210 protein-coding genes, 2 tRNA genes and 1 riboswitch (2 of these 213 only partly in view) are annotated in these 227,601 nt (G+C 62.6%); of the genes, 116 read left to right on the top strand and 96 right to left on the bottom strand.

The window, feature by feature from the left end; all coding sequences use genetic code 11:
• The 6 genes from FJ972_RS23175 to FJ972_RS23150 form a co-directional block, all read right to left on the bottom strand.
• Nucleotides 1-1,614, bottom strand: partial view of an ABC transporter permease gene (locus FJ972_RS23175; protein ID WP_140520853.1) — the 5' portion only. Its footprint begins 363 nt before the window's first position; 1,614 of the gene's 1,977 nt are visible here — the first part of the coding sequence; it begins with the start codon at nt 1,612-1,614; its stop codon lies beyond the left edge, outside the window.
• Nucleotides 1,611-2,696: a quaternary amine ABC transporter ATP-binding protein gene (locus FJ972_RS23170; RefSeq protein ID WP_140497895.1), complete on the bottom strand. Its 1,086-nt coding sequence runs from the start codon at nt 2,694-2,696 to the stop codon at nt 1,611-1,613. The genes FJ972_RS23175 and FJ972_RS23170 overlap by 4 nt, the downstream gene beginning before the upstream one ends.
• Nucleotides 2,697-2,772: 76 nt before the next feature.
• Complete coding sequence (locus FJ972_RS23165; protein WP_140520852.1) at nt 2,773-3,747, bottom strand: ABC transporter substrate-binding protein; 975 nt, start codon at nt 3,745-3,747, stop codon at nt 2,773-2,775.
• Nucleotides 3,748-4,197: 450 nt separating this feature from the next.
• Complete coding sequence (locus FJ972_RS23160; RefSeq protein ID WP_140514719.1) at nt 4,198-4,962, bottom strand: SDR family oxidoreductase; 765 nt, start codon at nt 4,960-4,962, stop codon at nt 4,198-4,200.
• An 80-nt stretch (nt 4,963-5,042) separates the two neighbouring features.
• On the bottom strand, nt 5,043-5,912 hold the full coding sequence (locus FJ972_RS23155; protein WP_140497901.1) for a DUF427 domain-containing protein: 870 nt from the start codon (nt 5,910-5,912) through the stop codon (nt 5,043-5,045).
• Between the two features lie 173 nt (nt 5,913-6,085).
• Entirely contained in the window at nt 6,086-7,741 is a 1,656-nt protein-coding gene (locus tag FJ972_RS23150) for an ABC transporter substrate-binding protein (protein ID WP_140520851.1), read from the bottom strand.
• A 114-nt stretch (nt 7,742-7,855) separates the two neighbouring features.
• Between FJ972_RS23150 and FJ972_RS23145 the strand changes: the two genes are divergently transcribed.
• On the top strand, nt 7,856-8,758 hold the full coding sequence (locus tag FJ972_RS23145) for a LysR family transcriptional regulator (protein WP_140520850.1): 903 nt from the start codon (nt 7,856-7,858) through the stop codon (nt 8,756-8,758).
• A gap of 22 nt (nt 8,759-8,780) precedes the next feature.
• On the opposite strand, the gene FJ972_RS23140 is transcribed toward FJ972_RS23145, so the two are convergent.
• From FJ972_RS23140 to FJ972_RS23095, 10 genes are all read right to left on the bottom strand, one after another.
• Complete coding sequence (locus FJ972_RS23140) at nt 8,781-10,832, bottom strand: ABC transporter ATP-binding protein (RefSeq protein WP_140520849.1); 2,052 nt, start codon at nt 10,830-10,832, stop codon at nt 8,781-8,783.
• Nucleotides 10,825-11,703 (bottom strand): ABC transporter permease, encoded by an 879-nt coding sequence (locus tag FJ972_RS23135; RefSeq protein ID WP_140497909.1) that lies wholly within the window; start codon nt 11,701-11,703, stop codon nt 10,825-10,827. The genes FJ972_RS23140 and FJ972_RS23135 overlap by 8 nt, the downstream gene beginning before the upstream one ends.
• On the bottom strand, nt 11,700-12,590 hold the full coding sequence (locus FJ972_RS23130) for an ABC transporter permease (RefSeq protein WP_246670988.1): 891 nt from the start codon (nt 12,588-12,590) through the stop codon (nt 11,700-11,702). The genes FJ972_RS23135 and FJ972_RS23130 overlap by 4 nt, the downstream gene beginning before the upstream one ends.
• A gap of 133 nt (nt 12,591-12,723) precedes the next feature.
• On the bottom strand, nt 12,724-14,388 hold the full coding sequence (locus FJ972_RS23125) for an ABC transporter substrate-binding protein (protein ID WP_140497911.1): 1,665 nt from the start codon (nt 14,386-14,388) through the stop codon (nt 12,724-12,726).
• 233 nt (nt 14,389-14,621) lie between these two features.
• Complete coding sequence (locus FJ972_RS23120; RefSeq protein ID WP_140520848.1) at nt 14,622-15,806, bottom strand: mandelate racemase/muconate lactonizing enzyme family protein; 1,185 nt, start codon at nt 15,804-15,806, stop codon at nt 14,622-14,624.
• Nucleotides 15,803-16,909 (bottom strand): mandelate racemase/muconate lactonizing enzyme family protein, encoded by a 1,107-nt coding sequence (locus FJ972_RS23115; RefSeq protein WP_140520847.1) that lies wholly within the window; start codon nt 16,907-16,909, stop codon nt 15,803-15,805. Before FJ972_RS23115 ends, FJ972_RS23120 begins: the two co-directional genes overlap by 4 nt.
• 29 nt (nt 16,910-16,938) lie before the next feature.
• A complete protein-coding gene (locus FJ972_RS23110; protein ID WP_140520846.1) occupies nt 16,939-17,631 on the bottom strand; it encodes a GntR family transcriptional regulator in 693 nt (230 codons plus the stop codon).
• Between the two features lie 176 nt (nt 17,632-17,807).
• The gene (locus FJ972_RS23105; protein WP_140520845.1) at nt 17,808-18,962 is read right to left on the bottom strand and encodes an efflux RND transporter periplasmic adaptor subunit; all 1,155 of its coding nucleotides are present in this window, start codon (nt 18,960-18,962) and stop codon (nt 17,808-17,810) included.
• Between the two features lie 15 nt (nt 18,963-18,977).
• Entirely contained in the window at nt 18,978-22,154 is a 3,177-nt protein-coding gene (locus FJ972_RS23100) for an efflux RND transporter permease subunit (RefSeq protein WP_140520967.1), read from the bottom strand.
• Nucleotides 22,148-22,396 carry a hypothetical protein gene (locus FJ972_RS23095; RefSeq protein ID WP_140520844.1) on the bottom strand — a complete coding sequence of 83 codons (249 nt, stop codon included), beginning with the start codon at nt 22,394-22,396 and terminating at the stop codon, nt 22,148-22,150. The genes FJ972_RS23100 and FJ972_RS23095 overlap by 7 nt, the downstream gene beginning before the upstream one ends.
• A gap of 246 nt (nt 22,397-22,642) precedes the next feature.
• On the opposite strand from FJ972_RS23095, the gene FJ972_RS23090 reads away from it, so the two are divergent.
• Nucleotides 22,643-23,236, top strand: a complete 594-nt coding sequence (locus FJ972_RS23090) for a TetR/AcrR family transcriptional regulator (protein ID WP_140497923.1) — start codon at nt 22,643-22,645, stop codon at nt 23,234-23,236.
• A 336-nt stretch (nt 23,237-23,572) separates the two neighbouring features.
• Here FJ972_RS23090 and FJ972_RS23085 read toward each other — a convergent pair whose 3' ends face one another.
• The 5 genes from FJ972_RS23085 to FJ972_RS23065 all read right to left on the bottom strand — a co-directional run bounded on the left by FJ972_RS23085 (nt 23,573) and on the right by FJ972_RS23065 (nt 28,976).
• Complete coding sequence (locus FJ972_RS23085) at nt 23,573-24,595, bottom strand: LacI family DNA-binding transcriptional regulator (protein WP_140520843.1); 1,023 nt, start codon at nt 24,593-24,595, stop codon at nt 23,573-23,575.
• Nucleotides 24,596-24,710: 115 nt separating this feature from the next.
• Entirely contained in the window at nt 24,711-25,502 is a 792-nt protein-coding gene (locus FJ972_RS23080) for an ATP-binding cassette domain-containing protein (protein WP_140497927.1), read from the bottom strand.
• 3 nt (nt 25,503-25,505) lie between these two features.
• Nucleotides 25,506-26,492: an ABC transporter permease gene (locus tag FJ972_RS23075; RefSeq protein WP_140497929.1), complete on the bottom strand. Its 987-nt coding sequence runs from the start codon at nt 26,490-26,492 to the stop codon at nt 25,506-25,508.
• Between the two features lie 119 nt (nt 26,493-26,611).
• On the bottom strand, nt 26,612-27,547 hold the full coding sequence (locus tag FJ972_RS23070; RefSeq protein ID WP_140497931.1) for a substrate-binding domain-containing protein: 936 nt from the start codon (nt 27,545-27,547) through the stop codon (nt 26,612-26,614).
• Between the two features lie 271 nt (nt 27,548-27,818).
• Nucleotides 27,819-28,976 (bottom strand): fumarylacetoacetate hydrolase family protein, encoded by a 1,158-nt coding sequence (locus FJ972_RS23065; RefSeq protein ID WP_140520842.1) that lies wholly within the window; start codon nt 28,974-28,976, stop codon nt 27,819-27,821.
• Between the two features lie 272 nt (nt 28,977-29,248).
• Here FJ972_RS23065 and FJ972_RS23060 point away from each other — a divergent pair, with 272 nt between their 5' ends.
• From FJ972_RS23060 to FJ972_RS23050, 3 genes are all read left to right on the top strand, one after another.
• Nucleotides 29,249-29,881, top strand: a complete 633-nt coding sequence (locus tag FJ972_RS23060) for a 2'-5' RNA ligase family protein (protein ID WP_140520841.1) — start codon at nt 29,249-29,251, stop codon at nt 29,879-29,881.
• Between the two features lie 130 nt (nt 29,882-30,011).
• A complete protein-coding gene (locus FJ972_RS23055) occupies nt 30,012-30,365 on the top strand; it encodes a nuclear transport factor 2 family protein (RefSeq protein WP_140497937.1) in 354 nt (117 codons plus the stop codon).
• A gap of 217 nt (nt 30,366-30,582) precedes the next feature.
• Nucleotides 30,583-30,936 (top strand): ArsC family reductase, encoded by a 354-nt coding sequence (locus FJ972_RS23050; protein ID WP_140520840.1) that lies wholly within the window; start codon nt 30,583-30,585, stop codon nt 30,934-30,936.
• A 186-nt stretch (nt 30,937-31,122) separates the two neighbouring features.
• Here the strand turns inward: FJ972_RS23050 and FJ972_RS23045 are convergent, their stop codons facing one another.
• Genes FJ972_RS23045 through FJ972_RS23035 form a run of 3 tightly spaced genes read right to left on the bottom strand, consistent with a single transcriptional unit; the run spans nt 31,123 to nt 33,745 of the window.
• On the bottom strand, nt 31,123-31,476 hold the full coding sequence (locus tag FJ972_RS23045) for a DUF488 domain-containing protein (RefSeq protein WP_140520839.1): 354 nt from the start codon (nt 31,474-31,476) through the stop codon (nt 31,123-31,125).
• Nucleotides 31,477-31,499: 23 nt separating this feature from the next.
• Nucleotides 31,500-32,756, bottom strand: coding sequence for an aminopeptidase (locus FJ972_RS23040; protein ID WP_140520838.1), 1,257 nt, complete (start codon nt 32,754-32,756; stop codon nt 31,500-31,502).
• On the bottom strand, nt 32,753-33,745 hold the full coding sequence (locus tag FJ972_RS23035) for a LysR substrate-binding domain-containing protein (RefSeq protein WP_140520837.1): 993 nt from the start codon (nt 33,743-33,745) through the stop codon (nt 32,753-32,755). Before FJ972_RS23035 ends, FJ972_RS23040 begins: the two co-directional genes overlap by 4 nt.
• Nucleotides 33,746-33,838: 93 nt before the next feature.
• Here FJ972_RS23035 and FJ972_RS23030 point away from each other — a divergent pair, with 93 nt between their 5' ends.
• From FJ972_RS23030 to sbmA, 3 genes are all read left to right on the top strand, one after another.
• Entirely contained in the window at nt 33,839-34,039 is a 201-nt protein-coding gene (locus FJ972_RS23030; protein WP_140520836.1) for a hypothetical protein, read from the top strand.
• 76 nt (nt 34,040-34,115) lie between these two features.
• Nucleotides 34,116-35,276 carry a YbfB/YjiJ family MFS transporter gene (locus FJ972_RS23025; protein WP_140520835.1) on the top strand — a complete coding sequence of 387 codons (1,161 nt, stop codon included), beginning with the start codon at nt 34,116-34,118 and terminating at the stop codon, nt 35,274-35,276.
• Between the two features lie 115 nt (nt 35,277-35,391).
• Nucleotides 35,392-36,651: a peptide antibiotic transporter SbmA gene (gene sbmA / locus FJ972_RS23020; RefSeq protein ID WP_140497950.1), complete on the top strand. Its 1,260-nt coding sequence runs from the start codon at nt 35,392-35,394 to the stop codon at nt 36,649-36,651.
• Nucleotides 36,652-36,687: 36 nt separating this feature from the next.
• On the opposite strand, the gene FJ972_RS23015 is transcribed toward sbmA, so the two are convergent.
• Nucleotides 36,688-37,701 carry a polysaccharide deacetylase family protein gene (locus FJ972_RS23015; protein WP_140514949.1) on the bottom strand — a complete coding sequence of 338 codons (1,014 nt, stop codon included), beginning with the start codon at nt 37,699-37,701 and terminating at the stop codon, nt 36,688-36,690.
• A 189-nt stretch (nt 37,702-37,890) separates the two neighbouring features.
• Here FJ972_RS23015 and FJ972_RS23010 point away from each other — a divergent pair, with 189 nt between their 5' ends.
• Together FJ972_RS23010 and der are read left to right on the top strand one after the other, a co-directional pair.
• Nucleotides 37,891-38,556: a tetratricopeptide repeat protein gene (locus FJ972_RS23010; protein ID WP_140514747.1), complete on the top strand. Its 666-nt coding sequence runs from the start codon at nt 37,891-37,893 to the stop codon at nt 38,554-38,556.
• A 3-nt stretch (nt 38,557-38,559) separates the two neighbouring features.
• Complete coding sequence (gene der / locus FJ972_RS23005; RefSeq protein ID WP_140520834.1) at nt 38,560-39,993, top strand: ribosome biogenesis GTPase Der; 1,434 nt, start codon at nt 38,560-38,562, stop codon at nt 39,991-39,993.
• A 74-nt stretch (nt 39,994-40,067) separates the two neighbouring features.
• On the opposite strand, the gene FJ972_RS23000 is transcribed toward der, so the two are convergent.
• Nucleotides 40,068-40,988, bottom strand: coding sequence for a LysR substrate-binding domain-containing protein (locus FJ972_RS23000; protein ID WP_140520833.1), 921 nt, complete (start codon nt 40,986-40,988; stop codon nt 40,068-40,070).
• A gap of 116 nt (nt 40,989-41,104) precedes the next feature.
• Between FJ972_RS23000 and FJ972_RS22995 the strand changes: the two genes are divergently transcribed.
• From FJ972_RS22995 to FJ972_RS22965, 7 genes are all read left to right on the top strand, one after another.
• Entirely contained in the window at nt 41,105-42,433 is a 1,329-nt protein-coding gene (locus FJ972_RS22995) for an MFS transporter (RefSeq protein WP_140520832.1), read from the top strand.
• A 100-nt stretch (nt 42,434-42,533) separates the two neighbouring features.
• Nucleotides 42,534-43,715: a cell wall hydrolase gene (locus FJ972_RS22990; protein ID WP_140520831.1), complete on the top strand. Its 1,182-nt coding sequence runs from the start codon at nt 42,534-42,536 to the stop codon at nt 43,713-43,715.
• A gap of 256 nt (nt 43,716-43,971) precedes the next feature.
• Nucleotides 43,972-44,370 carry an AtpZ/AtpI family protein gene (locus FJ972_RS22985; protein ID WP_140498124.1) on the top strand — a complete coding sequence of 133 codons (399 nt, stop codon included), beginning with the start codon at nt 43,972-43,974 and terminating at the stop codon, nt 44,368-44,370.
• An 87-nt stretch (nt 44,371-44,457) separates the two neighbouring features.
• Nucleotides 44,458-45,216 (top strand): F0F1 ATP synthase subunit A, encoded by a 759-nt coding sequence (locus tag FJ972_RS22980; protein WP_140497962.1) that lies wholly within the window; start codon nt 44,458-44,460, stop codon nt 45,214-45,216.
• Between the two features lie 84 nt (nt 45,217-45,300).
• The gene (locus FJ972_RS22975) at nt 45,301-45,525 is read left to right on the top strand and encodes a F0F1 ATP synthase subunit C (RefSeq protein ID WP_140497964.1); all 225 of its coding nucleotides are present in this window, start codon (nt 45,301-45,303) and stop codon (nt 45,523-45,525) included.
• 94 nt (nt 45,526-45,619) lie between these two features.
• On the top strand, nt 45,620-46,219 hold the full coding sequence (locus FJ972_RS22970) for a F0F1 ATP synthase subunit B (protein ID WP_140497966.1): 600 nt from the start codon (nt 45,620-45,622) through the stop codon (nt 46,217-46,219).
• Between the two features lie 10 nt (nt 46,220-46,229).
• On the top strand, nt 46,230-46,721 hold the full coding sequence (locus FJ972_RS22965) for a F0F1 ATP synthase subunit B (RefSeq protein ID WP_140514758.1): 492 nt from the start codon (nt 46,230-46,232) through the stop codon (nt 46,719-46,721).
• A gap of 279 nt (nt 46,722-47,000) precedes the next feature.
• On the opposite strand, the gene FJ972_RS22960 is transcribed toward FJ972_RS22965, so the two are convergent.
• Together FJ972_RS22960 and FJ972_RS22955 are read right to left on the bottom strand one after the other, a co-directional pair.
• Nucleotides 47,001-47,696 (bottom strand): ribonuclease HII, encoded by a 696-nt coding sequence (locus FJ972_RS22960; protein WP_140520829.1) that lies wholly within the window; start codon nt 47,694-47,696, stop codon nt 47,001-47,003.
• Nucleotides 47,697-47,838: 142 nt separating this feature from the next.
• Nucleotides 47,839-48,993, bottom strand: coding sequence for a PA0069 family radical SAM protein (locus tag FJ972_RS22955; protein WP_140514951.1), 1,155 nt, complete (start codon nt 48,991-48,993; stop codon nt 47,839-47,841).
• A gap of 150 nt (nt 48,994-49,143) precedes the next feature.
• Here FJ972_RS22955 and FJ972_RS22950 point away from each other — a divergent pair, with 150 nt between their 5' ends.
• Nucleotides 49,144-49,668 (top strand): glycosyltransferase, encoded by a 525-nt coding sequence (locus tag FJ972_RS22950; RefSeq protein WP_140520966.1) that lies wholly within the window; start codon nt 49,144-49,146, stop codon nt 49,666-49,668.
• 148 nt (nt 49,669-49,816) lie between these two features.
• Here the strand turns inward: FJ972_RS22950 and FJ972_RS22945 are convergent, their stop codons facing one another.
• The 7 genes from FJ972_RS22945 to FJ972_RS22915 all read right to left on the bottom strand — a co-directional run bounded on the left by FJ972_RS22945 (nt 49,817) and on the right by FJ972_RS22915 (nt 54,153).
• Nucleotides 49,817-50,062: a hypothetical protein gene (locus FJ972_RS22945; RefSeq protein WP_140497974.1), complete on the bottom strand. Its 246-nt coding sequence runs from the start codon at nt 50,060-50,062 to the stop codon at nt 49,817-49,819.
• Between the two features lie 322 nt (nt 50,063-50,384).
• Entirely contained in the window at nt 50,385-50,939 is a 555-nt protein-coding gene (gene moaB / locus FJ972_RS22940) for a molybdenum cofactor biosynthesis protein B (RefSeq protein ID WP_140520828.1), read from the bottom strand.
• Nucleotides 50,926-51,804, bottom strand: coding sequence for a 4-(cytidine 5'-diphospho)-2-C-methyl-D-erythritol kinase (locus FJ972_RS22935; protein WP_140520827.1), 879 nt, complete (start codon nt 51,802-51,804; stop codon nt 50,926-50,928). Before FJ972_RS22935 ends, moaB begins: the two co-directional genes overlap by 14 nt.
• 50 nt (nt 51,805-51,854) lie before the next feature.
• Nucleotides 51,855-52,040, bottom strand: a complete 186-nt coding sequence (locus FJ972_RS22930) for a hypothetical protein (RefSeq protein ID WP_140497980.1) — start codon at nt 52,038-52,040, stop codon at nt 51,855-51,857.
• Nucleotides 52,041-52,177: 137 nt separating this feature from the next.
• Nucleotides 52,178-53,041, bottom strand: coding sequence for a S49 family peptidase (locus FJ972_RS22925; RefSeq protein WP_140497982.1), 864 nt, complete (start codon nt 53,039-53,041; stop codon nt 52,178-52,180).
• An 87-nt stretch (nt 53,042-53,128) separates the two neighbouring features.
• The gene (locus tag FJ972_RS22920; RefSeq protein WP_140520826.1) at nt 53,129-53,929 is read right to left on the bottom strand and encodes a methyltransferase; all 801 of its coding nucleotides are present in this window, start codon (nt 53,927-53,929) and stop codon (nt 53,129-53,131) included.
• Nucleotides 53,929-54,153 carry a DUF2007 domain-containing protein gene (locus FJ972_RS22915; protein WP_135901951.1) on the bottom strand — a complete coding sequence of 75 codons (225 nt, stop codon included), beginning with the start codon at nt 54,151-54,153 and terminating at the stop codon, nt 53,929-53,931. The genes FJ972_RS22920 and FJ972_RS22915 overlap by 1 nt, the downstream gene beginning before the upstream one ends.
• Nucleotides 54,154-54,318: 165 nt before the next feature.
• On the opposite strand from FJ972_RS22915, the gene FJ972_RS22910 reads away from it, so the two are divergent.
• The 5 genes from FJ972_RS22910 (at nt 54,319) to FJ972_RS22890 (ending at nt 59,205) form a co-directional block, all read left to right on the top strand.
• On the top strand, nt 54,319-55,335 hold the full coding sequence (locus FJ972_RS22910; protein ID WP_140514769.1) for a polyprenyl synthetase family protein: 1,017 nt from the start codon (nt 54,319-54,321) through the stop codon (nt 55,333-55,335).
• 106 nt (nt 55,336-55,441) lie between these two features.
• Nucleotides 55,442-56,110, top strand: coding sequence for a GntR family transcriptional regulator (locus FJ972_RS22905; protein WP_140520825.1), 669 nt, complete (start codon nt 55,442-55,444; stop codon nt 56,108-56,110).
• A 105-nt stretch (nt 56,111-56,215) separates the two neighbouring features.
• On the top strand, nt 56,216-56,797 hold the full coding sequence (locus FJ972_RS22900; RefSeq protein ID WP_140497991.1) for a biotin transporter BioY: 582 nt from the start codon (nt 56,216-56,218) through the stop codon (nt 56,795-56,797).
• Between the two features lie 8 nt (nt 56,798-56,805).
• A complete protein-coding gene (locus FJ972_RS22895; protein ID WP_140497994.1) occupies nt 56,806-57,273 on the top strand; it encodes a DUF1284 domain-containing protein in 468 nt (155 codons plus the stop codon).
• A gap of 159 nt (nt 57,274-57,432) precedes the next feature.
• The gene (locus tag FJ972_RS22890) at nt 57,433-59,205 is read left to right on the top strand and encodes a tetratricopeptide repeat protein (protein WP_140520824.1); all 1,773 of its coding nucleotides are present in this window, start codon (nt 57,433-57,435) and stop codon (nt 59,203-59,205) included.
• Nucleotides 59,206-59,267: 62 nt separating this feature from the next.
• Here the strand turns inward: FJ972_RS22890 and FJ972_RS22885 are convergent, their stop codons facing one another.
• A complete protein-coding gene (locus FJ972_RS22885; RefSeq protein WP_140498002.1) occupies nt 59,268-59,729 on the bottom strand; it encodes a GNAT family N-acetyltransferase in 462 nt (153 codons plus the stop codon).
• A 210-nt stretch (nt 59,730-59,939) separates the two neighbouring features.
• Between FJ972_RS22885 and FJ972_RS22880 the strand changes: the two genes are divergently transcribed.
• From FJ972_RS22880 to glyS, 3 genes are all read left to right on the top strand, one after another.
• Nucleotides 59,940-60,860, top strand: a complete 921-nt coding sequence (locus FJ972_RS22880; protein WP_181165179.1) for a glycine--tRNA ligase subunit alpha — start codon at nt 59,940-59,942, stop codon at nt 60,858-60,860.
• A 129-nt stretch (nt 60,861-60,989) separates the two neighbouring features.
• Nucleotides 60,990-61,664: an endonuclease domain-containing protein gene (locus FJ972_RS22875; protein ID WP_226880379.1), complete on the top strand. Its 675-nt coding sequence runs from the start codon at nt 60,990-60,992 to the stop codon at nt 61,662-61,664.
• Between the two features lie 75 nt (nt 61,665-61,739).
• On the top strand, nt 61,740-64,040 hold the full coding sequence (gene glyS / locus FJ972_RS22870) for a glycine--tRNA ligase subunit beta (RefSeq protein ID WP_140520823.1): 2,301 nt from the start codon (nt 61,740-61,742) through the stop codon (nt 64,038-64,040).
• 89 nt (nt 64,041-64,129) lie between these two features.
• Here the strand turns inward: glyS and FJ972_RS22865 are convergent, their stop codons facing one another.
• A complete protein-coding gene (locus tag FJ972_RS22865) occupies nt 64,130-64,579 on the bottom strand; it encodes a hypothetical protein (RefSeq protein ID WP_140498011.1) in 450 nt (149 codons plus the stop codon).
• A gap of 161 nt (nt 64,580-64,740) precedes the next feature.
• On the opposite strand from FJ972_RS22865, the gene FJ972_RS22860 reads away from it, so the two are divergent.
• The 3 genes from FJ972_RS22860 (at nt 64,741) to FJ972_RS22850 (ending at nt 67,905) form a co-directional block, all read left to right on the top strand.
• Complete coding sequence (locus FJ972_RS22860; protein WP_181172062.1) at nt 64,741-65,715, top strand: L-threonylcarbamoyladenylate synthase; 975 nt, start codon at nt 64,741-64,743, stop codon at nt 65,713-65,715.
• Nucleotides 65,716-65,725: 10 nt separating this feature from the next.
• Nucleotides 65,726-67,156, top strand: a complete 1,431-nt coding sequence (locus FJ972_RS22855; protein WP_140520822.1) for an FAD-binding oxidoreductase — start codon at nt 65,726-65,728, stop codon at nt 67,154-67,156.
• A 182-nt stretch (nt 67,157-67,338) separates the two neighbouring features.
• Entirely contained in the window at nt 67,339-67,905 is a 567-nt protein-coding gene (locus tag FJ972_RS22850; protein WP_140498020.1) for a DUF6101 family protein, read from the top strand.
• A gap of 75 nt (nt 67,906-67,980) precedes the next feature.
• Here FJ972_RS22850 and ubiA read toward each other — a convergent pair whose 3' ends face one another.
• Both ubiA and FJ972_RS22840 read right to left on the bottom strand, forming a co-directional pair.
• On the bottom strand, nt 67,981-68,964 hold the full coding sequence (gene ubiA / locus FJ972_RS22845; protein WP_181172069.1) for a 4-hydroxybenzoate octaprenyltransferase: 984 nt from the start codon (nt 68,962-68,964) through the stop codon (nt 67,981-67,983).
• A gap of 68 nt (nt 68,965-69,032) precedes the next feature.
• A complete protein-coding gene (locus FJ972_RS22840; protein ID WP_140498023.1) occupies nt 69,033-69,944 on the bottom strand; it encodes a LysR family transcriptional regulator in 912 nt (303 codons plus the stop codon).
• A 91-nt stretch (nt 69,945-70,035) separates the two neighbouring features.
• Between FJ972_RS22840 and FJ972_RS22835 the strand changes: the two genes are divergently transcribed.
• Both FJ972_RS22835 and purD read left to right on the top strand, forming a co-directional pair.
• Nucleotides 70,036-70,857, top strand: coding sequence for a phytanoyl-CoA dioxygenase family protein (locus FJ972_RS22835; protein WP_140520821.1), 822 nt, complete (start codon nt 70,036-70,038; stop codon nt 70,855-70,857).
• Between the two features lie 158 nt (nt 70,858-71,015).
• Complete coding sequence (purD, locus tag FJ972_RS22830) at nt 71,016-72,299, top strand: phosphoribosylamine--glycine ligase (RefSeq protein WP_140520820.1); 1,284 nt, start codon at nt 71,016-71,018, stop codon at nt 72,297-72,299.
• Nucleotides 72,300-72,323: 24 nt separating this feature from the next.
• Here purD and FJ972_RS22825 read toward each other — a convergent pair whose 3' ends face one another.
• From FJ972_RS22825 to FJ972_RS22810, 4 genes are all read right to left on the bottom strand, one after another.
• On the bottom strand, nt 72,324-73,439 hold the full coding sequence (locus FJ972_RS22825; RefSeq protein ID WP_140520964.1) for a glycoside hydrolase family 25 protein: 1,116 nt from the start codon (nt 73,437-73,439) through the stop codon (nt 72,324-72,326).
• A gap of 127 nt (nt 73,440-73,566) precedes the next feature.
• Nucleotides 73,567-74,058: a GNAT family N-acetyltransferase gene (locus FJ972_RS22820; protein WP_226880376.1), complete on the bottom strand. Its 492-nt coding sequence runs from the start codon at nt 74,056-74,058 to the stop codon at nt 73,567-73,569.
• A gap of 8 nt (nt 74,059-74,066) precedes the next feature.
• The gene (locus FJ972_RS22815; RefSeq protein ID WP_140520818.1) at nt 74,067-74,354 is read right to left on the bottom strand and encodes a DUF1778 domain-containing protein; all 288 of its coding nucleotides are present in this window, start codon (nt 74,352-74,354) and stop codon (nt 74,067-74,069) included.
• A gap of 38 nt (nt 74,355-74,392) precedes the next feature.
• A complete protein-coding gene (locus FJ972_RS22810) occupies nt 74,393-74,641 on the bottom strand; it encodes a hypothetical protein (protein WP_140498033.1) in 249 nt (82 codons plus the stop codon).
• A 227-nt stretch (nt 74,642-74,868) separates the two neighbouring features.
• Between FJ972_RS22810 and FJ972_RS22805 the strand changes: the two genes are divergently transcribed.
• Nucleotides 74,869-76,638 carry an acyl-CoA dehydrogenase gene (locus FJ972_RS22805; RefSeq protein WP_140520817.1) on the top strand — a complete coding sequence of 590 codons (1,770 nt, stop codon included), beginning with the start codon at nt 74,869-74,871 and terminating at the stop codon, nt 76,636-76,638.
• Nucleotides 76,639-76,657: 19 nt separating this feature from the next.
• Complete coding sequence (locus FJ972_RS22800; RefSeq protein ID WP_140520816.1) at nt 76,658-77,407, top strand: crotonase/enoyl-CoA hydratase family protein; 750 nt, start codon at nt 76,658-76,660, stop codon at nt 77,405-77,407.
• Nucleotides 77,408-77,548: 141 nt separating this feature from the next.
• Here the strand turns inward: FJ972_RS22800 and pdxH are convergent, their stop codons facing one another.
• On the bottom strand, nt 77,549-78,166 hold the full coding sequence (gene pdxH, locus FJ972_RS22795) for a pyridoxamine 5'-phosphate oxidase (protein WP_140498039.1): 618 nt from the start codon (nt 78,164-78,166) through the stop codon (nt 77,549-77,551).
• A 40-nt stretch (nt 78,167-78,206) separates the two neighbouring features.
• Between pdxH and FJ972_RS22790 the strand changes: the two genes are divergently transcribed.
• The 4 genes from FJ972_RS22790 to FJ972_RS22775 all read left to right on the top strand — a co-directional run bounded on the left by FJ972_RS22790 (nt 78,207) and on the right by FJ972_RS22775 (nt 81,279).
• Complete coding sequence (locus FJ972_RS22790; protein WP_140498041.1) at nt 78,207-78,668, top strand: RT0821/Lpp0805 family surface protein; 462 nt, start codon at nt 78,207-78,209, stop codon at nt 78,666-78,668.
• Nucleotides 78,669-78,767: 99 nt separating this feature from the next.
• Nucleotides 78,768-79,715 (top strand): DnaJ C-terminal domain-containing protein, encoded by a 948-nt coding sequence (locus tag FJ972_RS22785; protein WP_140498043.1) that lies wholly within the window; start codon nt 78,768-78,770, stop codon nt 79,713-79,715.
• Nucleotides 79,716-79,820: 105 nt separating this feature from the next.
• Nucleotides 79,821-80,639, top strand: coding sequence for an enoyl-ACP reductase FabI (gene fabI, locus FJ972_RS22780; RefSeq protein ID WP_140498045.1), 819 nt, complete (start codon nt 79,821-79,823; stop codon nt 80,637-80,639).
• A gap of 52 nt (nt 80,640-80,691) precedes the next feature.
• Nucleotides 80,692-81,279: a histidine phosphatase family protein gene (locus FJ972_RS22775; protein ID WP_140520815.1), complete on the top strand. Its 588-nt coding sequence runs from the start codon at nt 80,692-80,694 to the stop codon at nt 81,277-81,279.
• A 104-nt stretch (nt 81,280-81,383) separates the two neighbouring features.
• On the opposite strand, the gene FJ972_RS22770 is transcribed toward FJ972_RS22775, so the two are convergent.
• Nucleotides 81,384-81,644 (bottom strand): DUF1344 domain-containing protein, encoded by a 261-nt coding sequence (locus FJ972_RS22770; RefSeq protein WP_140498049.1) that lies wholly within the window; start codon nt 81,642-81,644, stop codon nt 81,384-81,386.
• 182 nt (nt 81,645-81,826) lie between these two features.
• Here FJ972_RS22770 and aroC point away from each other — a divergent pair, with 182 nt between their 5' ends.
• Both aroC and ribB read left to right on the top strand, forming a co-directional pair.
• A complete protein-coding gene (gene aroC / locus FJ972_RS22765) occupies nt 81,827-82,948 on the top strand; it encodes a chorismate synthase (protein WP_140520814.1) in 1,122 nt (373 codons plus the stop codon).
• A 100-nt stretch (nt 82,949-83,048) separates the two neighbouring features.
• Nucleotides 83,049-84,149 carry a 3,4-dihydroxy-2-butanone-4-phosphate synthase gene (gene ribB, locus FJ972_RS22760; RefSeq protein ID WP_140520813.1) on the top strand — a complete coding sequence of 367 codons (1,101 nt, stop codon included), beginning with the start codon at nt 83,049-83,051 and terminating at the stop codon, nt 84,147-84,149.
• A gap of 50 nt (nt 84,150-84,199) precedes the next feature.
• Here the strand turns inward: ribB and FJ972_RS22755 are convergent, their stop codons facing one another.
• The gene (locus FJ972_RS22755; RefSeq protein ID WP_140514810.1) at nt 84,200-85,423 is read right to left on the bottom strand and encodes an MFS transporter; all 1,224 of its coding nucleotides are present in this window, start codon (nt 85,421-85,423) and stop codon (nt 84,200-84,202) included.
• Nucleotides 85,424-85,541: 118 nt separating this feature from the next.
• Between FJ972_RS22755 and FJ972_RS22750 the strand changes: the two genes are divergently transcribed.
• Nucleotides 85,542-86,147, top strand: coding sequence for a TetR/AcrR family transcriptional regulator (locus tag FJ972_RS22750; RefSeq protein WP_140520812.1), 606 nt, complete (start codon nt 85,542-85,544; stop codon nt 86,145-86,147).
• 43 nt (nt 86,148-86,190) lie between these two features.
• Here FJ972_RS22750 and bluB read toward each other — a convergent pair whose 3' ends face one another.
• Nucleotides 86,191-86,943: a 5,6-dimethylbenzimidazole synthase gene (gene bluB, locus FJ972_RS22745; protein WP_140520811.1), complete on the bottom strand. Its 753-nt coding sequence runs from the start codon at nt 86,941-86,943 to the stop codon at nt 86,191-86,193.
• Between the two features lie 48 nt (nt 86,944-86,991).
• Nucleotides 86,992-87,172, bottom strand: a riboswitch (cobalamin riboswitch).
• Nucleotides 87,173-87,293: 121 nt separating this feature from the next.
• Between bluB and FJ972_RS22740 the strand changes: the two genes are divergently transcribed.
• From FJ972_RS22740 to FJ972_RS22715, 6 genes are all read left to right on the top strand, one after another.
• On the top strand, nt 87,294-88,220 hold the full coding sequence (locus tag FJ972_RS22740; RefSeq protein WP_140520810.1) for a histone deacetylase family protein: 927 nt from the start codon (nt 87,294-87,296) through the stop codon (nt 88,218-88,220).
• Between the two features lie 3 nt (nt 88,221-88,223).
• The gene (locus FJ972_RS22735; protein ID WP_140498064.1) at nt 88,224-88,475 is read left to right on the top strand and encodes an exodeoxyribonuclease VII small subunit; all 252 of its coding nucleotides are present in this window, start codon (nt 88,224-88,226) and stop codon (nt 88,473-88,475) included.
• A gap of 98 nt (nt 88,476-88,573) precedes the next feature.
• Nucleotides 88,574-88,840 (top strand): DUF2277 domain-containing protein, encoded by a 267-nt coding sequence (locus FJ972_RS22730; RefSeq protein WP_010914875.1) that lies wholly within the window; start codon nt 88,574-88,576, stop codon nt 88,838-88,840.
• 40 nt (nt 88,841-88,880) lie between these two features.
• On the top strand, nt 88,881-89,801 hold the full coding sequence (locus FJ972_RS22725; RefSeq protein WP_140520809.1) for a pirin family protein: 921 nt from the start codon (nt 88,881-88,883) through the stop codon (nt 89,799-89,801).
• A gap of 77 nt (nt 89,802-89,878) precedes the next feature.
• Entirely contained in the window at nt 89,879-91,816 is a 1,938-nt protein-coding gene (dxs, locus tag FJ972_RS22720; RefSeq protein ID WP_181173451.1) for a 1-deoxy-D-xylulose-5-phosphate synthase, read from the top strand.
• 148 nt (nt 91,817-91,964) lie between these two features.
• Nucleotides 91,965-92,258 (top strand): hypothetical protein, encoded by a 294-nt coding sequence (locus FJ972_RS22715; protein ID WP_140520807.1) that lies wholly within the window; start codon nt 91,965-91,967, stop codon nt 92,256-92,258.
• Nucleotides 92,259-92,283: 25 nt separating this feature from the next.
• On the opposite strand, the gene FJ972_RS22710 is transcribed toward FJ972_RS22715, so the two are convergent.
• A complete protein-coding gene (locus tag FJ972_RS22710; RefSeq protein WP_140514816.1) occupies nt 92,284-92,685 on the bottom strand; it encodes a GFA family protein in 402 nt (133 codons plus the stop codon).
• A gap of 175 nt (nt 92,686-92,860) precedes the next feature.
• On the opposite strand from FJ972_RS22710, the gene FJ972_RS22705 reads away from it, so the two are divergent.
• The 3 genes from FJ972_RS22705 to FJ972_RS22695 all read left to right on the top strand — a co-directional run bounded on the left by FJ972_RS22705 (nt 92,861) and on the right by FJ972_RS22695 (nt 95,291).
• Nucleotides 92,861-93,625, top strand: a complete 765-nt coding sequence (locus tag FJ972_RS22705) for a TlyA family RNA methyltransferase (protein WP_140514818.1) — start codon at nt 92,861-92,863, stop codon at nt 93,623-93,625.
• A complete protein-coding gene (locus FJ972_RS22700) occupies nt 93,622-94,857 on the top strand; it encodes a class I SAM-dependent RNA methyltransferase (protein ID WP_140498072.1) in 1,236 nt (411 codons plus the stop codon). Before FJ972_RS22705 ends, FJ972_RS22700 begins: the two co-directional genes overlap by 4 nt.
• A 149-nt stretch (nt 94,858-95,006) precedes the next feature.
• Nucleotides 95,007-95,291, top strand: a complete 285-nt coding sequence (locus FJ972_RS22695; RefSeq protein WP_140520806.1) for a hypothetical protein — start codon at nt 95,007-95,009, stop codon at nt 95,289-95,291.
• Between the two features lie 21 nt (nt 95,292-95,312).
• On the opposite strand, the gene tldD is transcribed toward FJ972_RS22695, so the two are convergent.
• A complete protein-coding gene (gene tldD, locus FJ972_RS22690; protein WP_140514821.1) occupies nt 95,313-96,725 on the bottom strand; it encodes a metalloprotease TldD in 1,413 nt (470 codons plus the stop codon).
• 164 nt (nt 96,726-96,889) lie between these two features.
• Complete coding sequence (locus FJ972_RS22685) at nt 96,890-97,435, bottom strand: invasion associated locus B family protein (protein WP_140494976.1); 546 nt, start codon at nt 97,433-97,435, stop codon at nt 96,890-96,892.
• Between the two features lie 375 nt (nt 97,436-97,810).
• Between FJ972_RS22685 and coxB the strand changes: the two genes are divergently transcribed.
• The 11 genes from coxB to rnhA all read left to right on the top strand — a co-directional run bounded on the left by coxB (nt 97,811) and on the right by rnhA (nt 107,100).
• The gene (coxB, locus tag FJ972_RS22680; protein WP_140494974.1) at nt 97,811-98,710 is read left to right on the top strand and encodes a cytochrome c oxidase subunit II; all 900 of its coding nucleotides are present in this window, start codon (nt 97,811-97,813) and stop codon (nt 98,708-98,710) included.
• 38 nt (nt 98,711-98,748) lie between these two features.
• The gene (gene ctaD, locus FJ972_RS22675; RefSeq protein ID WP_140494972.1) at nt 98,749-100,401 is read left to right on the top strand and encodes a cytochrome c oxidase subunit I; all 1,653 of its coding nucleotides are present in this window, start codon (nt 98,749-98,751) and stop codon (nt 100,399-100,401) included.
• A gap of 72 nt (nt 100,402-100,473) precedes the next feature.
• Entirely contained in the window at nt 100,474-101,418 is a 945-nt protein-coding gene (locus FJ972_RS22670; protein ID WP_140494970.1) for a heme o synthase, read from the top strand.
• Nucleotides 101,419-101,420: 2 nt separating this feature from the next.
• Nucleotides 101,421-101,582: a hypothetical protein gene (locus FJ972_RS22665; protein WP_140494968.1), complete on the top strand. Its 162-nt coding sequence runs from the start codon at nt 101,421-101,423 to the stop codon at nt 101,580-101,582.
• Nucleotides 101,583-101,590: 8 nt separating this feature from the next.
• Nucleotides 101,591-102,223: a cytochrome c oxidase assembly protein gene (locus FJ972_RS22660; RefSeq protein ID WP_140514826.1), complete on the top strand. Its 633-nt coding sequence runs from the start codon at nt 101,591-101,593 to the stop codon at nt 102,221-102,223.
• A 1-nt stretch (nt 102,224) separates the two neighbouring features.
• Nucleotides 102,225-103,103: a cytochrome c oxidase subunit 3 gene (locus tag FJ972_RS22655; protein WP_140494964.1), complete on the top strand. Its 879-nt coding sequence runs from the start codon at nt 102,225-102,227 to the stop codon at nt 103,101-103,103.
• Between the two features lie 265 nt (nt 103,104-103,368).
• On the top strand, nt 103,369-103,755 hold the full coding sequence (locus tag FJ972_RS22650) for a DUF983 domain-containing protein (protein WP_140494962.1): 387 nt from the start codon (nt 103,369-103,371) through the stop codon (nt 103,753-103,755).
• Nucleotides 103,752-104,504, top strand: coding sequence for an SURF1 family protein (locus tag FJ972_RS22645; protein WP_181173450.1), 753 nt, complete (start codon nt 103,752-103,754; stop codon nt 104,502-104,504). The genes FJ972_RS22650 and FJ972_RS22645 overlap by 4 nt, the downstream gene beginning before the upstream one ends.
• A gap of 87 nt (nt 104,505-104,591) precedes the next feature.
• The gene (gene ispH, locus FJ972_RS22640) at nt 104,592-105,602 is read left to right on the top strand and encodes a 4-hydroxy-3-methylbut-2-enyl diphosphate reductase (RefSeq protein ID WP_140494960.1); all 1,011 of its coding nucleotides are present in this window, start codon (nt 104,592-104,594) and stop codon (nt 105,600-105,602) included.
• A 5-nt stretch (nt 105,603-105,607) separates the two neighbouring features.
• Nucleotides 105,608-106,570 carry a homoserine kinase gene (locus FJ972_RS22635; RefSeq protein WP_140520805.1) on the top strand — a complete coding sequence of 321 codons (963 nt, stop codon included), beginning with the start codon at nt 105,608-105,610 and terminating at the stop codon, nt 106,568-106,570.
• On the top strand, nt 106,567-107,100 hold the full coding sequence (rnhA, locus tag FJ972_RS22630) for a ribonuclease HI (protein ID WP_140494956.1): 534 nt from the start codon (nt 106,567-106,569) through the stop codon (nt 107,098-107,100). The genes FJ972_RS22635 and rnhA overlap by 4 nt, the downstream gene beginning before the upstream one ends.
• Before the next feature lie 172 nt (nt 107,101-107,272).
• Here the strand turns inward: rnhA and FJ972_RS22625 are convergent, their stop codons facing one another.
• From FJ972_RS22625 to FJ972_RS22615, 3 genes are all read right to left on the bottom strand, one after another.
• Nucleotides 107,273-107,752 (bottom strand): DUF2938 domain-containing protein, encoded by a 480-nt coding sequence (locus tag FJ972_RS22625; RefSeq protein ID WP_140520804.1) that lies wholly within the window; start codon nt 107,750-107,752, stop codon nt 107,273-107,275.
• Between the two features lie 2 nt (nt 107,753-107,754).
• A complete protein-coding gene (locus FJ972_RS22620; RefSeq protein WP_140520803.1) occupies nt 107,755-108,237 on the bottom strand; it encodes a peroxiredoxin in 483 nt (160 codons plus the stop codon).
• 86 nt (nt 108,238-108,323) lie between these two features.
• The gene (locus FJ972_RS22615; protein WP_140514836.1) at nt 108,324-109,130 is read right to left on the bottom strand and encodes a protein-disulfide reductase DsbD domain-containing protein; all 807 of its coding nucleotides are present in this window, start codon (nt 109,128-109,130) and stop codon (nt 108,324-108,326) included.
• 169 nt (nt 109,131-109,299) lie between these two features.
• On the opposite strand from FJ972_RS22615, the gene FJ972_RS22610 reads away from it, so the two are divergent.
• Nucleotides 109,300-109,908, top strand: a complete 609-nt coding sequence (locus FJ972_RS22610) for a YqgE/AlgH family protein (RefSeq protein ID WP_140494949.1) — start codon at nt 109,300-109,302, stop codon at nt 109,906-109,908.
• A gap of 22 nt (nt 109,909-109,930) precedes the next feature.
• On the opposite strand, the gene FJ972_RS22605 is transcribed toward FJ972_RS22610, so the two are convergent.
• From FJ972_RS22605 to thrC, 4 genes are read right to left on the bottom strand one after another with little or no spacing between them, the layout of a single operon-like run.
• Nucleotides 109,931-112,819: an EAL domain-containing protein gene (locus FJ972_RS22605; protein WP_140514838.1), complete on the bottom strand. Its 2,889-nt coding sequence runs from the start codon at nt 112,817-112,819 to the stop codon at nt 109,931-109,933.
• Between the two features lie 3 nt (nt 112,820-112,822).
• Nucleotides 112,823-113,419, bottom strand: coding sequence for a GNAT family N-acetyltransferase (locus FJ972_RS22600; protein WP_140520802.1), 597 nt, complete (start codon nt 113,417-113,419; stop codon nt 112,823-112,825).
• A gap of 15 nt (nt 113,420-113,434) precedes the next feature.
• A complete protein-coding gene (locus FJ972_RS22595) occupies nt 113,435-114,727 on the bottom strand; it encodes a M16 family metallopeptidase (protein ID WP_140494943.1) in 1,293 nt (430 codons plus the stop codon).
• 14 nt (nt 114,728-114,741) lie between these two features.
• Nucleotides 114,742-116,139, bottom strand: a complete 1,398-nt coding sequence (gene thrC, locus FJ972_RS22590) for a threonine synthase (RefSeq protein ID WP_140520801.1) — start codon at nt 116,137-116,139, stop codon at nt 114,742-114,744.
• A 129-nt stretch (nt 116,140-116,268) separates the two neighbouring features.
• Here thrC and FJ972_RS22585 point away from each other — a divergent pair, with 129 nt between their 5' ends.
• Complete coding sequence (locus tag FJ972_RS22585; protein ID WP_140514841.1) at nt 116,269-116,994, top strand: hypothetical protein; 726 nt, start codon at nt 116,269-116,271, stop codon at nt 116,992-116,994.
• A gap of 35 nt (nt 116,995-117,029) precedes the next feature.
• Here the strand turns inward: FJ972_RS22585 and FJ972_RS22580 are convergent, their stop codons facing one another.
• The gene (locus tag FJ972_RS22580; protein WP_140520800.1) at nt 117,030-117,719 is read right to left on the bottom strand and encodes an HAD family hydrolase; all 690 of its coding nucleotides are present in this window, start codon (nt 117,717-117,719) and stop codon (nt 117,030-117,032) included.
• Nucleotides 117,720-117,884: 165 nt separating this feature from the next.
• On the opposite strand from FJ972_RS22580, the gene FJ972_RS22575 reads away from it, so the two are divergent.
• Nucleotides 117,885-119,018 (top strand): site-specific DNA-methyltransferase, encoded by a 1,134-nt coding sequence (locus FJ972_RS22575; protein ID WP_140514844.1) that lies wholly within the window; start codon nt 117,885-117,887, stop codon nt 119,016-119,018.
• Nucleotides 119,019-119,084: 66 nt separating this feature from the next.
• Here FJ972_RS22575 and FJ972_RS22570 read toward each other — a convergent pair whose 3' ends face one another.
• Nucleotides 119,085-119,696, bottom strand: a complete 612-nt coding sequence (locus FJ972_RS22570; RefSeq protein ID WP_140494934.1) for an HAD family hydrolase — start codon at nt 119,694-119,696, stop codon at nt 119,085-119,087.
• Nucleotides 119,693-120,931, bottom strand: a complete 1,239-nt coding sequence (gene mutY / locus FJ972_RS22565) for an A/G-specific adenine glycosylase (RefSeq protein WP_140520799.1) — start codon at nt 120,929-120,931, stop codon at nt 119,693-119,695. Before mutY ends, FJ972_RS22570 begins: the two co-directional genes overlap by 4 nt.
• Before the next feature lie 56 nt (nt 120,932-120,987).
• On the opposite strand from mutY, the gene FJ972_RS22560 reads away from it, so the two are divergent.
• The 3 genes from FJ972_RS22560 (at nt 120,988) to smc (ending at nt 125,947) form a co-directional block, all read left to right on the top strand.
• Nucleotides 120,988-121,488: a DUF721 domain-containing protein gene (locus tag FJ972_RS22560; RefSeq protein WP_140494930.1), complete on the top strand. Its 501-nt coding sequence runs from the start codon at nt 120,988-120,990 to the stop codon at nt 121,486-121,488.
• Nucleotides 121,489-121,630: 142 nt separating this feature from the next.
• Nucleotides 121,631-122,374 carry a DsbA family protein gene (locus FJ972_RS22555; protein ID WP_140494928.1) on the top strand — a complete coding sequence of 248 codons (744 nt, stop codon included), beginning with the start codon at nt 121,631-121,633 and terminating at the stop codon, nt 122,372-122,374.
• A gap of 114 nt (nt 122,375-122,488) precedes the next feature.
• Complete coding sequence (smc, locus tag FJ972_RS22550) at nt 122,489-125,947, top strand: chromosome segregation protein SMC (RefSeq protein WP_140520798.1); 3,459 nt, start codon at nt 122,489-122,491, stop codon at nt 125,945-125,947.
• Between the two features lie 77 nt (nt 125,948-126,024).
• Here the strand turns inward: smc and FJ972_RS22545 are convergent, their stop codons facing one another.
• From FJ972_RS22545 to FJ972_RS22535, 3 genes are all read right to left on the bottom strand, one after another.
• On the bottom strand, nt 126,025-126,393 hold the full coding sequence (locus FJ972_RS22545) for a VanZ family protein (RefSeq protein ID WP_140494924.1): 369 nt from the start codon (nt 126,391-126,393) through the stop codon (nt 126,025-126,027).
• Nucleotides 126,394-126,459: 66 nt separating this feature from the next.
• Nucleotides 126,460-126,534, bottom strand: a tRNA-Gln gene (locus FJ972_RS22540).
• A gap of 133 nt (nt 126,535-126,667) precedes the next feature.
• On the bottom strand, nt 126,668-127,012 hold the full coding sequence (locus FJ972_RS22535; protein WP_140494922.1) for a VOC family protein: 345 nt from the start codon (nt 127,010-127,012) through the stop codon (nt 126,668-126,670).
• Between the two features lie 214 nt (nt 127,013-127,226).
• Here FJ972_RS22535 and ppdK point away from each other — a divergent pair, with 214 nt between their 5' ends.
• Both ppdK and FJ972_RS22525 read left to right on the top strand, forming a co-directional pair.
• A complete protein-coding gene (gene ppdK, locus FJ972_RS22530; protein ID WP_140520797.1) occupies nt 127,227-129,905 on the top strand; it encodes a pyruvate, phosphate dikinase in 2,679 nt (892 codons plus the stop codon).
• A 145-nt stretch (nt 129,906-130,050) separates the two neighbouring features.
• Nucleotides 130,051-130,791, top strand: a complete 741-nt coding sequence (locus FJ972_RS22525; RefSeq protein ID WP_140520796.1) for a polysaccharide deacetylase family protein — start codon at nt 130,051-130,053, stop codon at nt 130,789-130,791.
• 38 nt (nt 130,792-130,829) lie between these two features.
• Here the strand turns inward: FJ972_RS22525 and FJ972_RS22520 are convergent, their stop codons facing one another.
• Nucleotides 130,830-131,219: a DUF427 domain-containing protein gene (locus tag FJ972_RS22520; RefSeq protein WP_140520795.1), complete on the bottom strand. Its 390-nt coding sequence runs from the start codon at nt 131,217-131,219 to the stop codon at nt 130,830-130,832.
• A 140-nt stretch (nt 131,220-131,359) separates the two neighbouring features.
• Complete coding sequence (locus tag FJ972_RS22515; RefSeq protein WP_140494911.1) at nt 131,360-131,716, bottom strand: hypothetical protein; 357 nt, start codon at nt 131,714-131,716, stop codon at nt 131,360-131,362.
• 305 nt (nt 131,717-132,021) lie between these two features.
• Between FJ972_RS22515 and FJ972_RS22510 the strand changes: the two genes are divergently transcribed.
• The gene (locus FJ972_RS22510) at nt 132,022-133,650 is read left to right on the top strand and encodes a fatty-acid--CoA ligase (protein ID WP_140520794.1); all 1,629 of its coding nucleotides are present in this window, start codon (nt 132,022-132,024) and stop codon (nt 133,648-133,650) included.
• Between the two features lie 175 nt (nt 133,651-133,825).
• Nucleotides 133,826-134,611, top strand: a complete 786-nt coding sequence (locus FJ972_RS22505) for a DUF1499 domain-containing protein (protein ID WP_140494907.1) — start codon at nt 133,826-133,828, stop codon at nt 134,609-134,611.
• Between the two features lie 10 nt (nt 134,612-134,621).
• On the opposite strand, the gene FJ972_RS22500 is transcribed toward FJ972_RS22505, so the two are convergent.
• Entirely contained in the window at nt 134,622-135,530 is a 909-nt protein-coding gene (locus tag FJ972_RS22500) for an MBL fold metallo-hydrolase (RefSeq protein WP_140520793.1), read from the bottom strand.
• Nucleotides 135,531-135,647: 117 nt separating this feature from the next.
• Between FJ972_RS22500 and FJ972_RS22495 the strand changes: the two genes are divergently transcribed.
• The 21 genes from FJ972_RS22495 to rfbD all read left to right on the top strand — a co-directional run bounded on the left by FJ972_RS22495 (nt 135,648) and on the right by rfbD (nt 159,252).
• Nucleotides 135,648-136,238, top strand: coding sequence for a biotin transporter BioY (locus tag FJ972_RS22495; RefSeq protein WP_140520792.1), 591 nt, complete (start codon nt 135,648-135,650; stop codon nt 136,236-136,238).
• A 393-nt stretch (nt 136,239-136,631) separates the two neighbouring features.
• Complete coding sequence (locus FJ972_RS22490) at nt 136,632-137,909, top strand: sugar transferase (RefSeq protein ID WP_140520791.1); 1,278 nt, start codon at nt 136,632-136,634, stop codon at nt 137,907-137,909.
• A 41-nt stretch (nt 137,910-137,950) separates the two neighbouring features.
• Nucleotides 137,951-139,225, top strand: coding sequence for a nucleotide sugar dehydrogenase (locus tag FJ972_RS22485; protein WP_140520790.1), 1,275 nt, complete (start codon nt 137,951-137,953; stop codon nt 139,223-139,225).
• Nucleotides 139,225-140,250 (top strand): NAD-dependent epimerase, encoded by a 1,026-nt coding sequence (locus FJ972_RS22480; RefSeq protein ID WP_140520789.1) that lies wholly within the window; start codon nt 139,225-139,227, stop codon nt 140,248-140,250. The genes FJ972_RS22485 and FJ972_RS22480 overlap by 1 nt, the downstream gene beginning before the upstream one ends.
• A 104-nt stretch (nt 140,251-140,354) precedes the next feature.
• Nucleotides 140,355-141,050 (top strand): class I SAM-dependent methyltransferase, encoded by a 696-nt coding sequence (locus tag FJ972_RS22475; protein ID WP_181168414.1) that lies wholly within the window; start codon nt 140,355-140,357, stop codon nt 141,048-141,050.
• A 243-nt stretch (nt 141,051-141,293) separates the two neighbouring features.
• On the top strand, nt 141,294-142,364 hold the full coding sequence (locus tag FJ972_RS22470; protein WP_140520787.1) for a glycosyltransferase: 1,071 nt from the start codon (nt 141,294-141,296) through the stop codon (nt 142,362-142,364).
• The gene (locus tag FJ972_RS22465) at nt 142,246-143,496 is read left to right on the top strand and encodes a glycosyltransferase (protein WP_226880607.1); all 1,251 of its coding nucleotides are present in this window, start codon (nt 142,246-142,248) and stop codon (nt 143,494-143,496) included. The genes FJ972_RS22470 and FJ972_RS22465 overlap by 119 nt, the downstream gene beginning before the upstream one ends.
• 43 nt (nt 143,497-143,539) lie before the next feature.
• Nucleotides 143,540-144,784, top strand: coding sequence for a hypothetical protein (locus tag FJ972_RS22460; RefSeq protein WP_140520785.1), 1,245 nt, complete (start codon nt 143,540-143,542; stop codon nt 144,782-144,784).
• 97 nt (nt 144,785-144,881) lie between these two features.
• Nucleotides 144,882-146,108, top strand: coding sequence for a lipopolysaccharide biosynthesis protein (locus FJ972_RS30200; RefSeq protein ID WP_246674139.1), 1,227 nt, complete (start codon nt 144,882-144,884; stop codon nt 146,106-146,108).
• A gap of 155 nt (nt 146,109-146,263) precedes the next feature.
• A complete protein-coding gene (locus FJ972_RS30275; RefSeq protein ID WP_319023030.1) occupies nt 146,264-147,244 on the top strand; it encodes a glycosyltransferase family 4 protein in 981 nt (326 codons plus the stop codon).
• A gap of 29 nt (nt 147,245-147,273) precedes the next feature.
• A complete protein-coding gene (locus tag FJ972_RS22445) occupies nt 147,274-148,428 on the top strand; it encodes a glycosyltransferase family 4 protein (protein WP_140520782.1) in 1,155 nt (384 codons plus the stop codon).
• A gap of 353 nt (nt 148,429-148,781) precedes the next feature.
• Nucleotides 148,782-149,267 (top strand): hypothetical protein, encoded by a 486-nt coding sequence (locus tag FJ972_RS22440; RefSeq protein WP_140494880.1) that lies wholly within the window; start codon nt 148,782-148,784, stop codon nt 149,265-149,267.
• Between the two features lie 105 nt (nt 149,268-149,372).
• Entirely contained in the window at nt 149,373-149,870 is a 498-nt protein-coding gene (locus tag FJ972_RS22435; RefSeq protein WP_140520781.1) for a hypothetical protein, read from the top strand.
• Between the two features lie 21 nt (nt 149,871-149,891).
• Nucleotides 149,892-150,794: a polysaccharide biosynthesis/export family protein gene (locus FJ972_RS22430; protein ID WP_226880373.1), complete on the top strand. Its 903-nt coding sequence runs from the start codon at nt 149,892-149,894 to the stop codon at nt 150,792-150,794.
• Nucleotides 150,795-150,841: 47 nt separating this feature from the next.
• Nucleotides 150,842-153,220: a GumC family protein gene (locus FJ972_RS22425; protein WP_140520780.1), complete on the top strand. Its 2,379-nt coding sequence runs from the start codon at nt 150,842-150,844 to the stop codon at nt 153,218-153,220.
• Nucleotides 153,108-154,367 carry a hypothetical protein gene (locus tag FJ972_RS22420; RefSeq protein WP_181173448.1) on the top strand — a complete coding sequence of 420 codons (1,260 nt, stop codon included), beginning with the start codon at nt 153,108-153,110 and terminating at the stop codon, nt 154,365-154,367. Before FJ972_RS22425 ends, FJ972_RS22420 begins: the two co-directional genes overlap by 113 nt.
• Nucleotides 154,364-155,785 carry an O-antigen ligase family protein gene (locus FJ972_RS22415; protein WP_140520779.1) on the top strand — a complete coding sequence of 474 codons (1,422 nt, stop codon included), beginning with the start codon at nt 154,364-154,366 and terminating at the stop codon, nt 155,783-155,785. The genes FJ972_RS22420 and FJ972_RS22415 overlap by 4 nt, the downstream gene beginning before the upstream one ends.
• Nucleotides 155,786-155,838: 53 nt before the next feature.
• The gene (gene rfbA, locus FJ972_RS22410; protein WP_140514965.1) at nt 155,839-156,720 is read left to right on the top strand and encodes a glucose-1-phosphate thymidylyltransferase RfbA; all 882 of its coding nucleotides are present in this window, start codon (nt 155,839-155,841) and stop codon (nt 156,718-156,720) included.
• Complete coding sequence (gene rfbC, locus FJ972_RS22405; protein ID WP_140520778.1) at nt 156,721-157,275, top strand: dTDP-4-dehydrorhamnose 3,5-epimerase; 555 nt, start codon at nt 156,721-156,723, stop codon at nt 157,273-157,275.
• A 31-nt stretch (nt 157,276-157,306) separates the two neighbouring features.
• A complete protein-coding gene (gene rfbB / locus FJ972_RS22400; RefSeq protein WP_140520777.1) occupies nt 157,307-158,377 on the top strand; it encodes a dTDP-glucose 4,6-dehydratase in 1,071 nt (356 codons plus the stop codon).
• Nucleotides 158,374-159,252 (top strand): dTDP-4-dehydrorhamnose reductase, encoded by an 879-nt coding sequence (gene rfbD / locus FJ972_RS22395; protein WP_140520776.1) that lies wholly within the window; start codon nt 158,374-158,376, stop codon nt 159,250-159,252. The genes rfbB and rfbD overlap by 4 nt, the downstream gene beginning before the upstream one ends.
• A gap of 76 nt (nt 159,253-159,328) precedes the next feature.
• On the opposite strand, the gene FJ972_RS22390 is transcribed toward rfbD, so the two are convergent.
• From FJ972_RS22390 to FJ972_RS22340, 11 genes are all read right to left on the bottom strand, one after another.
• On the bottom strand, nt 159,329-160,447 hold the full coding sequence (locus FJ972_RS22390) for a glycosyltransferase (RefSeq protein WP_140520775.1): 1,119 nt from the start codon (nt 160,445-160,447) through the stop codon (nt 159,329-159,331).
• 60 nt (nt 160,448-160,507) lie between these two features.
• The gene (locus FJ972_RS22385; protein WP_140520774.1) at nt 160,508-161,623 is read right to left on the bottom strand and encodes a glycosyltransferase family 4 protein; all 1,116 of its coding nucleotides are present in this window, start codon (nt 161,621-161,623) and stop codon (nt 160,508-160,510) included.
• A 52-nt stretch (nt 161,624-161,675) separates the two neighbouring features.
• Nucleotides 161,676-162,287 (bottom strand): NeuD/PglB/VioB family sugar acetyltransferase, encoded by a 612-nt coding sequence (locus tag FJ972_RS22380; RefSeq protein WP_140520773.1) that lies wholly within the window; start codon nt 162,285-162,287, stop codon nt 161,676-161,678.
• Nucleotides 162,288-162,356: 69 nt separating this feature from the next.
• Nucleotides 162,357-164,039 (bottom strand): glycosyltransferase, encoded by a 1,683-nt coding sequence (locus FJ972_RS22375; RefSeq protein WP_140520772.1) that lies wholly within the window; start codon nt 164,037-164,039, stop codon nt 162,357-162,359.
• A complete protein-coding gene (locus tag FJ972_RS22370) occupies nt 164,030-166,327 on the bottom strand; it encodes a glycosytransferase (RefSeq protein ID WP_140520771.1) in 2,298 nt (765 codons plus the stop codon). The genes FJ972_RS22375 and FJ972_RS22370 overlap by 10 nt, the downstream gene beginning before the upstream one ends.
• Before the next feature lie 109 nt (nt 166,328-166,436).
• The gene (locus FJ972_RS22365; protein WP_140520770.1) at nt 166,437-167,189 is read right to left on the bottom strand and encodes an ABC transporter ATP-binding protein; all 753 of its coding nucleotides are present in this window, start codon (nt 167,187-167,189) and stop codon (nt 166,437-166,439) included.
• Nucleotides 167,186-167,923: an ABC transporter permease gene (locus tag FJ972_RS22360; RefSeq protein WP_140495057.1), complete on the bottom strand. Its 738-nt coding sequence runs from the start codon at nt 167,921-167,923 to the stop codon at nt 167,186-167,188. Before FJ972_RS22360 ends, FJ972_RS22365 begins: the two co-directional genes overlap by 4 nt.
• A 67-nt stretch (nt 167,924-167,990) precedes the next feature.
• On the bottom strand, nt 167,991-169,091 hold the full coding sequence (locus tag FJ972_RS22355; protein WP_140520769.1) for a DegT/DnrJ/EryC1/StrS family aminotransferase: 1,101 nt from the start codon (nt 169,089-169,091) through the stop codon (nt 167,991-167,993).
• 2 nt (nt 169,092-169,093) lie between these two features.
• Entirely contained in the window at nt 169,094-170,182 is a 1,089-nt protein-coding gene (gmd, locus tag FJ972_RS22350; RefSeq protein WP_140494852.1) for a GDP-mannose 4,6-dehydratase, read from the bottom strand.
• Nucleotides 170,183-170,262: 80 nt separating this feature from the next.
• The gene (locus FJ972_RS22345; RefSeq protein ID WP_140520768.1) at nt 170,263-171,678 is read right to left on the bottom strand and encodes a mannose-1-phosphate guanylyltransferase/mannose-6-phosphate isomerase; all 1,416 of its coding nucleotides are present in this window, start codon (nt 171,676-171,678) and stop codon (nt 170,263-170,265) included.
• On the bottom strand, nt 171,675-173,108 hold the full coding sequence (locus FJ972_RS22340) for a phosphomannomutase (RefSeq protein ID WP_140520767.1): 1,434 nt from the start codon (nt 173,106-173,108) through the stop codon (nt 171,675-171,677). The genes FJ972_RS22345 and FJ972_RS22340 overlap by 4 nt, the downstream gene beginning before the upstream one ends.
• Nucleotides 173,109-173,650: 542 nt before the next feature.
• On the opposite strand from FJ972_RS22340, the gene FJ972_RS22335 reads away from it, so the two are divergent.
• Nucleotides 173,651-175,633 carry a nucleoside-diphosphate sugar epimerase/dehydratase gene (locus FJ972_RS22335; RefSeq protein ID WP_181165146.1) on the top strand — a complete coding sequence of 661 codons (1,983 nt, stop codon included), beginning with the start codon at nt 173,651-173,653 and terminating at the stop codon, nt 175,631-175,633.
• Between the two features lie 219 nt (nt 175,634-175,852).
• A complete protein-coding gene (locus tag FJ972_RS22330) occupies nt 175,853-176,392 on the top strand; it encodes a sugar transferase (RefSeq protein WP_140520766.1) in 540 nt (179 codons plus the stop codon).
• On the opposite strand, the gene FJ972_RS22325 is transcribed toward FJ972_RS22330, so the two are convergent.
• Entirely contained in the window at nt 176,380-177,327 is a 948-nt protein-coding gene (locus FJ972_RS22325; protein ID WP_140520765.1) for an NAD-dependent epimerase/dehydratase family protein, read from the bottom strand. The genes FJ972_RS22330 and FJ972_RS22325 overlap by 13 nt on opposite strands.
• A gap of 17 nt (nt 177,328-177,344) precedes the next feature.
• Nucleotides 177,345-178,622, bottom strand: a complete 1,278-nt coding sequence (locus tag FJ972_RS22320; protein ID WP_140520960.1) for an O-antigen ligase family protein — start codon at nt 178,620-178,622, stop codon at nt 177,345-177,347.
• 483 nt (nt 178,623-179,105) lie between these two features.
• Here FJ972_RS22320 and cysD point away from each other — a divergent pair, with 483 nt between their 5' ends.
• The 3 genes from cysD to cysQ are packed head-to-tail and all read left to right on the top strand — an operon-like array spanning nt 179,106 to nt 182,753.
• Entirely contained in the window at nt 179,106-180,011 is a 906-nt protein-coding gene (gene cysD / locus FJ972_RS22315) for a sulfate adenylyltransferase subunit CysD (RefSeq protein WP_140494839.1), read from the top strand.
• Nucleotides 180,012-180,013: 2 nt separating this feature from the next.
• The gene (gene cysN, locus FJ972_RS22310) at nt 180,014-181,951 is read left to right on the top strand and encodes a sulfate adenylyltransferase subunit CysN (RefSeq protein WP_181173447.1); all 1,938 of its coding nucleotides are present in this window, start codon (nt 180,014-180,016) and stop codon (nt 181,949-181,951) included.
• A gap of 10 nt (nt 181,952-181,961) precedes the next feature.
• The gene (cysQ, locus tag FJ972_RS22305; RefSeq protein ID WP_181165144.1) at nt 181,962-182,753 is read left to right on the top strand and encodes a 3'(2'),5'-bisphosphate nucleotidase CysQ; all 792 of its coding nucleotides are present in this window, start codon (nt 181,962-181,964) and stop codon (nt 182,751-182,753) included.
• Between the two features lie 10 nt (nt 182,754-182,763).
• On the opposite strand, the gene FJ972_RS22300 is transcribed toward cysQ, so the two are convergent.
• From FJ972_RS22300 to FJ972_RS22285, 4 genes are all read right to left on the bottom strand, one after another.
• The gene (locus tag FJ972_RS22300; protein WP_140520762.1) at nt 182,764-183,906 is read right to left on the bottom strand and encodes a DegT/DnrJ/EryC1/StrS family aminotransferase; all 1,143 of its coding nucleotides are present in this window, start codon (nt 183,904-183,906) and stop codon (nt 182,764-182,766) included.
• 495 nt (nt 183,907-184,401) lie between these two features.
• A complete protein-coding gene (locus FJ972_RS22295; RefSeq protein ID WP_140494831.1) occupies nt 184,402-185,325 on the bottom strand; it encodes a carbohydrate kinase family protein in 924 nt (307 codons plus the stop codon).
• On the bottom strand, nt 185,322-185,768 hold the full coding sequence (locus FJ972_RS22290; protein ID WP_140514913.1) for an RbsD/FucU family protein: 447 nt from the start codon (nt 185,766-185,768) through the stop codon (nt 185,322-185,324). The genes FJ972_RS22295 and FJ972_RS22290 overlap by 4 nt, the downstream gene beginning before the upstream one ends.
• On the bottom strand, nt 185,769-186,995 hold the full coding sequence (locus tag FJ972_RS22285) for an ROK family transcriptional regulator (protein WP_140520761.1): 1,227 nt from the start codon (nt 186,993-186,995) through the stop codon (nt 185,769-185,771). It abuts the gene before it with no gap.
• A gap of 268 nt (nt 186,996-187,263) precedes the next feature.
• Here FJ972_RS22285 and FJ972_RS22280 point away from each other — a divergent pair, with 268 nt between their 5' ends.
• The 10 genes from FJ972_RS22280 to FJ972_RS22235 all read left to right on the top strand — a co-directional run bounded on the left by FJ972_RS22280 (nt 187,264) and on the right by FJ972_RS22235 (nt 203,459).
• A complete protein-coding gene (locus FJ972_RS22280; RefSeq protein WP_404927863.1) occupies nt 187,264-188,241 on the top strand; it encodes a sugar ABC transporter substrate-binding protein in 978 nt (325 codons plus the stop codon).
• 156 nt (nt 188,242-188,397) lie between these two features.
• Entirely contained in the window at nt 188,398-189,459 is a 1,062-nt protein-coding gene (locus FJ972_RS22275; protein ID WP_140494823.1) for an ABC transporter permease, read from the top strand.
• Nucleotides 189,456-190,238, top strand: a complete 783-nt coding sequence (locus FJ972_RS22270; RefSeq protein ID WP_140495053.1) for an ATP-binding cassette domain-containing protein — start codon at nt 189,456-189,458, stop codon at nt 190,236-190,238. The genes FJ972_RS22275 and FJ972_RS22270 overlap by 4 nt, the downstream gene beginning before the upstream one ends.
• 132 nt (nt 190,239-190,370) lie before the next feature.
• Nucleotides 190,371-192,839 carry a glycogen/starch/alpha-glucan phosphorylase gene (locus tag FJ972_RS22265; RefSeq protein ID WP_140520760.1) on the top strand — a complete coding sequence of 823 codons (2,469 nt, stop codon included), beginning with the start codon at nt 190,371-190,373 and terminating at the stop codon, nt 192,837-192,839.
• 103 nt (nt 192,840-192,942) lie between these two features.
• Complete coding sequence (gene glgB, locus FJ972_RS22260) at nt 192,943-195,189, top strand: 1,4-alpha-glucan branching protein GlgB (RefSeq protein ID WP_140520759.1); 2,247 nt, start codon at nt 192,943-192,945, stop codon at nt 195,187-195,189.
• A gap of 3 nt (nt 195,190-195,192) precedes the next feature.
• A complete protein-coding gene (glgC, locus tag FJ972_RS22255; protein ID WP_140494816.1) occupies nt 195,193-196,458 on the top strand; it encodes a glucose-1-phosphate adenylyltransferase in 1,266 nt (421 codons plus the stop codon).
• A 135-nt stretch (nt 196,459-196,593) separates the two neighbouring features.
• The gene (gene glgA, locus FJ972_RS22250) at nt 196,594-198,039 is read left to right on the top strand and encodes a glycogen synthase GlgA (protein ID WP_140520758.1); all 1,446 of its coding nucleotides are present in this window, start codon (nt 196,594-196,596) and stop codon (nt 198,037-198,039) included.
• 3 nt (nt 198,040-198,042) lie between these two features.
• Entirely contained in the window at nt 198,043-199,671 is a 1,629-nt protein-coding gene (locus tag FJ972_RS22245) for an alpha-D-glucose phosphate-specific phosphoglucomutase (RefSeq protein WP_140514918.1), read from the top strand.
• 157 nt (nt 199,672-199,828) lie between these two features.
• The gene (gene glgX / locus FJ972_RS22240) at nt 199,829-201,832 is read left to right on the top strand and encodes a glycogen debranching protein GlgX (RefSeq protein WP_140520757.1); all 2,004 of its coding nucleotides are present in this window, start codon (nt 199,829-199,831) and stop codon (nt 201,830-201,832) included.
• Nucleotides 201,825-203,459: an alpha-glucosidase family protein gene (locus tag FJ972_RS22235; protein ID WP_140520756.1), complete on the top strand. Its 1,635-nt coding sequence runs from the start codon at nt 201,825-201,827 to the stop codon at nt 203,457-203,459. Before glgX ends, FJ972_RS22235 begins: the two co-directional genes overlap by 8 nt.
• Before the next feature lie 20 nt (nt 203,460-203,479).
• On the opposite strand, the gene FJ972_RS22230 is transcribed toward FJ972_RS22235, so the two are convergent.
• Together FJ972_RS22230 and FJ972_RS22225 are read right to left on the bottom strand one after the other, a co-directional pair.
• Nucleotides 203,480-205,249: a TadG family pilus assembly protein gene (locus FJ972_RS22230; protein ID WP_140520755.1), complete on the bottom strand. Its 1,770-nt coding sequence runs from the start codon at nt 205,247-205,249 to the stop codon at nt 203,480-203,482.
• Nucleotides 205,250-205,696 carry a TadE/TadG family type IV pilus assembly protein gene (locus FJ972_RS22225; RefSeq protein WP_181173466.1) on the bottom strand — a complete coding sequence of 149 codons (447 nt, stop codon included), beginning with the start codon at nt 205,694-205,696 and terminating at the stop codon, nt 205,250-205,252.
• 285 nt (nt 205,697-205,981) lie between these two features.
• On the opposite strand from FJ972_RS22225, the gene FJ972_RS22220 reads away from it, so the two are divergent.
• The 4 genes from FJ972_RS22220 to FJ972_RS22205 all read left to right on the top strand — a co-directional run bounded on the left by FJ972_RS22220 (nt 205,982) and on the right by FJ972_RS22205 (nt 211,401).
• Nucleotides 205,982-207,574 carry a peptide ABC transporter substrate-binding protein gene (locus FJ972_RS22220; RefSeq protein WP_140520754.1) on the top strand — a complete coding sequence of 531 codons (1,593 nt, stop codon included), beginning with the start codon at nt 205,982-205,984 and terminating at the stop codon, nt 207,572-207,574.
• 171 nt (nt 207,575-207,745) lie between these two features.
• On the top strand, nt 207,746-208,669 hold the full coding sequence (locus FJ972_RS22215) for an ABC transporter permease subunit (protein ID WP_140494801.1): 924 nt from the start codon (nt 207,746-207,748) through the stop codon (nt 208,667-208,669).
• Nucleotides 208,662-209,780, top strand: coding sequence for an ABC transporter permease (locus FJ972_RS22210; protein WP_140520753.1), 1,119 nt, complete (start codon nt 208,662-208,664; stop codon nt 209,778-209,780). Before FJ972_RS22215 ends, FJ972_RS22210 begins: the two co-directional genes overlap by 8 nt.
• Nucleotide 209,781: 1 nt before the next feature.
• The gene (locus FJ972_RS22205) at nt 209,782-211,401 is read left to right on the top strand and encodes an ABC transporter ATP-binding protein (RefSeq protein WP_140520752.1); all 1,620 of its coding nucleotides are present in this window, start codon (nt 209,782-209,784) and stop codon (nt 211,399-211,401) included.
• A 26-nt stretch (nt 211,402-211,427) separates the two neighbouring features.
• Here FJ972_RS22205 and FJ972_RS22200 read toward each other — a convergent pair whose 3' ends face one another.
• Nucleotides 211,428-211,772 (bottom strand): hypothetical protein, encoded by a 345-nt coding sequence (locus FJ972_RS22200; RefSeq protein ID WP_140520958.1) that lies wholly within the window; start codon nt 211,770-211,772, stop codon nt 211,428-211,430.
• 304 nt (nt 211,773-212,076) lie between these two features.
• Here FJ972_RS22200 and FJ972_RS22195 point away from each other — a divergent pair, with 304 nt between their 5' ends.
• A complete protein-coding gene (locus tag FJ972_RS22195) occupies nt 212,077-213,195 on the top strand; it encodes a glycosyltransferase family 9 protein (protein ID WP_140520751.1) in 1,119 nt (372 codons plus the stop codon).
• 131 nt (nt 213,196-213,326) lie between these two features.
• Here the strand turns inward: FJ972_RS22195 and FJ972_RS22190 are convergent.
• Nucleotides 213,327-213,403, bottom strand: a tRNA-Pro gene (locus FJ972_RS22190).
• Between the two features lie 197 nt (nt 213,404-213,600).
• On the opposite strand from FJ972_RS22190, the gene FJ972_RS22185 reads away from it, so the two are divergent.
• Together FJ972_RS22185 and FJ972_RS22180 are read left to right on the top strand one after the other, a co-directional pair.
• Entirely contained in the window at nt 213,601-213,762 is a 162-nt protein-coding gene (locus tag FJ972_RS22185) for a hypothetical protein (protein WP_181165182.1), read from the top strand.
• Between the two features lie 10 nt (nt 213,763-213,772).
• The gene (locus tag FJ972_RS22180; protein WP_140520750.1) at nt 213,773-216,013 is read left to right on the top strand and encodes an AGE family epimerase/isomerase; all 2,241 of its coding nucleotides are present in this window, start codon (nt 213,773-213,775) and stop codon (nt 216,011-216,013) included.
• A 30-nt stretch (nt 216,014-216,043) separates the two neighbouring features.
• Here the strand turns inward: FJ972_RS22180 and betB are convergent, their stop codons facing one another.
• From betB to betI, 5 genes are read right to left on the bottom strand one after another with little or no spacing between them, the layout of a single operon-like run.
• Nucleotides 216,044-217,507 (bottom strand): betaine-aldehyde dehydrogenase, encoded by a 1,464-nt coding sequence (gene betB / locus FJ972_RS22175; RefSeq protein WP_140520749.1) that lies wholly within the window; start codon nt 217,505-217,507, stop codon nt 216,044-216,046.
• 56 nt (nt 217,508-217,563) lie between these two features.
• Complete coding sequence (gene betA, locus FJ972_RS22170; protein ID WP_140520748.1) at nt 217,564-219,216, bottom strand: choline dehydrogenase; 1,653 nt, start codon at nt 219,214-219,216, stop codon at nt 217,564-217,566.
• 3 nt (nt 219,217-219,219) lie between these two features.
• Nucleotides 219,220-220,227 (bottom strand): threonine/serine dehydratase, encoded by a 1,008-nt coding sequence (locus FJ972_RS22165; RefSeq protein ID WP_140520747.1) that lies wholly within the window; start codon nt 220,225-220,227, stop codon nt 219,220-219,222.
• Nucleotides 220,224-221,753 (bottom strand): choline-sulfatase, encoded by a 1,530-nt coding sequence (gene betC / locus FJ972_RS22160; protein ID WP_140520746.1) that lies wholly within the window; start codon nt 221,751-221,753, stop codon nt 220,224-220,226. The genes FJ972_RS22165 and betC overlap by 4 nt, the downstream gene beginning before the upstream one ends.
• On the bottom strand, nt 221,750-222,340 hold the full coding sequence (gene betI / locus FJ972_RS22155) for a choline-responsive transcriptional repressor BetI (protein WP_140520745.1): 591 nt from the start codon (nt 222,338-222,340) through the stop codon (nt 221,750-221,752). The genes betC and betI overlap by 4 nt, the downstream gene beginning before the upstream one ends.
• 186 nt (nt 222,341-222,526) lie before the next feature.
• Here betI and FJ972_RS22150 point away from each other — a divergent pair, with 186 nt between their 5' ends.
• Both FJ972_RS22150 and FJ972_RS22145 read left to right on the top strand, forming a co-directional pair.
• The gene (locus FJ972_RS22150; RefSeq protein WP_140520744.1) at nt 222,527-223,693 is read left to right on the top strand and encodes an acetyl-CoA acetyltransferase; all 1,167 of its coding nucleotides are present in this window, start codon (nt 222,527-222,529) and stop codon (nt 223,691-223,693) included.
• A 26-nt stretch (nt 223,694-223,719) separates the two neighbouring features.
• Complete coding sequence (locus FJ972_RS22145; protein ID WP_140520743.1) at nt 223,720-224,724, top strand: asparaginase; 1,005 nt, start codon at nt 223,720-223,722, stop codon at nt 224,722-224,724.
• Between the two features lie 12 nt (nt 224,725-224,736).
• Here the strand turns inward: FJ972_RS22145 and FJ972_RS22140 are convergent, their stop codons facing one another.
• Nucleotides 224,737-226,113 (bottom strand): TIGR03808 family TAT-translocated repetitive protein, encoded by a 1,377-nt coding sequence (locus tag FJ972_RS22140; protein ID WP_140520742.1) that lies wholly within the window; start codon nt 226,111-226,113, stop codon nt 224,737-224,739.
• Between the two features lie 117 nt (nt 226,114-226,230).
• Here FJ972_RS22140 and greA point away from each other — a divergent pair, with 117 nt between their 5' ends.
• A complete protein-coding gene (greA, locus tag FJ972_RS22135) occupies nt 226,231-226,707 on the top strand; it encodes a transcription elongation factor GreA (RefSeq protein ID WP_140520741.1) in 477 nt (158 codons plus the stop codon).
• A 9-nt stretch (nt 226,708-226,716) separates the two neighbouring features.
• On the opposite strand, the gene FJ972_RS22130 is transcribed toward greA, so the two are convergent.
• The 3 genes from FJ972_RS22130 to scpA all read right to left on the bottom strand — a co-directional run.
• Nucleotides 226,717-227,106: a type II toxin-antitoxin system death-on-curing family toxin gene (locus FJ972_RS22130; protein WP_140520740.1), complete on the bottom strand. Its 390-nt coding sequence runs from the start codon at nt 227,104-227,106 to the stop codon at nt 226,717-226,719.
• Nucleotides 227,103-227,324: an AbrB/MazE/SpoVT family DNA-binding domain-containing protein gene (locus FJ972_RS22125; protein ID WP_140494768.1), complete on the bottom strand. Its 222-nt coding sequence runs from the start codon at nt 227,322-227,324 to the stop codon at nt 227,103-227,105. The genes FJ972_RS22130 and FJ972_RS22125 overlap by 4 nt, the downstream gene beginning before the upstream one ends.
• A 111-nt stretch (nt 227,325-227,435) precedes the next feature.
• A protein-coding gene (gene scpA / locus FJ972_RS22120; protein WP_140517950.1) for a methylmalonyl-CoA mutase crosses the window boundary here: on the bottom strand, nt 227,436-227,601 show its end. The gene runs 1,955 nt beyond the window's last position; only the last 166 of its 2,121 coding nucleotides appear in the window; its start codon lies beyond the right edge, outside the window; its stop codon occupies nt 227,436-227,438.

Genomic DNA, 227,601 nt, shown 5'->3' with positions numbered 1-227,601 from the left:
GGCGATCGTTGCGATCATCGCGGTGACGTCGCCGACGCGGAAAAGCATCACCACCGGAATGATGAAGCAGAAGGAGGGCAGCACCTGCAGCGTGTCGATGACGGGCGTGGTCACCTTCTCGAAGCGGTCGCTGCGCGCGGCCATCAGGCCGATCGGAATGCCGATCAGGCAAGCGATGAAAGCCGAGATGCCGCAGAGATAGACGGTCGCCATCGTCTTTTCCCACAGCCCGGTGACGGCGCAGAAGGCGGTCAGCACTGCCACCAGAGCGGCCAGGCGCAACCCGGAAAGCTGAAAGCCGGCAAGGCCGAGCAGGAACACCGCACCCAGCCACGGAAAGCCCTCGCAGAAGGCCCGCACCGGGTTCAGCACGTTAAGGATCAGCGCCACGCGGAACGCCTCGATGACGTCGAAGAAGTTGATCGTCACCCAATTCACCGCCGCTTTCCACAATGGCGCGGTGGTGAAGGTGATCGCCTTCGGCACCGCCGCGAAGGCAGGCACGAAGAGGCCAAGCAGTGTGGTGGCGATCAGGATGGCGACGGCCAGCGTCAGATTGCGCCGCCAGAAGGCGGGCTGGACTTGCCGGTGGACGTGACCTTTTGCATGGTTGGCGGCGATGGCCTGGCTCAGCCGGTCGAGCGCGATGGCTAGCGCCACGATGGCCAGCCCCGCTTCCATGGCTTCGCCGACCTTCAGCGCACGCAGCGCCAGCAACACGTCATAGCCTAGCCCGCCGGCGCCGATCATCGAGGCGATGATCACCATGTTCAGCGCCAGCATGATCACCTGGTTGACGCCGACCATCAGCGTCGGCCGCGCCGACGGCAAAAGCACGCGCCACAGTTTCTGCCGCGCCGTGCAGCCGGCCATCTCGCTGAAATCGTCGATCTCGGACGGCACCCGCGACAGGCCGAGCATCGTTGCCCGCACCATTGGCGGCGTGGCGAAGATGGCGGTGGCGATCATCGCCGAAACCGGGCTGTTGCCGAACAGAAGCAGCATCGGGATGAGGTACGCGAAGGTCGGGATGGTCTGCATCAGATCGAGGGCAGGGGAGACCACCAGCCGCTCCGCCCAGGGTTTCCGCCAAGCCCAGATGCCGACGAACAATCCCGTGGCGATGCAGAATGGCACGGCGATGGAAATCAGCGCCAGCGTCAGCATGGCGCTGGTCCATTGGCCGAACAGCGCGATGTAGAGAAAACAGCCGCCGACCAGCATGCCGAGCTTGCGACCGCCAGCGGCATGCCCGGCGACAAAGGCTGCCGCGCAGACGCCGATCCAGGACAGGCGCGGCAGCACATAGGCGTCGGCACCGTGGCCGATCTTGAAATTCTTGGCCAGAAGGTCGAGCGCGAAATCGAGCGGCACGCCGAGCACGGCGGTGATCGACCGCGTCAGCCATGACAGGTTTATCTTTATCCAGCGCATCAGGGCGCTGACCCAGTCGGCGACCGGCACGATCGCCTCGGCCGGATAATTGACGGCCCAGGGAAGACTGTCCTGGAGCAGGAACACGACCAGCACCACCGCAAGCGCTGCGGCCCAGACCAGCAGCCGGGTCTGCGCCGGTCGCGGCCTCGTCCCACTGGCGCTTGCCGTTACTGTCATGCACCGGCTCCTGACCTCTCGATGCCGGCGAGCAGGTCGATCACCGCTTGCGGCGTCACCTCGCCGATCGGCTTGCCGCTGCCGTTGATCACCGCGAACGGTCTGCCGCCCGCCACGATGCTGGCCGAGAAGCTGGCAATCTTGGCCTCCGGCGCCACCGTGCCGCCATGCTCGGCGCCGTCGCAGGCGCGCATGAGGCTCTTCGCCGAGATCACCTTGGCGCGGTCGACGTCGCGGGTGAATTCGGCGACATAGTCTGTCGCGGGATTAACCACCAGTTCCTCCGGCGTGCCGATCTGGATGACTTCGCCATCCTTCATGATGGCGATGCGGTCGGCCAGCCTTGTCGCCTCGTCGAAATCATGGGTGATGAAGACGATGGTCTTGTGCAGCATGGTTTGCAATCGCATCAACTCGTCCTGCATCTCGCGGCGGATCAACGGGTCGAGCGCCGAGAACGGTTCGTCGAGGAACCAGATCTCCGGCTTGGTCGCCAGGCTGCGGGCGATGCCGACACGCTGCTGCTGGCCGCCTGAAAGTTCGCGCGGATAGAAATGCTCGCGGCCGCGCAGGCCGACAAGCTCGATGACTTCGCGGGCGCGTGCTTCGCGCGTCGCACGGTCCTGCCCCTGGATGCTGAGCGGAAAGGCGATGTTGTCCAGCACGTTGAGATGCGGCAGCAGCGCGAAATTCTGGAACACCATGCCCATGCGGTGGCGCCTGAGTTCGATGAGCGCTGCATCCGAGATCTTGAGCAGGTTCTTGCCCTCGAACTCGACCTTGCCGTGCGTCGGCTCGACCAGACGCGACATGCAGCGCACCAGGGTCGACTTGCCCGACCCCGAGAGCCCCATGATGGTGAAGACCTCGCCCTGGCGGATTTCAAGATCGACGCCGCGTACCGCCCCGACCAGTCCGGCAGCGGCGACATCGGCCATGCTGGCCTTGCCGTCGCGCTCGCGGATGAAACTCGCCGCGCTCGAACCGAACAGTTTCCAGACATTGCGGCAAGCCAGCTTTATCGGGCGGGCATCCTTTGGCGCGCCCGCAGCGTTCGGTCCGTGTTCGGTCTTGTCAGGCATTCAAGCGTCCTTCTGGAATATCGACGATTGAGGCCCGGCCGATCGACGGCCGGGTCTCATTCTCCAGTCGGAGCGATCACTGTGCCCAGGCTTTCCAGTCGGCTTCGTGGGCGGCGATCCAGGCGGCGGCGACGTCCTCCGGCGTCTTGCCGCCGAGGTCGATCTCGCCGCTCATCTTGTTGAGCTCGTCGGTGTCGACCGTGTAGGCCTTGGCCACCTTGTAGGCGACGGGCCATTTGTCCTTCATGCCGTTCCAGGCATATTTCCAGATCTCGCCATGCGGCTTGCCGCAATCATATTTGGCATCGGGATTCGTGCCCCATTTCGGGTCGCTGTAGCATTCGGGCGTGTATTCGGGGAATTCGACCCACTCGCCCTTGTATTTGGCCGGCGCCCAATGCGGCGAATAGATCCACAGCATGATCGGCGCCTTGCGCTGGTAAGCGGAATCGAGCTCCGCGAACATCGCCGCGTCGGTGCCGGCGTGGATGACGGTGAATGGCAATTTGAGTGCCTCGACGCGCTCGTCGTCAAAACCCTCCCAGGTCACCGGACCGCCGAGATAACGACCCTTGGGCGCCGTCTCGGCCGTCGAAAAGGCCTCGGCGCATTTCGGATCCTTCAGCGCTTCCCAATTGGGCAGGCCCGGGCATTTCTCCTTCATATATTCGGGGAACCACCACTCTTCCTTGGCCTTGGGGCCGAGCTTGCCGAGGCGCTCGGTCTGGCCGGTGGCATCGGAAGCCTTCATCGCCTCGCCGGCGGTCGTGTCCCAGAATTCCAGGCCGACATCGAGGTCGCCATTGGTGAGACCGGTGGTCAGGCTGGAGAGGTAATCGGCGGTCGGATATTCGACGGTGTAGCCGAGCTTTTCGAGAATGCCGCCGAGAATCTTGGCGTTGAGGTTGACGCTGGTCCAGTCGAACAGCGCGATCTTGATGGGGTCGTTGGATTCAGGGGCTGCGGCGTGGACGGAAAGCGTTGGCAGGCTCAGTGCCGCGAGCGCGGCGGCGCCCAGGGACAGTTTAGAAACTCTGCTCCGAAATGACATGCTTGTTCTCCTTCAAGCTGTGACGGTTATCGTTCGTTCCCTTCTTGCGTCTTTCTGCCCTTGTTGGGTTTTTTCTTGATTGTGTTGGAAAGACCTGCCTTTGCGCAAGGCCGTTTCCGCCATCGCGCGGCCAAAACCGGCGCAGGCGGGATTGTGCTGAGTTTTTGATTTGCGGAAATGGTGCTGAGAGGGTCGGCGTCATAGCTGCCGACGCATCGCTACGACAGCGATCACCTGCCGGTCGATTGCCAGCCTTATGGCGCCCTGCAAAATGCGAGCCATCAGGGTCCCCTGACCTCGGCTATCGGCCCGGCAAGCCCCATCGCCAGGACGGTTTCATGGGATGAAATTATATATACCAACGTTCATCGCGCGCAACGACTAAGGCTTTGCTGGATGCATAATTCGGACCGCAGGCGAGGTCGCACCCAACCCACCTGCCGAGCCACCTTACCAGCAGACGTAGCCGCCATCGACGATCAGGTCGAGGCCGGTGACGAAGCTCGACGCGCGGCTGGCCAGGAACACGGTCGGCCCGACCATTTCCTCGGGCGCCGCCATGCGCCCCATCGGCGTGTCGCGCTTGAAGATCTTTATCTCTTCCGCCACCTCCGGCCGCTTGTTCATCGGCGTCAGCGTGTAGCCCGGGCTGACCACATTGACGCGCAGGCCGCGGTCGGCCCACTCCATGGCGAGGCTCTTCGACATGTGGATGACGGCGGCCTTCGAGGAATTGTAATGCGCCTGCGTCAGCCCGCGATTGACGATGGTGCCCGACATCGAGGCGATGTTGACGATCGAGCCCTTGCGCCGCGCCAGCATCTTGCGCGCTTCGGCCTGGCAGGACAGGAACACGCCGGCGACATTGACCTCGTGCACCTTCCGCCACGTCTCCAGGGCCATTGTCTCGGCCGGCTCCGATCCGGCGATGCCGGCATTGTTGACGGCAATCGTCAGGGCGCCGAGTTCGCTCTCGACGCGGTCGGTCGCCGCCGCGAGATCGCCCTCGGACGTCACCGTGCCCGTCAGCACCAGCGCCTTGCGCCCAAGCGCGGTGATACGCTGTGCGGTCTCCTCCAGCCCGCCCTTCGATGCATGGCCGAAACAGGCGACGTCGGCGCCGGCCTGCGCCAATCCGATCGCGATTGCCTGGCCGATGCCGCTGCCGGCACCGGTAACCAGCGCGACATCGCCGTCCAGCTTGAAAAGATCCATCGATAGCCCTCCCTGCTTCAGGGAGGGTATGCGCTGTCCCGCGTTCCGATCAAGCCTTCAGCGCGGGCATGGCGACACGGCTAGAAATAGCCGTCGGAGGCGGCCGTGGCTTCTTTCGGGATCTCGACGCCGTCGACCAGGATCTTGTCGACCAGTTCGTGATGGAAGCAGACCAGGCCCTTGATGCGCTCCGCCTCATGCACCGGCTCGGGATAATACCAGACGAGGTTCTCGTGGCGCTTCTTGCCCGTCGTCACGTGATAGTAGTTGGAGATGCCCTTGTAGGGGCAGCGCGAGATGTAGCGGCTGGGCGCGAACATATCGAGCCGCGTGTCGGAGATTGGCAGATAATGGCGTACCGGATGGCCGGTCTCGAACAGGAACACGCCGCGCCGTGAATCGGCGACCTGCTCGCCGTCCAGGATGACCTGCACCCGCCGTGAGGACGGCAGGCAGTCGACCCGCCGGAACGGGTCGCGGGCGTGGACGAAGATCTCCTCGTCCTCCTCATACCAGTGCGTCATCTTGGGCCAGTAGAAGGACATGTAGTCCGCGATCGGCGGACAGCCCTTGACCGGGTCGAGATAGCGCCAGGCGGCATCCTCGACCAGCGTGATGCCGGTGTTGAGCGAGTAGTGCGTAGCCAGGCCCTTGAACGGATCTTCCGTCGTCGTCCTGCTCGGCAGCAGGAACTCCTCGCGCACGTCACTCATCGGGAAGTAGTAGACCGGCAGGTGATCGGATTCGTAGAACACCAGCGCCCTGGTCGTGTCGGCGACGATCATCGATCCCACTTGCACGCGCAGCCGCTTCTGCATCGGCATGGTGAAGGCGACGTAGCCGGGCTCGAACTCATACTGCACGATCGTGTCGAGCAAGGGAAAATGCGGCCCGCGGCCGCGCAAATGAGGCTTGCGAATGGTAGTCTCCCGTTTCTTTTCTTTTGTCATCGAGTGTTCGCGCAAAGCGAGATGGAGCTGGATTGAGTCATCGTATCGGAGTGGGTTTCCGGGCGGCGGGCTTCTCCTGAGTCGAGCGGCTCGAACAATGGCCCCCCATCGCCCTTCGCAGCCCGCTGGCGGATAGCCTCGCCGCCCGAAATCAGAAATTGTCCATCCAGCCCCTATCCCAGCGACACCCGGTCGAGCAGCAGGCCGGCGGCGATCGGCGGCAGCCCGCTGACATTCTTGCGCACCGGCACCAGGAGGTCGGGGAAATAGCTGAAGATGACAGGCGTCTCGTCGAGCAGCAGCTTCTGGATGTCTGACGCCGCCGCGCGCTGTGCGCCGATGTCGAGCGCCTTGAGATAGGAAGTGACCATGCCGTCATAGGCTGGGCTCTTGAAATGCGCCGCGTTCCACGGACCGTCGCTGACCAGCGGGCTTTTCAGGAACACGTTCGGCACGCTGCGATGGGCGTAGTCGGTGATGCCGAGCGGGCTGTCCAGCCAGTCCGATTGACCGAACACCGCCTTGCCGTAATATTTGTCCTGGTCCTCGATGTTGAGCGAGACGCGCGCGCCGATCTCCTTGGCGAAGTTCTGGAACAGCTGCGCGTAGCCGGGAATGTCGGAGTAGCGCAGCGTCGTCAGCGTGATGTCGAAGCCGCTGCCGAGGCCCACGGCTTCCATAAGCTGCTTGGCCTTGGCGATGTCCTGGGCGCGCTGCGGCACCGTTCTGTCGGTCGCGGGGAAGGCCGGCGCAAACGGGCTGTCATTGCCGGTCGCCGCCATCCCGCGGCACAGCCCATCCACCAGCTTGGAACGGTCGATGCACAGCGCCAGCGCCTGGCGCACGCGCTTGTCGGTGAAAGGCGCCATGTCGCAGCGCATGTGGAGCTGGCGGTGCGCGGTCGAGGCGACGCGCAGCACGGTGATGTCGGGGCTGTTCAGCACCACTTGGCTGACATCGAGCGGAACGGCGTCGAGAATGTCCACTTCGCCGGCCTGCAGCGCCAGGATGCGCGGCTGGACATCGCCGTAGAATTTGAACTCGAGCCGGTCGGGCAGCGCCTTCTCGCCCCAATAATCGGGGTTGCGGATGAACGTCGCGCCGACTTTCGGCGTGTAGCTCTCCAGCCGAAATGGGCCGGTGCCTTCAAAAGTCTTTTCGTAATCGCCCTTGTAGCTCGCCGGCAGGATGACGGCATTGTAGTTGTCGATCGACACCGAATAGGGAAAGCTGCCGTTCGGCACGTCGAGATGGAAGGCGACGGTGTGGTCGTCGACCTTGCGGGTGCCGCCCTTCGACAGCAGGCCCTTGAACACCGAAAGCGCGTTCGAGGCCCCGTCCGGGTCGGCCAGCCGGTCGAAGGTCGCGACGACGTCGTCGGCCTTGAAGTCCTCGCCATTGTGGAATTTCACGCCCTTGCGCAGCTTGAACGTCCAGACGCTGCCGTCCTCGTTCGGCGACCAGCTTTCCGCCAGCACCGGCTTCAGCGTGAGGTCCGGCTGTGTGACGCAGAGGAATTCGGCGGTCTGGAAAACCAGCTGGTAGCTGCCGCTGTCGTAGTAGGTGACGGGATCGATGGCCCCGCCTGGCGTCGCCACGCCGGCGCGCACCGTGCCGCCCGGCTTGCCTTCGGCGCGGGCTTCTTGCGTGTCGAGACCGGCGGCGGCGACAAGGCTGCCCAAGAACGGCAGCGAAAGGCCGAGAACGCTGCCATGACGCAGGAAATCGCGCCGGTCGAGCCGGCCGGCCAGCAACTCGTCGACAGCGGAATTTTCGATTGCAGTCAGATTCCTGCGGGCGATGTCGATCCTCTCGAAATGCTTCGGCATGGCTGCAATCCTCGCTTGTCTTGGGACAGGCCATCTAGTTCATCGTTGACCGCGAGCGGAAAGCGATATTTTTTGATAGGGGGCATCGGAATTTTCGATGCGGGGAGCCAAGGCATGGACACCGAAAACCTGCGCAGTTTCCTGGAGATTGCCGAGCATGGCAGCTTCACCGTCGCGGCCAATCGGCTGAACCTTGCCCAGTCCACCGTCAGTGCGCGGATAAGAGTGCTGGAGGAGCAGTTGGGGCGACGGCTTTTCATCCGCGACCGCGATGGCATCACGCTGACGCCGGCCGGCCGCCAGTTCCTGCCGCATGCATCCGCCATCACCCGTACCTGGGAGCAATCGAGGCAGGACATCGCCGTTCCCGATGGCTACGAAACACTGCTGCGGCTGACCGCGCCCGCCTATCTGTGGGAGCGCATCACTTCGCCATGGGTCGAATGGATGCGCGCCGAGCGGCCGAACGTTGCGTTGCGGCTCGAGGGCAGTTTTCCCGATCTGGCGATCGATCAACTGGCCGAAGGCCTGCTCGACATCTGCATCCTCTATCTGCCGCGGCCGCATCCCGGCATCGTTTACGAAACGCTGGCCGTCGACCAGGTGGTGCTTGTCCAGCATGCCGCCCAGACGAAGCCGTGGACCGAGAACTACATACTGATGGACTGGGGGCTCGAATTCCGCATCGAGCATGATCGGGCGTTTGCCGGCATGGTCAAGCCGGCCATTTCGGCCGGCCTAGTCTTCATCGGGTTGCAGCACGTGCTGTCGCAGCAAGCCGCCGCCTATCTGCCGCTCAGCGCCGTCAGCGCCCATATCGAGCGCGGCGAAATGAAACGCGTCGCGAACACGCCCGTGTTCCAGCGGCCGATCTATCTTGCCTATCCCAGCAATCCGGCCTCGTCGGATGTGCTCGACGTGGCCTTGGCGGGATTGCGGGCACTGACGAGGGATTGGGCCGGCGAGCAGGGCTTCGCCGAGGGCGACCGGTCCTTCAGCATGGCCGGCCATCCGTGAAGGGCAGGGGCCGTATGTTCGGCTACGCCGGCTCGGTATCGACCGCTGCCGGCCTCTGCAGCCTGGCGAGTTCCGCGTAGGGAATATGGCAGCGGATCGAGTGTCCGGGGCGCGCCTCGGCCAGCGCCGGTTCCTGCTGTTCGCAGATCGGGCCGATCTTGCGTGGGCAGCGCGTGTGGAAGACACAGCCCGGCGGCGGATTGGTGGCGCTGGGGATTTCGCCGTCGAGACGGATGCGTGCCGTCTCGGTCTGGTCGAGCCTGGGCACGGCCGACAGCAGCGCTTCGGTGTAGGGATGATGCGGGCCGGAGAAAACCTCTTCCGACGGCCCAAGCTCCATGATGCGACCGAGATAGAGCACGGCGATCTTGTCGGAGAGGTAGCGCACCACGCCAAGGTCATGCGAGATGAAGATGTAGCTGACGTCTTCCTTCGCTTGCAGATCGGCGAGCAGGTTCAGGATCGCGGCCTGCACCGACACGTCGAGCGCCGAGGTCGGCTCGTCGCACACGACGATGCGTGGATCGCCGGCGAAGGCGCGCGCTATGGCAACGCGCTGTTTCAGTCCGCCCGACAGCTGGCGCGGCTTCACGACCAGATGCCGGTCGGTCAGCCGCACCGAGCGGACGAGGTCGTCGAGGCGCGCCTCGAGCGCCTTGCCGCTCAAGCCCGCCAGCCGCTTCAGCGCGCGGCCGATCAGATGCCTTATCGAATGCGACCGGTTGAGTGCGGAGTCCGGATTCTGGAAGACGATCTGCATCGCCTTGACCTGGTCGTCGCTGCGGTCCCCCAGCCGCGGCGCCAGCGCCTTGCCCTCGAGCTCGATGCTGCCGCCGTCGTCGGGCGGCACAAGGCCGAGCAGCAGCCTGGCGAAAGTGGTCTTGCCGCTGCCGGATTCGCCGACCAGCCCGAGCGTTTCGCCCGGCCTGAGATCGAGCGACACGTCCTTCACCGCGCGCAGCGAATGGCCATGGCTGGCAAAGGTCTTGTTCAGCCCGGCGACCCGCAATACCGGCGCGGCTGCGGCTTTCGGCGCGGCGGGCGCGTCGCTGGGCGTCGCGCGCGGCAGGGATTGCGCCTTCTCGTGATAGTGGCAGCGCGACAGCCGGCCGCCCAGTTCGTAGAGCGGCGGCAACTCGTTGCGGCAGCGATCGGTAGCGAGAGCGCAGCGGTCGGTGAAGGGGCAGCCCTTGATGTCGGCCCCGATGCCGGGCAAAAAGCCCGGGATGGTGTCGAGGCGGCCCTGGTCCTTGCGCTGGCCGCCGCGCGGCAGGCAGCGCAGCAGCGCTACCGTATAGGGATGGCGCGGATCGTTGAAGACGGCCTCCGTCGGCCCTTCCTCGACCAGCATGCCGGCATAGAGCACGCCGACGCGATCGCACATGTTGGAGACGACGGCGAGATTGTGGCTGATGAACAGGATCGAGGCCGACAATTCTTGCCGCAGCTGCGCGATCAGGTCGAGCACCTCGGCTTCGACGGTCGCGTCGAGGCCGGTCGTCGGCTCGTCCAGGATCAGCATCGAAGGATCGTTGGCCAGCGCCATGGCGATCGCCACGCGCTGCTGCATGCCGCCGGAAAGCTGGTGCGGATAGCGTTGCATGACGCTGACCGGATCGGAGATCCGCACCCGGTTCAGCATGGCGATTGCGCGATCCTCGGCTGCCTGCCCCGTTTTGCCCCCAAGCTCGAAGATCTCGGTCAGCTGGCGACCGATGCGGATCGACGGGTTCAGCGCCTTGCCGGGGTCCTGATAGACCATTGAGACGCTTTCGGCTCGCATCTTTCTGAGCGCCTCGGCATCGAGCTTCATGACGTCCTGTCCGTCGAGCGAGATCGCGCCGCCTGATATGGAACCGTTTCGCGGCAGGTAGCGCACGACGGAAAGGGCGACCGTGGATTTGCCGCAGCCGGATTCGCCGACCAGCCCATAGGCCTCGCCTTGGCCGATGGTGAGACTGAGATTGCGCAGCACCGCCCGGTTTCGGCCGGAAACACGATAAGCGACCGACAGGTCGTTGAGGTCGAGTGCGTTCAGGGCCTGCGCCTTCCGGGTCTTGGAGGGTTCAGTCATTGAAGGCTCCATGCACGCCGTCGGCCGCCAGGTTGACGCCGATCACCAGCGAGGCGATGGCGAGCGCGTCGAACAGCACGGTCCACCAGAAGCCGCCGCCGATCATGCCGTAATTGCTGGAAATCGAGAGCCCCCAGTCCGGCGACGGCGGCTGGATGCCGAAGCCCATGAAGGAAAGCGTGGCAACCGCGAAAATGGCATAACCAAGCCGCACGGTGGTTTCGACCAGGATCGGCGGAATGACGTTGGGCAGGATCTCGACGAACATCGTATGCAGCGCACTCTCATGCCTGAGCTGGGCCGCGGCGACATAGTCGAGCTCGCGCTCAGCCAGCACCGCCGAGCGCACGGTGCGCGCGATGATCGGCGCGAAGCTCAGGCCGATGACCACGATGACGGTGGTCTTGGACGTGCCGAGCGCCACGATGGCGAGCAGCGCCACGATCACCACCGGGATTGCCATGAAGGCTTCCAGGATGCGGCTGACGACATCGTCGACGATACCGCGGAAGTAACCGGTGAGCAGCCCGAGCGCCGTGCCGGCCACCGTCGCCAGCAATGTCGCCAGCGGCGCCACGGTCAGGATGTCGCGCGAGCCGACGATGACGCGCGAGAAGACGTCGCGGCCGATCTGGTCGGTGCCGAACCAGTGTTCGGCCGAAGGCGGCGCCAGCGCGTTGATGATGTCGTCGGCGAGCGGATCGTAGGGCGCGAAATGTTCGCCGAACAGCGCACAGGCGACCCAGAACAGCACGATGGTGATGCCGACGAGGAAGGTGCCGGAGCGAAGCAGCGAGGACAAAACCTCCGCCAGGGGGCTGCGCTGGCGGGTGTCGTCCTGTCTGGCGGGACTGGTCTGGACGGCGCTCATTGTTCTGACCCCAGCCGGATGCGTGGATTGAGCACGGAATAGAGGAAGTCGGCCACAAGGGTGGCCACGGCATACACGATGCCGATGGTCAGGATGCCTGATTCCAGCATCGGGAAATCCTTGCCGCGCGCAGCGGTGAAGATCAGCGAGCCGATACCCTGGTAGCGGAACAGCGTCTCGATCACCACGAGGCCGCCGATGAGATAGCCGGTCTGGGTGGCAATGACGGTGATGGTGGGCAGCAGCGCATTGCGCAGCACATGGCGCCAGATCACCGTGCGCCAGGGCAGGCCCTTGAGCACCGCGGTTCGCGTATAGTCGGAATCGAGCGCCTCGATCATGCCCGAGCGCGCCATGCGCGCGATATAGCCGAACAGCACCAGGAACAGCGGCAGCGCCGGCAGGATCAGGTAGTAAAGCTGCGTGAAGAAACCGGCATCACGCGGCCATGCCGCCGAGATCGGCAGCCAGCGCAGCCAGACACCGAAGATCAGGATCAGGATGATGCCGGTGACGAACTCCGGCAGCACCGTCACCGACAGGCCGCCAAGGCTGATGATGCGGTCGAGCGGCCGGTTGAGATTGAGAGCCGCGACGACGCCGCCAAGGATGCCGATTGGCACCACCAGCACGAAGGCGACCGCCGCCAGCTTCATCGAATTTCCCAGCGCATCGATAACGAAGGGGGCGACCGGCGAGCGGAAGATGTAGGACGTGCCCATGTCGCCCTGGACGAAGTTTGAAATCCAGCTCCAGTACTGGGCAAGCAGTGGCCGGTCGACGCCGAGCGAATGGTTGAGCGCATCGACGGCGCGCTGGTCGGCGAACGGCCCCAATATGGCGCGCCCGACATTGCCTGGAAGCACCTGGCCGCCCAGGAAGACCATGATGCTGAGCAGGAACAGCGTGACGAGCGAAAGCGAGACGCGCCGGACAAGGAAGGAGAGAATGGCTAACACTCCCTGAGTAGCCAGCTCCCGTCAGGAAGCTGGCTGTTATAGGATTGGCTTTCCCTTCCGCTCAGGCCTTCGACGCCTTTTCGAGGAACAGCTGCGACATCGCGGTCGGCTGCACGCCGGCCACGCCCTTCGCCGTCGCCGTCAGATAGTCGTAGAAATAGCCGAAGATGACCGGCGTCTCCTCGAGCAGAAGTTTCTGGATCTTGCCTGCCGTCGCCTTCTGCGCTTCGAGATCGAGGGCCGCGATATAGCTGGTCGCCAGCGCGTCGTAGTCCTTGTTCTTGAAGTGCGCCGCGTTCCATGTGCCTTCGCTCTTCAGCGGGGCGGCAAGATAGACGTTCGGCACGCCGCGGTGGCCGTAGTCGGTGATGCCCATTTCCGAGTCCAGCCAGTTCGATTTGCCGAACACGGCGTCGCCGTAATAGGCGCTCTGGTCGAGGATGTTGAGCTCGAGCTCGATGCCGATTTCCTTGACCCAGTTCTGGATGAGCTGGGCGTATTCGGGGATTTCGAGATAGCGCTCGGTGGTCAGCGTCATCTTGAAGCCCTTGCCCGCGCCCGCCGCCTCCATGAGCTGCTTGGCCTGCGCGATGTCCTGCTTGCGCTGCGGCACGCTCGCATCGGTCGAGGGATAAACCGGGGCGAACGGGCTGTCGTTGCCGGCCACGGCGCGCCCCTTCATCAGGCCCGCGACTAGCTTGTCGCGGTCCAGGCTGAGCGCGATGGCGCGGCGCACGCGCGCATCCTTCATCGGCCCGTCGTCGCAGCGCAGGTGCAGTTGCTGGTGCGCCGACGATTTCAGGCTGATGATGTCGATGTTGGGATCGTTGAGCAGCGCCACGCCAGACAGGACAGGCATCTGGTTGATGATGTCGACCTGCCCGCCCTGCAGCGCCAGGATCATTGGCTGCATGTCGGCAAAGAACGTGAATTCGGTGCGTTCCGGCAGCGCCTTCTCGCCCCAGTAGCCTTCGTTCCGGACGAAGGAAGCGCCGACCTTCGGCGTGTATTTGTCGATCTTGAAGGGCCCGGTGCCGTCGAAGCTCTTTTCGTAGTCGCCCTTGTAGCTCGCCGGCACGATGACGGCGTTGTAATTATCGGACGACACCATGTAGGGAAAGTTGCCGTTCGGGGCGTCGAGGTGGAATTCCACCGTGTAGTCGTCGACCTTCTTGCTGGCGCCCTTCGACAGGATACCGGTGAACACCGACAATGCGTTGGACGAGTTGGCCGGGTCGGCGATCCGGTCGATGCTGGCCACCACGTCGTCGGCCTTCATTTCGCCGCCTGAGTGGAACTTCACGCCCTTGCGCAGCTTGAAAGTCCACACCGAGCCGTTGTCGTTCGGCTTCCAGCTTTCAGCCAGCGCCGGCTTGAGCACGAGATCGGGGCCGTCGACGCAGAGGAACTCCGCGACTTGCTGCATGATCAGCAGGCCGCCGGCATCGGCGATGGTGACAGGGTCGATCGTCGCCGCCGGCACGCTGCTTGCGACGCGGATCGTGGCGCCTGGCGCGCCTTGCGCCCGGGCGAGCGACGGCATGGCACCGAGGCCCGCGGCCGTGGTGATGCCGCCCAGCAGCGGCAGCGACAGGCCGAGCAGGCTGCCATGGCGGATGAAGTCGCGGCGGCTGACACGGCCGTCGACGAGACCGTCGATGAGGTGATTTTCGAGCGGCGAGCGATTGCGCCGGATGAGGTCGAGAATGCGATAATTCTTGCTCATGGGTTTGACCCTTTCCCCTGTTTCTTATGGTTGACGAAAATTCGCGACTATACCGTTTCCGGTCGCCAGAGGCCTGTAGACCGGGACTGTAGCACGCGGTTTTGTCCGGTCCATCCAGTCCTTGGCGCGGACGTGCCGGTTTCTGGGCTGCACTGCTTCCTCTAGTCCGTGGCCACCCTTTCCGACCGGGATCGCGGCGGCTGGCTTCTGCTGTTGTGGCCGGCCGCCCTCATCTAGTTCAGCGGCAAACGACGGTAAGTTCCGGGCTTTGCCGGATCGTGATATTTGTTGCAGGGCCCGTTCTCGGCGAAGTCGCGATGGCAGGCAGCGAGCCGTTCTCGCGACAATGTGATGCCGAGACCGGGCCCCTCCGGCACAGGCACGACATTATTCCTCGGGCAAAACGGTCCTTCCTCGGTGATGTCGGTCGGTTGCATGCGAAACAGCGACTGGTTCGGTTCCCGTATCCAGCCGAGCGCCGCGCACAGATGCAGGTAGGCGGCGCTGCCGATGCCGCTGTCGCCGCTGTAGCACCAGAAATCGATGCCGGCGTGCTCGCAGGCGCCGACGAAGCGCAGCATGCGGCCGATGCCGCCATGCGCGGTTGGATTGCCGACGAAGGCGTCGGGCACCTTGAGGTCCATGGCGCGGGCGATGTCGATGTTGTGGGTCGAGAACGGGATCGAGCAATGGCGCCTGAGTTCGCGCATCTCCTCGATCGTCGCCACTGGATCCTCCCAATTGCGCACGCTAAGCTCTTCCAGCGGCCGCGTCAGTCGCCGGGCGGTGCTGAGCGAATAGGCCTGGTTGGAATCGATGCGGATCATTGCATCGTCGCCGAGCTTCCTGCGGATCAATTCGATCATCTTCAGCGAGATTTTTGGATCCTGCGTCGAGAACTTCCCTTCGAAGAAGGTCGTTCCGTGGGTCTCATGAAGCTCGACGCAGTAGTCGGCGACTTCCTCCGGCGTCGTCTCGCCTTTCACCCTTGGCCCGTCGCCGCGCAGCGAAAAGTAATCGGTGAACGGGATCTCCTTGCGCACGGCGCCGCCGAGCAGTTGGTAGAGCGGCTGGTTCCACACCTTGCCGCGCAGGTCCCAGAGCGCCATCTCGATCGCGCCGAAGGCCATGATGCGGGTGCGGTCGTTGATCGACTGCACGCCGGTCCAGTAGGGCAGGCAGACATGCTCGGCGCCGGCGATGTCGAAGGCGTCGCGGCCCACGAGCCGGGGTGCCAGGATGTCGTTGATGATCGCGGCTGCTGCCGGCATCGGTGCTTCGCCGAGGCCGATCAGGCCATCTTCGGTCTCCACTTCGACAATGGTCGGCGAGAAGCCGTCGAGTTCACCGAACACCCAGGCATAAGGCGCCTCGAGCCTGAGGTTGATCGGCGTCGCGTTGATGCCGCGGATTTTCACCGGCCGACCTCGAAGAAGGGCTTGCCGAGCAGATCCGGGACGACGTCGATGCCGAGGCCCGGACCATCCGGAACGCCCATGCGGCTGCCGGTGACCGGCGGCTTGTTCGACGCCGTGCGCACCGTCACCCATTCGTGGAAGGCGATGGCGTGCAGGCGGCGCTCCTGCGGCGTCGACAGCGACAGATGCGCCATGGCCGCCGTGTCGATCTCGGCGCCGCCGGTATCCTCGACGGTGATCATGAAGCCGAGGTCGACGGCGACATCGCGGATCAGCCGGGTCCTGCCGACGCCGCCGAGCCGCGAGATCTTCAGCGTCAGCCCGTCGGCCGCGCCCCGGCGATGAATTTCCAGCATGTCCTCCAGCGAGGTGACGGATTCGTCGAGCACCATCGGCTTGTCGAGCATGCGGCGCACCGACATGTTTTCCTCGATCGTCGTGCAGGGTTGCTCGAATGTGTAATCGATCGAGCGCGTCGCATCAGCGAACTGGCGCGCCTGGTAGTGCGTCCAGCCGGCATTGGCATCGCAGAAGATGACAGTGTCTTTCGGCACTGAGGCGGCGACCGCCGTGACGCGTTCGATGTCGTCGCGAACGTTGCCGCCGACCTTGACCTGCAGCCGGTGGAAGCCGTCCTGGACGATGCGCTTCGCAAGTGCGGCCATGGCATCGACGCTGCCATGGGTGACGACCTTGTAGAGCTCGGCCGTATCGCTCTCCTTGCCGCCCAGCATCGTCACCAGCGGCACGTCGGCGGCGCGCGCGGCGAGATCCCAGCAGGCCATGTCGAGCGCCGACTTGATGTAGGGATGCCCTTTGAACACGATGTCCATCAGCCGGCCGATGCCGGCGAGGCCGCGCGGGTCGTGGCCGATGAGGTGCGGGGCGATCTCCATAACGCCGGCACGGGCGCCCGCAGGGAAGGCGGCCGAATAGAAATTACCGAGCGGCGCCATCTCGCCCCAACCGGTGATGCCATCGTCCGAGGTGATGGCGACGATCACCGCGTCGAAGGCGTCGGCGACGCGTCCCTTGGACATACGGTAGGGGCCGTCCACGAAGGGCTGCACGACATGGTAGGCTTTGATGGTTGCGATCTGCACGTTGATGTCCGTTGTCCGCTGGGGAAGGATCAGGCGCCTTTCGACGGGCGCCGTTCGAGAGCGCGCGCGTAGGCAAGAAGCTCTTGGAAATCTTGGTCGATATGTTGACGGGCGTGGCGCTGCGCAGCACGCATGTCGTTGCCCTTGAGCAGCCGCACGTAGGTCTCGTGAACGTCCTCGGCGGGCACGGCTTCGTTGCGTGCCTGCTGGTGCAGGGCGAAATACATCTGCAACCGGCTGGTCAGTCGCTGCCATGTTTCCAAAAGAACGGAATTGTCGGCCCATTCGTGAATCAGGCCATGCAGTTGCAGCGCGGTTTCGATCTGCCTTGTGGTGTCGCGGTCGCGCGTCGCCTGCTTCACCGCCTCATGGCGCCGGTCGAGCTCATCGAAAAAGCGCTGGTCGCGCAGCTCCCATGTCCGCTCGATGGCGAATTCGTCGAGCACCTTGTTGAGCGAGTAGACATCGTCGATGTCCTTGGCGGTGACATCGATGACGAAGGTGCCGGCATAGGGGATGCTGGTCAGGATACCTTCCTGCACCAGCTCGCGCATCGCTTCGCGCAAAGGCGCGCGGCTGACGCGCATCTGTTCGGAAATCCTGAGCTCGTTGAGCTTTTGGCCCGGCTCCAACTGGCCGGTCAGGATTGCCCGTCGCAGCAGCGCCACGATCTCCGCGCGTCGTGTCGTATCCGCGATTGGACTGAAATCCGCCTTTGCCATCCCGGCCACTCCCGACGAAACAAGGGCAAGACAAGCAGATTGTCGACAATCTAACAAGAGCTTTTGCGGCTTTTTTCACATCGCCGGTACTGGCCGGGCGGAGCTGCTCGCAAAAGCGGCGCCCGCGACCTGTGGGAAGGCCGGGGCGCCGCGCTGAAACCGGGCCTGCGGGGGAGTCAGGTGGCCGGTTTCTGTGGCAGTGGCGAAACCGGCATTCCAGGGCCGATCTTCTGCAGATTGCCTGTTATCACCTGGTCGCCTTCCGCGACTCCGCTCAGGATGGCGACCAGGTCGCCGCTGGTCGGCCCGGTCGAAACCAGCCGCTGGTCGACCGTGTTGCCCTTGCCGACGACGTAGAGATATTTGCCGAGCTGGCTCGAACCCAGTGCGACCTGCGGCACCATCAGCGCATCGGGCTGCTGTTTGACGTGCAGCCGGACGCGAACATATTGGCCAGGCAGCAGCGCGAACTTGGCGTTGCCGATGGTGGCGCGCGCGGTGATGGTGCCGGTCGAATGGTCGATCGTGTTGTCGATGAAGGTGAGTTCGCCCTTCTGATGGGCTTCGGTCTCGCCCGGGAGCAGCACCTCGACCTCGATCGGGCCGGCGGCGCGAGCTTCCTCGATCTGCGCCAGATCGCTCTCGCTCGGATTGAAGGTTACATAGATCGGGTCGAGCTGCACCAGCGTGTTGAGCACCGTGCCGGCGACGCTGACCAGCGTGCCGATCGAGGCCTGGTTACGGCCGATGCGGCCTGCGAAGGGAGCGCGAATCTCCGAATAGCTCAAATTGAGCTCGGCCGAGCGGACCGCCGCCTGGTTGAGCGCCAGCGACGCCTGCGCCTCGCGCAAGGTGCTGGTGCGCTGGTCGAAGCTGTCCTTGGCCAGATAGCCGCTCTTGGCGAGCTCGGTGCCGCGGCCGAGATTGGAGCGGGCATAGTCGAGCGTCGCTGTATCACGCTGCACCTGCGCCTTCGCCTGGTCGAGCGCCGCCTGGAAGTCCTGCGGCGCGATCCTGTAGAGGAGGTCGCCCTTCCTGACGTCGGCGCCGTCTTCGGCGGCCTGCTCTTCCAGGTAGCCCGGCACTCTGGCCTGCAGCGTGACGCTGCGGATCGGTTCGGTGCGGGCGGCATAGTCGAGATAGATCGGGATCGTTTTCTTCACCACGCTGGTCACCGGCACCGGCATGACGAATGCCGCGGGAGCGGGCGTTGCCGCTCCGGCCGTGCCGGCATTGAGGCTGAGGCTGCCCATATCGAGCAGGTGAACGCTCGCCACCGAGATTGCACCCAGCGCGACAGCGGCGCCCAAAGCGATTTTCCATTTACGCATGTTCAGTCTCCAATCTTATTCGGCCGCTTGCGCCATGGGCGGCAAGGCGGGTTCGGCAGTTGGTTCGGAATGCAGGGAAGCGGGCTCTTCACCGCCGCGCCGTTCGCGCAGCTGTTCGATGACCGCATAGAAGACCGGCACGAACACCAGCGACAGGATGGTCGCCGCCACCATGCCGCCGAAGACGGTGGTGCCGATCGATTGACGGCTGGCAGCACCGGCGCCGGTCGCGAACATCAGCGGCAGCACGCCCAGGATGAAGGCGAAGGCCGTCATCAGGATCGGCCGCAGCCTCAGCCGTGCCGCTTCCATCGCCGCTTCGACGATGCTGAGGCCTTCTTCGCGCCGTCGCCGGGCGAACTCGACGATCAGGATGGCGTTCTTGGCCGCCAGGCCGATCAGCATGACGAAGCCGATCTGCGAGTAGACGTCGATCTGCATGCCGCGCACCCACAGCACCACGAACGCGCCGAACAAGGCGAGCGGCACTGCCAGCAGCACCATGAACGGCATCGCCCAGCTCTCATATTGCGCCGCCAGGATCAGGAAGACGAAGACGATGGCGAGGCCGAAGACGACCGACGCGATCGATCCCGCCTTGAGCTCCTGGAAGGTGATGCCGGTCCATTCGAAGCCGAAATCCCTTGGCAGAGCCGTGGCGGCGGCCCGTTCCATGGCGGCGACCGCCTGGCCGGACGAATAGCCGGGCGCGGCGCCGCCATTGATCGAGGCCGAGGCGTTGTTGTTGTAGTGCGGCACCGTTTCCGGGCCGACGAACGGCACCAGCTTGCCCAGCGTGCTGAGTGGCACCATGCCGCCGGAGGCATTGCGCACATAGAGCCGCGAAATGTCGGCCGCACCCGCGCGTGCATCCTTGTCGGCCTGGATGGTCACCCGGAAGGTGCGGCCGAACAGGTTGAAGTCGTTGACGTAGAGCGAGCCGAGATAGATCTGCAGCGTGTTGAAGACGTCCGGCAGGTTGAGCCCGAGCAGCTTCGCCTTGGCGCGGTCGAGGTCGTAGTTGAACTGCGGCGTCGAGGTCGAGAATGGCGAGAAAAGCTGCTGAGGGTTGATTTCCGGCTGCTTGCGCGCCTCGGCGATCACGGCTTGCGTTGCGTCGTTGAGCGCGGTGCTGCCGCGGCCGGTAAGGTCCTCGACGACGAATTCGAAGCCGCCCGTGGTGCCGATGCCCGGGATCGAGGGCGGATCGAAGGAGAGCGCGAACGCCTCCGGGATCTGCATCAGCTTGCCGCGCACGTCGGCGACGAGCTTGGAGGCGCTCTGGTCGGGACCGCGCTCCTCCCACGGCTTGAGGATGGCGAATTCGACCGCGGAATTCGACTGCGCCGCGCTGGTCAGGAAGTTCAGGCCGCTGATCGAGCCGACGATGTCGACGCCGGGCGTCGCCTGCAGGATGTCGCGCGCCTTCTGCGCCACAGCGTCCGTCCGTTCCAGCGAAGCGCCGTCGGGCAACTGGATGACGACAAAGAAATAGCCCTGGTCCTCGACCGGAAGGAAGGTCGAGGGAAGCTTCGCCCAGACGAAATAGGTGGCGACCAGCCCGGCCGCGAACAGGCCGAGCATGATCCAGCGCAAACGGATGAGGACGCGCACGCCATTGGCATAGGCATGCGACAGCCTGTCAAAGCCCGTATTGAACCAGCGGAACAGCACGAATTGCGTGCCTTGGCGATGGCGCAGGAAGGCGGCGCTCAGCGCCGGGCTCAGCGTCAGCGAATTGAAGGCGGAAATGCCGACCGAGATCGCCACCGTCAGCGCGAACTGGTTGTAGAGGCGTCCCGAAACGCCGGGGATGAAGGCGACCGGCACGAAGACGGCCATCAGCACCGCTGTCGTGGCGATGATCGGACCGGTGACTTCGGCCATGGCGGCCTTGGTAGCCGCCAACGGTTTCAGCCCGGCCTCGAGCTGTCGTTCGACATTCTCGACCACCACGATGGCGTCGTCGACGACAAGGCCGATCGCCAGCACCATGCCGAGCAGGGAGAGCATGTTGAGCGAGAAGCCCATCATCTCCATGACGACGAGCGTCGCTACCAGCGACACCGGGATGGCGATCGTTGGAATGATTGTGGTGCGCCAGCTTTGCAGGAAGATGAAAACCACGGCGACGACGAGGACCAGAGCCTCGCCGAGCGTGATCAGCACGTCATGCATGGAGGCCGAGACGAAGCGCGTCGTGTCGTAGTGCATGGCATAGCTGACACCCTTGGGGAAGCGGGCGGACAGCTCCTGCATCTTGTCCTTGACGCGCTGCTGCAGATCGAGCGCGTTGGAGCCGGGCATCTGGTAGACGGCGAGCACCACGGTCGGGTCCTTGCCGAAGAAGGCCGACGACGAATATTGCAGGGCGCCGAGCTCGATGCGGGCGACGTCGCGCAGCCGCACCAGCGAACCGGTGGTGGTGTTGGCGCGCACGACGATGTCGCCGAACTCCTTGGGATCGCTCAACCGGCCGACGGCATTGACCTGCATCTCGAAGGCGGTGCCGGCAGGCGCCGGAGACTGGCCGATCTTGCCGGCGGCCACCTGGACGTTCTGCTCGGCAATGGCGTTCTGGACGTCGACAGCGGTGATGCCGAGATTGGCGAGCTTGTCCGGATCGAGCCAGACGCGCATCGAATAGCGCCGCTCGCCGAATATCTGCACGTCACCGACACCGGGCAGCCGCTTCAGCGGGTCGACCACTTGCAGATAGGCAAGGTTCGACAGCGCCACCGGATCGACGGAGCCGTCGGGCGAGGTGAGATTGACGATGAGGACAAAGTTCGGATTCTGCTTCTTGATCGTCACGCCGCCCTGATTGACGATCGCCGGCAGCGACGAGGCAGCCTGCGAGACGCGGTTCTGGACGTCGACGGCGGCGGTGCTCAGGGAATAGCCGACATCGAAGGTGATGGTGATCGTCGAGGAACCGTCATTGGAGCTGGTCGACGACATGTAGGTCATGCCTTGCACGCCGTTGATCTGCTGCTCCAGCGGCGTCGTCACAGTGTCGGCGACCACCTGCGCGCTGGCTCCCGGATAGTGGGCGCTGACCACGACCTGCGGCGGTGTGATGTCGGGAAACTGCGAGACGGGCAGCAGGAAATAACAAATCGTCCCGGCGAGCACCATGATGATGGCGATCGCCGAGGCGAAGATCGGGCGGTGAATGAAGAAGTTTACCACGACACGCACGCCTCTCCGGCTGCTCTTGCCCTGCCGAACGCACTGGCAACCCTGGACAGCCTCCGGCCGCGTCCGAACTCTTCCGACGAACGGAGCAACGGCACCTCGCCGCGCTGCGAACCGGCAAGCGTGCGCAGCATTGTTTCGAAAGCGCGCGGATCGACCCCGTCGGCTTTCATGACCAGCCGGATCATCGGATCCCAAACGGCTTCATCTATGGTAAGATCGCGGCGCTGTGGCATTGGCCGGCTCCTTGTCTGTCGATTCGCAGCCCATGCTCGCGAACCGTTTTTCATCTCTTCACCGGCCGGAGCCGCATGAAATGCAATTTTTCGCCCGCCCCGATCTGGCCGGACCAGATCACGGTCTTGTTATTGACGGCGGACGCCATAGGTGTTACCAGTAAGTAACATTCTGGAAGTTACAGACCGGTAACACCCTAGTCAAGAGGTGGCCGAGGGATTTTTGGAAACGAAAGGAGATCAATGATGACAGACGGCGTCGTGGAGCGTCCTCGTCCCCGGGATCGGATCCTGGAGACGGCGCGCGACATGTTCCACAAGCACGGCATCAAGGGCGTCGGCGTCGACGCCATCACCGAGGCTGCCGGCACGAACAAGATGACGCTCTACCGTCATTTCGAATCCAAGGACGATCTGATCATCGAATGCCTGCGCGCCACCGCATCAAAGGCCGGCGCGATGTGGGACGCATTCGAAGCCGAGCACCCGGGCGACAAGCTCGCGCAACTGCATGCCTGGGTTCGCAAGGCGGCCGAGATGCTTACGGCCGATTGCCGGGGCTGCGACATGGCCAACGCCGCGGTTGAACTGACTGAACCCGACCATCCGGCCAGGCGCGTGATCAAGGAACTCAAGGAAGCCCAGCGCGAGCGCCTGGTGGCGCTCTGCCGGGGCGCCGGCATCGGCCAGGCCGAACTTCTGGCCGATACGCTTTCGCTGCTGTGCGAAGGCGCGCGCGTGAGCGTGCAGACCGTTGGCACCGAAGGTCCCAGCGCGCAATTGGTGCGCATGGCGGAAGGGTTGATCCAGTCCTTCAGGGGCGGAGCCGCCGCGGGCTGATCCATCGGCAAGGCTCATTGGCGCCGGACAGCGCGTGCGCTTCCGGTCTGCCGTGGCTTTGATGTTGCGTGGGTTCCCTGCCGTTCCCGGAAATGTCCGGCATGCAATAAAAAAGCCCGCTGCCGGGAGGAGGTGGCAGCGGGCTCGATTTCGAATGTGGTGCGGGAGGAGGTGCACCCCACTCAGCGTCGGCATCGCATCTGGGAGGAGTAGATGGCCGACAACCAGAAGCTATGGGTTGCCCAATGATTCGGCAATCGTGAATCGTGCATAGCAGCTGTGCAGATTCGCCGTATCGCTCGCGAACACAGTGACCGGAAGACCTCGCGGGCCGCGTCACTGCACCGGGACGTTTTCCCGGAAGATCAGCCGCGGCTCGATGAATTTCCGCGTCAGGTAGGGCGCCGATGATGCGATCGAGCCAAGCAGGCGGATGACCGATTGCTCGGCGATCAGCCTGGCATTCTGGTCGATGACGACGTCGGCTAGATCGTCGACGAGATAGCCGCGCGTTTCCCTCGTCAGGTCGTGACAGATGAATACCGGTTTGCGGTTGGGCCTGGCCTCCCGGATGGCCTTGGCAACGCCGGAGCGTCCGGCTCCAATGCAATAGATGCCGAGCAGTTCCGGCTCGTTGCGCAGCGCCTTCATGGTTTCGGCATAGCTGGCATCGGTCTCGTCGTTGATCTCGACGGCGCTGCTGACGCTCAGGTTGGGGAACTCCTCGCCGAGCACGGAGCGGAAACCCATCTCACGTTCCTCATGGCCGCGATAGGAGCGCGAGCCGACCACCATCGCCAACTGGCCCTCGCGGTCGGCGAGGAAGCGCCCCATCAGGAGTGCGGCGGTCCGTCCCGCCACCCGGTTGTCTATGCCGACATAGGCCGAGCGTGGTGCGGCCGGAATATCGGACACCAGCGTCACCAGGCGAATGCCGGCCTCGACGATGTCGCGCAGGATGTTGCGCGTCCTGGGATGATCGACGGCGATGACGCCGACGCCGTTGGCTTTCAGCGACAGGTTTTCGACGGCGGTCTGCAAAGCGTTCGGCGAGATTCCGGCGAGGTTGTGGATCCGGCACGAGGCAACGAGCGGCAGGCGCGAGGTATAATCCTCGATATGCATGGCCAGATCCTGCATGAAGGCGTTGCTGCCGATCGGCAGGAAGAATTCCAGATTGGCCGGCCGCGAGGGGAGCGTTACCTGATCGGCGACCGGCAGATAGCCGAGCTGCTTGGCGGCCTCCATGACGCGCTGCCGGTTGGCCGCGCTGACCCCCTTCCGGTTGTTGAGCACCCTGTCGACCGTCGCCGTCGACAGTTCGCAGTTCCTGGCGATGTCAGAGACGGTGGCTTTCATGCCGCAACCCTATTGCCGATGCGATGGCACGCCAGACGGCCGATTTGAGCGGCGCCGATCGCGCCCATCGCCCGGACGCCCATTCTGCTGTTTCGCAGGGATGTTGCCCTCGTCCTCAATGCGATCCCTTGCCATCGGCGATGGCGTCGCGGATCTCCTTGTCCGACATGCCGGTGATGACGCGTTCAACCTCCGCCACGCTGGTCGTCTTGGGGTCGATGTCCCCGGCCACCACCTTGCCGCGCCGCATGACGACGATGCGGTCCACCACCTGGAAGACATGGTGGATGTTGTGCGCGATGAAGATGCAGGAATGGCCGGAATCGCGCGCGCTGCGCACGAAGCTCAGCACGCCCTGGGTTTCGGCGACGCCAAGATTGTTGGTCGGTTCGTCGAGGATGATGAGATCGCTGTCGAAATGCATGGCGCGCGCGATCGCCACCGCCTGGCGCTCGCCGCCGGAGAGCGAGCCGATCGGCGTGGTCGGCGGAATGTTCTTGGAAATGCCGACCTGCTTGAGCAGGTCGCGGGCGACCGTGTTCATCGCCTCCTGGTCCATGCGGTTGAGGAAGCGCGGCGGCTTGATCGGCTCGCGCCCGAGGAACAAATTGCGGGCGATCGACAGTTGGGTGACCAGCGCCGAATCCTGGTAGATGGTCTCTATGCCGTTGGCGATGGCGTCGCTGGTGTTGCGCAGGTTCACCTTCTTGCCGCGGATGAAGATGTCGCCGCTGGTCAGCGGCACCGCGCCCGACAGCACTTTGATCAGCGTCGACTTGCCGGCGCCATTGTCGCCGAGCAGGCCGACGATCTCGCGCTCGTTGACATGGAAATTGGCGTCCACCAGCGCCTGCACGCGCCCGTAGGACTTGCGGATGTTCTGCATGCGGATCAGTGGCTCGGCCATGGTTCACGTCCCTGCCTGATGCCGGCGTTCCAGCCATGAATGAAGCGCCATCATGCCAAGGATGATCGCGCCGATGAAGATGTTGTAGGCAAGGCCGGGCACGCCGATCAGCACGATGCCGTTGCGCATGACGCGCAGGATCAGGATGCCGAGCACGGTGCCGATGATGGTGCCGCGCCCGCCCGTCAGCGCCGTGCCGCCGATCACCACCATGGCGATGACCTCGAGTTCGTAGCCGGTGCCGCTGTTGGGGTTGGCCGCCGAGGTGCGCAGCGAGGAGATGACGCCTGCAAGCGAGGCCATGACCGAGGACAGCACGAACAGGCCGATCTTGACGCGGCTGACATTGACGCCGCGCGCCCTCGCAGCGTTCGGGTTGCCGCCGGCGGCCTGGATCCAGTTGCCGGTGCGGCTTTGCGTCAGCACATAGCCCAGCGCGATGGCCGCGGCGATGAACCAGAACAGCGACATGTAGATGCGGAACGGGCCGATGAAGAAATCGCCGACCAGCGCCTCCGCCAGCCAACTGCCCTCGGCGCTCCAGGTGCGCTGCGGAAAGCCGTCGGTGACGAACAGCGCGGTGCCGCGCACCACCAGGAGCATGCCGAGCGTGACCAGAAAGGACGGGATCTTGAGCTGCGTGACGAACCAGCCATTGACCAGGCCGATGAAGGCGGCGACCAGCAGCGCGAGGACGAAGCCCATCTCCAGCGAGGTGAGGCCGCTGTTGAACAGCGTCCACATCAGCACCGGCGAGAAGCCGAACAGCGAGCCGACGGAAAGGTCGAATTCGCCCGACGTCATCAGCAACGTCATCGCCAGCGCGATCAGCCCGAGCTCGACCGTGAAGGCCAACGTGTTGGAGATGTTCTGGGGTGACAGGAAGTCGTGGTTGAAACCCCAGAAGACGGCGATCTCGACGACGAGCAGCACGAAGGGGCCGAATTCCGGCCGCGCGATCAGGCCTTGGACAAGCGAACGATTTTCCACGTGTAACCCGCGACTGGTTGGAATGGGCCGGACCATCGGGCCGCATCAAACGGCTCGATACCAGGCGAAAGGGCGGGACGCCGCACGCCCGGTGGACGCGCGGCGCTGGAGATCAGGGGCTATTTGCCGGACAGGATCTTGTCGTAGATCTCGGCGGTGTCTTTCTCATAGAGCGCGCCGGTGATGACGTTGAAGCCCGGGGGAATGCCGCTTGCGGCCATGTTGGCGAGCGACAGCGCGACATAGCTGGTCGCCTGCGGGTCCTGCCACTGGCCGGCATTGACGTAGCCGTTCAGCACTTCCTGGGTGGTGTCGAGCGAGTTGCCCCAGCCGACGACGGGGATTTCGCCGGGCTTGACGCCGACCTGGTCGAACACGCGTTTGATCGAGCCGGTGACGAGGTCGCCAAGGCCGATGATCGCCTTCACCTTGGCCTTGTTAGCGGTGAGATAGTCGACCATGCGGTTGATCACCTCGGCCTGGTCGAGCGTCGCCTCGGTCACCTCATAGGTGATGCCGAGCGGCTCGAACACGCTCTTGATGCCTTCCTCTTCCTGCACGCCATAGGTGGCGCCGGGAATCTCGACAGGCATCCAGACGAAGTCGCCCTTCTTCACCAGGCCCTTGTCGACCAGATACTGCGCCCAGTGCTTGCCGAAGGTGACATTGTCGCCGCCGACATAGGCGTTGAAATTGGCCTTGGGATCGGGCGTGTTGAAATTGATGATCGGAATGTTGGCCGCGCGGGCTTCCTTGACGATCTCGACAAGGCTGCCCGGATCGGGGCTGGTGGTGGTGATGCCGTCGGCCTTGGCCGAGATCGCGGCCCGCACCGCCTCCTGCTGCGAGGCGACGTCGCCATTGTGGAACGAGGTGTTGACGGTATTGCCGGTGTCCTTGGCCCATTGCTTGGCGCCGGCAAGGAAGTAGGTCCAGACCGGATCGGCCGGGCCGCCATGTGAAATCCAGTAGAACGTCTTGGCCTGCGCCGCCGCCGGAATGACCGTCAGCGCGACCAGCAGGCCGTATAGAACCACTCTTAGCCGTGTCAGCATTTGATTTCCTCCCGTTTGAAACTGATCAGTTCGAAACCGCCCTCTTGATCGGGCAAGACCGCGTCCTCCCCGCCAACGCCGTGTTGGATGATCAGAGCATCCTCTTTTTCGACAAATGGCAAGCCTCCGCCTGTCAGTCGTAGTCGGCGCCTGACGGGGCGCCATCAGCGGTCCCATCAGATTGCATCAGTTCGGATGATTTTCGCGGCAGGCGATACCGGCCTCGAGGGTCGCCGGAGCGATGATTGACCGCCCTCGGGTGAACCCAGAGCTAGAGGAGGCCGGCCCTGGCAAGATCGCGCATCAGATGGCTGGCGCCGTAGGTCCAGTGCGGGCAGTCCGGCGACAGTCGCACCCGGTTGACCAGCGCGCCGAATTTCTCCGACGAGATGGTGACGATGTCGCCGACCTTATGGGTGAAACCCTTGCCCTTCTCGCCGCGGTCCTTCGAAGGCACGAACATGGTGCCGAGATAGAGCGCCAGGCCGTCCGGGTACTGGTGATGCGGGCCCATGGCAGCCGCTACGAGCTCTTCGGGAGAGCGGCTGATCTCGGCCATCGAGCTCGCGCCCTCCAGCGAGAACCCGTCCTCACCTTCCACTTTCAGCCGGACCACGGCCCGCTTTACGTCGTCGATGGAGAACGTGCCGTCGAACAGGCGGATGAAGGGGCCGAGCGAGGCGGAGGCGTTGTTGTCCTTGGCCTTGCCGAGCAGCAGCGCGGAGCGCCCTTCGACATCGCGCAGATTTACGTCGTTGCCGATGGTGGCGCCGACGATCCTGCCGCTTGAGGCGGCGATCATGGCGATCTCCGGCTCCGGATTGTTCCAGGTCGAGACGGGATGCAGGCCGACATCGGCGCCGAAGCCGACCGAGGCCATCGGCTGGCATTTGGTGAAGATCTCGGCGTCGGGGCCGATGCCCACTTCCAGATATTGCGACCAGGCGCCGCGTGCGATGAGCTTGGCCTTGATCTCCATCGCTTCCGGCGAACCGGGCTTGAGCTTGGACAGATCGTGGCCGATCAGCCCGGCAATGTCGGCGCGGATGGCGTCGGCCTTTTCCGCCGAACCGCGCGCCTGTTCCTCGATGACGCGTTCCAAAAGGCTGACGACGAAGGTGACGCCCGAGGCCTTGATCGCCTGCAGGTCGACGGGGGAGATGAGATAGGGCCTTGCCGGATCACGCGTGGCTTCGAAACTGTTGGCCGCGATGCCGTCGAGCGAGCCGATCGGCTTGCCCTTGGCCGAGCGCACATAACCGGCCGGATCGGCCATCTCGCAGATATCGCGCACGGTCGGCGCCGTGCTCGACGTGATGTCGAAGACGGTGCCATCACGCACCGTGACCACCAGGGGATGCGAGGCGTCGCTGCTTCTGGCGCGCCCGACAAAAAGGCCTTCGGCGGGCAGATGCATCGGGTTTGTCATGCGTGCGGTCCTCTGATCATCAAAAATGCGGCTTGCCGGTTCGGCGCGGCACTTTCACCGGATTCCTGTCAAAGGTCTATCCCGTTTGTGGTGAGCCAGGCGCCATGTCTGCCGGCGTCGTCGGCGATTGGCGTACCGCAAGGAAGCACTCCGTCGGGGGTTGGATGCATGCGGCGGTGCGGGAGCCCCAACGCCTGCGTCATTTTTCGGCTTGCGTATGTTCTCGTTTTGTTCTAAAATGCCCAACCTGAGTCAATTGGCGGACGAGATCAGTGAGTGGGCAACCCGCATTCGGAACCGCGAAGAACGGCCAGGCCTTTTTCCGATGGGAACAGGCCGGGAAGCATTTCCACCGGCTGTTCTTTGCCATCCTCGTCGGCAGCGCGATTGCTGGTCGTCTCGCGCGAAAGGCCATTGCCTTGAACCGTGAGTTCGGATTGCAAGGCTGGCTGGTTCCGGAAAATCACATCCACATCTCGCTTGTCGGCCTCGGCGACCATGAGGAGTATCCGCAAGAGCTGGCAGAGGCCGCCTGTCATATCGGATCGATGATCGTTGCGAAGCCCTTCGAGGTATCGTTCGATCGCCTGTCGGCTTTTGGCGGTGGTGCACTGGTCCTGCGCGGCAGCGATGGCAATCCGCCGCTGCAGAAATTCTGGCGTGATCTGACGGCGGTGATCTCGGACAGCCCGCTAAACCCCTTTCTCACCAGGTCCATCGAACCGCATGTTACATTGCTTCGTGATGAAGTGGGCGTTCCCAGCATTCGCGAGCGGTCGATCGATCCGATCGGCTGGACTGTCCGGGATTTTGTGCTGATCCACAGTCTCATTGGGAAGGGCGCCTACAAGCAGCCCGGACGCTGGCGGCTGACCGGTCAGGACGATGCACTGCCCGCCATGTGAGAGCCTGCATCGTCCTCGCATAGTCCGCGCGGTCCATCATCCTGACATGGCATGTCAGCTACCAGACGGCACGACGATGGCAGGCCGCCAACCTTTCCCTATTTGCAATGCGTCTGAACAGGAGGAACACATGACCAACACGGAAATTGCCAAGGATTTCACGGAGCTTCTCAAGCGCGGTGACTACGAAAGTGCTGCCGAGAAATACAACGCCGACGACATCGTCAGCTATGAGGCCATGGAGGGGCCGATGGCCGTCTGCCGCGGCAAGGACGCCGTCAAGCAGAAAGGCCAGTGGTGGCAGGAAAACAACGAAGTCCATGGCGGCTCGGTCGAGGGCCCTTATGTCAACGGCGACCAGTTCGCCGTGCGCTTTACATTTGACATAACGCCCAAGGCCACGGGCCAGCGTGTCACCATGGACGAGGTTGGCCTGTACACGGTCAAGAACGGCAAGATTGCCGAAGAGCGCTTCTATTATTGAGACGGGTTTCCGGCTGTCGGCACATTTCGCCGCATCCTAAGCGGCCAGGATCATGTCCTGGCCGCTATCCGACCTGATGCACATCGTCGTCACGGATCGGCGACCGCGCGCCCGCCATTGAAGAAACTTACTCTTCGATGGTTCTGCCGGGCCGCTGGCAAAGCGCGCCGGGGCTGCTTAATCTGCGGCCAGATTCGAAGTCCGGAAGGCACCTGTTTTGACGATCACCATGTACGGCATCACCACCTGCGACACGATCAGGAAGGCCCGCGTCTGGCTGGAGGGCCACGACGTGCCGTACCGGTTCCACGACTATCGGGCCGAAGGCATCGAGGCGGGCAGGCTGGATGGCTGGGTCCGCAAGGTCGGCTGGGAAAAGCTGCTCAATAAGGGCAGCACCACGTTCCGCGAGTTGCCGGACAAGGATAAGCAGGGCCTGGATGAAAAGAAGGCCAAGGCACTGATGCTGGCCAAGCCGACGATGATCAAACGGCCTGTGCTCGAGGTTGGCGACCGCATCCTGGTCGGGTTCAAGCCGGATGTTTATGAGGCGGCGGTGGTCGGGAAGTAGGGCGCGGTACACTCTCAGTTCGTCATCCTAGGGCGGAGCAAGGAGCGAAGCGACGCGGCGCAGACCCTAGGATCCATGCCGTGACTTTTGGGCGTCGCAGCCGTGCAGATTCTGCTCCGTTGCATTTGCGGACGGACGTCACGGCATGGATCCTCGGGTCAAGCCCGAGGATGACGAAGGGACAGGTCACTGTCCTCTCAGATACCCCGCCAGTACCACGGCATTGTTGTGCGCCTCGTCATGGGCGCCGTAGAGCAGCGTCACCTTGCCGTCGCGGAGCAGGGCGCGCAGTTGCGCCACGGCCTCGCCATTGCCTTCCAGTTCGGCACGATACCGCTTCTGGAACTCGGCCCATCGTTCGGACTCGTGCCCGAACCACTTGCGCAAGTCGGTGCTCGGCGCGATGTCCTTCAGCCATAGCGCCAGCGCGGCATGCTCCTTGCTGACGCCACGTGGCCAGACACGATCGACCAGGACCCGCTGCCCGTCATCGAACGAGGGTGGTTCATACACCCGCTTGACCGCGATCTCGAAGGCCATCCGCTCTCCTTCGTGCGCTCCCGTCAGGCCCACTCGCCCTTGCGCATGACCGGCACGCGGCTGCCGTCCTTGCCGACGCCGTCGATGTCGATCTTGTCCGAGCCGATCATCCAGTCGATGTGGATGAAGCTCTTGTTGCCGCCGCGCTCCGCGATCTCGGCCTGGCTGAGCGAGGCGCCGTCGACGAAGCACTTCGAATAGCATTGGCCGAGCGCGATGTGACAGGCGGCGTTTTCGTCGAACAGCGTGTTGAAGAACAACAGGCCGCTCGCCGAGATCGGCGAGGAATGCGGCACCAGCGCCACTTCGCCAAGCCGGCGTGCGCCCTCGTCGGTGTCCAGCACTTTCTTCAGCACGTCCTCGCCCTTCGAAGCCTTCGCCTCGACGATCCTGCCGCCCTCGAAACGCACCGAGATCTCGTCGATCAGCGTGCCCTGGTAGGAGAGCGGCTTGGTCGATGAAACATGGCCTTCCACCCGCCGCGCATGTGGCGTGGTGAAGACCTCCTCGGTCGGGATGTTGGGATTGCAGGTGACGCCGTTCTTGGCGGTGGAGGCGCCGCCCATCCACTCATGGCCGTCGGCCAGCCCGACCGTCAGGTCGGTGCCCGGCCCGGTGAAATGAAGCGCATGGAAAGCATGGCCGTTGAGCCATTCGGTGCGGCTGCGAAGGGCCGCATTGTGCGCCTTCCAGTTGCCGATCGGATCTTCCACGTCCACTCGCGACGCGGCGAAGATGGCGTCGGCGAGCTTGGCGACCGCAACATCGTCGGCATCATCGGGGAAGACCTGCTTGGCCCAGGCGAGATCGGGATAGGCGACGATGTTCCAGTTGATGTCGAAGCCGGTGATCTTTTCCAGCGCCGGCTGGTAGGCCATCGAATTGGCCTTGTTGGCGCGCGCCACGTTCGCCGGGTCCTGCGCCGACAGGAGCGAGGGATCTTCGCCGCGCACGGCAAGTCGCGCCGCATTGTTGGAGAAGGCTTTGGCCATGCCTTCATAGAGCCAGCCGGCGGCGCGGTCGAAACCGGCGTCGGCGCCATAGCGAAAGCGCGCCAGCGTGATCTCGTCATCGTTGAAGATCGGCGTCACCAGCCCCGCGCCGGCCTTGTAGGCATGCTCGACGATGCGCCGGGTCAGCGGCAGCGCGGCGATGGAGGAGGTCAGCACCAGGTCCTGCCCGGGCTGCAATTGCAGCCCCACCTTGATGGCGACTTCCGCCAGCCTGTCGAGCTTCACCCGGTCGATCGTTGCGGAAACGCCGCGCGAATGTGTGGTCATGATCCTGCCTGCCGTAGTTTGATGTCGGACTCTACATAGACCGGCGCCACGGTGCTTTCCACAGTGATCGCATCGCTCGTGCCCGTCTTCGCGGAGCCGAACCGCGCCATCGTCGCCTCGATCTCTTCCCTGATCCAGAGCTTGAAATCCCGGACCTTGCGGCTTTCGGCCTTGGCGGCGGAGGTCACCAGCCAATAGCCAAGCCCGCTCTGGGCGCGGATCCCGAACGGCGCGACGAGCCGCCCGTCGGCCAGCGCGTCGGCGGCGAGCAACTGCCAGCCCAGCATCACGCCATGGCCGGCAATCGCCGATTCCAGGCAAAGCATCGGATCGGTGAAGCGAGCGCCCTTCAGGAAAGTGACTGGTTCGACACCAGCGGCGTCGAACCAGCTTTCCCAGTTGATCATCGCCCGTTCGTCGGTAATCGCGCAGGTCTGGGCAAGGTCTTCGATCGATTTCAGTTTCTTCGCTATCGAGGGCGCGCAGACCGGGAACACCTCTTGTGCCAAAAGCAACTCCGCCTTGCTGGCCGGCCATGTGCCGTCGCCAAGCCGGATGGCGATATCGATATCGGAATGGTCGAGGTCGGCCAGCCGCACCGAGGCGTCGATGCGCAACAGCACGTTGGGATGCCGGGTGAAGTGATGCGACAGCCGCGCCAGCAGCCATTTCGAGGCGAATGCCGGCGCCACGGAAACCACCAGCGTGCATTGTCGCGCCTCGTCGGCCAGCGCCACGGCCTGGGTGAGCTCGCGGAAACCCGCGCCGAGGCGCATCGCGAACATGGCGCCGAATTCGGTCAGGACCAGCCCCTTGGTCGTTCGCTCGAACACGGCCTGGCCGAGCTTCTGCTCCACGCGCTTTATCTGCTGGCTGACGGCGCTGGCCGAAACGTTGAGTTCGCCGGCGGCCGCGGCGAGCGAGCCGAGACGGGCGACGGTCTCCACGGCGCGAAGGCCGTTGAGGTGGACGCGGTTGAGCATGGCCATTGAGTTTTTCTAAACCAGCGGGGCTGAAATCTCAATTGAAAGTGATGCCGAAAGCGCAGACTTTATTCACGGGACAGGCCTGCGGAGGCTGACATGTTGAGGCTGTTATCGTCACTCAAGATAGTATTCCCTGTGCACGAGCCGCCAGACGGCTGCGAAATGGTCGCCTGGCTGGCCGATCCGCTTGCGCATCCCGTGCTCGACGCCATGTCGGAGCGTGAGCTCGGCGACATGCCGTTCCGGCTGACGGCGCGACGCACCGCCCACGAGACGGCGCAAGCGGGCTGCCGCTGATTGGTGCTGACGGTCCGGCGCCTGGCCCAACGCAAGCGCGTTGTGTCGCCGGTCTTCGCACTTATTGTGCACCGCGATGACATCCGCCACCTCAACAGCGCTGCGGTTCGCTTTCGCCGGCATGATCGCCATGGCTGTCGCCATGGGCATTGGTCGTTTCGTCTATACGCCGATCCTGCCCGGCATGATGGAAGAACTCCATCTGTCGGCGGCCGATGCGGGCTGGATCGCGTCAGCCAATTATCTCGGCTACCTCGCCGGCGCCTTCGCCGCGGCGGGCGGCTGGGCGCATGGACGCGAGCGCCTGCTGATGCTGGCCGGCCTCGGCGCCAGCGCCTTGCTTGCCGCGCTGATGGGGCTGTCGGATACGATCGCCGCCTTTCTCGTCATCCGCTTTCTTGCAGGCCTGGCCAGCGCCTTTGTCATGGTGTTCCTGGCCAGCATTGTTTTCAGCCATCTTGCCGCGGCCGGCCGCAGCGATCTGCAGGCGTGGCATTTCGGCGGCGTCGGCCTCGGCATCGCCCTGTCCTCGGTGCTGATGGCGGCCCTGGTCAGCGAACATGCCGGCTGGGCGGCGGGCTGGCTGTGGTCGGCGGCGATCTCGGCTTGTGGCTTCGTCGTCGTGGCGCTGTTGGTGGACAGCGGTCCGCTGGCCAGCGGCGATACCGGCCGCGAGCCGGCGCTGCCAAAAGACCGCTCGCTGACCAAGGTGATCGTCGCTTACGGCTTGTTCGGCTTCGGCTACGTGGTAACGGCGACCTTTCTTGTCGCCATTGTCCGGCAAGGCGGCGGCGGACGCGTGTTCGAGGCGGTGGTCTGGATGGTCACCGGTCTTGCCGGCTTTCCCTCGGTCTGGCTCTGGCAGAAGATATCGGCACGGATCGGCCTTTACGCGACCTATGCGCTGGGATGTTTCGTCGAGGTCGTCGGCATTGTCGCAAGCGTCGCGGTGGGCGGGCGCACCGGGCCGCTGCTCGGCGGCCTGCTCGTTGGCGGCACGTTCATTGCCATCACCGCGATCGGCCTGCAGACCGCGCGGCAACTGGCGCCACAAGCTCCCCGGCGGACCTTCGCCTTGATGACGGCTTCGTTCGGTCTTGGCCAGATCATCGGCCCGATTGCCGCCGGGCTCCTGGCGCAGGCGTCGGGCGATTTCTTCCTTGCCTCGATCGCCGCCGCGGCCGTTCTGGTCGCCTCCGGCGTCATCATATGGTCGGCCGCGCCAAAATCGCCATGATTGTGGGTTTGCTCGGTGCCGGGCATCGGGCATGGGCATTTTCTTTCCCCCTAATGTGTGACTTTATGCCCGCTGAACTCAGCTGATTTGCGCAAAAACCGAGGAATTCGCCACAGTGTTCGTATCCTTCTTCCCGCAGCCGAAGCTGTTTTTCTCTTCGGCCGCCGTCTGGAGCCTTGCGGCGATCCTGTTCTGGTTTTTCGGGGGTGAGCAACTGGGCGCCGTCTTCGGCCTGCCGCCGGCAGCAGCCGGTGCACCGCCCATTATCGGCATCGCCGTCCTCGTCTCGAAGCCGTTTCTCTGGTTCTACATCTACTTCGCGTTCTGCGTGGTCGCTTTCTATGCGTTCTGGAGCTGGTATTCGCCGCATCCGTGGCAACGCTGGTCGATCCTGATGACGGCGGTCATCCTGTTCTTCATCTATTTCAATGTGCAGGTCAGCGTCGCCGTCAACGCCTGGTACGGGCCCTTCTTCGACTATGTGCAGGGGCTGATGTCGGGCACCGGAAAATCGACCAACGCCGAATTCTACATTGGGCTGGCCGATTTCTCGTGGCTTGCGCTGGTCGGCATGAACGTGCAGGTGGTCAACGCCTTTATCGTCAGCCATTGGATCTTCCGCTGGCGCACGGCGATGAACAACTATTTCGTCGAGAACTGGGGCAGGCTGCGCCACATCGAGGGCGCCTCGCAACGTATCCAGGAGGATACGATGCGGTTTTCCCAGATCATGGAAGATCTGGGTTCCAGCTTCGTCCAGTCGATCATGACGCTGATCGCCTTCCTGCCGGTCATGATCCAGTTGCAGGCCCATATCACCGAGTTGCCGATCATCGGCGCGATCCCCCAGCCACTGGTGGTCGCGGCACTGGCCTGGTGTCTGTTCGGAACGATTTCGGTCATGATCGCCGGCATGAAGCTTCCAGGGCTGCAGTTCCGCAACCAGCGCGTGGAGGCGGCCTACCGCAAGGAGCTCGTTTACGGCGAGGATCATGCCGACCGGGCCCAGCCCGCCACCACCGCCGCGCTGTTCGCCAATGTTCGCCACAATTATTTCCGGCTGTATTTCCACTACATCTATTTCAATGTCGTCCGGTACACCTACCTGCAGGCCGACAATATTTTCTCGCTGCTGATCCTCGGGCCGTCGCTGGTCGCCCACAAGATAACGTTCGGCGCGCTGAACCAGATTTCGAATGCATTCGGCAAGGTGACGGGTTCCTTGCAATTCCTGCTCACCTCCTGGTCGACCATCGTCGAACTGCAATCGGTGCATAAGCGCCTGCGCGCCTTCGAGGCGACGCTGCAGGGCGAGCCGCTGCCGGAAATCGACCAGCGCTATCTGGCGCGGCAAGGCGCCGAGGATCCCGCTTAAGTCAGGAAAGACCTGGGTGCGAAACGGGTCGGCGGCTCAGCCGCCGACGGAAGCCTGCTTCTGGCCAGAACCCTGCCGCGAGATGTAATCGCGAAAACTGATGCATTCGACGTCTGATTTGACGCAGACCTCGCCGGCAAAACGCTCCAGCGCGTTCCAGTAGGCGCCGTCATTCATCAGCGCGAAATGGAAGCCGAGTTGCAGCGGAACGCGCTTGCCCCGGTATTGATCCTCGAAGGCGGCGCGGAAAGCCTGGTAGGTGCGGTCCGCGAACTCGCCTGCCTTGCTCGGCCGCTCGAAGCCGCCGGAATGCCTGACATAGAGATTGTAGTCCATGGCGATAACCGGCCGCGATTTCGGTCCTTCCGGGATCTGCGGTAGTGAAAAGCGCGCGAGGCCGGCGGTGGTCGGCGGCTGGACCGGGCCGCGCGAGACGCCGCTGGCGTCGAACCGGTAACCGGCGGCGGGCAGCGCCTCGTAGAGCGCCTTGCTCGTCGACAGATAGGGCGCGCGGAAGCCAACCACCGCATGCCGCGCGAAATCGCGCCAGCCGGTCGGCTCGGGCTCGATGCCGTTGATCGCATAGGCGTTTTCGAGGATGTGCTCGAACGAGGCGAACTCCTTCAGCCAGTCGGCCTTGCTCCAGTCCTTGCCGTCGAAATGGCCGCAGCCATGACTGGCGATGTCATGGCCTTCCGATGCCGCAAGCCCGATCTGCTCCAGCCGCTGGCTCACTTCCTGCGTCGAGGCGGCGAAGCCGATGTTGGATTTGCCCGATGTCTTGCCCGGCGCGGTGTATTGGCTGCGCGTTTCGGGTGACAGCAGGAAGACACAGGAGAGGAAATAGGTGAAATGCGCTCCGGTGCGCTTCGCCAGCGCCCGGCTGCGCTTCCATTGCGAGATGTCGCGGGCGCTGTCGAAGGAGATGATGACGACCTGCTTCGGTCTTGCCGGCAAAGGCGCCCGCGAGCCGGGTGGATCGGCGAAAGCCGCACCGGCCGTGGCGAGCGAAGCGAGACAGAACGCGGCAACGCGAGACGAAAAGGATATTGGCAACAGCTACTGACCCCGGGCGGTTTTGGCCCCGCTATAGCGCAAATGTGGCGTGGGTGCGGTGGCCTTTTCGTCCGTTTGCCCCGCGAATAGGTGATTTTCCGGTCGAACCCCTTCCATGCCGACAAAATTTCGCTAAAACGCGGGCTCGCGAACGCTCCGGCCCGGGGCAGGAATGGTTTATTGATGTCCGACGACAGTTTTATCCGTGAAGTCAATGACGAGATCCGTCGCGAACAGGCGCAGAAGCTGTGGGACCGTTTCGGCCCGGCCCTGCTTGTGGTCGCGGTGCTGGTCGTGCTCGGCACCGCCGCCTTCGTCGGCTACCGCTACTGGGACGAGACCCGCGCCAACCGTTCGGGCGATGCCTTCTCGCAAGCGTTGAAGCTGGCCAATGACGGCAAGAACGACGAGGCGCTGGCCGCGCTCGATCAATTGGAGAAGGATGGCTACGGCGCCTATCCGCTGCTCGCCCGCATGCGCGCGGCCACCGTCAAGGCCGACAAGGGCGACGTCGACGCAGCCGTCAAGGATTTCGACGAGGTGGCGGCCGACGCCGCCATTCCCCAGGGCATTCGCGACATGGCGCGGTTGAGGGCGGCGCTGCTGCTGGTCGATCACGGCTCCTTCGCCGATGTGTCGAGCCGCGTCGAGGCCCTGACCTCGGACACCAACACGCTGCGCCACACCGCGCGCGAGGCGCTCGGGCTGGCCGCCTGGAAGGAAGGCAAGACCCAGGATGCGCTGAAGCTGTTCGACCAGATCGCCGCCGATGACGGTGCCCCGCGCAACACCCGTGAACGGGCGACCCTGATGTCCGAGCTGATCCGCGGCTCGGGCAGCGCGTCGTGACATATGAGCTTCAAAGTCGCCATCATTGGCCGGCCTAACGTCGGCAAATCGACTCTTTTCAATCGGCTGGTGGGAAGGAAGCTGGCGCTTGTCGATGACACGCCGGGCGTCACCCGCGACCGCCGCGTCCATGCGGCAAAGCTTTACGACCTGCATTTCGACGTCATCGACACTGCGGGTTTCGAGGACGCCGCCGCCTCGACGCTGCCCGGCCGCATGCGTGCGCAGACCGAGATCGCTATCCGTGAGGCCGACCTGATCTTCTTCACCGTCGACGCCAAATCCGGCCTGTTGCCGGACGACCGGACCTTTGCCGAGATCGTGCGCAAATCCGGCAAGCCGGTCGTGCTGGTCGCCAACAAGGCCGAGGCGAAGGGCGCGCAGGGCGGCATGCTGGAGGCCTGGGAGCTCGGGCTTGGCGAGCCGGTTCCGGTCTCGGCCGAACACGGCCAAGGCATGCCCGACCTGCGCGACGCGGTGATCGCCGCACTTGGCGAGGCGAGAGCCTTTGGCCAAGATGAGGACGACGACGAGGAGATCGCCTCCAGCGAGGTGCTGATCGGCGAGGATATCGCCGATCCCGACGCCGACGAGGTGCCGGCCTATGACGACACCAAGCCGATGCGCATTGCCGTCGTCGGCCGCCCCAATGCCGGCAAGTCGACGCTGATCAACGCGCTGATCGGCGAGGAGCGGCTTTTGACCGGACCGGAAGCCGGCATCACCCGCGATTCCATCTCGGTCGATTGGGACTGGCGCGGCCGCCGTATAAAATTGTTCGACACCGCCGGCATGCGCCGCAAGGCCAGGATCCATGAAAAGCTCGAGGTCATGTCGGTGCAGGATGGCCTGCGCGCCATCCGCTTCGCCGAGATCGTCATCATCGTGCTCGACGCCACCATCCCTTTCGAGAAGCAGGATCTCCAGATCGCCGACCTGATCATCCGCGAGGGCCGCGCGCCGGTGATCGCCTTCAACAAATGGGACCTGATCGACAATCCGCAGGAACTCTTGGCCGAACTGCGCGAAAAGACCGAACGGCTTTTGCCGCAGGCGCGCGGCATGCAGGCGGTGACGGTTTCGGCCGAGACCGGACGGGGCCTCGACAAGCTCATGGAAGCCGTCATCCGCACGCACAAGGTCTGGAACAGCCGCGTCTCGACCGGCAGGCTCAATCGCTGGCTGGAAGGCATTCTTGCGCATCATCCGCCGCCCGCGGTTGCCGGTCGCCGGCTGAAGGTCAAATATGTCACGCAGGCCAAGACGCGCCCGCCGGGCTTCGTCGTCTCGTGCTCGCGCCCGGATGCGATGCCGCAATCCTATGTCCGCTATCTCACCAACAGCCTGCGCGAAGCCTTCGACATGCCGGGCGTACCGATCCGCATGGCGTTGAGGACTTCGGACAATCCCTTTGCCGGCAGGGCCAAGAAGCGCTGACGTCCGGGGGAAGGGTGCCAACCCTTCGACGCGGTGTAGACCCTGGAATGACGAAGAGGGGTTGCGACCAGGGCCTAGGCGACCTTCAGCAGGTTCTCATCCGTCCGCGCGCCCTCCGGTAGTGCCTGCCGCGCCGCTTCCAGCAGGATATCGGCGAGGCGGGCGGCCACCGGTTCGGGTTCGGCATCCCTGCGGTGCAGGAACAGCGCCATCCTGGGCAGCGCCGGCAGACCGGCAATCTCCGGCGTCATCGCGCTGACGCTGGCCGGCAGGCCGATGTCGGTGCGGATCGTCAGCCCGAGCCCGGCTGCAACAGCCGCCCAGATGCCACCAAGGCTCGGGCTGGAGAAGGCCATGCGCCAGGGCAGGCCGGCGCGGTCGAGCGTTTCGGTTGCGACCGTGCGCAACAGGCAAGGTGCTTCCAGCGCCACCAGCGGCAGCGGCTCGCCATGGCGCAGGCTGGTCTCGATGCGCTTTGCCGGGCCGATCCAGCGCATCCGCACGTCGGCGACATGCTGGCTGTATGGCAGCGTCGCGCCGCTGTGCCAGGCAAGTGCGATGTCCAGGCTGCCCGAGATGATCCGCTCCGCGAGCTCATGGCTGCGCGCGATGCGGGCCTCGATCTTGACTTTGGGATGGGCACGGGCGAAGCGGCCGAGCACGTCAGGTAGCACCGCCTCGCCAAAATCCTCCTGCAGGCCGAGCCGCACCCAGCCTTCCAGCTCGACATCATGGATGGCGGCGGCCGCCTCGTCATTGAGCTCGACCAGCCGCCGCGCATAGCCGAGCATGGTCTCGCCGGCTTCCGTCAGTGCCAGCCCGCGTCCCGACTTGCGGAAGATAGGCGTCGCCGCCTGCTCCTCCAGTTTCTTCAACTGCGCGCTGACCGCCGAGGTCGAGCGGCCAAGCCGGTCGGCCGCCTTGGCGAAGCTGCCAAGCTCCATTCCGGTGACGAAGCTTCTGAGGACGTCGAGGTCGAATGTCACGCGTCGCATGATAATCCCGTTTTTTAGGATTGTGCGTCAAAAACTTCCTGATTTTATGGACAAAGCTATGGCGATAGACATGCGCCGTCAAGGCCGGTCACCGGGCCGCAAACGGGAATGAAACCATGTCCGCCATCGTCACCCGCACCGATTGTCAGTCGACGCCACGGGCCGAAGGCTCCGGCTCCAGAACCTTCGCGCCCAACCACCGCTGGAAGGTGCTGGGCATCGGCGTCGCCGCCAATGCCGGTTTTTCCGCTACTTTCTCCGGCATACCGGCAACCGCGGTGCTGATGCGGCAGGGCTATCATCTCGGCAATGCTCAGCTCGGCCTGGCGCTTGGCCTTCTCGGCCTGGGCGTTGCGCTCAGCGAACTGCCCTGGGGCCTGCTCACCGATCGCTGGGGCGACCGCCGTGTGCTTTTGACCGGGCTCGGCGCCACGGCGGCGTGGCTGTTCCTGATGGCGTTGCTCATCGTTCCATCCTCGTCCGGCGTGCCGGGCGTGCACGTCCTGGCGGCCGCCTTGCTCGTCACCGGCCTGCTCGGCGGCAGCGTCAACGGTTCGAGCGGCCGCGCCATCATGGGCTGGTTCCGCGAAGGCGAGCGCGGCTTCGCCATGAGCATCCGGCAGACGGCGGTGCCGCTTGGCGGCGGGCTGGGCGCTCTTGTCCTGCCCTCGCTCGCCGCCACGCATGGCTTCGCGGCGGTCTATGGCCTGCTCGCCGTCTTCTCCGTGATCTCCGCTATCTTCGCCTGGTGCTGGCTGCATGAACCGCCGACGCAGGGTTCGGCCGCGCCGGCCGTTCTGGCCGGGCCGCCGCCGCTGCGCAATGTCGAGGTCTGGCGCATCGCAGCAGCCATCGGCCTGCTGTGTTTTCCGCAAGTGGCCGTACTCACCTTCGCATCGGTCTTCCTGCACGACTTCGCCGGCATGGGGACCCTGGCCACCAGCGCAAGCCTCGCCGCCGTGCAGGCCGGCGCCATGGCGATGCGCGTCTGGAGCGGGCGCTTCACCGACCGCCACGGTAATCGCAGGCCGTTCCTGCGCCTGTGCAGTGCGCTCAGCGCGCTTGCCTTCACGCTGCTCTGGCTGCTGGTCCTGGCCGGCCCGACCACATCAGGCGGCCAGCCCGTCGCTATGGCCACGCTTCCCGTGATGCTGATTGTCGCAGGCATCCTGGTCTCCACCTGGCATGGCGTCGCCTACACCGAGCTTGCCACGCTTGCCGGCGCCGGCCATGTCGGCACAGCGCTCAGCCTCGCCAACAGCTTCGTTTTCATAGGCTTCTTCCTGGTTCCGGTGGCCATTCCGGGGCTCTTGCATCTCTGGTCCTGGCCCGGCGTCTGGTTGTCGGCTGCGGCGTGCGCGTTGATCGCGTGGCCCATCTTCCTGCGGCCGGCCTCCATGTCCGTCCCGCCGCAAAACCGCCCCACTTCGCAACCACGAGCCTGAGCCGACCGGGAAAACCCGATCGAAGCTGTTAACGTCCCATCAAGGTTAATGCATCATTTTGCTCTCCAGTGGGGTCAGTAGCGTTCCTGGAGAGAGTTCCGTGCATCGACGTGTCTTGACGCGCCTTGTTGCCGTCGCCGGTGAGAAGAAACGCAGCCTCGTGGCACCTTTCATCGTCGGCCTCGGCATCTGGATCGGATTTCCGACGGTTTCCGCCTACCAGGATATGACGAGCCTCGTTTCCGGCCTCGAGGCGCCGACCCGCTGGAATTCCTATGTCGAGAAATCCGTCGCCGGATCGGTCCATGCCGCCGAGATGCCGTTTGTCGACGACGCTGTGACGGGTTCGCTCTCCGGATCGGGGGTGCGCCTGCCCGGCGTCGGCGCCGTCTCCTTTCGCGGCAAGGGCGGCAAGGTCAGCACTGCGCCCGATGAGGACCGCATCGTGCGCGCCGACAAGAAGGGCCGCATCGTCCAGATCTCTCCCGTCGCCCCGCCGAAGAACTTCAACGCCGGCTCGATCTTCGAGCGCACCTCATCCCTGCTGCGGCCCAGCATGGACAGCGGCCTGAAGATGGCTTTCGCCAAACCCCAGATCAAAGGCAAGGAAATCCAGATCGCCGCGGCATTCCACGCGCGTGAGGACAAGAAGCCGGATCCCGGCGTGTCGCCCATGCTTGCCGCCCTGGTCAACAACGATCATCCGGATGTGCTGGCGACGGCCTATGCGCAGGCCGCGCCCGATTATGCCAAGGCGTCGCCCTTCGAGGCCCTGCTCCAGGACGAGGAGCCCAACAACGGCCGTTTCATCCCGCCGATGGCCAAGGGCGACCATTCGTGGATCCAGAATCCACTTCCGGCGAGCGTCTTCTCCAAGCCCGAGCAGAAATGCCTGGCCAACGGCATCTATTTCGAGGCGCGGGGCGAATCCGTGCGCGGCCAGGCCGCCGTCGCCCAGGTCATCCTCAACCGTGTCCGCAATCCGGCCTATCCCAATTCGATCTGCGGCGTCGTCTACCAGAACGACAGCTGGTTCAACCGTTGCCAGTTCTCCTTCGCCTGCGACGGCAGGAAGAAGCGCATCGACAACCCGGTCGCCTACAAGACTGCGCAGGACGTCGGCATGGCGGTGACCGCCGGCAAGGTCTTCATTCCCGAAGTCGGATCGTCGACCCATTACTATGCCAATTACGTCCATCCCAACTGGGCGCGTACGATGCAGAAGATGACCAAGATCGGCCTGCATATCTTCTACCGCACCTATGGCGGCGGCTGGAGCTGAACGCCCGATAGGCGTCCATATTTTTGCGCGGCTGCGCGGTCTCTCGAAGAGCCGTCGCGCGGAGGATTCGCTCAAGGCGTCCGCGCCGCCATGGCGGGCACGATGTCGCACCTCTCTATTATATTGATTTCATTGTATAAAATACATGGTAACGAACTTCCGCCCGTGGCTTGACGGGCGCAAACCCTCTAACTATGTTGCCGGCGACTTTAGAAGCGGACGGACGGTGACGGTCTGCCCGGGCAGGGGGGTTGCGATGGCCGATGAAACTGGGCCAGGCGGAACCGGAGAAACCGGCCGCGGCAAGCAGCACGAAGCCGCCATCCGCGACGACGAACTTGAGCGCCGCCGGCGTGAACTTGAAGCATCGCTTGCGACAAGACGGCCGGACCGGCTCGAGGGGAAAGACGCGAAACCAGTGACCGGGTACGGTCAGGCACTCAAGCTGTCCAGCGAGTTCATCGCCGGGGTGGTAGTCGGTGCCGCCATCGGCTGGATCATCGACCGTCTGGCGGGGACATCGCCATGGGGTCTGATCGTGTTTCTGCTGCTTGGTTTTGGCGCGGGCGTGCTCAATGTCATGCGTTCGGCAGGCGTTGTGGCGGAATTCGGACAGGGCGACAAATCGCGCTCTGGCCGCGACGACAGCAAGTGACCGCCGTTCAGGCGGCACTTGGAAATAGCCGCCTTTCGACGGGCGGCATGGTAACAAGGCCGCATGCGGCACTGACGGGGTTTGAACGTGGCAGCTGACAAGGTCGATCCGATCCACCAGTTCCATATCAACAAGCTGATACCGATCGATATCGGCGGTTACGACTTGTCCTTTACCAATTCGGCGCTGTTCATGGTCGCGACCGTGGTCGTCGCCGCGGCATTCCTGTTTCTGACGACGTCGAGCCGCAGCCTCGTTCCCGGCCGGCTGCAATCGATCTCCGAAATGGCCTATGAATTCGTCGGCAACATGTTGCGCGACGCGGCCGGCACGCAGGGCATGAAGTTCTTTCCCTTCGTGTTTTCCCTGTTCATGTTCGTGCTGGTCGCCAACCTGCTTGGCCTGTTTCCGTATTTCTTCACCGTCACCAGCCACATCATCGTCACCTTCGGCCTCGCCGTGTTGGTTATCGGCACCGTGATTGTCTACGGTTTCGGCAAGCACGGCCTTGGTTTCCTCAAGCTGTTCGTGCCGCAAGGCGTGCCGGTGTTCCTGCTGCCGCTGGTGGTGCTGATCGAAGTGATCTCGTTCGTGTCGCGCCCCGTCAGCCTCTCGGTTCGTCTGTTCGCCAACATGCTCGCCGGGCACATCACGCTGAAGGTCTTCTCCGGCTTCGTGGTCAGCCTCTCGGCGCTGGGCGCGGTCGGCGTCGCTGGCTCGGTGCTGCCGCTGGCGATGGCCGTGGCGTTGACCGCGCTCGAACTGCTGGTCGCCTTCCTTCAGGCCTATGTCTTCGCGGTGCTGACCTGCATGTATCTCAACGACGCCCTGCACCCGGGGCACTGATAAAAAATTTCCGGCGCAAGAGTTTTCAACATTGCCGCCGGAATGGAATCGCAACGGAATTTCAGATCCAAAGGAGTTGAACAAATGGACGTAGAAGCAGCAAAGTACATCGGCGCCGGCATCGCTTGCCTCGGCATGGGCGGCGCGGGCATTGGCCTCGGCAACATCTTCGGCAGCTATCTCTCGGGCGCGCTGCGCAACCCGTCGGCCGCCGATGGCCAGTTCGGCCGTCTGATCTTCGGCTTCGCCGTGACCGAAGCTCTGGGCATCTTCTCGCTTCTCATCGCGCTGCTGGCCCTGTTCGGCTGAGCCCCTGTTTGGCTGAGCCGCCATTTGGCTAAGCTATGGGAAGATTGGACAGGCCGGCCGCGAGAGCGGCGGGTCTGATATCAGGGGATAGTCCATGTTCGTGACATCTGCCTTTGCGCAAGAGTCCGCGCCTGCCACCGAGGCTGGCCACGCTGCGACGGAAGGCGACACGCATTCCGGCACCAGCGTGCCTGCCGAAGCTCATGGCATGTTTCCGCCATTCGATCCGGCGACGTTTCCGTCGCAGCTTCTTTGGCTGGCGATCACGTTCGGGCTCTTCTACCTCTTCCTGAAGAGGGTGGTGGTGCCGCGCGTCGGCGGCATCATCGATGTCCGCAACGACCGTATCAGCCAGGATCTCGATCAGGCCGCGAAGTTGAAGGGCGAGGCCGACGCCGCCGTTGCTGCTTACGAGCAGGAGCTGGCGGAAGCCAAGAAGAACGCCAACGCCATCGGCCAGCAGGCCAATGACGCGGCCAAGGCGGAAGCCGAGACCGCGCGCAAGAAGATCGAGGCCGCGCTCGACGAGAAGCTCGGCGAGGCCGAGGCGCGCATTTCTTCCATCAAGGCCAACGCCATGAAGGAAGTCGGCAGCATCGCCGAGGACACTGCCTCGGCGATCGTCGAGGCGCTGGTCGGCGGCAAGGCCAGCAAGGCCGAGATCGCGGCCGCGGTCAAGTCCGTGGCCGGGTGAGGAGCGCATCATGGACGCCACATCTCTTGCAACGCTCTGGGCCACGATCGCCCTGGTCATCTTTTTGGGTATCGCCATCTACATCAAGGTGCCCCGCCTGATCGCCAAGGCGCTCGATGCCCGCGCCGCCAGGATCAGCAGCGAGCTTGACGAGGCGCGCAGGCTGCGCGAGGAGGCCCAGCAGTTGCTTGGCCAATACCAGCGCAAGCGCAAGGAAGCCGAGCAGGAGGCCGCAGACATCGTCGCCGCGGCCAAGCGCGAAGCCGAACTGCTCGCCGCCGAGGCGCACAAGAAGACCGAGGACTACGTCGCGCGGCGCACCGCTCTTGCCGAACAGAAGATCGGCCAGGCCGAGCGCGAGGCGATCGGCGAAGTGCGCGCCAGCGCCGTCGACATCGCCGTCGAAGCCGCTCGCACGCTGCTCGCCGGCAAGATCGACGCCAAGGCGGGAGCCGACCTGTTCAAGACCTCGCTCGCCGATGTGAAGGCGAAGCTGAACTGAGCCTTGACCGACGCAGAACAATCAAAAGCCGCCTGGGCAACCTGGCGGCTTTTTTGTTGGAGCAGTGCGCAGAAGCTGCCAATCTCCCCCCTCGTGGGGGAGATGCCCGGCAGGGCAGAGGGGGGCGCTGTCCCGCCAGCCTGTCAGACAATCCCTGCGCTGCCTTGCGACTTCTGCGTGAGTAGAAGTAGTTCTGGAAGGTAGCGATCTTTCGCGCCCCCCTCTGTCCTGCCGGACATCTCCCCCACGAGGGGGGAGATCAGCTATATCGCTGCCGGCTCACTCCAGCCCGGCGAAGCTCTCTTCTTCCACCACCTCGGCACCTTCAAGCCTGAATGGCGCGAACGACACGCGGTGCAGCCGCGCCACCGGCCCGTGCGTCTCGATCGCGGTGCGATGGCGGACCGTGGCATAGCCCATATGCACTTCGAAGCCGTAGTGCTGGTGATGGCTGCCGCAGCCGCACATCATGCGGTCGCGCATCACCTTGGCGACGATCGAGGCGGCGGCGATGGATTGCGAGCGCTGATCGCCCTTGATCAGCGCGCGCCCCATGCAAGGCAGGCCCGGCGGCACGTCGCGCCCATCGGCAAGCGCGAGCTTCGGCTGCACCGGCAGGCCGGCGAGCGCACGGCGCATCGCCTCCAGGCTCGCCTTGAGGATGTTGCTGCCGTCAATGCCCTCGGCGCTGACCGAGGCCATCGACACGCCGAGCGCGGAGCCGATGATGCGCACGAACAGCGCCTCGCGTTGCAAATGGCTGAGCCGTTTGGAATCGTCGAGGCCGTCGGGGATGTTGGCAGGGTCGAGCACGACCGCAGCCGCCACCACCGGTCCGGCCAGCGGGCCGCGTCCGGCCTCGTCCATCCCCGCGACCGGCCACAGGCCTTCGGCCATCGCCTTCGTCTCGAAGGAGAAATCGGGTTTCTCGACGATTTCGAAGAGAGGCGGAGAATCAGAACGCGCGCGAGCCATGTTGCGGCGAGGTTCGCATCGGCTCTGATTCTCCGCAAGTCCCTCCGGGTCGGGTGGGGCGCCGGACCGGGAGGGCACCGTCTGCAGGCCGGGGCAGGCCGGACGGGATTTTTTCGCCACGGCGGCAAACAGCCGCGGTCGTTCAAAGCAGCATCAACTGCTCCTGGTCCTTGCCGGCGGCGACGAACTGGTCGGTCCGCAGCGTGCGCCGCTCGGCATTGAGACCGAGCCGCTTGGCGGTGATTTCGAAGCGCCGGCCGATCTGCCAGGCGTAAGGACCCGCGCCCTTCATGCGCTTGCCCCATTCCGAATCGTAATCCTTGCCCTCGCGCATCGAGCGGATCAGCGACATCACATGGCGATAGCGGTCGGGATAGTGGCGCAGCAGCCAGTCCTTGAAGATCGGGCTGACCTCGAGCGGCAGACGCAGCACGACATAGCCCGCCTCGCGTGCGCCGGCATGGTGCGCCGAATCGAGGATGCGTTCCATCTCCTGGTCGGTCAGCCCGGGGATGATCGGCGCCACCATGACCGAAGCAGGGATGCCGGCATCCGCAAGCTGCCTGATCGCCTCCAGCCGCTTGGCCGGCGTCGAGGCGCGTGGCTCCATGGTGCGCGCCAGCATGCGGTCGAGCGTGGTCACCGACAACGCCACCTTGGCGAGGCCCCGTTCGGCCATGCGTGACAAGATGTCGATATCGCGCGTCACCAGGGCGGATTTGGTGACGATGCCGACCGGGTGGCCGCGCGCCTCCAGCACTTCGAGGATCTCGCGCATGATCCGGTACTGCTTCTCGATCGGCTGGTAGGGATCGGTATTGGTGCCGATGGCGATGGTTCGCGGCTGGTAACCGTCCTTCGACAGTTCCTTGTCGAGCAGGCGCGCCGCGTCGGGCTTGGCGAACAGTTTGGATTCGAAATCCAGCCCCGGCGACAGGCCCATGAAACTGTGCGTCGGCCGCGCAAAGCAATAGACGCAGCCATGCTCGCAGCCGCGATAGGGATTGATCGAGCGGTCGAAGGAGATGTCGGGCGATTCATTGCGGGTGATTATGGTACGCGGCTTCTCGACCTGCACCTCGGTCTTGAAGGGAGGCAGTTCCTCCAGCGAGTTCCAGCCATCGTCGAAGACATGCCGGCTGACCGGCTCGAACCGGCCGGACGGGTTGATGCCTGCCGACCGGCCGCGGTTGCGGTCCGGACGCACGCGCATGCCGCTCTGCTCGATCATCGCGTTGGCCATTTCGGCTCGTCCTGCTCCGAAGGCGGCAATGTCGGCGCGCATGATCGGTTCCATCTTCGCCCGCTCCCAGGGACTGTCCATGTTGTTTCGAATCGCTCTGCTCATGAATTTAATCCTATTTGCCGAACGAGAACAAAGCAAGAACTTTCTATGGTGCGTCGCAAAAACTGGCGCTGCGTTCCGCTTTCCGCTATTCGGCAAATGATGCTCACCGTTCTCATAGAGACCCACAATGACGAGGAGGGCCTCGCTCGCACCTTGGCGACGCTGATCGGCGGCGCCGTGGAGGGCGTGGTTCGCGAGGTCATCGTCTGCGACGCCGGTTCCACCGACCAGACCCATCGCGTCGCCGAGCATGCCGGGTGCCAGTATGCGACCGACGGCGTCGCGGCGGCCATCCGGCACGCGAAGGGCGATTGGCTGTTGCTGCTGGAACCGGGCGCGCGGCTGGTCGACGGATGGATCGACGAGGTCGTTGCGCATACAGCGAGGCAAACCATGGCGGCGCGGTTTTCACGCACACGCGCCGGCCGCGCGCCATTCCTGGCCCGTATCTTCTCGGGAAACCGTGCCTTGGGCGACGGGCTGCTGATCAGCAAGCGCCAGGCCACATCCTTGTCGAAAAGAGCCGGCAGCGCCGAGGCCCTCGCTCGCGGCCTGGTGACCAAGCGGCTGGATGCCGAAATCTGGGCCGCTCCGGCAAAACAAGAGCACCGCCCGTCCAAATGATTTTGCAGCAGCTCTGTCTACGTGCGTTGCACATGCGACGCGCAGCTAGCTTCCGATCACGCGGGTGCCGGCGCGCAGGCCGCGGCTGATGATGGAAGTGGTTTCGGTGTCTCGCGGTCCTCGCGCCGGCGCTTCCACGGCGAGCCGGTCATTCGCTAAAACGCATCTCCACAGGCATCCAGCGAAGACGACGTCTGGCTTGACGCTCTGCCTTGCTTTCCGCGTCGTAGTCGACCGGGATCGGTTCCTGACTGAACGACCTTTGATCGTCCAGGGCGTTGATGATGACGATTGCCCTGGCATCGTCCTCTCCGGCGATTGCGGCGGTATAGACACCGCATTCACCGCAGATCAGGTAGTCGGCCGTCCCCAATCCAAAACGGTATTTCTTCAATCGCTGGATGTCCTTGACTGAGATGACCAGCCTGCCGTCCGGATCGGCGACGGCGCGCGAGCCATGCTTGGTACAGAACGAGCATTGGCAGGCGCGAACCTCGATTGTCGATGGATCGAGCTCGGTTGAAAATCGAAGGCGTATGTTGCCGCAATGGCACCCGCCATTATGCACTGTCATCGCATCCGCCCGTCTTCAACGGCGATGGCCGCCGCCGCGAGACGATACGTCCTGCCGCATCCGGTTTGGAATGGTCTTTCGAAGGCGAAGGCGGTGTTCTGCCTGGCAAACGCGGCGTGAAACCAGCGCCTTGCCTCGGCTTTCACGGAGCCGACATGCCGCGCCGCAGGTGCTCGTCCAGGCGCGGCATGATCTCGACGAAGTTGCAGGGCATGTGCCGGTAGTCGAGCTGCGCCTTCAAGATGCCGTCCCAGGCATCCTTGCAGGCGCCGGGCGAGCCCGGCAGCACGAAGACGAAGGTGGCGTTGACGACGCCGCCGGTCGCCCGGCTCTGGATCGTGGAGGTGCCGATCTTGTCGTAGGAAATGCGGTGGAACACCTCGGAAAAACCATCCATGCGCTTTTCGAAGATCGGCTCCAACGCGTCCGGCGTCACGTCGCGCCCGGTGAAGCCGGTGCCGCCGGTGGTGATGACCACATCGATCCCATCATCCTTCGACCAGCCGAGCACCTTGTTGCGGATCTTGTCTCCATCGTCGGTGACGATATCGCGCGCGGCAAGGATGTGGCCGGCTTCCGCGATGCGGTCGGCCAGCGTCTGGCCGGATTTGTCGTCGGCAAGGCTGCGTGTGTCGGAAACGGTCAGCACCGCGATGCGCACGGGGATGAAAGAACGGTTCTCGTCAGTCCTGGCCATGGGCATCTGCCTCCGCCGTCATGCTGCGCGTCGCGGCGACGAACCAGTCGGGTTGCCGGGCGCGGATGTCCGCGGCCGCGCGCTTGGCGACGTTGCCGGTCTCGAACAGGCCGAAGCAGGTGCCGCCGGAACCCGACATGCGGGCAAAACCGGCTCCGGCCTTGTTCAGCACAGAAAGTGCCTTGCCGATGGCGGGCTCGATGGCGCGGGCCGCCGGCTCGAGGTCGTTGCGCGTAATCTCCAGCCAGTTGCGCAGCCCGTGGAAGTCGACCACGCGCGGCAGCGGCGGCAGCGCTTCATTGTCGCGCCGCGACAGCGCGTTGAACACGTCGGCTGTCGAGACCGCCTTGCCGGGATTGACCAGCACCAGTCCGAGCGCCGAGAAATCAGGCACGATCGACAGCTCCTCGCCGATGCCGCGTGCAATCAGCGGCCTGGCTGCCAGACACATGGGAATATCGGCGCCAAGCGAAAGCCCGATCCGCGCCAGCGCGACATCGTCGATGTCGAGTTGCCAGCTTGCCGCAAGCCCGCGCAGAACTGCTGCCGCATCGCTCGACCCGCCGCCGACGCCGGAAGCGACGGGCAGGTTCTTTTCGAGCTTGATGGCGACCGGCGGCGTGCCGCGAGGACCGGCTGCCTGCCGCAGCGCGTCACGCGCCCTGAGCACCAGATTGCTGCCGTCGACGGGAACATCCGGAGCGTAGCGGCCGGACACGCTGAAATCGTCTCGCTCGGCAAGCGCGATATCGATCCTGTCGCCAAAGCGCGTGAACACCGCCAGGCTTTCGATCAGATGATACCCGTCATCGCGCCTGCCGGTGACATGCAGAGCGAGGTTTATCTTGGCGGGCGCCGGCCACATCCGGACGCGCTGGCCGGATTCCAGGCTCTCGATTGCGAGTGAAATGAGGATCAGTCCTTGGCCAGCCGGTACTCGCCGGTCTTCGGATCCTTCACCAGCGTCCCCATCGCGCCGTTTGCCGTCTGCTTTTCGGTGCGCCGCACCTTGGCGGTTACGCGCTCGGCCTCGCGGATGAAGGTGCGGTAGCCAAAATAAGCGGCGATCCCGACGACGGCGAAGAAAATGATCTGCGGCATATCAAAACTCCTCCCACGCTGGGCCGGCGAAGGGCGGCCGGTCGGGTCGGTTGGCGCATGTCGTCCAAAGGCGGTTTCTGGAGAAAAACGACATGCATGGAACTTCGAGGTTCATGCTAGACGGTTTTGCCAGATTTTCAAAGCCCGAAGCGCGCCCACAGAGCGCGCTCTTGCGCCGCATCGATCACGCCGCCGGTGGCAGCGGCGGCAATATCGGGCGCCGAAAATCCCTTGCTCGAGCCGAACAGCCCGAAGCGGCCGAACAAACCGCGCGGCGCCGAGATCAGCTTGAGTTGGGTTTTCGCCCCGAACCGCGTCTTGAGCACGGATCGCATGTCGCCGAGCGCATCGACAAGCCCAAGCTCCAGGCCGCGCTTTCCGGTCCAGAACAGGCCGGTGAACAGGTCGGGATCGTCCTTGAGCTTGGTGCCGCGCCGCTCCTTGACCAGATCGATGAAGGTTTCATGCACTTCGAGCTGCAGCGCCTTCAGCCGTTCGATGTCTTCCTTCTTCTCGGGCTTGAATGGATCGAGCACCGACTTGTTCTGGCCAGCGGTGTGGACGCGGCGCTCGACGCCGATCTTCTTCATCAGCTCCGGGAAGCCGAACGAAGCCGAGACCACGCCGATCGAGCCGACGATGGATGATGGATCGGCGAAAATCTCGTCGCCGGCGACCGCGATCATGTAGCCGCCCGAGGCAGCGACGTCCTCGACGAAGACCAGCACCTTTCTGTTCTTCTCGATCGCCAGGTCGCGGATACGCTTGAAGATCAGCCGCGACTGCACCGGCGAGCCGCCGGGCGAATTGATGGAGATGGCGATGGCAGGCGCGTCGAAGGAAAACGCCTTTTCGATCAGCCCGGCGGTGGAGGCAAGCGACAGGCTGGGACGGAACGGGCCGCCGCCCGCCAGGATGGTGCCGTGCAACCGGATAACCGGAATGGTGACGACCGTGGAACGCCAGGATTTCGGCAGCAGGCGGTTGAAAAGGCGTTTCACTGAGGTCGATCTCCGCTCGATGGGTTGCCAGCATGTAGGAATTTCAAGGCCAACGGCAATGCCGCGGCCATCGCGGCCCGGTTGTGTTCAATCTCCGAACAAGGAGGCGAGGCCGTTGTTGATCATCTCCGTCCGTTCCGACGGGCCGTCGCCCGTCTGCGCGTGAAGCATCAAAGGCGGCCGGATAGCGAGTTTGCCGCGCGCCCCGAGCGTTGCCCTGACGATGATGCGGATCGCCGCGGCATCGGGGCGGGGATGCACGGCCAGCATCTTGGCGTCGCCGAAACGGCCCGCGATCGCATCGAGAAGCGAACCGAGTTGCTCGGGCCGCGCGATGATGGCAAGCCCGCCGCGCGGCCTGACCACCGCTGCGGCACTGCGGATCCAGCCCTCTAACAGCCCGTCCTCCATGACATGCGCTTCCTTTCTCAAGCGCTCGGGCGTGGCGCGGTCCTGCGCGGCGTTGAAGGGCGGATTCATGATGACGAAATCGAAATCATTGTCGCCGAGGCCGGCCGCCGTCCTGGCGCGGCCCGAAAGCGCGACATTGGCGACGAGCACCGAAGCGCGGTCGACGAGGTGAGCGTTGCCGGGATGCGCGAGCGTGGCCGCGGCGAAAGCCGCCATTTCCGGCGCGCGTTCGACCAGCACGGCCCGGGCCGTCGGGCAGCGCGCCAGAACGGCAAGTGCCGCGGCACCGGCGCCGGCGCCGAAATCGGCGAGACGCCCGCCGAAGGAGGACGGCACGGCAGCCGCCAGCATCATGGCGTCCATGCCGGCGCGATGGCCGCCATGCTTGGGCTGCACCAGCCAGAACCGGCCGCGATGGAAGGCATCGACCGTGTGGGCTGGCGTGTCCGGGGCGAGGGCGGCTGGCGCGGCGGACATTATTTTTGGCGGATCTCGTTGGCGATGCCGGCATCCGTCAGGATGCGCCGCGCCGCGTCGGCCTTGTCGGCGTCGACCATGACGCGCCGCGGCAGGATGCCGAGCGAGCCGTCGAGCACGCTCATATTCTGGTCGGCCACGAAGCAGCCGATGCCGGCATCGCGCATCAGCGATTCGACGAAGGAGATGATGACGGCGTCGTTGGTGCGAATGAGCTCTATCATCGGACGAAACTCTCAGTTTGCCGCGTTCATGTAAACGCATGCGAGGCCCGAAACCAGAGAAGCCGCGCCAATTCGCCACTTGCCGTGGCCGCGTTCGCCGCCCTAGAGTCCGTAACGGAACTAAGGGTGCCGTCGCACGCGTTACATCAGACGGGAGAGTTTGTCGTGGGTGTCGTTCTCAACATCGAAAACGGAAAGCGGGAACCCGCCTCCATCAAGGATCTGATCGACCTGACGGCGGCCGACATGGGGCGCGTCAACGAATTGATCCTGTCGAAGGCCGGATCCGATGTCGAGATGATCCCGGAGGTCGCCAACCACTTGATCTCGTCGGGCGGCAAGCGGCTCAGGCCAATGCTGACGCTCGCCGCCGCACAGATGTTCGGCTATGCCGGCGAGGGCCACGTCAAGCTCGCTACATCGGTCGAGTTCATGCACACGGCGACGCTGCTCCACGACGACGTCGTCGACGAGAGCGGCATGCGACGCGGCAAGAAGACGGCCCGCATGATCTGGGGCAACCAGGCGAGCGTGCTGGTCGGCGACTTCCTGCTTGGCCAGGCATTCCGCATGATGGTCGATGTCGGTTCGCTGGAGGCGCTCGACATCCTGTCGAGCGCGGCCTCGATCATCGCCGAGGGCGAGGTCATGCAGCTTGCCGCCGCCAAGAACCTGGAGACCACCGAGGACGAGCATTTCGCCGTCATCAAGGCCAAGACCGCGGCCCTTTTCTCGGCTGCCGCCGAGGTCGGCCCCGTCATCGCCCAGGCGACGCGCAACGACCGCGCCGCCTTGCGCTCCTACGGCATGAATCTCGGGCTCGCCTTCCAGCTGATCGACGATGCGCTGGACTATGGCGGCACCAGCAAGGATCTGGGCAAGAATGTCGGCGACGATTTTCGCGAGGGCAAGGTGACGCTGCCGGTCATTCTCGCCTACCGGCGCGGCAGCAAGGCCGAGCGCACCTTCTGGAAGCGGGCCATCGAGGACAATGTCACCGATGACGCCGGCCTCGAAAAGGCGATCGGGCTGATGACCCACCACGGCGCGATCGCCGACACGATCGGGCGCGCCCGTCATTTCGGCGAGATCGCCCGCGACGCGCTGGCGCCGCTGGAGGCGACGCCGCAGAAATCGGCGCTGATCGACGTCATCGACTTCTGCATCAGCCGGGTGAACTGAGCCGCTGCCTTTCACGCAGCTCTCCTCTGGCTCGTGCTGGGGAGAAATCCGTGAATCCTTCTCCGCCGCCTCGACAAGCTGCCCGGCTGCAAATTATCTATAAAACATGGCAAAGGGCACGGACGACACCATCGCGGTGCGCATCGGCAAGGTTCTGGCGGATCGCATCATCTCGGGCGCGATCGAGCCGGGCGCCCGGTTGCGGCAGGACCATGTCGCCGAGGAGTTTAATACCAGCCATGTGCCCGTGCGCGAGGCCTTTCGCCGCCTCGAGGCGCAAGGCCTCGCCGTCAGCGAACCGCGCCGCGGCGTGCGCGTGGCGGCTTTCGACCTCGGCGAGGTCAAGGAGGTCGCCGAAATGCGGGCGGCGCTCGAAGTGCTGGCGCTGCGCCACGCGGCGCCGCATCTGACCTCCGCTATTCTCGATCGGGCCGAGGAGGCCAGCATGGCCGGCGACAAATCCCGGGACGTCAGGTCGTGGGAAGAAGCCAACCGCGCCTTTCACCGGTTGATCCTGACGCCATGCGGCATGTCGCGTCTTCTCGCCACCATCGATGACCTGCACGCCGCAAGCGCCCGTTTCCTGTTCGCCGCATGGCGCTCGGAATGGGAGACCCGTACCGACCAGGACCACCGGGCGATATTGGCCGCCTTGCGGCAGGGCAACACCGAATCGGCCGCGGCGACATTGGGGCGGCACGTGCAATGGATTGGCCGCAAGCCGGTCAGGACAGCCTCCGGCACCACGCGAGAGGCCTTCGCGATCGTGGGCTAACCGCCTTGCGCAAGGCGTGCCTTGCCATCGTCCGAAAATTGTGGCTTCGATAATAGATCGAAGGCAAAAATTATCTATAATTTTGGATCGACCAAGGGAGCCCCTATGACCGACATCGCGTTCTCGTCCGCAAAACCGTCCTTCAGCCCGCTCCGGCTTCAGGAGCGATCGCTCGGCTGGCAGGCGGGCGCCGTCGTGCTCGGCACCCTGTTCCTGGCGCTGTCCTCCTACATCGAGGTGCCGATGGTGCCGGTTCCGGTGACGATGCAGACCTTTGCCGTGACGCTGGTCGGCGCGCTCTACGGCTGGCGGCTGGGCGCGATCACCATCGCCGCCTGGCTGGCCGAGGGTGCGGTCGGCTTCCCGGTTCTGGCCGGCGGGGCTGCCGGCGTACAACATTTTATTGGCCCGACGGGCGGCTATCTCTTCGCCTTCCCGGTTGTCGGCGCACTGGTCGGCTGGCTGGCGGAGCGCGGTTGGAACGGCGGCAGGGTCGTGCTTGCCTTTGCCGCCATGCTGCTCGGCAACCTGCTGTGCCTAGCCCTTGGCACGGCGTGGCTCGCCGTCATCATCGGCGCCGAGAAGGCTGTTGCCTTCGGCTTCCTGCCGTTTGTCCTCGGTGGCCTGCTCAAGTCGGCGCTTGGCGCCGCCACGCTGATGGCGCTCCCGCGCGGCAAGGCGAAATAGCGCCAGCCGTGACGATAAGGCTGCGCGCTCATCACCTCCTTTGCCTGCTCACCTATGTGGGCAAGGGATACAGCCCCGCATTCACGGCCAACTACGACGGTATCGCGCAGCGCCTTGGCCGGGGCGAGGACATACTGGTCGTGTCCGGCCCGGACGACATCTGCGCACCGTTGCTGGATGAACAGGAGCCACATTGCCTGCGGGACAGCGCCGCCGAGCGGGACCGGCTTGCCGCCCACGATGCCGGCGCCTTGCTCGGGCGACCAATCCGGGCCGGTGCGCGCCTCGATCCCGGTGCGGACATGCTGGCGCGGATGCGGCAGGCCTTCTCGGCCGGCCTCACGCGCGAGGCCTGCCGAGGCTGTGAATGGAGCGGCCTGTGCAGCGCGGTGGCGTCAGGCGGATATCAGGGCGCGCGCCTGCGGCCCTCCGGTCTTCCGGGCACTCCTGACGCCGATGCGCCGGTTTCGGGCTGAAAGCCGTTCTTTGCCGGCATGGTTTGTTAATCGGGTGACCCGATTGTGAATTCGAGGCGGATTGAAGCGTGACCCCAAAAAGGCCATGCTTTTCTCCGAAAGATCGAATCTACGTCGATCCCGCTGACGCGGAGATGGCGCCTGGCTGAAAGGGATACGATGCAGCAGGGACGTGTGCGCTGGCTGACAAGGCTGGCACTTGTGACGGGCATGGCGATTTCGGCGCTGCCGGCCTATGCCAAGCAGACCACCGAACCGGTAAAGATCACATCTTTCTCGGGAGCCTATCTGGCTGCCCGGATCGCCGAGGGTGACAACGACCTGGATAATGCCATTGCCTACTACAAGCAGGCCCTGGCCTTCGATCCAAGCGATACGGGCCTGCAGCAGAGCCTGATGCTGTCGCTGATCGCGCAAGGCCGCTTCGACGAATCCCTTGTCTATGCCGACAAGCTCAAGGAAGTTCCCGACGTCGAACGGTTCTCGCGCCTGGCGCTGGCGGTCGATTCCTTCCACAAGAAGGATTTTTCCAAGGCGCAGTATTGGTTGAAGCTGTCGCTGGAATCCGATCTCGACCGGCTGATCTCCGGCGTCATGTCCGGCTGGGCCCAAGAGGGCGCCGGCGACCCCAGCGAGGCGATGGCATCCATCGACAAGCTGCAGGGGCCGGACTGGTTCGGCCTGTTCAAATCCTTCCACCGCGCGCTGATCGCCGACGCGTCCAACATGCCTGAGAAGGCCGACGCGATCTATGCCGCGACCATGCAGGACACCGCCGCCGGCAGCGCGGCTCCCGAAACATGGATGCGCAATGCGCAGGCCTATGCCTCGTTCCTGGCCCGCAAGGGCGACACGGCCAAGGCGGTATCGGTGCTCGATCAGGCCGAGGCGTTTTCGCCGGGCAAGCTGGAAATTGTCGCCTTGCGCGACAGGATCAGCAAGGGCGACAAGATCCCGCCCTTCATAGCCGGCCCATCCGACGGCGCCTCCGAGATATTGCTCGATCTGGCAACCGCGCTCAATCGCGGCGGCGGTGAGCCTTTCGTCAGGCTCTATCTGCAATATGCGCTGGCGCTGAAACCCCACAGCGATGCCGCCCTGGTGCAGCTTGCCGCCGTTTCCGAACAGCTGAAGGACGGCGAGGGGGCCATCGCGCTCTACCGACGGATACCGGATACCTCGCCGCTGAAGGAGCTTTCGGACTTACAGCTTGGCCTCAATCTGGCCGATCTCGATCGCCATGACGAGGCGATCACGCATCTGAAGGCCTTCGTCGATAAGCATCCCAACGACATGCGCGCCTATCTGGCGCTTGGTGGGGTCTATTCGTCGAAGGAGGATTTCCGTTCCGCCGCCAATCTCTACGACAAGGCCGTCGAGGCGCTGAAGACGCCGACCGCCGCCAACTGGAATATCTTCTACCAGCGGGGCATCGCCTATGAGCGGCTGAAGGAATGGCCGAAGGCCGAGCCGAATTTCCGCAAGGCGCTGGAATTGCAGCCCGACCAGCCGCAGGTGCTGAACTATCTCGGCTATTCCTGGGTCGACATGAATATGAACCTGAAGGAAGGCCTGGCGATGATACAGAAGGCCGTCGATCTCAGGCCGAGCGACGGTTACATCGTCGACTCGCTGGGCTGGGCCTATTTCCGCCTCGGCAGGTACGATGACGCGGTGCGCGAAATGGAACGCGCGGTGTCGCTGAAGCCGGAAGATCCGGTGCTGAACGACCATCTCGGCGACGCCTATTGGCGCGTCGGCCGCAAGCTGGAAGCCACCTTCCAGTGGAACCAGGCGCGCGACCTGAAGCCGGATCCCGACGTGCTTGCCGCCTTGCAGCAGAAGCTGATGAAGGGACTGCCGCCGATCGAGTCCAACACGGCGCAGGAAACCCCCAAGGTCAAGCCGGCACCGGCTGCGCCGAAGGGCTAAGATGAAATGATGTTGCTCGCGAACGGGGCCCTTGTCGGGCTCCGTTTTCGTTGGCAGCCGTGTCAGAACAGCTTGCGGTAGACGACGAAGCCCGAGCGTTCGCCGATCCTGTCGTAGAGCTTCATGGCGGTGTGATTGGTCTCGTGCGTCAGCCAGTAGACCCGGCCCGAACCGGCCGCCTGCGCCCGCTCGTAGACGCCCTCGATGAGAGCCCGGCCGATGCCCTTGCCGCGCAAGGTCTCGTCGGTGAAAAGATCCTGCAGATAGCAGTTCGGCGCGACCGCCGTGGTGCTGCGGTGGAAGAGGTAGTGCACGAGGCCGACGAGCCGTCCTTCACTTTCGGCAACCAGCGCATGCACCGGCTCATAGGCGTCGAAGAAGCGCGACCATGTCATGGCGGTGATCTCGCTTGCCAGCGCCGTCTCGCCCGAGCGCCCGTAAAACGCGTTGTAGCCGTCCCACAGCGGCAGCCATTGCGCGAAATCCTGGCGCGTGACCGGGCGGACGGTGATGGAGTTGGGCATGGCTGACCTGTTGTCTGGCGAGACGGAGTTGTGAGCGTTCACCAGAAGGCACGTGCTCATCGCCGGCAATGGGCCAGCCGCTCGCAAAGCTTTCGACATGCCTCGCGACGCCCGCGCCTTGCTTGACGCTTCGCCGCCGTGTCTCTAGGACGGGGCCGCAAGTCAGCCCTTGCAGCCGAGGCCACCGTGACGATTGAAATCCCCGCCCATATGCATCCCAGCCGCTCCTTTCAGGGGCTGATCCTGACTCTGCACAATTACTGGGCGGACTATGGCTGCGTGATCCTCCAGCCCTACGACATGGAGGTCGGTGCCGGCACCTTCCATCCGGCCACGACGCTGCGGGCGCTTGGACCGAGGCGCTGGAACGCCGCCTACGTCCAGCCTTCGCGCCGCCCCAAGGACGGCCGCTACGGAGAGAATCCGAACCGGCTGCAGCACTACTACCAGTATCAGGTGATCCTGAAGCCCAATCCGCCCAACTTGCAGGAGCTCTATCTCGGCTCTTTGGCGGCGATCGGCATCGACCCGCTGCTGCATGACATCCGCTTTGTCGAAGACGATTGGGAAAGCCCGACGCTGGGCGCCTGGGGCCTTGGCTGGGAATGCTGGTGCGACGGCATGGAGGTGTCGCAGTTCACCTACTTCCAGCAGGTCTGCGGCATCGAATGCGCGCCGGTTGCGGGCGAGCTCACTTATGGTCTGGAACGGCTGGCCATGTATGTGCAGGGCGTCGACAATGTCTACGACCTCAATTTCAACGGCCGCGACGGCGCCGACAAGGTCACCTACGGCGATGTCTTCCTGCAGGCCGAGCAGGAATATTCGCGTCACAATTTCGAATACGCCGACACGACGATGCTGCTGCGCCACTTCGACGATGCCGAGGCCGAATGCAAGGCACTGCTCGATGCCGGTGCGCCCGCATCGAACGACAATCTGCCTGTGCACCGCATGGTGTTTCCCGCCTACGACCAGTGCATCAAGGCCAGTCACGTCTTCAACCTGCTCGACGCGCGCGGCGTGATCTCCGTCACCGAGCGGCAGAGTTATATCCTGCGCGTGCGCAATCTGGCGAAAGCCTGTGGCGAGGCGTTCTTGAAGACGCAGGCCGGCGGATTGGCGGCCTGATCTCAGGCACCCTCCCTCATCAAATCGAGGGAAGCGTTGATCGGCGATAGAATCTGGCCGCTCGGGCCGGCTATTATGCGCAATGCTTGGCGCACGCCCGGCATCGAGAAGGCGCCATGGGCCTGAGCGGTGAAGCAGGCGCTGAGCGCCAGGATTTGCAAAAGTCTGGATACCGTTTTCATGGTCGTTCAGCCAATAGCTCTCTGCCTGAGCGTGGGTCGCTTCAGCGCTGCGTTCGGTTCATGGAAATCTTTGATCCAAGGACGGGTGGGATCATCCCGTCCCGACAGGACGCCCAAAATTTCTGGAAAGGGTGACAGCGGCCAGCCGAGTTGCTATGGCCTCTTTACCTCCCCCTGGATGGGGGAGGTCGCCGCGAAGCGGCGGGTGGGGGTGACAGCGCGACTTCTCATGCCGAAACTCGATCGGTTCAAACTGCGGTCGGTGCAACGGCTTCGTGCGGCGATGACCGACGAAGAACGCATCTTGTGGCGGCACCTATGGCGCATCCCGGTGGAAAGGCACTCATTTCGCAAGCAGGCGTCGGTCGGTATTTACTTCCCTGATTTCATCTCGCACCGCCTGAAGCTGATCGTCGAGGTGGACGGCGCTCACCACAGTTTCGATCGTCAGCAACGACACGACGAAATTCGGACAAAATGGTTCGAAAGTCAGGGCTATCATGTCATCCGTTTCTGGAACCACGAAATCAAAAACGAACTGGATTCCGTGCTCGATACGATCTATGCGGCGGTGGAAGAACGAAAATCAGACCTTCGCCCGTCAGACGCCGAAGGCGCTTGAGATTGAGACGCCGCCACCCCACCCCGGCGCTGACGCGCCGACCCTCCCCATCGAGGGGAGGGTGAGGAGCTATCCATGCCTGACCTGCTTCTAGAACTTCGCTCCGAGGAAATCCCGGCCCGCATGCAGCGCAAGGCGGCGGGCGATCTGAGGAAGATGCTGACCGACGGCCTGGTCGAGGCAGGGCTGACCTACGAGGCGGCGCGCGAGTACTGGACACCGCGGCGACTGGCGCTCGACATCAGGGGCCTGACCGCGCGCTCGAAGGATATCCGCGAGGAGATCAAGGGGCCGTCGACGACGGCGCCGGAACAGGCGGTCCAGGGCTTCCTGCGCAAGGCCGGGCTTTCCTCGGTCGCCGAGGCACACGTCCATTCCGACCCGAAGAAAGGCGATTTCTACGTCGCCCATGTCTCGAAGCCGGGCAGGGCGGCGGAAGAGATCATCGCCGGACTGGTGCCTGGCATCATCCGCAATTTCCCGTGGCCGAAATCGATGCGTTGGGGGCCGGCCTCGGCCAAGCCCGGCTCGCTGCGCTGGGTGCGGCCGCTGCAATCGATCCTGTGCACCTTCGGTCCGGAAACCGAGGAGCCGGTCGTGGTCGATTTCGAGATCGACGGCATCCGTTCGGGCAATGTCACTTACGGCCACCGCTTTCACGCGCCCGGCGAAATCACCGTGCGCCGCTTCGACGACTATGTAAGCAAGCTGGAAGCGGCCAAGGTCGTGCTCGACGCAGACCGGCGCAAGGAGATCATCCTTGCCGATGCCCGCAATCTCGCTTTCGCCAACGGGCTGGATCTGGTCGAGGACGAGGGGCTTTTGGAAGAGGTGTCCGGGCTGGTCGAATGGCCTGTCGTGCTGATGGGCGCGTTCGAAGACGCTTTCCTGGCCATTCCGGCCGAGGTGATCCGCCTGACCATCCGCGCCAACCAGAAGTGCTTTGTGACATCGCGCCCAATCTCCCCCCTCGAGGGGGAGATGTCGGCGAAGCCGACAGAGGGGGTCGGCACGACGGGACGCGACTCCCTTTCGCACACAGAGGACGCCGGCGCTCCACGTGAGACGACCCCCTCTGCCCTGCCGGGCATCTCCCCCTCAAGGGGGGAGATCAGCGAACTTTCCAACCGTTTCATCCTCACCGCCAACATCGAGGCGAGCGACGGCGGCAAGGAGATCGCCCAGGGCAACGGCAAGGTGGTGCGCGCGCGCCTCTCCGACGCGCTCTATTTCTGGACGACCGACCAAGGCGATTTGCCTGATCTCGCCGAGCTCGAAGCGTCGGCGAAAAAGTTCGGGCTCGACCTGAAGAAGCCGCTCGACCAACGCATGGCCCGGCTCGACCATCTCAATGTGACCTTCCACGCCAAGCTCGGCACGCAGGGCGAACGGGTGGAGCGGATCAAGCGATCGGCGCAGGAACTGGCGCCGACCGTCGGCGCCGATCCCGCGCTCGCCGCTCGCGCCGCGGTTCTCGCCAAGGCCGATCTGACCACCGAAGTGGTCGGCGAGTTTCCCGAATTGCAGGGCGCCATGGGCCGCAAATACGCGTTGCTCCAGGGCGAGCATCCGTCCGTGGCGGCAGCCATCGAAGAGCACTACAAACCGCAGGGGCCGTCCGATTACGTGCCGAGCGATCCGGTGTCGATCGCCGTCGCGCTCGCCGACAAGCTGGATACGCTTGTCGGCTTCTGGGCCATCGATGAAAAACCGACCGGCTCGAAGGATCCTTACGCGCTGCGTCGCGCTGCGCTCGGCGTGGTGAGGATTTTGGTCGAGAACCGCATTCGACTGGGGCTGACGACGATCTTCGGCAGCGCCTCCATGCATTACACGGTTGGCAGTACGGATCAGGTCCGAGACCTCCTCGCCTTCTTCCACGACCGCCTGAAAGTCTACCTGCGTGATCAGGGCGCTCGCCACGACCTGATCGACGCTGTCATCACGCCGCAGTCGGATGACCTGCTGCAGATCGTACGCCGCGTCGAGGCGCTCGGCACTTTCCTCGACACCGAGAACGGCAAGAACCTGCTTGCCGGCACCAAGCGCGCCGCCAACATTTTGGCTGCCGAGGAGAAGAAGAAAACGGCGATCGCCGAAACCGTTGAGCCGGCGCTGTTCCGCGAGGATGCCGAGAAATCGCTGTTCGCGGCGGTGAATCAGGCCGAGAGGCAAGCCGGCGAAGCGATTCAAAACGAAGACTTTTCCGCCGCCATGCTGGCGCTTAGCGTTTTGCGCGAACCGGTTGATTCATTCTTTGAACGCGTTCTCGTGAATGATGAGTATCAGGCCGTGCGCGCCAATCGATTGGCGCTGCTCGCCCGCATCCGCGCGGCCACCGACCAGGTTGCGGATTTCTCCAAGATCGCGGGCTAAAGAGACTTCAGGCGGCGACACTCGTCCACGGCGCAAAAGCGGCCTGTCCGGCAATGGTGCCGGACGCCGGACCGACGTCAAGACAGCCGCTACTTGAGCTTGCCGACCCCAGGGACGGGCTGCTGCGCTGCCGCCGCCGGCGCGGCTGCCGGTGATGTCGCCGGGGTCTCCTGCCCATTCGCCGCTGGTGCCGCTGAAGCGGTGGCGGTTGCAGGGGCAGTGGCCGGCGCCTTGGCCTGCGTGGGCGTCGAGAAGGCGCTGCCGACAATACCGCCGCGAATGATCATCGGGTTTTGCAGGAAGCCGTGCCGCGCCTCAGGCGCGTTCGGGATCGCTGCCACTTTTTCATAGGTGACGTCAGGTTCACCGAGCGCGGTGACCGACCGCATATCGCCTGCCTTGGCAGCATCGGCTGCCTCCAGCGTGACAATGGACGGCGTTGCGGACGGCGCGCCGGGAAAGACCAGTGACGAGGCCTGGGCCCCGCCGGCCATCGCCGCCAGCGTGATAGCAAGCGTTCCCCAAATACGCACAGACACGATGAAAGCTCCCCATTACCCGAAGCCGCACGATAGCGGGTCGGAATTGATGCCGGCTTTCGCGGAACCGTAGCATTTTAGGGATTGTTAAATCGCCAAGGGCCGGGCTTGCCCCTTGGACGCCATCGTACTACGCAGCCGGCATTCGTGAGGTGACCAGAGTGGCTGAAATTCTTGCCGTCGGCGAGGCGATGGAACGGGCATTGGCGCTGCTTGAAAGCGGCGATGTGGTCGCCATTCCGACCGAGACCGTCTATGGGCTCGCCGGCGACGCCACCAACGGCGTTGGCGTGGCGCGTATCTTCGAGGCCAAGGGTCGGCCGCGCTTCAACCCTCTGATCGCCCATGTCGCAGACATGGCGATGGCCGAGCGCATTGCTTTGTTCGATCCGCTGTCGAGGAAATTGGCGCTTGCGTTCTGGCCGGGTCCTTTGACGCTGGTGCTGCCGCAGCGGCCCGGCAACGGCATTCATCCGCTGGTCAGCGCCGGGCTCGACACGATCGCCTTGCGCATGCCGAGGGGCTTTGGCGGCGACCTGATTGCAAGGCTTGGCCGGCCGCTTGCGGCTCCCAGCGCCAATTCCTCCGGCAGGATCAGCGCGACGACGGCGCAGGCCGTGGCGGCTGATCTCGGCGCACGCATAAAGCTGGTCGTCGATGGCGGCGCGACGCCGGTCGGGCTGGAATCGACCATCGTCAAAGCCGAAGAGGGAAAATTGCGTCTGCTGAGGCCCGGCGGCATTGCCGCCCAGGAAATCGAGGCGGTCGTCGGCATGGACCTGTTGCGCGGCGCCAACGCCGGTGTCGAGGCGCCGGGCATGCTTGCCTCGCACTATGCGCCTGACGCCGCGGTGCGGCTCAACGCCGGGACCGTCGGCGAAGGCGAGGCGCTGCTGGCCTTCGGCAAACGTCGCGCCGAAGGCTGGCAAAAGGCGGCCGCCTGCCTCAATCTGTCCGAGGCCGGTGACCTGCGCGAAGCGGCGAGCAATCTTTTCGCCTACATGCAGCAACTCGATCGCAGCGGCGCGCGGACCATCGCCGTGGAACCCGTTCCCTTCGACGGGCTCGGCGAAGCGATCAACGATCGGCTTTCGCGGGCCGCCGCGCCGCGTGACAATAGCTTGCCGCCAACATAGTTTCGCGCACATGACCGACATCGCCGAGATTCCCGACACCGCTCTCATCGACCGCTTCGCGGCGATCGTAGGCGAAAAATACGCGTTGCGCGACCAGCGCGATATAGCACCCTACATCACCGAACGGCGCGGGCTATGGCATGGCGCGACATCGCTCGTGCTGCGGCCAGGCAGCGTCGAGGAGGTCAGCCGGATCCTGCGGCTGGCGACCGAGACGGCAACGCCAATCGTGCCGCAAAGCGGCAATACCGGGTTGGTCGGCGCCCAGGTGCCGGACAGGTCCGGCCGCGAAATCGTGCTGTCCCTGTCGCGGCTGAACCGCATCCGCGAGATCGATGCCTTGTCCAACACCGTGACGGCGGAGGCCGGCGTCATCTTGCAGACGTTGCAGGAAGCGGCCGATGCCGCCGACCGGCTGTTTCCGCTGTCGCTGGCCGCGCAGGGCTCCTGCCAGATCGGCGGTAACCTTTCCTCCAATGCAGGCGGCACCGGCGTGCTGGCCTATGGCAATGCGCGCGAGCTTTGCCTGGGCGTCGAGGTGGTGCTGCCGACGGGCGAAGTGTTCGACGATCTGCGCAAGCTGAAGAAGGACAATACCGGCTACGACCTCAAGAACCTGTTCGTCGGCGCCGAAGGCACGCTCGGCATCATCACCGCCGCCGTGCTGAAACTGTTCCCGAAGCCGAAAGGTCGCGAGGTTGCGTTCGTCGGCCTGCCGTCGGCCGAGGCGGCGCTGTCGCTGTTCAGCCTGGCGACGGACCGCGCCGGCGCCGCGCTCACCGCCTTCGAGCTGATCGGCAAGCGGCCCTACGATTTTACGCTGGCGCATGCCCAGGGCGTGGTGCGGCCGCTGGCGCAGGATTGGCCGTGGTATGTGCTGATGCAGATCTCGTCCGGCCGTTCACCGGAGGATGCCAGGGCCCTGATCGAGGACGTGCTCGGGGCCGGGCTGGAACAGGAAATCGTCGGCGATGCGGTGATCGCGGCCAGCCTCGCCCAGGGCGATGCCTTCTGGAATTTCCGCGAGGTGTTGCCCGACGCACAGAAGCCCGAGGGCGCCTCGATCAAGCATGACATTTCGGTGCCGGTGGCATCGATCCCACGTTTCATCGAAGAGGCCGCCGGCGCGGTGGCTTCGGTCAGCCCCGGAGCGCGCGTGGTCTGCTTCGGCCATATGGGCGACGGCAATCTCCACTATAACATCTCGCGGCCAGTCGACGGCGACGACCAGGCGTTCCTCGATCTCTACCACCCCATGAACAAGGCCGTGCACGACGTCGTGCGCTCCTTCCACGGCTCGATCTCGGCCGAGCACGGCATCGGCCAGTTGAAGCGGGACGAACTGATCGCCACCGCCCCGCCGATGGCGATCGACCTGATGCGCAGGGTCAAGGTGGCCTTCGACCCCGCCGGCATCATGAATCCTGGTAAGGTTATCTGATCCTTTCGGATTCAAGCGCTCGGTCGCATTCCGATAACCATCCCCGTGATCAGCAAAATTTAACCGACTTTCTTAAGCGCGGCGGTAAGGAGGCCGCGCTACTGTTTCCCCATAACGAGGCCGGGAAAACTGGCCCGGAGAGAACCGGACACCGGCTCTCAGGAGAAACAGGAAGGCATTCAATGAACACTGGACTGAAGCCAGTCTGGGCGGGACGCAACATGCGCCTCGACCCATTCCGCCTGCCGCAGGTGGTAAGCTACGCCACGCGCGACGACTATGGCGACGTGACCTTCACCATCGACCACCGTGGCGCCGTGATCCGCCGCCTGCTCGAGATGAGCGGCGTACCGGCAATCATCGCTCTGCCCGCCAATGCGTTCCGCGGCGTTGCCGCCCGCGCGATGGAGGACCCGGAAGGTAACGTCACGGTGACTTTGGAACTCCTGCACAATGATCCGATGCTGTCGGTGCCGCTGCTGGTGGCCGACGATCTCGACGACGTCGCCGCCGACTGGCGCGCCTGGGCCGACGCCTATCGCCTGCCGATGCTGTTGATCGAATCGGACGGCATCGCCCGCACGCTGGAGGAATCGCTCGGCGCCGCCATCAAGACGCTGCCGCCGCAGGACCGCCGCAAGGGCCGCGTTTCGACCATGCGCCGCCCGCGCTTCCTCGCCCGCCGCAGGGCGGGTGACCTCGGTCTCAGGCTGGTGATCGGCGGCGAGGAGATCATCGCGCGCGAATAGGCTGAAATTCTGTCTGGAAGGCTGGCGCCGGCTGCCGCCACCTTCTCTCCGTAAACGGGGAGAAGGGAAAGAAAACTACACCAGCGGCTTCAGCGCCACCCACAGCGCGCCGCCGATGAGGCCGAGGAAGATCAGCCAGCCGACCTGGTTGTTCGACCTGAACAGCCGCAGGCATTGATCCGGATTGTCGATATCCAGCACCAGGATCTGCCGCGCCATGTGGGCGCCGGCGGCGATAAGTCCGGCCAGAGCCACGACAGGGGCCTGCGCTGACGCGAAGGCGATGGCGAAGCAGACAAGCGCGCCGCCGTAAAGCCCGGCCAGCCACGACTTGGTGTTGTCGCCGAACAGGCGCGCGGTCGAGCGTACGCCGACGATGGCGTCGTCTTCCTTGTCCTGGTGCGCATAGATCGTGTCGTAGCCGATCACCCACAGGATCGAGCCGAGATAGAGCATGATGGCCGGCCCGTCGAGGTCGCCGAACTCAACCGCCCATCCCATCAGCGCGCCCCAGGAAAAGGCAAGGCCGAGAACCAGTTGCGGCCAGTTGGTGATCCGCTTCATGAATGGATAGATGGCGACGATGGCCAGCGAGCAGACGCCGAGCAGGACGGCGAAGCTGTTGAACTGCAAGAGCACGGCAAGTCCGACCAGTGCCTGCAGGATGACAAACAGCCACGCCCCACGCCGCGTGACCTTGCCCGACGGAAGCGGCCGCGAGCGCGTGCGCTCGACCTGATTGTCGATGTCTTCGTCAGCCAAGTCGTTGTAGGTGCAGCCGGCGCCGCGCATGGCGATGGCGCCGGCCAGGAACAGCACGAGATACAAGGGCGCCGGCAGCAGTGAAAGCAGCGGATCGCCCGGGCGCGGATAGGCGCTGGCCGCGAGAGCCGCGGACCACCAGCACGGCCACAAAAGCAACTGCCAGCCGATCGGCCGGTCCCATCGGGCAAGCTGTGCGTAGGGCCATATCGGCCGCGGCAGCACGCGGTAGACCCAATGGCCGTTCGGCGCGTCGGCGACGCGGCCCTGGGCTGCTTTCGACTGAACCGTTTCCATGACGATGGAGTGGCAGCAGCCGCGCAAACCGTCAAGCGGCGAGCAGGGCAGTGGCATTCGTCAGCGCTTCAGGAGGCGAAGATGTCGCGGGTGGAGAACCAGCCCTTTGCCACGTCGATGAAGGCCAGCACGGCATTGGGCAGGCGCTGATGCGTGTCATGGGTGAGGATGATGCGCTGCATGGGCAGCGGATCGGAAAGCGGTTTGCAGACGAGAGGCAAGCCGTCATAGCTGCGGTCGCCATGCGGCCTCGTGTAGCTGACGGCGACGCCGAAGCCGTTGGCCACCATGCTGCGCTGGAGTTCGAACGAGCTTGTCTGCCTGTCGGCGATCGGCGACAGGCCACGGCTGCGGAACAGGTCCAGCATGTGCTGCCAGCTATGCGGCTGGTCCGTCGTGATCAGCGGATAGGCGGCCAGATCGGCCAGGCTGACATCGGGACGATCCGCCAGCACGTGTCCGGCCGGCAAAAGCGCATGCGGCCTGAGTTCATGCAGCAGGATACGGGCGAAATGCGAAGGCAGGCCGAGATCGTAGGTGAGCCCGAGGTCGACGGCGGCATCGCCGAGGCGCCGCCCGAGCGTCTCGAAGGTCTCGTCGCGCACGATCACTGCAACCTCAGGATGGCGTTCCGAGAAGGCGCGGATCAGGGCCGGCGCGAAATAAGGCGCCAGATCTTCGAAGCATCCGAGCACCAGTTCGCCCCCGAGCGCCGACTTGCGCGAGCCGAGACCGATGAGCTCGTCCGTCTCGGCAAGGACCTGTTTCGCCTTGGCCACCACGGCGCGGCCGAAGGATGTCAGCGAAACGCCGCTTCCGCGCTGGCGCACGAAGAGTTTCTGGCCGAAATCCTGTTCGACCGCGTCGATGGCCACCGAAATGGACGGCTGTGAAACGTTCAACGCCCTGGCCGCGCGGGTAACGCTGCCATGGCGAGCGACGGCAACCAGATAGCGCAATTGCGTGAGGGTAGGGCTCATAGAATATAACTATATGACGGATCAGAAGTTATTATTTTACTGAATGAAAGAGGGTTGCGATAGTGGCATCGATCCCTGAAAGGAGAATGCCATGGCTTCCCGGACCGCACCTCGCGCGATCGACACAGGCTTGATCGATGCGCGGACAATAGCGGATTACCAGCGCGACGGCGCTGTCTGCATCCGCGGCGCTTTCAAGGACTGGGTCGAAACGATCGCCGCCGGCATCGAGCGCAACATGCAAAACCGCAGCGCCACCGCCTCGGACATCGCCAACGGCCGCGGCAGCTTCTTCGACGACTACTGCAACTGGGAACGCATTCCCGAATTCGTCAAGCTGGTGCGCGAATCGCCGGCGGCCGAACTGGCGGCCGCGGTGATGCGGTCGCGCACGGCGCAGTTCTTCCACGATCATGTCCTTGTCAAGGAACCGGGCACCCAGAAGCCGACGCCCTGGCATCAGGATATCCCTTACTACTTCGTCGACGGCCGGCAGACGGTGAGCTTCTGGATCCCTATCGACCCTGTAAAGGAGGCAACGCTGCGGCTGATTGCCGGCTCGCACAAATGGGACAAGATGATCCTGCCGGTGCGTTGGCTCGACGACAGCAATTTCTATGCCGACGAGGGCGACTACCTGCCGGTGCCGGATCCAGACACGGACCCCTCGCTGGAGGTGCTTGAATGGGAAATGGAGCCGGGCGATGCCATCCTGTTCGATTTCAGGACAGCGCATGGCGCGCGCGGCAACCTCACTGCGGCGCGGCGGCGGGCGCTTTCGCTGCGCTGGGTCGGCGACGACGCCCACTATGTCGAACGGCCGGGGCGCACCTCGCCGCCCTATCATGGCCATGGCATGCAGCCGGGGCAGAAGCTGCGCGAGGACTGGTTCCCGATCGTCTTCCAGAGCTGAGGCGCTTGCCCGAAATCGGCGGCGGAGGACGCCGCCGATTTTCTGGCAGGGGTAACGTTCCCGTGCGCAATTTCGACCAAATCGCCCGGATGCCTTGACCCGTCGTCCAGAGAGCAATAGCGGGTTCTTTGGAAGATTACAGGCATCAAGAGGTGGCCATGAACGTTCTTCTTCTCGGCTCCGGCGGCCGCGAACATGCGCTCGCCTGGAAGATCGCCGCGTCGCCGTTGCTGACCAAGCTCTATGCTGCGCCCGGCAATCCTGGCATCGGCCGCGAGGCGGAGCTGGTCAAGCTCGACATCGCCGATCATTCCGCTGTCGCCGCCTTCTGCAAGGACAAGCAGATCGACCTCGTAGTGGTTGGGCCGGAAGGGCCGCTGGTGGCCGGCATATCAGACGATCTGCGCGGCTGGGGCATCCGCGTCTTTGGCCCGTCGCGTGCGGCGGCGCGGCTCGAAGGATCGAAGGGCTTCACCAAGGATCTCTGCGCCAGATATGACATCCCCACCGCCACCTATGGCCGTTTCTCAGACCTGGCATCGGCCAAGGCCTATGTCGAGAAGATGGGCACGCCGATTGTCATCAAGGCCGATGGCCTTGCCGCGGGCAAGGGCGTCACGGTCGCAATGACGATGGATGAGGCGCTGGCCGCGCTCGACGCCTGTTTCGACGGCTCTTTCGGCACGGCCGGCGCGGAAGTGGTGATCGAGGAGTTTCTGACCGGCGAGGAGGCCAGCTTCTTCTGCCTGTGCGACGGCACTACAGCACTGCCCTTCGGCACCGCGCAGGATCACAAACGCGTCGGCGACGGTGATGTCGGCCCCAACACCGGCGGCATGGGCGCCTATTCGCCGGCCCCGGTAATGACGCCGCAGATGGTAGAGCGCACCATGCGCGAGATCATCGAACCGACCATGCGCGGCATGGCTTTAACGGGTGCATCCTTCGCCGGCATTCTCTTCGCCGGGCTGATGATAACGGACGAAGGGCCGAAGCTGATCGAATACAACACCCGCTTCGGCGACCCCGAATGCCAGGTGCTGATGATGCGGCTGAAGGACGACCTGCTGGTGCTGCTCAATGCCGCCGTCGATGGCCAGCTCGCGCACATATCGGCGCGCTGGAGCGACGAGGCGGCACTGACCGTCGTCATGGCCGCGAGGGGCTATCCCGGGACGCCCGAAAAAGGCTCGGTCATTCGCGGGCTCGATGAGGCTGCCAGCGAAGGCGCCCAGATTTTCCATGCCGGCACCGCCATCAATGGCGGTGCGCTGGTCGCCAATGGCGGTCGCGTCTTGAACGTCACCGCGGTCGGCGCGACTGTCGGCGAGGCGCAGGAGAAGGCCTATGCCGCGCTCGACCGTATCGACTGGCCGCAGGGCTTCTGCCGCCGCGACATTGGCTGGCAGGCCGTGGCGCGCGAAGCGGCAGGAGCAAGCTGACCGCAAGCATCCGGTCGCACAAATTCAGCGTTTGCCGCGGTCGGGTTCGGTAGAAGCGGTGCTCACCGGGTCCGCCGCCGCAGCGAAGGCGGCGTCGAGTTGCGCTGGGGTACGCTGCCCGGTGCGCTTCCAGGAGACATATTGGACGATGCCGAAGATCGGCCGCCGCGGCACCGTCTTCACGACAGGCATGCGGAACCCGTCGCGGAATTTCGACCAGCGCGAACCAAGCACCGCGACCATTTCCCCGAAACTCGGCGGCGTCGCCACATCGGCGTAGATGAGGGTGGTCTTGCCGGCCAAAGCGGCTTCGCGCGAGAGCGGCACCGGTACGCTGGCGAGATAATCCGCGGGCACGTCGATCAGCCCGCCGAACGGCCATTGCTGGCGCAGCATGGCGGCATCTGTCGGCGCGACGTTGACGTCGATGTCGTCCGGCGTCCCGGCTACCCTGTAGGGGCAACGGAAGCGGCCGCAATTGGCCTGCGCCGAAAACTGCCAGAGCGCATAGCCTTGCCAGTTGCCGATGGGAAAATGCACGTCGATGTCAGGCTTGTAGCGCGCGTACCAGAGCGGCAGCCGCGACAGCAGCCGGTATTTGTAGCTGTTGTCGGCGATATACTGGGCGGTCTTGCCATTGGTGTAGAGTACCGGGAAGCGGCCGATGCGCCGATGCACCTGGCGCACGAACGCCTCGGCGTCGTCGAGCGACATCCATTGCGCGGGATCGATGCCTTCGATGTCGAGGGCCATGAGGTCGTCCGGCGCGGGATCAGCGAAATCAAGGAAATTATTGGCCTGCTCGACCGGATTGCCGGGGCGGGCGAGGTGATAGGCGCCCCATTTCAGGCCGAGCGCCTTGGCGACCACCTTGCGCGTCTGGAACAGTTCGCGCGTCACCGCATGGCGTTTCCACAGTGCCTTGCAGAGTTTGACCTCGGTATCGTCTCCGGAGCAGGAATAGGGCGGCGACATGCCGTCGGAGGCTTTGTTGATGAAGCCGACGACGCGCCTGTCCGTGGCAAGCTGCGCCCAGTCGATGGAATTGTATTCGTAGGCATCGACGACAAGCGCCCGGTCGGCACTTTTCCACGGCTCGGAGAAATCCGAGGCCCTTGCCGCCGGTGTCAGCGCCATCATCGCCGCGAGAGCGATCGCTGGGCGGCGAAGAAGATGCGCCGTTCTCTTCAAACAGGAATCCCCGTTGATCAAAGGCAAATCCTGGACCGCTATGGTTAAGGATTCGCTTTCAAGGCAATGCGGTCCGTCAGCCGAACAGCTTCAATGCCGTCGCTACCGATAGGAACAGCGACAACCGCCGGTCTTGAAATGGCCTGAAACCATATTTGCAATAGAAGGCGGCGGCCTTGTCGTCCTTTGCGTCGACGATCAGTGCGAAGGAAGCAGGAGCAGCTTGGGCGCAGCGCCGAAGTGCATCCACGATCAGTATCGATCCTACTCTTTGTCCCTGATATCGGGTATCGACTGCCAACCTTCCGATCAATATGGCGGGCAGGACCGGGTAACGCGGTAGGCGTCTTGTCAGGTCTTCCGGCAGAGAAGTGATGGGCACACTTGACGCTGCAAGAGTGTAGTATCCGGCAATGAGATCGACATCACGGTCCGCGGCGACAAAGCAGTTTCTAACTCGGCGTTTGACGTCCTGGCTTGCCAACTCGTGTAGATATTGGTCGAGTGCCAGCACGCCACAGCTGAATGCCTTACGATCATACGATCCGCCCAGCGGCTCGATGATCAAGCCTAGACTCACCGGGATTCGACGACAACTCGCTTGTAGGCGTCGGCGGCTTTGCGCAGCGCTTCATTAGGTTCGGGCGGATTGAGAATGGCCTCTACCAGAGCGAGCTGATCCTCGATGGACAGGCGGATGATAGCGACCTCCTCAATGGTGCGTTGTGCAGCTTCCTGCGCTGCGGAGACCACGAAGTCGCTGACGCTGCGGCCCTGGATTTCGGCGGCACGTTTCACCACACTCAGCATATCCGGGGATATCCGAGCTTCGAGACGGGAGGTACGGGTCAGTTGGTTTGTCATTTCGATCACCTCTAGCACGGTATGTACGGGAATACATATCAAGTGCGACGGTCAGCGCGGCCGAATGGCTGAACTTCAAACGGATCCGGCGCGGGCTGTTGCGGCAGCGTGCCTTCGGCCGCGCGTTTGCGATGATGGGCGAGCGAGCATTTCGGCGAGCACAATATACCGCGATCCGACCAATAGGCGGCGCCGTTTTCCAATTCACCGTGATAGTATGAGAACCCCGCCGCCCGGTAGGGCAGGCCGCACTCGATACAACGGTAGGCGTCAGGTCTGGCAAGCATGAGTTGGTTTCCAGTCGGCTGGTTCTGGTCTGTTGCCGGTCGATTTTGACCCGGCGTCCATCGCATTTAATACGAGCCGGCGCGATTGCAAAATCAGCGTGACAAAATTTGACGTTTACGTAAAAAGAAGATGGGCGATCGCCCAAAGGCGAATACGGTGTGTGGCAAGCAGGTCCCACTCAGGTCCTAGGATCAGCCTGGCCGATGCATCAGGAGGAGCGAGCGGCATGTATCTGGCACCGGTCGAGGACATCGCGTTCACCCTCAAGCATGTGGCCGGCCTGAAGCCTGCCCTCGATGACGGCACGTTCGGCGATCTCGGCGAGGATCTCGTCGACGCCGTTCTTAGCGAGGCCGGCCGCTTCGCCACCGAAGAGGTCGCGCCGCTCTACAAGATCGGCGACGAGCACGGCGCGGTGCTGAAGGACGCGGCAGTGACCATGCCGCCGGGCTGGAAGGAACTTTATCGCCGCTGGATCGACGGCGGCTGGAACGCGCTCTCCGGCCCGGAAGGATATGGCGGGCAGGCGCTTCCGACCATGCTCGGCGTCGCCGCGCTCGAAATGTGGAATTCCGCCGCCATGGCCTTCGGCATTGGCCCGACGCTGACCATGGGTGCGGTCGAGGCGCTCGACAAGCACGCTTCGGAAGAGCTCAAGGCCAAGTATCTCGCAAAGCTCGTCTCCGGCGAGTGGATGGGCACGATGAACCTGACTGAGCCGCAGGCCGGCTCGGACCTCGCTGCCTTGCGCACGCGCGCCGAACCCGCCCGCGACGGCACCTACCGCATCTTCGGCCAGAAGATATTCATCACCTATGGCGAGCATGATCTCACCGACAATATCGTCCATCTGGTACTGGCGCGGCTGCCTGACGCGCCTGCGGGCACGCGCGGCATCTCGCTCTTCCTGGTGCCGAAATTCCTGGTCGGCGCGGACGGCTCGCCTGGCGCACGCAACGACGTCTTCTGTTCGGGCCTCGAGCACAAGCTCGGCATCCATGCCTCTCCGACCTGCACCATGATCTATGGCGACGGTTTTCAGGGCGCCAAGCCCGGCGCCATCGGATGGCTGATCGGCGAGGAGAACAAGGGGCTGGCCTGCATGTTCACCATGATGAACAATGCCCGCCTCGCCGTCGGGATGCAGGGCGTGGCGGTCGCGGAAGCCGCGACCCAGAAGGCGATCGCCTATGCCAATGAGCGCCGCCAGGGCAAGGCGGCGGATTACGCCGGCGCCGGCATGGCGCCGATCGTCCATCACCCCGACGTGCAGCGCAATCTCCTGACCATGAAGGCGCTGACGCAGATCGCGCGGGCGATCAGCTATTCCTGTGCCCATGCCATCGACCTGGCGCGCGTATCGTCTGGTGACCAGGCGGCGCATTGGCGCGACCGGGCCAACCTGTTGACGCCGCTTGCCAAGGCTTTTTCCACCGATATCGGCGTCGAGGTCGCCTCGCTTGGCGTCCAGGTCCATGGCGGCATGGGTTTCATCGAGGAGACGGGGGCTGCGGCACTCTATCGCGACGCCCGCATCGCGCCGATCTACGAGGGCACCAACGGCATCCAGGCGATCGATCTGGTGACCCGAAAACTGCCGCTGGGCGGCGGCGAGCATGTGCACGGCTTCATCGCCGAGCTTGCCGCTGTCGCCAGCGCCGTGCGGACATCGAATCTCGAAGGGTTTGGCCATACGGCCGATGCTCTCGACCGCGGGCTCGACGATCTGACGCAAGCGACACGTTTCCTGCAAAAACTGTCGGCCGATGGCCGGACTGGCGAGGCGCTTGCCGGCGCGACACCCTATCTCCGGCTGGTCTCGCTTGCAGCCGGCGGCGCCTACCTGGCGCGGGGCGCCGTTGCCGATCAGGGCCGCATCGCCCTTTGCCGCTTCTTCGCCGAAAACCTGCTCGGCGAGACAGGTGCCTTGAAGGAGCGCGTTGTCGACGGCGCCGCAAGCCTCGCCGCTGCCGGCAAGACATTGATTTCCGCCTGACGTTCACAAGGAAAGAACCGTGACAGACCATATCCTCGTCGAGCGCCAGGGCGCCATCCAGATCATCCGCATAAACCGCCCGGACAAGAAGAACGCGCTGACGCGCGCCATGTACGCCAAGATGTCGCAAACCTTGGCCGAAGGGGATGCGGATCCGGCAATTCGCGTCCATGTCTTTCTCGGCGTGCCCGGTGCCTTCTCCTCCGGCAACGACCTCGCCGATTTCATGGTCGTCGCCACTGGCGGCGAAGGCGGCACGGAAGTCTGGGATTTCCTGATGGCGCTGGCCAGGGTCGCAAAACCCATCGTCTCCGGTGTCGACGGCATCGCGGTCGGCATCGGCACCACGCTCAATTTGCACTGCGACCTGACCTTCGCCACGCCGCGCACCGTGTTCAGGACACCCTTCGTCGACCTCGGCCTTGTGCCCGAAGCGGGATCGAGCCTGCTGGCGCCGCGCATCCTGGGCCAGCAGGGCGCGTTCGCGCTGCTCGGCCTTGGCGAAGGCTTCTCGGCCGAACGCGCCAAGGCCGCTGGTCTGATCTACGAAGTTGTCGAGGAAGGAGCGCTGGAGGCGTCGGTTCTGGCGGCCGCCGGCCAGATCGCCGCCAAGCCGCCGCAGGCGCTCAGGATCGCGCGCGACCTGATGCGCGGCTCTCGCGAGGACCTCGTCGCCCGCATCAACGTGGAAAGCGAGCATTTTCGCGAGCGGCTGAAATCGGACGAAGCCCGCGCTGCACTGACGGCATTCATGACCAGAAAAAAATAGTTCGGCCCCCCGCCTCCCCTAGATGGGGAGGTCGGCCCGCAGGGTCGGGTGGGGTGGAGCGCCGACCTATCCCGCGTGCCTCGGTCGCCACTGGCCAGCCCGGGCTAGGCGCAGTGAGGATGTCGGCGCTAGTTTACAAACTCAGGGATAAAGCCGCGTCTTCTCCCAACCGCCCCCGGCATTGCGCGAAAACACCACGCGGTCATGCAGCCGAAACGGCCTGTCGTGCCAGAACTCGATCGTCTTCGGCACGATGCGGAAACCCGACCAGTGTTTTGGGCGCGGAATCTCGCCGATGGCGTAGCGGGCCGTGTATTCGGCCACCGCCTTTTCCAGCGCGAACCGGCTTTCCAGCGGCCGCGACTGTTTCGAGGCCCAGGCGCCGATGCGGCTGCCGCGCGGCCGTGTCGCGTAATAGGCGTCGGCCTCGGCATCGCTGACGATCTCCACCGGCCCGCGCACGCGCACCTGGCGGCGCAGCGATTTCCAGTGGAAGCACATCGCCGCCTTCATGCTGCCCAGGATCTCCCGGCCCTTGGCGCTTTCGAAATTCGTGTAGAACACAAAGCCGCTCTCATCGAAGCCCTTGAGCAGCACCATCCGCACATCCGGCATGCCCTCGGCATCGACGGTTGCCAACGCCACGCCGTTGGGGTCGTTCATTTCGCTTTTGGTGGCGTCGTCCAGCCATGCGGCAAAAAGGCGAAACGGCTCGGCGGCCTCGGTAAAGTCACCGCTTGTTAACTCAGTCTCACTCATAGTTTTTCTCAAATTTTCATCAAACAGGGGAGGTTGCCGATTGTCGCGTATCGCGCAAGCTTTTGACAGCAGGCAAGGCAGCCTATTTGCTTCAGCCAGCGCCAAAGCCGCGATCGTGATGATTGCCTTGCCGCTTGCCGCATGTGGCGCGGGCGGCTTCAGCCTGCAAAAAGCCGAGGTCGATCGCTCGATCCTGACCGGCAGCATTTCGGCTCCAGCCGCGTCGGCCGATTCGGACCGCGATTCCGACCAGACGACGATCGGCAACGCGGTGTCCTCCGCCGACATCGAGCAGCTCGGCGGTCAAGCCGTGCCGTGGGCCAATGCCGGTACGGGTTCGCGCGGCTCCATCACCGAACTGGCGGAATTGAAGGACGGGGGTCAGACCTGCCGCCGCTTCAAGGCTTCGCGCGAAAGCTTTGACGGCGTTGCCATGTTCGCGGGCGAACTTTGCCTGGCCAGCGCCGGCGGCTGGCGTATGCAGGACTTCAGGGCGCTTTGATCTTCCACCTCTGAAATAACGTCCAGCACTGGAATTTCTTCCTATGCGAGCGCATATAAGAGGCGACTATGGACTCACTCTTTCTCCAGGGCAGGAAGCATGCGCGACCCCTATGAGGTGCTGGGCGTTGCAAAGAACGCATCGGCCAAGGACATAAAATCGGCGTACCGCAAACTCGCCAAGAAGCATCATCCGGACCAGAATCCGAATGATCCCAAGGCGAAGGACCGTTTTGCCGCGGCCAATCAGGCCTATGAGATCGTCGGCGACGAGAAGACCCGTGCCGCTTTCGATCGCGGCGAGATCGACGCCGACGGCAAGCCGCGTTTCCAGGGCTTCGAGGGCGCCCCCGGTGGCGGTGACCCCTTCGGCGGTTTTCGCCGCCAGCAGCAGGGAGCCGGCGGTTCGCGATTCGAGTTCCGCTCCGGACGCCCTGGCGGCGATCCGTTCGATGGCAACAGCGATATCTTCAGCCAGATTTTTGGCGACGTCTTCTCCGGCTCGCGCGGCCCCGGCCAAAGCGGGGCAGGAATGGGTGACCGCCGCCAGCCGGCAACCGCCGCCGACCTCAATGTCACGCTCGACATTACCATCGAGGAAGCGGCGAACGCTGAAAAGGTCACGGCGATGTTCCCTGACGGTCGCAAGGTGGCGGTCAAGCTGCCGGCCTATGTCGAGGACGGGCAGACCATCCGGCTGAAGGGGCAGGGCGAGCAAGGGCCGGGCCAGCCCGGCGACGCGTTGGTCAAGATCCGCTTCCGCCGGCATCCGCGCTACCGCCTGGAGGGCCGCGACCTGCATGCCGATTTGCCGGTGGGGCTGGCCGATGCCGTGCTTGGCGCCAAGGTGGCCGTCGAAACGCCGACCGGCAAGCTCGCGGTCAACGTTCCCGCCTGGTCGAGTTCGGACAAGGTCCTGCGCCTGAAGGGCAGGGGCCTGCCGGAAAAGGCCGGCGGCCACGGTGATCTCTACGCCCATGTGCGCATCATGCTGCCAGAAGGCGGCGACAGCGCGCTCGAAGGGCTGTTGCGCAGCCAAAAAGGCTGATTGGCGGCTCTTGTCCCCGAACTGTCCCGTTTGAGCGCTTGAAGGGGCTCTGTGCCTGTGCGATAGGGCTCTCCACAAATAAGAAATCTTGCGGAGAGCACGCATATGGCGGGTGGACAGGGCCTGATGGCCGGCAAACGCGGCCTGATCCTCGGCGTCGCCAACAACAGGTCGATCGCCTACGGCATCGCCAAGGCATGCGTCGACCACGGCGCCGAGATCGCGCTGACCTATCAGGGTGAAGCGTTCAAGAAGCGGGTCGAGCCACTGGCCGCGGAACTCGGCGCCTTTGTCGCCGGCCATTGCGATGTAACTGATCCGGCGAGCCTCGACGAGGTTTTCGCCAATGTCGCCAATCATTGGGGCAAGCTCGACTTCCTCGTCCATGCCATCGCTTTTTCCGACAAGGACGAACTGACCGGCCGCTATGTCGAGACGACGCGCGATAATTTCCTGCGCACGATGGACATTTCGGTCTATTCCTTCACCACCATCGCCAAGCGCGCCGAGGCGCTGATGACCGATGGCGGTTCGCTTTTGACGCTGACCTATTACGGCGCCGAAAAGGTGATGCCGCATTACAACGTCATGGGCGTCGCCAAGGCCGCACTCGAGGCCAGCGTGCGCTACCTCGCCGTCGATCTCGGGGCCAAGAAGATCCGCGTCAACGCGATCTCGGCAGGCCCGATCAAGACGCTGGCCGCTTCCGGCATCGGTGACTTCCGCTACATCCTGAAGTGGAACGAATACAATTCGCCGCTGAAGCAGACGGTCACCCAGGAAGAGGTCGGCGATTCCGGCGTCTATTTCCTGTCCGACCTGTCGCGCGGCGTCACCGGCGAAGTGCATCATGTCGATTCCGGCTATCACGTCGTCGGCATGAAGGCGGTTGACGCACCCGATATTTCGACGGTCAAGGATTAACTCCCTCCGCCTATCCTCCGCCCAGGCCCTGGCCCGACCTCCGGAAGACCTGATGTACCCGCTGGTTTATATCGTGCGCCACGGCCAGACCGCGTGGAATGCCGAATTCCGGCTTCAGGGGCAGGCCGATACCGACATCAACGCGCTCGGCCGCGAGCAGGCGAGCGCAAACGGGCATCGGCTGGCTGACCTGATCTCCAATCCAGCAGAGTTCGATTTCGTCGCCAGCCCGATGCGGCGCACGCGCGAGACCATGGAGCGCATTCGCGCCGCCATGAAGCTCGACCCGGCTGCCTATGGGACCGACCCCCGCCTTGTTGAAGTGAATTTCGGCGACTGGCAGGGTTTCACCTTTGCCGAGTTGGAGACGCAATTTCCGGGTGCGAGCAGGACCCGTGCGCTGGACAAATGGAATTTTCAGCCGCCGGGCAAAGATGCCGAGAGCTACCAGATGCTACTCGAACGGGTAAAGCCGTGGTTCGACGCGCTCGAGCGCCAGACAGTCTGCGTGACGCATGGCGGCGTTATGCGCACCTTGTTTCGCTTCGTGCTTGACATGGCCGAGGACGATGCGGCGAAGCTGGCGATACCGCAGGACCGCGTGCTCAAGCTGGAAGGCGACACCTTGGGATGGCTTTAGGCACCCGGCACGATCCAGGAAGGCTCATGCAGGCTGCCGGCGCAGGTGCATAAAACGGCTGTAACGGCTCAACAAACGCCGAACAGCCGATTTGCATTGGAAGCCTAGTCGGAGTCGCTGTCAGGCAACTGCATATCGGTGACGACGTTTTCGCCGTTGGTCACGTCATAGGCGATGACGATGTCCATGCCCGGCTTCAGCGCGTCGAGATCGGTTTCCGCGTTCAGCTTGTAGGATTTGCCGTCGTCCAGCGTCAGGGTCAGCGCGTCCTTGTCGATCTTCTTGATCAGGCCTTCGGTCTGCCCGGCGAAAGCGGCGGTGCAAAGCAGGAATGTGGCGGCAACAGCGCCAATCAGGGTACGCATCATCGTCCTCTTTGGTATTGCGCCGGCATGGGTAGCGGCGGATCCTCAACGGCGAATGGAGCAGAGCAGAAACCAATCGAATGTGTCAAAACTAAATCCGAAGATCACGGTTTGACCCCTGTGGAAAACGCCAATAGAAGGCAGGCTTCAGTCGGCTCCGATGCCGGGCAGGGCACTTTGCGATGTCTCACAACACGTTCGGCCATCTTTTCCGCGTCACCACCTGGGGCGAAAGCCATGGGGCCGCATTGGGCTGCGTGGTCGACGGCTGCCCACCCGGCATCCGCTTCACGCGTGACGAAATCCAGGCCGAACTCGACAAGCGCCGGCCCGGACAGTCGCGCTTCGTCACGCAGCGCCGTGAGCCTGACGAAGTGAAGGTGCTGTCGGGCTTCATCCTTGACGATGACGGCGAGACGATGATCACGACAGGTACGCCGATCTCCATGCTGATCGAGAATGTCGACCAGCGCTCGAAGGACTATGGAGAGATCGCCCGCCAGTACAGGCCGGGCCATGCGGACTACACCTATGACGTCAAATACGGCGTGCGCGACTATCGCGGCGGCGGCCGATCCTCGGCGCGCGAGACCGCGGCTCGGGTCGCCGCCGGAGCCCTCGCCCGCAAGGTCGTGCCGGGCATGGTGGTGCGCGGTGCACTGGTATCGATGGGCGAGAAGTCGATCGACCGCGCCAACTGGAACTGGAATTTCATTGGCGACGCGGACAATCCGTTCTTCACGCCGGATCCGGCGTCCGTTCCCGTTTTCACGAGCTATCTCGACGGCATCCGCAAGGCGGGTTCCTCCGTCGGCGCCGTGATCGAGATCGTCGCCGACGGCGTTCCGGCCGGCCTCGGCGCGCCGATCTACGCAAAGCTCGACCAGGATATCGCGTCAGGCCTGATGTCGATCAACGCCGTCAAGGGCGTCGAGATCGGCAACGGCTTCGAGGCCGCCCGCATCACCGGCGAACAGAATGCCGACGAGATGCGCATCGGCAATGACGGCCAGCCGGTGTTCCTGTCCAACAATGCCGGCGGCATCCTTGGCGGCATCTCGACCGGCCAGGCGATCATCGCCCGCTTCGCCGTCAAGCCGACGTCTTCGATCCTGACGCCCCGGAAGTCGATCGACAAGGACGGCAACGACGTCGAAGTGATGACCAAGGGTCGCCATGATCCGTGTGTGGGCATTCGCGCCGTACCGATCGGCGAGGCGATGGTTGCCTGCGCAATCGCCGACCATTATCTGCGGCACCGAGGACAGACAGGTAAGGAAGGCAGTAGGGCAGTAGGGCAGTAGGGCAGTCTGTTAAGCTGCCCGCGAGACGAGCAATTTTTCCTTTCCCCTACTGCCTTACTGCCCTATTCCCCTACTCCCTTGCGAGCGAAGCGAGCATTCCATGTCTTACGACCAGAAGAAGATCGTCGAAGCAATCCGGGCTTTCGAGCGCGGCGAGATCGTCGTCGTCATGGATGATGACGGGCGCGAGAACGAGGGCGACCTGATCGTCGCCGCCGTCCATTGCACGCCGGAAAAGATGGCCTTCATCGTGCGCAACACTTCGGGCATCGTCTGCACGCCGATGCCGCGCGAGGAGGCCAAGCGCCTCAACCTTGCGCCGATGGTCGCCGACAATGATTCGGCGCACACCACCGCCTTCACCGTCAGCGTCGATTTCAAGCATGGTACCACGACAGGCATTTCGGCCGACGACCGCACGCTGACCGTGCGCAATCTCGCCAACGGCAATGTCGGCGCCTCCGATTTCGTCCGCCCCGGCCACATCTTCCCGCTCATCGCGCGCGAAGGCGGCGTGCTGATGCGTTCGGGCCATACCGAGGCGGCCGTCGATCTGTGCAAGCTCGCCGGCCTGCCGCCGATCGGCGTGATCTCGGAACTGGTCAATGACGACGGCACCGTCAAGCGCGGCCCGCAGGTCGCGGCTTTTGCCGAGGAGCACGGCCTCAAGCAGGTTTCTGTCGCCGACCTCATTGCTTACCGGCAACGCAAGGAAACGCTGGTCGAACGCGTGGCATGCTCCGAGATCGACACGCTCGGCGGCAAGGCGCAGGTCTTCACTTACACGCTGCCCTGGGATTCCATGCACCATGTCGCCGTCGTCTTCGGCGACATCCGCGACGGAGAAGAGGTGCCTGTGCGTCTGCACTCCGAGGACGTGGTGACGGACGTCTTCGGCACCAGCCACCGGCTGGACGGCATCATGAAGGCGATGGGCGAGCGCAAGCGCGGCGTCATCGTCTATCTGCGCGAGGGCTCGGTCGGCGTCGCCCACCAGGAGCGCAACCGGCCGGCGAGCGGCGACCGCGAGGATCACGAAGAGGCGCGCCGCCGCGAGAATGAATGGCGCGAGATCGGGCTCGGCGCGCAGATCCTGAAGGATCTCGGCATTTCCTCGATCAAGCTGATCGCCTCGCGCGAGCGCCACTATGTCGGCCTCGAAGGTTTTGGCATCCACATCGCCAAGACCGAGATTCTCTAGGTTCGACGGCGGCAATAGCGTCCGATCCGCTGAACCGGACGCGTCATGGTTCATTCCGCGGCAGCGACGGCCGCTTCACACCCATCCAACTCGCATTTGTGAGTGGCAAGACTGCGCTGGCCGAGCAGCACCGTGACCAGCGCGATGCCGCCCGCGACCACCGAGACCCAGAACCCGTTCTGGGCGCCGAACGCATCCACCACCGCGCCGGCGGCGAAAGAGCCCAGCGCCATGCCGATGCCGATTCCCGTTGTCACCCAGGTAATGCCCTCGGTCAGCATCGCTTCCGGCACATGCCGTTCGATCAGGCCGAATGCCGTGATGAAAGTCGGCGAGATCGCCACGCCGCTGATGAAGACGGTCAGCGCCAAAATCGGCACGCTGTCGGCGGTGAGCGGCAAAATCGTGCTGACTGCGATGATGGCGACCGCGACGGTCAGCTGGCGCTGTAGCGGCGTCTTGAGGTTGAGCGCGCCGACCACGATGCCCAACACGAACGATCCCAGCGCATAGACGCCGATCACCAGGCTTGCGGCACCGGCTTGGCCGAACTCCTTGGTGATCGCCACGGTGCTCACTTCCGTCGTCGCGAAGGTCGCGCCGATGAAGATCAGGGTGAAGGTGATGATCTGTACCGGCCGCAGGCGGATTGCCGAGCCAGTCGAACCATGGTCCACCGGCCGCACTTTCGGCTCGGTCGATCGCTGCAGGATGAATGCTATCGAGCCCAAAGCGAGAAACAACGTGCTCGCCAGCATGCCTGCTTCCGGAAACAGCGCCGCACTGAGGCCCACCGACAGCGACGCGCCGGCGATATAGACCAGTTCGTCGGCCGCCGATTCGAAGGCGAAGGCGGTGTTCATCTCCGGCCGGCCGCGAAAAAGCTCGGTCCAGCGCGCGCGCACCATTGCCGGCATGCTGGGCATGGCCGCTGCCAGCAGCGCCGACACGAACATTGTCCATACCGGCCAATCCTGGTTGGCCGACGCAATCAGCAGCAGGAATGCCAGCACGGAGATGATGGTGGTGGGCACGACGATCCATGTCTGGCCGAGGCGGTCGACCAGCCTGGAGATCTGCGGCGCCAGGAAAGCGTTGGCCAGCGCGAATGTCGCCGAGACGGCACCCGCCAGCCAGTATTCGCCACGCGTCTGCGACAGCATCGCCACGATGCCGATCGGCGCCATGGCGATCGGCAGGCGCGCCATGAAGCCTGCAGCGGCAAAGCCCTTGGCGCCAGGGGCTCGAAAGATCTCGGAATAGGGGTTCTGCATGGTCCGTTCCTCGACAAAAGGCGATTCGGAAATTACATACGATGCGTATGAACTAAATAGATCATACGTCGCGTATGTCAATTGGCATACGTGACGTATGTGGATAAGGCCAGAAGAGATGCACAAGCCCCGCAGGGAAATGATCGCCGAAACGCGCGCCAAATTGATTGCCGCGGCCCGGCATGCGTTCGGAACGATCGGTTATGCCGAGGCATCGATGGATGATTTCACCGCATCGGCCGGGCTGACGCGCGGTGCGCTCTATCATCATTTCGGGGACAAGAAGGGGCTTTTGCAGGCGGTTATCGCCGAGATAGACGCCGAGATGGCGGCACGGGTGAATGAGGTTGCAGCGAAAGCACCGACCCGCTGGCAAAGCTTCGTCGACGAATGCACGAGCTACATCGAAATGGCGCTGGAGCCGGAAATCCAGCGCATCATGTTTCGGGACGGTCCGGCCGTGCTGGGGGATCCCGCGCAATGGCCGAACGCCAATGCCTGCGTCGCGTCGATGACCGATCACCTGACGACGCTGCAGGGCGACGGGGTAGTTGTCCCGGGCGTAGACCCCGAGACCGCGGCACGGCTGATCAACGGGGCGAGCAGCCAGGCGGCGCAGCGGATCGCCAATTCGAACGACCCGGAAGCGACATCAAAGACCGTGGTGGCGGCATTCAAGCAACTGCTCGAAGGATTGTTGAGGAATGATGCCGGAGCCGCCTGACGACGGCAGGCCGCCGGCAGCTCTGGGCATGCCGTATCCGCAATCAAATCAAGGGTTTGTCAGACTTTTCGCATGTTGCCGCCTTGAGGCGTGCGATCGTTGATTTGAGCGGAACTTCGCCCTGTCCGCAAAACGTCTCGCTCATGATCAGCTCGGGCAGCGGCAGCCGCCGCCCCCAGCCATGTGTTTCGAGGTCCGGTTTCGGCGCGAACTCCGAGACACGGCCGACACAGAGATAGGCCACCGGCGTCACATGCTCGGGAATCGACAGAAGGCCTTTCAACGCCTGCGCCTCGATAATGCTGACCCAGCCAACGCCGACGCCTTCGGCGCGCGCCGCCAGCCAGAAATTCTGCACCGCGCAGACCGTGCTGTAGAGATCCATCTCGGGATTGTGCCAGCGTCCCAGCGGCGAACCCTGTGAGCGTCGGCGGTCGCAGGTGATACAGATATTGAGCGCGCTTTCGCAGATGCCTTCCAGCTTGAGCTTGCGGTAGAGCGCCCGCCGCTCTTCCTCGATCGCCGGCAATTCCTGCTCGCGCGCCGCGAGGAACAGGTCGCGCACCTGTTCCCGTCGTTCGGTGCCACGAATGACGATGAAATTCCATGGCTGCATGAAGCCGACCGATGGCGCGTGATGGGCGGCAAGCAGCAGCCGCGCCAAGACCTCGTCGTCGACGGCCTCTGATGTAAAATGGCTGCGGACATCGCGCCGCGTGAACATGGCGCGGTAGACCGCATCGCGCGCCATCTGGTCGAATCCGTCACCCACGGGGATGGTCATATTGTCCGGCATCGCTTGTCCCCTTGCGATTGCAATCAACTGCCGTCCGCCTGACCATGCGGATGACGATGCCTGCCAGGCCGGTCTTCTGGCTCGGGATCAACCCTCATCCGGCGCCTTCCCGTCCTCGACAGTGGCATTTACCGGCGCGGTCCCCCTTACAGCGTTGGGCACGCCACGGTATCAAACCGTGTTCCCGATTCTCCCGCTCGCGGCGGGCACCAGGCAGTGGCCGGGACTTTACGACGAAGCCCCTGCGCCGCCAATCCCCGCGGCGACGCGAATGGACGCAGGCGCGATTTTCCCCAGCCATCAGGCCGCAACGCATGGCCATCGCCGCGCCGGGGCACTAGATAGGGGGCATGGCCACTCGTCTCTACACCCATCCGATCTTCCTTGAGCACATCACGCCGCCCGGCCATCCGGAGCGGCCGGACCGCTTGCGCGCCATCGAGCGCGTGCTCGACGACGAGGCTTTTGCCGCGCTCGACCGCCTCGAGGCGCCGGAAGGCGACGAGGCCACCATTCTCTACGCGCATCCCGAGGATTTCGTCGAGCGGGTACGCGCCGCCATTCCCGAGACGGGCATCGCCCGCATCGATGCCGACACAACGGCCAGCCCGAAGAGCTGGCAGGCGGCGATCACCGCGATCGGAGCCGCCAACGCCGCCGTCGACGACGTCTTTGCCGGCAGGGCAGACAACGTTTTCGTCGCCGCCCGGCCGCCCGGCCATCATGCCGAGAAAGCGACCGCGATGGGCTTCTGCCTGTTCAACACGGCGGCCATCGCCGCACGTTATGCACAGCACAAACACGATATCGAACGTGTCGCCATCGTCGACTGGGACGTGCATCACGGCAACGGCACGCAGGATATTTTCTGGGACGATCCGTCCGTGCTTTATTGCTCGACGCACCAGATGCCGCTCTACCCGGGCACCGGAGCAAAGAACGAAACCGGCGCCGGCAACATCGTCAACGCGCCGCTTGCGCCGCAGACCGGCAGCGAGGCGTTCCGCGATGCCTTCCTGTCGCGCGTGCTGCCCTCGCTCGACAATTTTGCACCCAACCTGATCATCATTTCGGCCGGCTTCGATGCGCATCATCGCGACCCGCTGGCCGAGATCAACCTGACCGAGGATGATTTCGACTGGGCGACCGGCCAACTCATGCAGCGCGCGGCGCGCCACAGCGGCAACCGGCTCGTCAGCCTGCTCGAGGGCGGCTACGATCTGCAAGGATTGGCATTTTCGGTCGCCGCCCATGTCGGGCGACTGATGAAAGGATGAATGATGGCTGGTGAAACCAACGAAGACGTCAAGGCGATGAGCTTCGAACAGGCTCTCGACGCGCTGGAGAAGATCGTCGATGATCTGGAGCGTGGCGATGTGCCGCTCGACCAGTCGATCAGGATCTACGAGCGCGGCGAGGCGCTGAAGGTGCATTGCGACCGGCTGCTCAAGGCGGCCGAGGACAAGGTGGAGAAGATCAGGCTGTCCCGCGACGGCAAGCCGGTCGGGACGGAGCCGCTGGACGCGGATTGAGGCACGCAGCCGTCTCTCTGGTTTTTGACACGATCATGATTGAGGATAGAACGCGTCCCGATTGAAACGGCTCCAGGACAAGAGGAGATACGGAAGCGATGTGCAGAAACATCAAGACCCTGTTCAATTTTGATCCGCCGGCGACCAACGACGAGGTGCGCGATGCAGCCCTTCAATTCGTTCGCAAGCTGAGCGGAACGACGCGGCCTTCGAAGCAGAACCAGCACGCATTCGACCATGCCGTCGAGGCCATCGCGGCGTCGGCGCGCGAGCTTCTCGATTCGCTTGAAACCAACCAGCATCCGCGCAATCGCGAGGAGGTTGCGGCCAAGCTGCGGGCGAAGGCGGCGATCCGCTTTGCCTGATCTGGCCAAAGCAGCCATCGGCCGCTGACAAGGAGAGTTCATGAGCTTCTTTCCCGGGAAGGATCCTGAAGCCGGCGATGCCTTTGCCAGCGACCAGATCGAATTGATGGTCATTCCGAACGCCAAGGACATTGGCGGTTTTCAGGTTCGCCGCGCCTTGCCGACCGCCAAAAGGCGGCTGGTCGGTCCCTTCATCTTCTTCGACCGCATGGGCCCGGCCATCCTGCGTGCCGGTCAGGCGCTCGACGTCCGGCCGCATCCTCATATCGGCCTGTCGACGGTCACCTACCTGTTCGACGGCAGGATCAGGCATCGCGATTCGCTCGGCACCGAGATGGTGATCGAGCCGGGTGACGTGAACCTGATGACCGCCGGCCGCGGCATCGTCCATTCGGAGCGCACGCCGGAAGAACTGCGCGGCGCGCCGATGTCGGTCTCGGGGCTGCAGACATGGTTGGCGCTGCCGGACGGCAAGGAGGAAGTGGCGCCGGTTTTCGAAAACACCGCTGTCGCGCGGCTTCCCGACATCGACGCGGAAGGCGTCAGCGGCCGCATCGTCATAGGCGATTTCCAGGGGCTGCGTTCCCCGGTGCGAGCCGATTCCGAGACGCTCTACGCCGACCTCAGGCTGGCGCCCGGCGCCAGCGTGAAAATCCCTGCCGACGCGGAAGAACGCGCCATCTATACGCTGGAAGGCGAGGTCTCGATTTCCGGCGACGTGTTTCCGGCGGAACGGCTTCTGGTGTTCCGGCCCGGCGACGAGATCGTCGTATCCTCACAGGCTGGTGCCCATTTCATGCTTTTCGGCGGTGCCTCGCTGGGCTCGAAGCGCTACATCTGGTGGAATTTTGTCTCGTCCTCCAAGGAGCGCATCGAACAGGCCAAGCAAGAATGGAAGACCGGCCGCTTCGACATCGTTCCCGGCGATGAGGAAGAGTTCATTCCACTGCCGGAAGGCTGAGGAAGTCGACGACGGGGCGTGCCTTTCGCGTCATTTGGCAGGCATTTACTTTCGCCTGCCGGCGGCCTATCCCGCGCATGAACAGAAGCTTGGGCCTACCCGTGAACGCAACGCCGCATACGCCGCTTCTCGACAAGGTCCGCATCCCGGCCGAGCTGCGCACGCTTTCCGAAAGCGAATTGCCGCAACTGGCATCGGAGCTTCGCCTCGAACTGATCGACGCGGTGTCGCGCACCGGCGGTCATCTCGGCGCCGGGCTTGGCGTGGTCGAACTGACCGTGGCGCTGCACTATGTCTTCAACACGCCCGATGACCGGTTGATCTGGGATGTCGGCCACCAGGCCTATCCGCACAAGATCCTGACCGGGCGCCGCGATCGCATCCGCACCCTGCGGCAGGAGGGCGGCCTCTCCGGCTTCACCCGCCGCACCGAAAGCGAATACGATCCGTTTGGCGCCGCCCACTCCTCGACGTCGATATCGGCCGGCCTCGGCATGGCGGCGGCCCGCGATCTTGCCGGCGGCCGCAACAATGTCGTCGCTGTCATCGGCGACGGCGCCATGTCGGCCGGCATGGCCTACGAGGCGATGAACAATGCCGGTGCGCTCGATGCCCGCCTGATCGTCATCCTCAACGACAACGACATGTCGATCGCCCCGCCGACCGGCGCCATGAGCGCCTATCTGGCGCGCCTGGCCTCTGGCAAGGCCTATGTCGGCCTGCGCGACTTCGGCAAGAAACTGACCTCGTATCTTGGCAAGCGTGCCGACCGTGCCATCACCAGGGCGGTCGAGCATGCGCGCGGCTACGTCACCGGCGGCACGCTGTTCGAGGAGCTCGGCTTCTACCACATCGGTCCGATCGACGGTCACAATCTGGACCATCTGATCCCGGTGCTGAAAAATGTCCGTGACAATGGCAAGGGCCCCGTGCTGATCCATGTCGTCACCCAGAAGGGCAAGGGCTACGCGCCGGCCGAGGCCGCGGCCGACAAATATCACGGCGTCAACAAGTTCGACGTCATCACCGGCGCTCAGGCCAAGGCCCCGGCCAACGCGCCGGCCTATACCAAGGTGTTCGCCGAAAGCCTGATCCGGGAGGCCCAGGAGGACGAGCGCATCGTCGCCGTCACCGCCGCCATGCCGGGCGGCACCGGGCTTGACCTGTTCGGCGAAGTGTTTCCGGCCAGGACCTTCGACGTCGGCATCGCCGAACAGCATGCGGTGACGTTCGCGGCCGGCCTCGCGACCGAAGGCTACAAGCCGTTCGCGGCGATCTATTCGACCTTCTTGCAACGTGCCTACGATCAGGTCGTGCACGACGTGGCGATCCAGAAATTGCCGGTGCGCTTCCCCATCGATCGCGCCGGCTTCGTCGGAGCCGACGGCGCCACCCATTGCGGCGCCTTCGACACCACCTTCCTGGCCTCCCTGCCGGGCTTCGTCGTCATGGCGGCGGCCGACGAGGCGGAACTGCGCCACATGGTGCGCACCGCGGCAACCTACGATGACGGCCCGATCGCCTTCCGCTATCCGCGCGGCAATGGCGTCGGCGTTGACATGCCCGATCGCGGCTCGGTGCTCGAAATCGGCAAGGGCCGCATCATCAGGGAAGGCGGCAAGGTGGCACTCCTCTCCTTCGGCACGCGCTTGCAGGATTGCCTGATCGCGGCCGAGGAGCTGGGCGCGGCCGGGCTTTCGACCACCGTCGCCGATGCGCGCTTCGCGAAGCCGCTCGACGAGGACCTGATCCGACGGCTGGCCCGCTCGCACGAGGTTCTGGTCACGGTGGAGGAGGGCGCCGTCGGCGGCTTCGCCAGTCACGTTTTGCAGTTCCTCGCCCATGAGGGCCTGCTGGAAAGCGGCCTGAAAGTGCGCCCGCTTGTGCTACCGGACGTGTTTGCGGACCACGCCAAGCCGGAAAAGATGTATGCCGATGCCGGTCTCGATGCCGCCGGCATCGTCCATACGGTTTTCACCGCCCTCGGGCAGGCGGTCCGCGCCCAGCGCGCCTGACTCGACACATCAAGCGCTTGAATCGGTTTGCCGGCTCGATGTCGTAACGCATTGTTGACATTGCGGTTTGGCGTTTTGCTTACCGTGTCTCTTGCCCGTTTTTCAACGGCACGCTGCTAGGTTCTGGCCAGGCAGGGAGACAACAAAAGTGAAGACGCTTCTATGCGGTATGGCGATCCTGACCGCCATCGCAGCGCCGGCCATCGCCGGAACGCGCTACGACCGCAATCTCGAGAAGGCGGCCGTGGATATAGTCGCCAGCAGGATGGGGCATATCAGGGGCGGCTTCTCCTACAAGCAGCTGCCGCAGCTTGTTGTCCCGCCGGACGCCGCATCGGCATCCGCCGCGCCAGTCGAGCGCCCGCGCAGGGAAGTTGCCCGCGATCGGGATGACGGCCTGTCTCCCGCCGTCGAACGGCAGGCTCCCCGCACCATCTTCTGATCTCGCCCAAATCAAACCACCCAAATCAAAACCACATGTCGCGCACGCAGCGGCCATCGCGCGGCAGATCGTCGTAGGTCTCGAGACCGTCGAAATGGTCGATCGGCAGGTCGGCCACGGCTTCCGGCGGCGCAAGCCTTACATTGACGGCGATCCGCGTGCGGCCGGACTCGGCTGGGCGCAAACCGCGCCAGGCAAGCACGCACGCACATGTCGGGCAGAACAGGATCTCGAGCGTGGGTTCGGCCTTGCCGGCACGTTTATAGCTTTTTATCGGCCCCACGACGCGGATACGTTCATCGACAAAGTCGTAGGCCCAGAGCGTGCCGTAACGTCGGCACAGCGTGCAGTTGCAAGCGGTGATCGGCCCGGGATCGCCCTTCAAGGTCCAGTGGGCGGCACCGCAATGGCAGGTTCCCGTAAGCATCCGTCCTCCTTCGCCTTCGGCAGCAAAACGGCGTTTCTTCCTTATCATCGTGGCCGACCTGATGCGATATGCGACTGGCCGCGAGCGGCTCTCTGCGGTCGCTGCCCTGCGGCGATGTTGCTTCTCCTGCTCCAATCTCCTTGCCTTCGCCGCCGGCTTTCGCCAAGGAAGACCGATGAATTTTCCCCGGCCAGCCAGCACGCGCCAGCGGCTCGACGATCTGCTCGTAGCGCGTGGGCTGTTTTCCAGCCGCTCGCGTGCACGTGACGCGATCGAACGTGGTACGGTAACGGTTGATGGCGTCATTGGCCGCAAGCCGGGTCAGGCCGTGCAACCGGAATGCGTCATCGCCGTTGATGACCCGGCCCAAGGCTATGTCTCACGCGCGGCGCTGAAGCTGATCGCCGGGCTCGACCATTTCGGCCTCGATCCGGCCGGCTGTGAGGCGCTCGACATCGGCGCCTCGACCGGCGGATTCACCCAGGTCCTGCTCGAACGCGGCGCGACCCATGTCACGGCGATCGATGTCGGTCACGGACAGATGCATGCTGATATCGGCAAGGACGCGCGCGTGACGGTCATCGAGGGGCTGAACGCCCGCGATCTCTCAACCGCCGATCTTGGCGGCCGCAGTCCGGACTTCATAGTCTCCGACGTCAGTTTCATTTCACTGAAACTGGCCCTGCCGCCTGCGCTTGCCATCGCCAAGCCCGGTGCCGCAGCGATGTTTCTGGTCAAGCCGCAGTTCGAGGCGGGTCGCGAGGCGATCGGCAAGGGCGGCCTGCTGAAAGACCCCTATCATGCCGCCCGTGTCGCCGGCTTGCTGCAGGATTGGCTGGATGCCGTGCCCGGCTGGCGCTCGCTCGGCTTGCATCTGTCGCCGATCGAGGGCGGTGACGGCAATCGCGAATTCCTGCTTGGTGGGGTCAAGGACCGATGAGTGCACGCTTCACCATCAAAAAGCTTGGCGCCCAGGGGGATGGCATCGCCGACACCGAAAGCGGCGATCTGTTCATTCCTTTCACGCTGCCAGGCGAGGTCGTCACCGCGGCGCGTGAAAGGGATCGCGCCACGCTGATGGCGCTGATCGAGGCCTCGCCCCTGCGCATCGAACCCGCCTGCCGACATTTCGGCGAGTGCGGCGGCTGCGCCCTCCAGCATTTGGAGGCGCAAGCCTATCAGCAGTGGAAGCGCGAGAAGGTCGTGCATGCGCTGAGAGGCATCGATTGCGAAATAGGCGGTCTGGTCGCCTGCGCGCCGCACACGCGCCGCCGCGTCGTGCTCGCCGCCAGGCGCACCGAAACAGGCATGCTGCTCGGCTTCAATCGCCATCTGTCGCCGGAAATCATTTCCATCTCCGAATGCCCGATCTCGCTGCCTGGGATCGTCAGCGCGCTCGACGGCTTGAGGGCACTCGCCGAATTGATCTGCGCCACCCCGAAATCGTTTCGCATGGCGGTCACAGTGACGGATTCCGGCCTCGACGTGGCGGTGCATGAATCGGGCAAGCTCGGCGAAAACCAGCGCCGCATCGCCGCCAATTTTGTCATTGCGCAGGGCTTTGCCAGACTGTCCATCGATGACGAGATCATCATCGAGCCGAAGAAGCCTGTCGTCATGTTCGGCAGCGTTGCCGTCGCGGTGCCGCCGGGCGCCTTCCTGCAGGCGACGGAGGCAGCCGAACGGACCATGGCCGATATCGTCGGCGGACATCTGAAACGTGCCAAAAAAATTGCCGATCTCTTCGCCGGCTGCGGCAGCTTCGCCCTGCGGTTGGCCGCGAGATCGGAAGTGCATGCGGTGGAGGGCGATGCGGCCGCGCTTTCGGCGCTCGATCGGGGTTCACGCTTCGCCACCGGCCTGAAACGCGTGACCGGCGAGCGCCGAGACCTGTTCCGCCGTCCGCTGACGTTCAAGGAGTTAAACGCCTTTGATGGCGTTGTCTTCGATCCGCCCCGCGCGGGCGCGGAGGATCAGTCGAAGCAGATCGCCCGCTCGGATGTTCCATTCGTTGCCGCGGTCTCCTGCAACCCGGTGACGCTCGCGCGGGATTTGCGCATCCTCATCGACGGCGGCTACGCGGTGAAAAGCGTGACGCCGATCGATCAGTTTCTGTGGTCGCCCCATGTCGAGGCTGTTGCCTTGCTGGAGAAGCCGCGGAAAAGACGCTAGGCGCTTAACCCTGCTCAGCGAGACCGGCAGCGTCATGCAGTCTGCCCCGAAATCCCAGCCAGGTTTATCGCTAAAGTTGTGGATCATCGCCACTGCGGTTGAATCTGCCCCTCAAAAAGGCATAATCCAAATTGGGATAGGGGGAGAAGATGATTTCACCAGGTTTTGTTGCCGAGATTTTTGGTTCGGCTCTCATCATGGCGCTCACCGGTGCGGTGCTCGCTTGGATCTTGAGAAAATTCACGCGTGTGGGGCTGGTGCCATCCTATGCGCTTGGCGTCGCGGTCATGACGTTTGTCGGCGCTGCGCTCTATGTCTCGGGCCATGATGGGATCGTCGACTACCTGAGTGCATGGACCCAGTACGCGATCGGCGGCGTTATCGGCTTCCTGATCCTGTATGCCACGTCGCGCCGGTCTGTGAGCAAGACCTAGCAGACTGGCCACGAGGCGGCTTCAAACCCTTGTGCCGCCGACCGTCATCTGGTCCATCCTGAGGTGCGGCTGGCCGACGCCGACCGGCACGCCCTGTCCAGCCTTGCCGCACATGCCGATGCCGTTGTCGAGCTTCATGTCATTGCCGATCATCGAAACGCGGTGCATGGCGTCGGGCCCGTTACCGATCAGCATTGCGCCCTTGATCGGCTGCGTCACCTTGCCGTTCTCGATCATGTAGGCTTCGGTGCAGCCGAACACGAACTTTCCGGAGGTGATGTCGACCTGGCCGCCGCCGAAGGAGACGGCATAGATGCCGTTCCTGACCGAGGCGATGATCTCGTCCGGCTCCATGTCGCCCGATGTCATGTAGGTGTTGGTCATGCGCGGCATCGGCTGGTGCGCGTAGCCCTCGCGCCTTCCGTTGCCGGTGGCCCGCATGCCCATCAGCCGGGCGTTCTGGCGGTCCTGCATGTAACCGACCAGCTTGCCGTCCTCGATCAGCACGTTGCGCGCCGAAGGCGTGCCTTCATCGTCGACGGTGAGCGACCCGCGTCGTTCCGCGATCGTGCCGTCATCGACGACGGTGACGCCCTTTGCCGCCACCTGCTGGCCCATCAGGCCGGCGAAAGCGGATGTCTTCTTGCGGTTGAAGTCGCCTTCCAGCCCGTGGCCGACGGCCTCGTGCAGCATGACGCCGGGCCAGCCGCTGGAGAGCACGATGTCGAAAGTGCCGGCCGGCGCCGGTACGGCTTCGAGATTGACCAGCGCCTGACGCAGCGCCTCCTTGGCGGCGTGCTTCCAGCTGTCCTCGACGAGGAAGTCGCCGAACGCCTTGCGTCCGCCCATGCCGTAGGAGCCGCTTTCCTGGCGGTCGCCGTCGCCGACCACCACCGACACGTTCACCCTGACCAGCGGCCGGATGTCGCGCACCACCTGGCCGTCGGCGCGCACGATCTCGACATGCTGCCAGGACGAGGTCAGCGATGCCGAGACCTGGCGCACGCGCGGATCCTCGGCGCGCAGCCATGCGTCGACTTCCTGCAACAGCTTCGCCTTGGCCTCGAAGGAAGGGGAGGGGATCGGGTTCTCATCGCCATAGAGATGGCGGTTGGTGCGGGCGGGCGCGGCGGCAAGCGTTCCGGAATAACCGCCCTTGACGGTCGAGACGGCGTCAGCCGCGCGTCGCAGCGAAGCCTCGGACAGGTCGCTGGAGTGGGCATAGCCGCTGGCTTCGCCGGCAACCGCGCGTAGGCCGAAACCCTGGTCGGTGTTGAAATTGGCCGTCTTCAGCCGACCGTTGTCGAACATTAGCGCTTCGCTCTCGCTGTATTCGACGAACAACTCGCCATCGTCGGCGCCGTTGATGGTCTCTGCGACGATCTCCTTGACGCGATCGTCGGAAATATCGAATTGGCCGATAAGGCTGTTCATGGCGTAAGTCCGTGGATGAATGGTTATATCCGGGATGTAGGCGCGAAGCCGCGCCCAGACAATCGCCAATCGTCATTCAAATGCAGGGCGGCGGCGTCCCGGATCTATCCCAGGTCCGGAAAACCTATCGTTGATCGGCAGCTCCCGGATCGAGGCGCGGGAGTCTACGGCAGGGCCGCAAATCCGTCGGCAAAACCCTTGAGGTCCACCGGGATGCCGATGCCTTCTTCTGGCGTCTGGAAGACGATGAACGTGGCCGACGTGCCGGTCTTCAGCGTATCGAGCAGCGGCTTCTCGAGAATGACCTCGGCGTAGCAGCCGTCCTGGAAGCAGCGCACGAAATAAGCGCGGCCGATATCCTTGCCGTCGACATTGAGGCCGAGCCCGTTGGGCAAGAGCACGCCGAGCGGCGCCAGCACGCGCAGGATCTCCGCCTTGTTGTCGGCGGTGCGCAGCACCACGACCGACAGCCCCATCTCTGGGCGGTCCTCGGCGACGACGTTCTGCATCATCACGCATTGTTCGGACGTGGCGCCGGCCGGCGTGTCGCAGATGATCGACCACGCGCCATGGGTCGAGCGCACCGTGCCGCTCGGCTGGGCCGCGTTGGCCTGGCCGGCGGCCGACAAGCCGGCGACGGACAAGGCGGCGAGAAAGATGACCTTCGCCAAGGGGCTCGAAAGCCCAAATCCCGACAGCCAAGAGTTCATGACGGCTCCATTGCGAATCACGGCACTTTAAGCCGCGCCAAAGCCAAGTAAAGGACGAGACAGCGGCCGAGCCGCCACGAAAATGCCCATGCGGCGCTTTTCCTAGCCAATTTCGCCCGAATTACGACGCTAGGCGCGCCGGCCGGCAGCAAGCAGCCGATCCGTCGAACATAGCCGATTCGCCATGGCGGCCGCCGCCTTCAAAGATGCATTCCGGCTTGCGCGCAAAAATGCCGCACGGTTTCCTCCGCTCCTTTCTTGCGGAGGGAAAAAGAGTATGGTTTGAACCAGCTTGAGACAGTCGGGATTCCCGTCCCGGCATTGTTCGTTATTCTCGTGGACACAGCCGCGAGGAACTGGGAGACGAAGAGGGCGATGAGAAATTTCCTGGCAAACGCCAAGCTTCCAGCAAGTGCCAAGTTTCTAAGCGCTTGTGCCGTTACCACGTTTTTCGCCGGCACGGCCGCCCATGCCGATCAGCCCGTCGAGTGGGAGACGACCTTCCAGGCGCCGGCAACCGACATGATGCGCCAGATCGAGTGGTTCGGAAACTACACGATGTGGTTCATCATCCCGATCACCGCCCTGGTATTGGTCCTTCTGATCTACTGCATCGTGAAATTCCGCGCGAGCGCCAACCCGGTTCCGTCCAAGACCAGCCACAACACGCTGATCGAGGTGATCTGGACTGTCGGCCCCGTCGTCGTCCTGCTCTGCCTCGCCATCCCCTCGTTCCAGCTCTTGACCGCGCAGTACACGCCGCCGGAAGAAGCCAAGCTCACCGTCAAGGCGACGGGCAACCAGTGGAACTGGGATTACGAATACCAGACCGACAACACGCTCTCGTTCAACTCGGCGATCCTCCAGGATGGCGACCGTGCCGCCGCCGGCAAGGAAGATCGCAAGGTCTATCCGCGCCTGCTTGCCGTCGACAACGAGATGGTGGTGCCCGTCCACACGATGACCCGGGTGCTCGTCACCGCGACCGACGTGATCCATTCCTTCGCCATGCCGTCCTTCGGCATCAAGATCGATGCCATTCCCGGCCGCACCAACGAGACCTGGTTCAAGGCGGAGAAGGAAGGCCTCTACTACGGCCAGTGCTCGCAGCTCTGCGGCAAGGACCATGCCTTCATGCCGATCGCCATCCGCGTCGTCTCCGACGCGCAGTTCAAGACCTGGCTGGCTGCGGCCAAGACCGATCTGCCCGGCGCCAACAAGACGCTGATGGCCGAGGTCGATGGCCAGAACAAGGTAGCGGCCGCCGGCAACTGATGCCGCGGGTTAGCAAGATTTAGGGAACGGAGCGGAACATGGCAGACGCTGCAGCTCACGACGGGCACGACCACAAGCCTTATCATGGTTGGGTGCGCTGGGTTTATTCGACCAACCACAAGGACATCGGTACGCTCTACCTGATCTTCGCGATCATGGCCGGCATCATCGGCGGCGCGCTGTCGGTCGCCATCCGCATGGAGTTGCAGGAGCCTGGCATCCAGATCTTCAGCGGTCTGGCGCAGATGGTCTACGGCATGAACGGTGACGCCGCGATCGACGGCGGCAAGAGCATGTACAACGCCTTCGCCACGGCGCACGCGCTGATCATGATCTTCTTCATGGTCATGCCGGCCCTGATCGGCGGTTTTGCCAACTGGATGGTGCCGATCATGATCGGCGCCCCGGACATGGCGTTCCCGCGCATGAACAACATCTCGTTCTGGCTGCTGCCGCCGGCTTTCATCCTGCTGCTTATCTCGATGTTCGTGCCGAGCGCGCCTGGCGCCTACGGCGTCGGCGGCGGCTGGACGCTCTATCCGCCGCTTTCGACCTCCGGTCAGCCCGGTCCGGCCATGGATCTGGCGATCCTGTCGATCCACATCGCCGGCGCGTCCTCGATCCTGGGTGCCATCAACTTCATCACCACCATCTTCAACATGCGCGCGCCAGGCATGACGCTGCACAAGATGCCGCTGTTTGCCTGGTCGGTGCTGGTCACCGCATTCCTGCTGCTGTTGTCGCTTCCGGTTCTTGCCGGCGGCATCACCATGCTGCTTACCGACCGCAATTTCGGCACGACCTTTTTCGCTCCCGACGGCGGCGGCGATCCGCTGCTGTTCCAGCACCTGTTCTGGTTCTTCGGCCATCCGGAAGTGTATATCCTGATCCTGCCGGGCTTCGGCATCATCAGCCATATCGTCTCGACCTTCTCGCGCAAGCCGGTGTTTGGCTATCTCGGCATGGCCTACGCCATGGTCGCGATCGGCGCGGTCGGCTTCATCGTCTGGGCGCACCACATGTACACGACCGGCCTGTCGCTCGACACGCAGCGCTACTTCGTCTTCGCCACCATGGTCATCGCGGTGCCGACGGGCGTAAAGATCTTCTCCTGGATCGCGACGATGTGGGGCGGATCGATATCGTTCAAGCCGCCGATGCTGTGGGCGCTGGGCTTCATCTTCCTGTTCACGATCGGTGGCGTCACCGGGGTTCAACTGGCCAATGCCGGTCTCGACCGGTCGCTGCACGACACCTATTTCGTGATCGCGCATTTCCACTACGTGCTGTCGCTGGGGGCGGTGTTCGCCATCTTCGCCGGCTGGTACTACTGGTTCCCGAAGATGACCGGCTACATGTATTCGCCTGTCATCGCCAACACCCATTTCTGGGTCATGTTCGTCGGCGTCAACCTTGTCTTCTTCCCGCAGCACTTCCTCGGCCTTGCCGGCATGCCGCGCCGCACCATCGACTATCCGGACGCGTTTGCGGGCTGGAACATGGTGTCGTCCTACGGTTCGTATATTTCGGCCGTCGGCGTGGTGATCTTCCTCTATGGCGTGTTCGAAGCCTTCCAGAAGAAGCGGATCGCTGGCGCCAATCCATGGGGCGAGGGCGCAACGACGCTGGAATGGCAGCTGCCGTCGCCGCCGCCGTTCCACCAATGGGAGCAGCTGCCGAAGATCAAATAAGGCGGCAGCCCGGAATCGAAACCGCCGGCCTGCCGGCGGTTTCGGCCAAACGGAATATGGATTTGAGTACGCATGGCCCTTGTCGACGAAACCAGCATTGACGAAGCGGGCTTCCGCATGTCGGAAGCGACGGCGGGTGATTTCTTCGCCCTCCTGAAGCCGCGCGTCATGTCGCTGGTGGTGTTCACCGCCTTTGTCGGACTGGTCGCGGCACCCGTGACCATCAATCCGCTGCTGGCGGTGATCGCGATCCTGGCTATTGCCATCGGGGCTGGTGCCTCCGGCGCGCTCAATATGTGGTACGATGCCGATATCGACGCGGTGATGACACGCACCGCCACCCGCCCGGTGCCGGCCGGCCGCATCCAGCCCCACGAGGCGTTGAGCTTTGGGTTGGTGCTTTCGGTTTTGTCGGTGATGACGCTCGGCGTGCTGGTCAACTGGCTGTCGGCGGCGCTGCTGGCCTTCACCATCTTCTTCTATGCCGTCGTCTACACAATGTGGCTGAAGCGCTGGACGCCGCAGAACATCGTCATCGGCGGTGCTGCCGGCGCCATTCCGCCCGTGATCGGCTGGGCCGCGGTGACCGGCACGGTCAGCCTGGAGAGCGTCGTCCTGTTCCTCATCATCTTCCTGTGGACGCCGCCGCATTTCTGGGCGCTGGCGCTGTTCAAGTCGCAGGATTATGAACGCGCCGGCATCCCGATGATGCCCAATGTCGCCGGCCCGGCGTCGACCCGCCGTCAGATCTTCGCCTATGCTCTGGTGCTGGCCCCGGTCGGTGTGCTGCCGTGGCTGCTTGGCTACACCACGCCGTTCTATGGCGTGGCTGCCCTGCTGCTCGGGCTCGGCTTTGTCTGGTATGCGTGGAAAGTGCTTGGCATGTCCGACGACGATCGCGCGATGAAGCCAGCCAAGGCGTTGTTCGGCTATTCGCTGCTCTATCTCTTCGCCATCTTCGCCGTCTATCTCGCCGACAGCGTCGTCGAACGTGCACTTGCGGTGGGTGGAGCATGAGCATGATCGAAGACAAGCTCGAAACGGTCACCTTGACCGAACGCCAGCGGAAGGCCCGGCGCAACCGCTCGGTCGCCATCGGCGTAGCCTTGGCCGTGCTGGTCGTTATCTTCTATATCGCGACGATCGTGAAGTTCGGTCATAACCTCTCTGGCACGATGTGAGGCGGGAGATGGGTGTCGACACGAGCGCCAAACCGGCCGGGCACAACAGCAACCGCCTTGTTGCGGCCGTCTGCCTTGCCTTCTTCACCGGCATGATCGGCATGGCCTATGCCGCGGTGCCGCTGTACAAGATGTTCTGCCAGGCGACAGGCTATGGCGGCACGACGCAACGCGTCGAGAAGCAGTATGCCGGCCGCGTGCTCGATCGCGAGATCACCGTCCGCTTCGATGCCAATATCGCCGGCGTGCCGTGGGATTTCCAGCCGGTCCAGCGCTCGATGACCATGAAGATCGGCGAGACGGTGCAGGCGCACTATCAGGCGACCAACAAGTTCGATCGCCCCATCACCGGCCGCGCCACCTTCAATGTCCAGCCTGAACTGGCGGGTCCCTATTTCAACAAGGTCGAATGCTTCTGCTTCACCGACACCACGCTGAAGCCCGGCGAAACGCTTGACATGCCGGTCCTGTTCTACGTGGACCCCGATATCGTCAACGTGCCGGAACTGAAGGACGTGAAGACGATCACCCTGTCCTACACGATGTTTCCGGTCGAGAAGAACAAGCCGGTCGCATCGTCGGAGCCGGTCCAGGGCAACAGCAAGACAATTTCAAATACCGAAGGAAATCTCGGGGGTTGATATGGCAGACGCGCACGCAAAACATCACGACTATCATCTCGTCGACCCGAGCCCGTGGCCTTTCCTGGGATCGATAGGGGCGCTCGTCACCGCCTTTGGCGGCGTTTGCCTCATGGAATACCTGAAGGGCGGCTCGTTCCCGATCTTCGGCTTCAACATCGCCAATCCGTGGCTGTTCTTCATCGGCCTTGCTATCGTCCTCTACACCATGTTCGCCTGGTGGTCGGACACGATCAAGGAAGCGCATGAGGGCCATCACACGCGGGTCGTGTCGTTGCATCTGCGCTATGGCATGATCATGTTCATCGCCTCCGAGGTGATGTTCTTCGTCGCTTGGTTTTGGGCCTATTTCGATGCCAGCCTGTTTCCGAGCGAAGCCCACCAATATGCCCGCACCGCGTTCACCGGCGGTGTCTGGCCGCCGAAGGGCATGGAGGTTCTCGATCCTTTCCATCTGCCGCTCTATAACACGGTGATCCTGCTGTTGTCGGGCACCACGGTCACCTGGGCGCACCACTCCCTTATCCACGGCGATCGCAAGGGGCTGATCAACGGGCTGGTGCTGACCGTCGGCCTCGGCATGCTGTTCACCATGGTGCAGGCCTACGAGTACATGCATGCTCCGTTCGCCTTCAAGGATTCCATCTACGGCGCCACCTTCTTCATGGCGACCGGCTTCCACGGCTTCCATGTCATCATCGGCACCATCTTCTTGGCCGTCTGCCTGATCCGGGCCATGAAGGGCGATTTCACGCCCAAGCAGCATTTCGGTTTCGAGGCTGCCGCATGGTACTGGCATTTCGTCGACGTGGTCTGGCTGTTCCTGTTCGCCTCGATCTATGTCTGGGGATCGGTCGGCGCGGTAATCGAAGCCCATTGATACCGGTCTGATGACTTTGAAGGGGCGGCTGCGGCAACGTGGCCGCCCTTCTTCTTTTCGGTGCAATGCGATCCGGGCGGTTGCGAGGGCGCGCAGTGTCGATGCCGGCGGCATGATCATGATCCACGGCCAGCCGAACGGATTCGGCGGCTGCTTCAATTGGTCGGCTGGACCGACGGCGGCATTGCCGTTACGGACTCCGGCATGGACGAAGTCTGGGGCAGTGGTGGTCGATGGAATACCCATCAGGATTGAGCGGTAAGCAATGAGCGACGACAAGGCGATCTGGCCTCCGATCGACCCGATTTCGGCGGGCTTGCATGGACGCTGCCCGCGCTGCGGCGAGGGGCGGCTGTTTTCCGGCTTTCTCACCGTAGGCAAACGCTGCACCAATTGCGGTCTTGATTATTCCTATGCCGATGCCGGCGACGGGCCCGCGGTTTTCGTCATCCTGATCATCGGCTTCATCATCGTCGGCCTGGCGCTCTGGGTCGAAGTGACGCTGAGCCCGCCGCTCTGGCTGCATCTGCTGGTCTGGATCCCGCTGGCGCTGGTGCTGTGCCTGACGGCGCTCCGGCTGATCAAGGGAGTGCTGCTTACGCTGCAGTACCGCAACAAGGCGGCCGAGGGCCGGCTGGATCGCGGCGAATGACCGACATGTCCGCCAAGGGCGGTCGTTCGCGGCCAGGATCGGTATTGCTGCTTGGCATTGGCCTCGTCCTGCTCCTGATCCTGCTGGCGCTCGGCACCTGGCAGGTCCAGCGCCTGCACTGGAAGGAAGGTCTTATCCAGACCATCGACCAGCGCACCCACTCGCGGCCGCTCCCGCTGGCCGAGGTCGAGAAACAATTCGCCTCGACTGGGGACGCCGACTACACGCCGGTGACGGTGACCGGCACGTTCCTGCATTCCGGCGAGCGGCATTTCTACGCGACATGGGAAGGCGAAGCCGGCTTCAACGTCTACACGCCGCTGGCCCTCGACAATGGCCGCTTCGTCCTGATCAATCGCGGTTTCGTGCCATACGATCTGAAGGATGCCGCCAAGCGCGCCAAGGGACAGGTCGCGGGCAAGGTCACGGTCACCGGCCTCGCTCGCAATCCGCTGCCGGCAAAGCCGTCGATGATGCTTCCCGACAACGACGTGGCGAAGAACATCTTTTACTGGAAGGACCGTGACGTGATGGCGGCGAGCGCTGGCTTGCCGGCGAGCGCCAAGCTGGTGCCAATCTTCATCGACGCCGACAAGACGCCGAATCCGGGCGGTTTGCCCATCGGCGGTGTCACCATCATCGACCTGCCGAACAGCCATCTGCAATATGCTATGACCTGGTATGGGCTTGCCGCGGCACTTGCCGCCGTTCTCATCCTGCGGCTTCGCAGGCCAGCGAAAGAGGAATGAGCGCGACCGACCCGCTTGAAGGGCCATCGCCCTTGACAGGACGGGGGTAGGCACCTCATTTCGGCTCTGATCAAACGGCCCGGATTCATGCTTCAGACCACGACAAAGCCTTCTCTGACGATCCGCCTCTGCCAGCCGCGCGGTTTTTGCGCCGGCGTCGACCGTGCTATCCAGATCGTCGTGCTGGCGCTGAAGAAATATGGCGCGCCGGTCTATGTCCGCCATGAGATCGTGCACAACCGCTATGTCGTCGAGGGTCTGCAAAGCCTTGGCGCCGTCTTTATCGAGGAACTTTCGGAAATTCCGGCCGAACATCGGCAGTCGCCGGTCGTCTTTTCCGCGCATGGCGTGCCGAAGTCGGTACCGGCGGATGCCCAAGCGCGCAATTTGTTCTATCTCGACGCCACCTGTCCGCTGGTCTCCAAGGTCCACAAGCAAGCGATGCGCCACCAGCGGCTCGGCCGCCACGTGCTCCTGATCGGCCATGCCGGACATCCCGAGGTGATCGGCACGATGGGACAATTGCCGGAGGGTGCGGTAACGCTGATCGAGACCGAAGCCGATGCCGCGAGGCTTGCGCCGGCGGACCCGAAGGCGCTCGGCTTCGTCACCCAGACCACGCTATCGGTCGAGGACACGGCCGGCATCATCCGCGCGCTGCAGGACCGCTTTCCCGACCTGAAGGCGCCGGCGGCGGAATCGATCTGCTATGCCACCACGAACCGTCAGGAAGCGGTCAAGGATACAGCCGCGGGCGCCGATCTCTACCTGATCGTCGGCGCGCCCAATTCCTCCAATTCGCGGCGTCTTGTCGAAGTGGCTGAGCGTGCGGGGGCTGCGATGTCGCTTCTCGTGCAGCGCGCCGCCGAGATTCCGTGGGATGACATCGGCGACATCTCGACGCTCGGTCTGTCGGCGGGGGCATCCGCCCCGGAGATCATCGTCGACGAGATCATCGATGCATTCCGCCAGCGCTTCGATGTCACGATCGACCTGGCCATCACGGCCACCGAAACGGAGGATTTTCCCGTCATGCGGGTACTGCGCGATGTCGAACTGACGGCGGCCGACATGGCTTTCGTCAACGGGGCGCCGTAAGGCACATGGCGGTCTACACCGACGTTGCGGAAGGCGAACTCGGCGCATTCCTGAAGCACTACCCAGTCGGCGATCTCCTCTCCTACAAGGGGATCGCGGAGGGCACCGAGAACTCGAATTTTTTGCTGCACACCTCCAGCGGCTCCTACATCCTGACGCTCTATGAAAGACGGGTCGAAAAGGCGGATCTGCCGTTTTTCCTCGGGTTGATGGGCCATCTCGCCAAAAAGGGCGTGTCCTGCCCGCTGCCGGTAACCGCGCATGACGGCAGCGTCATCGGCACGCTGGCGGGCCGGCCGGCCGTCATCATCACTTTCCTCGAGGGTCTCTCGCTCCGGCGGCCGACATCGGTCCATTGCGCCGAGGTCGGCAAGGCGCTGGCCTCCCTGCATCTGGCCGGTGCCGACTTTCCGATGACCCGCCCCAATGCGCTCGCCATCGACGGCTGGCGCAAGCTCTGGTCGGCAGCTCGCGACCGTGCCGATGAGGTCGAGCCGGGCCTTGCGGCCGAAGTCGACGTCGACTTCGCCGACTTCGAGCGGAATTGGCCGAAGGGTCTCCCGGAAGGCATCATCCATGCCGATCTTTTCCCGGACAATGTGTTCTTTCTCGGCGAGAAGCTCTCCGGCTTGATTGATTTTTATTTCGCTTGCAACGACCTCTACGCCTATGACGTCGCCACATGCCTGAACGCCTGGTGTTTCGAGAAGGATTTTTCCTTCAATCTCACCAAGGGCAAGGCGTTGCTTGCCGGCTACCAGGATGTGCGGCCTCTGAGTAATCAGGAAAAGGCAGCACTTCCGATGCTGGCACGGGGCTCGGCGCTGCGTTTCATGCTGACCCGGCTGTATGACTGGCTGACCGTTCCCGATGGCGGGCTGGTGATGAAACGCGATCCGACCGAATACATCAGGAGAATGCGGTTTCATCGGACGATCAAATCTGCTTCGGAATATGGGCTGGCATGAGCAAACACGTTGAGATCTTCACCGATGGCGCCTGTTCGGGCAATCCCGGCCCGGGCGGCTGGGGCGCGATCCTGCGCTTCAACGGCGCCACCAAGGAACTATCGGGTGGCGAGGCCGAGACGACCAACAACCGCATGGAATTGCTTGCCGCCATCTCGGCGCTGAATGCGCTCAAGGAGCCTTGCACCGTCGATCTTCACACCGACAGCAAATATGTCATGGACGGCATTTCAAAGTGGATCCATGGCTGGAAGAAGAACGGCTGGAAGACCGCCGACAAGAAGCCCGTCAAGAACGGCGAACTCTGGCAGGCGCTGGATGAAGCCAATCGGCGTCACAAGGTCACCTGGATCTGGGTCAAGGGCCATGCCGGCCATACCGAGAACGAACGCGCCGACGAACTCGCTCGTGAGGGCATGGCGCCGTTCAAGAAGGGCCCGGTCAGGCTTGTTTCTACCCCACCCAAGCCGGTCTCGCAGTCCAAGCAGCCGGCGGTGGCAAAGGCGCGGCGTTCGACCCAAAGCTATTGAATTCCGGGGCGGCACCATCCCCAGGCTGGGATCTCTGTCATGCCGGGCCTGCACTATGTGACGCATCCCCAGGTTCAGGTGGACGCCAAGATTCCGGTGCCGGAATGGGACGACGCGCGCCGAATTGTCCACGGGTGGCGGCCGATCGGCAGGCCGGCACAGCCGCAGATCCTCAGCGGATCAGCAGCGCCGTACCGTAGAGTCCGAAAGCGAACACTGTGTGTGACACCAGATTCAGCGCCCGTACCTTCATCGGGTTGGGCCGCTTCGACGCTGCCCAGCCCGCGCCCATGCCGGGCGCCAGCAGGAACCAGCCGGCGCCGACCGTGACCATGCCGAGGATGAAAGCCGGCAGGAAAGTCGGCGCGACAAGCCAGCCCGCTCCGGCCACCACGACAAGGATGATGCCGTAGACGATGCCGACAAAATAGTGAAAGGCCCAGCCCAAAGCCGATTCGTGTACATAGGGCGTCGCATCGCCAATATCGTCGTGAAAGACTTTTTCCCGTAAATGCCAGACCCAGCGGCCAACGGGGGCCCAGTTCGGCCGTGCTTGACCGAACATCTTGTAGAGAAGAAAGGCCCAGATATCCATCAGCAGCGTGGCGCCGACGCCGATCGCCACGCTACGCCAGACGATGTCGAACGTCATGGTCAGAGCAGTTCGAGGATCTTGGCGGCGCCGGATTCATCGACGCCGGGCTTGGTCTCGACATTGAGGGCGGTGACCTTGCCGTCATCGACGATCATTGAAAACCGCCTCGACCGAAGACCCATGCCTCCGCCGGAGAAGTCGGCGTCGAGGCCGATCGCCTTGGCGAAGTCGCCATTGCCGTCGGCGAGGAACAGGATCTTGCCTTCACCGCCGGTGAAGCGTGCCCAGGCGCCCATGACATGGACGTCGTTGACCGAAACCACGGCGACCGTATCGACACCGCGCGCCAGGATGGCGTCGCGGTTCTCCAGGTAGCCCGGCAAATGATTGTTGCTGCAGGTCGGCGTGAAGGCGCCAGGCACAGCAAACAGCACGACCTTCTTTCCCGCAAAAATCTCGGCCGTCGTGATCGGCTTGGGACCGTCGGCAGTCATCGTCTTGAACGTCGTATCGGGCAGTCTGTCGCCAGCGGAAATGGTCATGAGTTCCTCGCTTGGGAGAATGGGGAAGGACGTAGCCTTGGGTAGCGAACTATGCGGTTTCCCGCAACCATCGCAGAGGGGCTGGATCAAGGGAAAGGCAAGAGCCCTTCGACCGCGCCTGCCGAACTCGTCAGCGTATAGTGAAGTCCGCCATCCGTGGGTGTCGTCGATGGCCGGTCGAGGATCGGCACAGTGAAGACCAGCTTGCCGTCCTTCTGGCTACGGGCCGGCGAACCGAACATGTAGTCGCGGTCTCCTGCGACGAAGAAGTCCGCCGCTTCCGGATCGCCGGGAAAGCTCGCCTCCACAACCAGCGTTTCATGGTCGCCCGGCAGCACGTTGATGCCGAAGTCGGATCTTGCCGGCGCGGGCAAGGCGGCGAAGCTCGCCTTGACCAGCTCCGCGTCCTCGGCATTGTCCGGGTCGGAGCCGGGGTCGACGGTCAGCCGCGTCTGCACAGGGATGCATATCGTCTCGCAAATGCCAAGGAAAATGTCGGCGTCGATGACGGACGGATCCTTCGCGGCCGACAGCGTGAACGTCACCGGCAGCGAGACCGGATAGTCGTAGCCCGCCCATTTGCCGTAGCCGTCGTCATGACGCTTCGGCGCCGGGAAGGAAAGGCTGGCATCGGAAATGTTGGTGCTGGCCGAGATATCGAGTTGCGGCGGCACGCCCGCGTCGCCCGGGTCGCGCCAATAAGTCTTCCAGCCAGGCTTGAGCGCTATGTCGAGAACGCCCCGAATGCGGCCGGCATCGTCGGGCTTGCCGCTCGTCACCAGCCGTACCTTGCCGCCTTCGCTGTTGTACCAGGCGGACGAAGAGGCGGCGGCTGGCAGTGTGATTGCCGATCCGATAACGGCGCCGAGCAACAGGATTTTCAAGCTTTGCATGGGGATGATTTGATCGTCCGTTCATGGCCGTGCAATGATTTCATGGTCTTGCCGGTATCATATTTGCGTGACCTTTGCCGCAGGTAATGATCGGCCTGCGGCACGGGCTTGGTCGAAAACCGGCGCGGTACATCTTTTCGGCGCCCGGGAAACGCGTTACCCTCTGATCATGGACTTGTTGCGCCACAAGAAGACGGCCGCCGGCAGTGGCTTTCTCGACGATCAGTTCCTCATCGCCATGCCTGGCATGAAGGACGACCGTTTCACGCGCTCGGTCATCTACATTTGCGCCCACAGCGATGAGGGCGCGATGGGCCTGATCATCAACCAGACGCAGCAGATGCTGTTTCCGGACCTTTTGGTGCAACTTGGCATCATGAACGAGCACGAGGCGATCCGGTTGCCCGCCCGTACCCGTGATTTCGTCGTTCGCAATGGTGGGCCCGTCGACCGCAGCCGCGGCTTCGTGCTGCATACGGGCGATTACCGGGTGGAGTCTTCGCTGACCGTTTCCGACGATGTCTGCCTGACCGCGACCGTCGACATATTGCGCGCCATATCGTCGGGCCGGGGACCCCGTCACGCGCTGATGGCGCTGGGCTATTCGGGTTGGGGCGCCGGCCAGTTGGAAACCGAGATAGCCGAAAACGGCTGGCTGACCTGTCCGGCCACTCCGGAGCTTCTGTTCGATACCGACATCGAGCGCAAATACGACCGGATTCTCGCCTCGATCGGCATCGACCTCGCGCATTTGAGTGTAGCGGCCGGCCACGCCTGAGCTCCAGCGGCGTGAAAGCCAACTACGCCTGCGTCAGCGGATACTGTTCCTTCAGCGTCTTCAGCACCTGATCCCCGGGCATCGGGGCGCCGAACATGAAGCTCTGCACATATTCGCAGCCCATCTGGCGCAGCTCCAGCGCGTCGCGCTCGTCCGAAATGCCTTCGGCGACCACCGACAGGCCGAGCTCATGCGCCATGCTGACCATGGATTTGAGCAGCACGGCGCGTTTGGGCGTGCTGTCGTCCACGAAACTCTTGTCGATCTTGATCGTGTCGAAGGGAAAGCGCGTCAGATAGGCGAGCGAAGAATAGCCGGTACCGAAATCGTCCAGCGACAGGCCGATGCCGAGCTGCTTCAGCTTGGTCAGCACATGGGCAGTCTGCTCGGGATTGTCCATAACCAGCGATTCCGTGAGCTCGAGCCGGAAGCAGCGCGGCTTCAGATTGGCCCGCGCAATCACGGAGCGGACGTCGCTGACCAGGTCGCGGCGGATGAGCTGGCGGCTGGAAAGGTTGACCGAAACCGACAGCGGCGCGTCGCCGATCTGCTTTTGCCATGCCGCCAGATCCTCGGCGGCCTGCTGCATGGCGAACAGCCCAAGCTGTACGATCAGCCCGCAGCTTTCGGCGACAGGAATGAAATCCGCCGGCGGGATCATGCCGCGGCGCGGATGGTCCCAGCGCAGCAATGCCTCGAAGCCGGCGACGCTGCCGTCTTCCAGCCGAACGATCGGCTGGTAGGCAAGCGTGAATTCGCGCCGTTCGATGGCACGGCGCAGGTCGGATTCGAACTGCAGCCGATCGGTGCCGACGGTGCGGAAGGCCGGGCGGAACGGTTCGATCCTGTCGCCGCCGAAGCGCTTGGCCTGATGCATGGCAAGCTCGGCGTCCTTGACCATGTCCTCGGCCGAGGTCTGCGCCGAGGTCCAGGTGATCAGCCCGATCGAGGCGGTCAGCACGATCTCGCGCTTGGCAAAGGTGATCGGGGCGTTGATGGCATGCTTGATGGCGTCCGCCACCGCCGCGATGCGGGCCGGGTCCTGCTCGGAAAGCAGCATCAAGGCGAACTGGTCGCCGGCGAAGCGTGACAGCGAGTCCTTCGGCTTCAAGAGCCGGTGCAGGCGTCGCGCGATGGTGAGCAGGATGGTGTCGCCGGCCGAGATGCCGAGCCCGTCATTGACCTGCTTGAAGCGGTCGATGTCGATGACGAAGACGGTCGGGCGCACCTTCTCTTCGGTCCGTGCGATCGAGATGATCGCCTCGAGCCGGTTCATGAACAATTCGCGATTGGGCAGGCCGGTGAGGTTGTCGTGCACCGCGTCGTGCAGCAGCCTCTCCTCGGATTTTTTCTGCTCGGTGACGTCAACCATGGTGCCGACACAGCGGATGACCTCACCGTCCGATCCGATAACCGGGCGCGCGCGCAGCGCAAACCAGTGATAGTGGCCGTCGGCGCCGCGCAACCGGAAGTTCTGCGCCACCTTGCCGCGACGGTGCTCGAGCACCACGTCGAGCGTGGTGCGGAACGTGTCGCGGTCATCGACATGCAGCACCGGCAGCCAGTTGCGGGCGGCACCCCCCAGGCTGTTGGGGGCGAGGCCGAGCTGGATGCTGACGTCGGGCTTGGTGACGACGCGGTCGCGCAGCACGTCCCAGTCCCACACCGTGTCGCCCGAGCCGGCCACCGCCAGCGCCTGCCGCTCGAGGTCGGAGAACAGGCCCTGGTGCAGCGCGCCTCCGGCGAAGGCATGCTGCATGACGGTGAAGCCGATCAGCAGGATGATGAGGATCAGACCGCCGCCAAGCGCCGGCTGGGCGATGTCGTTGTCGAGCATGCCGGTTATCGCCATCCACGATCCGCATAGCCACAACAGCACCATCACCCAACTGGGCACAAGCATGATCGCGCGATCATAACCGCGTATGCCGAGGAAGATGATCAGGCCGAGCCCGGTCAGCGCGGTGGCGGCGAAGGACAGCCTGGCGATGCCCGCGGCAACCGCCGGGTCGACGATGGCGACGCCGGCGATCAAGAGCAGGCCAAGGATCCAGACCAGCGCCCCATAGCTGAAATGGCCGTGCCATCGATTGAGATTGAGATAGGCGAACAGGAACACCACGAAGGTCGCCGCCAGGGCCACCTCCGTTCCCGCCCGCCACATCTGCTCGTTGCCGGGCGATATCTCGATGATCTTGTTGAGGAAGCCGAAATCGACGCAGATATAGGCAAGCACGGCCCAGGCGAGTGCTGCGGTCGCAGGGAACATGGAGGTTCCCTTGACCACGAACAGGATGGTCAGGAACAGCGCGAGAAGCCCGGCGATGCCGATGACGATGCCGCGGAACAGCGTGTAGGAATTGACTGAGTCCTTGTAGGATTCCGGGTCCCAGAGATAGACCTGCGGCAGCTTGGGCGAGGCGAGTTCGGCGATGAAGGTGATCACCGTTCCCGGGTTCAGCGTCACCCGGAAGACGTCGGCGTCCGGGCTGCTCTGGCGGTCGAGCGCAAAGCCTTCGCTGGGCGTGATGGCGGCGATACGGGTCGAGCCGAGATCCGGCCAGAAGATGCCGGAATTGACCAGTCGGAAATGCGGCGCCACGATCAGCCGATCGAGCTGCTGGTCGGTGGTGTTGGCAAGCGCGAACACGGCCCAGTCGCCGGTGGAACGGGCGTCATTGGCCTCGACCTCGATGCGTCGTACGATGCCGTCGGGCCCGGGCGCGGTCGAAACCTGGAAGTTTTCGCCCTGGTTGCGGTAGATTTCCACGGCGCCGGACAGATCGAGCGCGACATCGTCGCGAGCGATCTTGATCGGTTCGACGGCAAAGGCCGAGGACGCCGCGCACAGCGTCAGGATCGTCGCGAGGACAAAGGCGAACAGCGGCCCGTTGCGCAGGAATTTCGTCAAAAATCAGTCCTTCGTTCCAGCGCCTGGCGGATCGTCCGCGATCCGGGCGTAGAGGTAGTGGTCCTGCCAGATGCCATTGATCCTGAGGTAGGATCGCAGAAGTCCTTCGCGCCGGAATCCGGCTTTTTCAAGCACACGGATCGACCTGATATTGTCGGGAATACAGGCCGCTTCGATCCGGTGCAACCTCAGCGTATCGAAGGCGAAGCGGGTCACGACCTTGACGGCGTCGGTCATCAGGCCACGGCCGCCGAAGCGCTCGCCGATCCAGTAGCCGACATGCCCGCTTTGCGAGACCCCGTGGCGTATGTTGCCGAGCGTAATTCCGCCAGCCAACCTGCCGCTCGATTTCTCGAATATGAAGAAGGCGATCGCCGTCCCTTGCGCATAGTCCTCGCGGTAACGGCTGATGCGCAGCCGCCATGCCGCCCGGTCAAGCTCGTCCGGCGCCCAGCGCGGCTCCCATGGTTCTAGAAAGGCCCGGCTCTCGCCGCGCACCGCCGACCACTCCCGGTAGTCATTGGTGAACGGCACGCGCAGCGTCACGCGGTCGCCCTTCAGTGCCGGCAGGTCGCGGCGAAAGAAAGGGAGCGCGAACACGGCGCTTGTGCGGGCTTAGACGGCGAGCTTGCGGGCCGTGGTGGGCGTGCCCGGAAGCGAATCGAGGATCGCTTCGTATGGCGCCAGCGTACCCACGGGCCCTACAGCGGTAAGCGTCGGTTTGGTCGAGAACAGCCGTGACGACAGGTCGGTCAAACGATCGACCGTCAGCGCCGACAGCCGCTCCATCAGTTCCTCCTTGGCGATCGGCCGGCCGAACAAGAGCAGCTGTCTCGCGATCTGCGAGGCGCGGCTGGCCGGGCTTTCCGCCGACATGATCAGACCTGCGCGGTATTGCGCGCGCGCCCGGTCGAGCTCTTCCTGCAGGATGTTCTCGCCGGCCTTCTGCAATTCCTCGATGATGACGGGCACCAGTTCGGCGATGTCGCTCTGCCCGGTCGCGGCATGGACGCCGAATATGCCGGTGTCGGAAAAGCCCCAGTGGAAGGCATAGACCGAATAGCACAGGCCACGCTTTTCGCGGACTTCCTGGAACAGCCTGGACGACATGCCGCCGCCGAGGATCATCGACAGCACCTGCGAGGCGTAGAAATCGCGCACATGGTAGGCGCGGCCTTCGAAGCCCAGCACGATCTGCGCGTCCATCAGGTCGCGGTCCTCGCGGAAATCGCCGCCAACATATTGCGCATATTGCGGGATGGTGTTGTCGGCCTTGGTGCGGAAACCGCCGAGCTGCTTTTCCACCTCGCGCACGAAATTGTCGTGCTTGATGTCGCCGGCGGCCACGATCACCATGCGTTCGGCGCCGTATTGGCGCTCGATGAAATCGTGCAATTGCTTCGAGGTAAAGGATTTGACGGTCTCCGGCGTGCCCAGAATCGAGCGGCCGATGGTCTGGTGGCGAAAGGCGGTCTCGGTGAACCGGTCGAACACGATGTCATCGGGCGTGTCGTGCGCGGCGCCGATTTCCTGCAGGATCACGTGTTGCTCGCGTTCGAGCTCCTGCGGATCGAATTCCGATTCCTGCAGGATGTCGGCAAGAATGTCGACGGCCAGCGGCACGTCGTCGGAGAGCACCCTGGCATAGTAGGATGTGGTCTCGACGCTGGTGGCGGCGTTGATCTCGCCGCCGACGTCCTCGATTTCCGAGGCGATCTCGAAGGCTGTTCGCCGCTTTGTGCCCTTGAACGCCATGTGCTCGAGCAGATGGGCCATGCCATGCTCTTCATCACGCTCATTGCGGGCACCCGACTTGACCCAGGCACCCAGGGCAACCGATTCGATGCTTGGAAGGGTTTCGGTGGCGACTGTCAGGCCGTTCGACAGACGGCTTACCTCAACACCCATATGGTTCGTACTCCTTAACGCGCCGCTCGCGCACGGCGGCTGACGTAATCTTCCACCATTTTCAGGTCGGATGGAAGTACCGTGTATTTTTCCTCCGATGTCATCAATCCACCTAGCCATGCGGGCAGTGCGGGTGACACGCCGCTGGCGGCCTCGACGGCGGCCGGGAATTTTGCTGGGTGCGCAGTGCCCAGCACCACCATCGGCACGGCATTCGAAGCCTTGCCGGCCGCGACATGCACGGCTGCCGCGGTATGCGGATCAAGCAGGTAGTTGCTAGCCGCGAGCGTCGAGCGTATCGTCGCGGCGACCTCGTCCATAGCTGCGCGGCCGGCATCGAATTCGGCCCGCATCCCCGCGATTTCCGCGGCTTCTATGGTGAAGGCGCCGGATTGTTTGAGCCCGGCCATGTAGCGCCGCACGGTCGCCGGGTCGCGGCCCGACGCCTCAAACAGCAGGCGCTCGAAATTCGACGACACCTGGATGTCCATGGAAGGCGAGGTGGTCGCGAACACGCCCTTGGTGCGGTATTCGCCGGTCGCGAAAGTGCGTGCCAGTATGTCGTTGTCGTTGGTGGCGATGACCAGCCGATCGATCGGCAGGCCCATTTTTTTGGCGGCGTAACCGGCAAAGATATCGCCGAAATTCCCTGTGGGCACGGTGAAGGAGACGGGGCGATCGGGCGCGCCGAGCGACAGGGCCGAGGAGAAATAATAGACGATCTGGGCCATGATGCGGGCCCAGTTGATCGAATTCACCCCCGACAGCGAGACACGGTCGCGAAAGCCGTGATCGTTGAACATGTCCTTGAGCATGCCCTGGCAATCGTCGAAATTGCCTTCGATCGCCAGGGCATGCACGTTCTCAGCCTTCGATGTCGTCATCTGCCGTTGCTGCACCGGCGACACGCGGCCATGCGGGAAGAGAATGAAGATGTCGGTGCGGCTGCGCCCGGCGAAGGCGTCTATCGCTGCTCCGCCGGTGTCGCCCGATGTGGCGCCGACGATGGTGGCATTCTGGTTGCGTTCGGCGAGCACATGGTCCATCAGCCGGGCGAGCAACTGCATCGCCACGTCCTTGAAGGCGAGCGTAGGTCCATGGAAGAGTTCGAGGACAAAAGCGTTGGGGCCGGTCTGGACCAGCGGGCAGACAGCCTCGTGGCGGAAGGTGGCATAGGCCTCCCGCACCAGGCGCTCGAACACGGGGGCCGGGATTTCGTCGCCAAGGAACGGCGACAGCACCCGGATGGCCAGTTCGGGATAGGCCAGGCCGCGCATGGCGCGGATCTCGGCCATCGAGAATTGCGGCCACTGGCGCGGCACATAGAGCCCGCCGTCGTGTGCCAGGCCTGTCAGGACGGCATCGCAAAACCCAAGCGCGGGCGCCTCGCCGCGGGTACTCACATATTGCATCGTCACAATTCCGTTACTGCCTTGGGTTTTCGACCCACGCAAGGTGGTTAATTTCTACGCTGGCTCAGTCGCATTTTTGCCGCGCGGTTGATATACGTCACCAGCTTTGCGAGAGGGAAGTGCAGTTTCATGGCGTTTCATACATTCAGCGGTCGCTTTTTCGCGGGTCTTGCGCTCACCGGCTTTATGCTTGCCGCCGCCGGCTGCCAATCAGGCGACAACGGTATGCTGAACCTGGGTTTTGGCAAGAAGGACCCGACCGCGCCACCGCCGCCGCAGGACCCCAAGATTTTGGCCAGCCAGTTGAATGCCTATTGCCCGAGGGTGATGCTTCGCGACGGCACGGCATTCTTCAACACCTACGCCAACGAAGCCCGGAAGCCCAGGCCCAAGCTCAAGAAGACCGGCGACGCCGCGCAGGATGCCGCGGCCCAGGCTGCGGCGGATGCTGCCGCTGCTACTCCGCCGGACGATTCGGCGAGGGTCATTTATCAGGCCTCGATCAGCGACGTGACCCGCGATTGCAGCCGCGCCGACGGACAGCTGACGATGAAGATCGCCGTCGCCGGCAAGATCGTGCCGGGACCGAAATTCACGCCCGGCACCATCACCATGCCGATCCGCACCGCGGTAATGCATGGCACTGAGGTGCTTTATTCCCAGATCCACCAATACCAGGTCCAGGTTACCGACCCCTCGGTCGCCACGCAGTTCGTCTTCACCGATTCCAACGTCGTCGTGCCGGCGCCGACGGCGCAGGATTATCAGGCCTATGCCGGCTATGATGAAAATGCGCCGAAGGCCGCGACCGACAAACCGAAGAAGAGCAGGAAGAAAGCCGCCGCGACCAACTAAATCCGCGGGGGTGCTCGTCGGGGCCTAGCGGACGCTCACGCGTCCGCCGACCATTCTGATAGGGCGGCCAGCGTGCCGCTCAGATCCGTCCAGCGGCGGATCACCGTCTCGGCGCCCGCCTCCGTCAGCGCATCGGCATGGCCGGGATAGCTATGGGCGGCGCCGGTGAACCCGATGACACGCATTCCTGCCGACCTTGCGCCGGTCACGCCGTGCACGGAATCCTCGATGACGAAAGTGTTTGCCGGATGGGCGCCGAGCTTTTCGGCGGCGAACAGGAACACGTCGGGAGCCGGTTTGGTTTTTCCGGTCGGCGTCTCCATCGCGGAGAAGATGCGCCCGGCAAAGAATGGCAGCAGATGCACCTTCTCCAGCATGAATTCTATCCGCTCCGAGCGTGAGTTGGAGCAGATGCAACGTTGCGCCGTCACCGAGGCGACCGCTTCGCGCACGCCCTCGATGGCACGAACGTCGCTGCGCAGTTTCCGGTCGACCAGCTCTTCGGCGCGATCGATCAGCGAAACCTGGAACGGGATGTTGGACTTCTCCTCAACCCGCATCAGAATGTCCTTGAACGTCAGCCCCGCATAAGTCTCGGCAATCTCCTCGGCCGAGATTTCGTATCCGGACAAGGTCAGGAGCTCGGCCTCGACGCGCGCGGCGATGATTTCGGAATCGACGAGCACGCCGTCGCAATCGAAGATGACAAGGTCTGGCTGGGGCATGGTGATCCGGGCAATGAGAACGGGCAGGCTTCAGGCGGCGCGGCATACACCAACGGGCACGTCGGCGCAAACCGGCGGCGTCCGATCGCTGCCCTTCACCGAATATTTACGCTGATCGGTAACCATAACCGGGAGTAAACAGTAACGCGTGCCTTGGGTGTAAAAATGTCAGCCGTGCGTCTTGTCGACGAGCTTTCCCATGCTCCCCAGCAATCCGAATGGCTGGACACGATCCTGAAGGGCGACTGCGTCGCGGCGCTCGACCGGCTGCCCGAAAAATGCATCGACGTCATCTTCGCCGATCCACCCTACAATCTGCAGCTCGACGGCGACCTGCACCGGCCCGACCAATCCAAGGTCGATGCGGTGGACGACGACTGGGACCGGTTCGAGAGCTTCGAGGCCTACGATGCCTTCACGCGCGCCTGGCTGCTGGCCGCGCGCCGGGTGCTGAAGCCCAACGGCACCATCTGGGTCATCGGCTCCTATCACAACATCTTCCGGGTCGGGGCCAAGATGCAGGACCTCGGCTTCTGGATCCTCAACGACGTCGTATGGCGCAAGACCAACCCGATGCCGAATTTTCGCGGCCGCCGCTTCCAGAACGCGCATGAGACGATGATCTGGGCCTCCCGCGACCAGAAGGGCAAGGGCTATACCTTCAACTACGAAGCGTTGAAGGCGTCGAACGACGACATACAGATGCGTTCCGACTGGCTGTTCCCGATCTGCACCGGTGGCGAGCGTCTGAAGAACGACAATGGCGATAAACTGCACCCGACGCAGAAGCCGGAGGCGCTGCTCGCCCGCGTCATGATGGCCTCGACCAAGCCCGGCGACGTCGTGCTCGATCCCTTCTTCGGCTCCGGCACGACAGGCGCGGTGGCGAAGCGCCTCGGCAGGCATTTTGTCGGCATAGAGCGCGAGCAGGCCTATATCGACGCCGCCAATGAGCGCATCGACGCGGTGCGGCCGCTCGACGGCGCGGACCTGACCGTGCTCACCGGCAAGCGCGCCGAGCCGCGCGTCGCCTTCGTCAGCCTGATCGACACGGGGCTGGTGACGCCCGGCGCGACGCTCTACGACGCCAAGAAGCGCTGGGCGGCCAAGGTCCGCGCCGACGGCACGGTGGCGATCGGCGACAGTGCCGGATCGATCCACAAGATCGGCGCCGAAGTTCAGGGCCTGGATGCCTGCAACGGCTGGACCTTCTGGCACTATGAGCGCAGCGGCGGCCTGACCCCGATCGACGAACTGCGTCGCATCGCGCGTCTCGGCATGGAAAGGGCAGGGGGCTGACCCTGCCGATTGCCGCGGCCTTGGCGTTGGTTCAAAGTCTCAACGAAGTACTGGAAGCGATTCAAATCACGCCTTGATTCCGAGCCGCTCAAGGTCTGCTTGAAGTGTCTTGGCATCGGTGAACAGCACTGCCTGCCAGCCGGCCGCTTTGGCGCCGTCGACATTCTTCTGGCTGTCGTCGATGAACAGCGTCGCGGACGGTTCGAGCTCGAACGCGGCGACGTGATGGTCGTAGATGTCGCGATCCGGCTTGATCTTGCCGATCTCACCCGAAATGGTGACACCGCGCGGACGATTGAGAAAATCGAAGCGTTTGCGCGCTTCGGCCAGCGTATCGGCGGCGAAGTTGGTCAGCATGGTGACATCGTGGCCGCTGTCGATCAGACCGACCATGATGGCGACGCTGTCGTCATAGGCATGCGGCACCATGTCGTGCCAGTGGCGGCGAAAATTGCGGATGTTTTCCGCGTGATCCGGGTGGTCCGCGATCAGCAGCGTTTCCGCCTCTTCCCATGTCCGGCCGCGGTCCTGCTCGATGTTCCAGTCATGCGTGCAGACATTGTCGAAGAACCACTTTCTCTCCTCGGCATCGGGAATAAGCCGGCTGAACGGGATGTTCGGATCGTAGTGGATCAGCACTTTGCCGATGTCGAACACGATGTGGCGGATTTCAGTCATGGGGCCTCTCTGCACTGTTCGGTGACGGCTTTTTTCGTCGCGCCGGGTATCGCAGCCTCGATTGCCTTTTTCATGACAGTGGGCAGCGCTTCACCCGAAATGTCCGACGGCAGCGACCAGAAATGCCCGGCGGGCGTCTCGCCGGTGCTTCGGGCGAGGAAGATTTCGAGCTCGAGCGCAAAATGGGTGAAGACATGCGCGATCCGGCCGGCTTGTCGCCAGTCGCCGGGAAAGGGTGCGGCCGCCGCTGTGGTCGCGCCGTCCAGCCGCGCCGTCCAGCCGGTCGTCGGCACCTCGGTCATGCCGCCGAGCAGCCCTTTGTCGGCGCGTTTGCGCAGAAGAATGGCACCGTCGCTTCGCACGGCGACGAAGGCTGCGCCGCGCCGCAGCGGTTTGTCGGCCTTGGGCAGGCGCACGGGATATTGTTCAGGATCGCCTGAAACGACCGCGCTGCAGCCCTCGCGCAGCGGGCAAAGCATGCAGCGCGGCCGGCGCGGGGTACAGATCGTGGCGCCGAGGTCCATCATCGCCTGAGCGAAATCGCCGGGCCTCGTCGTGGGAACCATGCGCTCGACACGGGCGCGAATGTCGGCCTTGGCTTCGCTGAGCGGCGTGGCAATGGAGAACAGGCGGGTCACGACACGTTCGACATTGCCATCGACGACGGCAGCCGGCCGGTCGAAAGCGATCGCCGCGATCGCCGCCGAAGTATAGGCGCCGATGCCCGGCAATTCCTTCAAGCCGGCTTCCGTATCCGGAAACCGGCCGTCGCGCCCGGCCACCAGATCGGCACAGGCCTTGAGGTTGCGGGCACGGGAATAGTAGCCGAGCCCTGCCCAGGCTTTCATCACGTCCTCGACGGGCGCCGCCGCCAGCGCCGCGACATCAGGCCATTTCTCGACAAAGGCGCGAAAATAGGCCTTCACGGCTTCAACCGTGGTCTGCTGCAGCATGACCTCCGACAGCCAGATCCGGTAAGGATCGGGCCGCACGCCACGGGCATGGTCGCGCGGGGTCACGCGCCACGGCAACTCGCGATGATGCACGTCGTACCATGCGAGCAGGCGGGATGCGGTATCGCCAGCTTTGCTGCTGTCCCCGGACGCAGCTCTGCTGCTGTCACTAGACGCAGCTTTGCTGCTGTCACTAGACGCAGCTTTGCTGCTGTCACTAGACGCAGCTTTGCTGCTGCTGTCCTCTGATATGGCCTTGCGGGTCTGCTCGTGCGGTGCCATTGATCTCGTATCGGCCTCGGCCGGGAAGAGTGGAGGTGGGTGGCTGGAGAACGCACATGGCAGGGAAAAAGCCCTTCGGCAATCCCGTTCCGGTGAGCGATCTCGCCACCGCGATCCTCGACCCGGTGCTGCGCAAGCGGGCGGGCATTTCGGTCAGCCTGGTCCAGTCGTGGGAAGAGATTGCCGGTTCGCGCCTGGCCGGCCATTCGCGCCCTGAAAAGATCCAGTGGCCTCGGCGGCTGCACGAAGACGACCCGTTCGAGCCGGCCGTGCTGGTGATCGCCTGCGAGGGCATGGCGGCGCTCCATCTGCAGCATGAGGCCGGCGAGATCATCAATCGCGTCAATGCATTTCTCGGCTTCACGGCCATCGGCCGCATCAGGATAGTGCAGAAGCCGGTTCTAAGTGAAAAGGCGCGGCCGAAACCACCCGTCAGGCCTCTCAATGAGGCGGAAAAATCAAGACTGTCGCACATCGTCGGCAAGATAGAAGACGATGGCCTGCGTGCCTCTCTGGAGCGGCTCGGCGCCACTATTCTGGGACAAAGAAAGTCATAGCACCGTCGCCAATCTCGCGATTTCGTGATTATAAGCTTCAAGTTTCACGATTGGATTGGGGACGGCGATGCCTTAATTCGCGCCAACTCTCGCCTTTTCGTGCCTTTGCGTTGCAAAATCCAACCCCTGTCAGGTGATTCGTATGAACCGTCCTCCGTTCGGCAAAAGCTTGTCCCGCAGAAACCTGCTGTCTTCGCTGGCCGCCATTCCGGTGGTGGCCGTGCTTGCGGCATGCAGCGACTCTGGTGAGGAAGCCAAGGCGGCCGATGTGAAGCCTGCCGCTCCCGCCGCACCCGCGACATCGGCCACGCCGGCCGCCGTCAAGGCGCCGGAGGCTCAAGGCACCGTCGACATGGCCGAACTGCTTAAGCCCGGCGCATTGCCCGACAAGCAACTCGGCAAGGACGACGCCAAGGTCACGATCGTCGAATACGCCTCGATGACCTGCCCGCATTGCGCGCATTTTGCCGAAACCACCTTTCCGGAATTGAAGAAGAAATACATCGATACCGGCAAGGCGCGCTATATTCTGCGCGAATTCCCGTTCGATCCGAGCGCCGAGGCCGGTTTCATGCTGGCGCGCTGCGCCAAGGACAACTACTTCCCGATGGTGGATGTCCTGTTCAAGCAGCAGGCGAACTGGGTGGGCGTGTCCAACACCAAGGATGCGCTGCTGCAAATCTCCAAGCTCGCCGGTTTTACACAGGAGTCCTTCGAAGCCTGCTTGACGGACCAGAAACTTCTGGACGATGTGAGGGCGGTCCAGAAACGCGGCGCCGACGAATTCAAGGTCGACTCGACGCCGACCTTCTTCATCAACGGAAAGACCTACAAAGGGGCGATGTCGATTGAGGAAATGTCGGCCATCATCGACCCTCAGCTCTGACGTCCTGGCGATGCCGAAGCGGCAGCGCTTCGGCATGCGTGGCCTTTGGCCGTGCTGCGCGCCGCCGCAAACCCGCGGCGCGTTTTCGCAAAAGTCGCTTTCAGGGCGGCGTGAATGAAGTTTTCGCGCCTTCGCCTCCTCGGTTTCAAATCCTTCGTCGAACCAGGCGAGTTCGTGATCGAACGCGGCCTGACGGGCATTGTCGGGCCGAACGGCTGCGGCAAGTCTAACCTTGTCGAGGCGCTGCGCTGGGTGATGGGCGAAAGCTCCTACAAGAACATGCGCGCGTCCGGCATGGACGACGTGATCTTTTCCGGCTCGGGCACGCGCCCGGCACGCAATACCGCCGAGGTCACGTTGTTCCTCGACAACAGCGATCGCTCGGCGCCGGCAGCCTTCAACGACGCCGACGAATTGCAGGTCTCGCGCCGCATCGAGCGTGAGGCGGGCTCGCTCTACCGTATCAACGGCAAGGAAGCGCGCGCCAAGGACGTGCAGCTTCTGTTCGCCGACCAGTCGACCGGCGCGCGTTCGCCCTCGATGGTTGGCCAGGGTCGCATCGGCGAGCTGATCCAGGCCAAGCCCCAGGCGCGCCGCGCCCTGCTGGAAGAAGCGGCCGGCATTTCCGGCCTGCATACGCGCCGCCACGAGGCCGAACTCAGGCTCAAGGCCGCCGAGCAGAACCTCGAGCGCCTGGATGACGTCGTTGGCGAGCTGGAAAGCCAGATCGAAAGCCTGAAGCGCCAAGCACGCCAGGCCTCCCGCTTCAAGAACCTGTCGGCCGACATCCGCAAGGCCGAGGCGACGCTGCTCCATCTGCGCTGGACGCTGGCCAAGGCCCAGGAAGGCGAGGCACGTTCGGCGCTGGCCGTCGCCACCGCCCTGGTTGGCGACCGCGCCGCCGCCCAGATGGCGGCCGCCAGGGAGCAAGGTATCGGCGCGCATCGGCTGCCCGATTTGCGTGACGCCGAAGCTGCGGCGGCCGCGGCCTTCCAGCGCCTGTCGATCGCCAGATCGCAGATCGAGGAAGAAGCCGGCCGCATCCGCGCCCGTCAGGCGGAACTCGAGCGCCGGCTCCAGCAGCTCGACGGTGACATCGCCCGCGAGGAGCGCATGGTGCGCGACAATGCGGATATCCTGGAACGCCTGCGCGCCGAGGAAGCAGCGCTCAACTCCGAAAATGGCGGCGCGGCCGAGCGTGAAGCAACCACCCGCGCCGCCTTCGAACAGGCAGCCGCGACGCTCTCGCAGAGCGAAGCCAGGCTTGCAGCACTTACCGCCGAGCGGGCCGAGGCCGCCGCTTCGCGCAATCAGGTCGAGCGGACGCTGCGCGAGACCGCCGAGCGTCGGGACCGTTTCGCCCGCCAACTCGCCGATGTCGACCGCGAATTGTCGGAAATGCTCTCCAAAGTCGCGGGCCTGCCCGACCCGGCCGAGAAGCGACTTCTGGTCGAGGACGCGCTGGCGCGGCTCGAAGAGAGCGAGGCCGGCGCGATTGCCGCCGAACAGGCGGTCGCCGAGGCGCGCGCCGCCGAAAATGCCGCCCGCCCGCCGTTACAGGACGCCAGGGCCGAACTGGCGCGCATCGAAACCGAAGCCCGCACGCTGGCCAAGATCCTGAACGCAGCCAGCGGCGATCTCTTCCCGTCCGTGCTGGAACAGATCAGCGTCGAGCGCGGCTATGAGACGGCCTTGGGCGCCGCCCTCGGCGAGGACCTTGACGTGCCGCTCGACCGCAGCGCCCCGGTGCATTGGGGCGAGAGCGCGATCCAGACCGGTGACGCCGCGCTTCCCGAAGGCATCAAGAGCCTGGCCAGCGTGGTACGTGCCCCGGCGCAGCTTGCCCGCCGGCTGGCGCAGATCGGCATTGTCGAAGCCGCCGACGGCCGCCGCGTGCAAGGGCTGCTCGCGCCCGGCCAGAGGCTGGTCAGCCCTGAGGGCGCGCTGTGGCGGTGGGACGGGCTGACCGCCAGCGCCGACGCGCCGACCGCGGCCGCGCAACGCCTGGCGCAAAAGAACCGGCTGGCCGAGCTCGATGCCGAAGCGGTGCAGGCGACGCTTGTGCTGCGCGAGGCCGAGGCAGTGCTCGCACAGGCCGAACAGTCGCTTCGCGAGGCCAGCGAGGCCGAGCGCGCCGCGCGTCAGGCCGGACGCGACGCCCAGCACGGGCTGGACGCCGCCCGCAACGCGCTGGCCGAAGCCGAAAAGGCCGGCGGCGAGTTGGCGAGCCGGCGCGCCGCCCTGGACGAGGCCCGCGCCCGTATTGTCGACAGTCATGAAGAAACTTCGGCCGCCTTTGCCGAGGCGGAAATGCTGCTGCAGGACGCGCCCGATCTCGGCGACCTGCAGATACAGCTCGAGCAATCCTCGGCCAATGTCGCCCGCGACCGCGCCACGCTCGCCGATGCGCGTGCCGTCCATGAAGGGTTGCGGCGGGAGGCCGAGGCGCGTTCGCGCCGGCTCGATGCGATCGGCGCCGAGCGCAGCAACTGGCTGGAGCGCGCCGAGAACGCTTCGACGCAGATCGCCTCGCTGGGCGAACGCAAGGCAGAGGCCGAGGCCGAACGCGAGAGATTGGCCGACGCACCCGACGAGATCGATGCCAAGCGGCGCGCCTTGCTGTCGCAGCTCACCGAAGCCGAGACCTTGCGCAAGGCGGCAGCCGACCGTCTGCAGGAAGCGGAGAACAGGCAGGCCGAACTGGACAAGGCGGCCACCGGCGCCATCCAGTCGCTGGCCGAGGCGCGCGAGACCCGTGTCCGCGCCGAGGAGCGCTTGACCGCGGCCGACGAGCGCCGGCTGGAGGTCGAGGCGCGCATCCAGGAGACGCTGAACACGCCGCCACATCTGGTCATCCGCCATACCGGGCTGGAAGCGGACGATCCGATGCCCGAAATGGCCGAGATCGAGCGCCAGCTCGACAGGCTGAAGATCGAGCGCGAGCGGCTCGGCGCCGTTAACCTGCGCGCCGAGGAAGAGCAGAAGGAGCTTTCGGACCGGCTGGAGACCATCGTCTCGGAGCGCGAGGACATCATCGAGGCGATCCGCAAGCTCCGGCAAGCGATCCAGAGCCTCAACCGCGAGGGCCGCGAGCGGCTTCTCGCGGCCTTCGACGTGGTCAACGGCCATTTCCAGCGGCTGTTTTCGCATCTCTTCGGCGGCGGCACGGCGGAATTGCAGCTGATCGAATCCGAGGATCCGCTTGAGGCGGGGCTTGAAATCCTTGCCCGTCCGCCCGGCAAGAAGCCGCAGACCATGACGCTGCTGTCCGGCGGCGAACAGGCGCTTACGGCGATGTCGCTGATCTTCGCCGTGTTCCTCACCAACCCGGCGCCGATCTGCGTGCTCGACGAGGTCGATGCGCCGCTCGACGACCACAATGTCGAACGCTTCTGCAATCTGATGGACGAGATGGCCAAGACCACCGAGACGCGCTTCGTCATCATCACCCACAATCCGATCACCATGGCGCGCATGGACCGGCTGTTCGGGGTGACCATGGCCGAGCAGGGCGTCAGCCAGCTCGTTTCGGTCGATCTGCAGGCAGCCGAAGCCATGCGCGAGGCAAGCTGACTTCACCTCAACGTGCCGTGCTGAAGCCTGATTTTGAGCGTTGTCTTTCGCGGTAAGGCAGTCGGTTCGGCTTCTTCTCACCTTGCGCGTTGCACGATCCAGGTCGCCCAGATCGCGGCCAGCAGACCGCATGCAATGCCAATGCAATCGGCAACCCAGTCGAGCACGTCGAAATCGCGGCCTATCGCCGTGGTGCCCTGGAGAATTTCTATGGCAGCGCCGACAAAGGCGAGGAAGACGATCAGCGCCGGCTTGTGCCGCGGCCAGCCGAGGCTGCCCAGGAAAGCCAGCACGGCGAATGCGCTGGCGTGATTGAGCTTGTCATAATGGAAGCCGATATCGATTCCGAATTGCTTGAGGCGATGTGCCGGCAGCAGCGCGAGAACGAGGACGGCCAGGAGCGTGACGACAAAGGCAATCCGCTCGGCGACGGAATAGATTCTCATTCTGCTCCAACAACATGTCTCCGGTATAAACCGTAACCTATGTGTCCGGAACGGACCTTGCGCGCTTGGCTGGGGCGCCAGGATTCGAACCTGGGAATGTCGGTACCAAAAACCGATGCCTTACCACTTGGCGACGCCCCAGCAGCTGACATGCGTCGACTGCGCGCGGCCTTATAGGCTGTGCCGGTGGAAAGCTCAATGCCTGGAGATTGCGACTTTCCTGCTGATCCACCACTCTATTGGCGACGGTCGCCTCATGCGCCGGTCGCGCCGCCTATTCTCCCCACACCGCCATCTCGTTTCCAGCCGGGTCGGCAAAGTGGAACCGCCTGCCGCCCGGAAACGAAAAGATCGGTTTGATGATCGTGCCGCCGGCATTCTCGACGGCTGCCAGCGTCTCTTCCAGATCCTGGGAGTAGAGCACCGGCAACGGCTTGGCGGTGGCGTCGCCGCTGTCGGCCTGGAAACCGCCGTCCAGTCCCTCGCTAAAGGCCGAATAAGTCGGTCCATAGTCGGTGAACGACCAGGCGAAGGCGGCGCTGTAGAAGGCTTTCACACTGTCCAGCGTCGCGCCGGTTGCCGGCAGTTCCAGATAGTCGAGTTTTCCGGTGAGCTTCATGATGCACCTCTTCGTTCCCTGTATGTTCTAGTCTTGGACCGTTGCACTGGCAAGTCCTTTTGCCGCAGCTTTTGCTTAATCGATTGTAGCGGCCAAACGGCTTTGCCGACGCCTTGCCTTTCGCATTGCAGCATCATATCCGTCCAAAGTCGGGATATGGCGGGGCTTTCTGTTTCGTCAATCTTTCCAATCTCCTGCAACCGGAGAGCAAAGCATGACCAAGTGGGTTTTCACCTTTGGCGACGGCGCGGCCGAAGGCCGGGCTGGCGACAAGAATCTGTTGGGCGGCAAGGGTGCCAATCTGGCCGAGATGTGTAGCCTTGGCCTGCCGGTGCCGCCGGGCTTCACCATCACGTCGGAGGTCTGCAACGCCTACTATGCCAACGGCCGCGCCTATCCGGCAGGGCTTGAAGCGGACGTCGCCGTGGCGCTGGACCATATCGGCCGGCTCACCGGCCGCCGTTTCGGCGATCCGTCGAAACTGCTGCTTGTGTCGGTGCGCTCCGGCGCCCGCGCCTCGATGCCTGGCATGATGGACACCGTGCTCAATCTCGGCCTCAACGACGAAACCGTCGAGGCGCTGGCCGCCGATTCCGGCGATGCGCGCTTTGCCTATGACAGCTACCGGCGCTTCATCCAGATGTATTCCGATGTCGTCATGGGGCTCGACCACGAGGTGTTCGAGGAGATCCTCGAGGATCAGAAGGCCAGCCTCGGCCATGAACTCGACACGGAACTGACGGCCATCGAGTGGCAAGGCGTCATCGCGCTCTACAAGGCCAAGGTCGAAGAGGAGCTCGGAAAGCCGTTCCCGCAGGATCCGCACGAACAGCTCTGGGGCGCGATCGGTGCCGTGTTCTCGAGTTGGATGAACAACCGCGCCATCACTTACAGGCGCCTGCACGATATTCCCGAAAGCTGGGGCACGGCGGTCAACGTCCAGGCCATGGTGTTCGGCAACATGGGTGAAACTTCGGCCACCGGGGTCGCCTTCACTCGCAATCCGTCGACCGGCGAAAAGCAGCTCTATGGCGAGTTCCTGGTGAATGCGCAGGGTGAGGACGTCGTCGCCGGTATCCGCACGCCGCAGAACATCACCGAGGCGGCTCGCATCGCCGCCGGCTCCGACAAGCCGTCATTGCAGAAACTGATGCCGGACGCCTTCCAGTCCTTCGTCACCATCTCGGACAGGCTGGAAAAGCACTACCGCGACATGCAGGACCTCGAATTCACCATCGAGCGCGGCAAATTGTGGATGTTGCAGACGAGGTCCGGCAAGCGCACCGCCAAGGCGGCGCTGAAGATTGCCGTCGAGATGGCCAGGGACGGCCTGATCTCGAAAGAGGAGGCGGTCGCCCGCATCGATCCCGCCTCGCTCGACCAGCTTCTGCACCCCACCATCGATCCAAAGGCCGCGCGCGACGTCATCGGCGTCGGCCTGCCAGCGTCTCCAGGCGCCGCCACCGGCGAAATCGTCTTTTCCTCCGCGGACGCCGAAGATCTCAAGACACAAGGACGCAAGGCTATCCTGGTGCGTGTCGAGACCAGTCCCGAGGACATCCACGGCATGCATGCGGCGGAGGGCATCCTGACCACGCGCGGCGGCATGACCAGCCATGCCGCGGTCGTGGCGCGCGGCATGGGCAAGCCGTGCGTTTCGGGCGCCGGTTCGCTGCGCGTCGACTATAAGGCAGCTACGCTGATGTCGATGGGGCAGACCTTCCGCAAGGGCGACATCATCACCATCGACGGCGGCAACGGGCAGGTGCTCAAGGGCGCAGTGGCGATGCTCCAGCCTGAGCTTTCCGGCGATTTCGCCGCGATCATGGAATGGGCGGACGCGGTGCGGCGCATGAAGGTGCGCACCAATGCCGAAACCCCGCTCGACGCGCGCATGGCGCGCTCCTTCGGTGCCGAAGGCATCGGCTTGTGCCGCACCGAACACATGTTCTTCGATGGCGCCCGCATTATCGCCATGCGCGAGATGATCCTGGCCGACACCGAAAAGGACCGGCGCGCCGCGCTTGCCAAGTTGCTGCCGATGCAGCGAGCGGATTTCCTGGAGCTGTTCGAGATCATGGCCGGCCTGCCGGTGACCATCCGCCTGCTCGATCCGCCGTTGCACGAATTCCTGCCCAAGACCGAGGCCGAGATAGCCGAAGTCGCGGCGGCGATGAATGTTGCGCCGGACAAGCTCAGGCAGCGCACCGAGGCGCTGCACGAATTCAACCCGATGCTCGGCCATCGCGGCTGCCGGCTTGCGGTGTCCTATCCCGAGATCGCCGAGATGCAGGCGCGCGCCATTTTCGAAGCCGCCGTCGAGGCTGGCCGCAAGGCCGGCGCGCTGGTGGTCCCCGAGATCATGGTGCCGCTGGTCGGGCTTGTGAAGGAACTCGACTATGTCAAGGCGCGCATCGATGCGGTGGCCAAGAGCGTCATGGACGAAAGCGGCGTCAAGATCGACTACCTGACTGGAACCATGATCGAGCTCCCCCGCGCGGCGATCCGCGCCCATGTCATCGCTGAATCGGCCGAGTTCTTCTCTTTCGGCACCAACGACCTGACCCAGACGACATTCGGCATCTCGCGCGACGACGCGGCCTCGTTCCTGGAGACCTATCGCCAGAAAGGCATCATCGAACAGGATCCGTTCGTATCGCTGGACATCCATGGCGTCGGCGAACTGGTGCGCATGGCCGCCGAGAAGGGCAGGGCGACGCGGCCAGGGATCAAGCTCGGCATTTGTGGTGAGCATGGCGGCGATCCGGCCTCGATCCGCTTCTGCGAGGAGGTCGGACTGGACTATGTGTCCTGTTCGCCCTATCGCGTGCCGATCGCCAGGTTGGCGGCCGCGCAGGCGGCCGTTCAGGTGGCAAAGGCGGGCCGCGGCTGAGCGCTTGCCGCCGATCGGAACGAGGAACTGCCGCAAGACGGTGAGATTGTCGCGTCTGGTGCTTTTCTGCTATCCAGCTCTCGATTTTCGCCTTCATGCGGGTCTTGGGATGCCTGCGTTAAACGCCCGATTGGAATTGGATTTGATGCGCCTGCTGCAAAAAAATCTCTGCATTGTCGTCATGTCTTTGGCCGTGGTGTCCAGCGGCCATGCCGCATCCCTGATCGAACCGATCCTGCACATCAAGCGCGATACAGGCGGAGCCGGGCGCGTTGCCTTGACCCTCGATGCCTGTGGCGGACGGACCGACAACCGCATCCTCTCGGCGCTGGTGGAAAACAGGATACCTGCGACCATCTTTGTCACCGGCATCTGGCTGAAGCGGAACGCCGCCGCCGTCGAGATCATGCGGGCGCATCCCGACCTGTTCGAACTGGAAAACCACGGCGGCCGTCACATCCCGGCCGTCGACACGCCGCAGAAGATCTATGGCATACGCAGCGCCGGCAGTCCGGAAGCGGTTCTGGCCGAGGTCGAGTCGGGCGCCGTCGCCTTGGCCGGGACTGGCGAGCCGGCGCCGAAATGGTTTCGTGGCGCGACCGCGGAGTATAGTCCGTCGGCGATCGCCATGATCCGCAAGCTGGGCTTCAAGATCGCCGGCTTCTCGATCAATGGCGATGGCGGATCACTGCTCGGCGCCAGGGAAACCACAAGGCGCATAGGAGCTGCCAAGGACGGCGACGTCATCATCGCCCATATCAACCAGCCGACCCATGCCGCCGGGGAGGGCGTCGTGCAGGGCCTGCTGGCGCTCAAGCAGAAGGGTCTGACCTTCGTGCGGCTCGACGATGCCGAAGGCTTCGGCAATAACGGCACCACCGACTGACCGGCAGGACGGCAGGTCCGGCCTCCTCGTTCGTCCGTTCAGCCTGGCTTGGCTTCGATGCTGACCTTGCTTGCGTAGAACGCGCCGTGGTTGCGGATTTCAGCCATTTCGTCGAAAGGCTGCTCATAGGCCCACATCGCATCCTTGCCTGCCTCGCCGGCAGGCAGCACGCTCCAGTAGCTTGCGTCGCCCTTGTAGGGACAATGGGTGGAGGATTGCGTGCCGCTCAGCTTGTTGAAATCGATGTCTGCGAACGGGATGTAAAAGGCGGCCGGATAGGGCGCTTCCGTCAGCACCTTGGCGTTCGTCGAGGAGGCGATAACAGTGTCGCCTGCACGCACGGTGACGGTGCCCTTATACGGTTCGACGGTGATGACCTTATCGGGATTGCGCTGGAAGCCGGGTGCCGGGTTGGCGATCTTGTCCATGCTGTTTCTCCTCGTCTCAACTTTAAGTGTGTCGACGAGGTGGTTTGCGCAAGGGCGACTGTCGCCGGCAATTCCGCAATCGGTCTCCAGCCGTAGGCGCTACCGACGGCATTTTTAGCGAAGACCTTGTCCGGCGAGGCTCAGGCGGCGGTTCTGAACGCGTCCATCAGGCCGGCATAGGCGGCCGCGATACCGGCCACGGGATTGCTGCTCCTGGATGCGGTCTCGACTTTCAAGTGGCCGCCGCCGGTCGGCAAGGTGAGCAGCAGGAATTGACGATTGCCGCCATCGCCCACGGATGCCGCGGCGACGTGCTCGCCTTCCCCTTCGTTCTGGACGCACATCTTGAACAGCAGCGTGCCGCCCACCGCTTCGAGCGCACCGCCGACAACTTCAACAAATTCGTCTTCGGAAACAGTCTTTGTATCCGGCACCAGATCGCCCAGGCTTTCGGCAAGCGTGCTTTCCAGTGCCTTATCGTCGAGCTGCGTGTCCATGCGAACCTCTTTCAGTCGCCAATCGCACCCCTTTGCCCATTAACGAAACTTAATGCCGACGATGGCCGGATTGTGGCGGATTCTCCTCTCGGTCGAGTAATTTAGACTTCTCTGATATAATGGATTTCAAGGCCGCCGGTTCGATGGCATGAGCGCCAGGCATTCGGACCTCCAAGAAAGACGCGATTCGATCGCTTGCCTGCGCGACCGGCATTCGGATTTCGTTCGCCACCCGGTGGTGGCTGGACAATCCACCGGTTCGCTTCACAATGGCAAAAAAAGCGAGGAGCGTAAGGGAGGAACGAATGCTGGGGCTGATGCAGGAATGGCCGCTTCTTTGCCATAAGCTTATCGACAACGCAGAGCGGCAGCATGGCGCGCGAGAGATCGTATCGCGCTCGATCGAAGGTCCGATCGTGCGCACAACCTACGCCAGCATCCACCGTCGCGCCCTGAAGGTCTCCCAGCGCCTGGAGCGTGACGGCTATCGGCTGGGCGACCGCATTGCGACGCTGGCCTGGAACACGGCGCGCCACATCGAGGCCTGGTATGGCATCATGGGCATCGGCGCGATCTATCATACGCTCAACCCGCGGCTGTTTCCCGAGCAGATCGTCTGGATCATGAACCATGCCGAAGACAAGGCGGTCTTTGTCGACCTGACTTTCCTCCCTTTGCTCGAGAAGATCGCCGGCGCGGTCAAGTCCCTGAAACAGGTGATCGTGCTGACCGACAGGGCGCATCTGCCGCAGACCATGCTGCCCAACGTCGTCGCCTACGAGGAATGGCTCGACGAGGCCGATGGCGATTTCGCCTGGAAGAGCTTCGACGAAGGCACCGCCGCCGGCATGTGCTATACGTCTGGAACCACTGGCGATCCAAAGGGCGTCGTCTACAGTCACCGCTCGAATGTCCTGCACGCCATGATCGCCGCCATGCCCGACGCGATGGGCCTGTCTTCGCGCGACACGATCCTGCCGGTGGTTCCGATGTTCCACGCCAATGCCTGGGGCCTTGGCCAGAGCGCACCGATGATCGGCGCCAAGCTTGTCATGCCGGGCTGTAAGATGGACGGCGCCTCCATCTATGAATTGCTCGACACCGAGAAAGTAACCTTCAGTGCCGCCGTGCCGACCGTGTGGATGATGCTGCTGCAATATCTGGAGGAGACCGGCAGGAAGCTGCCCTACCTCAACAAGGTCGTCATCGGCGGCTCGTCATGCCCACGCATCATCACCAAGAAATTCCAGGACAATTACGATGTCCAAGTCGTCCACGCCTGGGGCATGACCGAAATGTCGCCGCTCGGCACACTGTGTACGCTGAAGCCGGACTATGAAAGCCTTCAGGGTGACGCCCGGCTCGATGTCCAGGGCAAGCAGGGTTACCCGCCCTTCGGCGTCGAGATGAAGGTGACGGACGACGACGGCAACGCGCTGCCTTGGGACGGCAAGACATTCGGGCGGCTGAAGGTGCGCGGCCCCGCGGTGGCCAGCGCCTACTACGGCGGCGCCGGCTCGGAGCAGTTCGACGAGGACGGCTGGTTCGATACCGGGGATGTCGCCCACATCGACGCTGGCGGCTATATGCAGATCACCGATCGCGCCAAGGACGTCATCAAGTCCGGCGGCGAATGGATTTCGACCATCGACCTGGAGAATCTGGCCGTCGGCCATCCCGATGTCGCCGAGGCAGCCGCCATTGGCGTCCCTCATTCGAAATGGGGCGAGCGGCCTTTGCTGGTGGTTGTCCGCAAGCCGGGGAAGGAACCGACCAAAACCGATATCCTTGGTTTTCTCGACGGTAAGGTGGCCAAATGGTGGATGCCCGACGACGTCGCTTTCGTCGGCGAAATTCCGCACACCGCCACCGGCAAGATCCAGAAGATCACCTTGCGCCAGCAATTCAGGGACTACCGCTTGCCGACGGATTGATGCGATATTGCGTGTCTCGGCCTGATGCGGTCGTAAAAAGACAGTGCAGCGCCGTGCACCTTTCCGGCAGGGCACGATAGCATTTCCAACTGGCGCACGATCCTCCTCGAAAATCGATTCCGATTTTGGTGGCCATGCGCTAAGTCTTCTTCGGCTTGGGATGACGCAGAGAAACATGGTCAGCATTTCGGAACGGCAAACGTCGAAGGCTGCCGGATGGTCGCGGCGCACCGCTGCTTTTTCGGCGGTGCTTTTGCTGACCGTGTTCGTTGGCCATTATTTCAACCTTGTTGAAACGCCGGTGTTCCTGTGGGTGTTGGCTATCGTCGCGCTGTTGGCGGCGCTGGCGCTGCTGTTCGCCGGATTTGCCTTCTCGAGGGTGTGGAATTTTGGCGACTATGGCGGCCGCGACATCACGGTCGGCGTCTTGCTGGCAGTGCTGGTGCTGACCCCCTATGGCATCGCCGCCTATTGGGCGACAATCTTTCCGCCGCTCAGGGATATTTCGACCGATTTCGACGAACCGCCGGCACTCGACGTCACCGGTCGCACGAAGGACATGAACGTGCTCTCGCCGCCGACGCCCGGGGAGCAGCGGTTGCAGACCGACAGCTATCCGCTTGTCACCGCGCGCAGCTACGACCTGCCGTTCGAGACCGTCGTCACTGCCGTTGAAACCGTGCTCGACCGCCGCAATTGGGATCTTACCGGACCCTATCCCGAACTCGCCGGGCAAAGCGACGTGACGATTACCGCTGTCGCCAGGAGCTTCGTGTTGGGCCTCCCCGCAGACGTGGCAATTCGCATCACGGACGACGGGGATACGGTTCTCGTCGACATGCGGTCGGCTTCCCGCTACGGCCGCTACGACCTCGGCGACAACGCTGCGCGCATCACCGACTTTCTGGCGGAGTTGGACCAGGAAGTCGCCGGCCAGGTCGGCGCGGCTCCGGCCGAATAGATGCTCGGGCCTAAGGGGCTGGCCTAAAAATGCCGTCTATGGCCGGCGCGGCGTCTGTCGCGACCAGGCCGCGCGCCACCAGATCCTCCAGATGGGCAAGCACCGACAACCCGGCGGCGCCATGCAGCCGCGGGTCGGTATCCCTGTAGATCGCCTTGACCATGTCTGCGATCGTGCGGTCGCCCGCGCGGATCCGCTCCAATATGGCCCGTTCGCGCATTTTGCGATGGGTCTTCAATCCGCGCATGAAGCCTCGCGGTGCCGTCACCGGCCCGCCGTGGCCGGGCAGCAGCAGGCGGTCACCGCGTTCGATCAGCCGGTCCAGCGAGGCCATGTAGTCCGCCATCGCCCCGTCCGGCGGCGCGACGATGGAGGTCGCCCACGCCATGACGTGGTCGGCCGAAAACAGGATGCCGGTGCCCTCCAGCGCGAATGCCGCGTGGTTGGCGGTATGGCCGGGGGTCAGGACCGTGCGGATTGCCCAGCCGTCGCTGGCGACCAGCGCGCCGTCCGGCAGCGCGAGATCGGGAACGAAAGCGGTATCGGCGCTGGCATCGAGCGCGTTGATCTCGCCAATATGCAATGGCCTTGCCGGCCGGTGCGGCCCTTCCGCCATCACCTGGGCTCCGGTCTCCTGCTTCAGCCGTGCCGCCAGCGGTGAATGGTCGCGATGCGTGTGGCTGACGAAGATGTGGCTGACCGGCCTGCCGGCGATGACGTCGAGCAAGGTGCGAAGGTGAGCTTCGTCATCCGGCCCCGGATCGATCACTGCCAGCGTATCGCGTCCGACGATGTAGCTGTTGGTGCCGTGAAAGGTGAAGGGACTTGGATTTCGGGCCGTGACGCGCTGCACGTCGGGCGCGACGCTGACGCCCCCGCCGTAGCAGGGATCGAAGCTGGTATCGAATTCGAGGGCCATGACGGTGTCGATGCCTGTTGCGGGAATGGCAAAACCGATTGCCGCATAGCACGCAAGCCAATATAGGAAAACGCAAGACCGCGATCATCGGATGGCGGCACTCGGATGGGGAAGACCATGGCAACTGCAACGACGATGCGCCCGCTTGTTTCTCTGGCTCTGCCGCAAGATGGCGCGGCGCGGCTGGCAACGCAGTTCTTCCTGGCGATAGCCGGGACATTGCTCCTGACCCTGTCGGCCAAGACCAAGGTGGTTCTGGGGCCAGTCGATATTTCGATGCAGACGCTCGCCGTCCTGCTGATCGGGGCCGCTTTCGGCCTGCGGCTCGGCGTCGCCACCCTGCTGCTCTATATGGCCGAGGGCGCGATGGGCTTCCCGGTCTTCCAGAGCACGCCGGAAAAGGGAATTGGCATTGCCTACATGCTCGGCTCGACCGGCGGCTATCTCGCCGGCTTCGTGGTCATGGCGGCGATCGCCGGCTGGGCCGCCGATCGCGGCTGGGATCGCCATCCGATCAAGCTTTTCAACGCGATGCTGGTTGCCGAGTTCGTCATGATGGCCATGGGCTTTGCCTGGCTGGCGATGCTCATCGGTCCGGAAAAATCCTGGCAGTTCGGCGTCGTGCCGTTCATCGTCGGTGATCTGATCAAGGTTGCTCTGGCCGCAAGCCTGGTGCCAGCCGTCTGGTCGCTGCTGAAGCGCTCCTGAATTTAAACGAGGTTCCGGGGAAGTACCTGGTCATTGGTCCGGGTCGGACAGATGTGACTGGCAGGTCGTGCCCAAGCAGTCAGCCAGTCACCAGTGATACGAACATCCATTTACCTTCATGCGTCCAGACATTCTCGACGGCCGGCAGTAAGCCTATCTATTAGCGATAGCTTTTAAACCGCATTCAGCGACGCGATTGATAAAAAATCCTGCCGATTGCTACAGTGTAAATAGATACTTGCTGGTATCGTTACAGTGTCGTAGCTCTTGATCTTCGACTGAGTCGAACAGCCAGTAGCGACAGGCCCGATTTCGCTTTGCGAAGGAACGGCCAAGCCAAGCGCATTATTGCCATGGCAATCGCGGACATGGCAGCTTCGAGGGGGGAAGAAGTTGAATGTCGCAACATCAACTCTTGTCGGAAGCCGGCACTTCCTGTTCAGAATTCGCTTTCAACTTATTGGCGGACTGACGTTCGCGATCGTGGCGCCGGCCCTCATCCGGATCGCCTTCAAACCCGATGCGGTCTACGTCGCCAATCTCCAGGTAACCGTCGCTGCCGCGGTCATTGCGCATGTGGCAGGCTTCCTTGCCTATCGGCGTATCGGGAATTTCCCCGGCGTGGCCGCTGCCAGCTACATCCTGCCGACGTTTGTGCTGTCCTACGGGCTTGTTTTCCTGACTATTTTCTTTTTTCGTTTCGAGTACAGCCGGTTTCAGGCGGCTGCCAGCTTCACCCAGTCCACGCTCTGGTATTTTGGCCTGAGCATCATAACGCGGCATCTCGAACCGTACCGGCTGGTCGTCATTCCCGGCGGGAACGTAGAGCGCCTAAGGACACTGCCGGGAGTGCATTGGTTCTGGATCACTTCGCCTGGCACCGTCATCGAACGGGCGAATGGCGTGGTTGTCGATCTGCGGGCCGACCTTGACGCCGAATGGGAACGATACATCGCGGACCGGGCCCTTTCGGGCACGCCGGTCTACCACGTCAAGCAGGTCAGCGAATCGCTGACCGGCCGCGTCGAGATCGAACACCTGTCGGAAAACACGCTCGGCTCGCTCAATCCGAACCAGGCCTATCTCAAGATCAAGCAGGCAATCGACTGGATCTCCGCGCTTGTCATGGTCGTGGCTCTTTCACCTTTCGTGGTGTTGATCGCGCTGCTGATCCGGCTGGACTCGGAGGGCCCGGTGCTGTTTCGCCAGCCCCGCATTGGCTACAGGGGCCGGATCTACACGGTCTACAAGTTTCGTTCGATGAGGCAGCAAGCCGGCATTGGCAGCGACAAGGACAAGGCGATCACGAAACGTGACGACGATCGCATCACCCGGATAGGGCGTTTTTTACGCAAGTTCAGGATCGACGAGCTGCCGCAGGCCATCAACATCCTGCGCGGCGAAATGAGCTGGATCGGGCCACGGCCCGAGGCTGTCGTCCTGTCGCACTGGTATGAGGCGGAATTGCCGTTCTATCGCTACCGGCACATCGTCAGGCCAGGTGTGAGCGGGTGGGCGCAAGTAAACCAGGGGCATGTTGCGGCGGTCGACGATGTGATGGAGAAATTACACTACGATTTTTACTACATAAAGAACTTCTCGCCTTGGCTTGATGTTCTCATCACCCTCAGAACCATAAAGACGATGATTACCGGCCATGGTGCGCGATAGCGGAGGCCGTGGCTGATTAAGGTTTGCCGGATAGGAAGCAAATGGACCTCGGCTCCAGGAAAATAGCTGTCATCGGGCTTGGCTATGTGGGTTTGCCGCTGGCGGTGGCCCTCGGAGCGATCAGGGACGTCGTCGGCTTCGACATCAGCCAATCGCGTGTGGATGCGCTGAGGCGTGGCGAGGATCACACGCTCGAGGCCAGCAGAGATGAAATCGACGCCGCCACGCGGCTGCGGTTCACCAGCGACAAGGTCGATCTGCGGGATTGCGGAGTTTTCATCGTCACTGTCCCCACTCCGATCGACAGGGCCAACCGGCCGGACCTGAAGCCCCTTGTCATGGCGTCCGCCACGGTCGGCGAGGTGATCTCCCCCGGTGCGGTGGTAATCTTTGAATCGACCGTCTATCCCGGCTGTACGCAAGAGGTGTGTGCGCCGCTGATCGAGAAACATTCGGGGCTGCGCTACAACGAAGACTTCTTCCTGGGCTACAGCCCTGAGCGCATCAACCCCGGCGACCGCGAGCACCGGCTTCAGACGATCGTCAAGGTGACCAGCGGCTCCACGCCGGAGGTGGCGGACGCCATCGACGCGCTCTATGCCTCGATCGTTCCCGCCGGCACGCACCGCGCCTCGAGCATCGCGGTCGCCGAGGCAGCCAAGGTCATCGAGAACACGCAACGCGACCTCAACATCGCTCTGATGAACGAATTGTCGCTGATCTTCGGCAAACTGGGCATCGACACGTCGGAGGTGCTGGAAGCGGCCGGCACCAAATGGAATTTCCTGCGCTTCAGCCCTGGTCTCGTCGGCGGCCACTGCATAGGCGTCGATCCCTATTATCTGACCCACAAGGCTCAAGAACTCGGCTATCATCCCGAGGTGATTCTTGCCGGTCGCCGCATCAACGACGGCATGGGCCGGCATGCAGCGGACCAGACGGCCCGCCTTATGATGCGCAAGGGCATACCTGTCGTTGGCAGCCGGATTCTGGTCATGGGCGCGGCCTTCAAGGAAAACTGTCCGGACCTGAGAAACTCCAAGGTCGCCGACATTGTCGCGCAGCTGAGGCAGTACAATGCCGGCATCGATATCTGGGATCCTTGGGTCGATGCGCAGGAATGCGCGCGCGCCTTTGGCGTAACGAGCGTTAAAGAGATGCCCGCCGCGCGTTACGATGGCGTTGTCGTCGCCGTGGGGCACGGGCAGTTTCACACCCTGGGCGTTGCCGGTCTTCGGGCGCTTTGCAAGGACCCTAGCGTCGTCTACGACATCAAGGGTCTGTTCCCCAGGGATGTTACGGACGGGCGGTTCTGATGAAGGTTCTGGTCACCGGCGCTGCCGGCTTCATAGGCTATCACGTCGCCAGGCGGCTGCTCGAACGCGGCGACGAGGTCGTCGGCATAGACAGCATCAACGACTACTATGATCCGCAGATCAAGCAGGCGCGGCTGCGGCTTCTGGCCGAAGCAAGCCGCAACACCAATGCGGGCTACCATTTCATCCACGGTAATCTCGCAGAGCGAAACGTGGTGGACGGCTGCTTTGCCGATCACGCCTTCGACAGGGTGATCCATCTCGCCGCCCAGGCCGGCGTCCGCTACAGCCTTGAAAACCCGCACGCCTATGTCGAGAGCAACATTATCGCCTACGCCAACATGCTGGAGGCCTGCCGCAACAGCCGTGTCGGCCACCTGACCTATGCCAGCACGTCGAGCGTCTATGGCGCCAATACCGACATGCCGTTTTCCGAGCATCGCCCGGCGGATCATCCGCTGCAGTTCTACGCCGCAACCAAGCGCGCCAACGAGCTGATGGCGCACAGCTACAGCCACCTGTTCGGGCTGCCGACCACGGGCTTGCGTTTCTTCACAGTGTACGGCCCTTGGGGACGTCCCGACATGGCGCTGTTCCTGTTCACCAGGAACATCCTGGCCGGCGAGCCGATCAAGCTGTTCAACAACGGCAATCATACACGCGACTTCACCTATGTCGAAGATATCGCCGAAGGCGTGATCCGCGCCAGCGACAGCCCCGCCGCGGCTAACCCCGCCTGGGATTCCGATAATCCGGATCCTGCGACGAGCAGCGCGCCTTGGCGCATTTTCAACATCGGCAACAACAACCCGGTGAAGCTGACCGCCTATGTCGAGGCGCTTGAAAACGCGCTTGGCCGTAAGGCCATCGTGGAGCTCTTGCCGCTGCAGGCCGGAGACGTGCCTGACACTTTTGCCGATACTTCGGCGCTGCAGGCGGCGGTCGGCTATCGTCCCGGCACGTCCGTGACGGAGGGCGTCGGGCGGTTCGTCGAATGGTACCAGGCCTATTTTGAGCGGAGGTAGGGGGGAGGTCACGTCTTGTCCACGAAATCGATGACGGGATAGCGTCGTTGCTGCGGGGCTTTGTTCGCACGAACGTGGCGGTCTCAGAATGTCTGGACCGAGCCTTGCCGCTACGGCTGCGCGTGGATGGCAACCACGCCTTTGCTGCGGAAATCGCACCGGTGCTCTTTACACCTAACGCACTGGTCTATGATCTGGGCGGAGGAGCAAGGCCGCTTGTAAGCCTAGCCGAGAAGCGTCGTCTGGGGCTGGTTGTCGTCGGGGTGGACCGCGATGCCAAGGAACTGTCGAAGGCTCCGGGCGAGATCTATGACGAGCGGATCGAGGCGGACCTTACTTCGTTCAGGGGGAAGGGAGATGCCGATCTGGTCATATGCCAGGCCACTCTGGAGCACGTCCGCGACGGCGAAGGCGCATTTCGCGGCATTGCCAGCTGCGTAAGGCCGGGCGGCACGGTCGCCATTTTCTCGCCTTCACGCAACGCCGTTTTCGCCAGGCTCAATCGGGTCTTGCCCGAGGCGATCAAGCGTCGCCTGCTGTTTGCGGTCTATCCGGACAAGGGCAGGGGGCACGACGGCTTCCCAGCCTTCTATGACAGATGCCTGCCGAGCGAGGTGGAAAGGATCGCAGCGCAAAATGGCCTGGAACTCGTCCAGCGTCATCTGTTCTGGAGGAGTTCATACTTCTACGCTTTCGTGCCGGCCTTCCTTGTCTGGCGCCTCTGGCTAGGTCTCTCGGCTCTTCTCATCGGGAAGGATGCGGCTGAAACCTACGCCTATGTCTTTCGGCGAAGACATTGATCACCCGAAGATATTCTCCGCTTTCGTGGACCCGAGTGCGACGGCTGTCTCCCCGGTATCCGGGTGGAGCATCGCTCATCGCGCACGGTCAGGCGCAAGCAAAAAAGCTTTCGCCGTGACCGGCCAGGAAAGGTGGCGAACCGAGTGACGTGCACGCGCCAAGACAAGAGATCACCAGGCAGCCCAGACGCTCGGATTGCTATCTTCATTCCCTCTCTTCGTGCTGGCGGCACCGAGCGGGCAATGCTCACCCTGGCCAGCGAATTTGGCCGGCGCGGCTTGCCGATCGATCTGGTGCTTGGGTGTGCGACGGGCGAGTATCTCGCTTTGGTTCCGAAGACGATAAGGATACAGGACCTCCGAGCCTCGCGGTTGCTGTTTTCCGTATTGGCTTTGATCCGGTATTTGAGGCGGGAGCAGCCGCGAGTGATGCTGACGGCGTTACCCCATGCAAATATCGTTGGCATCGTCTCGTCCATGCTCTCGCTCCGCCGGACACCGATCGTGATATCGGAAAGGAGCAATCTTTCCAGGACCGTCGCTGATACGAAGCTGGTTCGTGAGAAGTTCCTGCCATTCCTCATGCGGCTGACCTATGGTCGTGCCGACACGATCATCACTGTATCGCATGGCGTCGCGGAAGACCTGATCCAGAGCATCGGGGTCCACCGGAGTTCCGTCAAAACGATCTACAATCCGCTGGACATCAAACATGTTGAAGAGCAGGCGGATGAACCGCTCGATCACCCCTTCGCGGTCGAGGATGGCAGGATCTTGCTGGTGGCCGTTGGGCGGCTTGATTTCGCAAAAGACCATGCCACGCTCATAAGCAGCTTCGCGCGGATTGCGACGAAGAGGGCCGTCAAATTGGCCATTGTCGGGGAAGGACCGCTGCGGGGATCGCTTCAAACCCTGATCGACGAACTCGAGCTGAATTCTTCGGTCGCTCTGGTCGGCTTTTCGAAGAATCCGTATCCGTGGATGCGGCGGGCAGCGTTGTTTCTTCAATCCTCCCGCAGGGAGGGATTTCCAAACACGATCATCGAAGCAATGGCTTGCGGGACCAACGTGGTGAGCACCAACTGCGAAAGCGGTCCGGCCGAGATTCTGGAGGACGGCAAGTGGGGGCGTCTCGCCGCGGTCGGAGATGCCCAGGGTTTTGCGGCAGAAGTGATGGCCGCCCTTGATGAAGCTGATCCTCCGGACGTCAGGCATCGGGCGCGGGATTTCAGTGTCGAAAAGGTGGCCGACGCCTACCTGCTCGCGATGGGTGTCGATCCCACGAACGCCGTGGGGAAGGAGCGGTCGTATTAAGATCCTGCACGTCATCACCGGACTTGAGAACGGCGGCGCCGAGGCAGCGCTATACCGCCTGTGCACGGCCGAGCGCAGCCATTCCCATTTTGTCGTCTCGCTTTCGGGTGACGGAAAATATGGCCCGTTGCTTCGCGCGGCCAAAATACCGCTCGCCTGCCTGGCGATGCCAAAGGGAAGGTTGAGTCTCAAGGGGCTCGCCTCGCTCAGGCGCGTGTTCTCGACCTATCGGCCGGACGTGGTTCAGTGCTGGATGTATCACGCCAACCTCGTCGGAGGCGTCCTGGCGCGGCTTGGCGGCATCAGCCCGGTTCTTTGGGGGATGCACAATTGCGGACTGGATCCGCGGGCGGCCTCCTTTACGACCAGGACAGTGGACAGGATATGCGCTCTCATATCCGGTATCATCCCGGCTCGGATTGTCAGTTGCTCGCAAAATGCATCGCGGTGCCACATCCATGCAGGATATTCGAGCTCGAACTGGACGATCATACCGAATGGCTACGATCTGGCCGTGTTCGAGCCGGACGACCGGGCGCGCGCGCGGCTCCGTCGGGATTGGTCGATAGGTGATGGCCAGTTCGTTATCGGAAACGTCGCTCGCTGGCATCCCGACAAGGACCACCAGAATCTCTTCGCTGCCCTGTCCAGGCTGTCGATGCACAAGAGCCTTCCCTTCAAATGTGTTCTTGCCGGCCCGGGTATGACGGCTGAAAACACTGCGCTTGCCGTGCTGTTGGAGCGCTATGATGTTCGCCACAAGGTGAAGCTTCTCGGGCCGAGCGACGACATTGCCGGTTTGATGAATGCATTCGACATTCATGTGCTGGCCTCCAGCAGCGAAGCCTTTCCGAACGTGGTTGCCGAGGCGATGGCATGCGGCACGCCATGCGTGGGAACGGACGTCGGGGACATCGCGATGCTTGTCGGCAACACGGGATTGATCGTTCCGCCGCGGAACCCTGACGCGTTATCGCGTTCCATCGAGATCATGGCTTCGGAAATCCAGGATACCCGGTCTTGGGCGAGCAGGCGGCAAGCATGTCGCGACCGCATCGCTGCGGATTTCTCGCTTGAGCGGATGGCGCACTCGTATGGCTTGCTGTGGGAGAAATCGTCCCTGGGCCGCTAAGGGGTGAGAACAATTCGAATATTCAGATGGCGATGGAACGAAAGTGAAGCACCTCAAACGAGATTATTTTGTTTCGCCATTTGCGCTCACGCCGCAAATGTTGTTGCTTTTGTCGAGCTTGGTCTACTTTGTGCCATTCGTCACCGGGGGATTTCAGTATGTTGATGTCGGCAGAAGGAAGTATGATTTCATATATCACGCGGGCACTGGATATGCCATTGCGCTTTCTCTTTCTTGCATTGCTGCCGCGATGCTGGTCTTCATGCCAAGGCGTCAAGATTTCGAAGTCGAAGGCGACGTTCGGGGAGAGTCGATCGTAATAATTGTGATGCTGGTGGTGTTCGGTGGGATTTCGATAGCAAATCCGGCACTTTTTTCGGCCTCAAAGGCCGATGTTTTGTCATCTACCGGGCGGATCCAGTATGTATTTTACAACAGCTGCATCATCGGCATGGTGTTCGGAGCCCTGTCGGGGTGGAAGAAATCCAGGCTGGTCATCATCTTGAGCTGCCTGGGACTGATGCTTACGCTCTATATCGGGCATCGCTCTTCGGTTGCCATCGCGATTTTAGCTTGTTTGTACATAAGGTACAGGAACATTTCCCTGCTTTTGATCAGGAAAAGATACATAATTGGAGGAATTGGCGCATTCTTTTTTCTTGCAGTGTACAAGGCAGTATATGCAGCAATAAAAGCAGGAAATTTTGAACTTGTAGGTCAGAAAATACAATTCGACCAATTGTCCGATTCCGCTCTCGTGGGGCTGGAGCAGTTCGTGACATTGGCTCACCTGGATCTGGTCGTGAAATATGACTACACCTTGCCGTGCTCGAATCTTTGGCTGGTGCCTTTTTCTCTGTTTCCGTTCTCGGATACGGTCTTTGGCAAGGACGGATGCACCTACAACGAGCAGGTTCAGCCGTTCCTATTTCCGGGTTACAGTGGTGGCGTCGCTGCAAACATCTGGGCGGAGTTCTTTGCCAATTTCGGGTATGCCGGATTTCCGCTGCTCGTTGTCATTCTGTCGCTCGTGTGTGTTGCCGTCGAGGCGATAATCCGCAATGTGCGCAGCGCGACGCTCAAGGCCGGGCTGATCGTGGCCATCGTCCATCTCACATTCTACATCCAGCGCAAGGAGCTGCTTGGCGCCTTCATCTCCGCCAAGCGAGCCGTTCTCGTTGCGCTTTTCATTTTTGGCTTGGTTTATGTGCACCGGAAGTGTTTTCCACCGGCCCCCGCCGAGGTGATGCCGCAGGGGGCGCGGGCCTTGCGCCGAGACAATGGCTGAGGACGTGACGGCGGTCGCCAAGCCTTCCGGATGGATGCGCGCGCGGCGGGTTGTCCGCGACGTTACGTTTACGACGTCCGCAAGCGGAGTGGCCGCGTTGTGCTCCATCCTTGCACTGGCGCTCAACGCACGGTCGCTGGGTCCGGGGAATTTTGGCACACTCGCCGTAATTCAGGCCTATGTGGCGTTCGTTTCCGGCCTATGCACGTTCGAGAGCTGGCAGCTAGTGATCAGGCTGTGCGCGAGGTCGCCTTTGCGTCTGGGACCGGCGGCATCTTGCGGAATTGCCCTCGATGTTTCAGCCGCCCTTCTCGCCACGGTCCTGGCAATAGGCGGGATCTTGCTGTTTGGAGAAGCTGTTGGCGTGTCGCGGGATAATCGCCTTCTGGCGATTATCTACAGCCTCACCTTGTTGGCGAGTCTTTCGGGTACGCCGAAAGGTGTGCTTCGGCTGAACGGCCGGTACGACGTCATTGCCGGCAATCAACTCATGCAAGGGGTTGCCGTGGTGGTTGCCTCTCTCGTCCTTTGGATCCTCGATGCCTCATTGCCGGATTATGTAATCGTGCTGGCAGCGGTCGGCGCATTCTACAACCTGACGCTGTTCGTTCGCATGCTGCTCTATGCCAGGGAGGAGCACATCGAACTGCTCAACCCGCTTCGCTCCCGGTCCAAACGCCGTTTCTTCTGGGCGTTTCTTGCCATGGCCACGGGGACCAGTCTGCTCTCGACGCTTGTGAGCGCCAGGCGGCATCTCGCATTGTTCCTTGTCGCGGGCCTGCTGGGAGAGGTCGCCGCGGGCTCCTATTCGCTCGCATCGCGCCTAGCGACGATGGTTTCCCGGCTGACCGGTCCCTTGAACCAGGTGATCTTTCCCGAGATCGCGAAACTATCCAGGCAAGAGCCTCCTTCTCGTCTATACCGCTTGAACGCCCGCATCACCGTGGTTTCGGCATGCGCTGCCACCGGCATGGCAGTCGTGGGGGTGCTGCTGCAAAACCCCATCGTCCTTCTGGCTGGCGGTTCGGCCTACGCCGAAGCTTCGCTGCTCTTTGCCATTTTGTTCGCGGCCGAATGCTTCGGCCTCGCTGGAATGCATCTCAATCCGCTGATTCAGGTCCTGGCCGGGACGAAGCCGCTTTTGAAAATCACGGCGCTGGCGATCGCCATCTATGTTCCGCTTTGCCTGGCTTTGTCCGGATGGATCGGAATTTCAGGCATCGCCTGGGCCGGCTTGCTCGTATCGGCGGCGGTCTATGCGGCGATGATGGTGGTTTCGCACTTATTGTTGAAAAGGCGGATCCGCCTGGCGGAAGATATCTGAAGGCTGATGTTTTGAGATACTTGTTTTGCCTGCCAAGATACCACACCAATGCGGTACCTTGGGTTCGCATTCTCACTTCGGCGGGGCACCATGTTGCGGTCGACGTAGTCGAAACGAGCGTCACGGAGAATCACGCTCTTGTTTCTCCCAACGTGATGGCTCCATCCGCGCTGTCCCGGATGATCATGCGTCGGCGCTCGAGCAACATTCCGAATTCGCCTTTTTCCTTTCCCGGCGTCTTTTCCTACTGGAAGCGTTTGCAGGCCGAAGACCCCGACGTGGTGATCATCCGCGGAGTGACGCGATGGTTTTGCAGGGTCGCGGCACTCTGTTCAATTCTGCAAGGGCGCAGGCTGGTCATCTACGACCAGGAGGACGCCAAGCCCAGCGCATGGAGTGGCACATGGGTTCGAAGAGCCGTCTTTCATGGCCTAGGCATCCCGCATTTCACCTCACGGCTTTCGCCAAATCTTGGCCCGGCCAAGCTCGGCGATGCCATGTCCCTGCCATTCGGGAGCCCTTTCGAGCCGGCCCGGACTGAAGGCCTGGAAAGCAGGCCATTGCAGTGGCCGCCTCGAATCCTGATGGTGGCAAAATACCGGGAGCGCAAGGGGCACAGTTTGCTTCTGAGGGCGTTGTCCGCGATTTCATCCATGCCCTTCTCCCTGACATTCTGCGGCGAGGAGGCAACGAACGCCGACACGGCTTTCTGTCAGGCCTTGCGGCGCGAGGCTCAGGCGCTTGGCGTGGCGGACAGGCTTCGGTTTCAAAACAACATTGCGCATGACGACATGATCTCGGTCTTTTCCGGTCATGATCTCTTGATACTGCCCTCGCGGGCTGAACCCGCGGCGGTGTCTCCCATCGAGGCGGCCTGGGCGGGATGTGCCGTGCTGATGTCGCGAGACAGCGGCACGAGGTACTACATGCCCGAGGGGGCAGCTTTCGATTTCAACCCCGACGATCCGCAAGACATCGCACGCGCGGTCGCGAGGCTGATCGCTCGGCCACAGGATCTGGGGCCTGCAAGGGACGCCTGCTTCGCCCGCATCTCATCGCTCGCCAGTGACGACGAGATCTTGCGGCTGTTCGAGACCTTTGGGCCGGGCAGGGCACGACTGCATACAAGACGGTGAGCGAAACGGCATTGGGGGAGGCGGGGACGATGCTTGGGATCGGAAGAAAGATAATCATCTCCATCAACACGTCCTGGAATGTCGTCAATTTCCGCAAAGGCCTCATCGAGGCGCTGCAAGGGCGGGGCTATGAAGTGGTGGTTGCGGCGCCCAGGGACGAGTATTCGCGCCTGATCCCGCCGATGGGCTGCCGGTATGTCGAAATCGAGATGGATAATTCCGGCACCTCGCCGTTTCGCGACATGGTGCTTCTGTGGCGCTACTGGCGCCTGCTGCGCCGCGAGAGGCCGCTGGCGTTTGTCGGCTTCACCATCAAGCCCAACGTGTTCGGATCGCTGGCGGCAAACCTCAATGGCATCCCGGTCATAAACAATGTTTCAGGGCTCGGCACGGTTTTCCTCCGTGGCGGCCTTCTCCAGAAAATTGCCAAGGTCCTGTACCGGCTGGCGCTGGTCCGTTCGAAAATAGTCTTCTTTCAGAATGACGACGACAGGATGCTGTTCGTCAGCGAGCGCCTAGTCCGCAAGGAACTGACCGCACTGCTGCCGGGCTCCGGGGTCGACCTTATTCGCTTCTCTCCGGCGCCCCGCCAAAGCCAATCGTCCGGCGCGATCGTCTTTCTGCTGGTGGCCAGGCTTCTCTGGGATAAGGGCGTGGGCGAGTTCGTCGAGGCAGCTCGTCAGATGCACCGCAACATGCCCGGCGCGCGCTTCCAGCTTCTTGGATTCCTCGATGTCGAGAACCGCACAGCGGTCAGCCGTGCGCAGGTCGAGCGATGGGCAGGCGAAGGCCTGGTCGAGTATCTCGGAACCACCGACGACGTCCGTCCCTTCCTGGACGCGGCCGATTGCGTCGTCTTGCCCTCCTACAGGGAAGGAACGCCGCGCTCGCTACTGGAAGCAGCCGCGATGGGCAAGCCGCTGATCGCGTCAGATGTGCCCGGCTGCAGGGAGGTGGTGGACCACGGCGTCAACGGCCTGCTGTGCAAGGTGAAAGACGCAGGCGACCTGGCAAGCAAGATGCTCGAATTCGCAACGATGGACGCCGCATCCAGGAACAGGATGGGCATGGAGAGCCGAAGCAAAGTGGAGCGGCAGTTTTCGGAACGGATCGTCATAGAGTGCTACATGACGCAGATAGGGAAGCTCAATGCCTCGCCAGGCGATGAACCGGCCGGCGTGTAGTTGAACGCGGTTGAAGTTCGAGCCGAGGAGATCAGGCATTCAAGCAGGCGCTAAGCTTGTCTTGCTGCATTGCAGATCGGGACTCGGCTTTCGAGGGGGCTCGGCTTTGATCAAGTTGGGCTCGGTGTAATCAGGATGAAAAGGGAATCGTAATTTCTCTTTGGAGGGCCAGACATCCATCGCCGACAGCTCGGGATTATTTATACGTAATTGCTAAAATGGCGCGTTGTTCAGGTCAAACTTCTCCGCATCGTGCGACACGGGTTGGAATTGTGGCAAAAAAATGTTAGGCGCTGATGTCACCACCTTTTGATCTGGCATATCCGGGATGATTTGAAGGAAAGGCGAAACGGATGAATGTCATCATTAGAACCGCAGTGAGCGCGTTGGTTGCCGCGAGCGGTTTCACTTCGGTTTCATCTTTCGCCCAAGACGTATCCTGCAGCTGCGCTGCCGCCTATCGCGGCCCGGCGAGTGCGATTGGATCCATTCGTTCCGCCGATGGCGACGTGATGGTCTCGCAGTCGGTCGGCTATGGTCCTGCAAAGGCGGGGAGCACTCTCGGCCTTGGCAGTCGGGTGGTAGTCGGTACCAAGGGTTCGGCATCCGTACTTGTTGGCGGCTGCAACATGAATGTACCGGCGAATTCCAGTCTGGATGTTTCACGCGTGGGCGGCAACATCTGTCTGAAACTCGTGGGTTCAGAACGGACGGCGGCCATCCAGCCGTCCGGTGGCACAAGTGGGTTTGGCCTGCCCGAAGGGATTTTCGCCGGTGCGCTTGTCACCAGCGGTGTGTTGGCGGCGACGCAGGATGACGACAAAGCGGTCAGTCGCTGAGGGGCGGATCACCTGAATGCTGGTGAGTTCTTTGAGTGTTGTTGACCGAAGGGGTGCGTAAGCGATTCGTTCCGGGGGCGGGTCGTTGGTTCGAAGGGGGTAGAAATGACCGGGCGTCATCGGGTTGGGGTTGTCTTCGCTTTTATCACGCTCGCCGGGGGAGGTGCCTGGTTTACAGCGTCCGATGCTGTTGCCCAGTCGGCACAGACATGTTCGTGCCTGGCCGCTGCGCCCGTGTCTGGCATTGTCGGCCAGTTCACCCAAGTCCAGGGTGATGTGCAGATGTCGCAGGCCGGCGGTTACGCCGGGGTGGGCGCGGGAGCGCCGATTTATCCAGGCGCACGCATCATGACCGGGCCGCAAGCATCGGCTTCCTTGGCTGTCGGCGCCAATTGCGCGCTTGATGTTCCGGCCAACGCGACCGTCAGCATCGATCCGGTGCAAGGCGGTATGTGCGTCTCGCTTGATGCGCAGGAAGCTGCTACCGGACCTGCCAATTCCGGACCTGGCATTTTGCCGGTGCTGTTGGGCGCCGGCGCGGTTGGTGGCGGTGCCGCACTGGCTATTGGATTACAGGATGACGACGACGCAGTCAGCCGCTAGCCAAGGTCTGGTCTCGCCGGTTTGCGCAAGCTCGGGCGCGATAGTGCAGAACCAGTTGCTCACGCCATTGGAAAAACGAGCGAAGAAGCCGGGAGCCAGCTGTGCGGGCCATTTCGATGGACTGCCCAAGCTGTTCAAGAGTGGGGCTCTGTAATGGGCATTCTCGATCTCGGGGGAAGTGGCGTGGGAATGCCGGCACTGCTTGTATTGCTCGCCCTCTCTGCTTGCGCGAGCAGTTCATCATCGTCCACGAGCTCTGTCGATGCGCTGCAGCCGACATCGTCCTCAACGGCGCTTGCCGGGGGCGGCGCGCTACGGATGGTGAAGGATCTGCCGGCACCGCAGAATACACAAAACGGCAGCGAGCAGCCGCTGTCTGCCAACGATGTACTCGAAGTCAGCGTATTCCAGGTCGACAACCTGAACAGGACGGTTCAGGTGGACGCCGGCGGCCAGATTTCCCTTCCGCTTATCGGGACGATGACAGCGGCCGGCAAGACGGTCCGCCAGCTCGAAAAGGATATCGAGACAGCCTATGGCGCAAAATATCTGCAATCGCCGGATGTGACGATTTTCGTCAAGGAATCGATAGGCCAGCGCATCACGGTCGACGGTGAGGTCAACAGGGCCGGCATCTATCCGGTGTCCAGCAGCGCCTCCTTGCTGGATGCGATCGCCCTTGCCGGAGGCTTCAACGCCATCGGCGATGCCGGCAAGGTCTTCGTCTACCGCAATGTCGGTCAAAACAAGCTGGTCGCAAACTACAATGTCGAGGAAATCCGCGCCGGCAAGAATCGCAACCCGCGCATCTATGGCGGCGACGTGGTCGTGGTTTTCGCTTCGAAGTCGAAAATCGCAATGAACAATTTGAAGGATGCCCTGGGCCTCGCGTCGAGCGCGGCCCGAATTGCGGTCATTCCGTAAGGGAGGCCTGGCCGGCCAGGGTACGGACAACCAGGATCACCTCGCGCATGCTCGATCGCAACAGGCAGCCCCAAATCGCCGGTCCTCGACATGGCCAGGCTTTGTCCGCGGACCTCTATTATGACGGGGCGCAGAATTATAGTCCTTACGGTCGAGACTATGCCGCTCACGACGAGAGATTCAATCCGCTCAAGCTGCTTTTCTATGTCGTGCAATATCGCTGGCTGATTGTCATGATGGCGGTGGCTGGCCTAGTTGCCGGTATCATAGTGACAATGATGCAGACGCCGAAGTATCAGGCAACGACACAGCTGGAAGTCCTGGTCCCTTCGGCAAAGGTTTTTCAGGACATCGAAGTGGTTTCCGAAAACAGCGACTTACGCGCGTTTCTGACCGCTCGCGAGAAACTGAAGAGCCGTGCGCTGGCCCAGCGCGTCGTGTTTCAGCTGGGGCTCTCCGAAAAACCGGATTTCCTGTTCCCAACCCCGAGCTTCTCGCTCAGCAACATCCTCTACCGTGCATTCGGAATTTCCAAATCGCCTTCGATCCAGGAAAAGACCCCCGAAGAGCGAGAGGCAATGGCGATCAAGCGCGTTCTGAAGGATCTGACGGTCAACCTTGTGACCAACACCAGCTTGCTGTCGATCACTTTCATCGACCAGAAGCCCAGATACGCAAGCGACGTCGCCAACCAGGTCGCGCAGAGTTTTATCGATCAACGTCTCGACCAGACCAGCGAGACGTCCGATCTGGCGAGACAGTTCATCCAGGAACAGGTCCTGCAGGTCAAGCAGAAGCTGCAGAAGTCCGAGGAGGAGCTGGTCGCCTATGCGAAGGATGCCGGCATCACCGTCACCGGCGACGACAAATCGCTGATCGGATTGAACATCGAGGCGCTGAACACAGCGCTCGCGACCGCTATCCAGGATCGTCTTGATGCCGGTCGCGTCGTGGACCAGATAGACAAGGGGCGAGGCTCCAGCCTGTCGCCGGTTCTGGAGAGTGATGGCTTACAAAAACTCAGCGAAAAACTCGCGGACCTCAAGAGCCAATATCAACAGAAACTGAGCATTCTGAAGCCTGGCTTTCCGGAGATGCAGCAACTCCAGTCGCAGATCAAGGAGCTGACGCGGCTCTATAATAACGGCGTCCTGGCGATAACCGATTCGCTGCGCCTGAAGTACCAGGAAGCACAGAACAAGGAAGCCGACCTCAAATCCAAGCTCGCCGAGATGGAAAAGCAGCAGGTCGTCTTCAATGACAAGAACATAAAATACACCATCCTCAAGCGCGAGGTCGATTCCAACCGGTCGCAATATGACAGCCTCATCACCAAGCTGAATGAAGTAGGCGTCAGCTCCGAGCTCAAAACGCAAAGCGCAGCCATCGTCGATTTCGCGACCCTGCCCGTAAGTCCCTATTCTCCGCGCCTGATCATCAATCTGGCGATCGCGCTAGCGCTGTTCATGGCTCTCACTGCATCGATCATCTACATCATCGAGCTGCTGAACAACACCTTCACCAACCCCGAGCAGGTCGAAAGGGAGCTGGGGCTGGCCATGCTCGGCATCCTGCCGCTCGTCGGTGACCGCGAACTGACGGCCAGCATCGCCGACCAGAAGTCCGGGCTATCGGAAGCTTATCGTTCGCTGCGAACGTCGCTGCAATTCTCCGGCGCGGAGGGCGCGCCGCGTTCGCTGCTGGTGACCAGCTCCGAGCCTTCCGAAGGCAAGTCGACGACCTCGTTCAAGCTCGGTCAGGATTTCGCCGCCCTCGGTGCGAAGGTCTTACTTATCGACGGCGATCTGCGCAAACCGAATCTTCATCGGCTGTTCGGTCTCGACAACGCGATCGGGTTGAGCAATCTCCTGACGAATACGGTGCGCAAGGAAGATGTGGCGGGCATATTCAGGACGACCAAATATCCCAACGTGACCGTGCTGACGTCCGGAACGATCCCGCCCAACCCTGCGGATCTGCTTTCATCGCCGAAGATGGCGCTGATCGTCACCAATCTCGGCAAGCGTTTCGATCTCGTCATCATCGACGCTCCGCCGATCGTCGGCCTGTCCGATGCGCCCATTCTCAGCCGGCTTGCCGAGGGCACACTGGTGGTCATTTCCACGAACCAGGTGACGCGCAAGGCGGCCAAGACGGCGCTGAAACGCCTGCGCGCAGCCGGAGCGAACGTGATCGGGGCGGCAATGTCGAAATTCGCGGTGAACAAGTTCGACTACAACTACGCCTATAAATACATGAACTACCAATATTACGAACATGGCGCGGGCACGCCGAAGATTGAGGGCAAAGTCGATGACGGAGCAGGCCAGCCCTCTCATGCAAAATCTCCTGCGTTCAAGCGTTTGGTTCGTCGCCTCCGTTCTGGTGTTGATGGCTTCGTCGATCGGGCTAAGTCGGCTCCTTGAGGAGGGAACGCCGAGCGTGTCTCTGGCACTGGATCCGCTGAACGCAGATGCCTTGATAGACGAAATTGCCGGCGAGCTGAACGAAACGAGCGTCGATCTCGGCGCCTTGGCCGCCAAGGCCAAGAATGCGCTTCGCTTCAATGTCGCGGACGCCCGTCTCTACAGCCTGATCGGTGAGATCAGATATCGGCAAGGCGAACAGGCCCAGGCTTTCGAACTTTTCGACCAGGCGCGAAAACTGTCCAAGACTGAAATCCATGCGCTGCAGAGGTCCATCGATCGCTCGATCGCGGCAGGCGATCTGGCGAGGGCCGTGGGCGAGATCGACACCTTGCTGCGCCGGTGGCCAGACCAGTTTTCGGCCATCGCCCCAGGCTGGCCTGCCATCCTTTCCAATTCCGACGGCTATCAGGCCGTGCTGGCAGCCCTGGAGGCAGAGGCGCCGTGGCGTGGTAAGCTTTTTCTCGCCCTTGGCCAGAACCCGCAAAGCCTGGGACCTGCAAACCAGCTGCTGCTCGATCTCGGACGCACGGATGCGCCGCCGAAATCCAGCGAATTGTCCGCCGTTATCACCGGTTACATCAAGCAGAAGGACTATGGCCCGGCCTATCGGCTGTTTCTTTTCAGCCTGTCCGATCGGGAGCGGAAGCTGGGCGGCTACATCTTCAATGGCGGCTTCGAGCCGCTCTTCAGCGGCAAGCCGTTCGACTGGGTGATACACGACCGATCTGGGCTGGAGATCACCTTTGCTGGATCGCAGGGCGCGGGTGAAAGTGAAAGCGACAGCGGGGCGACGGTTCGATTTCTAAACACGCCGGTCAAGAACGCTGCGCTTCAGCAATATGTCGAATTGCCCCCCGGTTCTTACCGGATGTCCATGACCGCGTCCGCGACAAATCTCAAACTGCCAAAGCAGCTGTTCTGGTCCGTCAGATGCGCGGACCCGTCAAGTGAGATAGCGCGCTTCAACATACCGGAAGGCACATTCAACCGGCGAAGTCTGAGCCTGGATTTCACCGTCGGACCGGCTGCGTGTCCGATACAGTTGCTGAGGCTGGAAACAGCCGCAATTGCCGAGAGCTGGCGGTTTCGATACGTCGGCACGCTGATCATGCACAGATTGAGCATCGAGAGGGTGTCGTCGTGAGAGCACGGTCACGGCAGCCCGGGCAGTGGGACAAATACCTGCTTGGGTCGGTTCTTTTCCTGTCCCTGCTGATTGGCGGCGGCACCGCGAGCGGCCTCTACACCGAAACGCTGATCGAGATCGCGGCGATTCTCTCGGCCGCGGCCATCCTGTCGCGGCCCAGCGGACAAACAATTCCCCGGGCGATCTTGTGGCTGATTGCTCTCGGCCTAGCCGTGTTCTGCTTCCAGATCGTTCCGCTGCCCGGGGCCTTGCTGGACGGGTTGCGGCCCGAGGTGCTGCTTGTCAGACCCTGGCTGGATGGTGAAACGCAATCGCGCTTCGTCAGCGTCGGCGTCGGGCGCACGATCGAGTGCATGTTGTATTTCGCCGCCGCCGCGGCATTTTTCCTCGGCGTCACCCGCCTGCGCACCGAGGAGGTCTACGGCCTTGTTCCCTTCTTTTTCATGGGCGTCATCTGCAATGGCCTGGCCGCGGCGATCCAGTATTCGCTCTCCGATACCGTCGCCATAGAAGGATTGCTGCCGTTTGCGATCAATGCGGGCCTGTTTGCCAATCAAAATCACTTTTCGGCCTTGCTCTTCGTCTCCATCCCATTCGTGGTCTATTATGGCTTGTTCCGTGGACATTTTCTGTCCGGATCGCTTGGGCTGACGATGCTCTTGCTGCTTCTTCTGGCAGCCGGCTCGCGCGCCGGCATTCTGATCGGACTGGTGATCACCGCGATATCAGTTGTCTTCCTGTCGGCTCGCTCAAGGGCGGGCGGATATGGCATTCTTGCGGTTTTCATCGGGCTTTCCGTCTACACGATCGGCGCATGGGCGAAGATCGATGCGAAAGTGGTCGATCCGGCTTTCGGCAGGGCAGAGTTTGCTCGCACCACGATCGAAGGAATGAAAGAGAACTGGGTGACTGGCGTTGGCTTCGGCAGCTTTCCGAAGGTCTATCAGATGTACGAAAAAGCCGGAATGATTTTCAGAACTTATGTAAATCATGCCCACAATGACTACCTCGAATTGGCACTTGAGGGCGGCATACCGGTCGTTTTGTTAATGATTGTGTATGCCATATTGCTTTTCGCCTCGTCGGTCCGGATTCGCCGGGAGCCGTTACAGAAGGCTGCATTTCTGTCGGTGTCGTTTTTGCTCGTTCACTCTCTTGTCGACTATCCCTTGCGAACCGCAGCACTCGCGATGACGTTTGCCTATTTGAATGCGATCGTCTTTCACAGGGGTTTTGCCGAGCGGCTGAACCAAAGGCGCGAGATGGGCGAGATAGGCCATCACGATGAAGACAATCTGCTTGTCCCGGCCAGGACCTCGGGCCCGGCAAGGCAAGGGCGGTTGGCGGGGGCCGGGGACACTCGCTCGGCCCCCTTCGTCGGGCACCAGATTGACAAGCCACGGCATGAAACCTAAGCACGGTCGGCTTGTGTCAGGGGAGGGGACTTAGGCATGTCAAGGAGAGTTTCTTGAAAGGAATTATCCTTGCTGGAGGCAGTGGAACGCGCCTTTATCCGCTAACGTTGGCGGTCTCCAAGCAAATCCTCCCGGTATACGACAAGCCGATGATCTATTACCCGCTGAGCGTTTTGATGCTTGCGGGGATTCGAGAGATTCTGGTCATATCCACGCCGCGGGACCTGCCGGTTTTCCGCGAGCTGTTGGGCGATGGATCGGAATTCGGGCTTGAGTTGTCCTACGCCGAGCAGCCGCAGCCCAACGGGCTTGCGGAAGCGTTCATTATCGGCCGCGATTTCATCGGCGCGGACAGCGTTTCGATGATACTGGGCGACAACATCTATTTTGGCGACGGATTGTCCAAGCTTTGCCGCACCGCGGCATCGCGCGAAAGCGGCGCTTCGGTGTTCGCCTACCATGTCGAGGATCCGGAGCGCTATGGCGTGGTGTCCTTCGACAAGACCACTGGAACCGCGCTCACGATTGAGGAAAAACCACAGAAGCCGAAATCCAACTGGGCCGTCACCGGCCTTTATTTCTACGACAACCAGGTTGTCGATATCGCCTCAAGGATTCGGCCCTCGGCTCGAGGCGAGCTCGAAATCACGGCGGTCAACAATGCCTATCTCGAGCGTGGCCAGTTGCAGGTGCATCGGTTGGGGCGCGGCTATGCCTGGCTCGATACCGGCACTCACGACAGCCTGGACGATGCTTCTTCGTTCGTGCGTACAATCGAACGTCGCCAGGGCATCAAGGTCGCCTGTCCGGAGGAAATCGCCTTCGAACAGGGCTGGCTGAGGGCCGATGAAGTGTTGCAGCGGGCAACCCGCTTGGGAAAAAATGAATATGCCGCTTATCTGCGCCGTCGCGTGGTCGAGTTGTCGGAGGACTAGATGCTGGAGGTGAGACCCCTTGGCATCGAAGGTCTGCTCGAAATCATTCCGAAGCGGCACGGCGATGCCCGTGGCTACTTCACCGAAACCTGGAACGCCGCACGCTTCGCCGAGGCCGGCCTCGAACTCGCCTTTGTCCAGGACAATCACTCCTATTCCGCCGCGGCCGGTGTCGTCAGGGGATTGCACTATCAGTTGCCGCCACGTGCCCAGGACAAGCTGCTGCGCGTTGTCAGGGGCAGCGTCCTGGATGTCGCGGTTGATATCCGCCGCTCCTCGCCGACATTCGGAAAATGGGTTGTCCTCGAGGTCTCGGCCGAGAAGGGCAACCAGATCCTGGTGCCCAAGGGCTTCGCCCACGGCTTCATGACGCTCGTGCCCCATACCGAGGTGCTGTACAAGGTGACCGACACCTATTCGCCCGAACACGACCGCTCGATCCGTTTCGACGATCCGGCCATCGGTATCGAATGGCCGCCGCCGGCTGGCGGCTTCCAGCTTTCTGACAAGGACCTCAAGGCGCCGCTGCTCGCCGCCGCCGAGGTGTTTGCCTGATGAACATTGCCAGATGCAGGGGGCCAGCAGCATGAACTTTCTGGTGACGGGCGGGGCCGGCTTCATCGGTTCGGCGGTGTGCCGGCATCTGTGCGCCAACCCGGCCTACCGGGTGACCAATCTCGACAAGCTGACCTATGCCGGCAACCTGGCCTCGCTGCGGCCGATCGAGAATGCACGAAATTACAGCTTCGCCCATGCCGACATCTGCGACGAGAGGGCGGTGTTCGACATATTGCGCCGCGACGATATCGACGTCGTCATGAACCTCGCCGCAGAGAGCCATGTCGACCGCTCGATCGATGGGCCGGGCGCCTTCATCGAGACCAACATCGTCGGCACCTACCGGATCCTCAATGCAGCGCTGGAATACTGGCGCGGCCTTTCCGACGACAGGAAGGGCCGTTTCCGCTTCCATCACGTCTCGACCGACGAGGTGTTCGGCGACCTGCCCTTCGATGGCGGCATGTTCGTGGAAGAGACGCCTTACGCGCCGTCTTCGCCCTATTCCGCCTCCAAGGCGGCCTCCGACCACCTGGTGCGTGCCTGGCACGAGACCTATGGCCTGCCGGTGGTGCTGTCCAATTGTTCGAACAATTACGGGCCCTACCATTTTCCCGAAAAGCTGATCCCGCTGGTCATCCTCAACGCGCTCGACGAGAAGCCGCTGCCGGTCTACGGCGCCGGCGCCAATGTGCGTGACTGGCTGTTCGTCGAGGACCATGCGCGCGCGCTGGAACTGATCGCCACCAAGGGGCAGCCGGGCGAGAGCTACAATGTCGGCGGCAATTCGGAACGCACCAATCTGGGTGTCGTCGAGACGATCTGCGATCTGCTCGACGCCAGGCGCCCCCGGGCCGCCGGCAAAAGCTATCGCGACCTGATCTCTTTCGTCACCGACCGTCCCGGCCATGATCGCCGCTACGCCATCGACGCGTCCAAGATTGGCCGCGAGCTCGGCTGGACGCCGAGGGAGAATTTCGACAGCGGCCTGGCAAGGACGGTCGACTGGTACCTGGACAACAAATGGTGGTGGGGACCGATCCGCGAACAGCGCTATGCCGGCGAAAGACTGGGCGAAGCGCGCAAGGAGGCGGTGTGAGGCTCGTTGTCACCGGACGCGAGGGCCAGGTTGCGGCAAGCCTTCTGGAGGCTGGGCGCGAAGACGTCAAGGTCATCGCCATCGGCCGGCCGCAACTCGACCTCGCGCGGCGCGGGACTGTGATCGAGGCCATCACCGCCGCTAAGCCCGATATCGTCGTGTCGGCCGCCGCCTACACGGCGGTGGACCAGGCCGAGGACGAACCCGAGCTCGCCTTTGCGGTGAACGCCGCCGGCGCCGGCGAGGTGGCGCAGGCGGCGGCTCGGCTTGGCGTGCCCGTCATCCATCTGTCGACCGATTATGTCTTCGACGGCACCAAGAACGGTCCCTATTTGGAAACCGACGCGACCGCGCCGATTGGCGTCTACGGCGCCTCCAAGCTTGCCGGCGAACAGGCGGTGGCATCAGCCAATCCGCGCCACCTGATCTTGCGCACGGCGTGGGTCTACAGCCCGTTCGGCAAGAATTTCGCCAAAACCATGCTGAGGCTGGCCAGCGATCGCGACGAGATACCGGTTGTGGCCGACCAATGGGGAAATCCCACTTCCGCGCTTGATATCGCCGACGCGATCCTGCATGCGGCAGCACGGCTGCAACGCAACGAGGATTTCGCCGCGTGGGGCATCTATCATCTGGCCGGCACGGGCGAGACCAACTGGAGCGGCTTCGCCCGCCATATCCTGGACACAAGCGGTGGGCTCGGTGGCCCCTCGGCGCGGGTGCGCGATATTGCTGCGACGGACTATCCGACCAAGGCGCGCCGCCCCGCCAATTCACGGCTGTCGAGCGCGAAGTTTGCCTCCGTGTTTGGATGGAGTGCGCCGGTACTGCAGAAGTCGGCGCGGGAGGTGGTTCGTCGTCTCCTGAGCAGGTGACCTGACGGGCTTTGACTGCATCAACAACTATCAACCCGCGGGGGATTCACCGGCTGCCACAGCGCGAAGCCGTATTTCAGCGTCGGCGGTTATCGAGTTGGTGATAGAGTTCGGCGTATGCTGTTCCCATCCTGTCAGCTGTAAAGAGGCGAACATAGCGATCGCGAGCAGCTCGCCCCCAGTTCGCTGCCTCGACCGGCGAATCGACGACCTGGTTGATGGCTTCGGCAAGGCGTGCTGGATCGGAAGGCGGTACGACCAGCCCGGTCTCGCCGGCTTTATTCACATAACTTGTTCCCGTTCCGATCTCGCAAGAGATCATCGGTTTACCGCACATCGCCGCCTCGACGAGAGAAAGCCCGTAGGCTTCCGACCTCTGGTTTGACGGAAAAACGAACCCCAGGCAGTTGTGGAGGAGCGCCATCTTGTGCCGCTCGGCCACCTCGCCGAGGAATATCACATTGTTGCGACGCAACGTCTTGGCCTGAAGCTTCAGGCGCTCTTCGATAGGCCCTGATCCGGCAATAACGATCTTGCACCTGACTTTGTCGGCCGCCTGAATCAGCACGTCCAGCCCCTTGTAGTAGCGCAAGACGCCGACGAAGAGCACGAAAGGCTCCGTCACCGCCGCTTGGCACCATCTGTTGTCGGCTTCGGTCGGCGTGGGATAATCGGTTTCATTTATGCCGATTGGGATGATCGCCGATTTGCCCTCCAAGGCTCTGAGAACGGGGCTCGATTTCAAATAGTCCGGAGATGTCGCGACGACAGCGTCCACATCCCTGAGGAAGCGCAGCATCAGCGGCCGATAAAGAGGCAGCAAAAGCCTCTGTTTGACGATGTCGGAATGGTAGGTGACGACGGTCGGTTTGCCATGACGGGATTGAAAATGCACCATGTCCATGAGTGGCCATGGGAAATGGTAATGTATGAGGTCGGCTTTCCCGGCGAGCGCTCCGAACTTCCGAAAGACGTCAAGCGAAAACCCGGTCGACGCCAGTTCGAAATCCAGCCTGGCTTTTCGGGCCATGTGCCCGTCGAGATGCTGCGTGTTCTCGTTCGGAGCACGGCTCAAGGAGAGCACTTCGGTTTCGATGCCGCGGCTGGCGGTGCTTTGAGCGATGGCATGTATCGTCCGCTCCACCCCGCCAAAGGTGTCGGGCCAGTATGTCTTGAAGAAGTGCAGCACTTTCAAAGATTGGTCTTCCGTCTTCGCTCGATGGCCAGTTCAAAAATCTGAAGCATACCTTCCACGTCAGCGCCTTCTTGCGGTTATGGCCAATTCGAACACTGCGACCAGGTCCAAGGCGCTTTTTCTCCAGTCGAATCGGAGCGCGTTCAGGGGCGCTTTCTCAGCCAGCCGCGAGCGCAACGCATTGTCGAGTGCCAACCGGCCCATCGCGGCGGAGATATCCTGGACGTTGGTCGGGTCAACAAGAAGGGCAGCTTCGCCAGCCACCTCGGGCATGGAAGACATGTTTGAAGTTACAACAGGCACCCCAACCGCATTTGCTTCGATAATTGGAAATCCAAAACCTTCGTATAATGACGGCATGACAAGAAACTTCGCTCGGCGATAGAGGACAGCGAGATCGCTGTCCGTGACATATCCCGTAAGTCGCACATCCGATTCGATTTCGAGGCGCACCATGCGCTCGCGCAGGTCGCCGAGACGCCACCCCTGCCCCCCCGCTATGACGAGCAGCAGATTTTTCCTGACAGGCTCCGGAAGCAGCGCATATGCTTCCAGGAGATTTGGCAAGTTCTTGCGTGGTTCAAGTGTGCCGACAAAAAGGGCGTAATCGCGGTCGATGCCTTTGTCCGCAAGCACGCTGTTGGTCCCGCCATCCTCCAGGCGCGTCACTCCAGGGTACACCACGTGCAGTTTCTTGGAGACCTGTGGATACAGCATTCGAATGGCATCGGCCGTAGCGCGCGAGACTGCGACGATCTTATCCGATGAAAATACTGCAGGTCGCATGAGGAAGCGATCGCCGAGCCAGCCCTGCAAACGCATTGTCGATGCCGCATGGTGCCATACGAGATCGTGAATGGTCACAACGCGGGGAATATCCGGATCCAAGCTAAAGGGCAATCTGTGGGCAGGGCCCCAAAAGATGTCGATTTTGTCGCGGGCTGCCTGTTTGGGTAAGATGGTTTGACCCCAAACCATGCGCCTGAAATTGCCTGCATGACCAGATATCCGAAACGTTCCGCCCGATAGACGAGAAATATCCGAGACCGGTCGCTCCGGGAGATACAGAAAGATTTCGTGACCGGCTTCCGCCAACCCACGGCACATCTCCAGCACATAGCGGCCGATGCCTGTGAGATTGTGGACAAGGTTGCGGGCATCAATGCCGATTTTCATGAATCGGACCGTTTTTTCTGTTCGAGCCTGAAAGGAAAGCGGCTGGCGCTGTCTAGCCGTGGGCTCGACGGGCCGGCGTGCCTGTATACACGCCGGGCACTTCAATGTCTCGGACGACCGTTGCGCCAGCGCCGATGATGACATTGTCGCATATGCTGAGCCGATCAATCACGGTCGCACCTGCGCCAACCAGAACCTGTGTGCCTATTCGGCAACGGCCTGCAACGGTCGCATTGACGGATATATGAGAAAAATCACCGATCACGCATTCGTGGTCAACGACTGCGCCGCTATTGATGATGACGCCCCGGCCAACCTTTGTAAGCGGTCCTATATGGGCCTGATGAGCGACCAGTGAGCCTTGCCCGATCTCACATTGCCTCCCGACAGAGGCAGTCGGTGCGACGAGCATCGCAAGAGGAACAAGCGCGCTCCCGCATTGCGCGCGTCGCCGCGCATTGTCACCCGAGCCCGGAAACATGAACCAACCGGCGCCGGAGGCATTGCTGGGAAGAACAGCGACAGCAGGAAAGCCCGCAAATTCCTCACCGGCCTTTGCCTGGTCATCGATGAAAATCAAATCATCGAACCCTGTCGATAAGGCTATGTCTCCTACGCTGCGCGCATGGCCGCCAAAGCCCAGAATGAAAAGGCCTTTGCTCATAGTGACGGCGTCATGCCTTTCTGCTCTGCTTTTGATCTGCCCGAGGTCCGTCGGCACTGTGTCAGGGGCTTAAACAGCTTCATTGAGTCGTTCGACAATCTCAGGCGTATATGAAAACGGCTTGCCAGCCATGTCGTTCAGAATGTCAATATAGTCGGCGACAACATGGTCCCACGTACGGTTCACCAAAACCTCATCGTAGAATGCTCTCTGGATTTTGTAGAGGCTATCCTTGTGCTGGATCGCCCATTCGATTTTTTCGGCCATCGCCGTCCAACTCTCGGGATTAAATACTGTCTTTTGATGCACCACTTTGTCGGTCAGGATTTCCTTAGTGACAGGGATGTCTGCCATGACAACTGGGGTCCCGACCGACACTGCTTCTGTAAACGTGAACGGCATCCCACCTTCTGACAAGCTCGGGTTCACAGCGAGGACAGCGCGGTTATAGCACGCGGCCAGTTCCCGCTCGGTGAGATTACGTAAACACAGGACATCATCGTGTAGGTTGTTTTCAGTCAAATACCTGTTGACTTCCCTGTCCGCCTGCCAAGCTCCAGTAAGAATAAGCTTGTAACGCAACAGCTTCTCGCGTCGGAGCCAGCGATACGCCTTCAACAGAGTGACGACATTCTTGTTCGGTCGAAACTGACTTGCATAAAACACAAAACCAAGATCGCCAGAAGAAAACCTCACGCCATTCCAGTTGTTGGTCGCCTTCGAGGTTGCTGACCAGAAATATTGCGCGCTCAATGCATCGCTGGCTTTCCTGTTATCTGCAAAACCAGTCACTGTGATCAGCTCATCGAGCCGGTTTGCGCCATGCGGCACAACGTGAACCGACGATCCCTTGACCTGAAACCTTTCCACCAGCGTCTTCTGCTTCACGTGCTTACTGTAGGTGACAAAGGCATGGCCCGCGTCGATAATTGATTCGATGCGCCGGAAATTATTAAACAATTGATCTGCCGCCGGTTCATCCGTAGCAAACCCGACCGGGAAGCCGGTGAACACTACGTCGGGAACGCACGTCAAACGCGGCTTTTCAATCAGATTGAATTGCGGCCAGAACGCTGTCGGGCAATACCAGGCCGAAATATCATCCCGCCTGTTTGCCATTTCAGCGACAAGCCGGGCTTCTTCGTCACACATCGTTTGATAGAGATGATGCCGCATTCGGCCAAGTAGCCCAAAGATGCGGGGTTTCGCAGGTTGCGTGGTCCCCAGCATTCTGCGCAAAGTAGAACTGCGCCTGAGACGGCCAACCCCCTTCAGAACAGTATTGCGCAGCAGATAGATCAGCGCGGCGAACGGCAGTAAGCTAAGCGCGAGAATGACAGTAGCAACGAACACTAGCGGATTTCGCGTTCGCATGAGATAGCGGGTCACTCGGGACACCAAGCGAATACCAGCAAACTTGATCCGAAGAAGCAGCCCCCCTTTTTTTACGTCATCCTTCTTGCGGACGCGAGACAACCATTTCCTCACTCTCGTTCCTGTCTGAAAGGCTGACCATGAAAGGGAACTCTGCGTCGGACCGAGTATTTCGTATTGGCCTTCACTGACCCCGAAACCATCCATCAGATCTCTGAGATGATCCCTCATCCAGCTCGGCGCTGCGATTACAAACTCGACGTCATCACGCCTAAGGGAGGCGCGCAGAAATTCGGCAAGGTGACGGCCAAGGCCTTCATTGCGCAACTCGATCCGTGGCCCATAGGCCAAATATATTCCGTATTTGGTTACAGGCATTCTGAAATGACGTTCCAATAATCGCGCGCGCAATCCTCAATCGACATCTCACGCCCTTTGAATGGTGCAAGCGGCAAAGAATGGTCCCGAGCGGGTTCGCAAATGTTCCCTGCCATAGAGTTCGGGTCTTCGTCATCGGTCCAGGTAATGTTAAACCCGAGATTTCCAGCATATTCTTTCAACACCGGGCAATGTGCCGCAACAACACGCTTTCTAAAGGCCCGGGCAATGGTTATGGTCGTAATGTCACTGTCGAGTTTGCCTGGGCGCCATAGGAAAGCCGACTCCTTGATGACCCGCCGGAGCTGCCTTTCGGACAACAATTCAGAGATCGAGTAACGCCTGCGCGGAATATTCCATCGGCGCATCGCCTTCGTAAGGTTGCGTTTGACATTGCTGATATCATCGTCGGTCAATTTCGTCTGGTATGCCTCCGAGAGAAGAATATTGCATTTCAGCTTGCCGCTCATCTCATGATAGTAAATTGCAAGCGCTTCCGCAGCACGATCGATGTTGGCGATTGAAAGTGGGTGCAGCACCCAGACAAACGCTTTTGCCTCCTCACCCACATCCAAGGCTGGAGCAACCTCGATTGTTGGCAAAGGTGGCAAAACATGGACATTCCTGGCGGAGACCCCCTCGCAGTGAATCAGCTCCTCACTTGCAAACTGGCTGTCGACGATGACGGCTTCGGGTGCAAGCGTTAACCCAAACTGCCCCATCTTAACGATTTCTTGCGGGCCTGGGCGGAAACGTGGCGCTATCGTGTCTGGAGCTAGAACAATCGGACGAATTGGCAGGATCGGTGTGCTGACTTCTGACGCGACAACCACCCAGAGATCACAATCCTGCAAATGATTGATGCCGTCATCAGGGATGAGATAACTATTTAATGTCAAAGGTCGCGCAGCACCGGCATAAACAAGCGCCCGATTGGCAGCTTCCCGGTCAAGCGCACGCCATGAGAATTCCCTTACGGGCACGTCGAACTCTTCCTTTTCAATCGGTTTACTCGAATAAGCCCGCTTGCTGCGTTCGATGGTGAGAACTATTTCCACATCCTCATTGGCGAGTTTGGCCCCTTCCTCCAGCGCCAAGGCCAAAGCGCGAGCCTTGGCTATGGAATTCTTGTCGGTCAGCACAGCAATGCGCTTGGGCAGCGGTTCCAATTCCTCCGCATCAGCTCGCGATTCTGCAAGCTTGGTGAATACCTTCTCCATGCCTTGACGCCAGAACCCGGTACAGTTCTCTGCCTTCATCGGATCGAGCAGGACCGCTTGGCTCTCACGTATCTTATTAATCAGTTTCCAGTCATCCTTGAGGATGCGGTCAATTTTTTTTCTCGCCTCCTCGATAGTTGCGCAACGGCCGGGCAATTTCTTACCACCGAACATATCGAGAATGCCGCCACCCATGAATACAAGCGGCATCCCAGCTTTAATCGCCTCGAACGGGTGGAAGTGAATATGGTTAGGTTCTTGGCTGTGATAGAACATCACGCGCATCTCGCGCATATTTCTGCGATGTTCCTCGATCGGCAGATAACCCAGCACGCTTGGGTCTGTCGTCTTGACCGATTGCGCGCCGCCGATTGCATAGGGAAACCCACGGAAGTCTTTCTTAAATTTCTGGAATATCTCTACATAGGCTTGGTTAAAACCAATGTCGGGGCAGATGAACAGGATGCGCCGGTCACCGCCGTTCCATTCCGCCGAGATCGGATCACTTGCCCCGCCCATACCTAGTGGCAGAAACACGGTCTTAGATGCAAGATAATCAGGCTCGACTTTATGCAGATGAGGATAGCCTTCGGTAAACCAGAAGCGTTTTCCAAGGGCCTGGATTGCAGTGTAAACACCTTGGTAGAATGGCATTGTTTCGATGATCTTCGAATAAGTATTGTTGCCCGCCAAGCCATAGGTACGCCAGAGCATTGCTCCCTGGAACCGCCTGGCGGCAATTTCAAAACCCTTGGGATCGAAGACGATGCAGAACATGATGTCAAAATATTTGTTGGCGATTTCCCAAGCTTTGCGCGGCGCGCCTCTGTACCAATCAGCCTTATTCAGAACTGCAAGGTCATCCGGCGGGATTGTTAAGTTTTTATCCTCCGAATAATCGACGGAAGCGCTTCGGAAATTAGCATCGTCTGGATAGATCTTTGGAGTAAATACCTCATAGCCGAGTTCCCGCAACATTGGGATCTCGAATTTTCTGGCCGCAGTGTGATTGAGGATCCACATTACACGCGGCACATTGTCGACCCGGACGCTCTTTTCTAAACGCATAGGACTCTCTTTCTAGCAACTTCGATAGCGCCAGTATATTAGCTGACCTTAGCATTTCTCAAACGGGCTTGTATCAGACTAGAATGAGAAGAGCGCTTGAGACCCATGGCTAGGCAGCTATCCCATTTGCCCTATTGTATTCTGCGATCGCGCCAAGAATGTCGCCGTCAAAAATGATTTCGCCGTGATGAAATACAACTCCCCTTGCGCATATGGATTGCAGTGTTTTGAAATCATGCGAAGCTAACAGCAGAATCTCCGCCTGCTCGACAAGATCCAGGATGCGTTTGCGCGCTTTTCCCATAAAATTCGCATCACCGGCACCGATCACCTCGTCGAGGAGGAGAATGTCACCGCCGACCGCTGTCGAAATCGCGAAGGCGAGGCGCACCTGCATGCCAGCGGAATAGGTTTTGATCGGATAGTCGATAAACTCCCCGATATCGGCAAAGGCGACAACCTCGTCCTCTATCGAGCGCATGAATTTGGGCGAGAGACCAAGGAGAAGTCCGCGGTACAGGATGTTCTCCCGGCCGGTGGCATCAGGCTCGAAACCCAAACTCAGGTCAAACAAAGACCGGACGGTCCCCTCGACCACGCGCTTCCCGGAAGATGTCGGGTATAATCCTGCCACCATCTTGAGGAACGTGCTCTTGCCGGCCCCATTGTGTCCTAAAAGGCCAACGCGTTCGCCGGGACCAATGTCCAGACTAACATCCTTCAATGCGTGGATGTCGACGATCTTCTTGCCTCCTCCGTTCAACGTCGCCAGCGACGCCAGCATGGATTTCAACGACCGCTCGCTGAAGCCGACGGATGCATAATGGAGGTTTACCGACTCGAGGTGAATCCGGTTTGTCATAGGTAGAAGATCACCCTCTTTTCGGCGGACCTGCCCACGAGTGCTGCGATCAGCATGAGCACTGCGATAGTCCCGAAGCACCACAGGTAATTGGCAGCGACGGGCCATTCACCATGCAGGAGTGGAGCGCGTACGATCTGGAGGAGGTGATAAAGCGGATTGTAGTCCAGAAGGACATGCAGATTGCCTTTGCGGAACACCGAAGTCTCGAAATAGATTGGTGAGACAAACCATAGGGCTTGCAATATCAGGCCAAGCGCATGCGGCAGATCGCGAAAACGGGCAGAAAAATATGCCATTATCGTCGCCCACGGCCAGACAATCAGACCGATGATCGGGAATATCGTGAGGGCGGCAAGCCAAGACCAGCCGAAATTCTGCGGCATAACGACAAGCACCCAACCGATGAGGCTGATGCTGGCCAGGGCAAGCACCATAAGCCCGGAAATAACGTTTCGAAGCGTATATATCGCTAACGGGTGACGTGTCTGCTTGATGTACGCGTCGGCTTGGACGAAAGCCAATGCGCCTCCACTTACATTGAAGACGATGTACTCCCAGATGATGACCCCGGAGAGAATGTAGGGCGCATATTCCGAGATCGCGGCGTCGAAGATGCGACTGAATACGATGGAGATAAGGATCGTTAGGCCCAGAGGCTGGATAATCGACCACAGGACACCGAAGAAGGACCTTCTCCAGCGACCGCGCAGATCGGACATCGCGAGATGCATCCAAAAATATCGCGCGGCCCAAATGCCCCTAAGATACTCGTTCACAGGCCATTTCCTTAACGCAAAGTCACCGCGGTCGATCCTCGAAATAACCGATGATCGAAGAACATATGCGGTTCAACTGTTCCTCGGTCAGTCCGGGGTAGCTCGGCAGATTGATGCCACGCTTGCTTACGCTATCGCCATTCGGAAAGGCCCGGTCAGAATAACAGTGCGGCATGTGGCTGGCTAAGGGGAAAAACGGGCGTGTCTCGATTTCGTCGTCGGCAAGACGCGCACGCAACCGATCTCGATCCTCAACGTGGTCAACGACAATCGAACACATCCAGTGCGAATGATTAACGTCGCCCACGGGATCATGGGTCCTCAAGGGAAGCCCGGACAGTCGGGTCCGGTATATCTCTGCGATCTGCTGCTTGCGGTGGATGATCTCTTCAGCCATCTCGATCTGGGCAAGCCCGATCGCCGCCTGGATATTGGTCATCCGATAATTGTAGGCGAGCATGTCGTGCCAGTATTCGCGGGTCGGCGAGACACCTTGGCTTTTCAGGCGCCGACACTTGTCCATCACCTCAGCCGATCGCGCCAGAACCATTCCGCCTTCGCCGGTTGTGATTGTCTTGTTCCCGAAGAAACTGAAGGTGGCAACATCACCAAACGTGCCGACATGCCGGCCTTTCCACCGGGTCCCGAAGCCTTCCGCGCAGTCCTCGATGAGCAAAAGATCGTGATCGCGGCAAAGGCCCGAGATCGCATCCATATCACAAGGATGGCCATACAAATGCACCGCCATGACCGCGCGGGTTCTCGGGGTTATAGCGTCACGTATTGCCTGCGGATCCACCTGCAGCGTGTCTTCCAACGAGTCGACATAGATCGGCGTCGCGCCGGTCTGCAAAATGGTGTTGACCGACGCTATGTAGGTGAAGCTTGGAACGATGACCTCGTCGCCGGCACCGATGCCCAATGCATCCAGCACAAGGTGGATGGCTACGGTGCCGTTTGCCACGCTTGTCGCCTCTTTCGCGCCTACATACTCCGCAAAAGCTTTTTCAAATCGGGATATGAAGGCTCCACGCGAGGAAATCCAACCCGTAGTCAAGCACTCGTTGACATACGCCGATACGTTTCCGCTGAGGTATGGCTCATATACTGGAATTCGTGCCATGGTTATTCTGCGCGAGTGAAGCGTTGATAGCCATGCGTTGTAAGCAGCTTTTCCTGCTCGGCACCCTTAAAGTCCTCGCGAATCATTTCTTGGACCAGCTCGGTGAATTTAATTCTAGGTTCCCAGCCAAGGTTCTTTCGAGCTTTACTGGCGTCGCCAAGAAGCGTTTCGACTTCTGTCGGCCGAAAGTAAGCCGCATCGACAGCCACTATACACTGACCGCTTTTGTTATCGTACCCTTTCTCGTCGACGCCTTTTCCCTCCCATCTTACGTCAATATCCAGTTCCGCAGCCGCCAGGGTCACAAATTCGCGCACGGAATGCTGCTCGCCAGTTGCGATAACGTAATCCTCAGGCGCCTCCTGTTGCAACATAAGCCATTGCATCTCAACATAGTCTTTGGCATGCCCCCAGTCGCGCAGTGAATCTAGATTACCCAGGTAAAGCTTCTCTTGCATGCCTAGCTTGATCCGTGCCAGCGCTCGCGTAATCTTACGCGTCACAAACGTCTCACCTCGCATTGGGGACTCGTGATTGAACAGAATGCCGTTACACGCATAGATGCCGTATGCTTCGCGATAATTGATCGTAATCCAGTATGCATACAATTTGGCCACGGCATAAGGAGACCGTGGGTAGAATGGCGTGGTTTCCTTTTGCGGCGTCTCTTGCACGAGCCCGTACAGCTCAGACGTAGACGCCTGGTAGAAACGGACCTTCTTCTCCAAGCCGAGAATTCGGATGGCTTCCAAAATTCTCAACGCCCCTAGAGCGTCGGAGTTGGCGGTGTATTCAGGTTCCTCAAATGAAACGGCTACGTGACTCTGTGCCGCCAGATTGTAAATCTCATCCGGCTGGACGAGCTGAATGATCCGCATCAGACTTGATGAGTCAGTCAGATCGCCATGATGCAACGTCAGATCTACACCCTTTTCATGCGGATCATGATACAAATGATCGATGCGATCCGTATTAAAAAGGGATGTGCGGCGCCTTACGCCGTGAACGGAATAACCCTTTTCCAGCAGGAATGCCGCCAGATAGGCGCCGTCCTGCCCGGTGATGCCGGTTATCAGTGCTTTTTTTTTCATCAATGTTCTCGATGTATCCGATTTGTGTCCGCCCAGCCCCTAAGGCTTTGCCGCCCCCAGCACCGTGAGCCAATGGATCGTCAGGCGCGGCCGTATACGTCGTCAAAACGCACGATATCGTCCTCGCCGAGATAATCGCCGCTTTGCACTTCAATGATCACCAGGTCAATCCGGCCCGGGTTCTCCAGCCTGTGTTTATGACCGCAGGGGATGTAGGTTGACTCGTTTGTCGCCAGGAACAGCTCCTGGTCGCCATTGACTATTTTCGCGGACCCGCTGACCACGACCCAGTGCTCGGAGCGATGGTAGTGCATTTGCAGGCTCAAACGTCTGCCGGGCTTCACCTCGATGCGTTTGATTTTGAAGCGCTCGCCTTCCTCCAGAACCGTATAGGTGCCCCACGGCCTATGTACGGTGCTGTGGACCAAATGCGCCTCATGCCCGGAAGCCTTGAGGCCCTCGAATAACTTCTTGACGTCTTGAACGCGATCGCGGGAGGCGACAAGCAATGCGTCGGGAGAATCGACGATCACCAGATCGCTGACCCCGACCGTGCCGATGACGCGCTTGTCGGAACTTACATAGCTGCCGGTGGTGTCGACCATATGAACATCGCCGCGCAGCCTGTTGCCGCTTTCGTCAGGAGCGATCAAATCGGCCATGGCGTTCCAAGATCCGATGTCGTTCCAATCCATGTCGCAAGGAACCACGGCAAGATTGTTTGCCTTCTCCATAACCGCGTGATCGAGAGAGATTCGCGGAGCGGAGCCAAAATGCTCGGGCGCGAGTTCGATTTTGGCAAAGCCTTCGCCTTGACTGAATCGGCCGTTCTCATAACTGTCGGAAACCGTCTGGATCACTTCGGGGCAATGCAAAGCCATCTCGTCGAGCATGCGTTGCGCGCTGAAGCAGAATATCCCCGCGTTCCAGAAGAAGCGTTTGGAGGCGACATAGGCCTTGGCTGTGTCGAGATCCGGCTTTTCAACGAAGCGGACGACTTTCTCACCATCGGCTTCGATGTAGCCGAATGCCGTGTCCGGTCTGGTTGGGCTGATGCCCAGTGTGGCAATCCGCCCCAGTTTTGCATATTCGATGGCCCGGCCCATAACGTCTAGAAATGCGGGCAGGTTGCCAATCATGTGATCGGCCGGGAAGACGCAAAGAATCGCATCAGGGCCCTGCGTTGCCTTGGCATGGACAGTGGCTGCCGCCACGGCAGCGGCCGTATCCCGGCCTTCCGGCTCGAGCAGAAACGTACGCGGCAACACAACCGAATCCAGTTCGTCGAAGTCGTCCTTTGTGAGGAAAAGGTGGTCCCCGGACGTTACAGCCACGAGTTCCACCACGCCCTCAATCGACGCGGCGCGCAGCACTGTGTGCTGAATAAGCGAATGCCCGTCCGCCACTTTAAGAAAAGGCTTGGGGTGCGATTGCCTTGAGGCAGGCCATAGTCGCGATCCGGCTCCACCGCTGATGATGACGGGAACCACTTTCATGAAATGACCTCTGCTTCGTTTGTGGATGCGATCGCCAGCGCCCTGTCGAGCGTCAGCGCCACAATAGCTCTCGCTCTGCCTGGGTCTGCTGCCTCCGAATAACAGCGAAGTTCAGGCGCGTTGCCGGACGGCCGCAGATGGATGATCTCGCCAGTCAGCATCTGTGTCCTTAGGCCGTCGGTCTCGTCAACTTCAGCAACAGTTCCGAACGGGGCCAGAAATCGCTGCAGTGCAGCCCGATCCGCGAGCCGGCGCATCAAGCTGCGCGAACTCTCCACCGGGAAATTCTCAAGGCGTTCGCTTGCACAAGCCGGAAGATTCCACAACGCGCGCAGACCTGACAGCGATTTTCTTGTCGATGCGACCATCCCGAGGACAGCCAGGATGGGGAGCAGTGAATCCCGTGTCGGCAATGCCGTCAATGTCTTGCCGTGTAGCGAACAGTCCGACCCCAAGAGAACGCCACCATTGGCTTCAAAGCCCACAACGATTTTCCCGGGGTGGTGTGAGGCTTCCATGGCTTCGACAACAAAGGGAGATCCGACCTTCGTTCTCAGAACCGTAAAACCGAAGGCTTTCGAAATACCTGAATTCGAAGTCACGGGCGTCACCACGATGTCAGCCCGCAGGAACAGAGCCGTGGCGAGGCCGATCAGGTCGCCGCGAAACAGGTCACCATTCTCGTCGGCAATCAGTGGCCGATCAGCATCGGCATCGGTCGACACGATGGCGTCGAGGTGGAATTCTCGCGCCCAACCCTTGAACTTTGCAATTGTGGTTTCGTCAACGGCTTCGGTATCGACGGGTACGAAGGTCTCCGATTTCCCGACAGGTGTCACATCTGCGCCAAAGGATCGGAGAACCTCCACCAGAAGATCCGCCGCGACCGAACTGTGCTGATAGACGCCGAGCCTCAGGCCCGAAAGGGACCCAGGCTCCAAGATGTCATCAGCGCGCGCGCGATAGGCGGCGATCGCATTGTCGTGATGCCCCGGCAAAGCCGTACCTATTGGCGGCGGGGGGCAATAGGCGTCTAGCCGTTCGGCAGCATAGTGTGCCATAGCGGCTTCATCGGCCTTGGTGATCTCGCCCCGCGGGCTATAGAACTTGATGCCATTGCGGTCCGCAGGGATGTGCGAACCCGTAACCATGAGCGCCGCTGCGTCATGCTGCCCGGCATACAACGCCAAGGCTGGCGTTGGAATGGCACCGCAATCGATCGGTTGAAACCCACTTGCCGCCAAGGCAGCCATGCAGTTGGCGGCGATCGTCGGACTGCTATCGCGCAAGTCGCGACCAACGAACACCTTGCCCTTCGATCGGACCCCATCGGCAACGAGACGCCAAGCGAAAGCCTCCGTATAAAGGCCGCTGGGTTTCCCGACTAATTCTGAAGCCAACCCTCGCAGGCCACTTGATCCAAACTTCATCACTTCGCTTTGGCTGGTAAAGGGAAGACCGTCATATTGCAGCAGACTTGGCTGTCAACCGCAAAATCGCTTCGGGCGGTTCACCTTTCCTTCCAGCTATCCACACTGCATTCCCAGCCGCGTCGACAGGGTGAGAGCCGTCTGGCGTCAAGGACCGAGCGATGGCCTCACGATCGCGCTGCCGGCATTCTCGAACCGCTTGATATCTGCGGAACCATAGGCCATAGGTCGAGAGCAGACCGCACCAGGGCAAAGAGTAGTCAAGGATTGACCTCTCCGGCCGACCCCTCTCTCTATCCTGAGTTGCTGTCGGACTCTAGGGCTCTTTGCAGTTGATGTGCAAGATCTTGATCAAACGGACTTTCTCTTCACCCGCCAACCTATGAAAAAATCTCTGGCGATGATTTCAAGTCCACGCTATGCGATACACGCGGCGGGGGCCGAAGATTTGGTACTAAAAAGAAGCCGCCGGTGACGGATGGTATTCGCTCTAGAGCCACTTTAGTATTGAAGTCTTCGCGCCTGGAGTTCAGTACCGTCCGATGAAATCCTATGTAGAAGCTGTACCCGGACTCCGGCCCACAATGCGTCGCGCCATCATCATGATTCAAGACATCGCCATGGTTCTGGTGGCGGTGGCGCTTAGCCTGACTTTATCGCAGTCGAGGCTTTCGTTCGAAGCGTTCTCTCCTGCGGGTTTCGCTTGCTGGGCGAGCATCATTATTCTTAGTCATCTGTTATTCAGATATTGCGGCCTCTACAATACTGTGTGGCGCTTCGCCTCGACGCCGGATTTCTTCAACATCCTGAAGGGCTGCGCAATACTGACCATCGTCCTTTACTGTGTTTCGCTTTTTGTTCGTTCCTTTCAGCCGGTGGCGGGCCTCAATGAGCGCCAGTTCATCGTCTTCTTCCTGGTTTCTTTCACGATCATCTCGGCGCCCCGGATTTTCTACCGGTTCTTTCGCGACGGCGCGAGCTGGCGCATTCTGAGTCGCGGCAAAGCTTCGACCAAGAGAGCGGTGTTTGTCGGCAAGCTGAGCGAGGCCGACGTAATCATCCGTTTCACGCGCACGACGCAGCCTGTAGAGTATTCAATTGCAGGGATTATGGCGATTGAACACGGTGTTCCGCAGGGCACTCGGATCCAGGGCGTTCCCGTCGTGGCCACCCGCCCCCGCCTGATCGAGGTGCTGGAAGAATACGCCAAGGGTACGACAAGCCTGGACCTGCTGATTTTCGGCAGCGGCGCCGAACATGAGATCGAGGAGTATTCGGAGCTCGTCCGTGTTGCCCGGCAAGGCGACATAGCGGTGGTGCAGTTCTCGGGGCTTTCGCAGCTTGGCCAGGAAGGAAAGCTCGTTCTCGACGAGGTCGAGATGGAAACGATCCTGCGCCGCCCCACGGTTCCGTCCGACATCGAACGGATCGGGGCCTTCGTCGGCGGCAAGCGCGTCCTGGTCACCGGCGGCGCCGGTTCCATCGGCCGCACCCTGGTCAAGAGGTCACTGGAACTGGGCGCGGAGGCGGTGCTGGTTGCCGATAATTCCGAGTTCGGCATTTTCCAGTTGAGCCAATATGTCGAAGAGAAGGACCACGACCGCCTCAAGGTCCGCATTGTCGATGTCGCCGACCGGCGCCAGATGACGCGTGTCGTCACCGAGTTCAAGCCGGACATCGTTTTCCACGCCGCGGCACTGAAGCATGTGCCTTTGCTCGAGGAAAACTGGGATTCGGCCATCCAGACCAATGTCTTCGGAACGCTTGTCTGTGCCGAGGTTGCCGCCAAATGCGGCGTCAAGCAATTCGTGCTTGTTTCGAGCGACAAGGCCGTGGACCCGACATCCGTGCTGGGCCTGACGAAGCGCGCGGCCGAACAGATCGTCAGCGCCTTGCATGAAACGCCCGCCGGCGAGCCCGGCGCGCGGCGCCCCGCCACCAAGTTCATAGCCGTTCGGTTCGGCAATGTCTTTGGCAGCAATGGCTCGGTCGCAACCATATTCCAGGCGCAGATCGAGGCCGGAGGTCCGGTCACCATAACCGACCGGCGCATGACGCGCTATTTCATGACCGTGGCCGAAGCCGTCGACCTCGTCATCATGTCGGCTGCCGATGCCGCCTCGCGGAAAGCCGGCGACGACTACGCCGTCTACATGCTCGACATGGGCAAACCGGTGCCGATCCTCGAAGTTGCCGAGACGATGATCCGCATGTCCGGAAAAAGCCCATACACGGACATCCCCATTCGCTTCACCGGAATCCGGCCCGGTGAAAAACTCCATGAAACGTTGCATGGTGAGGATGAGGAGCTGGTCGAACTCGGCATTTCCAAGATTTTTGGCCTGAGCACCGATGTCGCGGAATGGTCCGATGTCCAGGCGGCGCTTGCGGCCCTGCAGCAATCCGTGAAGAGCCAGGACAAGGCATCCTCGCTCGCGGTGCTTGCGGGTCTTGACCATACCAAGAAGGTAAGAGGGGACGTGCCCGAGGCCGTGATCCCGAAAGCGGCCGGGCAGGCGAACTGATGCTTCAAAAGACCCTGGCCTTCTTCGGCGCTTGAGCAGTCTGCGCAAGAGCGGCATTTATCGGCGGACCTTCGGGACCCTGGGGCGCTGGCTGGCATTCCTCTGCGGGCGCACCCGAGCAGGCGAGGGGTCGAGCTTGGTCGAGCGATAGCCTCATGCTACGTCGAGCGGATTCGTATTTTCGTCTTTGGTTTTGGCAACGAGCACTATCGGCGGTTCATGAAGACAGCCAAGCAAATCTTCGATCTTGCCGGCGCGGCGCTGCTGCTCCTGGTCACTTCACCCGTCCTGGCGCTCGCTGTCCTGGCTGTTCGTATATCGTCGCCCGGTCCGGCCATCTTTTCTCAAACGCGGGTTGGCCGCGATGGCGTGCTCTTTCGCTGTCACAAATTGCGCACGATGTATGTCGGCACGCCATCCTTGCCTTCGCACGAGGCGCCGGCGAATGCCGTGACGCCGGCCGGAAAGACCCTGCGGAAGTTCAAGCTCGATGAGCTGCCGCAGTTCTGGAATGTTCTGAAGGGCGAGATGAGCTTGGTCGGACCGCGTCCCTGTCTGCCGACGCAAACCGAGCTGATCGAGTGCCGCCGACGGCTGGGCGTTTCATCGGCGCTTCCCGGCATCACCGGCCTGGCTCAGGTCAAGGGCATCGACATGTCGGACCCGGCCCTATTGGCCGAAACCGATGCCGACTATCTCAAGGTCGCCTCGATCGGCCTTGATCTTCGCATCCTGATCGCGACGATTTATCCAGGTTGAGCTTGCCTGCTGCGCGCCGCGATTTCGCTTAGACGATCAAGCGTCGCTGTTTCCGGCAGCCAGCCCTGCGAGACGAGCAGGGAAGGGTCGCATATCTGTGTCGCCGTCATGCTTTCCCAAAACGCCCGCTTGCCTAGCGCCACCGCGGCCATCCGCATCAGGCTGGCCGGTACGGCAGCCAGGCGCACCGGCCGCCCAAGTCCCTTACGGAAGGCGCTTACGACGGCTGCCACCGACACCGGAGGCACGTCGCTGGCTATATAGGCAGGGCTGAGCGGCCCCGGATGAGCCAACAAATGCCGCACGGCTTGCGCGGCTGCGTCGGCCGACACCAGCGAGCGGGTTCCCGTCAGTACACCCGTCGGCAGCGGCAGGCTTGTATCGGCCAGGCGCATCAGCATTGCCAGATTGCCCTTCATGCCGCTTGCGTAGGCGGCAGGCAGGCGCAGCACGGCGGCGTCGGCGCGGCCGTGCGATGCATAGGCGTCCAGGACCCTGATCTCGCCCTCGCGTTTCGAGCACCCGTAGGCGCATTGCGGATCGGGGACCGTATGCTCGTCGATCGTTGCGCTGACGCGGGCGCCGATCACGGCCCGGACCGATGACAGTTGGATGAAACGTCCGCTTGCCTGCATGGCGGCCGCATGCGCCAGCCGCGCGCTCAGTTCCGCGTTGGCTGCTCGGTAGTCGGCTTCGGTGGCCTCGCCTTGATCATTGTTCAAGCCGGCGCAGTGAACGACGTCCGTGACGTCACGGGTGACGGCAAGGAAGTCCTTGGCCGGCGCATCGAAACGCGGCAAGCCAACGATGTCGCTGCCCGAAGCGAGCCTTTCTGGGTAGCGCGAGGCGAGGCGAACCTCCACCCCTGCCTCGCAAAGCCTTTGCACGACAAGGCGTCCGATGAAGCCCGATGCGCCTGTGACCAAGACCTTCATTGCCTTGCCCGGAGCCGCTATTGCGTGACTGGCGGAAGCGGCATCTCTTCCGGCAACGGGGCCTGACGTCCCGACGCAAGATAGGTCCCGGATACCAGGAAGACCATGAACACCGAATCCAGGATGTCTTGGCCGATCAGGATGCCTGTCATCCCAGCCGTCAGGTAGGTGATCACCATGACGACGACCATGGTGGCGCCAAAGCGCTCGATCGGGTCGGCGCTGTTGCGCAGGACCAGGGCGGCGTTTCTGCCGGCGACGACAAAGATCGCCGCCAAAGTCACGGCGCCCAGGATGCCCGCCTGTACCAATGCCGTCAGGAAGCCATTGTGGAAATGATTGAAACCTGCCGTTTTCGCGAACAGGTCTTGGAAGCCCTGCCTGATCAAGAGCTGGTTGGCGCCCACTCCGTGTCCGAACAAGGGCATGTCGCGGAATGCCTTCAGGCCGATGTCCCAGAGGGCAACACGTATTCCAAGCGAGGTGTCGGAATTGCCGTGCGCCCCAAGCGCGTCCCAATCAGAGCGCAGAAAATCAAATCTGTCGGATATCGTATGGAAGCCGATAACGGCGACCGCGACGCCGATCGCCGCCAGCAGAAGCAGCAGACGGACGGCATTCTTCCCTTTCAGCCAATGCTGGTTGATCAACAGCACGGCAATGCCGGAAATCAGCAGCGCCAGCCAGATGATACGCGTGCCGGAATAGATGATGGCGATCGTTCCGCCGAGCGCTGCGCAGATCAGCGCACTCTTGTGCCTTTCGATGCCCGACAGGGCACCGGCCACGCAGGCCATCACTGCAAGGCAGACGACCGTGGCGAACACGATCGCATTTCCCGCTCCGCCCTCCGCCCTCATCCCGATCCAATATTGCTGGATGATCGCCAACAGCAGCGCGACGAAACAGGCGGCCATGCTGCTGAGGATTATGATCCGGACAAGGGTTGTTTTCTGCGTAATGCTCCAGGTTGAATAGGAGAGGGGGAAAAACAGGAAGGTGACGAGCGGGATCAGATGCGGCGCATCCCTGACAATTGCGTTATTGGCGAGCGAAGCCAGGAGATTTGCCGCGCAATAGGCATAGATCGCGATCGTGAGCGCCATCATCGCCCGGTCGATGTTGAAGCGCCTCTTTTTCGAGGCGATCAAAAGAACCGACCACAGGCCGCCGCCGTTGAACACGAAGCTCACCACAGACCCCAGGACCGGTGGAAAAAAGAAGCAAGCGATGGAAAAATAGATATTGATCCGCGCGGGCGAGAACTGCCGTCTTATCGATGAAAGCTGGCTCAAGGGCGGCTCACCATTCTCGGACGCTTCACACGGCGGATTGTCTGACGGCGGCGAACATAGCCCTGCCGAAATTGCCCGTGTCGCATCGTGCATCTGCCCGCTTTCAGGGGCCGGTATAGCGGCTTGGGTCTTTTTCTGAAAGTGCATCAAGGCCGATTGCCACCGAAAATCGGTAGTCGCTGGCAGACGATCGGATTTGGGCGCGGCGAAGACTGCGTGCTTTTCATCAAGCAATTTTTTCCCCCGCATTTTCTCAGCCGGCGGCGTGACAAGCAGGAATTTCCGCATTTTGACGCATGGATGGAAAATTCATTCCCGAACCACTCCTTGCCAGGCGCGTCTTGCATTGTTCTGGGCAGCGGCGATCTGCTAGAACGCCCGGAAGAATAACATTGTCCAGAAGCAAGCTTGAACCGGGCGGGAAGCCCGATGATTTGATGCCAGGTCTTCTGTCGGAAGGCACGAGAGAACGCTAGACAGGCCATGACAACAGCGCTTACGCACCTGCAGCGGCTTGAGGCCGAGTCAATCCACATATTCCGTGAAGTCGCGGCCGCCTTCGCCAAGCCGGTCATGCTCTATTCCGTAGGCAAGGATTCGTCCGTGCTGATGCACCTGGCGATGAAGGCATTCTATCCCGCCAAGCCGCCCTTTCCGTTCCTTCATGTCGACACAACCTGGAAATTTCGCGAGATGATCGCCTTTCGCGATCAGATGGCGCAAAAACTCGGTTTCGATCTCCTGGTTCACGTCAACCAGGATGGCGTGCGCGACAACATCAATCCCTTCGATCATGGCTCGAACACGCACACCCATGTGATGAAGACCGTGGCGCTGCGCCAGGCGCTCGACAAATACGGTTTCGATGCCGCCTTTGGCGGCGCCCGCCGCGACGAGGAAAAATCGCGCGCCAAGGAGCGCATCTTTTCCTTCCGCAACGCCCAGCATGTCTGGGATCCGAAGAACCAGCGTCCCGAAATGTGGAAGATCTTCAACACCCGCATCGCCACGGGTGAATCGATCCGCGTCTTTCCGCTGTCCAACTGGACCGAGCTCGACATCTGGCAGTACATCCTGCAGGAGAACATCCCGATCGTGCCGCTCTATTTCGCCAAGCAGCGGCCGGTCGTGGAACGCGATGGCATGCTCATCCTCAAGGACGACGATCGCATGAAATTGCGCCCCGGTGAGGCGATCGAGAATCGGCTGGTGCGCTTCCGCACGCTCGGCTGCTACCCGCTGACCGGCGCCATCGAATCGGAAGCAGACACGCTGGAAGCTATCGTCGGCGAGATGCTGACCGCGCGCACCTCCGAACGGCAGGGCCGCCTGATCGACCGGGACGAAGCCGGCTCGATGGAAAAGAAGAAGCGCGAGGGGTATTTCTGACCATGCGCCACATCATGGCAAAGAGCCTCGCACCTACCGACGGCGTCCGCGATTATCTGGCGGCGCAGGAGAAGAAGTCGCTGCTGCGCTTCCTCACCTGCGGCTCCGTCGACGATGGCAAGTCGACGCTGATCGGCCGTCTGCTCTCCGACACCAAGCAGATTTTCGAGGACCAGCTTGCCGCGCTCGAACGCGATTCGCGCAAGCACGGCACGACCGGCGACGACATCGATTTCGCACTGCTGGTCGACGGTCTCGAAGCCGAGCGCGAGCAAGGCATCACCATCGACGTCGCCTATCGCTTCTTCGCCACGCCAAAGCGCAAATTCATTGTCGCCGACACGCCCGGCCACGAGCAGTACACGCGTAACATGGCGACCGGCGCGTCCACCGCCGACCTGGCAATCGTGCTGATCGATGCGCGGCAAGGCGTGCTGCGCCAGACCAGGCGCCACTCGATCATCGCCTCGCTGCTCGGCATCCGCCATATCGTGCTAGCCGTCAACAAGATCGATCTCGTCGATTTCGATCGGGCGGTCTTCGACCGGATCACGCAGGACTATCAGCAGTTTTCGCGCGATCTCGGCTTTGAGACCATCGTGCCGATCCCGATGTCGGCGCGCTACGGCGACAACGTCACCGGCCGCTCCGACAGGATGGAATGGTATTCCGGCCCGACGCTGATCGAACATCTCGAAACCGTTTCGGTCGACGAGGCCGCGGCCGAGTTACCGTTCCGTTTTCCGGTGCAGTACGTCAACCGCCCCAATCTCGATTTTCGCGGCTTCGCCGGAACGATCGCCTCGGGCGCGATCTCGCAAGGCGACGAGGTCGTCGTCGCCAAATCGGGCAAATCCTCCCGCGTCAGGCGCATCGTCGCGCAGGGTGGCGACCTCGCCCAGGCCGTGGCCGGCCAGGCCATCACGCTTGTCCTCGATGACGAGGTCGAGATTTCCAGGGGCAACATGCTGGTGGCGCCTGCCGCACGCCCGCAGGTCGCCGACCAGTTCGCCGCCAACATCGTCTGGTTCGACGAACATGCGCTGCTGCCGGGCCGCTCCTATATCCTGCGCACCGAGACCGACCAGACCAGCGCTACCGTCACCGATTTGAAATATCGGGTCAATGTCAATGACTTTGCCCGTGAAGCTGCCAAGTCGCTCGAGATGAACGAAGTGGGCATCTGCAACATCTCGACGCGCACGCCGATCGCTTTCGACACCTTCGCCGAGAACCGTACAACCGGCGCGTTCATCCTGATCGACCGCATCAGCAACGCCACGGTCGGCGCCGGCATGATCCTGCATTCGCTGCGCCGTGCCGAGAACATCCATTGGCAATCGCTCGATGTCGGCAAGCGGGTACGTGCCGACATCAAGAACCAGCGGCCCGCCGTGTTCTGGTTCACCGGGCTGTCGAGCTCGGGCAAATCGACCATCGCCAACCTGTTCGAGAAGAAGCTGTTTGCCTCCGGGCGCCATACCTACATTCTCGACGGCGACAATGTCCGCCACGGCCTCAACCGCGATCTCGGCTTTACCGACGCCGACCGCGTCGAAAACATCCGCCGCGTCGCCGAAGTGGCCCGCCTCATGGCCGATGCAGGGCTGATCGTCATCGTTTCCTTCATTTCGCCTTTCAGCGCCGAGCGGCGCATGGCCCGCGAATTGATGGCCGAAGGCGAGTTCGTCGAAGTGTTCGTCGACACGCCGTTCGAGGAATGCGCCAGGCGTGACCCGAAAGGCCTCTACGCCCGCGCGCTCAATGGCGAGATCAAGAATTTCACCGGTGTCGACTCGCCTTACGAAGCGCCGGAAAAACCGGAAATCCATCTGAAGACGCTCGGCAAATCGGCCGAGGAGATGGTAGATGCCCTGGAACACTGGCTGAACGAGCGTGACATTGCCGAAGACCAATACGACAATGGCGGCGGCATCTGACGACAGGTCGATGCTCGAAATTTTCGAGGGGCTCGCTTTGGCGGCCGGCCGCGAGGTCATGCGTGTGTTCCACGCCGGCTGCGCGGTCGACCAGAAATCAGATTCCTCGCCGGTGACCGAGGCGGACCGCGAGAGCGAGAAGATCATTCTGGCCGGATTGCGTGCGGCCTTTCCCGACATTCCCTGCGTGGCCGAGGAGGAAGCATCCGCCGGCATCGTGCCGCCGGACCTGGACGGGGCTTTCTTCCTGATCGATCCGCTGGACGGCACCAAGGAATTCGTCAATCGCCGCACCGATTTCACCGTCAACATCGCGCTTGTCCGCCACGGCGTGCCGGAAGTCGGCGTCGTTTTCGCGCCCTGCACGGGCCGGTTCTTTTCCGGGCTGCCGGGCAAGGCGGAATTCCTCGAAATAGATGGCGACTTCCGCATCGTCTCTCGCCGGCCGATTTCGGTGAGGGCGGCTGCGACGCCGCTGGCGGTGGTTGCGAGCCGCTCCCACAACACGCCCGAAACCGAAGCCTATATTCGTGACCTAGGCATCGCCGAGATCGTCTCTGTCGGCTCGTCGCTGAAATTCTGTCTGGTCGCCAATGGCGAGGCAGACATTTATCCGCGCTTCGGTCGTACCATGGAGTGGGATACCGCAGCCGGCGATGCCGTGCTGCGCGCCGCGGGCGGCATCACGCGCACGTTGGATGGACAGCCCTTGATGTATGGCAAGCGAGACCAGGGCGGCGATGCGGATTTTGCCAATCCGCATTTCATCGCCAGCGGCAGGGCAGGGGCAAGCTCCGCCTGAAGCCGGCTGGTTACTCGGCCGCGGCCTGCGCCGAGTTCGATCCGATATAGTTGCGGATCGTCTCGATGATCCGGTCCTGATCGGCTTCGCTGAGATAGGGATGCATCGGCAGGCACAGGATGCGCTTGGGCAATTGCTCGGATACGGCAAGGCCGGTCGGCGTTCTCGGATAGTCGCGATAGGCGATCTGCTCGTGCAGCGGCTTCACATAGTAGATGACCGACGGAATGCCTTTTTCGCCGAGATGAGCCTTCAGCCCGTCGCGCTTGGGCGTCTCGATGGCGTATTGCGCCCAGGCCGAGCGGCTGCCGTCCAGGTTGCGGGCTGCCGTGACGACATCAGCAAGCCCTTCGGCATAACGGTTCGCCACCATTTGCCGGGCAACCATCTCGTCCTCGAGAATGGCGAGCTTTTCGATCAGGATCGCGGCCTGCAGCGTGTCGAGCCGTGAATTGATGCCGACCCGGATGTTGTCATATTGCGTCTCGCCCTTGCCGTGGAAGGCGAAGGAGCGCAGCTTGTCGGCCAAGGCGTCGTCGTTGGTGAACATCGCTCCGCCGTCGCCGTAGCAGCCGAGCGGCTTCGCCGGATAGAAACTGGTCGAGCCGACCGTGCCTAACGACCCGCACATCTTGCCGTCCGCCGAACCGCCCATCGATTGGGCGGCATCCTCGATCACCATCAGGCCTTCTCGGTGGGCGATCGCCATGATGGCATCGTAGTCGGCGGCAAGGCCGAAGAGGTCGACCGGAATGATCGCCCTGGGCTTCAGCCGGCCTTCTTTCTTGATCATCGTGATCGCCGCCTCGAGGCTGGCGATGTCGATGTTGTAGGTCTTGGGATCGACGTCGACGAAAACCGGCTCGGCCTTGGCCAGCGCCACCACTTCCGCCGTGGCGGCAAAGGTGAAGCTCGGAACGAACACGGCATCGCCCGGGCCGATCCCGGCGGCGAACAGCGGCAAAAGCAGTGCGTCGGTGCCGTTGGCGCAGGCCACGACGTGCTTGACGCCGACATAGGCGGCGAGCTTTTTCTCGAATTCGGCTACCTGGGGACCGAGGATATAGCGGCCGTCCTCGACGACATGGTCGACCGCGGCCTTCAGCCGGTCGCGGATTCGTTCGCGCTGTGCGCCAAGATCGATGAACTGCATGTCGTCCTCAAACGATTTTAACCGGGCGGTCTGGCCTCGACCCGCTGGTACCAGAATTGCGCCTGCCGAGAAAGCCGGGCGCGCGGAGCGACAAATTGCCCGGTCGTGGCAGTCTGTTACCGCATTTTTCGGTGTCGGTCAGCCGGACGCCGGAAATCCGGGATTCGTGCGGCGCAATTACGGCCTTATAACCCCAGAGTCGACCCTGCTAAACATAAAGTGATCGGCCGGCTCAATCCATGTTGGGCCTTACCACGGCCCGAACTTGGGTCAGCCAAGGCCTGAGAACGGCCAGTCCGCAGTGCGGCAACTATCCGAAGATAGGAATTTTTTCTTGACGGGGTGAAGGCAACTGTGCTACATATCTGCCTATGGTGCTGAGTTGCGCCAAGGACCCGCCGCACAGGCGGGTTTTCTTTACTGCCTCATCAACAGCGCGCCGGCGAAGGTTCCAAGGAACCTGTTAATTTGGATTCGTTTCCTCTGGCGCGCCACTCAGGCGATCTCATGGCGCCAGGGCGGATTGGCGCCGGCCCGCGATACCGTCACCGCCGCCGCTTTGGCGCCGAGTGTCAGGGCCGCACGGATGGCGTCCTCGGAAAGGCCTGAAATCGCCGCTTTCGTTAGCCGGCCCTGCTCATGCAGCGAGGCGAGGATGCCGGCATTGAACGTATCACCGGCGCCGACCGTATCGACCACCTCGACTTTTCGCGGCGTTACGCTGACCGTGTGGTCCCTGGTGTAGCCGACGGCGCCTTCGCTGCCATGGGTGACGACGATCAGCTTGGGTCCGCGGTCGAGCCAGTTGCGCACGACGTCCTCGTGCGAGCCGGCTTCGTCGAACCAGTGAAGATCTTCATCCGAGAGTTTCACGATATCGGCCATCGCCATCATCTCGCGGATACGCTTCAGATGCTTTGCCTTGTCCGGGATGAAGTTCGGCCGGATGTTGGGGTCGAGCATCATGACGCGACGACCATGCTCGCGCTTCATCAATTCCTCGTAGGCGGCCCCCGCCGGGTCCGAAATAAGGCTGATGGCGCCGAACAGCATGGCCTCGATCTCCGGACCAAGTTGCGGCAGATCCTCGCCGGTCAGCATGCGCCCGGCGGTGTTCTCGTCGTAGAAAGTGTAGGTTGCCTGGCCATCGTTCAGCCGCACGAAGGCGAGCGTCGTCGGCCGGGGCGAAGTGTGCGCATAGGTGGAACTGACCTTGCTCGCCCCGAGCGCTTCGCGGAGCTGGCCGCCGAACAGGTCCGACGACAGGCCCGAGAAGAAGCTGGCAGGAGCGCCCAGCCGGCCGAGCGCAATGGCGGTGTTGAACACCGCGCCGCCGACATAGGGTGCGAAGGCCCGTTCTCCCTCCGTCGTCGTGCGCGGCAGCATATCGATCAGGGCCTCGCCGCAGCAAAGGATCATTGTCTTGTCGTCTCCGGCGGATGGATCACGCCCTTGCGGATGATGATGTTGGCGTAGAGCCTGGGTTCGCTGGTCGCGACGATGGCGTGCGCGGCCCTGACGCGTGCATAGAAGTCGGCACCGGCCAGCGCAACCACCTTGCGCCCGGGCGCGCGTTTTGCACACAGCACTTCGATTTCATGATGCACGGGATCGGCGAGCGAGGGGTCGCCCTTGGCCGAGGCGCGAAACAGCGCCTCCGGCACGACGTCATCGACGGGCAGCACGCTCAATATGGCGTCCAGCACCGGAATGAGATGGTGGCCGTCGGCCCGCACCAGCCGCTTTGCCTGCTCTTCGGCCGGGTAGTTTCCATCGACCAGGGCGATTTCGTCGCCATGCCCCATCGCACGCAGGATCGCCAGAAGCTCCGGACCGAGCAGCGCCGGAATTCCGATCAGCATTCAGATGCTCCTGGAAATCGTGGTCGAACCGATCAGGAAGCGCTCGGATAGTGGCAGGCTGGCGCCCCCGAGAGCGCGCGCGTGAATACCGACGGTGCCTTCGCGGACGTTTGGCAGTTTCAATCCCTCGGCATCGACCGTGTCGATGGTTGCGATGACGGCGTCGACCAGCCTGCGGCGCACCTGCGTCGGCATCCAGCCGTCGATCACCGCCGCCTCGAAGTCGATGACGGACGATGCCGCGACGATGGCATAGGCGAGCGCCCGCGAGGCGTTTGTAATCCAGTCGTCGAGCTCGGCGCCGATCTCGCCCCAGTCCTCGGGCGACGTCCACAGATGCGAAGCCTCGACGCCACGTGCATTGAGCGCTTTTTCGAGCATGGCGATCGAAGCCACGTCGATCAATTGGGTCGGCTTTCCCTCCGGTCCGGGCACCGGCATGGAGCCCAGCGCGCCGGCGTTGCCGGTCGGGCCGCCAAAGAGCCGCCCGTTGAGGACGATGCCGCCGCCGGCAAAGGCGCCGATATAGAAATAGACGAAATCACGCGGGGCGCCTGCCTGGCCGAAGACCAGTTCCGCGCCGCAGGCCGAAGTGGCGTCGTTCTGCAGATAGACCGGAAAATCGCATTGCGCCTGGATGTCGGCGCGGATATCGCGATGGCGCCATTCGTCCATGACGTCGCGCGGCGCGCCGGCGGTATCGGCCCAGTTCCAGAGCTCGAACGGCATGGCGATGCCGAGTCCCGCTATGCGTTTGTCCTGCGCGGGCGAAAGCTCGCCACGCATCTTCTTCATGCCTGATGTGACGAATTCCACCGTCTCGCGCGGGGCAGGGTAGCGGTAGGAATGCTGCAGCATCGAACGTACATTGCCGAGGAAATCGATCAGCACGAGTTCGGCGCTGCGGCGGCCGATCTTCAGGCCGATGAAGAACGCGCCTTCGGGATTGAGCGCCATGGGGATGGAGGGCTGGCCGATCTTGCCGCGCAGCGGCGCCTGCCGCAGCAGCAAGCTTTCCTCCTCGAGCTCGCGCATGATCACGGAGACGGTTTGCGCCGACAGTCCGGTCATGCGGGCGATGTCGGACTTCGCCAGGCTGCCATGCTGGCGCACCAGCGACAGCACCAGCCGCTCATTGTGGTCCCGCATGCCGCTCTGGTTGGTACCACGGTGAATAAGGCTCTCATTCGCCTCGGGCGAACCATGCCTGGCAGTGGCCGTCTCCACCCCTGTTCCTCCCGTCATTTCCCCTCGAGGCTTTTGGAACAGAATGTGCGAACGGCGCAAGGCTGTCAATAATAAATAAGAGTGATTTAATTATTGACAGAGAGATTGGTCTGGTGTCATTTGAGGCAGGCATCCCACCGGGAGAGGTTGCTTGGATGCCGTACGGATGCCGGTTGGCCGGCATCCGGAATGTTCCACTGGGAGGAAAATCGTGACCAATACAAAACTGTTGAAGTCCACCGTTTTTGCGGCGGCCGCTCTGGGCCTGATGGCATTCGCCTCGTCCGCATCCGCGGCCGGTGTCGGCGCCTGCCTGATCACCAAGACCGACACCAATCCCTTCTTTGTCAAGATGAAGGAGGGTGCGACCGCCAAGGCCAAGGAGCTTGGTGTCGACCTCAAGACTTATGCCGGCAAGATCGACGGCGACAGCGAAAGCCAGGTCGCGGCGATCGAGAGCTGCATCGCCGACGGCGCCAAGGGCATCCTCATTACCGCGTCCGACACCAAGGGCATCGTGCCGACCGTGAAGAAGGCGCGTGACGCCGGCCTGCTGGTGATCGCGCTCGACACGCCGCTCGATCCGATCGACGCCGCCGACGCGACCTTTGCCACCGACAATTTGGAGGCCGGCAAGCTGATCGGCGCCTGGGCCGCCGCGACGCTCGGCGACAAGGCCAAGGACGCCAAGATCGGCTTTCTCGACCTGACCCCCTCGCAACCGACCGTGGACGTGCTGCGCGACCAGGGCTTCATGATGGGCTACGGCATCGACGTGAAGGATCCTAACAAGATCGGCGACGAGGATGACGCGCGCATCGTCGGCCATGACGTCACCAACGGCAATGAGGAGGGCGGCCGCAAGGCGATGGAGAACCTTCTGCAGAAGGACAACACCATCAACGTCATCCACACCATCAACGAGCCGGCCGCGGTCGGCGCCTATCAGGCGCTCAAGGCCGTCGGCCTGGAAAGCCAGGTGCTGATCGTCTCCGTTGATGGCGGCTGCCCCGGCGTGAAGTCGGTGGCCGAAGGCGTCATCGGCGCGACATCGCAGCAATATCCGCTGCAGATGGCGGCGCTCGGCATCGAGGCCATCGCCAACTTCGCCAAGGACGGCACCAAGCCGAAGCCGACCGAAGGCAAGAACTTCTTCGACACCGGCGTCAATCTGGTGACCGACAAGCCGGCCAATGGCGTGAAGTCCATCGACACCAAGGAAGGCCTCGCCAAGTGCTGGGGCTGATGCCGGTCTGACTGGCAACGAAAAACGGAGCGGCCGGACTTGATCCCCGGCCGCTTCGGGTGGACGATGGTCGCGTGACCGCGAACAATCCCGGCAGGAGACCGGAAAGGCGTGGACGGGTGTCGCCGCGTGGCTGATACCCTACGGGGAGGAAACATGTCTCAAGCTCAGGAATTCGAGAAGGTTCTCTCAGGCAGCGACACGAGCGTTGCCGCGTTTGACGAGCATAAATCGGCGGTCAGACGCATCCAGCATTTTCTGCATTCGACGCCAGCCGCGGTGCCGCTGATCGTTCTGGTCCTGGCGATCATCGTGTTCGGCCTCACCATTGGCGGGCGTTTCTTCTCGTCCTACACGCTGACGCTGATCCTGCAGCAGATCGCCATCGTCGGCATTTTGGGTGCCGCCCAGACCCTGGTCATCCTCACCGCCGGCATCGACCTTTCGATTGGCGTCATCATGGTGATTTCGGCCGTGATCATGGGCAATTGCGCCGTCAGCTACGGCCTGCCGAGCGTCCTTGCCGTAGCGATCGGACTTGCCGCGGGTGCTGCCTGCGGGCTGCTCAACGGGGTGCTTGTCGCCTACATGAAACTGCCGCCATTCATCGTGACACTCGGCACCTGGAACATCGTCATGGCGACGAACTTCATTTATTCGGCCAATGAGACGATCCGCGACACCGACGTCGACGTTCAGGCGCCGCTGCTGCATCTGTTCGCGCTCAGCTTCAAGGTCGGCACCGCTGTGCTGACGGCCGGCGTGATTGCGATGGTCGCGCTCGTGCTGCTCCTTTGGTACGTGCTCAATCACACGGCATGGGGCCGCCATGTCTACGCCGTCGGCGACGACCAGGAGGCGGCGAAACTGTCGGGTATCCAGACCAAGAAGGTGCTCATGACGGTCTATACCCTGGCCGGGCTGATCGCCGCTTTCGCCGCCTGGGTCTCCATCGGCCGCAATGGGTCGATCTCGCCGTCGGCCGCCGTGACCGACTACAATCTGCAGGCGATCACCGCCACGGTGATCGGCGGTATTTCTCTTTTCGGCGGCCGCGGCTCGATCCTTGGCACGCTGTTCGGCGCGATGATCGTCGGTGTCGTCTCCATGGGCCTCAACATGCTGGGTGCCGATCCGCAATGGAAGGTGCTGCTCACCGGCGTGCTGATCATCGGCGCCGTGGCGGTCGATCAATGGATCAGAAAGGTTTCGGCATGACCCAGGACCCTATCCTCACCGCTCGTGGACTGGTCAAGCGCTACGGCCGCGTCACCGCCTTGGACAATGCCGATTTCGACCTCTACCCCGGCGAAATCCTCGCTGTTATCGGTGACAACGGCGCCGGCAAGTCGTCGCTCATCAAGGCGATTTCAGGCGCTGTGGTGCCCGATGAAGGCGAAATCCGGCTTGAGGGCAAACCGGTCGCCTTCAAGTCGCCCATGGAGGCTCGCGAAGCCGGCATCGAGACCGTCTACCAGAACCTGGCGCTGTCCCCGGCGCTGTCGATCGCCGACAACATGTTTCTCGGCCGCGAGATCCGCAAGCCCGGCTTTGTCGGCCAATGGCTTCGCATGCTCGACCGTCCGGCGATGGAAAAGCGCGCCCGCGACAAGCTGACTGAACTCGGCCTGATGACCATCCAGAACATCAGCCAGGCGGTGGAGACGCTGTCGGGCGGCCAGCGCCAGGGCGTGGCAGTGGCGCGCGCCGCCGCTTTCGGCTCCAAGATGGTCATCATGGACGAGCCGACGGCAGCACTTGGCGTCAAGGAAAGCCGCCGCGTGCTGGAACTCATCCTCGACGTGAAGAAGCGCGGCCTGCCGATCGTGCTGATCTCGCACAACATGCCGCATGTCTTCGAAGTGGCAGACCGCATCCACATCCATCGGCTGGGTCGTCGGCTGTGCGTCATCGATCCCAAACAACATACAATGTCCGATGCCGTCGCCTTCATGACCGGGGCAAAGACGCCGCCGGAGGCGGCGCTGGCGGCCTGAACTGCCAAATTGCCGCTGGGTAAGTCACCTCCGGCTTATTTAAATCGATTGAACGTTTGCTGCAATGCGGTAGCATGGGCTGGGATGAATGATGAAAGCCGGTATGATCGTGGCAACCGCACGAGAGGCAGCATGACACGCACGATGACATCCGATCCCCTCCCGCCACTGCTTGAAAATCCCGACCCTAAGACGCTCGCAAGAGAAGTCTTGATGGCCCTCAAATACAGGGTCGGCAAGGACACCACCGTCGCCACCCAGTACGATTGGCTGACCGCCTCGATCAAGGTCGTGCGCGACCGCATCGTCGATCGCTGGATGCAGGCGACGAAAGAGGCCTACGCCCAGCAGGAAAAGCGCGTCTATTACCTCTCGCTGGAGTTCCTCATCGGCCGCCTGATGCGTGACGCCTTCTCCAATCTCGGCCTGATGGAGAACATGCGCGAGGCGTTGTCGTCGCTGGGTGTGGAACTCGACCTCATCGCCACGCTTGAGCCGGATGCAGCACTTGGCAATGGCGGCCTCGGCCGGCTCGCCGCCTGCTTCATGGAAAGCATGGCCACCGTCGATATTCCCGCGCATGGCTACGGTATCCGCTACGCCAACGGCATGTTCCGCCAGGAGATCCATGACGGCTGGCAGGTGGAATTGCCCGAGACCTGGCTCGATCACGGCAATCCCTGGGAGTTCGAACGCCGCGAACGGTCGTTCGAGGTCGGGTTCGGCGGCTCGGTGGAATCGGTCACCACCAGGGATGGCCGGCTGGAACGCCATGTCTGGAAGCCGACCGAGCATGTGCTGGCCGTCGCCTACGACACACCCGTCGTCGGCTGGCGGGGGAACCGCGTCAACACCTTGCGGCTTTGGTCGGGCATGCCGGTCGATCCGATCCTGCTCGACAAGTTCAATGCTGGCGACCACATCGGCGCACTCGCCGAAAGCAACAAGGCCGACGCGTTGTCGCGCGTGCTCTATCCCGCCGATTCCCACATGGCAGGGCAGGAACTCAGGCTGCGGCAGGAATATTTTTTCTCCACCGCCTCTTTGCAGGACATCGTGCAGCGGCATCTCAGCCAATATGGCGACCTGAAGTCGCTGCCCGACAAGGCGGCAATCCACCTCAACGACACCCATCCGGCGATCGCCGTGCCGGAGCTGATGCGCCTCCTGATGGACGTCCACGGTATGGATTTCGACCAGGCCTGGGACACCACCAAACGCACCTTCGGCTATACCAACCACACGCTGCTGCCGGAGGCGCTGGAAAGCTGGCCGGTGCCGCTGTTCGAGCGGCTTTTGCCGCGCCATATGCAGATCGTCTACGCCATCAATGCGCAGGTGCTGCTCGAGGCGCGCGCCACCAATCAGTTCTCCGGCGAGCAGATCAGCCGCATCTCGCTGATCCAGGAGAATGGCGACCGCCGTGTGCGCATGGGCAATCTCGCCTTCGTCGGCTCGCATTCGATCAACGGCGTCTCGGCGCTGCATACCGAGCTGATGAAGGAAACGGTGTTCGCCGACCTGCACACACTCTACCCCGACCGCATCAACAACAAGACCAACGGCATCACGCCGCGGCGCTGGCTGATCCAGTGCAACCCAGGTCTGACCGCACTCGCCCGCGAGGCGATCGGCGACCGCTTCCTGGATGATATCGAGGCCATCAAGGGGCTCGATGCCTTTGCCGACGATACCGCTTTCCGCGAAAAATTCGCCGGCGTGAAGCGGCAGAACAAGGTGAAGTTGGCCAATCTCGTCGCCGACCGGCTCGGCATCCGGCTTGATCCCTCGGCGCTGTTCGACATCCAGGTCAAGCGCATCCACGAATACAAGCGCCAACTCCTGAACATCCTCGAGGCGGTCGCGCTCTACGACCAGATCCGCTCGCATCCGGAGCGCGACTGGATGCCGCGCGTGAAATTCTTCGGCGGCAAGGCGGCGCCCAGCTACCACAATGCCAAGCTGATCATCAAACTGGCCAACGACGTTGCCAGGGTCATCAACCGCGATCCGGCCGTTCGCGGCTTGCTCAAGGTGGTGTTCGTGCCGAACTACAATGTCAGCCTCGCCGAGATCATGATGCCGGCCGCCGACCTTTCCGAGCAGATCTCGACCGCCGGCATGGAGGCTTCGGGCACCGGCAACATGAAGTTCGCGCTGAACGGCGCGCTGACCATTGGCACGCTCGACGGCGCCAATGTCGAAATCAAGGAGTGCGTCGGCGACGACAACATCTTCATCTTCGGCCTGACCACGGCGGAGGTCGCCGAGCGCCGCAACAATGGCTACGATCCGCGTGGCGTCATCAAGGCATCGCCCGAACTGTCGCAGGCGCTCGCGGCCGTTTCATCGGGCGTCTTTTCGCCCGATGATCCCAACCGCTACCGCGATCTCATCAATGGTCTCTACGACAGCGACTGGTTCATGGTCGCGGCGGATTTCGACGCCTATGCCGCTTGCCAACGAGACGTCGACGCCGTCTGGCGCAACAGTCCGGACTGGTACGCCAAGGCAATCCGCAACGTCGCGCGCGTCGGCTGGTTCTCTTCCGATCGCACGATCCGCCAATACGCGAAAGACATCTGGAACGTACCTGCCTGATGTGATTGCATGAGGCCACGAACGATGTAGTCCGGGTGTGAGTTCGAACGCCGAATTTATACCTTAAAACAAACATTTGGTGCCCGGGGAGGGACACTGCCCGATGAGGAAACCGCGCGCGACCGCTGCGACAAGCGGGCCGGACGGATCGGCCCCGGCCAGCGATGTCGCGGCGATTGTCGCCGGCACGCACGGCAATCCGTTTGCGGTCCTCGGCGTCCATGAGGTGGGCAAGAACCTGTTTGCCCGCTGTTTCGTTCCGCATGCGGAGTTCGTCACCGCCTATAAGCTGACCGGCATGATTGCTGGTGAACTGTCCAGGCGTGACGATGGCGGCTTTTTCGAAGGCAAGCTGTCGATCAAGAAGCGCCAGCCATTGCGCTATCACGCCAGGAATGCCGGGGGCGACTGGTGGTTGACGGATCCCTATTCTTTCGGCCCGGTGCTCGGTCCGATGGACGATTACTACATTGCCGAGGGCTCGCATCTGAGGCTGTTCGACAAGCTCGGCGCGCATGTCATCGAGCACGAAGGCGCCACCGGCGTGCATTTCGCCGTCTGGGCCCCCAATGCAAGGCGCGTCTCGGTGGTCGGCGATTTCAACGACTGGGACGGCCGCCGCCATTCGATGCGCGACCGCCGCGACACCGGCATCTGGGAGGTATTCATCCCCGATATCGGCGCCGGCAGGCCCTACAAGTACGAGATCATCGGCCCCGATGGCGTAAGATTGCCGCTGAAGGCCGATCCGTTTGCCTTCAAGTCCGAACTGCGCCCGGCGACCGCGTCGGTGACCGCTGCGTCGCCCGCCCATCAATGGGGCGACGAGGCGCATCGCAGTTTCTGGCGCAATGCCGATCCGCGGCGCGAGGCCATCTCCATCTACGAGGTCCATGCCGGCTCCTGGCAGCTTCGCGACGATGGAACGTTTCTGTCATGGGATGAACTGGCCGACCGGCTGATCCCCTATGTCGTCGAGACCGGCTTCACCCACATCGAGTTCATGCCGATCTCCGAACATCCCTATGATCCCTCCTGGGGCTACCAGACGACAGGCCTCTATGCGCCATCGGCCCGCTTTGGCGACCCGGCCGGCTTTGCCCGCTTTGTCGACGGCGCCCACCGTGCCGGCGTCGGCGTCATCCTCGACTGGGTGCCGGCGCATTTTCCGGTCGACGAGCACGGCCTTGTCCATTTCGACGGCACTGCGCTCTACGAGCATGCCGATCCGCGCCAGGGCTTTCATCCCGACTGGAACACCGCGATCTACAATTTCGGCCGCCGCGAGGTGGTGTCGTTCCTGGTCAACAACGCGTTGTTCTGGGCCGAGAAATACCATGTCGACGGTCTGCGCGTCGACGCGGTCGCCTCGATGCTCTACCTCGATTATTCGCGCAAGGCAGGCGAATGGATCCCCAACGAGAAGGGCGGCCGCGAGAACCTCGAGGCGGTCAGCTTCCTGCAAAAGATGAACAAGGAGCTCTACGGCCATCATCCGGGCGTCATGACCATCGCCGAGGAATCGACCTCGTGGCCGAAGGTCTCGGCGCCGGTCCATGAAGGCGGGCTGGGCTTCGGCTTCAAGTGGAACATGGGCTTCATGCACGACACGCTGGAGTATTTCTCCAAGGAGCCGATCTTCCGCAAACACCACCACAACGACCTTACCTTCGGCCTAGTCTATGCCTTCTCGGAGAATTTCGTGCTGCCGCTCTCGCATGACGAGGTCGTGCACGGCAAAGGCACGCTGCTTGGCAAGATGGCCGGCGACGACTGGCAGAAATTCGCGACATTGCGCGCCTACTACGCTTTCATGTGGGGCTACCCCGGCAAGAAGCTGCTGTTCATGGGCCAGGAGTTCGCGCAGCGCCGCGAATGGAGCGAGGCGCGCGCGCTCGACTGGAATCTTCTCGATTTCCGCTCGCATCGCGGTGTCTGGCAGGTGGTGCGCGACCTCAACTATCTCTACCGCTCGCGACCGGCGCTGCACGGCCGCGACTGCGAGCCGGAAGGCTTTTCCTGGCTGATCGTCGACGACAGCCAGAATTCCGTCTTCGCCTGGCTGCGCAGCGCGCCGGGAGGCAATCCGGTCGCGATCATCTCCAATTTCACGCCGGTGCCGCGCGACAACTACCGCGTGCCGCTGCCGAAAGCCGGCACATGGCGCGAGATCATCAACACGGACGCTTCCGAATATGGCGGATCCGGCAAGGGCAATGGCGGCGCCGTCGAAGCGCGGGCGGAGGAAGGGGGCATCTCCGCAACGATGCTCTTGCCGCCGCTGTCGACGATCATGCTTGAACTGGTCGCGGAACAAGCCATGTCGAGACCGGGTAACTTGGGAGGGTAGAAAATGGCAAACTCGAAACGAACCCAGCCGCTGGCCCGCGACGCCATGGCCTATGTGCTGGCCGGCGGGCGCGGCAGCCGCCTCAAGGAACTGACCGACCGGCGCGCCAAGCCGGCGGTCTATTTCGGCGGCAAGACGCGCATCATCGATTTCGCGCTCTCCAACGCCCTCAACTCCGGCATCCGCCGCCTTGGCGTTGCAACCCAATACAAGGCGCATTCGCTGATCCGCCATTTGCAGCGCGGCTGGAACTTCCTGCGGCCCGAACGAAACGAAAGCTTCGATATCCTGCCGGCCAGCCAGCGCGTGTCGGAAACCCAGTGGTATGAAGGCACGGCCGACGCGGTCTACCAGAACATCGACATCATCGAGGCCTATGGCCCCGAATACATGGTCATCCTCGCCGGCGATCACATCTACAAGATGGACTACGAGCTGATGCTGCGCCAGCATGTCGACGCCGGCGCCGATGTCACCGTCGGCTGCCTCGAAGTGCCGCGCATGGAGGCCACGGGCTTCGGCGTAATGCATGTCGATGCCAAGGACAACATCATCGCCTTCGTCGAAAAGCCGGCCGACCCTCCCGGCATTCCAGACAAACCGGAGTTTGCCCTGGCCTCGATGGGCATCTACGTGTTCAAGACCAAGTTCCTGATGGAGCAGCTGCGCCGCGATGCGGCCGAGCCCGGTTCAAGCCGCGACTTCGGCAAGGACATCATCCCCTATATCGTCGAGCACGGTAAGGCGATCGCCCACCGCTTCGCCAAGTCCTGCGTGCGCTCGACCGCGGAAAATGAGGCCTACTGGCGCGATGTCGGCACCGTCGATGCCTATTGGGAAGCCAATATCGACCTGACCGACGTGACGCCCGAACTCGACCTCTACGATCGCGACTGGCCGATCTGGACCTATGCCGAGTTGAAGCCGCCGGCGAAGTTCGTGCATGACGAGGATGGACGGCGCGGTTCGGCCGTGTCCTCGCTTGTGTCGGGCGACTGCATCGTCTCGGGCGCGACGCTCAGGAAAAGCCTGATCTTCACCGGCGCGCGCATCAATTCCTACTCGACGCTGGAAGAGGTCGTCATGCTGCCCGACGTTCATGTCGGCCGGAACGCAACGTTGAAGCGCGTCGTCATCGACCACGGTGTAAGGATACCGGAAGGGCTGGTGGTCGGTGAGGATCCCGTGCTCGACGCCAAGCGCTTCCGCGTTTCGGAAAAGGGCATCTGCCTGATCACGCAGGACATGATCAACAAGTTGTCAACCTGATCAGTTTGATCAACAAGTTGTCAATCCGATCGGGTTGATCAACAAGCTGTCACTTTAGGGTGGTTTGTGCATGTCCTTGCCCCAGAACCGCTGCACGGTTTGGGCTACATGCACCAGGAGCGGTTCGGTAAGCGCATGCAGGTTCTGTCGGTCACGCCCGAGATCTTTCCGCTGATCAAGACCGGCGGGCTTGCCGATGTGACCGGCGCGCTGCCCGTCGCGCTGGCCGCCAAAGGCGTGACCATGCGCACGCTTATTCCCGGTTTTCCCATGGTGATGGACGCCTTCAAGAAAAAAAAGTCTGTCTACAAGTATCCGCTGCTGCAGGGCGGCAAGGCTTCGGTCCATTCTGTCCAGCTTGCCGGGCTCGATCTTTTCGTGCTCGATGCGCCGCATCTGTTCGATCGTCACGGCGGTCCTTATGGCAATGCCGCGGGTGCCGATTGGCCGGACAATTGGCGCCGTTTCGCAGCGCTCAGCCAGGCCGGCGCCGACATCGCCGGCGGTGCCATCTCCGGTTACATGCCCGATATCGTGCATGCCCATGACTGGCAGTCGGCGATGACGCTGGCCTATATGCGCTATGGCAAAGCGGTCGGCACGCCGTCGATGATGACTGTCCACAACCTCGCCTTCCAGGGGCAGTTCGGCGCCGGCATCTTCGGCGAACTCGGACTGCCGACGGCGGCGATGGCGCTTGACGGCGTGGAATATTATGGCGGCGTCGGCTTCCTCAAGGCCGGCCTGCAGGCTGCCTGGGCAATCACCACCGTCAGCCCGACCTATGCGCAAGAAATCCGCTCGCCGGAATTCGGCATGGGTCTCGACGGCCTGATCAACATGCGCTCCAGCGATCTCTATGGCATCGTCAACGGCATCGACACCGCCATCTGGAACCCGGAGACCGACAAGCATCTGGTGTCGAACTATACAGCCGCCTCGCTCAAGGCGCGCGCGCCCAACAGGGCCGCTGTCGAGGGCCGTTTCGGCCTCGATCGCGACGGTAGCCCGATCGTCTGCGTCGTCAGCCGCCTGACCTGGCAGAAGGGCATGGACATACTGGCGACGGCGGTCGACGGCATCGTTGCGACGGGCGCGCGGTTGGCTATTCTGGGTTCGGGCGATGCCGGCCTCGAAGGCGCGCTGCTCGCCGCCGCCGCACGCCACCGCGGCCGTATAGGCGTCGTCGTGGGGTATGACGAAGGCCTGTCTCACGTCATGCAGGGCGGCTGCGACGCCATCGTTATCCCGTCGCGCTTCGAGCCTTGTGGACTGACGCAGCTTTATGGCCTGCGCTATGGCTGCGTGCCGGTGGTCGCCCGCACCGGGGGGCTCGCCGACACCATCATCGACGCCAACGAGGCGGCGATTGCCGCCGGCGTGGCGACCGGGTTCCAGTTCGCGCCCAGCGACGGCGGCGCGCTGCTTCATGCCATCCGCCGCCTGGCCGAGGCCCATGCCAGCCCCGCGATCTTCGAGGCCATCCAGCGCCAGGGCATGAAGACCGACCTGTCCTGGGACCGAAGCGCTGACAAATACGTTGAACTCTATCGCCTGCTGCTTTCGAAAAGGGTTGCTTGAAGCATGATACGCACCGTTCCCACCAAACCCTATTCCGACCAGAAGCCCGGCACTTCGGGGCTGCGCAAGAAGGTGCCTGTATTCCAGCAGGAGCACTATGCCGAGAACTTCATCCAGTCGATCTTCGACGCGCTGGACGGGTTCAAGGGCGAGACCCTGGTGATCGGCGGCGACGGCCGCTTCTACAATCGCGAGGTCATCCAGAAGGCCATCGCCATGGCCGCCGCCAACGGGTTTGGCAAGGTGATGGTCGGGCAGGGCGGCATCTTGTCGACGCCGGCCGCTTCGCATGTCATCCGCAAATACAAGACGTTCGGCGGCATCATCCTGTCGGCCAGCCACAATCCGGGCGGCCCGCACGAGGATTTCGGCATCAAGTACAATGCTGGCAATGGCGGCCCGGCGCCGGAAAAGCTGACCGATGCGATCTTCGCCAGGACCAAGGCGATCTCCAGCTTCAAGACCGTCGACATCGATCCGATCGACATCGACGCGATCGGCACGGTCAAGGCCGCCGGCATGACGGTCGAGATCATCGATCCGGTCGTCGACTATGCCGAGCTGATGGAAAGCCTGTTCGATTTCGACGCGCTGCGCAAACTGTTCAAGTCGGGCTTTCGCATGCGCTTCGACGCCATGCACGCGGTGACCGGCCCCTACGCCAAGGAGATCCTCGAACACCGGCTTGGCGCGCCCGACGGCACCTGCCGCAACTTCAAGCCGCTGCCGGATTTCGGCGGCCACCATCCGGATCCGAACCTGGTCCATGCCAAACATCTCTATGACGAGATGATGGGACCGGACGCCCCGGATTTTGGTGCCGCTTCCGACGGTGACGGCGACCGCAATTTGATCATCGGCAAGGGCATTTTCGTCACCCCGTCGGATTCTGTCGCCATGCTCGCCGCCAACGCCCGCCTGGCGCCGGGCTACAAGGAAGGCCTGAAGGGCATTGCGCGCTCGATGCCGACCAGTGGGGCCGCCGACCGCGTCGCCGAAAAACTCGGCATTGGCATGTATGAGACGCCGACCGGCTGGAAATTCTTCGGCAATTTGCTCGACGCCGGCATGGCGACGATCTGCGGCGAGGAAAGTGCGGGCACCGGCTCCAACCATGTGCGCGAGAAGGACGGCCTGTGGGCCGTGCTTTTGTGGCTCAACATCCTCGCCGCGCGCGGCGAGAGCTGTAAGCAGATCGTCACCGAGCACTGGGCGACCTACGGCCGAAACTATTATTCGCGCCATGATTACGAGGAAGTCGAGAGCGGGCGCGCCAATGCGCTGGTCGATGAACTGCGCGCAAAGCTTGGCTCGCTGCCGGGCACCAGCGTGCGCGGCCTGAAGATCGCCAATGCCGACGACTTCACCTATCACGATCCGGTCGACGGTTCGGTGAGCGAGCATCAAGGCATCAGGGTGCTGTTCGAAGGCGGCTCGCGCGTCGTCTTCCGGCTTTCCGGCACGGGCACCTCGGGCGCCACCTTGCGCGTCTACATCGAGCGCTACGAGCCGGACAAGGCCAGGCACGATCTCGATACGCAGAAGGCGCTCGCCGATCTGATCGCAGCAGCGGATGACATCGCGGGAATCAGGAGCCATACCGGCCGCGACAAGCCGAGCGTGATTACTTGAGCGTGGCGGTGGCTTCACCCTCCCCCTTGTGGGGAGGGTCGATCCGCGTAGCGGGTCGGGGTGGGGGTGCTCGTAGAGGGCTTTGCCGGCGTCACCCCCCACCCCGCTCACTTCGTTCGCGACCCTTCCGACAAGGGGGAGGGTGGAGGACGCGCCGATGACCTCACTAGGCGCCACCATCACCCCCGACGGCATCCGCTTTGCCGCCTGGTCCTCGTCGGCGCGCCGCCTCTGGGTGTCGATCTTCGATGAGCAGGGTGAGCGCGAACTCGACAGGCTGGAGCTGAAACCGGAAGGCGACAGCGTGCATGCCCTCTTCGTCTCCGGCCTCGGCGAGGGCACCCGCTACGGCTTTCGCGCCGATGGCGATTACGCGCCCGAGCGCGGATTTTGGTTCGACCCCGACAAGCTGCTGACCGATCCCTACGCCGTCGAGATCGATCGGCCCTACGCCTATCACTGGCGTCTCGCCGCGCGGCGCAACGAAGGTGCCGACACCGCGCCGCTGATGCCCAAGGCGGTGGCGAAAGCCTTGCTCACGGCTGTGCCTGTGCCGCCGCCGCTGTTCCGTCCGGGCGGCCTGATCTACGAAGTGCCGGTGCGCGCCTTCACCAAGCTGCATCCGGATGTGCCGGAAAAACAGCGCGGCACGACCGCCGCGCTTGCTCATCCGGCTATTGTCGAGCACCTGCGAAGGCTCGGCGTCTCCGCCGTCGAGCTGATGCCGGTGACGGCATCGATCGACGAGCGGCATCTGCCGCCGCTCGGGTTGAGCAACGCCTGGGGTTATAACCCTGTCACCTTCATGGCACTAGACCCGCGCCTGGCCCCTGGCGGCCTGGCCGAATTGCGCGATACCGTTGCCGCGCTGCGTGCGGCCGGCATCGGCACCATTCTCGACCTTGTCTTCAACCACACGGGCGAAAGTGACAGGCTCGGTCCGACATTGTCGCTGCGCGGCCTCGACAATCAGGCTTATTACCGGCACCGGCCGGATGGCAGGCTGGTCAATGATACTGGTACCGGCAACACGGTCGCCGGCGATCACCCGGCGGTGCGGGAAATGGTGCTCGACACGCTTCGCCATTTTGTCCGCCATGCCTGCGTCGACGGTTTTCGTTTCGACCTGGCGCCGGTGCTGGGGCGCGTCAACGGCACATTCGAAGCGCAAGCGCCGTTGCTGGAGGCGATGCGCGAGGATGCGCTGTTGGCCGGCCGTGTGTTGATCGCCGAGCCCTGGGACATCGGTCTCGATGGCTATCAGCTCGGCAACTTCCCCTCCCGCTTCCTGGAATGGAACGATCGTTATCGCGACGATGCCAGGCGCTTCTGGCGCGGCGATGCCGGCATGGTTGGTACGCTGGCGACACGACTTGCCGGTTCGTCCGATATTTTCGGCAGGGGCGGCCAGCCCGCCAGCCGCACGGTGAATTTCATCGCGGCCCATGACGGCATGACGCTGGCCGACATCGTTGCTTATGAGGAGAAGCATAACGAGGCCAATGGTGAGCAAAATCGCGATGGCCACAACGAGAACCTGTCCTGGAACAACGGCGTCGAGGGCGCGACGGACGACGCGGCAATCGCGAAGGCGCGCTTCAGCGACCAGTGTGCGCTGCTCGCCACGCTGTTCGCCTCGCGCGGCACGATCATGCTGACGGCCGGCGACGAATTCGGCCGCAGCCAGCAAGGCAATAACAACGCTTATGCGCAGGACAACAACATCACCTGGCTCGACTGGAAGGGGCGTGACCAGGCGCTGGAAGGCTACGCGCGTGCACTGGCCGCCTTGCGCCGCGCGGTGCCGGCGCTCTCTAATACAGATTTCCTCACCGGCCAGCCGCTGGCCGGGTCGGACACTGCCGACGTCGCCTGGCTCACCGAGACGGGGGCGCTGCTCGGCGAGGCGGAGTGGAACGATCCCGCCCGGCATCGCCTCGTCATGCTGCTCGGCGGCGTGGATGGCCGGCTTGCCGTCATGGTCAATGGCGATCGCCGCCAATGCATCTTCACATTGCCCGCGCGAGACGGATTCCGATGGCATCCCGCCATCGAAGCGCAAGCAGTTGATCTTTCTCGCGCGCTGCCGGGCCGCAGCGTGAATTTCATGATCGAGCGCAGGACGGAAGGGCCCAGACAGGGAAAGGGTCGTGATGACTGACGACAATGCCGAGCGAGCGGCCGACTGGTGGCGCGGTTGCGTCATTTACCAGGTCTACCCGCGTTCCTTCCAGGACACGACCGGCGACGGCAGCGGCGATCTCGCCGGCATCACATCAAGGCTCGCCCACATTGCCTCGCTCGGCGCGGATGCCGTCTGGCTGTCGCCTTTCTTCAAGTCGCCGATGGCCGATATGGGCTACGACGTGTCGGATTATTGCGACGTGGATCCGATGTTCGGCACGTTGGAGGATTTCGATACACTGGTTGCCGAAGCGCACCGGCTTGGCCTGAAAATCATCATCGACCAGGTGCTGTCGCACTCCTCCGACAGGCACGAATGGTTCGTCGAAAGCCGCGCCAGCCGCGACAATCCAAAGGCCGACTGGTATGTGTGGGCCGAGGCCAGGCCCGATGGCGGCGCGCCCAACAACTGGCTGTCGGTCTTCGGCGGCCCCTCGTGGGAATGGGATGCGACCCGCCGGCAGTACTATCTGCACAATTTCCTCGCTTCGCAGCCGGATCTCAACTTTCACAACCCGGAGGTCCAGGACGCGCTTCTGGATACAGTGCGGTTCTGGTTGGAGCGCGGCGTCGACGGCTTCCGGCTGGACACCGTCAACTACTACGTCCACGACCGCTGGCTGCGCAGCAACCCGCCCTTGGCGTCGAGCGTTGCAGGCACCAACACCGAGATCAACACCTACCTCTACCAGGAGCACCTGTTCGACAAGACGCAGCCGGAAAATCTAGCGTTCCTGCGGCGCTTTCGGGCGCTGCTCGACGAGTACGGGGATCGCGCCGCCGTCGGCGAAATCGGTGATGAGGGGCGCTCCCTACAGACGCTGGCCGCCTACACCTCCGGCGGCGACAAGCTGCGGATGTGCTACACCTTCGATCTGCTTGGCCCGCAATTTTCGGCGCCGCATGTGCGCGGCTGTGTCGAGGCTTTCGAAAACGCTGTCGTAGATGGCTGGGTCTGCTGGGCGTTTTCCAACCATGACGTCATGCGTCATGTCAGCCGCTGGACGCGGCCGGGCGGCGATCCTGACGTGGTGGCCAAATTCTCGATCATGCTGCTCTCTTGCCTGCGTGGCTCGATCTGCCTCTACCAGGGCGAGGAACTCGGTTTGCCGGAGGCGGAACTTGCCTATGAGGACCTGCGCGATCCGGTAGGCATCCGCTTCTGGCCCGGTGTGAAGGGAAGGGATGGCTGCCGCACGCCCATGGTCTGGGAGTCCGGCGCCGATAATGCGGGCTTCTCCACCGGTAAACCCTGGCTGCCGGTGCCGGAAAGCCATCGCGCTCGCGCGGTCGATGTACAGAGCGGCGATGAGCAATCGGTACTTTCCGCCTACCGTTCGGCACTCGCTTTGCGCAAGCGGCATCCGGCGCTGGTCGGCGGTTCGATCCGCTTTCTCGACGCCGAAGGCGACGTGCTGGCCTTTGTCCGCGAGCATGGCGATGAGAGGCTGCTTTGTGCCTTCAATTTCGCCGGGGAACCGGCCAATTGGCCGCTGCCGCAAGACTTAGGAGCGGTTGCGAAACTTGGCGGCGATGCCTCGCTCGCCGGAGAAGCCGTGCTTTTGCTGCCGACACTCGGATGCTTTCTTGGACACCTTGCCTAGATCAGCGCGTGCCGGCCATCTTACTGGACAAGCACGGCACGTCCGCACGTTGCGCCGGTGACCCGGACGTCGGCTTCACCGAGACGCACGCCAAGAGCTCCGAGCAGATTGGTAAGCAACGTGTCGACCGGAGCTGTTACGCTGTTCAGAAGTGCCACCACTGGCGGGCTTACGGTTGCGATCAGCGTGTTCAGATTCAGCAGCGGCAGACCGAGTAAATTCGCCGTCAGCGACAAATCGCTGACCAGCGACGTAGTCAACGACTGGGTAAAATTTTGGGTGTAAGCGGTCCTTATCGTCTTGGCATCGATATCGGCCTTGTTGAAAGTCAACGTCGTTGGCGTGTTGTTGGCCATGTCGAACGCCGCTGAGCCCACCACCGACAGCACCGGGATGATCAGAAGTTTCACGCTCGCGATTTCCGTGTTGGAAAACGTCTCCTTGTTGGTGACATCGGCAAAGCCGGCGCTGCTGCTGTCGCCGAGATGCCCTTCGACGATACCGGGACGGGTGGCGATGGTCACCTTGATGCTGCTGGGGCCTGTCGGACAACTTATGTCGGTGAGCTTGGCCTCGGCATAGGCGACTTCGACATGCAGAGGCAGACTGAACGACACCAGGGTGATACCGCCTCCGACATTGCTGTTGCCGGCTCCGATCTTCACCACCAGCTTGATACGGGTCTGGGCCGTCCGCACAATGGTGCCGACTTCGCCAACCTTCAGCCATGGCGAGGATTGCGGCGGTTCGCCGAAGGCGATGGCGAGCGTGCTCGACAGCACCCCCGGTATGCCGGTGCTGAGACCGAGGTCGATCTGCTTCGAACCGTTTGCCAGTTCGGCGGCGGCCATCAGCATTCCCATCGCGCTGGCGTCAACGCCAAGGCCGGCTGGCCTCTGCCCGAGGCCAAGTCTGCCGAGGGGGCCGAGGTCGATGAGATGGCTGAGCGGAATCTTGACCGTGTTGGTCGATTTGCTTGCCATGGTTTGCAAGGCGACCTTGGCCGTGTTGCCGAGCCCGGGAACATTGGCCATGGCGGTGGCGATCTGGCCGACTGTAGCCTCTGAGGCCAGAACGTCCGAATAGGTCACGCCCGTCAGGTTCAATTGCACCGCCAGGGCGTCGACGAAGGAAAGCACGCTGACATCGGCGGAGATCAATCCGTTGTAGTCCATGACGCTGAGCGAGATGTTGCCGCCTAGGAGGCCGCCGAGAAGCGCGTTGAGGATGGGGCTGTTGCTGGTATTGACGCTGAGCAACCTCGATCCGACCGAGAAAGTGGCCTGTGGCGTCATGCTGGCGGTGGCTTCTGTGCCAATGATGGGCGTTGGGATCAGCGAGCTTGCGAAATAGCGGTTGGGGATCTTGCGCAGGGTCACATGAACCGCGTTGTAAGGGGTTACGCCTGCTTGGAACCGTTGATCCACATTGACCGAGGATGCCCCTGCATATCGGCCCCGCGTGACCGTCACGACGGTTTTGCCCACCGCCGCGGGAATGGTTTTACCCGAGCCCTGAACGACGACACCTGGCATCCCGTTGTCGGTGAGCGTGGTCAAGACCGCGGTCTGGACGTTGTTGATGTTCGAAGCCGCGGTGATCGCCGCCAGGTCGACCATCGCCTGTGCTTCTCGGCGCTCGGTGTAAATGGAGGCCTCGTCGATCGCCACCGCTGCCAGCGCCAGCGCGACCGGCGCGCTCAACGCCGCCATCACCGTGAAATTCGCTCGCCGGTCACCAAGCATCAGGCGTGCAAGCCTGCCGACCTTCAAGTGCGCGCAGAGCAGCATTCAGATGCCCCCGACCCTGATCGTTGATTGGCGTTTGATCGTTGTACCCGGCATGGCTATGCCCGGAAAGAGATTCCAGATCGGCAGGTTTCGGGCATCGTACTGGATCGACACCACGAACTGATTGCCGTCCGCCGTGCTGTCATTGGCCCGATAAGTCAGCTTGCTGGCGTCGACGAAGGGATATCCACCGGCATTATTGGCGAGAAACGAGGCCACGAGCGTCTGCCGCTCGGTCTGGTTCAGCCCCGAGATGGCCGTCCGGGCGGCGTCCGCCGCGATCTGCTGTATTGAATTGGCCGCGCCGAAATAGATACCGTATGCAACCATTCCGAGCAGGAGAAGGATGAATATCGGTGATAGCAGAGCGAACTCAACCGCCGAAATTGCCGAAGTGTCTGTCTGGAATCGGCGCCCCTGGACCTGGCGAATGAGGTTCTGAACCATGCCGCCGAGCATGCCAAAGTTCGCATGCAAAAAGCGAAAACTCTAGGCGCAACCTGGAAGTGTGTATGATTGAAAAGCTACGCTAATTTAGCCGCGGCTTCTTTGATTCCTGGCTATTGACTTAGGGTCAATCAGTACTCGGTTGAAAAGAGCTTGCCGCCTGTCTAGTCTTCTGCCACCAGCCGACGGAGGGAACCGGCGGCGCGCTCAAAGGGGCCAGACATCGGTCCCGGGGCGTCAACACGCAAAGGCGCGCCGTTGGCAGCGCCGACAGGGAGAAACTTCATGCTGAAAAACATGCTGAAGGCGACGGCATTCGCCACAACCATGGCGCTGGCCGCCGGAACATTCTACACGCCGGCCTTTGCCGAGGTCGTCTACAACAGAGGCACTGCTGCCGAATCCGAGTCGGTTGATCCGCATAAGACCTCGACGGTTTATGAAGCCAACGTCTTGCGCGACCTGTTCCAAGGTCTGGTGATGCAGGACGAGAAGGCCAACGTCATCCCCGGCGCCGCCGAGAGCTGGACGGTGTCGGATGACGGTACCGTTTACACCTTCAAGCTCAGGAAGGACGGCCAGTGGTCCGACGGCAGCCCGGTGACGGCCGAAGACTTCGTCTTCGCTTTCCGCCGCCTCGAAGACCCGGCGACGGCCGCCGAATATGCCTCGATGCTCTATCCCGTCAAGAACGCCGAGGAAGTCAACACCAAGAAGGGCAAGCCCGAGGACATGGGCGTCAAGGCCATCGACGCGACCACCCTTGAAGTGACGCTGAAGGCGCCGACGCCATATTTCCTCGAAATGCTGACCCACCAGGCGACCTATCCGGTCAACAAGGCGTCCATGGACAAGCTCGGCGCCGACTGGATCAAGCCGGGCAATCTCGTTTCCAACGGCCCCTATACGCTGGCCGAGTGGGTTCCCAACGATCATATGAAACTGGTCAAGAATCCGAAATTCTGGGATGCCGGAAGCGTCAAGATCGACGTCGTCAACTACATCCCGACAGAGGATCGCTCCTCGGCGATGAAGCGCTTCGAGGCCGGCGAACTCGACAGCTACGACGATCTACCGACCGAGCAGCTCGCCGACCTCAAGGCCAAGTTCGGTGATCAGATCAAGGTGGGGCCGTATCTCGGCACCTATTACTACGCGATCAAGACCGACAAGAAGCCCTGGGACAATGTCGAGCTGCGCAATGCCATCTCGATGGCCATCGACCGCGATTTCATTGCCGAAAAGGTCTGGCAGAATTCAATGCTGCCAGGCTATTCGATGGTCCCTCCGGGCATCGAGGGCTACACGCCGGCGATGGCCAAATATGCCGACATGTCGCAGATCGACCGCGAGGACGCAGCCAAGAAGATACTCGAGAAACTCGGTTACACGCCGGAGCATCCGCTGAAGATGGAGATCCGATACAACACCTCGGAGAACCACAAGAATACCGCGGTCGCCATCCAGGAACAGCTGAAGCCGCTCGGCGTCGACGTCACGCTGCTCAACACCGACACCAAGACCCACTACTCCTTCCTCGAGCAGAGGGGTGACTACGACGTTGCGCGCGCCGCCTGGATTGCCGACTACAAGGATCCCGAAACCTTCCTGGGCATCTCGCGCAAGGCCAGCGGCAACAACTATTCGGTCTATGACAGCCCGCAATATGAGGCTGCCATGGACAAGGCGGCCGCCGCCGGCGGCAAGCCGGAAGAGCGCATGAAGGAACTCGCCGCCGCCGAACGTGTCCTCGTCGACGACGTCGGCCAGATCCCGCTTCTCTACTATAGCTACCACGATATTGTTTCCCCGAAGCTGCACGGCTTCGTCGACAACGTCATGGACGTGCATCCGTCCCGCTTCATCTCCAAGGATTGAAAACCTTGATCGAACCGCCGCCCGTTCAGGACGGCGGCTCGATCTGTCGTCGCATGGGGCCCGAAAGTCGAAATCGATTTTCGCAGGCCATGGTGCGAAGATGAGAGGTGCCAGAGCGCTGCGGGCGTCCGGTTGGATGCCCGTCACCCTGGCCGAAGCAGGGCACCGCCGATGCTACGCTACATTTTCAGGCGGCTTCTGACCGCCATTCCAACGCTATTCGTCATCGTGACCTTGGCGTTCTTCCTGATGCGCGTCGCACCGGGCGGCCCGTTCAACCAGGAGCGGGGCCTGAGCCCCGAGATCAGGGCCAATCTTGAAGCCCAGTTCGGGCTCGCCGACCCGCTCTGGCTGCAATATGTCCACTATCTCGGCAATCTCCTGCGCGGCAATTTCGGCCCGAGCTACAATATGCCGGACTTTACCGTCACCGAGCTTTTCGCGAAGGGCTTGCCTATTTCCATTCAGCTCGGCGCCTCCGCGCTGATCTTGGCGCTGCTGCTCGGCAGCGTGCTCGGTACCATTGCGGCGCTCAACCAGAACAAACTTGGCGACTACACGGTGATTGCGCTGGCAACCGCGGGCAGCACCATCCCGACCTTCGTCATCGCGCCGATTATCCAGCTCGTGTTCGGATTGACCTGGAAGCTGTTGCCGATCGGCGGCTGGGGCGATGGCGCGCTTATCAACAAGATCGGTCCCGTGCTGACGCTTGCCCTGCCGCAGATCGCCATCGTCGCCCGCCTGATGCGCGGCTCGATGATCGAATCGCTGCGCTCGCATCACATCCGCACGGCGCGCGCGCTCGGCCTGTCCGACTGGTCGGTGGTGGTCAAGCACGCGCTGCGCGGCGCCGTCCTGCCGATCGTCTCCTTCACCGGTCCGGCTGCCGCCGCCCTGCTCACCGGCTCGATCATCGTCGAGACGATCTTCTCCATTCCCGGCGTCGGGCGCTACTTCGTCGATGCCGCGCTCAACCGCGACTACACGCTGGTGATGGGGACGGTGGTGGTCATCGCCATCTTCACCATCGTCTTCAACCTGATCGTCGACGTCATGTATGCCGTCGTCGATCCGAGGGTGCGCTATGACTGATATCGCGATCGCCGCACCGGTCGTCGGCCGTTCGCTGTGGGGCGATGCCTGGGCGCGCCTCAAGGCCAACCGCGCCGCCATGTTCAGCCTCTACTATCTGATCCTGATCGCCGTGATCAGCGTGTTCGGGCCCTGGTTCGTGCCGCACCAATACACCACCATCTATGGTGATTATGTGCGTACGCCGCCGAGCCTGTCGGCCTATCCGAAGCCGGACATGATCGAGACCGCGCTTAATGAGGCGATCAAGCGCATGCGTGTCGACATCAAGGACTGGCGCCAGGACGGCAATCGCGTCTTCGTCACCGTCACCTCTAGCAAGGCGATCGACGACCGCAACATCCGCTATCTCGACCGGTCCGACGCCTTCGACGACACCAGGATCGAAAGCAAGTCGCCTGACGGCCTCGAAGCGACGATGAGCGCCTCGGTCAAGCAGCAATATTTTCTTTTCGGCACCGACAACACCGGCCGCGATCTGTTGTCGCGGACGCTGATGGCCGGGCGCGTTTCGCTGGCCATCGGTCTGCTCGCCGGCGTCGTGGCCGTGGCCATCGGCGTGCTCTATGGCGCCACTGCCGGTTTTGCCGGAGGCAGGGTCGACGAGGTGATGATGCGCATCGTCGACGTGCTTTATTCGCTGCCCTTCATCTTCTTCGTCATCATGCTGGTGGTGTTCTTCGGCCGCAACTTCGTGCTGATGTTCCTGGCGGTCGGCGCCGTGCTGTGGCTCGACATGGCCCGCATCGTGCGCGGCCAGGCGCTGTCCATCCGCCGCCAGGAATATGTCCAGGCGGCCGAGGCCATGGGCGTCGGCCAGCGCGGCATCCTTTTGCGCCACGTCATTCCCAACCTGCTCGGGCCGGTGGTGATCTACATGACGCTGCTGGTGCCGCAGGTCATTATCCTGGAGAGCTTTCTGTCGTTCCTCGGGCTCGGCATCCAGGAGCCGATGACCAGCTGGGGCGTGCTGATCTCGGTCGGCGCCAAGAATATCGGCACTGCAAACTGGCTGCTTCTGTTCCCTGCCTTCTTCCTGGTCTCCACCTTGTTCGCCCTGAACTTCGTCGGCGACGGCCTGCGCGATGCGCTCGACCCCAAGGACCGCTAAGATGGACGCAGCAGAGACCATTCTCAGCGTAAAGGATCTTCGCGTGCGCTTCCGCACCCTCGACGGCGCGGTCGAGGCGGTGAAAGGCATCAACATCCACGTCAAGGCGGGCGAAACCGTCGCCGTGGTCGGCGAATCCGGCTCCGGCAAGAGCCAAACGATGATGGCGGCGATGAGCCTGCTGGCCTCCAATGGAGAAGCCACCGGCAGTGTCGATTATCGCGGCCGCAATCTTCTGACGCTAAGCAAATCCGAGTTGAACAAGGTCCGCGGCCGCAAGATCAGCATGATCTTCCAGGAGCCGATGACCTCGCTCGATCCGCTCTATTCGATCGGCAACCAGCTGATCGAACCGATTCGCCGGCATCGGGGCTTGAATGCGGCGCAAGCGCGCGAGGAGGCGCTCAACCTGCTCAGGCTGGTGCATATTCCCGATCCCGAACGGCGCATGAAATCCTATCCGCACGAAATGTCGGGTGGCCAGCGCCAGCGCGTCATGATCGCCATGGCTTTGGCAAACGATCCCGATATCCTGATTGCCGACGAACCAACGACGGCGCTCGACGTCACCATCCAGGCGCAGATCCTCATGCTACTTGCCGAGCTGCAGCGCAAGCTCGGCATGGCGATCGTCTTCATCACCCACGATCTCGGCATCGTGCGGCGCTTTGCCGACCGGGTCTATGTCATGCGCTCCGGCGAGGTGGTGGAGGAGGGGGACGCGCAAGCCATCTTCGCCAGTCCTCAGCATGCCTACACCAAGATGCTGCTGGCCGCCGAGCCGACCGGAACCAAGGCGCCGCCGCCGGCCAATGCGCCGGTCCTGCTCGAAGGCAGAAACGTCGAGGTTACCTTCCGTATCGGCGGCGGCTTTCTGGCCGGCGAGCCGCTGATGCTGCGCGCCGTCGACCACATCTCGATCAGGCTGAGGCGCAATCAGACGATCGGCATCGTCGGCGAATCAGGCTCTGGAAAATCGACGCTTGGCCGCGCTTTGCTGCGGCTGTTGCCGAGCGATGGCGTGATCCGCTTCGGCGACCGCGATATCTCGACCGCCGACCGCCAGACGATGCGGCCGCTGCGGCGCCAATTGCAGCTGGTCTTCCAGGATCCGTTCGGTTCGCTGTCGCCGCGCATGACCATCGGCCAGGTCATCACCGAAGGGCTGCTGGTGCATGAACCGAACCTCTCGGGCAAGCAGCGCGACCAGCGCGCCGTCGAGGCGCTGCGCGAAGTTGGCCTCGATCCCAACTCGCGCAATCGCTATCCGCACGAATTCTCAGGCGGCCAGCGCCAGCGCATCGCAATCGCTCGCGCCATGATCCTCAAGCCCAAGCTGGTGGTGCTGGACGAGCCGACCTCCGCCCTCGACCGCTCGGTGCAAAAACAGATCGTGGAGTTGCTGCGCAAGCTGCAGGCCGACCATGAGCTGTCTTACCTCTTTATCAGCCACGACCTCGCCGTGGTGCGCGCTATGGCCGACTACATCATCGTCATGAAGCAGGGCAAGATCGTCGAGGAAGGGCCGACGGAAGACATTTTCAGCAATCCGCAGGCCGGCTACACGCAGACGCTGATGAGCGCCGCAATCGATGTCACGCGGTTTCGTTTGAGTGCGTGAGGCGAGCCCGGCAGCGGCGCCTCAGCTCAATTCCCAAGCCCTGGGCATCTGCGCGCCCTGGCGGCGGCCATGGCCGCTTGCTGCTGCTTCAGCCGATCGATCCTGGTCGTTTCGCGATTGGCGACGGCGGCCTTGACGCTTGAGCCGCCCAGCAGCCATCTCGGAACACTGGTGCTGGCGACCTTGCCCCGCGTGATGGCTGTCTGCGAGATGCCTTTGGCGGCTTCGCCTATGGCGCTGTTCAGTTCGGCGCATGTCATCTTGTCGTAATTGGCCGGATCGATCGATCCGCTGGTCGACGCGCAGCCTCCGATAAGGGCGAGGAGGAGCACGGGGATGAACGGCCTGCTGGGGGTCGAATGCAATTTCATGTCCACGACCTTACTCCAGCGTAAGCGACCATGGCCACCCTCCGATATGTCCGCATCCGTGCGGACGCCGAAACGAACCGGGGTCATTCACATTCACGACGGTCACGAGTTCGGCCTCGGCGGAAGCCTTGAAAGAGAGCCTGCGAGCCCCATCTGCGTTGACAAATATTCCTGGTTGGTTGATGGCTGAGGCGATATCCTATATCAGCGGACAGAACGAGCTTGTCATTGCGCGGCTATTGCCTACATCGATCGTTTGTCGAAAATTTTGGATTCTTTTTGGCTGAAATGGAATAGTCATTCCATGAAAAGTTGGATCAAGAATTCAAAAGAGCCGGCAAAGGCACTGCCGAAGGCTGGCAACGTACAATCAATACTCATAAATCAGACGAAGTTTATCGGGGATGTTGTTCTAACTTCGGTTCTGGTCAGGCATCTGCGGGCAGAGTTTCCGAACGCGACGATCACCATGCTATGCCAGGCGGCGCTGGCGAAATTCGTTCTGGAGCAAGGCATCGCCGACAGCGTGGTTTCGCTCGATCGCGGCAAAATGCGCGGCTCCCCTTTCGAGCGCATGTCCGGAATGACCAGGCTCCTGCACGATCTGAGGAAGTCGGATTATGATCTTATCATCGATCTGTCCGACTCCAAGACATCACGGCTTGTGATGCGCTTCGTCAAGGCGCCTTTTCGCGTAGGCTATGTTCCATCGGAGCAGCCCCTGAAATTCTGGGAGCGCCAAAGCGCCAACATCTTTGCCGCCACATACGGCCATGGCGGCGAGCATTATCTGCATCGGTACCTGTCGCCGCTGTTTGCCCTTGGCATTCCTGTGACCGATCCTATTCCGTCCCTCAAGCCAACCGAATCCGGTTCGCGTCAGGCAAAGCAGCTGCTTGCCCGGCACGAACTGGAAACGAAGTCGTTTGTCGCCGTCCATGCCGGCGCCAGTTTCCCAGGCCGTTGCTGGCAGCCTGACCGTTTCGCATCGGTCCTGGGAGAGATTTACCGTCGAAAGGGTCTGCGGGCGGTCATCGTTGGCGGCCCGGACGAGGCAGGTATCGCAGGCAAGGTGTTGGATGCGGCAACATCGCCGATCGTAAATCTCGTTGGCCAGGCACCCCTGACCACCCTTTTGCCCCTGCTGGGCGAGGCCCTGATCTTCCTGGGCAACGAAAGCGGACCCATGCACCTGGCCGCGGCCATGAAAACGCCCGTCGTTGGCCTGTTCGGTCTGACCCAACCTGACATCTGGGGGCCTCTTGGCGTTCCCAACCGTACGCTGCAGCCTCCGATGCCATGCAAGTGCATAGCGCCGGGCCTCTGCAAGGTGGGCAATGCAGGGGGCGTTTATTGCGTTCAACGGCTTGACGCCGCCGACGTCACCAAAGCGGCAATCGAACTCATAGAACGCGTCAGCTAAACCAACTCCAGGAAAAGTGCGCAGCGGTTTTTCCGTCCGGAATTGCGTAAAGCGATGAATTGGAGCAGGCGACGATCAAACATCGAGCCGCTGCGGCGGGAACAACAAACACGCGTATCGCTTTGTTTTTCTGGTCGGAGTGGCAGGATTTGAACCTGCGACCCCCTCGTCCCGAACGAGGTGCGCTACCAGGCTGCGCTACACTCCGTGACCAGACCGCGGGCTTATAGCCGCCGCATCTGGTTCCTGCAAGCGTCAATGGCAGCACTTCTGTCGCATTTCGCCAGCTTTCTTCGCGAGCCTGTTTCAGCGCCTCGAATAAACGCCGCTTAAAGGGCTTCCGTGGTAGGGCCCCGGCAAACGTTTGCGCGATTTGTGTTTCCAGCCGCCCGGAGATTTCCAGTCTTGACCCCCAGGATCGTTGGCGAAGCACGGCCCAACAGTTTCGGATTGCCGGAGCTTGTCGTGGTGGTGGAGAGCCCGGTATCGTCGCAGCGGCGCCGGCAGACGTTCGACGCGGTGCTGCGCCGTAGTCCGGAAGTCGGCGACTACAACCAGATCTTTTGACAAGGGCATCATGAGCCAGCGCATCGTCAGTTTCGTCATGAGCGGCGGCGTCGGCTCGCGGCTCTGGCCGCTGTCGCGCGAGGACAATCCCAAGCAGTTCCACGACCTTTCGGGCGACGGCTCGATGCTGGCAAAGACCTTGCGCCGGCTGGCGTCACGGCCCAGCGGCGATACGCCCATCTTCATGATCGCTTCCGAACGCCATGCCGAGCGCGTCCATGCCGATCTCGCCGGCATAAACCTTGCCGGCGGTGGGCCGCTGTTCGAACCTACCGGCCGCAACACCGCCGCGGCGGTGGCGCTGGCAAGCCTGCGCACGCTCGCCGAATTCGGTGACGAACTGGTGCTGGTGGTGCCGTCCGATCACGAGATTTCGACCGCGCGGCAATTCTGGCAGAGCGTCGAGGCGGGCACCGCCGCTGCCAGCGCCGGGCGGCTGGTGGTGTTCGGCCTCAAGCCGACACAGCCGGAGACCGGCTATGGCTACATCGAGGTCGCCGCCGAAAGAGCAGGCGTGTTCGATGTCTCGCGCTTCGTCGAAAAGCCGGACCTTGCCACCGCCCAGGCCTATCTAGAAGCCGGCAATTTTCACTGGAACACCGGCATCTTCCTGTTTCGCGCCGGGGCCATGCGCGATGCCTTCGCAGCTTTCGAGCCGAAAATCTGGCAGGCGACCGAAGCTGCCTACAAGGCTGCGACATCGGACCTTTCCGGCTTTTACATGCCGCTGGACCTCTACGGCGCCATTCCTTCGGTCTCGATCGACTATGCCATCATGGAGCGGGCAAAGGACATCGCCATGGTGCCGGCCAGCTTTCGCTGGAATGATCTCGGCTCCTGGCAGTCGCTGCTCGATGTCGGGCCTGCCGATAGCCAAGGCAATGTCATCGCCGGCGACGTCGTCGCCATCGACTGCGAGAATTCCTATATCCGCAGCGATGGCCGGCTGCTGTCGGCCATCGCCATGAGAGATGTCGCCATCGTCTCGACATCGGATGCCACCTTCGTCGCCCCGGTCAGCCATAGCCAACACGTCAAGAAGATCGTCGAGCAGCTCGAAAAATCCGGCCGGTTGGAAACCCGCTTCACGCCTGCCCACGACCGGGTCATCGAAAGCGGCGCTTGGCGTCGCCGCGTCCATCACTGGCTGTTTCAGGAGACGCTTCCGCTGTGGTCGACATCAGGCGTCGACGAACGCTATGGCGGATTCCACGAGGCTCTTGGCTTCGACGCCACGCCGCTGATGAAGCCCAAGCGCATGCGCACGCAGGCCCGCCAGGTCTACGCCTTTGCGGTCGCCAAGCAACGCGGCTGGGACGGCCCGGCCGACCGGCTCATCGCCCACGGCATCGACTTCATGGCCGGAAGCGGCCGAACGGCAAGGGGCGGCTGGGTGCGTACCCTCGACATCGACGGTTCGGTCGCCGACCCGGTCGAGGACGCCTACGATCATTCCTGCGTGCTTCTGGCGCTGGCGCATGCCCACATGTCGGGCCATCCGGATGCGCTGCGGCTCGGCGAAGAGACCTTCGCCTTCCTCGATGCCCATCTCGAGGATAGCCGCATGACCGGCTTTCTCGAAACCTCGGACGGGCACGGCGAGCGGCGCTCCAATCCGCACATGCATCTTCTGGAAGCCTTCCTCGCCTGGCACCAGGCGACAGGCGAGCGCGCTTATCTGCGCCGCGCGGCGCGCATCATCGACCTGTTCCGCAGCCACTTCTTCGATCCCGAAAGCTGGACGCTGGGTGAATATTTCGACGCCGGCTGGAGGCCCGTGGCGGGCGAGAAGGGCACCTGGACCGAGCCCGGCCATCATTTCGAATGGGCCGCGCTGCTTGTCGATTTCGCCGCTCGTAGCGGCCAGGCCGAACTGAGTGGCTTCGCCAGGAAACTCTATGCCTCGGCCATCGCCAATGGCCTCAACCGCGCCACAGGCCTTGCCTATGGCGCCGTCTCCCGGCAAGGTCTGCCGCTGGACCTGGTCTCGCGTAGTTGGCCACAGGCCGAAGCGGTCAAGGCGGCGATTGCGTTGGACGGTTCCGGCGGACCCGATCTCAAGCCGGAGATCGAGGAACGCGTAGGCCGGCTGTTCCGCTGGCACATCGACCCGGCGCCGCTGGGTCTGTGGATCGACCGCGTCGACGAGCGCGGCCGCTCGCGGGCATCAGATGTGCCGGCCAGCATTTTTTATCATCTCGTGTGCGCGCTGATGCAGTATCTGGATGGGACTGCCGAGAAGGGCGGCTGAGAAAGAGGCGCTGTCCCGACGACATTTTGCTCAATACGGGCTGACCACATCCCCGGTCTCGACATAAACCGCCTTCATCTGCGAATAGAGCGCCAGCGCGGCCAGTGAATTTTCTCGCCCGATGCCGGATTGCTTGATACCGCCGAAGGGGATTTCGACCGGGGTCAGGTTGTAGGCGTTGATCCAGCACGTGCCGGCCTGCAGCTCGGCGATGACACGGTGCGCGCGCGGCAGGTCGCGCGTGAACACGCCGGCCGCGAGGCCGAACTCCGTGTCGTTGGCGCGCTCGACCACCTCGTCCTCGCCGTCGAATTTCAGCACGCTCATGACAGGCCCAAAGATTTCTTCGCGCGCGATGCGCATGCTGTCGCTCACCCCGGTGAACACCGTCGGCTCGACGAAGAAGCCGCCTTCAAAACCTTGCAGCGAAGGCACGTTGCCACCGCAGGCGAGCGTGGCGCCTTCTTGCTTGCCCGCCGCGATGTAGGAGACGACCTTCTCCTGCTGTGCCTTGCTGACCAGCGGCCCCATCTGGGTTTCGGCATCGAGTGGGTCGCCGATGCGGATCTTCTTGGTTCGCTCGACGAGCCGGTCGACGAAGCGGTCATGGATGCCCTTCTGGACGAAGACGCGTGTGCCGTTGGAGCAGATCTGCCCCGTCGAATAGAAATTGCCGAGCATGGCGCCGCCGACGGCATTCTCGAGATCGGCGTCGTCGAAGACGATCAGCGGCGACTTGCCGCCGAGTTCCATCGTCGCGTGCTTCATCTTCGAGCCGGCGAGCGACAGCACCTTGCGGCCGGTCGGCACCGAGCCGGTCACCGACACCTTGGCCACGACATCGTGGCTGACCAGGCTGGCGCCGACATCGCCATAGCCTTGCACGACGTTGAACAGCCCGTCGGGCAGGCCTGCCTCGCTGTAGATCTCGGCCAGGGCCAATGCCGACAATGGCGTGTTTTCCGATGGTTTGAACACCATGGCGTTGCCCATGGCGAGCGCGGGCGCGGATTTCCAGCCGGCGATCTGGATTGGATAGTTCCAGGCGCCTATGCCGACGCAAACGCCGAGCGCCTCGCGCCGCGTGTAGGCGAAGGCCCCGCCCAAATCGACAGCCTCGCCATTGTAAGCTGCAACCGCGCCGCCGAAATATTCCAGGCAATCCGCGGCCGATGGCGCATCCGCCACCAGCGTTTCCTGAATCGCCTTACCGGTGTCGAGCGTCTCGAGGCGGGCAAGATCGGCGTTGCGGGCGCGCAAGATGTCGGCGGCGCGGCGCAGGATGCGGCCGCGCTCCACCGGCTTCAGCCGCGCCCAAGCCGGTTGCGCGGCACGCGCAGCCTCGATGGCGAGTTCCAGCACGTTCGGCGTCGCCGAGCGCAGCAGGGCGATGGTCTCGCCGGTTGCCGGATAGATGACCGGCAGTGGCGCGCCTTGCTCGTCGTCTATGTAGCGTCCGTTGACATAGTGCGATGCCGTTGGCTGGGCGCGCATAGGCTTCTCCAAATCGTCTTAGCGGCATGCCGATCGTGCGGTTGCACGATCATGCTCTATCTGTCGGACGCCTGCCAGCGGGGATTGATCCATGGTTCCTGGTTGGAAGGCGCCAGCGGCGTGCGGCCGAGAATGTGGTCGGAAGCCTTCTCGCCAGTCATGATCGACGGCGCGTTGAGGTTGCCGTTGGTGACGCGCGGGAAGATAGAGGAATCGGCTACCCGCAGGCCCTCGACGCCGATCACGCGGCATTCCGGATCGACGACGCTCGTGACCTCGTCGGCGCGGCCCATCCGGCAGGTGCCGCAGGGATGATAGGCGCTTTCGGCGTGATCCCTGATGAAGATGTCGAGGTCGTCGTCCGATTGCACGTGGCTGCCGGGCGAAATTTCCTGGCCGCGGAAGCCGTCGAAGGCCTTCTGGCCGAAAATCTCGCGCGTCAGCCTGATGCAGTGGCGGAACTCGCTCCAGTCGTCGGGATGCGACATGTAGTTGAAGTGGATCACCGGTTTCGAATTCGGATCCGGCGAGCGCAGCGTCACCGAGCCGCGCGACTTCGAGCGCATTGGCCCGACATGCGCCTGAAAACCATGCGACTTCGCCGCCGCCTTGCCGTCATAGCGCACCGCCGCCGGGATGAAGTGGTACTGGATATCAGGATAGTCGACCCCGGCGCGCGAGCGCACGAAGGCCGCCGCCTCAAAATGATTGGTGGCGCCAAGGCCGGTCTTGAAGAACAGCCACTGCGCCCCGATCATCGCCTTGGAAAACGGGTTGAGCACCGAATTCAGCGTGATCGGCTTTGTCGATTCCTGCTGGATATAAAGTTCCAGATGGTCCTGCAGGTTGCGGCCGACGCCGGGTCTATCGGCCACCACCGCGATGCCGTTTTCCCTGAGATGTTCCGCAGGCCCGATGCCCGACAGCATCAGGATTTTCGGCGAATTGATCGACGATGCCGCGACGATCACCTCACGTCGCGCCTTAACGACTTGAATCTGTTTGCGAGCTTCGATTTCGACCCCGATGGCGCGTTGATTCTCGATGATCACCCGTCGCGCAAAGCCCTTGACCAGGCTTACGTTTTTGCGCCTGAGCGCCGGCCTCAGATAGGCTGATGCCGCCGACCAGCGGCGGCCGCCGAAAATGGTCTGCTCCATCGGGCCGAACCCCTCTTGCCTGGAGCCGTTATAGTCGTCGGTCAGTTCGAAGCCGGCCTGGCGGCCCGCTTCGACGAAGGCGCCATAGAGCGGATTTTTCCGCGTGCCGCGTCGCACGTGCAGCGGCCCGCCATGGCCCCGCCAGCCGTCCTCGCCGCCATCCGCATCTTCCACGCGCTTGAAATAGGGAAGCACGTCTGCAAAACCCCAGCCGGCGGCTCCCTGTTCGGCCCAGTGGTCGAAGTCGCGGGCGTGGCCGCGCACATAGACCATGCCGTTGATCGAGGACGAGCCTCCGATCACCTTGCCGCGCGGCGTCGCCAGCACGCGGCCGCCGAGATGCGGCTCGGGCTCGCTGGCAAAACCCCAGTCGTAGAGGCTCATATTGAGCGGGATCGACAGCGCCGATGGCATCTGGATCAGCGGCCCGATATCGGAGCCGCCGAATTCGATAACGATGACCGAGTGCTTGCCATCCTCCGACAGGCGATAGGCCATGGCCGAGCCGGCGGAGCCGGAGCCGATGATGACGAAATCCGCTTCAAGCATTGTTCATATGCGCCCATCGTTCATATGCGTGATGAAATCGGCGAGCGAGACATTGCCGCCGGTAGCCACCACAAGGACGGTCTTGCCGGCCACATCCACCTTGCCGCCGAGCAGTGCCGCCAGCGAGGCAGCTCCGGACGGCTCAAGCACCAGCTTCATCCGCTCGAAGGCGATTTTCATTGCCCGCCGCACCAAGGCGTCGTCGACAGTGATGCCGCGAACGCCGGCGGTTCTGACCGCCGCGAACGGCGCGTCGCCGGGCCGCCGTGACATCAGCCCGTCACAGATCGAATTCGGGGCGAGCGGCATGGTCTCGATGCTGCCATGCGCCAGCGAGGCGCCCATGCCGTTGAAACCTTCGGGCTCGACGCCGATGATTTCCGTGGCCGGCGACAGGTAGTGGAAAGCGAGCGAAACGCCGCCGATCAGGCCGCCGCCGCCGACCGAGCAGAACAGCACGTCCGCCTTCGCGCCCTTGGCAGAAAGCTGCTCCAGCGCCTCCAGCCCGGCACCTGCCTGGCCGGCGACGATTTCCGGATCGTCGAAGGGATGCAGCAATGTCAGCCCTTCGGTCTCGGCGATCTCGCGCGCCTTGGCGGCGGCGACTTCCTCACGCGCGCGCTCGCCGTGATCGGTAAGCACCACGCGCGCGCCGTAGCCTGCTGTGGCGTCGCGCTTGGCGGCCGGCGCGTCGATCGGCATGACGATGGTGACGGGAATGCCGAGCGCCTGGCCCGCAGCCGCCAGTCCTTGCGCAAAATTGCCGGAAGAATAAGCGACGACGCCCTTCTTGGCTTCGTCGGGCGACAGCCGCTTCAGCCGCCAATAGGCGCCCCGAACCTTGAACGATCCCGCCCATTGCAGCGATTCCGCCTTGACGAAGACGCGAGCGGCGCCGGTTTCCCTGGCGAGCGCCGCCGATTCCAGCAGCGGCGTGATCTGCGTCGCCTTGGCGGTGACCGCATAGGCTTGCTTCAGGTGGTCGAGTGAGGGGACAAGCGTAGTCATCATTCGCCTCGAGGATACCGCTTGCTCTCCTCGAGAGTGTCGAGGTTCATGTGGTTGCGCATGTAGCGCTCGGACGCTTTCTGCAGCGGCTGGAAATCCCAGGGGTAGTAGGCGCCGTTGCGCAGCGCCCGATAGACGACCCAGCGGCGCGCCTGGCTTTCGCGCACCGCAGCGTCGAAAGCGGCCATGTCCCAGCGCGCCCGCACCTTGTCCATGAACGCCGCGACCAGCGGTTCGTTGGCCGGATCGGCCGCGAGGTTTTCCCGCTCCAGCGGGTCGGATTGGAGATCGAACAGTTGCGGCGCATCGAGCTCGCAATGGACGAACTTGTATCGGCCCTCGCGGATAGCCACCAGAGGCGCGTATGAACCCTCAGCCGCATATTCCATCAGCACAGGCGCGCTGCGCCGCTCACCGTCGATCAGAGGCAGCAGCGATTGGCCATCGGTCCATGGCGCGACGGCATCGATGTCGATGCCAGCGAGTTCGCAAAGCGTCGGCGTCACGTCGAGATTGGAAACCGGCGCTTCGATCAGCCCGGCCGCAACGCCCCTGCCGGCAATCATCAGCGGCACCCGCGCCGAGCCCTCGAAGAAGCTCATCTTGAACCACAGGCCGCGCTCGCCGAGCATGTCGCCATGGTCGGAGCAGAACAGGATGGTGGTGTTGTCAAGCATGCGCGTCCGCTTGAGGACGTCCAGGAGCTCGCCGAGCTTGTCGTCGACATAGGAAATATTGGCGAAATAGCCACGCCGCGAACGGCGCACCTGCTCAGGGGTGATCTGGAACGACGGATAATCGCTGGCGACATACAGCCGCTGCGAATGCGTATCCTGTTCGTCATACGCAATGAAATTGGTTTCCGGGTCGAGCGCCTTGCAATTTTCGTAGAGATCCCAGTACTGCTTGCGCGTGACATAGGGGTCGTGCGGATGTGACAGCGAAACGGTCAGGCACCAGGGCCGGCGCTCCTCATCATCCTGCTCCCGCGAAAGCTGGTAGAGCTTCTGCGTGGCGAGGAACACGACCTCGTCGTCATATTCCATCTGGTTGGTGGTTTCCGCAATGCCGGCCCCGGTCACCGAACCCAGATTGTGATACCACCAGTCGATGCGCTCGCCGGGCTTACGATAATCCGGCGTCCAACCGAAATCGGCGGGGTAGATGTCCGTGGTCAGCCGTTCCTCGAAGCCGTGCAACTGGTCCGGCCCGACGAAGTGCATCTTGCCCGACAGGCAAGTATGGTAGCCGGCGGCGCGCAGATGATGAGCGAAGGTCGGGATCGACGAGGCGAACTCGGCGGCGTTGTCATAGACTCCGGTGCGCGACGGCAACTGGCCGCTCATGAACGAGGCACGGCCCGGCGCACAGAGCGGCGAGCCGGTGTAATTGTTGCGGAAGCGCGCCGAGCGGGCGGCCAACGCCTTCAGATGCGGCGCGTGCAGGAAGTCAGCCGGCCCGTCCGGAAAGAAAGTTCCGTTGAGCTGATCGACCATGACGATCAGGAAGTTAGGGTGCTTGCGTGTCACTGCGTCTGCCGTCCGCTGAGTTTCGTTTCGAGATAGTCCTCGACCAATGCGATCGCGGTCGCGGCATCGGGCACGCCGTCCTTAAGCGCGCGCCTGATGTACAGCCCGTCGATCATCGCCGCCGTCACTTCGGCGACGCGGTCGGCCTCGGCTCGGGACAGGATGCCGGCCAGCCCGCTCATCAGGTTCGAATGCAGCCGTCGCGCATAAATCCTGAGCAGCCGGCGCAACGCAGCCGATTTCTGCGCCTCGACATAGAAGGCGAGCCAGGCGGCGATCGTTTCGGCCCGGAACTGGATGTCGGAGAAATTGACGGCCACGACCGCCGAGACGCGCTCGCGTGGGGAACCGGCGGATTGAAGCGCGCGCCGCATGTCCGTGGTCAGTTCGGCCAGGATATGCCGCATCGTCGCGAACAGCAGCTCATCCTTGGCGCCGAAATAGTGATGGGCCAGCGCCGACGACACGCCGGCGCGCCCGGCGATCTCCGACATCGTCACGTCAAGCGAGCCGCGCTCGCCGATCGCCGAGATCGTCGCGTCGATGAGCGCTTTACGCCGCAGTGGCTCCATTCCGACTTTCGGCATGCTGTTCCCATTGTTTCGGTGAAGTTATTTTTTATTGACGGGTCAATCAACAAAAATTCAGCCCAAACAACAACCGATTGTCGGCTCTGGCTCATCCGCGGACTGGAAAACGGTTCATTATTGAACAATATTGAGTGCTCAGGCCGCGATATGACGTGTTAGGATCCGCGGCAAATGGAGGTTGTCATGACCGCATGCATCGTTGGCTGGGCGCATTCGCGCTTCGGCAAGCTTGAAGGCGAAACATTGGAGAGCCTGATCGTCAAAGTGGCAACCGAGGCGCTCGACCATGCCGGCATTGGCCCGGACGACGTCGACGAGATCGTGCTCGGACATTTCAACGCCGGCTTTTCCGCACAGGATTTCACCGCCAGCCTTGTCCTCCAGGCCGACGACCGGCTGCGCTTCAAGCCGGCGACGCGCGTCGAGAACGCCTGCGCCACCGGTTCGGCCGCTGTCCGGCAAGGCATCCGCGCCATCGATGCCAATGCCGCCCGCATCGTGCTGGTGGTCGGCGCCGAGCAGATGACGACGACGCCTGGCCCCGAGATCGGCAGGAACCTGCTGAAAGCCTCCTATTTGCCCGAGGATGGCGACACGCCGGCCGGCTTTGCCGGCGTCTTCGGCAAGATCGCACAAGCCTATTTCCAGCGCTACGGCGATCAGTCGGATGCGCTTGCCATGATCGCCGCCAAGAATCACAAGAACGGCGTCGACAATCCCTATGCGCAGATGCGCAAGGATTTCGGCTACGAATTCTGCCGCCAGGAGAGCGAGAAGAACCCCTTCGTCGCTGGCCCGCTGAAGCGCACCGACTGCTCGCTTGTCTCCGACGGTGCCGCCGCTCTCGTCCTCACCGACACAGCGACGGCACTGAAGATGCGCCGCGCCGTCACCTTCCGCGCCAATGAGCACGTGCAGGATTTCCTGCCGATGTCGAAGCGCGACATCCTGACCTTCGAAGGCTGCGAGCAGGCCTGGAGCCGGGCGCTCAGGAATGCCGGCGTGACGCTTGATGATCTCTCCTTCGTCGAGACGCATGACTGCTTCACCATCGCCGAATTGATCGAGTATGAAGCCATGGGCCTGGCGAAGCCCGGGGAGGGCGCGAGGCTGGCGCTGGACGGCACGACCGCAAAGGACGGACGGCTGCCGGTCAACCCGTCCGGCGGCCTGAAGGCGAAGGGTCATCCGATCGGCGCCACCGGCGTGTCGATGCATGTGCTGAGCGCCATGCAGCTCGTCGGCGAGGCAGGCGGCATCCAGGTGCCCAACGCCAAGCTCGGCGGCATCTTCAATATGGGCGGCGCGGCGGTCGCCAATTACGTTTCCATTCTCGATCGGATTCGGTAAAAGCGACCCGCATCCGCGGGGGCAACATGACAAATCCGGTTCTGGTCGAAGTTCTGCGTGGCGCTATCGTCGAGAGCGCCCACCGAGGCGCGGTCGCGGTTTTCGATGCCGATGGCAAGCCGGTTCTTGAGATCGGCGACACATCGAGGCCGGTGTTTCCGCGCTCCGCGGTCAAGGCGATCCAGGCGCTGCCCCTGGTCGAAAGCGGCGCCGCCGATGCCTACGGCTTCGGCAACCGCGAACTGGCGCTGGCCTGTGCCTCCCATTCGGGCGAACCGGCCCATGTCGAACTGGCGCGGTCGATGCTCGCCAGGGCCGGGGTGGACGGGTCGGCGCTTGAATGCGGCGCGCATTGGCCGTCGAGCCATGACGCGACGATCGCACTCGCCCGCGCAGGCGGTTCCCCGAACGCTTTGCACAACAATTGCTCCGGTAAGCATTCCGGCTTTCTTTGCACCTGCGTCCATTCAGGCATCGAGCCTCAAGGCTATGTCAGGGCGGATCACGCCTTGCAGGAGATGGTGCGCGACGCCATGCAGGCGGTGACAGGAGCTCGCCACGGCGCCGACGAGCGCGCGACCGATGGCTGTTCGATCCCGACCTACGCGGTGCCGCTCAGGAGTTTCGCGCTTGGCTTTGCCCGCATGGTGACCGGCAGGGGCTTCGCGCCCGGGCGCGCCAGGGCGGCAAAGCGATTGTTGTCGGCTTGCATGGCCGAGCCGTTCTTCGTCGCCGGCACAGGCCGCGCCGATCTCGCGCTGATGCAGGCGGCGCCTGGCCGAATATTTGCGAAGGGCGGCGCCGAAGGGGTCCATTGCGCGGCGCTTCCCGAGCTTGGCCTCGGCATCGCACTCAAATGCGATGATGGTGCCGGCCGGGCCGCCGAATCCATGGTGGCCGCAATCATCGCCCGACTGCTGCGTGCGGACGAGGTTTTGGCGGCGAAGCTGCTCGAAATGGCGAATGCACCCATCGAAAGCCGGATAGGCGCCACGGTCGGTGCGCTCAGGCCGACGGCGGCACTGGCCTGAGACAGACGTTTCTCAACTGACGTGATTGCGCTCGACGGTCAGATGCGGAAAGCCGGTATCGGCTGACGCGGCGAGATCGCCCGTGGCCGGATCGGCCCAGCGCTGCCCGACAATGGCGCCATTGCGTGCGCCGTCGATGACATTGTCGGAGATGATGGCGGTTCCGGCACCGTCGACCACGCTGACGACGATGCCGGTGCCCGCTTTGCGGATGATGTTGCCGGTGGCCACGACGTTGCGCAGATACGGTCCCCAGCCGATCGACATGCCGTAGAGCGGCACGTTCTCGATGACGTTGTTGGACACGGTGGTGTCGGCCTCGACGCCGATGCCGACGCCGAATCCCGGCGGGTCGGCGGGGTAGGGGCCTGATGTCGACAGGTTGCGCACGATGTTGCCCGAGCAAACACCCATGCGTCCGCCTTCGTTGAAATTGACGATCGAGATGCCGTTGGCGGCACCATCGACGATGTTGTTGCTGATAACGGCGCCCTCGAACGAGAATTCGGAATAGACCGCCGTTTCGCCGGAACGCATGCAAGTGTTGCCCGATACTTGCAGATTGCTGGCGCTGTTGGCGCGGATGGCGGAGAATGCGCAGTCCGAAACAATATTGCCGGAGACGATCACGTTGGCGGCGCGGAAGGCATTGATGCCATTGCCGTTCTGGCCAGTGCCGCCGCCGCGCGCCGCGATGCGTTCGACCCGGTTGCCGGTGACGATGGTGCCGTCCTCCGCCGCCTGCCAGCGGTGCACGAGGATGCCGCCATTGGCGCAGTCGGAGACGGTGTTGCCTGTGATCGCCAGCCCTGCGGCCTCGACCGAATAGATGCCGGCGTCCGCCGCTCCGGATATTTCCGTGCGCTCGACCCGGCCCGCCGCGTGCTCGAGCGCCAGCCCGTTCTTGCCGCTGCCGGTTATCTGGCAATTATCGACGATGAGATGCGCCACGCGGCGCAGATCGAGCAGTCCTTGCGCGTAGTCGCCCATCGAGCGGTTTGAGCCGTCGAGGACCAGGCCGCTGAGCTCGATGTGATCGGCTTGTTCGGCCATGAACAGGTGGCCGTCGCCACCATAGACGATGCGCGTTGCGCCGGGCACGCCGGTAAGGCGCACCCGGCCGGGCAGCGTCAGGTTGGACACGACATAGGTGCCGGGCTGCAGGAACACCGGCATGTCGCGATCGCTGGCCTCGCGCAGCAGCTTGGCGAAAGCCTTGCTCTGATCGTCAAAGGTGCCGGGTTGCACGCCAAGCTCGGTGGCGTTGATCGATCCGCGCATCGAGGCTTTCTCGATGCCGGGCAAGCCCGCGGCCGCTGCCTTGCCCAGCGAAAGCCCGAACACGGCAAAACCGGCTGTCCGGACAAGTAGCTTGCGTCTGTTCAACATCGGCACAGGTCCTGGCGTTTTGCCCGTCTAGTGGCAGGATTCATGCCAGCCGGGACCTGCGTTCCCGGCGAGGGGCAATGACTTGTGAAGTCGTGAGGGCAGGCATAAGTTCAAGCAATGAGCAGAGCCTTTACCCGCGAGGAAGACAGCGAAAACGCCATCGCAGGCGTCGGCGAACGGCCGATCAGCCAACACCGCAACCTGGTGACGGAGCGTGGCCTGGCAATGATCGAGGAGAATCTGGCCGATCTGCGCGACATATTGGCCAAAGCCGAGCGGCGGGGAGACCGCGAGCGCATCGCACTGGTATCTCGCGACCTGCGCTATTGGACCGCGCGGCGCGAAAGTGCCGAGCTTTCGGTGCCCGAGCCCGGGAGCGATGTCATCCGCTTCGGCATGGGCGCCACGCTCGAAGCCGACGACGGCAAGAAGGTGCACTGGAAGATCGTCGGCGAGGACGAGGCTGACCCATCGAAAGGCAGCATTTCCCATGTATCGCCAATGGCGATTGCTTTGTTTGGCAAGAAGGTCGGCGATGTGGCCACCGTCAATGGCAAGGAATGGGAAATCGTCAAGCTGAGCGCGGGCGGCTGAACCCCAACATCAGTCCTCGGTCTTCACGATGTGGTCGCGAAAAAATGCGGCGGCACCCGCTTCATCGATCTCGCCGGCGGCGATAGCCATCACGAATTCATAAAGCGTGCCGTTGTCCGCCGTCAGGACGTGACCGTTGACGATCAGGAAGGCGCCGGTGGCGACAATAGCCGTGCGTTTGTTGCCGTCGCCAAAGGCATGATTTCTGGCAATGCCGAAGACATAGGCTGCTGCAAGATCTTCAATCGACGGAGTGCCGTAATTAGCCTTGTTCTCGGCCCGGGCCAGTGCCGATTCAAGTGCATTTTCATCCCGCAAACCTTGTGCGCCGCCATGCCGGCGCAATTGTTCGGCATGCATCGCCTCCACCGCGCGGCGCGACAGGAACTCCCAGTTCATTCGGCGAGCTTCTGAAGCGCGACCTTGTACTTGTCCATGACCTTGCGAGCAGCTTCCATCTGCCGCTCGAAACTATCGTCGACCGGTTTGAGGACGATGTCCTTGTCTGTTTCGAGAACCTGAAGCTGATCACCGGCTTTGAGATTCAGGCGGTCGAGTAGCTCCTTGGGCAGGATCACACCTTCGGAATTGCCGATCTTGCGAATGGTGGTGTTCATGCTGGATTGCTCCTGTTGCAACGTCAATTATAACTCGACCGCCGCACCGTTGCAACAGATATTATAACTTACGAATGGGAGGAAGGCCCGGACACACTCGTTGCCGATAACTCAGGACGCCAGCAGCCGGTCGATCAGCCGCTCCGCTGCTTGCGGGATCACGGTACCGGGCGGGAAGATTTCCGCCGCACCCGCTTGCAGCACGGCATCATAGTCCTGCGGAGGGATCACGCCGCCGGCAACGATCAGCATGTCGCTGTGGCCGAGCCTCTTCAGC

Source organism: Mesorhizobium sp. B2-1-1, from assembly GCF_006442975.2.
Taxonomy (GTDB): domain Bacteria; phylum Pseudomonadota; class Alphaproteobacteria; order Rhizobiales; family Rhizobiaceae; genus Mesorhizobium.
This window is presented reverse-complemented; position numbering and strand designations above follow the sequence as displayed.

What these genes read in the sequence shown, in the direction of transcription:
- FJ972_RS23170 (WP_140497895.1), bottom strand. Translation starts at nt 2,696, where the DNA reads ATGCCTGACAAGACCGAACACGGACCGAACGCTGCGGGCGCGCCAAAG.
- FJ972_RS23165 (WP_140520852.1), bottom strand. Translation starts at nt 3,747, where the DNA reads ATGTCATTTCGGAGCAGAGTTTCTAAACTGTCCCTGGGCGCCGCCGCG.
- FJ972_RS23160 (WP_140514719.1), bottom strand. Translation starts at nt 4,962, where the DNA reads ATGGATCTTTTCAAGCTGGACGGCGATGTCGCGCTGGTTACCGGTGCC.
- FJ972_RS23155 (WP_140497901.1), bottom strand. Translation starts at nt 5,912, where the DNA reads ATGACAAAAGAAAAGAAACGGGAGACTACCATTCGCAAGCCTCATTTG.
- FJ972_RS23150 (WP_140520851.1), bottom strand. Translation starts at nt 7,741, where the DNA reads ATGCCGAAGCATTTCGAGAGGATCGACATCGCCCGCAGGAATCTGACT.
- FJ972_RS23145 (WP_140520850.1), top strand. Translation starts at nt 7,856, where the DNA reads ATGGACACCGAAAACCTGCGCAGTTTCCTGGAGATTGCCGAGCATGGC.
- FJ972_RS23140 (WP_140520849.1), bottom strand. Translation starts at nt 10,832, where the DNA reads ATGACTGAACCCTCCAAGACCCGGAAGGCGCAGGCCCTGAACGCACTC.
- FJ972_RS23135 (WP_140497909.1), bottom strand. Translation starts at nt 11,703, where the DNA reads ATGAGCGCCGTCCAGACCAGTCCCGCCAGACAGGACGACACCCGCCAG.
- FJ972_RS23130 (WP_246670988.1), bottom strand. Translation starts at nt 12,590, where the DNA reads ATGGTCTTCCTGGGCGGCCAGGTGCTTCCAGGCAATGTCGGGCGCGCC.
- FJ972_RS23125 (WP_140497911.1), bottom strand. Translation starts at nt 14,388, where the DNA reads ATGAGCAAGAATTATCGCATTCTCGACCTCATCCGGCGCAATCGCTCG.
- FJ972_RS23110 (WP_140520846.1), bottom strand. Translation starts at nt 17,631, where the DNA reads ATGGCAAAGGCGGATTTCAGTCCAATCGCGGATACGACACGACGCGCG.
- FJ972_RS23105 (WP_140520845.1), bottom strand. Translation starts at nt 18,962, where the DNA reads ATGCGTAAATGGAAAATCGCTTTGGGCGCCGCTGTCGCGCTGGGTGCA.
- FJ972_RS23095 (WP_140520844.1), bottom strand. Translation starts at nt 22,396, where the DNA reads ATGCCACAGCGCCGCGATCTTACCATAGATGAAGCCGTTTGGGATCCG.
- FJ972_RS23090 (WP_140497923.1), top strand. Translation starts at nt 22,643, where the DNA reads ATGACAGACGGCGTCGTGGAGCGTCCTCGTCCCCGGGATCGGATCCTG.
- FJ972_RS23085 (WP_140520843.1), bottom strand. Translation starts at nt 24,595, where the DNA reads ATGAAAGCCACCGTCTCTGACATCGCCAGGAACTGCGAACTGTCGACG.
- FJ972_RS23080 (WP_140497927.1), bottom strand. Translation starts at nt 25,502, where the DNA reads ATGGCCGAGCCACTGATCCGCATGCAGAACATCCGCAAGTCCTACGGG.
- FJ972_RS23070 (WP_140497931.1), bottom strand. Translation starts at nt 27,547, where the DNA reads ATGCTGACACGGCTAAGAGTGGTTCTATACGGCCTGCTGGTCGCGCTG.
- FJ972_RS23065 (WP_140520842.1), bottom strand. Translation starts at nt 28,976, where the DNA reads ATGACAAACCCGATGCATCTGCCCGCCGAAGGCCTTTTTGTCGGGCGC.
- FJ972_RS23055 (WP_140497937.1), top strand. Translation starts at nt 30,012, where the DNA reads ATGACCAACACGGAAATTGCCAAGGATTTCACGGAGCTTCTCAAGCGC.
- FJ972_RS23045 (WP_140520839.1), bottom strand. Translation starts at nt 31,476, where the DNA reads ATGGCCTTCGAGATCGCGGTCAAGCGGGTGTATGAACCACCCTCGTTC.
- FJ972_RS23040 (WP_140520838.1), bottom strand. Translation starts at nt 32,756, where the DNA reads ATGACCACACATTCGCGCGGCGTTTCCGCAACGATCGACCGGGTGAAG.
- FJ972_RS23035 (WP_140520837.1), bottom strand. Translation starts at nt 33,745, where the DNA reads ATGGCCATGCTCAACCGCGTCCACCTCAACGGCCTTCGCGCCGTGGAG.
- FJ972_RS23030 (WP_140520836.1), top strand. Translation starts at nt 33,839, where the DNA reads ATGTTGAGGCTGTTATCGTCACTCAAGATAGTATTCCCTGTGCACGAG.
- FJ972_RS23025 (WP_140520835.1), top strand. Translation starts at nt 34,116, where the DNA reads ATGACATCCGCCACCTCAACAGCGCTGCGGTTCGCTTTCGCCGGCATG.
- FJ972_RS23010 (WP_140514747.1), top strand. Translation starts at nt 37,891, where the DNA reads ATGTCCGACGACAGTTTTATCCGTGAAGTCAATGACGAGATCCGTCGC.
- der (WP_140520834.1), top strand. Translation starts at nt 38,560, where the DNA reads ATGAGCTTCAAAGTCGCCATCATTGGCCGGCCTAACGTCGGCAAATCG.
- FJ972_RS23000 (WP_140520833.1), bottom strand. Translation starts at nt 40,988, where the DNA reads ATGCGACGCGTGACATTCGACCTCGACGTCCTCAGAAGCTTCGTCACC.
- FJ972_RS22995 (WP_140520832.1), top strand. Translation starts at nt 41,105, where the DNA reads ATGTCCGCCATCGTCACCCGCACCGATTGTCAGTCGACGCCACGGGCC.
- FJ972_RS22985 (WP_140498124.1), top strand. Translation starts at nt 43,972, where the DNA reads ATGGCCGATGAAACTGGGCCAGGCGGAACCGGAGAAACCGGCCGCGGC.
- FJ972_RS22975 (WP_140497964.1), top strand. Translation starts at nt 45,301, where the DNA reads ATGGACGTAGAAGCAGCAAAGTACATCGGCGCCGGCATCGCTTGCCTC.
- FJ972_RS22970 (WP_140497966.1), top strand. Translation starts at nt 45,620, where the DNA reads ATGTTCGTGACATCTGCCTTTGCGCAAGAGTCCGCGCCTGCCACCGAG.
- FJ972_RS22965 (WP_140514758.1), top strand. Translation starts at nt 46,230, where the DNA reads ATGGACGCCACATCTCTTGCAACGCTCTGGGCCACGATCGCCCTGGTC.
- FJ972_RS22960 (WP_140520829.1), bottom strand. Translation starts at nt 47,696, where the DNA reads ATGGCTCGCGCGCGTTCTGATTCTCCGCCTCTCTTCGAAATCGTCGAG.
- FJ972_RS22955 (WP_140514951.1), bottom strand. Translation starts at nt 48,993, where the DNA reads ATGGAACCGATCATGCGCGCCGACATTGCCGCCTTCGGAGCAGGACGA.
- FJ972_RS22950 (WP_140520966.1), top strand. Translation starts at nt 49,144, where the DNA reads ATGCTCACCGTTCTCATAGAGACCCACAATGACGAGGAGGGCCTCGCT.
- moaB (WP_140520828.1), bottom strand. Translation starts at nt 50,939, where the DNA reads ATGGCCAGGACTGACGAGAACCGTTCTTTCATCCCCGTGCGCATCGCG.
- FJ972_RS22935 (WP_140520827.1), bottom strand. Translation starts at nt 51,804, where the DNA reads ATGTGGCCGGCGCCCGCCAAGATAAACCTCGCTCTGCATGTCACCGGC.
- FJ972_RS22930 (WP_140497980.1), bottom strand. Translation starts at nt 52,040, where the DNA reads ATGCCGCAGATCATTTTCTTCGCCGTCGTCGGGATCGCCGCTTATTTT.
- FJ972_RS22920 (WP_140520826.1), bottom strand. Translation starts at nt 53,929, where the DNA reads ATGTCCGCCGCGCCAGCCGCCCTCGCCCCGGACACGCCAGCCCACACG.
- FJ972_RS22915 (WP_135901951.1), bottom strand. Translation starts at nt 54,153, where the DNA reads ATGATAGAGCTCATTCGCACCAACGACGCCGTCATCATCTCCTTCGTC.
- FJ972_RS22905 (WP_140520825.1), top strand. Translation starts at nt 55,442, where the DNA reads ATGGCAAAGGGCACGGACGACACCATCGCGGTGCGCATCGGCAAGGTT.
- FJ972_RS22900 (WP_140497991.1), top strand. Translation starts at nt 56,216, where the DNA reads ATGACCGACATCGCGTTCTCGTCCGCAAAACCGTCCTTCAGCCCGCTC.
- FJ972_RS22890 (WP_140520824.1), top strand. Translation starts at nt 57,433, where the DNA reads ATGCAGCAGGGACGTGTGCGCTGGCTGACAAGGCTGGCACTTGTGACG.
- FJ972_RS22885 (WP_140498002.1), bottom strand. Translation starts at nt 59,729, where the DNA reads ATGCCCAACTCCATCACCGTCCGCCCGGTCACGCGCCAGGATTTCGCG.
- FJ972_RS22880 (WP_181165179.1), top strand. Translation starts at nt 59,940, where the DNA reads ATGCATCCCAGCCGCTCCTTTCAGGGGCTGATCCTGACTCTGCACAAT.
- glyS (WP_140520823.1), top strand. Translation starts at nt 61,740, where the DNA reads ATGCCTGACCTGCTTCTAGAACTTCGCTCCGAGGAAATCCCGGCCCGC.
- FJ972_RS22855 (WP_140520822.1), top strand. Translation starts at nt 65,726, where the DNA reads ATGACCGACATCGCCGAGATTCCCGACACCGCTCTCATCGACCGCTTC.
- FJ972_RS22850 (WP_140498020.1), top strand. Translation starts at nt 67,339, where the DNA reads ATGAACACTGGACTGAAGCCAGTCTGGGCGGGACGCAACATGCGCCTC.
- ubiA (WP_181172069.1), bottom strand. Translation starts at nt 68,964, where the DNA reads ATGGAAACGGTTCAGTCGAAAGCAGCCCAGGGCCGCGTCGCCGACGCG.
- FJ972_RS22840 (WP_140498023.1), bottom strand. Translation starts at nt 69,944, where the DNA reads ATGAGCCCTACCCTCACGCAATTGCGCTATCTGGTTGCCGTCGCTCGC.
- FJ972_RS22835 (WP_140520821.1), top strand. Translation starts at nt 70,036, where the DNA reads ATGGCTTCCCGGACCGCACCTCGCGCGATCGACACAGGCTTGATCGAT.
- purD (WP_140520820.1), top strand. Translation starts at nt 71,016, where the DNA reads ATGAACGTTCTTCTTCTCGGCTCCGGCGGCCGCGAACATGCGCTCGCC.
- FJ972_RS22825 (WP_140520964.1), bottom strand. Translation starts at nt 73,439, where the DNA reads ATGATGGCGCTGACACCGGCGGCAAGGGCCTCGGATTTCTCCGAGCCG.
- FJ972_RS22815 (WP_140520818.1), bottom strand. Translation starts at nt 74,354, where the DNA reads ATGACAAACCAACTGACCCGTACCTCCCGTCTCGAAGCTCGGATATCC.
- FJ972_RS22810 (WP_140498033.1), bottom strand. Translation starts at nt 74,641, where the DNA reads ATGCTTGCCAGACCTGACGCCTACCGTTGTATCGAGTGCGGCCTGCCC.
- FJ972_RS22805 (WP_140520817.1), top strand. Translation starts at nt 74,869, where the DNA reads ATGTATCTGGCACCGGTCGAGGACATCGCGTTCACCCTCAAGCATGTG.
- pdxH (WP_140498039.1), bottom strand. Translation starts at nt 78,166, where the DNA reads ATGAGTGAGACTGAGTTAACAAGCGGTGACTTTACCGAGGCCGCCGAG.
- FJ972_RS22785 (WP_140498043.1), top strand. Translation starts at nt 78,768, where the DNA reads ATGCGCGACCCCTATGAGGTGCTGGGCGTTGCAAAGAACGCATCGGCC.
- fabI (WP_140498045.1), top strand. Translation starts at nt 79,821, where the DNA reads ATGGCGGGTGGACAGGGCCTGATGGCCGGCAAACGCGGCCTGATCCTC.
- FJ972_RS22775 (WP_140520815.1), top strand. Translation starts at nt 80,692, where the DNA reads ATGTACCCGCTGGTTTATATCGTGCGCCACGGCCAGACCGCGTGGAAT.
- FJ972_RS22770 (WP_140498049.1), bottom strand. Translation starts at nt 81,644, where the DNA reads ATGCGTACCCTGATTGGCGCTGTTGCCGCCACATTCCTGCTTTGCACC.
- aroC (WP_140520814.1), top strand. Translation starts at nt 81,827, where the DNA reads ATGTCTCACAACACGTTCGGCCATCTTTTCCGCGTCACCACCTGGGGC.
- ribB (WP_140520813.1), top strand. Translation starts at nt 83,049, where the DNA reads ATGTCTTACGACCAGAAGAAGATCGTCGAAGCAATCCGGGCTTTCGAG.
- FJ972_RS22755 (WP_140514810.1), bottom strand. Translation starts at nt 85,423, where the DNA reads ATGCAGAACCCCTATTCCGAGATCTTTCGAGCCCCTGGCGCCAAGGGC.
- FJ972_RS22750 (WP_140520812.1), top strand. Translation starts at nt 85,542, where the DNA reads ATGCACAAGCCCCGCAGGGAAATGATCGCCGAAACGCGCGCCAAATTG.
- bluB (WP_140520811.1), bottom strand. Translation starts at nt 86,943, where the DNA reads ATGCCGGACAATATGACCATCCCCGTGGGTGACGGATTCGACCAGATG.
- FJ972_RS22740 (WP_140520810.1), top strand. Translation starts at nt 87,294, where the DNA reads ATGGCCACTCGTCTCTACACCCATCCGATCTTCCTTGAGCACATCACG.
- FJ972_RS22735 (WP_140498064.1), top strand. Translation starts at nt 88,224, where the DNA reads ATGGCTGGTGAAACCAACGAAGACGTCAAGGCGATGAGCTTCGAACAG.
- FJ972_RS22730 (WP_010914875.1), top strand. Translation starts at nt 88,574, where the DNA reads ATGTGCAGAAACATCAAGACCCTGTTCAATTTTGATCCGCCGGCGACC.
- FJ972_RS22725 (WP_140520809.1), top strand. Translation starts at nt 88,881, where the DNA reads ATGAGCTTCTTTCCCGGGAAGGATCCTGAAGCCGGCGATGCCTTTGCC.
- dxs (WP_181173451.1), top strand. Translation starts at nt 89,879, where the DNA reads ATGAACAGAAGCTTGGGCCTACCCGTGAACGCAACGCCGCATACGCCG.
- FJ972_RS22710 (WP_140514816.1), bottom strand. Translation starts at nt 92,685, where the DNA reads ATGCTTACGGGAACCTGCCATTGCGGTGCCGCCCACTGGACCTTGAAG.
- FJ972_RS22705 (WP_140514818.1), top strand. Translation starts at nt 92,861, where the DNA reads ATGAATTTTCCCCGGCCAGCCAGCACGCGCCAGCGGCTCGACGATCTG.
- FJ972_RS22700 (WP_140498072.1), top strand. Translation starts at nt 93,622, where the DNA reads ATGAGTGCACGCTTCACCATCAAAAAGCTTGGCGCCCAGGGGGATGGC.
- FJ972_RS22695 (WP_140520806.1), top strand. Translation starts at nt 95,007, where the DNA reads ATGATTTCACCAGGTTTTGTTGCCGAGATTTTTGGTTCGGCTCTCATC.
- tldD (WP_140514821.1), bottom strand. Translation starts at nt 96,725, where the DNA reads ATGAACAGCCTTATCGGCCAATTCGATATTTCCGACGATCGCGTCAAG.
- FJ972_RS22685 (WP_140494976.1), bottom strand. Translation starts at nt 97,435, where the DNA reads ATGAACTCTTGGCTGTCGGGATTTGGGCTTTCGAGCCCCTTGGCGAAG.
- coxB (WP_140494974.1), top strand. Translation starts at nt 97,811, where the DNA reads ATGAGAAATTTCCTGGCAAACGCCAAGCTTCCAGCAAGTGCCAAGTTT.
- ctaD (WP_140494972.1), top strand. Translation starts at nt 98,749, where the DNA reads ATGGCAGACGCTGCAGCTCACGACGGGCACGACCACAAGCCTTATCAT.
- FJ972_RS22670 (WP_140494970.1), top strand. Translation starts at nt 100,474, where the DNA reads ATGGCCCTTGTCGACGAAACCAGCATTGACGAAGCGGGCTTCCGCATG.
- FJ972_RS22665 (WP_140494968.1), top strand. Translation starts at nt 101,421, where the DNA reads ATGATCGAAGACAAGCTCGAAACGGTCACCTTGACCGAACGCCAGCGG.
- FJ972_RS22660 (WP_140514826.1), top strand. Translation starts at nt 101,591, where the DNA reads ATGGGTGTCGACACGAGCGCCAAACCGGCCGGGCACAACAGCAACCGC.
- FJ972_RS22655 (WP_140494964.1), top strand. Translation starts at nt 102,225, where the DNA reads ATGGCAGACGCGCACGCAAAACATCACGACTATCATCTCGTCGACCCG.
- FJ972_RS22650 (WP_140494962.1), top strand. Translation starts at nt 103,369, where the DNA reads ATGAGCGACGACAAGGCGATCTGGCCTCCGATCGACCCGATTTCGGCG.
- FJ972_RS22645 (WP_181173450.1), top strand. Translation starts at nt 103,752, where the DNA reads ATGACCGACATGTCCGCCAAGGGCGGTCGTTCGCGGCCAGGATCGGTA.
- ispH (WP_140494960.1), top strand. Translation starts at nt 104,592, where the DNA reads ATGCTTCAGACCACGACAAAGCCTTCTCTGACGATCCGCCTCTGCCAG.
- FJ972_RS22635 (WP_140520805.1), top strand. Translation starts at nt 105,608, where the DNA reads ATGGCGGTCTACACCGACGTTGCGGAAGGCGAACTCGGCGCATTCCTG.
- rnhA (WP_140494956.1), top strand. Translation starts at nt 106,567, where the DNA reads ATGAGCAAACACGTTGAGATCTTCACCGATGGCGCCTGTTCGGGCAAT.
- FJ972_RS22625 (WP_140520804.1), bottom strand. Translation starts at nt 107,752, where the DNA reads ATGACGTTCGACATCGTCTGGCGTAGCGTGGCGATCGGCGTCGGCGCC.
- FJ972_RS22620 (WP_140520803.1), bottom strand. Translation starts at nt 108,237, where the DNA reads ATGACCATTTCCGCTGGCGACAGACTGCCCGATACGACGTTCAAGACG.
- FJ972_RS22615 (WP_140514836.1), bottom strand. Translation starts at nt 109,130, where the DNA reads ATGCAAAGCTTGAAAATCCTGTTGCTCGGCGCCGTTATCGGATCGGCA.
- FJ972_RS22610 (WP_140494949.1), top strand. Translation starts at nt 109,300, where the DNA reads ATGGACTTGTTGCGCCACAAGAAGACGGCCGCCGGCAGTGGCTTTCTC.
- FJ972_RS22595 (WP_140494943.1), bottom strand. Translation starts at nt 114,727, where the DNA reads ATGGGTGTTGAGGTAAGCCGTCTGTCGAACGGCCTGACAGTCGCCACC.
- thrC (WP_140520801.1), bottom strand. Translation starts at nt 116,139, where the DNA reads ATGCAATATGTGAGTACCCGCGGCGAGGCGCCCGCGCTTGGGTTTTGC.
- FJ972_RS22585 (WP_140514841.1), top strand. Translation starts at nt 116,269, where the DNA reads ATGGCGTTTCATACATTCAGCGGTCGCTTTTTCGCGGGTCTTGCGCTC.
- FJ972_RS22580 (WP_140520800.1), bottom strand. Translation starts at nt 117,719, where the DNA reads ATGCCCCAGCCAGACCTTGTCATCTTCGATTGCGACGGCGTGCTCGTC.
- FJ972_RS22575 (WP_140514844.1), top strand. Translation starts at nt 117,885, where the DNA reads ATGTCAGCCGTGCGTCTTGTCGACGAGCTTTCCCATGCTCCCCAGCAA.
- FJ972_RS22570 (WP_140494934.1), bottom strand. Translation starts at nt 119,696, where the DNA reads ATGACTGAAATCCGCCACATCGTGTTCGACATCGGCAAAGTGCTGATC.
- mutY (WP_140520799.1), bottom strand. Translation starts at nt 120,931, where the DNA reads ATGGCACCGCACGAGCAGACCCGCAAGGCCATATCAGAGGACAGCAGC.
- FJ972_RS22560 (WP_140494930.1), top strand. Translation starts at nt 120,988, where the DNA reads ATGGCAGGGAAAAAGCCCTTCGGCAATCCCGTTCCGGTGAGCGATCTC.
- FJ972_RS22555 (WP_140494928.1), top strand. Translation starts at nt 121,631, where the DNA reads ATGAACCGTCCTCCGTTCGGCAAAAGCTTGTCCCGCAGAAACCTGCTG.
- smc (WP_140520798.1), top strand. Translation starts at nt 122,489, where the DNA reads ATGAAGTTTTCGCGCCTTCGCCTCCTCGGTTTCAAATCCTTCGTCGAA.
- FJ972_RS22545 (WP_140494924.1), bottom strand. Translation starts at nt 126,393, where the DNA reads ATGAGAATCTATTCCGTCGCCGAGCGGATTGCCTTTGTCGTCACGCTC.
- FJ972_RS22535 (WP_140494922.1), bottom strand. Translation starts at nt 127,012, where the DNA reads ATGAAGCTCACCGGAAAACTCGACTATCTGGAACTGCCGGCAACCGGC.
- ppdK (WP_140520797.1), top strand. Translation starts at nt 127,227, where the DNA reads ATGACCAAGTGGGTTTTCACCTTTGGCGACGGCGCGGCCGAAGGCCGG.
- FJ972_RS22525 (WP_140520796.1), top strand. Translation starts at nt 130,051, where the DNA reads ATGCGCCTGCTGCAAAAAAATCTCTGCATTGTCGTCATGTCTTTGGCC.
- FJ972_RS22520 (WP_140520795.1), bottom strand. Translation starts at nt 131,219, where the DNA reads ATGGACAAGATCGCCAACCCGGCACCCGGCTTCCAGCGCAATCCCGAT.
- FJ972_RS22515 (WP_140494911.1), bottom strand. Translation starts at nt 131,716, where the DNA reads ATGGACACGCAGCTCGACGATAAGGCACTGGAAAGCACGCTTGCCGAA.
- FJ972_RS22510 (WP_140520794.1), top strand. Translation starts at nt 132,022, where the DNA reads ATGCTGGGGCTGATGCAGGAATGGCCGCTTCTTTGCCATAAGCTTATC.
- FJ972_RS22505 (WP_140494907.1), top strand. Translation starts at nt 133,826, where the DNA reads ATGGTCAGCATTTCGGAACGGCAAACGTCGAAGGCTGCCGGATGGTCG.
- FJ972_RS22500 (WP_140520793.1), bottom strand. Translation starts at nt 135,530, where the DNA reads ATGGCCCTCGAATTCGATACCAGCTTCGATCCCTGCTACGGCGGGGGC.
- FJ972_RS22495 (WP_140520792.1), top strand. Translation starts at nt 135,648, where the DNA reads ATGGCAACTGCAACGACGATGCGCCCGCTTGTTTCTCTGGCTCTGCCG.
- FJ972_RS22485 (WP_140520790.1), top strand. Translation starts at nt 137,951, where the DNA reads ATGGACCTCGGCTCCAGGAAAATAGCTGTCATCGGGCTTGGCTATGTG.
- FJ972_RS22480 (WP_140520789.1), top strand. Translation starts at nt 139,225, where the DNA reads ATGAAGGTTCTGGTCACCGGCGCTGCCGGCTTCATAGGCTATCACGTC.
- FJ972_RS22470 (WP_140520787.1), top strand. Translation starts at nt 141,294, where the DNA reads ATGCTCACCCTGGCCAGCGAATTTGGCCGGCGCGGCTTGCCGATCGAT.
- FJ972_RS30275 (WP_319023030.1), top strand. Translation starts at nt 146,264, where the DNA reads ATGGCTCCATCCGCGCTGTCCCGGATGATCATGCGTCGGCGCTCGAGC.
- FJ972_RS22445 (WP_140520782.1), top strand. Translation starts at nt 147,274, where the DNA reads ATGCTTGGGATCGGAAGAAAGATAATCATCTCCATCAACACGTCCTGG.
- FJ972_RS22440 (WP_140494880.1), top strand. Translation starts at nt 148,782, where the DNA reads ATGAATGTCATCATTAGAACCGCAGTGAGCGCGTTGGTTGCCGCGAGC.
- FJ972_RS22435 (WP_140520781.1), top strand. Translation starts at nt 149,373, where the DNA reads ATGACCGGGCGTCATCGGGTTGGGGTTGTCTTCGCTTTTATCACGCTC.
- FJ972_RS22425 (WP_140520780.1), top strand. Translation starts at nt 150,842, where the DNA reads ATGCTCGATCGCAACAGGCAGCCCCAAATCGCCGGTCCTCGACATGGC.
- FJ972_RS22420 (WP_181173448.1), top strand. Translation starts at nt 153,108, where the DNA reads ATGACGGAGCAGGCCAGCCCTCTCATGCAAAATCTCCTGCGTTCAAGC.
- rfbC (WP_140520778.1), top strand. Translation starts at nt 156,721, where the DNA reads ATGCTGGAGGTGAGACCCCTTGGCATCGAAGGTCTGCTCGAAATCATT.
- rfbB (WP_140520777.1), top strand. Translation starts at nt 157,307, where the DNA reads ATGAACTTTCTGGTGACGGGCGGGGCCGGCTTCATCGGTTCGGCGGTG.
- FJ972_RS22385 (WP_140520774.1), bottom strand. Translation starts at nt 161,623, where the DNA reads ATGAAAATCGGCATTGATGCCCGCAACCTTGTCCACAATCTCACAGGC.
- FJ972_RS22380 (WP_140520773.1), bottom strand. Translation starts at nt 162,287, where the DNA reads ATGAGCAAAGGCCTTTTCATTCTGGGCTTTGGCGGCCATGCGCGCAGC.
- FJ972_RS22375 (WP_140520772.1), bottom strand. Translation starts at nt 164,039, where the DNA reads ATGCCTGTAACCAAATACGGAATATATTTGGCCTATGGGCCACGGATC.
- FJ972_RS22370 (WP_140520771.1), bottom strand. Translation starts at nt 166,327, where the DNA reads ATGCGTTTAGAAAAGAGCGTCCGGGTCGACAATGTGCCGCGTGTAATG.
- FJ972_RS22365 (WP_140520770.1), bottom strand. Translation starts at nt 167,189, where the DNA reads ATGACAAACCGGATTCACCTCGAGTCGGTAAACCTCCATTATGCATCC.
- FJ972_RS22360 (WP_140495057.1), bottom strand. Translation starts at nt 167,923, where the DNA reads ATGCATCTCGCGATGTCCGATCTGCGCGGTCGCTGGAGAAGGTCCTTC.
- FJ972_RS22355 (WP_140520769.1), bottom strand. Translation starts at nt 169,091, where the DNA reads ATGGCACGAATTCCAGTATATGAGCCATACCTCAGCGGAAACGTATCG.
- gmd (WP_140494852.1), bottom strand. Translation starts at nt 170,182, where the DNA reads ATGAAAAAAAAAGCACTGATAACCGGCATCACCGGGCAGGACGGCGCC.
- FJ972_RS22345 (WP_140520768.1), bottom strand. Translation starts at nt 171,678, where the DNA reads ATGAAAGTGGTTCCCGTCATCATCAGCGGTGGAGCCGGATCGCGACTA.
- FJ972_RS22340 (WP_140520767.1), bottom strand. Translation starts at nt 173,108, where the DNA reads ATGAAGTTTGGATCAAGTGGCCTGCGAGGGTTGGCTTCAGAATTAGTC.
- FJ972_RS22335 (WP_181165146.1), top strand. Translation starts at nt 173,651, where the DNA reads ATGAAATCCTATGTAGAAGCTGTACCCGGACTCCGGCCCACAATGCGT.
- FJ972_RS22330 (WP_140520766.1), top strand. Translation starts at nt 175,853, where the DNA reads ATGAAGACAGCCAAGCAAATCTTCGATCTTGCCGGCGCGGCGCTGCTG.
- FJ972_RS22325 (WP_140520765.1), bottom strand. Translation starts at nt 177,327, where the DNA reads ATGAAGGTCTTGGTCACAGGCGCATCGGGCTTCATCGGACGCCTTGTC.
- cysD (WP_140494839.1), top strand. Translation starts at nt 179,106, where the DNA reads ATGACAACAGCGCTTACGCACCTGCAGCGGCTTGAGGCCGAGTCAATC.
- cysN (WP_181173447.1), top strand. Translation starts at nt 180,014, where the DNA reads ATGCGCCACATCATGGCAAAGAGCCTCGCACCTACCGACGGCGTCCGC.
- cysQ (WP_181165144.1), top strand. Translation starts at nt 181,962, where the DNA reads ATGCTCGAAATTTTCGAGGGGCTCGCTTTGGCGGCCGGCCGCGAGGTC.
- FJ972_RS22300 (WP_140520762.1), bottom strand. Translation starts at nt 183,906, where the DNA reads ATGCAGTTCATCGATCTTGGCGCACAGCGCGAACGAATCCGCGACCGG.
- FJ972_RS22295 (WP_140494831.1), bottom strand. Translation starts at nt 185,325, where the DNA reads ATGATCCTTTGCTGCGGCGAGGCCCTGATCGATATGCTGCCGCGCACG.
- FJ972_RS22290 (WP_140514913.1), bottom strand. Translation starts at nt 185,768, where the DNA reads ATGCTGATCGGAATTCCGGCGCTGCTCGGTCCGGAGCTTCTGGCGATC.
- FJ972_RS22280 (WP_404927863.1), top strand. Translation starts at nt 187,264, where the DNA reads ATGGCATTCGCCTCGTCCGCATCCGCGGCCGGTGTCGGCGCCTGCCTG.
- FJ972_RS22275 (WP_140494823.1), top strand. Translation starts at nt 188,398, where the DNA reads ATGTCTCAAGCTCAGGAATTCGAGAAGGTTCTCTCAGGCAGCGACACG.
- FJ972_RS22270 (WP_140495053.1), top strand. Translation starts at nt 189,456, where the DNA reads ATGACCCAGGACCCTATCCTCACCGCTCGTGGACTGGTCAAGCGCTAC.
- FJ972_RS22265 (WP_140520760.1), top strand. Translation starts at nt 190,371, where the DNA reads ATGACACGCACGATGACATCCGATCCCCTCCCGCCACTGCTTGAAAAT.
- glgB (WP_140520759.1), top strand. Translation starts at nt 192,943, where the DNA reads ATGAGGAAACCGCGCGCGACCGCTGCGACAAGCGGGCCGGACGGATCG.
- glgC (WP_140494816.1), top strand. Translation starts at nt 195,193, where the DNA reads ATGGCAAACTCGAAACGAACCCAGCCGCTGGCCCGCGACGCCATGGCC.
- glgA (WP_140520758.1), top strand. Translation starts at nt 196,594, where the DNA reads ATGCAGGTTCTGTCGGTCACGCCCGAGATCTTTCCGCTGATCAAGACC.
- FJ972_RS22245 (WP_140514918.1), top strand. Translation starts at nt 198,043, where the DNA reads ATGATACGCACCGTTCCCACCAAACCCTATTCCGACCAGAAGCCCGGC.
- glgX (WP_140520757.1), top strand. Translation starts at nt 199,829, where the DNA reads ATGACCTCACTAGGCGCCACCATCACCCCCGACGGCATCCGCTTTGCC.
- FJ972_RS22235 (WP_140520756.1), top strand. Translation starts at nt 201,825, where the DNA reads ATGACTGACGACAATGCCGAGCGAGCGGCCGACTGGTGGCGCGGTTGC.
- FJ972_RS22230 (WP_140520755.1), bottom strand. Translation starts at nt 205,249, where the DNA reads ATGCTGCTCTGCGCGCACTTGAAGGTCGGCAGGCTTGCACGCCTGATG.
- FJ972_RS22225 (WP_181173466.1), bottom strand. Translation starts at nt 205,696, where the DNA reads ATGGTTCAGAACCTCATTCGCCAGGTCCAGGGGCGCCGATTCCAGACA.
- FJ972_RS22220 (WP_140520754.1), top strand. Translation starts at nt 205,982, where the DNA reads ATGCTGAAAAACATGCTGAAGGCGACGGCATTCGCCACAACCATGGCG.
- FJ972_RS22215 (WP_140494801.1), top strand. Translation starts at nt 207,746, where the DNA reads ATGCTACGCTACATTTTCAGGCGGCTTCTGACCGCCATTCCAACGCTA.
- FJ972_RS22210 (WP_140520753.1), top strand. Translation starts at nt 208,662, where the DNA reads ATGACTGATATCGCGATCGCCGCACCGGTCGTCGGCCGTTCGCTGTGG.
- FJ972_RS22205 (WP_140520752.1), top strand. Translation starts at nt 209,782, where the DNA reads ATGGACGCAGCAGAGACCATTCTCAGCGTAAAGGATCTTCGCGTGCGC.
- FJ972_RS22200 (WP_140520958.1), bottom strand. Translation starts at nt 211,772, where the DNA reads ATGAAATTGCATTCGACCCCCAGCAGGCCGTTCATCCCCGTGCTCCTC.
- FJ972_RS22195 (WP_140520751.1), top strand. Translation starts at nt 212,077, where the DNA reads ATGAAAAGTTGGATCAAGAATTCAAAAGAGCCGGCAAAGGCACTGCCG.
- FJ972_RS22180 (WP_140520750.1), top strand. Translation starts at nt 213,773, where the DNA reads ATGAGCCAGCGCATCGTCAGTTTCGTCATGAGCGGCGGCGTCGGCTCG.
- betB (WP_140520749.1), bottom strand. Translation starts at nt 217,507, where the DNA reads ATGCGCGCCCAGCCAACGGCATCGCACTATGTCAACGGACGCTACATA.
- betA (WP_140520748.1), bottom strand. Translation starts at nt 219,216, where the DNA reads ATGCTTGAAGCGGATTTCGTCATCATCGGCTCCGGCTCCGCCGGCTCG.
- FJ972_RS22165 (WP_140520747.1), bottom strand. Translation starts at nt 220,227, where the DNA reads ATGATGACTACGCTTGTCCCCTCACTCGACCACCTGAAGCAAGCCTAT.
- betI (WP_140520745.1), bottom strand. Translation starts at nt 222,340, where the DNA reads ATGCCGAAAGTCGGAATGGAGCCACTGCGGCGTAAAGCGCTCATCGAC.
- FJ972_RS22150 (WP_140520744.1), top strand. Translation starts at nt 222,527, where the DNA reads ATGACCGCATGCATCGTTGGCTGGGCGCATTCGCGCTTCGGCAAGCTT.
- FJ972_RS22145 (WP_140520743.1), top strand. Translation starts at nt 223,720, where the DNA reads ATGACAAATCCGGTTCTGGTCGAAGTTCTGCGTGGCGCTATCGTCGAG.
- FJ972_RS22140 (WP_140520742.1), bottom strand. Translation starts at nt 226,113, where the DNA reads ATGTTGAACAGACGCAAGCTACTTGTCCGGACAGCCGGTTTTGCCGTG.
- greA (WP_140520741.1), top strand. Translation starts at nt 226,231, where the DNA reads ATGAGCAGAGCCTTTACCCGCGAGGAAGACAGCGAAAACGCCATCGCA.
- FJ972_RS22130 (WP_140520740.1), bottom strand. Translation starts at nt 227,106, where the DNA reads ATGAACTGGGAGTTCCTGTCGCGCCGCGCGGTGGAGGCGATGCATGCC.
- FJ972_RS22125 (WP_140494768.1), bottom strand. Translation starts at nt 227,324, where the DNA reads ATGAACACCACCATTCGCAAGATCGGCAATTCCGAAGGTGTGATCCTG.